Raw genomic sequence first — 230,686 nt, forward strand, 5'->3', positions numbered from 1 at the left:
GGCGACGGCATCCTCGAGTACGTGGGCCCGCTGGTCGAGCCGGGCCTGCAGGAGAAGCCGCTGTCGGTGGCGATGCGCGAGATCCACGCCGATCTGCTCGAGCACTCCGAAGGCGAGTGAGCCAGCGGCGCCGCCGCCCACCCATCTCCACCGGACGAAGAGGCTTAGTCAGATGCGGATCGTTGTCGGCGTGGGCGGCGGTATCGCCGCCTACAAGGCCTGCTCGCTCGTTCGCAAGTTCACCGAGACCGGGCACGACGTCCGGGTGATCCCCACCGAGTCGGCGCTGCAGTTCGTCGGCCGGGCCACCTTCGAGGCGCTGTCGGGCAATCCCGTGCACACCGGCGTCTTCGCCGACGTGCCCGAGGTGCCGCACGTCCGCCTCGGCCAAGAGGCCGATCTGGTCGTGATCGCCCCCGCGACGGCCGACCTGATGGCCCGCTCCGCGCTGGGCCGCGCCGACGATCTGCTCACCGCGACCCTGCTGACCGCACGATGTCCCGTGCTGTACGCCCCGGCCATGCACACCGAGATGTGGGAGCATCCGGCCACGGTGGCGAACGTCGCGACGCTGCGGGCGCACGGCGCGATCGTCATGGAACCGGCCGCGGGCAGGCTGACCGGCGCCGACACCGGCCCGGGGCGACTGCCCGAGCCGGAGGAGATCTTCGCGCTGGCGTCGCTGCTGCTGGAGCGCTCCGACGCCATCCCGCGCGATCTGACGGGCCGCCGCATCGTGGTCTCCGCGGGTGGAACCCGCGAGCCGCTGGATCCGGTGCGCTTCCTGGGCAATCGCAGCTCCGGTAAGCAGGGTTTCGCGCTGGCCCGGCTGGCCGCGCAGCGCGGCGCGCACGTCACGCTGGTCGCGGGCAACACCATCGGCCTCGAACCGCCCGCCGCGGTGGAACTGGTGCATGTCACGACGGCCGAACAGCTCGGCGTCGCGGTCGACAAGCACGCGGTCGGCGCCGACGCGGTGATCATGGCCGCCGCGGTGGCCGACTTCCGGCCCACCAACGTGGCCGCGGCCAAGATCAAGAAGGGTGTGGACGAGCCGGACCGGATCGACCTCACCAAGAATCGCGACATTCTGGCCGGGCTGGTGCAGGCCCGGCACGACGGGCAGCTGCCCGGACTGGCCATCGTCGGCTTCGCTGCGGAGACCGGCGACGAGCACGGCGACGTGCTCACCCACGCGCGCGCCAAACTCGAGCGGAAGGGCTGCGACCTGCTGGTTGTCAATGCCGTCGGTGAGGGTAAGGCGTTCGAGGTGGACAACAACGACGGCTGGCTGCTCGGCGCCGACGGCACCGAGCAGGCTCTCGACCACGGGTCGAAGCTGCTGCTGGCCAGTCGCGTGCTGGATGCGCTGGGACCGCTGTTGCGCTGAGGCGCAAACGGTTTCGGCCTAGCATGCGAATACGCGTTCGGTGCACAATGGCATCGAGCGCGATAGTGCACCGACTGCCGAAACGGAGCCCTGTGGAGGCGGTAGCGGGTGGCGACGGCGGTAGATGCTGGTCACGGCACTGCCGCGGTGCGCTGGGACCGTACCGCGTCGGTGGTTTGGAATAGTCTGAGGTAAAGGGTTGTGCTGTGGCGCGAGTTCGCTACTGTCGCAACTCGGTACCAGACCCGTTGAGGGAGAGGGAAAAACTGTGCGCACGTCCGGTAGCCGGCTATTCACCAGCGAGTCCGTGACCGAGGGTCATCCCGACAAGATCTGTGATGCCATCAGCGATTCCGTTCTCGACGCGCTGCTCGCGCAGGATCCCCGCAGCCGCGTCGCGGTGGAGACCTTGGTGACGACGGGCCAGGTGCATGTCGCGGGCGAGGTCACCACCGAGGCCTACGCCGACATCCCGACCATCGTGCGCGAGAAGGTGCTCGAGATCGGATACGACTCGTCCGCAAAGGGTTTCGACGGCGCGTCCTGCGGTGTCAATGTCGCGATCGGCGCGCAGTCGCCCGATATCGCCCAGGGTGTGGACACCTCGCACGAGGCCCGCGTCGGCGGCTCCGATGACGAGATCGAGCGCCAGGGCGCCGGCGACCAGGGCCTGATGTTCGGCTACGCCACCCGGGAGACCCCGGAGTTGATGCCGCTGCCGATCGCGCTGGCGCACCGGCTGTCGCGGCGGCTCACCGAGGTCCGCAAGTCCGGCGTGCTGCCGTACCTGCGGCCCGACGGCAAGACCCAGGTCACCATCGAGTACGACGGCACCAAGCCGGTCCGGCTGGACACGGTGGTGCTGTCCACCCAGCACGCCGCCGACATCGACCTGGACAACCTGCTCGCCCCCGACATCCGCGAGAAGGTCGTGGAGTCGGTGCTGGCCGATCTGGAACTGCCCGAGCCGCTGAACACCTCCGATTTCCGGCTGCTGGTGAACCCGACCGGCAAGTTCGTCCTCGGTGGCCCGATGGGCGACGCCGGTCTCACCGGTCGCAAGATCATCGTCGACACCTACGGCGGCATGGCCCGCCACGGCGGTGGCGCGTTCTCCGGCAAGGACCCGTCGAAGGTGGACCGCTCGGCCGCCTACGCCATGCGGTGGGTCGCCAAGAACGTCGTCGCGGCCGAACTCGCCGAGCGGGTCGAGGTGCAGGTCGCCTACGCCATAGGCAAGGCGGCGCCGGTGGGCCTGTTCGTGGAGACGTTCGGTACCGAGCAGGTGGACCCGGCCAAGATCTCCACCGCCATCGCCGAAGTGTTCGACCTGCGGCCCGGCGCGATCATCCGCGATCTGGACCTGCTGCGCCCGATCTACGCGCCGACTGCGGCGTACGGCCACTTCGGCCGTACCGATATCGACCTGCCGTGGGAGAGCACCGACCGCGCGGGCAAGCTGCGCGCGGCAGTGGGACTGTGATCGTGTCCGTCGACGGTGCCGGTCGGCCGCGCGCGGCCGCCGGGCGGTAATTGACCGAGGCCGCGCCCGAGGCGGCAGCCGCTGCGCCCCGCAAGGGCAAGCAGGCTGCCGCCGTCGCGTCGGTGCGCCCGATCGCGCGGGTGCTGCCGATGCTCGAACCCGCCCACCTGGACCGGGATTTCGACTACCTGGTCCCCGCCGAGATGGACGCGCTCGCCCAGCCGGGTGTGCGCGTCCGGGTGCGTTTCTCGGGCCGCCTCATCGACGGTTTCATCCTGGACCGCCTCGACCACACCGACCACACCGGAAAGCTGATGCGGCTCGAGCGGGTGGTCTCCGGCGAACAGGTCCTCACACCGGAAATTCTCCGTCTCGTCACCGCGGTCGCGGCCCGGTGCGCGGGCACCCGCGCCGACGTCCTCCGCCTGGCGATACCCCCGCGCCACGCCAGGGTGGAGTCGGAAAAGCCACGTGGGCAGGAGGATTCGGGTGCCGCCTCGGTATCGGAGGCGGTCGTGAACGAACGGGCCTCCGGCGAAAGCGGCGACGGGCGTTCGGATTCGGTGGGGACCGAACTGGATTCGGCCTCGATCGATGCGAGTGCCGAGGCAGTGGAGAAGACGTCGGATACCGGACGCCGGGCTTCGTTGGGGCCGGAGTCGGATTCGGTGTGGCCCGGTCCGAACAGCCGAGCCGGAGGTGCGCGGCGCGCGGGGGGTCCGGAAGTGGTTGTGTCCGAGCTGGATTCGGGATCGTCCGGTGTGATCGACGGTGCCGACGGTGTGCCGGTCGACGGAGAAGGGGCGAGCCGGGGCCGGGTGGGAGCCACGGCGGATCCGGCTTCGCCCGTTGATCTTTCGCGGTATGCGGGGTGGGAGAAGTATCGGCACGGGATGTCGTTCCTGAGTGCGCTGGCGGGCGGAAAGGGGCCGCGGGCGGCGTGGCAGGCGGTGCCGGGGGAGGAGTGGGCGCGGCGGCTGGCCGAGTTGGCGGCGGTGGTGGTGGGGAGCGGGCGCAGTGCCGTGCTGATCGTCCCCGATCAGCGGGATCTGGATCGGCTGTCCGCGGCGTGTGCGGAATCGGTGGGAGACGCGGCGGTCGGGCTGGCGGCCGGGCTCGGGCCCGCCGCGCGATACCGGCGGTGGTTGGCCATCCTGCGCGGTACTGCGCGGGTGGTGATCGGTACGCGCAGTGCGGTTTTCGCGCCGGCGCGGGATCTCGGCCTGATCGCGATCTGGGACGACGGGGACGACACCTACGCCGAGCCCCGGGCGCCGTACCCGCACGCGCGGGAGGTGGCGATGCTGCGCGCACACGAGACCGGCGCCGCGTTCGTGGCGGGCGGGTTCGCGCGGACCGCCGAGATCCAGGCCGTCGTGGCCTCCGGGTGGGCGCACGACCTGATCGCCGATCGCGCGGTCGTGCGGCGGTTCGCGCCGCGGATCAGCGCGCCCGGCGACAGTGACGTCGCTCTGGAACGGGACCCGGTCGCGCAGGCCGTGCGCATCCCGGCGGTGGCGTTCACCGCGGCCCGCAAGGCACTCGCCGCCGGGCAGCCGGTCCTGGTCCAGGTGCCGCGCCGCGGTTACGTGCCCGCCCTCGCCTGTGCCAAATGCCGCGTCCCCGCCCGGTGCCGACACTGCAACGGGCCGCTGGCGCTACCCGACACCGACGCCCCCCGATCCGCGAAGGTCGCTGCGCGACACAACGATCCGACCACGCGCCCTTCCGCGCGGCGCCGCGGCACGACCACTGATGCCGGGGCCGCTGCTCGCGCCATGCCCTTCGACGAGTCCGCTGCGGCGACCGGAGAACGGCGGGATCCGTCGGCCCGGCCGGAACCGAGGGCTCCCGCGGCGCGTCCACCCTCGGCCCGGGAGCTGGGGGTCGCGTTGTCGCGCAGCGCGTCCGAGCCGGTGGCGCACAGCCCGAGCTGCCGCTGGTGCGGGAAGACCGAACCCGTGTTCCGGTGTGGGTCCTGTGGGTCCCGGGCATTGCGCGCGGTGGTCATCGGGGCGGCGCGGACGGCGGAGGAGTTGGGCCGGGCGTTTCCCGAGGTGCCGATCCGGGCGTCGGGTGGTGCGGCCGTGCTGGATGCGGTGTCCGGCGAGGCGCAGGTGGTGGTCGCGACCATCGGCGCCGAACCGGCGACCCCGGACGGCTACGGGGTGGCGCTGCTGCTCGACGGCTGGGCGCTGTTGGGCCGCGCGGACCTGCGGGCGGCGGAGGACGCGCTGCGGCGGTGGATGTCGGCCGCGACGCTGGTGCGGTCGTCCGGGCAGGTGATCGTCATGGCGGAGCCGTCCGTGCCCACCGTGCAGGCGCTGGTGCGCTGGGATCCGGTGGGGCACGCGAGATTCGAGCTGGAGTCCCGCACCGAGGTGCGCTTCCCGCCCGCCGTCCGCTTCGCCGCGATCGACGGCACCACCGAGTCCATCGCCGAATTGCTCGGCGAGGCACAGCTTCCCGACGGAGTGGAGATGCTGGGACCCGTGCCGCTGCCGCCCGGGGCGCGAAAGCCGTTCTCCTCCGGCGATTCCCCGGCCGAGGTGGAGCGGATGATCCTGCGCGCGGACCGCGCTCGCGGCGCTGCCCTCGCCCGCGCTCTCGGCGCCGCCCAGGCCGTCCGCAGCACCCACCGCTCGGACGCGCCACTGCGGGTGCAGATAGACCCTATCGATATCGGCTGATCGAGCCCGAGCGCGGTGTCGTGGACGCCGTGTCGTGGACGCCGATCACCTCGAGTCCGGCTGCGGCGGCGAGGGACCGGTAGCCGTCGGCGGTGCGTCTTTTCGCGGCTTGCTCCGGGAAAGTACCCGCCCGAATTTCCGATCGTCTTGGACGAATGGGATCGCTCAGGTCATCGCCGCGAGTCGCGACCGCATGTCGAGTTGCCGCCGACCGCGCAGCGTGTACAGCACGAGCAGCCCGATGATCGCCCACTGCACCGGGTTCATCAGGGCGACGGTCACCGAGACCGGCAGCGCGTAGATCAGCGCCAGGCGCAGCACGGCGTCGGCGGCGAGCCCGGCACCCCACACCGCCGTCGAGCTCCGGAATGCCCGCCGCACCTCGTGATCGCTGTGCCACAAGGCGTCCCAGCGCGCGGCCGACTCCGCGCCGGGCGCGTGCAGGCGCTGCGCCAGGCCGTACATGGCCGGACGGCCGACCACGCAGCTGCCCAGCAGCAGCGCACTGACCACCGCCGAACTGATGGGGTCCTTCACCAGCATCATCCGCTCGTCGCCGCCGAGCAGTGCCAGTGCCAGCCCGAGCAGGTTCAGTGCGAACGCGAACGCCGCCAGACCGTCGACCTTGCGCTGCGCCGCCGCGACACCGGCCGCCCAGAGCCCCGACACGATCGTCGAGCACAGCAGCGCGGCGAAGTCGCTGTACCCGGCTCCGCTCAGCAGGTAGTAGACGGCGGGCGACAACCCGATACTCGCCGCGAGGAACAGCAAGTTGCGTGCTCGGCCCGACCGCGGCTCGGCGGTCGCGGTCATCGGATCTCCTGGGAGACGTTGTGATTCATGGCTCGAACGCTATCGGCGGGGCCGTGTCGACCGCTTGGGTGCGCGGGTGGAGATCGAGATCTCCACCCGGGGGCCGAGCCCGCCCGCCTCCGCGGCCGCGACAATGCTGGTGCGGGGACGACCGCGAAGGAGAGTGATGCGACGGCTACGGCGCGCCGCCCGGGTGTTGTTCGGCGGCGACCCGGAATCCAGCCCGCTCACGCAGGTGATCGGCACGATGCTGCTGGCGGTGAACCTGGTGTTCAACCATCGCCAGCCGGTGCCGGGGTGGCTGTGGTGGACGCTCGGCGCGACCTACGTGTGCTGGGTGCTGTTCACCGCGGGCATCTCGCGGTGGCCGCGGCCGGCCTTCGCGGCGCTGGTGTGCTGCGCCCTGATCAGTGCGGCGGCGGTCGGACCGGCGCCGGACTCGTCGGTGCTGGTCATGCTGTGCGTGGCGGCCAGCGTCCTCGCTCAGCATCTGGTGCCGAGCGTCGCCGCCATCCTGTTCGTGTTCGCGGGCTGCCTGGTCGCGCTCGTCGCCGGCGGGCTGATCGCGGGGCGGTCGGCGGGCACCGTGGCCGCGCATGCCGCGATCCTCGTCATCCTGGTGCTGCTGGGCCTGTATCGGCGGCAGTACCGGATGCGGGTCCGGGAGACCGAGATGCTGCTGGCGCAGACGCGGCGCGCGCAACACGAGCATGCCCGCGCCGCCGCCCTGGACGAGCGGGCGCGCATCGCCCGCGAGATGCACGACGTGCTGGCGCATTCGCTCGGCGCGCTCACGGTGCAGTTGGACGTCGCCGAGGGACTGCTCAGCGAAAAAGGTGATGTGGCAGGCGCGCTGGCCCGGCTGCGGCAGTCGCGCCGGCTCGCCGCAGACGGCCTGGCCGAGGCGCGCAGCGCGGTGGCCGCCCTGCGCAGCGACGTGCCGCCGCTGCCGGAAGCGGTGCGCGAGTTGGCGGAAAGCTTTCGGCGCGACCATCATCTGGAAGTGAGCTGCCGGGTCGATGGTCCGGCGCGGACGGTCGGACCGGCGTCCACGGTCTCGCTGCTGCGCGCGGCGCGCGAAGCCCTGACCAACGCGGGCAGGCACGCGCCGGGCGAATCGGTGACCGTCACCCTGCGGTTCGCGCCCGGCCGGGTTCGATTGTCGGTGCGAAACCCGTTGCCGGCCATAGTGTCCCAGTACCGGCCGAGCGGCAGCGGGTATGGTCTGATCGGGATGCGCGAGCGGATCGCGCTGGTCGGCGGCACGCTGTCCGCCGGTCCGGACGGCGACGGCTGGCTGGTGACGGCGGAGGTTCCGGAGTGAGCGGGCAACGATCCGGCGACCCGATCCGGGTCCTGGTGGTGGACGATCAGCAGATCATGCGGGAGGGACTGGTCGCGCTGCTCGGTCTCGTCGACGAGGTCGAGGTCGTCGGCGCGGTCGGCGACGGCGAGCAGGCGGTGCGCGCGGTCACCGACCTCACGCCGGACGTGGTGCTGATGGATCTGCGGATGCCGGTGCTCGACGGTGTCGAGGCCACCCGCCGGATCGCCGGGCGCCACCCGGACACCGCGGTGCTCGTGCTGACCACCTACGCCGACGACGAGTCCATCGTGAGCGCGTTGCGCGCCGGCGCCCGCGGTTATCTGACCAAGGACGCCGGCCGGGTGGAGATCGCGGCGGCCCTGCGCGCCGCGGCCGCCGGGCAGTCGACCTTCGACGCCACCGTGTCCCAGCGACTGGTGGCCGCACTGTCACGCCCCGAGCCGCCGGGCCGACCGGCCACCCGCCCCGACGGCCTGACCGGCCGCGAGGCGGAGGTGATCGGCCTGATCGGCCAGGGGCTGAACAACGCCGAGATCGCCGCCGCTCTCTTCGTCGGGGAGACCACGGTCAAGACCCACATCAACAACGCCTTCGCCAAGATCGGCGCCCGCAACCGCGCCGACGCCGTCCGCTACGCCTACCGCCACGGCCTGGCCGACTCGGACTGAATCGCCCCGCTGTCCTCCGCCGTCCCGGAGTGAATCTCACCGTCGCTTCCGCCGACCCGGACTGAATCTCCTGCTGCCTCCGCGTCCGGCCCGCTCCCGCTGTAGTGCCGGGACGACGGCGAATGCCCGGATTCTCAGCGGAAGGCGGCCAGGTTGGCGCGCACCCAGGTGGCGTAATCGGTTGCGGGACGGGCGAGTACGCGTTCGATATCGGGACTGACCGCGAGCTCCGCCGCGGTGGGCTCGCCGAGAATCGACAGGGTGTCCTCGGCCACGGGGCCCGGCATGAACTCGGTCATGGCGGTGAACGCCTGTGCCCGGGACAACTCGACGAACCGCACCGGCTCGCCGAGCCCGGCCGCCAGCGCGCGAGCCTGTTCGCGCGGTGTCACCGAGCGCGGACCCGTGAGGGTGTAGACCTTCCCGGCATGCTCGGGCGAGCGTAGCGCCGCCGCGGCCACCGCGGCGATGTCGGCTGGGTCGACGTGGGGCAGACCCGTATCGCCGAACGGCGCGAAGACCGCGCGCTCGGTACGGACGGAATCGGCCCAGGCGAACGAGTTGGAGAAGAACCCGCCGGGCCGGAGCACCGTCCACTCCAGCCCGGAGTTCCGCAGCGCGGCCTCGAAATCCACGAGGCGCGTGGCCGACAGCCGGCCCGGCCGCGTCACCACCGACAGCGACGACAGGAACACCACGCGCCGCACACCTGCGTCCGCGGCGATCCGGATGGTCTCGGCCGGATCCGGCCCGGTGAACCCCAATTCGCCGCTGAGGAGCAGGAACAGGGCATCGGCACCGGCGAAGGCGGAGGGCAGCTGGGCCGTATCGGCGAGATCGGCACGCCGATGGTCGACCCCGTCCGGCAGCGACACCGCGCTGCCGCGCGATACCGCCACCACCTTCTCGCCCGCGTCGGCGAGCATCGGCACGAGCGTGCGTCCGATATTTCCGGTCGCTCCGGTCACCACGATCATTGTGCAACTCCTGAGTTAGTTGGCTGACTAAATGGACAGTAGGCGAGCGACCGCGGTTTGTCTATAGTTAGTTGGGTGACCAACTCAGTGCAGAAGTCCGTCCCGCGCGGCGGCAAGCGCGAGCGGCTCGTCGCGGCGGCGGCGCAGGTCTTTCACGAGCGCGGCGTGGAGAAGACGACCATCGCCGACATCGCGAGCGTGGCCGACGTGCCGGTCGGCAACGTCTACTACTACTTCAAGACCAAAGACCAGCTGGTGCGGGCGGCGATAGGGGCGCACGACGGCTACCTGCGCGAGCTGATCGCCGAACTCGAGCGCCGGGAGGACCCGGCCGACCGGCTCAGGGCGCTGATCCGGGGCTGGGTCGACCAGCGCGATGTCGCGGCCCGATTCGGTTGCCCCTCCGGCACTCTCGCGGCCGAGCTGGACAAGCGCGCCGACGGCCTGGACGGTGAGCTGGCCGAGGTCATGCGTCGGCTGATCGACTGGGCTCGGGCGCAGTTCGAGGCCATGGGGCGTGGCGACGCCGATGAGCTGGCCGTTGCCCTGGTGGCCTCGTATCAGGGAATCTCCTTGCTCACCAATACTTTCCGCGATCCGGAGCTGATGGCCGCCGAGGGGCGGCGGCTGGAACGCTGGATCGACGACCTCGCCGCGCGGTAGCGCTCAGTCCCGGGCGACGAGCGTTCCGGCGCGCTCGAGGGACTGTTCGATCTCGGCGCGGGCGCCACCCATGCCCACCAGGAGATCCACCGTCGCGGGGCCGAGAACCGTTGTCAGGCTGCTGTTCTCGGCGCCGAGGTAGCCGCTCAGATCCAGCATGACGGTGCCGTGCATGAGCGCCCAGACCCGCGCCGCCGCCTGCCGGGCCGGCGCCGGCGCGAGATGTCCGCCGTCGATCATCCGCTCGACCGCGCCCACCAGTTGCTCGAAGGTCTCCGCGCCCACGGCCTCGGCGACCGGTCCGGCCGTGACGTCGCGGTGCGGCGGATGCTCGGTCTGGTCCGCGGTCAGCCCGAACATCAATCGGTACCGCTGCGGGCTGGCCAGCGCGTAGCGGCGGTAGGCGTAACCCATGGCGAAGAAGTCGGCGACCGGGTCGTCGGTGGGCGGCGTGCTCGCCAATGCCGCGCCGAATCGCGTGAACGCCTCGGCCGCAATGGCTTTCAGCAGACCGTTCATGCCGCCGAAATGGGTGTAGACCGTCATCGTCGAGGCGCCGGCCGCCGCCGCCACCCGCCGGGTCTGCAATGCCTCGGGGCCACCCTCCTCGAGCAGTCGCAGGCCCGACTCCACCAGCCGGTCGCGCATGGCCGCGCCCCGGCGCCGGGTCGCGGCGTCCGAGCGGGAATTCACCGTTGCCTCACCTCCATAACGAGGTTATTCTAAGCCGCATAACCCGGTTATGTTTCTGTGGGGAGTTCGACATGGACAATCGCTATCTCGAGGGTGTCTTCGCCCCCGTGCCACGGGAGTACACGCTGACCGATCTGCCGGTCACCGGCGCCATCCCCGACCATCTCGACGGCCGGTATCTGCGCAACGGCCCGAATCCGGTCGGTGAGCTGGATCCCGCTCTCTACCACTGGTTTTCCGGCGACGGCATGGTGCACGGGGTACGCCTGCGCGACGGGCGGGCGGAGTGGTATCGCAACCGCTGGGTCCGCGGTCCGGTCACCTCCGTCGCGCTGGGGGAGACGCCGGTGGTGCGCGGTGTATCGGGCATCGGGGCCAATACGAATGTCATCGGGCATGCCGGGCGCACACTGGCACTGGTCGAGGCGGGATTGGCCAATTACGAACTGACCGAGGAACTGGAGACGACCGGCGTCTGCGACTTCGACGGCACGCTCCGCGGCGGGTACACCGCGCATCCCAAGCGCGATCCCGACACCGGTGAACTGCACGCGGTGTCGTACTCCTTCCGGTCCGGCAACACCGTGCGGTACTCGGTGATCGGCGCCGACGGCCGGGCCCGGCGCACCGTCGATATCCAGGTCGGCGGTGCGCCGATGATGCACGACTTCTCGCTGACCGAGAAATACGTGGTGCTCTACGACCTCCCGGTGACGCTGGATCCGCGGCTCTCGGCCGAGATGGCGGTCCCGCGCGGCCTGCGGTTGCCGGCGCGGCTGCTGTTGTCCGCGCTGATCGGCCGGATCCGGCTGCCGAATCCGCCGGTGTCGCAGCGGCACGAACCGCCGCGGGATCGGCGCCTGCCGTATGCGTGGAATCCCCGCTACCAGGCCCGGATCGGGATCATGCCGCGGGAGGGCGGCAATGCCGACGTCCGCTGGTTCGAGATCGAGCCCTGCTACGTCTTCCATCCGCTGAACGCCTACGACGACGGCGATACCGTCGTGCTGGACGTGGTGCGCCATCCCAAGATGTTCGACACCGACCGCCTCGGTCCCAGCGACGGCGCGCCGACCCTGGACCGCTGGGAGGTCGACCTGAACGCCGGGAAGGTCCGGCAGCACCGCTTCGACGATCGGGCGCAGGAGTTTCCGCGTATCGATGAGCGCCGCGTCGGTAAGCGGCATCGCTACGGGTACGCGCCGGCGGTGCGCGGTGGCGGCGACGGTGATTCGGTGCTCTACAAGCACGACCTCGTCACCGGAACCACCGCCCGGCGGTCGTTCGGCGCGGGAAAGAGCTTGGGCGAGTTCGTGTTCCAGCCCTCGGGGCCGGATGCGGGCGAGGACGACGGCGTGCTGATGGGCTTCGTGTACGACGCCCCCACCGATCGCAGCGAATTGGCGATCCTCGACGCCGGGAGCCTCGAGACGATCGCGAGCATCCAGCTGCCGCATCGCGTGCCCGCCGGATTCCACGGCAACTGGCTCCCGGCCTGAGGAGCGTCCGGTTGGTTTGTGTCCTGCCTCACTCTTGTCGAAGATGCATTGTCGATATATCGTCGATGTTGTCAAAGAACGAACAAGCCTGAGGAGGCACAGCCATGGAAAACATGGAGAACATGGATATGCGCGGTCGCTGGCGTGGTCCGCGGCCCGGTGGCCGCGAGCAGTTCCGGCGTCATCCGCGCGGCGGGCACGGCCCGCACGGTTTCGGTCCGGGTTTCGGCCCGTTCGGTCCGGAGTTCGGACCCGGATTCGGGCCCGGGGGCCCGTTCGGTCGTGGTCGCGGCCGGGGTGGCCGCGGGCGGCGCGGTGATGTCCGCGCGGCGATCCTGCTGCTGCTGCAGGAGCGGCCGATGCACGGCTACGAACTCATCCAGCAGATCCGCGAGCGCAGCGAGGACGTCTGGCGCCCCAGCCCGGGGTCGATCTACCCGGCGTTGTCGCAGCTCGAGGACGAGGGCCTGGTACTCATCGACAAGGTCGCCGGGCGCAAGACCGCCAAGCTGACCGACGCGGGCGCCGAGTATGTGCAGTCGCATCGCGACGACCTGGGCGATCCCTGGCAGGAGGTCCGCGACGGCGTCGGTGACCAGGCGCTGGACCTGCGCGAACTGGTCGGCCAGCTGATGGGCGCGGTCGCGCAGGTGGCCCGGGCCGGCACGCCGGAACAGGCGGCCAAGGCGGCCGAGGTGCTCACCGAGGCGCGTCGCTCGCTGTACCGGATTCTCGCCGACGACGACACCGCCCCCGGAAACTGACGGCGGCGAAACACCGTACGCACGGACCATTTCCCGCCCGAGTGGGGAATGATCCGTGAGATGGGACAACGACGGTGCCGCGGATTTCGGGAGGTCTCACAGTGGTGGCGCATCGCGGTGACGGGCGCGACGGTGTGCGCGCTGGCGCTCGGCGCCGGCGCGCATGCCGCGGCCGACCCGGCCGTGCCGCCCGACTATCGCCCGCCGGTGGTTCCCACCGAGCCCGGTCCGCCGCAGTCGGAACACCTGACCGCCGCCTGGTACATGAGGACCCATCCGGCGGCGACTCCCGGCGGAACCAACGATTTCACCTGCCGCCCCAGCGCCGAACATCCGCGCCCGGTGGTGCTGGCGCACGGCACCGACGCCTCCGCCTACACCGACTGGGCCGCCGTCGGCCCGGCGCTCGCCCAGGCCGGATACTGCGTCTTCGCCCTGAACTACGGCGGTAGACCGGACGCGATCCGCGACTTCGGCACCGAGGACTCGTGGTTGTCGGCGCGGCAGGTCGGCGAATTCGTCGAGCGGGTGCGGACGGCGACCGGTGCGCCGCGGGTGGATCTCGTCGGATTCTCCCAGGGCGCCAATGTGACTCGCTACTACCTGAACAAACTCGGCGGGGCCGCCGCGGTCGGCCAGTGGGTGGGCCTCGCGTCGCCGAGTCATGGCGGCGATATGTACGGCCTGGTCCGCGTGGCCGACTCGGTTCCGGGTCTGTGGGGGTTGTTCGAACGGCTCACCTCGCGGGCGGCGGTGCAGCAGGCCGCGGGGTCGCCGTTCATTCGCGCGCTGAACGCCGGCGGTGACACGGTGCCCGGCGTGCGGTACACCACGATCAGCAGCCGGGTCGACGAGATGATCCAGCCGAACGACAGCATGGCGCTGGCCGGCCCGGACGTCACCAACATCTGGCTGCAGGACGTCTGCCCCGCCGACCTGACCGGGCACTTCCATCTGGTGTACGACCCGCTCGCGTGGCAGCTGCTGCTCAACGTCCTCGACCCGGCGCACGCGCGTGCCCCGGAGTGCCGATTCGTGCCGCTCGGGGCCGGTATTCCCGAGGTGGTGCTGGGCGCGCACATCTGATCGGGCGAACCCGGGCGGGACGACGCCGGCGACTTCGTAAACTGAGACGACCGTTTCCTTACTCGCCCGGGAGTTGTTGCACGTGACCATCCAGCCCGTTCGCCTGTTCGGCGATCCCGTACTGCGCGCCCGTGCGGACGAGGTCACCACCTTCGACAGGGAACTGCGCCAGCTGGTGACCGATCTGACCGACACCATGCACGGCAGCGGTGGCGTCGGGATGGCGGCGCCGCAGATCGGGGTCGGCCTGCGGGTGTTCGTCTACGACACCAGCAGCGCCGGGCAGGACCGTCCGGGCACCCGCGGAGCGGGGCATCTGGTGAACCCGACCTATGCGGTGATCGGCGCCGAGGAGCAGACCGGTCCGGAGGGCTGCCTGTCGATTCCGGGTCTGCGTTACGACGTCACCCGGGCGCTGCGGGTGATCGCCCGGGGCGTCGACTTCGACGGCGCCGCAGTGGAATTCGAGGCCGACGGACTGCTGGCGCGCTGTGTCCAGCACGAGACCGACCATCTCGACGGGGTGCTGTATCTCGACCGGCTGGATGCCGCGACCCGCAAGGAGGCCATGCGCGCCGTGCGGGAATCGGACTGGTTCGGCGCGGGCAAGACGGTGATGTCGGCGGCCGAGGTGTCGGCCACGCGCGCCGCGGCGGCGGGACGGGGACGCTGATGCGCCTGGTATTCGCCGGTACGCCCGAACCCGCGGTGCCGTCGCTGCGGCAGCTGATCGAGTCGTCGCGGCACGAGGTGGTGGCGGTGGTGACGCGCCCGGACGCCGTGGCCGGGCGCGGGCGCAAGGTGACCCGGTCGCCGGTCGGGCGGCTGGCCGACGAGCACGGGATCGCGGTGCTGACGCCGGACAAACCGTCGGAGCCCGAATTCGTCGAGCGGCTCACCGCGTTGGCCCCGGACTGCTGCCCGGTGGTGGCCTACGGTGCGCTGCTGCCGCAACGGGTGCTCGACATTCCCCGGCACGGCTGGGTGAACCTGCACTTCTCGCTGCTTCCGGCGTGGCGGGGCGCCGCTCCCGTGCAGGCCGCGATCCTCGCCGGTGACGAGATCACCGGCGCCTCCACCTTCCAGATCGAGGCGGGGCTGGACACCGGGCCGGTCTTCGGCGTGGTGACGGAGAAGATCGGCGTCACCGACACGGCGGGGACACTGCTGGGCCGACTCTCCGAAACCGGTGCGCGCCTGCTGGAATCGACCCTCGACGGCATCGAGGACGGCACGGTCCAGGCCGTCCCGCAGTCCACCGACGGCGTCTCCTACGCGCCGAAGATCGACTCGGATGCCGGGCACATCCGCTGGGACCAACCCGCCCTGGCGGTAGGCCGCCGCATTCGCGCCGTCACCCCCGCCCCCGGTGCCTGGACCGAAGTAGACGGCAAGCGCCTCAAACTGGGCCCGGTGGAACTGGTCGAGGAAACCCTCCCCACCCGCGCGATCGAGGTCCGCAAAACCGGCGTCTACATCGGCACCGCCACCACCGCTGTCCGCCTCGACCAGGTACAACCCCAAGGCAAACGCATGATGCCCGCCCTCGACTGGGCCCGCGGCGCCCGCCTCCAGCCCGGCACGGTGGTCGAGTGACCCGCCCGGAAGGCACTGGCGACCGGCGCGATTCGAACACACGAGGGTCGGGCCCGCGGCGAAACGCCACCCAGGCCTCGCGAGTTCGCCGGGCCGACGACGGGCGGGGTTCGCAGGGCCGGCGGTCCGGCGGTGACCAAGGCCGAGGGGCTCAGCAGTCTGACAATGGACGCGGTTCGCAGGATCGGCGGTCCGGCGGCGGAGAGGGTTCGCGGGCTCGGCGGGGGGACAGCGGCGGCGGGACGCAGGCTGGGCGCGCCGATCGGAGGCAGGGCTCGCGGGCTCGCCAGGCCGACGATGGGCGGGGGAAGGGACGCTCGGGGCGGCGGGGTGCGGGGGATGCGCCTCGGGAGGTGGCTCGGGATGTTGTGCGGGCGGTACGGGAGCGGGATGCCTACGCGAATCTCGTACTGCCCGGGTTGCTTCGGGAGCGGCGGGTCGAGGGGCGGGATGCGGCGTTCGCGACCGAGTTGGCGTATGGGGCCTGTCGATCTCTCGGCGTGCTGGACGCCGTGATCGGGGACTGTGCGGGGCGGGGGGTGGACGAGATCGATGGGCCGTTGCTGGATGTGTTGCGGCTCGGGGTGTACCAGCTGCTGCGTACGCGGGTCGGGGCGCATGCGGCCGTGGATACCTCGGTGGAGTTGGTGCGAGCCGAATTCGGCAGTGGCAAGGCGGGTTTCGTCAATGCCGTGCTGCGGCGAGCGGGGGAGCGCACACCGGAGGAGTGGGTCGAACGGCTGGCGCCGCGGGATCCGCTGGGGCACTTGGCATTCGAGTACGCCCATCCGAAGTGGATCGCGCAGGCCTTCGCGGACGCGCTCGGCGCCCGCGCCGACGAACTGCGCGATCTGCTGGCCGCCGACGACACGCGCCCGGAGGTGCATCTGGTGGCCCGGCCCGGCGACATCACCGCCGCGGAACTGGCCCTCGTGACGGGCGGTGAGGTAGGTCCGTGGTCGCCGTACGCCGTCCACCTCGAGGGCGGTGACCCCGGCAAGCTGGAGCCGGTGCGCGCGGGCATGGCCGCCGTGCAGGACGAGGGCAGTCAGCTGGTGGCCCTGTCGCTGACCCGTGCCCCGCTGCACGGCCCCGACACCGGCCGCTGGCTGGACCTGTGCGCGGGACCGGGCGGCAAGACGGCGCTACTCGGCGCCCTCGCCGATATCGACGGATACCGCGTCGACGCCGTCGAACCGGCCGAACACCGTGCCGAGCTGGTGCGCAAGGCGACCGACGGTCTGCCGGTGACCGTGCACGTGACCGACGGCCGCGCCAGTGGCCTCACTCCCGGCTACGACCGCATCCTCGTCGACGCCCCCTGCACCGGCCTGGGCGCGCTGCGCAGGCGACCCGAGGCCCGCTGGCGCCGCACCCCCGCCGACGTTCGCGACCTCACGCTGCTGCAGCGCGAACTACTCACCGCCGCATGGGATCTCCTGCGTCCCGGCGGCGTGGTGGTGTACTCGACCTGCTCGCCACACCTCCCCGAAACCGTCGCGGTGGTAGGCGACCTGGTCCGGCGCACCGACGCCGAGCAACTCGACACCCGCGCCCTGCTGCCGGGCGTCACCGACCTCGGCGGCGGCCCGGCGGCCCAGCTCTGGCCCCACCGGCACGGCACCGACGCGATGTTCGCGGCGGCCCTCCGCAAACCCGTGTGAGCGCCCCCGACCGAACCCGGAGCACACCGCGGCCGTCGAGTGTGCCGCCTCGCCGCGTACGCCGAACGCGCGTCGGATCGCCCGCCGATGGTGATGTCGGCGATACCGACTCGCGAGGCCGGTAACGCCCGATGGGGCGGCACGCGACCGCACCGCTCTCACCGGGTATACCGCGACCTGGAACAATGGTTCGGGCAAATCGGCCGCACCTGCGGTCGGTGGCGTTCTGCCCGGCGACGGGTGGGACACCGTAAGCGTGGCGTTCGCACATCGGTAACCCTGGCGTGAGACAACCACAGCGCACAGGTGGGGACCGATCGGAAAGGTGAACAGGGACGTGATACTCCAGCCGGAGGTCTCGGAGACCACGGCGGCCGCCGCGGCGTCGCCACTGCTGCGGTCCGCATGCGCCGCACCGCCCCGCACCCTGGTCGACATCCTGGCCGCGACGGCACTGGACCATCCCGACGCGCCCGCGATCGACGACGGCACCGACACCCTCAGCTACGCCGAACTGCTGGCGGAGGTCGACGACACGGTGGACCGGCTGCGCGAGGCGGGTGTGCGGGCCGGTGATCGGGTGGGCGTGCGCATCCCGTCCGGCACCGGCGAGCTGTACGTCACGATTCTCGCCGTGCTGCACGCCGGGGCGGCCTACGTCCCGGTCGACGCCGACGACCCGGACGAACGCGCGCGGCTGGTCTTCGGCGAGGCCGGGGTCAGCGCCGTCGTCACCGCCGACGGCGTGGTCCCGCACGGCGACACCGGCACCGCCCGCCCGGGCACCACGGCGTCCCCCGACCCGGACGACGACGCCTGGATCATCTTCACTTCCGGCTCCACCGGCACGCCGAAGGGGGTCGCGGTCACCCACCGCAACGCCGCCGCCTTCGTCGACGCCGAGGCCCGGCTGTTCCTGCCCGACGCCCCGCTCGGCCCGGGCGATCGGGTGCTGGCCGGCCTGTCGGTGGCATTCGACGCCTCCTGCGAGGAGATGTGGCTGGCCTGGCGGCACGGCGCCTGCCTGGTTCCGGCTCCCCGCGCGCTGGTACGCAGCGGAATGGACCTCGGTCCGTGGCTGGTGCGCCGCCGGATCACGGTGGTCTCGACCGTCCCGACGCTGGCCGCGATGTGGCCCGCCGAGGCCCTCGACGCCGTGCGGCTGCTGATCTTCGGCGGCGAGGCGGTGCCACCCGAACTGGCCGAACGCCTGGCCGGAACCGGCTCGCGCGAGGTGTGGAACACCTACGGCCCGACCGAGGCCACCGTCGTCGCCTGCGCGGCCCGGCTGACCGGGCAGCCGCCCGTGCGCATCGGCCTGCCACTCGACGGCTGGGACCTGGCCGTCGTCGACTCCCACGGAAACCCGGTGGGGGAGGGCGAATCCGGTGAACTGGTGATCGGCGGCGCGGGCCTGGCCCGCTACCTCGACCCCGCCAAGGACGCCGAAAAGTACGCTCCCATGCCCAGTCTGGGCTGGCAGCGCGCCTACCGCAGCGGCGACCTGGTCCGCAACGAGAGCGCGGGCCTGGTCTTTCTCGGCCGCGCCGACGACCAGGTGAAGATCGGCGGCCGCCGCATCGAACTGGGCGAACTCGACAACGCCCTCCAGCACCTGCCCGGCGTCACCGCGGGCGCGGCCGCTGTGCGAACCACCAAGGCGGGCAACCGGATTCTCGTCGGCTACCTGTCCGTCGCCGATCCCGCGTTCGATGTCGCGCACGCGCGCACCCTGCTCGCCGAGCAGCTCCCGGCGCCGCTCGTACCACGCCTGGCCGTCCTCGGCGAATTACCCACGCGCACATCGGGAAAGGTGGACCGCGACGCGCTGCCCTGGCCGCTGCCCGGCGGCACATCCGCTCAGGAACCCGCCACGGATCTGAGCGAGACGGCGCAATGGATAGCGGGACTGTGGAATTCGATCCTCGGCGCCGAAGTGAGCGGCCCGGACGCCGACTTCTTCGACCTCGGCGGCGGATCGCTCGCCGCGGCCCAGCTGGTCACCGCGCTGCGCGACCGCTTCCCTCAGATCACCGTCGCCGACCTGTACGACCATCCCCGGCTGGGCGCGCTCGCCGAACTGCTGGAGTCCGCCGCCCCGGCGGCCGAGGTCGCACCGCGCCTGGTCACCCCGACCCCGCGCCGCGCGCAATGGGCGCAACTGCTGGCCCTGGTGCCGCTGACCACGCTGACCGGCCTGCAATGGCTGACCTGGCTGGGCATCGTCACCAATGTGGCGAGCTGGTCCGGCGCCATTCCGTGGATGCCGGGACTGTCCTGGTGGTGGGCGCTGCTGGGCTTCGTGCTGTTCATCTCGCCACCGGGCCGCATGGCGATCTGCGTCGCGGGCGCACGGCTGCTGCTGCGGGGTGTCAGGCCGGGCAGCTATCCGCGCGGCGGTTCGGTGCACCTGCGGCTGTGGGCGGCGGTGCGGCTGTCGGAGGCCAGCGGCGCCGAGAACCTCTCGGGCGCACCGTGGATGGTGCCGTTCGCGAGGGCACTGGGCGCGCGGGTCGGCAAGGGCGTCGACCTGCACACCCTGCCGCCCGTGACGGGCCTGCTGGAACTCGGCGACGGCTGCAGCGTGGAGCCGGAGGTGGATCTGGCGGGCTACTGGATCGACGGGGACCGGGTGCACATCGGCGCGGTCCGCATCGGCGCGGGCGCGGTGGTGGGATCGCGGTCCACGTTGCTGCCCGGCGCGGTGATCGGCAAGAACGCCGTCGTGGCACCGGGTTCGGCGGTCTTCGGCAAGGTGAAGGCCGGGCAGGAGTGGGCGGGCTCGCCCGCGACCAAGGTCGGCAAGGCCGAACGCCGCTGGCCCGCCGGCGCCCCGCCGCGCGCCGTGCACTGGGTGGCGATCTTCGGCCTGACCTCGATGGCGCTGGCCGCCATGCCGATCGCGGGGCTGGCCGCCGGTGGCGCGTTCATCGCGTGGTGGATTCGCGACGACCGCACGCCGGCGGGCGCGGTCGCCGACGCGTTCCTCATCCTGCCCGTCGCCACGCTGCTGAGCCTGGCGGTCTTCGCCACCGCGACCGTCGTCGCGGTCCGGCTGCTGTCCATCGGGCTGACCGAGGGCTACCACCCGGTCCGCAGCCGGGTCGGTTGGCAGGCGTGGTCGACCGAGCGACTGATGGACTCCGCGCGCACCTTCCTGTTCCCGCTCTACGCCAGCCTGCTGACGCCGCTGTGGCTGCGCCTGCTCGGCGCGAACGTCGGGAAGAACGTCGAGGCGTCGACGGTGCTGCTGCTGCCCAAGTTCACCACCGTCGCCGACGGCGCGTTCCTGGCCGACGACACCATGGTCGCCGGTTACGAACTCGGCGGTGGCTGGCTGCACATCGGCGGCGCGAAGGTCGGCAAGCGAGCCTTCCTCGGCAATTCGGGGATGACCGCGCCCGGCCGCCGGGTGCCGAAGAACGGTCTGGTGGCGGTGCTGTCGGCCGCGCCGGAAAAGGCGAAGGCCGGGTCGTCGTGGCTGGGCAGCCCGCCGGTTCGGTTGCGCCGCACCGCGGGCGACTCCGACACCGCCCGCACGTTCGACCCGCCGCTGCGGCTGAAGGTCGCGCGCGGGGTCGTGGAGACCTGCCGCCTGTTCCCGGTGATGGTCACCTTCGGCATCGGACTCGGTGTGCTGTTCGCGCTGGCCGCGCTGGCGCAGGGGCCCGGGTACTGGTTCGCGGCGCTGCTGTCCGGCGTGGTGCTGCTCGTCGCGGGCGGCTTCGCCGGTGCCTGCGCGATCGCGGCGAAGTGGCTGGTGGTCGGCCGCATCGCGAAAATCGAACACCCGCTGTGGAGTTCGTTCGTGTGGCGTAACGAGGTGTCCGACGCGTTCGTGGAAACCGTTGCGGCGCCGTGGTTCGCGCGCGCGGCGACCGGCACCGCGGTGATGAACGTCTGGTTACGCGGCCTCGGCGCGAGGATCGGGCGCGGCGTGTGGTGCGAGTCGTACTGGCTGCCCGAGGCCGACCTGGTGACCCTCGGCGACGGCGCGACCGTGGAACGCGGCTGCGTGGTGCAGACCCACCTGTTCCATGATCGGATCATGGCCATGGACACCGTGACGCTGGAGGCTGGCGCCACCCTCGGCCCGCATTGCGTGGCACTGCCGGCGGCGCGGCTCGGCACCGGCGCCACCGTCGGCCCGGCGTCGCTGGTGATGCGCGGCGACACCGTGCCGCCCTCGACCCGCTGGCAGGGTAACCCGATCGCGCCCTGGCCGGAGGGCAAGCCGTGATGGGCGAGAAGTTCTACGAGGTGCCCATCGACGAGTACCTGCCGCAGAACGGCAACCGCGGCTACCGGGTGTCGCGCTACGAGCTGGAACTGGTGTACAAGGTGTCGAGCAACCGGCTCTCGGGCCGGGCCGCGATCACCGCGGTGACCACCGCGGCGCGAGCCCGCTTCGCGCTGGACCTGTCCCAATCGTTGAGTGTCACCAAGGTTTTCGTGAACGGTGCGCGGGCCAAGTACGCGCATCAGCGCGGGAAGCTGACGGTCACGCCGGCGCAGAAGATCCCGGCGGGCGGCGTGCTCGCGGTCGTCGTCCAGTACGGCGGCACCCCGCGGCCGGTCCGCGGCCCCTGGGGAGAGGTCGGCTGGGAGGAGCTGACCGACGGCGCGCTGGTGGCCAGCCAGCCCAACGGCGCCGCCTCCTGGTTCCCCTGCGACGACCACCCGAGTTCCAAGGCCAGCTACCGGATCTCGATCACCACCGACTCGCCCTACTACGCCGTCGCCAACGGCACGCTGCTCCGCAAGCAGACCAAGGCCAGCCAGACCACCTGGGTGTACGAACAGCCGGAGCCGATGTCCAGCTACCTGGCGACCATCCAGATCGGCCCGTACCGGCGCTACCGGATCGGGTCGGCGCACGAAACCGATGTGCCGATGCACGCGCTGGTCCCGCCGCGGCTGCGCACGGCCTTCGAACACGACTTCCAGCGGCAGCCGCGGATGCTGGCCGAGTTCCGGGAACGGTTCGGACCCTACCCTTTCGAGGGCTACACGGTGGTGGTGACCGACGACGACCTGGAGATCCCGATCGAGGCACAGGGCCTGTCGATCTTCGGCGCCAACCACTGTGACGGCCGGCGGGGCGCGGAACGGCTGATCGCCCATGAACTGGCGCATCAGTGGTTCGGCAACAGCCTCACCGTGCGGCAGTGGCGCGACATCTGGCTGCACGAGGGCTTCGCCTGCTACGCGGAGTGGGTCTGGTCGGAGGCCGCGGGCGGGCCGAGCGCCGACCAGCTGGCCCGCGCAGCCCGGCACAATCTGGCGCGCAGCCCCCAGGACATCGTGGTCGGCGACCCCGGACCCGCCCTGATGTTCGACGACCGCGTCTACAAGCGCGGCGCCCTCACCCTGCACACCCTCCGTCTCGAACTCGGCGACCCCAAATTCTTCGGCCTGCTCCGCGAATGGACGTCCCGATACCGTCATTCCTCGGTCGACACCGAGGAATTCGCCGATCTGGCCGGTCACTACAGCACGGCGTCCCTGCGCCCGCTCTGGGCCGCCTGGCTCTACGACCGCCCGCTGCCGCAACTGCCCCCGCAGACCGGTACGGCGGGCTGACCCTCAGCCGCCCGGAACGTTCCGTTCGAGTTCGTCCAGCCACGCCGTGGCGACCGCGTCGCTGGGCGCGCGCCAGTCGCCGCGCGGGGAGAGCGAACCGCCGGAGCCGACCTTCGGCGCGTTGGGCAGCGTGGAGCGCTTGAACTGGCTGGTCCGCACGAACCTGCGGAGGAATTCCGCCAGCCAGTGCTTGATGGTGGGCAGGTCGTATTCGTGGCGGTCGGTCTCGGGAATCAGGTCGGGCCAGCGGCCGCGGGTGCGGTCGGACCACGCGTGGTGGGCGAGATAGGCGATGCGGCTGGGCAGATAGCCGAAGCGCAGCAGGAAGTACAGGTGGAAGTCCTGCAGCTCGTAGGGGCCGACGGCGGCCTCCGAACTCTGCCCGGGCTGCGCCGAATCCCCTTCCGCCGCAGCGTTGTCCGACGGAACGAGTTCCGGTGAGATCTCGGTCGCCAGGATGGAGGTCAGCACCTCGTCGGCGGCCGGGCCCAGTTCGCCGGTGTCCACGGCCCAGGCGATCAGGTACTTGATCAGCGTCTTGGGCACCGACGCGTTCACGCTGTAGTGCGCCATGTGATCGCCGACGCCGAAGGTGCACCAGCCCAGCGCGAGTTCACTGAGATCCCCGGTGCCGACCACCAGCGCGTGCTGCTGATTGGCGAGCCGGAACAGGTGCGAGGTGCGCTCACCCGCCTGGACGTTCTCGTAGGTGACGTCGTACTGCGGAACCCTCTCGGCCGCAGGGTGTTCCAGGTCGCGCAGCATCTGCGTCGCGGACGGCCGGATATCGATCTCGCGCGCCGACACCCCGAGCGCGCGCATCAGCCGATGCGCATCGTTCAATGTCCTCGAGCCGGTGGCGAATCCGGGCATGGTGTAGGCCAGCACGTTCGACCGGGGCAGGCCCAGCCGGTCCATCGTCTTGACGGCCACGATCAGGACGAGCGTGGAATCCAGCCCGCCCGACACCCCGATCACCACCCGCTGCGATCCGGTCGCCGCCAGCCGGGTGCTGAGCCCCGCCACCTGGATGTTGTGCACCTCCGCGCACCGCTCGTTGCGCACCGCCGGATTCGCGGGAACGTAAGGGAAGCGGGGCAATTCGCGCTCCAGGGCGACCTCGCCGGAGGGGATCGGCAGCTCCACCTCGATCCGGCGCAGCCGCGCCAGCCGCTCCCGGTGGTCGTGCACGTTGTCGGCGAAGCTGGTCATGCGCAATCGGTCCGCGGCCAGCCGCGGCAGATCCAGGTCGGCGGTCACCAGCTGCGGATGGTCGGCGAAACGCTCGCCCTCGGCCAGCAGATCGCCGTTCTCGCAGATCACCGCCTGCCCGTCCCAGGCCATATCGGTGGTCGACTCCCCGTTGCCCGCGGCCGAATACAGGTAGGCGGCGATATTGCGGGCCGAATGCGAGGCGCACAGCTGCCGCCGATAGTCCGCCTTGCCCACGACGATATTGCTGGCCGACAGATTCACCAGCACGGTCGCCCCGGCGAGTGCGGCGAAACCGCTGGGCGGCAACGGCACCCAGCCGTCCTCGCAGATCTCCAGATGGAAGACGAACCCGTCCAGGTTCGACGCCGCGAACAACAGATCGGCCCCGAACGGCACCCGCTGCCCGGCGAGGGTGAGGTGGTCGTCGAGGTTCTCCCGCGCCGCCGCGAACTGCCGCTTCTCGTAGAATTCGCGATAGTTCGGCAGATAGCTCTTGGGCACCGCGCCCAGCACCCGGCCGCGGTCGATGACGATGCCGCAGTTGAACAACCGGCCCTGCGCCCGTACCGGCGCACCGACCACGAGCACCGAGTCGATGCCGGCGCTCTCGGCGACCACTCGTTCCAGCGCGGCGTCGACGGCGTACTGCAGCGCGTCCTGATGGAAGAGGTCGTCGGCGGTGTAGCAGGACAGGCCCAGTTCGGGGAAGACGGTCAGCACCGCGTGCCGGTCGGCCGCCCGCCGCGCCAGCGTCAGCGTGTGCTCGGCGTTGTAGGCCGGATCGGCCACCCGCACGGGCGGCACCGCCACCGCGACCCGGGCGAACCCGTGCCGATACAGCGAATCGAACGGCAGTCCTCGCATGCGGTTCACTCCCGGGCCGACTGTTCCCGCAGCCGGGCAAGGGTTTTGGCGAGAATGCGCGAGACGTGCATCTGGGAGATGCCCATGCGCTGCGCGATCTGGGTCTGGGTCATGGATTCGAAGAAACGCATGGTGAGGATTCGCCGTTCGCGTTCGGGCAGCCCCGCGAGCAGCGGCCGGATCGCGACGTACTCCTCGACCCGATCGAACTGCGACTCCTCCTCACCGAGGGTGTCCAGCAGCGACGCCTCGGTGTCGCGGCCCACCGACACCGCGTCGATGGAGCTGGGCTGGTAGGCGTTGCCCGCGATGACGGCCTGGGTCACCTCGTCCGGGTCGATATCCAGCTCGGCGGCGATCTCCTTGACCGTCGGGGAGCGGCCCAGCGATTGCGACAGGGTGTCGATGGCGGCCCCGATGCGCAGGTGAGTCTCCTTGACGCGGCGCGGAACCCGCATCGCCCAGGTGTTGTCGCGGAAGTAGCGCCGCACCTCGCCCATGATCGTGGGCACCGCGAAGGACAGGAAGTTCGAGCCGCGCGTGATGTCGAAACGGTCCACCGCGTGCACCAGGCCGACCCGCGCGACCTGAGTCAGATCGTCGAAAGGCTCACCGCGCCCGCTGAATTTGCGGGCGATGTGATCGGCGAGCGGAATGCAGCGGCCGATCAGCTGCGCCCGCAGCTCGGCGCGCCGCTCGGCGTCCTCGCCGGTTCGGGCGAGTTCCTCGAAAAGCGTTGTGACGTCGTCGTATCCGGATACCGACTGGGCGACTTCCGCGACGTCCTCGTCGTCGGTGGCCCCGTCGTCGGTGGCCCTGGAGTCGGGCGCGTCCGTGGCGTTCTCGTCGCCGACGCCGTCGGATTCGGCTGGGGCCGGTGACCGCGGCTGGGGCCGGTCGGCTGCCGCGGCGTCGCCGGGTTCGAACACGGTGTCCTCGTCAGCCACTACGCCTTCCCCCGGACGCGCCGGAATTCCACGATGGTCGGGAAGCCGGATGCCGTCTGGTCGAAGGAATCCTGGGTGATCGTCACCTCGTCGGTGAGCGTGCGCAGCACATGCCAGCCGAAGCTGCGCTGGTCGGGCAGGCCCTCGGCCGCCGCGATGCCGGTGACGCGCACCAGCAGGTCCTCGTCGCCCACCGTGAACCGGCAGCGCAGCGCGGTGCCCGGACCGGCGACGGAGATGAGTGTGGAGCAGGCCTCGTCGACCGCCAGCCGGATGTCGGCCACCTCATCCAGCGTGAAATCGCTGAGCAGGACGAGCGTTTCGGCGAGCCCGCGCACGATCGGCAACTGTGACACGGTAGCGGCGACGCCGATCTCTACGGGGGTGCTGCGCAGGCCCTGTTCCGCCGAAATATTGATCACCCTGAGAAGGCTACCCAAGACGGCCGCGGGTAATCCGCTCTGTGCCTGCATTGAGACGGCCGGTGGGCTCGACCGGCAGGTCAAGGGGTGGCGCGAGCACCGCTACACTTTCGCGCTGTGTCCACCCCGAACTCACCCTTCCACCGGCCGTCACCGATGATCGCCCCGTCCATCCTGTCCGCCGATTTCGCGCATCTCGCGCATGAGGCGCAGGCGGTCGCGAGCGCCGACTGGCTCCATGTCGACGTGATGGACAACCACTTCGTACCCAACCTGACCCTCGGCCTGCCGGTGGTGCAGAGCCTGCTGAAGACCACCGACATCCCGCTGGACTGCCACCTCATGATCGAGGACCCGGGCCGCTGGGCGCCGCCGTACGCCGAGGCGGGCGCTTACAACGTCACCTTCCACGCCGAGGCCACCGACGATCCGGTCGCCGTCGCCCGCGACATTCAGGCCGCGGGCGGCAAGGCCGGGCTGTCGGTGAAGCCGAACACGCCGATCGAGCCGTACCTGGAGCTGTTGCGCCACTTCGACACCCTGCTGGTGATGAGCGTGGAGCCGGGCTTCGGCGGCCAGTCGTTCATTCCGCACGTGCTGGACAAGGCGCGCACGGTCCGGCGGCTGGTCGACGCCGGTGAGCTGCGGCTGGTCGTGGAGATCGACGGCGGCATCAATATGGACACCATCGAGCAGGCCGCCGAGGCCGGGATCGACTGTTTCGTCGCCGGGTCGGCGGTGTACGGCACCGAGGATCCGGGTGCGACGGTGGAGAAGCTGCGGCAGCGGGTCGTGGCGGTCGAAGCCCGGCTGTAGCGGCGCGAAAGGGTCAGCGCGCCGGTACTTTTCGGCCGCACACCGCGCGGGTCGCCGCGATGACCGATTCCAGCGGCGGCACCGTCTCGGCGGTCTCGGGTGTCCGGATCCACGTGCGGTATCCGGTGCGTTCGTCCTCGGCCGAGGGCAGCACCACCTGACTGCCGGTGCAGGCCACGGTGACGTAGAGCCGGAACAGTTCGGCCGAGACATAGTTGGTGAGGCACTCCGGATGGGCCGGGCCGGTGATGAAGGTCCAGCGCCGCGCGCGGGGGTGGTGGACGACGGGCCCGGCCAGTCCCTCGCACGACAGTTGCCGTTGCACGCGTTCACCGAGATCCGTCGGCATGGTGACGGCGCCGTAGCGTTTGCCGATCTCGAGCAGGATGTGACGTGACGTGGGGTCGATCGATGCCGGCAGGTGAAATTCGTGACGGTATTGAACACAGCGAACCTCGAGTGTCGAATCGAGAATCGTGGTCACACCGCACCCCCATCTCTGTCGTGGTCGGTTCGAGCGGCCGAGCGGTGAACATGCTCGTGATGATGAAGTTGAACCGCGGATCAACTGCACAACAATGTTGCTTCCGATCGCAAGCGAACGCAAGCTCTGGGTGTAAGTGAGTCGGCGACCGGGTAAAAACACAGCTCCGGGCCCGGGCGGACAGCCCGCCGGGAATCAATCGGCGCGGCAATTCGTGGTGCGCGTCGGGATAATTCCGATATCTGCCGGAATGCATTTTCGATTCCGGACGGTGCGCAAGTATCTCCGCCGGTTTCGGCGCCGATTTGCCGGGCAGTGGTCGCGCGAACGCGGGGCGAAGGCGGCCGGGTGCCGCCTACGACCGCGCGTCGTTACGCTGGAGGCGCCGCAGCGGCTTCCGGGAATAGCACCGGCGGTGCGGGCTGTTGGCGCTAGCGGGCATCGGGCGACAGGAGTAGAGGACATGTTCACAGGCATCGTCGAGGAGCTGGGCGAGATCGTCGCCGCGGACCGGTCGGCCGGTTCGGCCCGCCTGACCATCCGCGGCAAACTGGTGACCTCCGATGCCGGGCACGGTGATTCGATCGCGGTGAACGGAGTCTGCCTGACGGTCGTGGACATCGTCGACGGCGACTCGTTCACCACCGACGTCATGGGGGAGACCCTGGATCGGTCCAGTTTGGGCGGGCTCGACGTCGGATCCCGGGTGAACCTGGAACGCGCGGCCGCCGTGAACAGCCGCCTCGGCGGCCACATCGTGCAGGGGCACGTCGACGGCACCGGCGCGGTCGTCTCCCGCGACCCGCAGGAGAACTGGGAGGTCGTGCGGATCTCGCTGCCGGAGAACCTGGCCCGCTACGTCGTGGCGAAGGGGTCGATCACCGTCGACGGCATCTCCCTCACGGTCTCGGGGCTCGGCGGCGACGCCGCGTCGGGCGACTGGTTCGAGGTGTCGCTGATCCCCACCACCCGCGAGCTCACCACCCTCGGCGCCGCACCGGTCGGCGCCATCGTCAATCTCGAGGTCGATGTCATCGCCAAATACGTCGAACGGTTGCAGCAGCGCGGATGAGCAGGCTGCGGTCACGGGCCGATCCGGGAACCAGGGCCCGACGCAGTACTGTTACTGGTACCTAATCGAGATGGAGCGCAGCAGACGTGACCAGGTTCGACACCATCGAGCGCGCAGTCGCCGACATCGCCGCCGGTAAGGCGGTCGTCGTCGTCGACGACGAGGGCCGTGAGAACGAGGGCGATCTCATCTTCGCCGCGGAGAAGGCCACCCCCGAGCTGGTGGCGTTCATGATCCGCTACACCTCCGGCTACATCTGTGTGCCGCTGACCGGTGCCGACTGCGACCGCCTGGGCCTGCCCCCGATGTACGCGATCAACCAGGACAAGCACGGCACCGCCTACACGGTGTCGGTGGACGCGCGCGAGGGCGTCAGTACCGGTATCTCCGCCGCCGACCGGGCCACCACCATGCGTCGGCTCGCCGACCGGTTCGCCAAGCCCGAGGACTTCACCCGGCCCGGGCATGTGGTACCGCTGCGCGCCAAGGACGGCGGCGTACTGCGCCGCCCCGGCCACACCGAGGCGGCCGTCGACCTCGCTCGCCTCGCCGGTCTCGGCCCGGCGGGGGTGATCTGCGAGATCGTCAGCCAGAAGAACGAGGGCGACATGGCCCGCACCGAGGAGTTGCGGGTCTTCGCCGACGAGCACGAACTCGCGCTCATCTCGATCGCCGACATGATCGCGTGGCGGCGCAAGCACGAGAAGCAGGTGGAGCGGGTCGCCGAGGCCCGCATCCCCACCCGATTCGGCGAGTTCCGGGCCGTCGGATACAAGAGCATCTACGACGAGGTGGAGCATGTGGCGCTGGTGCGCGGCGACTTCACCGTCGACGGCGGCGAGGACGTCCTGGTCCGGGTGCATTCCGAATGCCTGACCGGTGATGTGTTCGGCTCGCTGCGCTGCGACTGCGGCCCGCAACTGGACGCCGCCATGGAGATGGTGGCGGCCGAGGGCCGGGGCGTGGTGCTGTACATGCGGGGCCACGAGGGCCGCGGCATCGGCCTGATGCACAAGTTGCAGGCCTACCAGCTCCAGGACAACGGGCACGACACCGTCGACGCCAATATCGAACTCGGCCTGCCCGCCGACGCCCGCGACTACGGCACCGGCGCGCAGATCCTGGTCGATCTGGGCATCTCCTCCATGCGGCTGCTGACCAACAACCCGGCCAAGCGGGTGGGCCTGGACGGCTACGGGCTCAGCATCACCGAGCGGGTGCCGATGCCGGTGCGCGCCAACGCCGAGAATCTGCACTACCTGCGCACCAAGCGGGATCGCATGGGCCACGACCTGGTCGGGCTGGACGATCTCGACCTGGGCGAGACCGCGCAGTAACCCCGCGCTTCGAGCGGACACCACGACGGCCACACGGAAAGGCGGACCTTTCGAATGAGCGGTACGGGCGTACCGGAGTTCGCGCTCGAGGATGCGAAGAGCCTGCGGCTCGGCATCGTCGCGTCGCGGTGGCACACGAAGATCTGCGACACCCTGGTCGCGAACGCCGAGCGGGTGGCCCGCGCCAGCGGCGTGGCGGAGATCACCGTGGTGCGCTGCGCGGGCGCGATGGAATTGCCCGTGGTGGCGCAGGCGCTCGCCCGCGATCACGACGCGGTGGTCGCGCTCGGTGTCGTGATCCGCGGTGAGACACCGCATTTCGAGTACGTCTGCGATGCGGTGACCGCGGGCCTGACCCGGGTCTCGCTGGACGAGAGCACCCCGGTGACCAACGGCGTGCTCACCGTCGACACCGAACGTCAGGCCCTGGACCGGGCCGGGCTGCCGGATTCGGCCGAGGACAAGGGCGAGCAGGCCGCGGCGGCCGCGCTCGACGCGGCGCTGACGCTGCGGGCGCTGCGCACGCCGGGTGCCGCCGGATACCGCCAGACGGTCTGAGCCGATGTCGCCCGTCGTCCGGATCTGGAAGCGCGGCCCGCAACCCCCCGAGCCGGAAGCCGCTGTGCCGCAGTGGGATCTGGAGGTGCGGCCGCGGCGTGCGGTGCGGACCGCGCGAATCGTGGCCGGCGTGATCGCGGTGCTGTTCACCGTCGCCGGTATCGCCTCGGCGCACAGCGCGACGGGCGTGAATTTCCGCGGGGCGGATCAGGTGGCGGTCATCTGCTTCGGCTGGCTGCTCGCCGGTGCGGTGCTGTTGCTGACCCGGCCGCGGGTGCGGGTGGGCGCGCAGGGTGTCTCGGTGCGAAATATCTTGGGCGACAACATGTTCGAGTGGAAAGACATTCGCGGCGTCACGATCCCCGACAAGCGCGCCTGGGCCCGCCTGGAACTGATCGGCGACGAGTACGTCCCGATGCTGGCGATCCGTGTCAACGACAAGGAGCGCGCGGCGCGGGCCATGGAACGCTTCCGCGACCTCGGCGCGAAATACACTGCGGGACAGTAGGTCCCGAGCCCGCTACTCGACGTCGCCCATCACCGCGCCCTCGCGGCGGGGGTCCGCGCCGCCGATCCAGCCGTCACCCTCGCGCCGCAGGGCGCTGAGGCCGCTGGTCTGGGCATCGACGGAGACCTGGTGACCCATCTCGCGCAGCGTCCGCACGAGCGGGTCGTGGTCGCCGTTGTCGGTGGCGTCGATCGCCGGATGCTCGCCGCCGACGCCGGTGACGGGCGTATTGGCCGCGCCGAACGCGACACCCGATACCGCCTGCTGCGGGTCCAGGCGCCAATCCAGCATGCTCACCAGGGTTTTCACGACGAACTGGATGATCACCGAACCGCCGGGCGAGCCGGTCACATACGACAGCTGCCCGCGCGAGCCGTCGGCGGCGCGGTCGAACACCAGTGTCGGGCTCATCGAACTGCGGGGGCGCTTGCCCGGCTGCAGCCGGTTGGCCAGTGGTGTGCCGTCGGCCGCGGTCGGGGTGACGTTGAAATCGGTGAGCTGGTTGTTGAGCACGAAACCGTCGACGAGATGGAACGAGCCGAAGGCCGACTCCACCGTCGTGGTCATCGCGGCGGCGTTGCCGTACTTGTCCACCACCGAGACGTGGCTGGTGCCGTGCTCGGGGGGCTGCGGGCCGGTGCCGAGCGGCACGGGGCCGAAGTCGCCGGGTTGCGCGGTACCCATGGCGCGGTCCGGATCGATCTGTGCCGCACGCTGTTTCAGGTAGTCCTTGTTCAGCAGTGTGCCGGACGAGTTGCCGGGCAGCGGAACGAAGTCCGAGTCGGCCACGTACTTGTCGCGGTCGGCGTAGGCCAGCCGCTCCGCCTCCGAGATCAGGTGCACCGCTCGGGCTTGGGGCCTGCCGCCGTTGTTGTCGACATCGTCCGGCGGCAGCGCCGACAGATCGAAGTTCTCCAGGATGCCGAGGGTGGCGGCGACCGTGGTGCCGCCCGAGGACGGGTTGGGCATGCCGCAGATCTCGTGCTCGCGGTAGCCCGTGCACAGCGCCGTGCGCTTCTTGGCCTGGTAACCCGCCAGGTCCGCGAGAGTGATGTGGCCCGGGGTGCGCCCGCCGGAGGTGTTGGCGGTGGCGTCGACGATGTCCTGGGCGATGGCGCCGGTGTAGAACGCCGCCGGACCGTCGGAAGCGATGGCGCCCAGCGTTTTCGCCATCGCCGGATTGGTGAGGTCGGCGCCGGCGGGCTTCGGGCTGCCGTCCGGCTGGAGGAAGTAGGCCCTGGCGTTCTCGTCGCGCGCCAGATCGGGGGCCGACTCCGCGATCTGGCCCGCCAGCCGCGGACTGATCGCGAAACCCCGATCGGCCAGGTCGATCGCCGGCGTGAACAGGTCGCGCCAGGGTTGCTTGCCGTGGTCGGCATGGGCCAGTTCGAGCAGCCGCAGCGCGCCCGGCACGCCGATGGACCGGCCGCTGGCCCGCGCATTCGGTTGCGGCGCGGTGCGATCGGCGTCGCTGACCCAGCGCAGATAGTTCTCGGTGGCGGCGGCGGGCGCGACCTCCCGGCCGTCGTAGGCGTCGACCGTGCGCGCTGCCGCGTCGTAGTACATCAGGAACGCGCCGCCGCCGATGCCGGACGCCTGCGGCTCCACCAGACCGAGCACCAGCTGGGCCGCGACCAGGGCGTCGGCCGCGGTGCCGCCGTCGGCCAGCACACGACAGGCGGCCTGTGTCGCAAGGGGATTGGCGGCCGATACGGCATAGGTGCCGGTGCGCACGGGCGTCATATCACTGCGGTAACCCGACGCGATCTCCGGATTGGTCGCGATATCGGTGCCGGTGGCGGTGGGTCCGGCGGCGACACGGGTGCCGTTCGCGGTCTCGGCGCACGACGCCGCCGACGGCTCGGAACTCGACGAGCAGCCGGTGATCACCCCGGCGGCGAGCAGTGCGGCGGTGGCACCGGCCCAGATGTGTCGCGTGCGCCTCATGATCGGACTCTATCGCCCGCGTCCGACACGGGCAGTGCTTTCGCCGGGGCAGCGGCGCGGGACTCGGCTACCGACCAGGTAACGTCGGACGCTCACCGACCGAGCGCGGAGGGCCCACCGGCAGATGACGGAAGTGCGGAGCGAGACGTACCTCGACGTCGAGGACAGCGGCTACCACAAGAGTCTGAAACCACGCCAGCTGCAGATGATCGCCATCGGCGGCGCGATCGGCACCGGACTGTTCCTCGGCGCGGGCGGCCGCCTGGCGAGCGCCGGTCCCGGACTGTTCCTGGTCTACGGGGTGTGCGGCGTCTTCGTGTTCTTCATCCTGCGGGCGCTGGGTGAACTGGTCCTGCACCGGCCGTCGTCGGGGTCGTTCGTCTCCTACGCCCGGGAGTTCTACGGCGAGAAGGCCGCTTTCGCCGCCGGATGGATGTACTTCCTGAACTGGTCGATGACCGGCATCGTCGACACCACCGCGATCGCCACCTACCTGCACTACTGGGGTCCGTTCCAGCCGATCGCCCAGTGGCTGCTGGCGCTGGTCGCGCTGTGCCTGGTGCTCGGCGTGAACCTGGTCTCGGTGAAGTGGTTCGGCGAACTGGAGTTCTGGGCGGCGCTGGTGAAGGTCGTCGCGCTGGTGGCCTTTCTCGGGATCGGCACCTTCTTCCTGGCGGGCCGGTTCACCGTCGACGGCAACGAGACCGGCCTGGGTATGGTGTCGCACGCCGGGGGCTGGTTCCCGACCGGGCTGGTGCCGTTGGTCACCGTGACCTCCGGCGTCGTGTTCGCGTACGCGGCAGTGGAGATGGTCGGGACCGCGGCGGGGGAGACGGAGAACCCGCAGAAGATCATGCCGCGGGCGATCAACTCGGTGATCCTGCGCATCGTGGTGTTCTACATCGGCTCGCTGGTGCTGCTGGCACTGCTGCTGCCGTACACGGCCTACTCCGCGTCGGAGAGCCCGTTCGTCACCTTCTTCGGGAAACTCGGTGTGGGGAACGCGGGTTCGGTGATGAACTTCGTGGTGCTCACCGCCGCGTTCTCGAGCCTGAACGCGGGGCTGTACTCCACCGGCCGCATCCTGCGGTCGATGTCGATGAACGGCAGCGCGCCGAAGTTCACCGGCCGCATGAACAAGCGCGGCGTGCCCTACGGCGGCATCCTGCTGACCAGTGTGATCGCCCTGTTCGGGATCTGGCTCAACTACATCGTGCCCTCGCGTGCGTTCGAGATCGTGCTCAACGTGGCCTCGATGGGCATTCTCTCGTCCTGGGCCACGATCGTGCTGTGCCAGCTGGCGCTGTGGCGGCGGTGGCGGCACGGGGACGCCGAGCGTCCGGCGTTCCGGATGTTCGGCGCGCCCTACACCGGTCTGGCGACACTGGTGTTCCTGGCGGCCGTGCTGGTGCTGATGGGCTTCGACTACCCGGTGGGGACATGGACGGTCGCGAGCCTGGTGGTACTGGTGCCCGCGCTGATCCTGGGCTGGTTCGCCGCGCGTAAACGGGTGCTGGCCATCGCGACGGAGCGCCGCGGCTACACCGGTGAGTTCCCGGTGGTAGCCAATATCCCACTGGACGACGACCGGGAAACGTAGCGGCGCAAGGTCTTACGGTCGCGGATCAACCCGCGGAGACGCTGTGGTCGGTGCGGACCTGCCAGCGGCCCGCGCTGCGAGTCAGCCGGACCGGATGGTCGAAACAGGTACCGATGTTCTCGCCTGTGAGTACCTCGTCCACGGAACCCATTGCGACACAACGCCCCTCGCGCAGCAGCAGGACGTGCGTGGTGCCGGGCGGCAACTCCTCGAGATGGTGGGTCACCAGCACGGACGACAGCTCCGGATGGGTGGTCTGCAAGCGGTCGAGGCGGTCGATGAGCTGCTCTCGGCCCGCCATGTCCAGGCCGGTGGTGGGTTCGTCCAGCAGCAGCAGGCGCGGATTCGGCATGAGGGCGCGCGCGATCAGCGCCCGGCCGCGCTCACCCTGGGACATGGTCGGCCAGCGGGCGTCGCGGCGGTGCGCCAGGCCCAGCAGGTCGATCAGGCGGTCCGCCTCGGCGATCTCGGCGGCCGTGGGATTCCAGCGCTGCTTCAGGTCGGCGGTGTTGGTGAGGCCGGTGAGCACCACCTCGTGCGCGGTGAGCGGATACGGTGGCGCGTGGCGGGGGTCGACATGACCGATCGCGGTGCGCAACTCACGCATGTCCACCCGGCCGAGCCGGTGACCGAGCACCTCGACGGCGCCGTGCGTGGGATGTTCGAAGGCGCCCAGCATCTTCAGCAGCGTGGTCTTGCCCGCGCCGTTGGGGCCCAGCAGCGCCCAGTGCTCGCCCGGGCGCACCGTCAGCGAGACCTCGGCGAGGATCGGGTTGCCGTTGCGCACGAAATCCACCGCGGTGACCTGGATGATAGGGGTGTCGGCCATGCGCCCACGGTAACAAACTCCTCAGACAAGCTGATGGGTGGCCTGTGTCATGGGACGAATTGTGTAGGCTGGCCCGGTGACCATCGAGGCCGTGCTGTTCGATTTCTCCGGGACGCTGTTCCGGCTGGAGGGCAACGAGAGCTGGGTCGAGGACCTCATCACCGCCGACGGCCGCCCGCTCGACGCCGCCGAATCGGCCGAGGTGCTGCGGCGCATGACAGCGCCCGAACAGCTGGTGCGGTTCGACGAGCGCGGGCAGTACGCCTGGGAGCATCGCGACCTGTCCGCCGATCTGCATCGCGAGGCCTACATGGCCGTGCTGCGCCAGTCCGGGATCGAACAGGGCCGGGCGGACCGGCTGTACGCCCGCATGGTGGACCCGCTGGAGTGGACGCCGTACCCGGATACCGACGCGGTGCTGAAATCGCTGGACGCGCAAGGCATTCCGGTGGCGGTGGTCAGCAATATCGCCTTCGACGTGCGCCCGTCGTTCGCCGCGCACGGCTGGGACCGCGAGGTGGCGCTGTACGCGCTGTCGTACGAGGTCGGCGCGATGAAGCCCGATGCGCGAATCTTCGAATGGACGCTCGAGCGCCTGGGCGTCGCGCCGGAGGCGGCGCTCATGGTCGGTGACAGCCGCGAGAACGACGGCGGCGCAACGGCTCTGGGCTGCCGGTTCGCCTGGGTGGACCCGCTGCCGACCGCCGAGCGGCCCGACGGATTGCGCTCGGCGCTGCGCGAGCACGCAGTGACCGTCTAGCGCGCCGCGGCACGGTCGTCACGCCGTCGCACGGACCAGCGCGCGCCCGGCGGCCCGCCCCGAGAAGATGCAGCCGCCCAGGAACGTGCCCTCCAGCGCGTTGTAACCATGCACCCCGCCGCCGCCGAAACCCGCTACCTCGCCCGCGGCGTACAGGCCCGGGAACGGTGTGCCGTCGGCCCGGATCACCTGCGAGTCGAGGTTGGTCTGCAAGCCGCCCAAGGTCTTACGGGTCAGGACGTTGAGCCGGACGGCGATCAGCGGGCCGTGCGCCGGGTCCAGGATGCGGTGCGGTGTGGCCACCCGGCCGAGCCGGTCACCCCGGGACCGGCGGGCGTTGGCCACGGCCATCAGCTGCGCGTCCTTGCCGTACTTGTTGACCAGTTCCCGGTCGCGGGCGACGATCTGGCGCTCGAGGTGGGCGGGGTCCAGCTGGGGTCCGCGGGCGATCTTGTTCATCCCGGTGACGAGTTCGGGCAGCGTGTCGGCGACGACGAAGTCGACACCGTGCCGCTTGAACGCCTCCACCGGACCGGGCGCGCCCTTGGCGATCCGGCTGCGCAGCGTCAGCCGGAGATTCTTGCCGGTGATATCCGGATTCTGCTCGGAGCCCGACAGCGCGAACTCCTTCTCGATGATCGACTGGGTGAGCACGAACCAGGAGTAGTCGTAGCCGGTGCCGAGAATCGCGCGCATCGTGGCGTTGGTGTCGAATCCGGGGAAACACGGTGCGGGCAGACGGTTTCCGTTCGCGTCGAACCACAGCGAGGACGGGCCGGGAATGATGCGGATGGCGTGGTCGGGCCAGACCGGGTCCCAATTGTGGATGCCCTCGGTGTAATGCCACATGCGATCCCGGTTGACGATGCGCCCGCCGGCCGCCTCGGTGATGCCGAGCATGCGCCCGTCCACGTGCGCGGGCACGCCCGAGATCATGGTCTGCGGGCACGGGCCCAGCCGCTCGGTGGGCCAGTTCTTGCGGATCAGCTCGTGATTGTGGCCGATGCCGCCGGAGGCGACGACCACCGGAGCGCGAAACTCGAACTCGCTCACCGTATTCCGTGACGAGGCCCGGCCGCGCTCCAGCTCGGTCGGCTCCAGTACGCCGCCGCGCACGCCCACCACCGCGCCGTCCTCGACGATCAGTTCGTCGACCCGGTGGCGGAAGGCGAATTCGACCAGGCCGCCGCGCTCGGCCGCCAGCACCGGCTCCAGGAACACCCGCACCACCTCGGGGCCGGTGCCCCAGGTCAGGTGGAAGCGCGGTACCGAGTTGCCGTGCCCGTCGGCGGCCGCGCCACCGCGTTCGGCCCAGCCGACCAGCGGCGTCACCCGCAACCCGAGGTCGTGCAGATACTGCCGCTTCTCGGTGGCGGCGAACTCGACGTAGGCGCGGGCCCACTGCCGCGCCCAGTGGTCCTCGTCGTCGCGGTCGAAACCGGCGGAGCCCTGCCAGTCCTGCCAGGCCAGTTCGAAGGAGTCCCGCACGCCCATCCGCCGCTGCTCCGGGGTGTCGACCAGGAACAGCCCGCCCAGCGACCAGAACGCCTGGCCGCCGAGGTTGTTGCGATTCTCCTGATCCAGCACGAGGACCCGCCGTCCGGCCCGGGTCAGCTCGTAGGTGGCTACGAGACCGGCCAGCCCGGCTCCGACGACGATGACGTCCGGCTGGTGCGACGGTGCCACGGGTACTCCTCGCGCTCGACTGCAACGGATACACGAGTGTATCGGCTGGGGTGGCGCGGCGCACGCATTCGAATCTGTCGGTGGCTCGTGGGATGGTGCGGTGGTGCGAACCATGACCGCCGCCGCCGCTCGCCGCACCGCGCTGGCCGCCCAGGGCTTGGCCGGTGCGCGCCCGTCCGGCCCGCCCACCCGCCGGACGATCCAGCGCGTTCTGGAGAAAACCCAGCTGCTGCAATTGGATTCGGTGTCGGCGGTGGTGCGGGCGCACTACGCCCCGGTGTTCGCCCGGATCGGCGGTTACGACCGCGCCCTGCTGGACGAGCTGGCCTGGAGCCACAACGCGCGGCGGCCGCGGCGGCTGGTGGAGTACTGGGCGCACGAGGCGGCGCTGCTGCCCGTCGAGGATTGGCCGCTGCTGCGCTGGCGCATGGCCCGCTTCCGCAACGGGCGCTGGGGCGGGGCCGCGCGGGTACTGGAGCGCAATCCGCGGCTGCCGAAGGACGTGCTCGAGGCGGTGGGCGAGCTGGGCCCGGCGACGGCGGGCGAGGTGGAGAAGCATCTCGAGCTGGAACGGCCGCGCGCCAAGGATCATTGGGGCTGGAATTACAGCGACACCAAGGTGGTGTGCGAGCTGCTGTTCGCCACCGGCGAGCTGTCGGTGGACAAGCGCGTCGGATTCCAGCGCTACTACGACCTGACCGAGCGCGTGCTGCCGCCGGAGGTCCGGGCCCGCGAGGTGGAAGAGGCCGAGGCGGTACGCGAACTGGTCCGCCGCGCCTCGACCGCGCTGGGTATCGCCACCGAAGCGGACCTGCGCGACTACTACCGGCTGCAGCGCAGCCAGACCGAGCCCGCCATCGCCGATCTCGTCGAGTCCGGCGAGCTCGAACCGGTACAGGTCCGTGGCTGGGATCGGCTCGCCTACCTCCGGGCGGGTGCGCGCACCCCGCGCCGAGTAGCGGGCGGCGCGCTGCTGTGCCCGTTCGACCCGCTTATTTTCTTCCGGCCGCGCACCGAGCGGATCTTCGACTTCCATTACCGCATCGAGATCTACACCCCCGAGGCCAAGCGGGTGCACGGCTATTACGTCTTCCCGTACCTGCTCGACGGCGACCTGGTCGCCCGCGTGGACCTGCGCGCCGACCGCGCTACCGGCCGCCTGCTGGTCCCCGGCGCCTTCGCCGAGCCGGGCCGGGACTCGCCCTACGTCGTCGCGGGTCTGGCGCGGTCGCTGCGGGAGCTGGCCGACTGGCTGGAACTGGACACCATCGAGGTCGGCGAGCGGGGTGATCTCGCGGCCCGGCTGAGCGCGGTGGCTCGGTAGCCGGGGGAGTCGTACCCGGACAAGGGAATTCGAGGGGGGAACGCGATGTATCAGCGAGACGAGGCGAACCGGTCCGGCCGATCGCGGGCAGCCGCGCGGGCCCGGTGCTACCTTCGGACGATGTCGTCGAACCGCCTGCGGCGCAGTCGAATCGTCCGGATGTGTGCGCTGGCGGCCACGGCCGTGCTGATCGCCGGCGGCTGCGGGGGGCCGGAACCGGAGCACACCGCCGGGCCTCGGGTGGCCGCGCCCTGGCCACCGGCGGACGGTCGCGGCGCGTGCGAGGTCGACAAGCAGCCGGACGTGCCCGCCACCATGCGTGACGGCGTGGTGCTGAAGTCCGATGTGTACCGGCCCCGCACCACCGACCCGGCGCCGGTGATCCTGATGCGCACCCAGTACGGCAAGGACGCGGCGCAGATCCAGCCCTACCGGTACCGGCCGCCGGACTGGTTCGCCTCGCACTGCTATCTCGTTGTGGTGCAGGACATTCGCGGGCAGGGCAAGTCCGGCGGTACGTTCACCGAGTTCGGTAACGACCTGGACGACGGGTACGACGCGGTGGAATGGGCGGCCGCCCTGCCCGGGTCGAACGGCAAGGTGGGCATGTACGGGTCGTCGTATGTGGGTGCCACGCAATGGCTCGCGGCCGTGCGCACGCCCCCGCACCTGGCCACCATCGTGCCGGCCAACACCTCCTCGGACTACTACGACGGCTGGACCTACGACGGCGGCGCGTTCCGGCTGGCGTTCGTCGAACCGTGGGCGATGGAGACGATCGCCCGCACCGCGGCGGAGAACCGCGGCGACACCGCCACCGCGAAACAACTGCTCACCGAGGGCGCCGATTACACGCGCTGGCTGGGTTTCCGCCCCTATCAGCAGTTTCCGCCGCTGCGCCCGGACGATCCGGCGGTCGCGCCCTGGTTCTACGACTGGATCCGGCACTCGGCCCGCGACGACTACTGGAAGCAGTGGAGCATCCGAGATCGGTATCCGAATGTCCGGGTGCCGGTGCTCGATGTCGAGGGCTGGTACGACGCGTTCCTCACCGGCGGCATCGAGAACTTCACGGGCATGGTGGAGCGCGGCGGGACCGAGGACGCGCGGCGTAACCAGCGGCTGGTCATCGGGCCGTGGGACCACGTCGGGTGGGGCCGCCCGGGCAGCGGCGTCGGGGCCCCGAAGATGGCCGCGGGCCCGGCCGGGGACAGCCCGATCAACGAGCTGATGCTGGCATGGTTCGACCGGTTCCTGAAGGGCGCCGACACCAAGGTGTCCGGGCAACCGGCCGTCGACTATTTCGTGATGGGCGCCAACCGATGGAAGACAGCGTCCGCGTGGCCGCTGCCCGACACCCGGTGGACCACCTATTACCTGTCCGGTCCGGGCGGTCCGGGTCTCGGCGGCCGCCAGGGCGCCTTGGTCCGGTCCGCGCCCAAGGATCCGCAGCAGCCGGACCGGTACTACTACGACCCGCTGAATCCGGTGCCCAGCGCGGGCGGCCATTCCTGCTGCGGCGCCGCGACCGGCCCGCAGGGCCCCTTCGACCAGGGTGCCGTGGAACAGCGCTCCGACGTGCTGACCTTCACCACCGACCCGATGCCGTCGGACACCGAGATCACCGGGCCGACGGAGGTGAGCCTGTGGGCCGCCTCGACCGCGCCCGACACCGATTTCACCGCGAAGCTGGTGGCCGTCGCGCCGGACGGGTCCACCGTCAATCTCAACAACGGCATCATCCGCGCGGCGTTCCGCGACTCGCTCGAGCACCCGACGCCGATCGTGCCGGGGCAGCCGTACCGCTACACGATCAAGATCTGGCCTACCAGCTACCAGGTACCGGCCGGATCCCGCGTGCGCCTGGAGATCTCCAGCAGCGATTTCCCGCAGTACGCGCCGAACCCGAACACCGGCGAGCCGTTCGGGCAGAGCGCGGCCGTGCAGGGTGCGACGCAGACGATCTTCCACGACGCCGAACATCCGTCGTCGGTGGTACTTCCGATCATTCCGGTAGGGGACAGTGGCAGTACGAAATTTCCGCTGACGCGGTAACGGCCTGTGCGGCAGGGCAATCCGGCATCGGGGTGGCCCGGAATCGGCGACTGTGCCGCCTCGACGCGCCACGCCGAACGCGGCGCAGTGGCTTGCCGACCGATGACGGCGGGCATAGCGTGGCAGGCATGTCGCGCATCGAGATCGAGGATCTGCCCGCCGATACCGCCGAGGTGCTGCGCCGCCGCGCCCGCTACGCCGGGCTGCCGGTACTGGACTATGTGCGCCAGGAGTTGACGGCGCTGACCGCGCGCCGCGTGCCCATCGACTCCGTGGTCGAGTTCCTGGAGAACGAGCGGCCGGACCATCCCTCCGCCACCCTCGACGAGGGCGCGATGGCGCTGATCCACACCTACGACCTGCCCGCCGACGCGTGGAGCGTGCTGAGCCGCCGCGCCGCCGCCGCGGGCGCGCCGCTCGGCGACTACGTCCGTCAGGAACTGATCAAACTGGCCCGCCGGAGCACCCTCGAGGAGTCGATGCAGGAGTTCCGCGACATCCTGGACCGCGACCCGAATCTCGACGTCGACCTGGGCGCCGTCGAGGACACGCTCCGCTACGTGCGCGGCATGTAACCGGTCATCCGGCGGTGGCCGCCGGAACAGGCCGGGCGGCAGCATTTTCCGCGGCCCGGCCCCACCGGCCCGCGAGCGCGGCGCAGACGAACAGCTGAATCTGGTGAAAGATCATCAGCGGCAACACGATCAGCCCGACCGGGTGCCCGGCGAACAGCACCGTCGCCATCGGCAGCCCGGTGGCGAGGCTCTTCTTCGAGCCGCAGAAGATCACCACGATCCGATCCGCGCGGCCGAATCCGAGCAGCCCGCTACCCGCCGAGGTCACCGCCAGCAACACGGCCAGCAGGCCCGCGCACACCGCCACCACGGCCAGCAGCGCCCACGGCGACAGCCCGCGCCAGATGTGCTCCACCATGCCCGCGCTGAACGCGGCGTAGACCACCAGATACACCGAGCCCCGGTCCACCACACGGGTCACCGCCGCATGCCGCAGTAACCGCCGCAACCACGGCCGCGACAACTGACCGGCCAGGAACGGCAACAGCAGTTGGACCACGATCGACAGGATCGCGGTGGGCGACACCGTCGCGCCGCCGGCGGTGTGCATGAGCAGCATGACCAGCAGCGGCGTCGCGAACACACCCACGAGATTCGACAGCGACGCGCTCACCACCGCGCCCGCCACGTTGCCGCGCGCGATCGAGGTGAACGCGATCGACGACTGCACCGTCGAGGGGAGCAGGCACAGGAACAGCATGCCGGTGTAGAGATCCGCGGTCAGCACCGACGGCGCCAGCAGCCGCAGTGCCAGGCCGAGCAGCGGGAACACTACGTACGTCACCGCGAGCACGCTCGCGTGCAGCCGCCAGTGCCGCAGCCCGGCCAGTGCCTCGCGTGGTTCCAGCCGGGCGCCGTAGAGCAGGAACAGCACCCCGATGGCGAGCTTCGTGGCCCAGTCCAGGACCTCGGCGGCGCTGCCGCGCGCGGGCAACGCGACCGCGACCAGCACGCTGACCAGGATGCCGAGCATGAAGGCGTCGATGCGCAGCTTGGCGAGAATCTTCACGTATGTACGGTATGGCCGTCGCACTGATCACGGAAGGCGGCGTAATCGATAACTCTGAACGAGTATCGTGATGAATGTGTTCGACCCGGACCTGCTGCGTACCTTTCTCGCCGTGGAGGGGGCCGGTGGTTTCACCGCGGCGGGCCGCCTCCTCGGGCTGCGGCAGTCGACGGTCAGCGGGCATGTCGCCAGGCTCGAACAGGCGGCCGGGCGCGAACTGTTCCGCCGCGACACCCGCAATCTCGCCCTCACCGCCGACGGCGCCGCGATGGTGGGGTTCGCTCGCGCCATTCTCGACGCGCAGGCGACGGCCGAGCGCTACTTCTCCGGCTCGCGGTTGTCCGGCCTGATCCGGCTCGGCGCCTCCGACGATGTGATGGCCCGTGAGCTACCGGACGTGCTGCTCGAATTCCAGCGCAGCCACCCCGGTGTGGACCTGGAGCTGACCGTCGGACTCAGCGAGAACCTGAAGACCCGGATGGGCGCGGGAGAGCTGGACCTGGTCGTCGGCAAGCGCCTGCCCGGGGAACGGCACGGCGAACTGCTGTGGCGCGACCGGCTGGTCTGGGCGGGCCGTTCCGGCGCGACGGGTTTCGACGATCCGGTCCCACTCGTGACGTATCCGCCGCCGAGTCTCACCCGCCACATCGCCCTGCGCGCCCTGGAGCGCGAGGGCCGCACCTGCCGTATCGCCTGCACCAGTGACAGTCAGCTGGGGCTGCGGGCGGCGGTGCTGGCCGGGCTCGGTCTGGTGGTGCATGCCGAAAGCCTGCTTCCCGCAGGGCTTTTCGCCGTGGCCGAGCCGCGCCTGCCGGAGTTGGGCGAGCTCGAGTTCGTCCTGCTGCGCCGCCGCAGCCGCCTGCCGGAGCCGGAGCGCGCGCTGTGCGAGGCGATCACCTCCGCTGCGCGGCGGGCCCGGCGCGCGTGAGATCAGGTTCGATCGGGGCGGCTGCCGATCACCACGGTCGCGTACAACTCCTCGGACTCGACGACCCTCGGCGTCAGACCGGCGCGCGCGAAGACGTCGACCGCGACCGGCGCCTGTTCCTCGCTCGATTCCACCAGCAGGTGACCACCCGGCGCCAGCCACGAGGGCGCCGCGGCGGCCACGCGCCGGACGACGTCGAGCCCGTCGGCGCCGCCGTCGAGGGCCGAAATCGGCTCGTGCTCACGGGCTTCCGGCGGCATGCCGGTGATCCGGGCGGTCGGCACGTACGGGGTGTTGGCGAGCAGCAGGTCCACGCGCCCGGCCAGCTGCGCGGGCAGGGGCGCGAACAGATCACCCTCGTAGACGCGCGCGTCCAGCGGGGCGAGATTGCGGCGAGCGCAGGACACGGCGGCGGGCTCGATGTCGCTCGCCGTGAGCCGCGCCCGGACGCCCGCGCGGGCCAGCTCCGTGACCACCGCCAGCCCGAGCGCGCCGCAGCCGCAGCACAGGTCGAGCACGACGCGGGGATCGCCGGGCGGGCGGCTGCCGAGCGCCACCGCCTGCTCGACGAGGAATCCGGTGCGTTGCCGCGGCACGAAGACACCGGGTTCGACCGCGACGCGCAGCCCGCGAAATTCGGCCCAGCCCAGCAGGTGCTCCAGCGGTATGCCGGAAGTTCGCTGCGTCACGAGGGCGTGGAGTTCGGCGGGCGTGGAGGCCGCCTCACTCAGCAGGGCGGCCTCGTCCTCGGCGAAGACACAGCCGGCCGCGCGCAGGGCGGCGACGATGTCCGGGTCGGATCCGATCATCCGACCATTGTGCCGACCGCGGCGGTCAGCGCTCGGCCGGCAGGAGGAAGGTGCGGGTGGCGTCGAGGTAGATGCCGCGCTGGGCGGCCCGGTTCGGCGGCGGCAACTGCGATACCAGCTGATCGGTGGAGGTCATCGCGCCCACCACGTGCGTTCCGGCGACGATGAAATCCGCTACCGCGCGGCGGATGTGGTTCGGCGAGGTCACCACGACGGCGCTGGTCGCCCCCGCGTCCCGCAGCATGCGGCTGCTGAACAGCGCGTTCTGCACCGTGGAGCCGGCGCGGTCCTCGACCAGCACCCGGTTCGCCGGAATGCCGTGCCCGATCAGCCAGCCCGCCATGGCCACTGCCTCCGGCACCCCGTTCTGCGGGTTGCCGCCGGTGACCACGATCGGCGACCAGGGGGCGGCGACGGCCTGCAGCCAGGCCGCCTGCAGCCGATTCACCAGTTCGGGGCGCAGGGCGCCGTCGGGCAGCAGACCGTAGCCGAGGACCACGATGCCGGTCTGCGGGCCGATCAGCGCGGGCAGGGGATTGGGCAGGGTGCCCACCGCGGCGCCGATGGCGCCCAGCAGGTTTCGGGTGCCCTGCGCCATCGCGCCGTCGACGGCCCCGAGCCGGTTCAGCGCGGCCTCGCGGGTGATGAGGTCACCGCTGTAGTCCGACCAGATCGCCTGCAGCGCGAGCGCCTGCGAGTCGTCGGGGGTGCCGTCGAGCAGCGCGCGCAGATCGGCCAGTCCCGCCGGATCGTTGCCGCTGAGGAAGTTGGCTTGGGCGGAGTTGTAGAGCGGAGCCGGGCCCTCGGCAGCGATGGCCGCGCCCGCGAACGGACCGGCGAGTGCGAGGGTGACCGCCGAACCGGCGGCGAGATATCGGAGACGCCTGGCGATTTTCACTGCAGTCGACACCTTTCCGAAGGAGCGGGTCATGCGCGTGTTGCTGGCAATTGCCTCTGGACAATCGAGCCAACGATACGGCCGCCCCGCCCCGCGAGAGCGGATTTGGGGGTGTGACATATCTGGATGTAACGCGCAGGCAGGGGTGAACTCGCACAAACAGCATGTTCACAACGTCGTACGTGGGTGCCGTGTGGAACGAGGGGGAGGAAGATCCGGCCACGGACGTTCGTCCGTGCCCCGCTCTCGCGGACACATCCACTCCGGCGGGGGTTCACCGTTCGTCTGCCCCACAGACCCGGCACGCGGTCAGATGCTGCCCTTGCGTTCGATGACAAGGATCCGGGCTTCGGGCGCGGGGTGGGCGATGTGCTCGTCGCCGATTTCGGCGTAGCAGATCTTGCCGGGCGTCAGGCGTTCGACCCTTTCCTTGCCGTCCTCGCGATAATGCATATCGACTACGCCGTCCAGCACGACGAAGACCTCAGGGCCGTCGTTGACATGCCAGACATAGGGCTGATCGGTCCAGTGCAGCCGGATCGTCGCGGATCCGATTTCGGTGATATCAATCGCCCCCCACGGGCGGTCCGCGGTGAAGTCACCGGCCTCGAAGAAACGCATGCGTCGATTATGGGCCGCGTCGGCGATATATTCCTGTCCGGGACTACATCGCTACCGGGAGGTCTCAGGTGGTGTCGTCAGCGCCCCTGACGGGCCAGAACCGGATCGCACGCGGCCGTGCGATGATAATCCCATCCGGGATGGTCCCGGACGCAGTGATTACTGAACCTGTTTATGGGCGGACCTTTGGACGACTTGTTCTGCGATCCCCGCTGGGACCCTTACGGCCTCCTGCGGGAGGCATACCTCAGCGTGACTCGCCACATCGACGCACAGGTGAGCCCCGCCGGCGATATGGACGCGGCGATCTCGGACCTGCTGTTCCGGCTCGCGCGTACGCCCGATTACTCGCTGCGCGCCATCGATATCACCCGCGCTCTCGCCACCAGCACGACACGCACAACGCGTGTGGTCGACTTCGCGCAAGCACAAGGTTTCGTCGTCCGCGCCCCGCATCCCACCGACCGCCGCGCTACCGTGGTTTCCCTGACCGCGGGCGGTATGGCCGAGGCGCGCAGACGCGGAGTGGTCGCCCTCGATGCGGCACAGCGCTATATCCATGACATCCTCAGCCCGGCCGAGATCGACGCGATGACCGCGCTGCTGCGGAAACTTCGCGACGGTAATCAAGCGATCGACGGCCGATAACCCAGAGGGCAGACTATCTCAGCGAGCCGACGCTACAGTGTGACCGCCATGTCCATGCCTCCGTCGAGCGGCAGCGTCTGGGTCACCAATCCGTTGGCGGGGTCGCCGAGAAAGTCGAAGAGCCTGCGGTAGCCAGGCGGCTGGTCGGCGGCGTTGTCGATGACGACGACGGCACCCCGGCGCAGCGCGGTGCGATCAATTCGATGGCGGGCCGGGCCATGAGGGGCCAGATATCGATCAAGGCGAAATCGACCGGCCGACCGACCGACATGCCGCAAAGTATCGCGTAGTTCCCTCGCGTAAGTCGATGTATCGGTCGAGGCCGGCCACGTCGAAATGCTTCCGGGCCTCAGCGGCTTTGGCTGGTTCGTGTTCGGTGCCGATGACCACTCCGGCTCTCCGCCTGCGGCGGAAACGAGGTGGATGGCCTGAGCGAGGTAGCGGGTGGAGACGCCGTACGAACTACCTACATCCACAGCCACATCGGAGATCGGATCGGCCGGAGGCTACTGATTGCGGTCGCCGTCTCCGTACTCGATGACCCCGACGACAGGTTGGGCTTCCAGGGTCGGTATGTCCTGAGGTGTTCCGTAACCGACGACCTTGGACACCTTCACAGCGCTCTCGTCGCCGCGTCGCCGTGATCGCGCCTGCGGGGCGACAACTCCCCGTGGCGCAACCGGCTGAGGGACCGGTGCGTTTGCCGATTCGGTCGGCACCGCACCGAATGTCGGTGAGGGCCGCGATTGCCAGTTGGCCGGCATCCGAAAACCGGTCGTGGCTCCTGCCATCGAGGCCGGGCCACCGCGCGTCATCCCGATCACCCCCGAACTCGCTGCCGTCGCGCTGGACCCCGAGGTCGACGACGACGGCGGAACCTCGGTGAGCCCGCTGTTGGTCGGGTCGCCGGCAGCATCATTCACTCCCTCGCGAGCCGCATCTGCTCCCGAGCCGGCCATATCTTCTCCCCGGCCGGTCAGGTAGGTTGCCGGATCAACACCTGATATCGATTGCGCACCCTCCGCCGATGGCGTGGTTATCGCCCGATCCGCAAGACTTCGCTCTGCTCGCACTGCGTTCGGCCCGAGTTCGTTCCCGCCGTCTCCGGATGCCGAGGATCCGCTGTCCGAAGCCGAGTCTCGCTGCGTCCGATCCGATGTCGGCGAGTACAGCGAACTCGCCACGAGATCAGCCGAAACGGACGGAGTCTCTGATCCGCCGCTGCCGGAGACGACCGGTTGCGAAGGCACGGGGGGCGGAAAGCTGGCGAGAATAGGAACCAAGGTTGCGGAATATTGCTCCATGACCGCGACGGCAGCGGCGAAGATGGCCGCACTTTCGACTTCCATCAGCATCAACATCGGCAAAGCCGGGGCGGCAACAGTGCTGGCCGCCAACAATGCGGTCTGCCTGGCCGTAAATTCCATCAGCTCCGCTTCCACGGCCAGCATAGCGTGGTATGCGATCTTGTAAGCGCCTTCGGCCTCGAGCAAGAGCGTGGACGTCTGGACCGCTACGTCGGCTTGGGCGCGCAATGAATCGGTATACCTGCGAAACGCCGCCTGGGCGGCATCGGACGAGATGCCACGCCAGGTCTCGCCCATCTCGACCATCGAAGCATCAGTTCTGTTCGCGGCGGCATTCAACTGCGCGGCGATGGCCGAGTACGACTTTGCCGCCGCATCTATCGACGCCGTTCCGGGGCCGGTGAGCAATGGGCGGATAATCGCCTCAGCGGCGACCACGAACGGATCGACATAGGGCAACATGGGATTTGCTTTCTCTCGATGAATGCTCAATCGGCAATGTGCACGGATCCGACCGAATCCGCCCCGTACTGATCGGCCCGGGTGAACTCGGCGGCAATGATCGGCAACACTGCCGCCGCCTCCTCACCGCGACCGATCATCTCCAGAGTGCGGGGAAAGAATTCGGCAGCGTGCGCGAACGTCACGGGCAATATCTGCGCGCTGGCGCCATCGAATCCCGGAGGTGCGGCAACCGCAGCCTCGACAGCACCGAGAACGGTATCGGCGACGCCGACTAGCGCCGTGTCCAGCTTCGCGCTGGTCGACGGAAGATGTTCTGGCACAACCTCGAAGGACATGGAATGCTCCTGATGACTTTTCGCCCGCTGACCGGGCATGCAAATAATCCGCCGACAAAGGGTTGAACGAGGCCGCGGCATCACTCACACTCACCGAGCGGGCAGGCAGCGCAATACCACCGGGCCCATGTTCGGGTGAGTGTTGCACCGACGTGGTGGCCGAGGACCGCTCATCCGGACTGGGGCAGCGGCACATTCTGCAGGCGGAGTTCCCCCAGCGCGAGTATCTTGTCCGCGACCTCGTCGGTGACGACCACCTTCCACAATTGCTGAACCCGCCCCTGATGGAGCGGCTCGGCCAACACCGAGGCGCGGCAGCCGGAGGTGGACCGCAGGAAGTTCGTCGAGTTGTGGACGCCGACCGCGTATTGGCCGCGCTCCGCGACCGCGACACTGGCGCCGAAACTCCCCGCCGTCTCGACGATCGCGGCATAGACGCCGCCGTGCACGACACCCCACGGCGTGTGATGGTCGGCCCCCAAGTCGACATAGCCGGCGATGCGAGTGCCCGAGACCTCCTCGGCAACGAAACCGGTCGACGCGACGAACTTGCTTTCCCGATCCGATACGGCGCCCTCGAGAGGCGGCGAGGAGGAAAGTTCAGGCATGGCAGCTCCTAACAGCAATGAATCCGGCCCCGACCTCGTGCCGGACGTACTCGGCCAGCCGTCCGACAGTGGCAACGGCGGTCCATGACAGACGCAGCCGCGCGAGTACCTGTTCCGCCGCTACACCCGACGCCCTTACCGTCACGTTCAGGATAGTCCCGAACGGGACAATATCGCAACCTGGCCGACCGGCGGATCGAACCGCAACCACGGTGATCTGCGGCCGCCTCCTCCCCGATGTACCCCGCCCTGCCCAGGCTCGAGAGCTCGGCGCTGCGCGGAATTCGTACCAGTGTCGCGGTGTGGAACCGGTGAGATCGCGACTTCGTGCGCGGTCCGCGGCCGGGAAACGAGTAGCCGCGAGTGCGGCCGCCGGATAACCTGTGGGCCATGATGTTCTTCCACCTGCGCTGAGGTAGCCGTCGGCGCAGTGAGGCTTCCCCTCGCCGACGATGCGGGACGGCGTGGCGTCGTCCCGGGCCTCGGTGTGGGAGAACGAATTTCATGGGCATCCGCTTGGTGGCGCGGTGTGTTCGCGGCGTGGAGACCGCGGTGGCATCGGAGATTCTGCGCAGCGACCTGGGGGCGGTCGTCGCGATCGGGCATCGGGAGGTGCATTTCCGGCCTTGCCGACCGGACCCGGCGGTGGTGCGACTGCGGTCGGCCGACGATGTGCTGCTGTGTGCGGCGGCCGGTCCCGACATCGGAACGGCCCGCGATTCCGTTGCGGCACTTGCCGAATTGGCCGACGCCGTCGATATGTCCGCGCTGCTGGCACGGCGGCGTGACTGTGGCGGCCGGGCGGATCTCGGCGGGGGAGTGGACGTGTCGGCGTCGTTTCTGGGGCGTCGCAACTTCAGCCGATACGACGTCGAGGAGGTCGTCGGCCGGGCGCTGGCCCGCCGGTGGGGCGTCCGGTACCGGTCACGGCGCGACGGCGCACCACCCGTGGCCTACAGCGGCTGGCGGCTGACGCTCGACGGTATCGAGTCCCGCCTGCTGTTGCGGGTTGCCGACCGTCCGCTGCACCGCAGGCCGTACAAGCGGCAGGCGATACCGGGCACACTGCACCCGCCGCTGGCCGCGGTCATGGCGCAACTCGCCGAAATACCGCGCGGCGCAATGGTTCTCGATCCGTGCTGTGGTGCCGGAACGCTGCTGGCCGAGGCGGTGCACCTGCGCCCGGACGCGGTGTTTCGAGGCTACGACTGGAGTCCCGACGCGGTGCGAGCGGCTCGGGCCAATGTCCCGGCCGGGGTCGAGGTCCGCCGGGGTGACGCGGGCGACCTGGCGATGGCCGACGCCAGCGTCGACCGCGTCCTGTGCAACCCGGCGTGGGGCGGCCAAGTGGCACCCGCGGGACGGCTCGCCGCCGATCCGCTCCGGCTGTGGCCGCAACTGCGGCGCGTGCTTGCTCCCGGCGGCATCGCGGTCGTGCTGATCCCCGACACGTCGGCACTGGCCCCGGCCATTGCCGCGGATCTCGTGCCCACCCGGATCCAGGGCGTACGCGTGTCCGGCAAGCAGGTCCACATCGTCAAGCTCGCACCCGGGTGTCCTGGATGACGGAATCATGTTCCGGCGCAACGCTATCGAGTCCCGGCTGGTTTCGCCGAGAACGGGTGCACTGCCCGGGACACCCGAGATGTGCTGGCCGATGACCACACCTCAGCGAGGATCGGGTGTCGATGGACTCGAAGCTGCATCGAATTATTCGATTCCGGCATGAGTGTGTCGCGAGAACGTGCGCGTGCTGCTTTTCCGGAGCCGACCGGAAGTGGTAATAGCTGGATGTTATTTGAAGCCACAACTACGGCTCGGTTCCATGCTTTCTCGGATTATTAGCGACCGGTAAATAACCCACTTCATCGGTGGATATTTCGCCGCGCCTGGGGGTATCGTCTTGCCTCACAAGATCGGTGCGGCACCGCATCCGGAGACCCGAATCCGACCTACGTCGGTCGCGCGGTCTCCGAGTGGTCCAGGCGAAGAAGGTGGATGTGGTGGCTGGAGGAGTGCGCCGGGTTACGGTGCTGCCGTCGTCTCGCGGGAGCTCGCACGGACCTGCGTCGATGGCGGTACGCGGGATCCGGCGCGTCGCCGCGGGGCGGCCCGGCGGTAGTTGGGACGGCATCCCGGTAATCGGCCGGACCCGCGAGACCGCGGGAAGTTGAGAAATGGCCCACAACGGTGTGACTAGTTGTATCTTCACTTCTGTGTGAGTATTGACTACAACCGCACCCGCGCGCGAAACCGAGTGAACGGTCTGCACGAGCCGGTGCGTGTTCGGCAAGCTATAGCCGCGGGAACCCGCAGCTGTTAACAGTGAATTTGCCTTCCGGCTTCGACGGCGTAAAGCCGAACTACCAGGATGGAACAGGATACCGGCATCGGCCGGGGCTTTCGGCTGCCGGCCAGTGCCGGTCATGTGGGAGAGGTGTTGTAGATGAGGTCGACCGAAGGAGCGGGTCGCGGCGCGTACCTCGATACAGCGTGCACCCATCGCGCGAGTGAACCGCACACCGCAACGGTTTTCGGAGCGGATGCTGAACCGGTGGCGGGCGGTCGCTCGACGCGGGACTGAGGTAGTCGGCCCGATCGCGCTCCGCGCGAGCGAGTTTCGGGCATTCGTCGTGATCAGGCGGTAGCCGAGTCCGGGCCCGTGGACACGGTGTGCTCGTCACCCTTCGGTGTGGCGACCGGTCGCTCCGCGACTAGTTGAATTCTTGATTATATGGATGTGATACGTGGTAACAAACGCTGGTGATTCGCCGGATCGCATGCTGGAGTACCTGAAGAAGGTCACCAAGGAGCTGCTGACGACCCGCGAGGATCTCGCGCAACTGCGCGAGCGGATTGACGAGCCCATCGCGATCGTGGGCATGAGCTGCCGATATCCGGGCGGCGTCGAGTCACCAGGACAGCTGTGGAAGCTGGTTGCCTCCGGTTCGGATGCGGTGGGCCCCTTCCCGGACGATCGAGGCTGGGATGTTGCTGAATTGTTCGATCCCGACCCTGACCGATTCGGGAAGGTGTACACGCGGGAGGGCGGATTTCTCCGCGGCGTCGCCGATTTCGACGCGGAGTTCTTCGGAATCGGTCCGCGCGAGGCCGCGGCGATGGATCCGCAGCAGCGGCTGTTGCTGGAGACCTCGTGGGAAGCGCTGGAGGACGCCGGAATCGACCCGTTCTCGTTGCGGGGCAGCGACACCGGTGTCTTCGCCGGGGTGATGTACGAGGACTACGGGCACACCGCCAGGGCGGCGGGCGCGGCCGCCGAGGGGTACGCGGGCACGGGTTCGGCCGGCAGCGTGGTATCGGGGCGGGTGGCCTACACGCTCGGCCTGGAGGGCCCGGCCGTGAGTGTCGACACGGCATGTTCGTCCTCGCTGGTCGCGATTCACCTGGCCTGCCAGGCATTACGCCGCGGGGAGTCGTCGCTGGTACTGGCGGGCGGTGTGACGGTCATGTCCACGCCCTATCTGTTCGTGGAGTTCTCCCGTCAGCGGGGTTTGTCACGCGATGGCCGGTGCAAGGCGTTCTCGGCCGCCGCGGACGGCGTCGGGTGGGCCGAGGGCGTCGGTGTGCTGGTGCTGGAGCGGTTGTCGGATGCGCGGCGTCACGGGCACAACGTTCTTGCCGTGGTGCGGGGTTCGGCGGTGAATCAGGATGGTGCGTCGAATGGTTTGACGGCGCCGAATGGTCCGTCGCAGGAGCGGGTGATCGCGGCGGCGTTGGCGAGTGCGGGGTTGTCGCCGTCGGATGTGGATGTGGTGGAGGCGCACGGTACGGGGACGCCGCTGGGTGATCCGATCGAGGCGCAGGCATTGCTCGCCGCTTACGGACAGGACCGGACGAACGGCCCGTTGCGCATCGGCTCCCTCAAGTCGAACATCGGCCATTCGCAAGCGGCTTCCGGAGTGGGCGGCGTGATCAAGATGGTGCAGGCGCTGCGGCACGAAGTCCTGCCCCGGACACTGCACCTGAATGCGCCGTCGCCGCATGTGGACTGGACGGCGGGATCGGTGCGGCTGCTGGCGGAGGCCGAGCAGTGGCGCGCGGGTGCGCGGGTGCGCCGGGCCGGGGTGTCGTCCTTCGGGATCAGCGGCACCAACGCCCATCTCGTCCTCGAGGAGGCGCCCGCCGTACCGGCGCAGACCGCGGGCGATCCGGAACAGGTAACCGCCGTGACTTCCGCGTCGCCGGGCCTGGTTCCGCTCACGGTGTCGGCGAAGTCCGAGGCGGCGCTGCGGGCGCAGGCGGACCGGTTGCGGCAGTGGCTGGTCCAGCGGCCCGATATCGATGCCTGGGATGTCGCGTATTCGCTGATCGAGACGCGCGGGCGGTTCGATCGGCGCGGGATGGTGGTCGCGAGCGATCGGGAGCGGTTGCTGGCCGGTCTGGCCGATCTGGCCGCGGGTGCGCAATCCCCGGATGTGGTGGCGGGACGGGTTGTTTCGGGGAAGACGGCGTTTCTGTTCACCGGGCAGGGTGCGCAGCGGGCGGGGATGGGTGCGGAGCTGTATCGGGTGTTCCCGGTGTTCGCGGCGGCCTTGGACGAGGTGTGTGCCGTGGTCGATCCGTTGCTGGGTCGTTCCTTGCGGGAGTTGATGTTCGAGGGCCCGCAGAGCCTGCTGGATCGGACCGAGTTCACGCAGCCCGCGCTGTTCGCGTTCGAGGTCGCGCTGTTCCGGCTGGTCGAGTCCTTCGGTGTGACACCGGATGTGCTGATCGGCCATTCGATCGGTGAGCTCGTCGCGGCGTACGTGGCGGGGGTGTGGTCGCTGGCGGACGCGTGTGTGCTGGTGGTGGCGCGTGGCCGGTTGATGGGCGGGTTGCCGAGGGGCGGGGCGATGTCGGCGCTGGGCATGGGGGAGGCCGAGGCGGCCCGGCTCGTGGCCGGGTACGGGGGCAGGGTGTCGCTGGCGGCGGTGAACGGCCCGTCGTCGGTGGTGGTGTCGGGGGAGGCGGAGGCGATCGGTGAGGTGGAGACGCGGGCCGCCGCGGCGGGCCGCAAGACCAGCCGATTGCGGGTCAGTCATGCCTTCCACTCCGCGTCGATGGAGCCGATTCTGGACGAGTTCCGTTCGGTGGCCGCGGGTTTGGCTTACCGCATGCCGCGCATTCCGGTGCTGTCGAATGTCAGTGGTGTGGTGGCGGGTGCCGAGCTGACCGACCCCGGCTATTGGGTGTCGCAGCTGCGCGGCTGCGTTCGGTTCGCGCCGGGCGTGCGCACGCTGGTGGAGTCGGGTGTGCGGCGGTATGTGGAGATCGGTCCCGACGCGGTGCTGGCGGCGATGGCCCGGCAGTGCCTGGGCGAATTTCCCGAGGCCGAAGCGGGGTCGGTGGTGGTCGCCGCCGCCCGGCGCTCCGACACGGCGCGCGACTCCGAGCAGTTCGTCGGCGCCCTCGCTCGACTGCATGTGGCGGGCGCGGCCGTCGCGTGGCAACCGCTGTTCGCCGGTCGCGAGCCGCATCGGACAGCGTTGCCCACCTACGCTTTCCAGCATCGCCGCTACTGGCTGGACACCGCCGAATCGGTGGGTGACGTGCGGGCGTCGGGCCTCGACGGCGTGGAACATCCGTTGCTCGGTGCGGCGGTCTGGCTGCCGGACGCCGCGGGCGTCGTCCTCACCGGGCGGTTGTCGCTGTCGACCCACCCCTGGCTGGCGGATCACGCCATTGCCGGGACGGTACTGCTGCCGGGCGCCGCGTTCGTCGAATTGGCGTTGCGTGCCGGAGCATTGGTGAACCTGCCGCGAGTGGCGGAGTTGGTACTGGCGGCGCCGATGATCGTGCCACCGGCGGGAGCGGTCGACCTTCGGGTCATGGCCGCCGAGCCCGGTGACTCGGGCGCCCGGGAGATATCGGTGTACTCGCGCCCGGTGCGCGAGGACACCGGCGATCCGGCGCCGTGGGTCCGGCATGCGACGGGAACCGTTGTCCCGCAATCATCTACACCACGTCCCGAGCCGACGGCGACGACGCAGAGCTGGCCGCCCGCGGGAGCGGTGCCGATGGCGATCGACGACGCCTACGCGGAACTGGCGGCCCGCGGCTACGAGTACGGGCCGCAGTTCCGCGGGCTGACCGCGCTGTGGCGGCGTGGTGTGGAGATCTTCGCCGAGGTGGGACCGCCGGAATCGGCGCATCCGGCGGAGCGGTTCGTGGTGTACCCGGCCCTGCTGGACGCGGCCCTGCACGCGTTGGGTATCAGTGGTGTGGTCGAGCCTGCCGGGCCGGGCGAACTGCTGGTCCCGTATTCGTGGACGGGCGTCGACGTGTATACCGCCGGGGCCGGATCGGCCCGGGTCCGGCTGACAGTACTCGGGTCGGTGGCGGAGGAGTCGGCGGCGGGCGAGCATCGGGTGGCGCTGACGCTCTTGGACTTCGCGGGAGCCCCGATCGCCGAGGCGGCGGTGCTCACGTTGCGGCCGATCCCGCTCGCGGCTGTCGGCTCGGCGGCGGCGGGTGAGGAGCTGCACCGGCTGCACTGGATGCCGCTCCCGGCAGCGGATGAGCCCGCAGCGCACTGGTCGGCCGACGGCGACGAGACGGTGATTCTCGACGGTTCGCCCGTGGCGGTGTTGCGCGTGGCGAACGGGGCGGCCGACGCCGACCTGCCGGGTACCGTGCACCGCCGGGTCGTCGAAATCGCGGCGCAGGTGCGACAAGCGCTGGACCGGTATCCGCGGATCGCCGTAGTGACCAGCGGCGCGGTCGCGGTGGACACGGGCGAGGCGGTGGATCCCGTGGGCGCGGCGGTCTGGGGTCTGGTGCGCAGCGGGCAGAACGAGAATCCCGGCCGGATCGCACTCGTCGATGTCGACGATCGGCAGGACTACCGGGCCGGTGTGGTGGCGGCCCTGGGACACGCGGACGAACCCCAGCTGGCGCTGCGGCAGGGCGCGCACTACGCGGCGCGGCTCGCTCGCGGCGCGCATCCCGATGCCGTCGGGGCGAGTGAGCTGCTGTCCGCTCCGGCGTGGGCGCTGGTGCAGCACGGCAAGGGCACATTGACCGGCGAGAATCTGGGTTTGGTCGAGACGACGGCCGCGACGCGAGCGCTCGGGCCCGGACAGGTGCGCGTCGCGCTGCGCGCCGCGGGCGTCAATTTCCGCGACGTGCTGATCGCCCTCGGCATGTATCCCCAGCCGGACGCCGCCCTCGGTGGCGAAGGCGCGGGCGTGGTCGTCGAGGTGGCCCCCGACGTCACCGAATTCACGCCCGGCGACCGGGTTTTCGGGTTCGTGCCCGAGGTCGGTTCCGTCGTGGTCGCCGACGGCCGGGTGCTGTCGCGGATGCCGCGCGGCTTCTCCTTCGCGCAGGCGGCAGCGGTGCCGGTGGTGTTCGTCACCGCCTATTACGGACTGGTCGACCTGGCCGAGGCCAAACCCGACGAAACGCTGCTCCTGCACGCCGCGACCGGCGGCGTGGGGATGGCGGCCGCGCAGCTGGCGCGGCACCTCGGGCTGCGGCTGCTCGTGACCGCGAGCCGCCCGAAATGGGATGTGCTGCGCGGCATGGGATTCGACGACTCGGTGATCGGCGACTCCCGCACCCTGGATTTCGAACGCAAGTTCCTCGAGGTCACCGACGGCCGCGGCGCGGATATCGTGCTCGATTCGCTGGCGGGTGAATTCGTCGACGCCTCGTTGCGCCTGCTGCCGCGCGGTGGCCGCTTCCTCGAGATGGGATTGACCGACCGGCGCGACCCCGGCGAGGTCGCCGAACAGCATGCGGGAGTGCGCTACCGGGGTTTCCATCTCGACGAGGTCGGCGCCGAGCGGGCGCACGAGATCCTGACCGTGCTCGTCGAGCTGTTCGACACCGGCGCCCTGACCCCGCTCCCGCTGACCGGATGGGATCTGCGCCAGGCGCCGGACGCCTTCCGGTACCTGAGCCAGGCCCGGCACATCGGCAAGAACGTGCTCACCATACCGGCCACCCCGGACGCCGCGGGGACGGTGCTGATCACCGGCGGGACGGGCGAACTCGGCGCGGTGGCGGCGCGCCATCTCGTGCACGAGTACGGCGTGCGGCGCGTGGTGCTGGCCAGCAGGCGCGGTGCGGACGCCGACGGCGCGACCGAGCTCGTAGCCGAACTGGCCGCGCTCGGCGCTCATGCGGAGGTGGTCGCCTGCGACGTGGCGGACCGTGCCGCACTGGACCGGCTGCTGGCGGGCATCCCGGCCGAACACCCGCTGACCGGCGTCGTCCACACCGCCGGTGTCCTGGCCGACGGCCTGCTCACCGACCTGACACCGGAGCAGTTCGCCGCGGTGCTGCGCCCGAAGGTCGACGCCGCGTGGAATCTGCACGAGGCCACCGCGGATCTCGATCTGTCCGTGTTCGTGCTCTACTCCTCGATCGCGGGCACGCTCGGCAGCCCGGGACAGGCCAATTACGCTGCGGCGAACGCCTTTCTCGACGCGGTGGCGCAGCACCGGCACCGCCGCGGCCTTCCCGCGACCTCGATCGCCTGGGGGCCGTGGCACGGCGCGGGCGGCATGACCAGCACCCTGACCGACACCGATATCGCACGCATGCGGCGCGCGGGACTGGTGCCGCTCGACGCGAACGATGGTATGGCGCTGTTCGATTCGGCCCTCCAGGCCGGCCACCCGGCGCTCGCCGGAGTGCGCCTCGAGGCCGGGGCGCTCGCCGCGCAGGCCGCGGCGGGGACCCTGCCCCGGGCGCTCGAGTCCCTGGTCACCAGGACCACCCGCCGCGCCGCGGGTACCGGCACGCCGCGGCTGGCCGCCGTCCCCGCGGCCGATCGCCCGGCCGCCGTGCTCGCCGTGGTCCGCGAACAGGTCGCCGCAAGTCTCGGACACGATTCCGGCGACCGGATCGATCCGGCGGCGACCTTCACGGAATTGGGATTCGATTCCTTGACCGGCGTCGAGTTCCGCAACCGGCTCGCCAAGGCCACCGGGCTCGCGCTGTCGTCGACGGTTGTCTTCGACCACCCCACGTCCCGAGCGCTCGCCGATCATCTGTGCGCACGGCTCGGCGAGATGGCACCGGCGCCCGCGGACACCGGCGCCGCGGGTGTCCTCACCGACCTGGTGCGCGCCGCGCACCGGCGCGGGCGGCTGGCCGAGACGCTGCCGATGCTGCTGGCGGGCGCCGAACTCGCCGAAACCTTCGCCCACGGCGCGGACTCCGGTGCGGCGGCACTGGTACCACTGAGCCGCAGCACCGCCGATCCGCTACTGGTCTGCGTGCCGTCGTTCGTGGTCGGCACCGGCCCACACCAGTTCGGCCGCCTGGCGCGCGAACTCGGCGCCGACCGCGGTGTCACCGCGCTCCGATTGCCCGGCACCCGCCCCGGCGAACCGCTGCCCGGAACCTGGGACGCACTCCTGGATTCGCTGGCGAACGCCGTGGACGCCGCCGGACGTCAGCGACCGGTCGTGCTGGTCGGCTACTCGATCGGCGGCGCGATCGCACATGCGCTGGCACATCGGCTCGAGCACCGCGGGCGTGGGCCCGCCGGGATCGTCCTGCTCGACGCCTACGCCTCCGATGCGGTGGAGCGCGGCCGCCGCGTGCTGGTGAACGCGCTCGGCGCGGTCCTGGACCTGGACAACGACATGGCGCGGATCGGCGATCACGGCCTGATCGCGATGGCCGAGTACATGCGCATCTGCGAACAGCGCCGACCGGTGTCGATCGCGGCGCCGATCCTGGAACTGCGTGCCTCGACGCCGCTGCCCGGACTGGACGGCGCCGAACGAGTGCCCCCCTGGATGCGCGGCGGGGCGGCGGCCGAGATCGACGCCGACCACTTCTCGATCCTCACCTCGGCCGCGGCGGCCGCGGCCGCCGAGATACGCCGCTGGCTCGGCCGACACGGCGCGAAATAACAGCTCTCCCTTTCGAATTCGGTTGGACGAAGGAATACTCATGGTCGGATCAGCGAACGCGATCGCCATTGTCGGAATGTCGTGCCGGGTGCCCGGCGCCGCCGACCTCGAGCGGTTCTGGCGGCTGCTGCGTGCGGGCGCGGACGCGATCGGCTCCGCGCCGGCGGATCGCCCGGGCATCGATGAGATCGCCGGATTCCTGGACACGGCAACGGAATTCGACGCCGACTTCTTCGGTGTGTCCCCCAACGAGGCCCGGTCGGTCGATCCGCAGCAACTACTCGGACTCGAACTGAGCTGGGAAGCGCTGGAGGACGCGGGTTTGCACGACCGGTCCGGCGCGCGGGCGGGGGTCTTCCTGGGCAGCACCGGCACCGATTTCGCCGAAGCCGTGGCAGCGCAAGGCAAATCGGGCATCGGCCGGCACTCGCTGTGGGGAGCGGGGCGCGGAGTCGCCGCGAATCGAATCTCGAACTTCTACGGTTTCACCGGACCGAGCATCGTCGTCGACAGCGGACAGTCCTCGTCGCTGGTCGCACTGCATCTGGCGTGCGAATCGCTGCGCAGCGGTGAATGCGACGTGGCACTCGCGGGCGGGCTGAACCTCATCCTCTCGCCGTTGAGCGGCGAACGTTACGAGCGGTTCGGCGCGCATTCCCCCTCCGGGAAGTGCTACACCTTCGATATACGCGCGGACGGAACCGTGCGCGGTGAGGGCGGCGGCATCGTCGTGCTCAAGCCGCTCGCGCGCGCGACCGCCGACGGCGACCGGATCTATGCCGTCGTTCGGGGCAGCGCGGTCAACAACGGCAACGAGCGCCAGGTGCTGAGCGCACCCAGCGTGTCGGCGCAGACCGGGGTCATCCGGGCCGCGCTGGCGAACGCGGCCGTGGACCCGGCATCGGTGCAGTACGTGGAACTGCACGGCACCGGAACCCCCGCCGGTGATCCGGTGGAGGCGGCGGCGCTCGGTGCGGCCTACGGCCCGGCGCGGCCGGAGGGCGCGCGACTGGCCGTCGGTTCGGTGAAGACGAATCTCGGTCACCTGGAAGGCGCGGCGGGAATCGTCGGCCTGATCAAGACCGCGCTGTGCCTGCGGCACCGCGAACTCGCGCCCAGCCTGAACTTTCACACCCCGAACCCGCGGATACCGCTCGATGCGCTCGGGCTGCGGGTGCCGACCTCGGCCCAGCCCTGGCCGTCGGCGGCGGTGCGCCGCGCCGGGGTGTCCTCGTTCGGTATGGGCGGAACCAACGCGCACGTGATTCTCGAGCAGGCGCCGGAGGTAACGCCCGCTTCGGCGGCCGCCGAAACCGGTGTCCGGGCCTGGACGTTGTCGGCTCGGACACCGGAAGCCTTGCGGGAACAGGCCGTTCGGCTGCGTGAGTGGCTGGGCGACCACCCGGAGGCCGGAGCCGCGGCGGTGGCGCATTCGCTGTTGCGGGTCCGCACGCCACTCGAGTGGCGGGGCGCGGTGGTCGGCTCGGATCTCGATGCGCTGCGCGCGGGATTGGCCGAATGGGCCGACGCGCCGATGGAACCGGCCGCGGCCGCCGTGGTGCTGGGGCGGGCCGCGCCGCGCCGGACGGTCTTCGTCTTCCCGGGCCAGGGCAGCCAGTGGGTGGGCATGGGCGCGCGCCTGCTGGATTCGGATCCCGTGTTCGCGCAGTCGATTTCGGACTGTGCGGCGGCGCTCGAGCCCCTTGTGGATTGGTCGCTGACGGACGTGCTGCGGGGAGCCGGGGGCGCCGCCGCGCTGGACCGCGTGGATGTGGTGCAGCCGGCGTTGTTCGCGATGCTGGTCTCGCTGGCGCGGGCGTGGCGGGCCCGCGGAGTGGAACCCGCTGCGGTGGTGGGGCATTCGCAGGGTGAGATCGCGGCGGCGGTGGTCGCCGGCGGGCTGTCCCTGGCCGACGGTGCCCGCGTGGTGGCGGTGCGCTCGCGTGCCGTCGCGGACGTGCTCGCGGGCTCGGGCGGGATGGCGTCGGTCGGGCTGCCCGCCGACGAGGTGGCCGAGCGCCTGGCGGCGTTCGGCGACCGGCTGTCCGTCGCGGCGGTCAACGCGCCGGGACAGACGGTGGTCTCCGGTGCGTCCGGCGCGGTCGCGGAGTTCGTGGCCGGATGCGCCGCCGACGGAGTGTGGGCGCGGCGTATACCGGTAGACTACGCGTCGCATTCGGCGGCGGTGGAGCGGATCAGGGACCGGGTGCTCACGGAGTTGGCCCCGATTCGGCCGGGCACGGGTTCGATTCCGTTCTTCTCCACTGTCACAGCGGAATTCGTCGACACGGCGACGCTGGATGCCGATTACTGGTATCGGGGACTGCGCGAACAGGTGCGTTTCGCCGAGGCGATCGAGGCGCTACTGGGTGCGGACCGGAACGCGTTCGTCGAGGTGAGTCCGCACCCCGTGGTCGCTGGTGCGATCGAGGTGACCGCGGCGGCGCTCGGCATGGCCGACCGGGTGGGCGTCCTGGGCACGCTGCGACGCGACCAGGGCGGCCCGGAACACTTCATGGCGGCGCTGGCGCGGGCGCACTGCCTGGGCGTCGAGGTGGCGCCGGAGGCGCTGGCCCCGGCCGCCGCGCGCGTGGATCTGCCGGTCTACGCCTTCCAGCGGCGGCGGTGCTGGGCCCCGGGTGCCGCGGCGATCGTGGGTGGGGCGCACGCGCCCGCCGATATCGAAACGGCTGCGGCGACCGATCCGACCGCCGCGCCGTCCGACACCACGACCGCGCGCGGACGCCGTGCGGTGGTGACCGGTCCGCTCGCGCCGCGGTTGTTCGCCGCTGCCGAACGCGACCGGGACGCGCTGGTGCTCGCCGTCGTGGCCGAGCAGGCCGCGGTGGTGCTGGGCCACGATTCGCCCGCCGCCATCGGCCACGAACTGCCCTTCACGGCATTGGGTTTCGACTCGCTGAGCGGACAGCAGCTGCGCGACCGGCTGGTGACGGCCACCGGCGTGGCGCTGCCCACGTCGCTGATCTTCGACCATCCGACCCCGGCCGCGGTGGCACGACTGGTGCGCGCGCGGCTGGAAGGACTCCGGCCCGACGCGCCACGGGTGACCCGGCGCGTGCGTGCCGACGAGCCGATCGCCATCGTGGGCATCGGTTGCCGCTTTCCCGGCGGCGTCGCCTCCGCCGAGGATCTGTGGGATCTCCTCGCCGCGGGCCGCGACGTGATCAGCCACTTCCCGTCCGATCGCGGCTGGGACCTCGAGCGGCTGTTCGATCCGGACCCTGGCCGACCCGGCACCGTGTACACCCGCGAAGGCGGATTCCTCACCGGCGCGGACGCTTTCGACGCGGAGTTCTTCGGCATCGGACCGCGTGAGGCGGCCGCGATGGATCCGCAGCAGCGGTTGCTGCTGGAGGTGGCCTGGGAGGCACTCGAGGACGCCGGGATCGACCCGGCCGTGTTGCGCGGCACCGATACCGGCGTCTATATCGGCGCCGGCTCCTCCGGCTACTCCCGCGCGGTGACCGGTGAGTACGAAGGTTTCCGCCTGACCGGGAACTCGCCCAGCGTCATCTCCGGCCGCGTGGCCTATGTGCTGGGTCTGGAGGGTCCCGCGGTCACCGTGGACACCGCGTGCTCGTCGTCGCTGGTGGCACTGCATCTGGCCTGCCAGGCACTGCGTCAGGGCGAGGCGGATCTCGTGCTCGCGGGCGGCGTGAGTGTCGCGGCGAGCCCGAGCCTGTACGTCGACTTCGCACGCCAGCGCGGGCTGGCGCCCGACGGCCGCTGCAAGCCGTTCGCGGCCGCCGCCGACGGCGTGGCCTGGTCCGAGGGCGTCGGTGTGCTGGTGGTGGAGCGGCTGTCGGACGCGCGGCGGCTGGGCCACACCGTGCTGGCGGTCGTACGGGGCAGTGCGATCAACCAGGACGGCGCGTCCAACGGTTTGACGGCGCCGAACGGCCCGTCGCAGGAGCGGGTGATCGCGTCCGCCCTGGCCGACGCCGGGCTGCGGCCCTCGGACGTGGACGTGGTGGAGGCGCACGGGACCGGGACGGCACTGGGCGATCCCATCGAGGCGCAGGCGCTGATCGCCGCCTACGGCTCCGACCGGGCGCAGCCGCTGCGGATCGGCTCGCTGAAGTCGAACATCGGTCACGCCGTCGCCGCCGCGGGGATCGGTGGGGTGATCAAGATGGTGACGGCGCTGCGGCACGAAACACTGCCGCGGACCTTGCATATCGACGCCCCGACACCGCACGTGGATTGGTCGGCGGGTTCGGTGCGACTGCTGACGGCGGCCGAGCCGTGGACCGCCGGCGCCGCGGTGCGCCGGGCCGGAGTGTCCTCGTTCGGGATCAGCGGCACCAACGCCCACCTGATTCTCGAGGAGGCGCCACCGGCGGCGCCCGTCGAGCGTGCCGCCGGAGTTCCGGTCGGCGATACGGTGCCGCTGCTGCTGTCGGCGAAATCGGACGCGGCGCTGCGGGCGCAGGCGGACCGGTTGCGGCAGTGGCTGACCGAGCGGCCGGACCTCGATGTCTGGAGCGCCGCGCACTCGCTGATCGAGACCCGGGGCAGGTTCGCGCGGCGTGCCGCGGTCCTCGGCACGGACCGTGAGCGGCTGCTGGCCGGGCTGGCCGAGCTGGCCGCGGGCGGGCGATCGCCCGGCGTGTTCACGGGACAGATCGTTTCGGGCCGGACGGCATTCCTGTTCACCGGTCAGGGTGCGCAGCGGGCCGGGATGGGCGCGGACCTCTACGGCGCGTTTCCGGTGTTCGCCGCGGCGTTGGACGAGGTGTGCGCGGAGTTCGACACGAAGCTCGGATTGTCGTTGCGGCAGTTGATGTTCGACGACCGGGAGGGCTTGCTGGATCGGACGGAATTCACCCAGCCCGCGTTGTTCGCCTTCGAGGTGGCGCTCTACCGGTTGATCGAATCGTTCGGTGTGACACCGGACGTGGTGCTGGGTCACTCGATCGGGGAACTGGCGGCGGCGTACGCGGCCGGTGTCTGGTCGCTGGCGGACGCGTGCGTGCTGGTGGCGGCGCGGGGCCGGTTGATGGGTGCCTTGCCGGCGGGCGGGGCGATGCTGGCGGTCGCCGGGTCGGCGGAGTGGGTGGTCGATGCCGTCGGCGAGTTCGCCGGACGGGTGTCGCCGGCGGCCCTGAACGGTCCGTCGTCGGTCGTGCTGTCGGGGGACGCGGCCGCGATCGATGAGATCGAGCGGCGGCTGTCGGGTGCGGGGGTGAAGACGAACCGGCTGCGAGTGAGCCATGCGTTCCATTCGGTGGCGATGGAGCCCATGCTCGACGAGTTCCGCGCGGTGGCAGCGAGTGTCACCTATCGGCCGCCGAATGTCCCGGTGGTGTCGAACGAGACGGGCGAGGTCGCCGGGGACGCGGTGACCGATCCGGAGTACTGGGTGCGGCAGGTGCGGGCCTGTGTGCGATTCGCTCCGGGCGTCGACGCGCTCGTCGCGCTGGGCGTGCGGCGATTCGTCGAGGTGGGTCCGGACGCGGTGCTCACGGCGATGACGCGGCAGTGCCTGGCCGAGAATCCCGAGGTGGAGGCGGCCGCGTGGGTGGCGCCGGTGGCTCGGCGGTCGGCCGAGGAACCGGCGCAGTTCGCGGCGTTCTTGGCGCAGGCCCACATCGCGGGCGAGCGGGTGCGATGGCGACCGCTGTTCGCGGGCCGGGAGGTGCGTCGAGTTCCGTTGCCCCGCTACGCGTTCCAGCATCGCCGGTACTGGTTGCGGCCCGTCGAGACGACGTCCGCGGCGAGCGATCACCCGATCCTGACCGGGGTGATCCCGTTGGCGGGCAGCGACGAATGGCTGTTCACCGGGCGACTGTCCCTGCGTACCCAGCCGTGGCTCGCCGACCACATGACCTACGGCGTGGTGGTGGTGCCGAGCGCGGCGCTGGCCGAATTCCTCCTCGTCGCCGGTGACCGCATCGGCTGCGCGGCGCTCGAGGAGCTCACCTCGCAGGCGCCGATCGTGCCGGACGCCGACGAGGACGTGGAACTGCAGGTGCTCGTGCAGGCGGCCGATGCGGCCGGACGCCGCCAGTTCGAACTCCATTGCCGCACCACGCCGGACGGTGCCTGGGCGCACGCCGCCACCGGCAGCCTCGCCTCCGGCCCGTCGGGTGGTTCGGACCTGCTGGAGCGGCTGCGGGGCGAGCAATGGCCGCCCGCCGACGCCGAACCGGTGGACACCACGGGGATTCGGGCGCAACTCGCGAAGGACAGCGGACTCGAGTACGGTCCGGCCTTCGCCGGTGTGCGCGGCGCGTGGCAGCGCGCGGACACGATGTTCTCGGAGCTGGAGTTGGATACCGACGCGGCCCCGGAACCCGGTCGCCACGAACTGCATCCGGCCCTGCTCGATATGGCGATGCACGCGGCGCTCACCCGGCTGGTGTGGCGCGACCGGGACAACGATCCCGATACCGGCAGGCTGCTGTTCCGGTGGGGCGGTGTGCGTTTGCATCGGGTGGCCGGTGGGCGGTGGCCGTCCGGAGTGACGTCGTTGCGGGTGATGGCGATCGCGACCGGTCCCGAGACGATCTCGGTGGCGGCCGTGGATCCGGAGGGTGTGCCGATCGTGTCGGTCGACGCGGTGGTGATGCGACCTTATGACGTGCACGCGTTCCGGAGCACTCTGCCCGGCGCGGCGGCGGATACGTACCACGTGCGCTGGGAGCGCACCGGCGCGGGCAACGCCGATCGTTCGCGGTGGTCGATGGCGGTGCTCGCCGCCGCGCCGCCGCCGTCCGGGTTCGGCGCGCACTACGCGGCGGTCGCCGACATGCTTGCGGCCGAACATCTTCCGGAGGTCGTGGTGTGGCGCGCGGACAGCGTGCACGATGCTCCGGGAACGGCTTGCGGCGATCCGGCGGCGGCGCGGGTCGCGACACCGGGTGCGCCGGTGAGCGGTACCGCGGAACCCGAAGCCGCCCGGGTCGGCGTGCACGGCACGCTGGCGCTGCTGCGGTCGTGGCTGGCGGACGATCGGCTGTCCGCGGTCCGGCTGGTGGTGGTGACCTCCGCAGGTGCGGGGCTGCCGGGCGAGGCGCCGCACCCGGCAGCCGCGGCGGCGGCGGGCCTGGTGCGGGCGGCGCAATCGGAGCATCCGGGCCGGTTCGTGCTGCTCGACGAGGATCCGGAGCGTCCGGTGGATGCCGACCGGATCGCGGCGGCCCTGGACACCGGTGAACCGTACGTCGCGGTGCGTGGCGCGGAGGTGTCGGTGCCCCGGTTGGTGCGGGCGCCCGCGGCGCGAGACAGTGCCGCGCCGGTGTCGTTCGATGCCGGTACGGTGCTGATCACCGGCGGCACCGGGGGATTGGGTGCCGTGTTCGCCCGCCACCTCGTCACCGAACGCGGCGCGCGCCGGGTGGTGCTCACCTCGCGGCGCGGCCCGCGGTCGCCCGGCGCCGCCGAGCTGGTGGCCGAGCTCCAGCGGGCGGGCGCCGAGGTCCGGGTGGTCGCCTGTGACGTCGCCGATCGCGATGCGGTGCGAAACCTGTTGGGCACCATCGATTCCGGCGAGGAGCTGGCCATCGTGCACACCGCGGGTGTGCTCGACGACGGCACCGTCACCACACTCACCCCGCGGCAGGTGGACGGGGTGCTGGCGCCGAAGGTCGACGGAGCGTGGCATCTGCACGAACTGACCAGGGACCGCAGGGTGTCGGCGTTCGTGCTGTTCTCCTCGGTCGCCGGGGTGCTCGGGATGGCCGGGCAGGGCAATTACGCCGCGGCGAACGGCTACCTGGACGCGCTGGCCCGACAGCGGCGCGCGGCCGGGTTGCCCGGAGTGTCACTGGCGTGGGGGCCGTGGGATTCCGGAACCGGCATGACCGGTGGTCTGGACCGCCGCGCCGCGGCGCGCTGGGAGCGGCTGGGACTGCACCAGCTCGGCGAGCCGGACGGGCTGCGCCTGTTCGATGCCGCCCTCGCCGGCACCGAGGCGTGCGTGGCGCCGATCCGGTTCGATGCCGGCGCCGTGCGGCGGGTGTCCGAGGTCGACGCCGTACCGGCGGCGCTGCGTGGGTTCGTGCGGCGGACGAGGCGCCCGGCGCGGGCGGCGGATCGACCGGAAACCGGTTCGCTGGGTGCCCGATTGGCGCAGGTGCCACGGGCGCGGCGCGGTGAGGTGGTGCTGGAGCTGGTGCGCGGCCAGGTGGCCGCGGTGCTCGGGCACGCCTCGGGCGACCTGATCGACGCCGGGAAACCGTTCAGCGACATGGGATTCGATTCCCTGGGCGGTGTGGAGTTCCGCAACCGGCTGGCCGAGGCCACCGGCGTGCGGTTGCCCTCGACGCTGGTCTTCGATCATCCGACTCCGGCGGCGGTGGCGAAACTGGTGTTGTCGCTGGCGGTACCGGCGGCGGCGGACGTCGCGGCGAAGCCGCCGGCGCGCCGGAGCCGGCGCGACGAGCCGATCGCCATCGTGGGCATGGCCTGCCGGTACCCGGGCGGTGTCGATTCTCCCGACGCGCTGTGGGACCTCGTGGCCGCCGGAACCGATGCGATCGGCGGGTTTCCGTCGGATCGCGGCTGGGACCTGGAGCGGCTGATCGACCCGGAGACCGATCGCCCGGGCACGACCTACTCCGGCGAGGGTGGCTTCCTGACCGGCGCTGCCGATTTCGATGCTGGTTTCTTCGGGATCGGTCCGCGTGAGGCGGTGGCGATGGATCCGCAGCAGCGGTTGTTGCTGGAGGTGTCGTGGGAGGCGCTGGAGGACGCGGGTATCGATCCGAATTCGTTGCGGGGCAGCGATACCGGTGTCTACACCGGCGTCATGTATCAGGACTACGAGAACCTCACCCGCAAGGCCGGACCTGAGGTGGCGGGCTACATCACCACGGGCGCCGTCGGCAGCGTGGCGTCCGGCCGGGTGTCCTACGCGCTGGGTCTGGAGGGTCCGGCGATGACGGTGGACACGGCGTGTTCGTCCTCGCTGGTGGCGTTGCACGTGGCGTGCAGGGCGCTGCGGGAGGGGGAGAGTTCGCTGGCGCTGGTCGGCGGTGCGACGGTGATGTCGACGCCGATGGTCTTCGTGGAATTCTCCCGGCAGCGCGGATTGGCCAGAGACGGGCGCTGCAAATCGTTTTCGGCGTCCGCCGACGGTGTGTCGTGGGCGGAGGGCGCCGCGGTGCTGGTGGTGGAGCGGTTGTCGGACGCGCGGCGTCACGGGCACAACGTTCTTGCCGTGGTGCGAGGAAGTGCGATCAATCAGGATGGCGCGTCGAATGGTTTGACGGCGCCGAACGGTCCGTCGCAGGAGCGGGTGATCGCGGCGGCGCTGGCCGATGCCGGGCTGGAGCCGGCCGATATCGACGCGGTGGAGGCGCACGGGACCGGCACGGCGCTGGGTGATCCGATCGAGGCGCAGGCGCTGATCGCCGCTTACGGGCGGGACCGGACGGACGGCCCCCTGCGCATCGGCGCGCTGAAGTCGAATATCGGCCATTCCCAGGCGGCTTCGGGTGTCGGCGGCGTGATCAAGATGGTGCAGGCGCTGCGGCACGAGCTGTTGCCGAAGACGCTGCACGTGGACGCGCTGTCGCCGCACGTGGACTGGTCCGCGGGAGCGGTGCGCGTGGTGACCGAGGCCGAGCCGTGGGTCGCGGGCGCGCGGGTGCGACGGGCCGGTGTGTCCTCGTTCGGCATCAGCGGCACCAATGCGCACGTGATCGTCGAGGAAGCGCCGAAGCCACCGGTATCGACCGCGACGCCGCAGCTGCCGCAGGCCGACGTCGCCGCGGTGCCGCTGGTGTTGTCGGCGAAGTCGGAGGAGGCGTTGCGGGCGCAGGCGGATCGGTTGCGGGCGTGGCTGGTCCAGCGTCCGGAGGTGGATCTGTGGTCGGTGGCGCGGGCGTTGTCGGATACGCGGGCGTTGCTGGATCGGCGAGGGGTGGTGGTCGGTGCGGATCGGGAGCAGGTGCTGGCCGGGCTGGCGAATCTGGCCGAGGGCGCGCCGGGAGTCATTGCGGGAACGGCGGGTTCGGGCAGGACGGCGTTCTTGTGCACCGGTCAGGGGGCGCAGCGGGTGGGGATGGGTGCGGACCTGTATCGCGCCTTCCCGGTGTTCGCCGCGGCGTTGGATGAGGTGTGTGCTCTGATCGATCCGCTGCTGGGGCGGTCGTTGCGGGAGGTGATGTTCGAGGATCCGGAGCGGGTGCTGGATCGGACGGAATGGACCCAGCCCGCGTTGTTCGCGTACGAGGTGGCGATGTTCCGGCTGGTCGAATCCTTCGGTGCGACACCGGATGTGCTGATCGGACATTCCATCGGTGAGCTCGCGGCGGCCTGCGTGGCCGGTGTCTGGTCACTGGCGGACGCCTGTGCGCTGGTGGTGGCGCGCGGCCGGTTGATGGGCGCGTTGCCCGCGGGCGGGGCGATGCTGGCGGTCGCGGCGCCCGAGACGGCGGTGCCCGGTTTGATCGCCGACCGCGACGGCCAGGTATCGCTGGCCGCCGTCAACGGCCCGACGTCGGTCGTCCTGTCCGGAGCCGCGACTGCCCTCGGCGAGGTGGAGGCGCGTGCCGTCGCGGCGGGCTACAAGACGTCCGCGCTGCGGGTCAGCCATGCGTTCCATTCCGCGCTGATGGAGCCGATGCTCGACGAGTTCCGTTCGGTCGCAACGGCTGTCACCTATCGCCCGCCGAGCGTTCCGGTGGTGTCGAACCTCAGCGGTGTGACCGCCGGAGCGGAACTGACCGAACCGGAGTACTGGGTGGCTCAGCTGCGCGGATGCGTGCGGTTCGCGCCGGGTGTGTCCACGCTGGCCGAGTCGGGTGTGCGGCGGTTCCTGGAAATCGGACCGGACGCGGTGCTGTCGGCGCTGGTGCGGCAGTGCCTCGCCGACACCCCGGCGGGCGAGGCCGGTTCCACGGTGGCGGCCGCTGCCCGGCGAGCGGCCGACGAGCCGGCGCAGCTCGTGTCGGCGCTGGCGCACGTGCACGCCGCGGGCGCGGCAGTGGACTGGACGCCCCTGTTCGCGGGCCGTCCCCGAGAGCGAATCGCGTTGCCGACCTATCCCTTCCAGCACCACCGCTTCTGGCCGCGCCCGGTCGAGGCGCCGGACGTATGGCAGTCGGGTCTGGACGAAGCCGGACACCCCCTGCTGGGCGCGCTCGTGCGGCTACCGGATGCTCCGGACGTGGTGTTCACCGGCAGGCTGTCGCCCGCCGGACACCCCTGGCTCGCCGATCACGCTGTCGCCGGGGTCCCACTCCTGCCCGGCGCCGCGCTCGTGGATCTGGTCCTGCACGCCGGTGCGGCGGTGGACTGCCCGCATCTGGCGGAACTCGTGATCGAGGCGCCCCTGGTGCTTTCGTCCACCGCGCCCGCCGAAGTGCGGGTGGTGGCAAGCGGACCGGAGGAGACGGGCACGCGGTCGGTGGCGGTGTATTCGCGCGTGCGCGGCGACGCCGTCGACGATCCGTCGGCGCGGGAGTGGACCCGGCACGCGGTCGCGACCGTCGCCGGTCCGCGCGACCACTCCCCGGCCGACGCGGATATGACGAATTGGCCACCGGCGGGGGCGACGGCCGTCGCGCTCGACACCGCGTACGCGGATCTGGCCGAGCGAGGTTACGAATACGGTCCCGCGTTCCGAGGGCTGACCGCGCTGTGGCGACGCGGCGACGAGATGTTCGCCGAGGTGGCGTTGCCGGAATCGGCCCGCTCGGCGGCCGCCGAGTTCGGCATACATCCGGCGCTGCTGGATGCCGCCCTGCACACGGTCCTGCTCGGGCCCGCCGCGGACGGCGATGCGGAGACGATCACGGTTCCGTTCTCCTGGGCGAACGTCGCCCTGCACGCGACCGGCGCCACCGCCCTGCGGGTCCGCGCCACCGCCGCGCCCGGCGCGGACCGGATCGCGCTCACCCTGGCCGACCCGGCGGGCCGCCCGGTAGCCGAGGTCGAAGCGTTGACACTGCGGCCGCTGCCGGTCGAGACGCTGCGGGCCGAGCACGGCCCGGCCACCGGCGTGGGCTACGAGCTGGACTGGGTCGCGATCCCGCAGCCCGAGGGCGCGGCCACCGCGGCGGACTCCTGGACTCCGGCCGCGGATGGCGAGAATGTCACGATCGCGGGGCGCGACATGACGGTCGTGCGGCTCGACACCGGCACCGCCGCCGCCGATCTGCCCGCGGCGGTACGCGAGCTGGTGACCGGGTCGGCGGCGCGGATCCAGCGACTGCTGGCGGCCGACCGGCTCCTCGTCGTGGTGACCCGCCGGGCGGTGGCGGTGCATCCGGGGGAGCCGGTGGACCTGTCCGCCGCGGCGGCGCTGGGCCTGTTGCGCACCGCGCAGAGCGAATACCCGGACCGGATTCGGCTGGTCGACATCGACGACCGGGACGACTATCGCGCCTGGGTGGCAACGGCTTCGGCCGCGGAACCCCAGCTGGCCGTGCGGCGCGGGACGGCGTACGCGCCGAGGCTGCGGCGCGGTCGTGCGCAGACGCTCGCGATCGCCCCGGGCGGCACCGCGCCGTGGGCTCTGGACCTGCTCGGCAAGGGCACCCTGACCCCGGACAACTTCGGTCTGGAAGTGGATGCGCGGGTGTCGGAACCGCTGGCCGCCGGTCAGGTGCGGGTGAGTATGCGGGCGATCGGCCTCAATTTCCGCGACGTGCTCATCGCGCTCGGCACCTACCCCGACACCACCGGCCGGATCGGCGGGGAGGGTGCGGGCATCGTGCTCGAGGTAGCCCCCGATGTCACCGAATTCGCCCCGGGTGACCGGGTATTCGGCCTGATCCCCGGTGTCGGCTCGGTCTGCGTGACCGACCGGCGCCTGCTCGCGCCGATGCCGCGCGGCTGGTCCTTCGCCCAGGCGGCCGCCGTGCCGATCGTCTACGCCACCGCCTATTACGCCCTCGTCGACCTGGCCGCGGCGCAGCCCGGCGAAACACTGCTGCTGCACGCGGCCACCGGCGGCGTCGGCATGGCGGCGGTCCAGCTCGCGCGGCACCTGGGGCTGCGGCTGCTGGTCACCGCGAGCGAGCCCAAGTGGCCGGTGTTGCGGGACATGGGATTCGACGATGCGCAGATCGGCGACTCGCGCACCCTCGACTTCGAGCGAAAGTTCCTGGAGTTCACCGGCGGTCGCGGTGCGGATGTCGTATTGGATTCGCTGGCAGGCGAATTCGTGGACGCGTCACTGCGGTTGCTGCCGCGCGGCGGCCGGTTCGTCGAGATGGGCATGATCGACCGGCGCGACCCGGCCGAGGTGGCCGCGGCACACCCCGGTGTGCGCTACCACAGCTTCATGCTGATGGGGGTGGCGCCGGATCGGCTGCGCGACATCCTCACCGCCCTGGCCGAACTCTTCGAGGCCGGGTCCTTGACGCCCGGTCCGCCGACCTCGTGGGATCTGCGCCGGGCCCCCGACGCCTATCGGTACCTGAGCCAGGCGCAGCACATCGGCAAGAACGTGCTCACCGTGCCGACCCCGCTGCGTCCCGACGGCACCGTCCTGATCACCGGCGGCACCGGCGGGCTGGGTGCGGTGGCCGCCCGGCACCTGATCACCGAGCACGGCGTGCGCAGGCTGGTGCTGGCGAGCAGGCGTGGCCCCGATACCCCCGGCGCCGCCGCACTGACCGCCGAGCTCACCGCGCTGGGCGCCCACGTCGACGTGGTCGCCTGCGACGCCGCCGACCGGGACGCTCTCGAGGCGCTGCTGGCCGCGATTCCGGCGCGGCATCCGCTGACCGGTGTCGTCCACGCCGCGGGCGTGCTGGCCGACGGGCTGCTGGCCACCATGACACCCGAGCAGATCGCGACCGTACTGCGCCCCAAGGTGGACGCGGCCTGGAACCTGCACGAGGCGACCGCGAACCTGGACCTGTCGGTGTTCGTGCTCTACTCATCGATCGCCGGGGTGATCGGCAACCCGGGGCAGGCGAACTACGCCGCGGCCAACGTTTTCCTCGACGCGCTGGCACATCACCGGCAGCTGAGCGGGCTGCCCGCGACCTCGGTGGTGTGGGGGCCGTGGGCGCAGAGTTCCGGCATGACCGGGGACCTCGGCGCGACCGACCTCGCGCGGTTGCGGCGGCAAGGTCTGCTGCCGCTGGGCGACGAGGACGGCATGGAGCTGTTCGACGCGGCCCTCGCGAGCGGCGGATCCGCCGCCGTGGCGGTCCGGATCGATCGCACCGCCCTGGCCGCGGCAGGTCCGGACGAGCTGCGCCCGGTGCTGCGCGGCCTGGTGCGGCCGGGTCGCCGCCGAGCGGGCACCGCGCCGGGCGAGCCGTCGAATCCGGTGGTGCGGCTGAGCGGTTTGTCGACGGAGGAGCAGGATCTGGTGCTCCTCGACACGATCGCCGTCCAGGCCGCGGCCGTGCTGGGCCACGACAGCGCGGACGCGATCGCGCCCGGCACACCGTTCGCCGACATCGGTTTCGACTCGCTCGGCGTCATGGAATTCCGCAACCGGCTGAAATCCGCACTCGGTATGCCGGTGCCCGCGACCGCCATGTTCGACTACCCCACTCCGGCGGAGCTGGCCGGATTCCTGCGCCGCGAGATCGCCCCCGTCGATCGCCCGGCGGAGCGCATCGCGGCCGAGCTCGAGTCGTTCGCGGGCAGCCTCGCCGCGGCCGACCTCTCGCCCGCGGAGCGTTCCGACCTGGCCGGCCGCCTGTCCGCGCTGCTGCGCGAGCTCGACGGCGAGACCGACGCGGGCGGCGGCCTGAGCGCCCTCGACACCGAGGACGACCGCGAGCTTTTCGACTTCATCGACCAACTCTGAACCGAGCACGATCAGGAGCCCCCGATGGCCGACAACGACGAGCTTCGCCGGTATCTGAAGAAGACCGCGAAGGAGCTGTACGAAACCAAGCAACAACTGCGCGAGCTCACCGACCGGTCGCAGGAGCCCATCGCGATCGTCGGCATGGCCTGCCGATACCCCGGCGGCGTGCGAACACCCGAGGAGCTGTGGCAGCTGACCGCGGCGGGCGTCGACGCCGTCGCCGAGTACCCGACCGATCGCGGCTGGGATCTGGAACGGTTGTTCGACCCGGATCCGGATGTGCCCGGCACCGTGTACACGCGGGCGGGCGGATTCCTGGACGGTATCGGCGATTTCGATGCCCCGTTCTTCGGGATCGGCCCACGGGAGGCGGCCGCGATGGATCCGCAGCAGCGCCTGATGCTGGAGGCGTCGTGGGAGGCACTGGAGGACGCGGGAATCGATCCGCACTCGTTGCGCGGCAGCGATACCGGTGTCTTCGCCGGGGTCATCCATCAGCACTACGGTCCGCGCGTCGGCTCCCACGCCATCACCGCCGAGACGGAAGGCCATGCCTACCTGGGTGTTTCGAACAGCGTGCTCTCCGGCCGGATCGCGTACACCCTGGGCTTGCAGGGCCCGGCGCTGTCGGTGGATACGGCGTGTTCGTCGTCGTTGGTGGCGATGCATCTGGCGTGTCAGGCGTTGCGGCAGGGGGATGCGTCGTTGGCGTTGGCGGGTGGGGTGACGGTGATGTCGGATCCGTCGTTGTTGATCGCGTTCGCGCGGCAGCGGGCGTTGTCGGCGGATGCGCGGTGTAAGGCGTTCGCGGCGGCGGCGGACGGGACCGGGTTCTCCGAGGGGCTCGGCGTGCTGGTGCTGGAGCGGCTGTCGGATGCGCGGCGGCTGGGCCACAACGTTCTTGCCGTGGTGCGGGGTTCGGCGGTGAATCAGGATGGCGCGTCGAATGGTTTGACCGCGCCGAATGGTCCGTCGCAGGAGCGGGTGATCGCGGCGGCGCTGGCGAGTGCGGGGTTGTCGCCGTCGGATGTGGATGCGGTGGAGGCGCACGGGACGGGCACCATGCTCGGGGATCCGATCGAGGCGCGGGCGCTGATCGGCGTCTACGGCGCGCGCGGTGATGCGGGGCCGTTGCGTCTGGGGTCGCTCAAGTCGAATATCGGTCACACCTCGGCCGCGGCGGGCGTCGGTGGTGTCATCAAGATGGTCCAGGCCATGCGCCACGAGATGCTGCCGCGCACATTGCATGTGGACGAGCCGACACCCCACGTGGACTGGTCGGCCGGCACGGTGCGGCTGCTGACCGAGCCCGAGCCCTGGCGTGCCGGTGCGCGGATCCGCCGGGCCGGGGTGTCGTCGTTCGGAGTCAGCGGTACCAACGCGCACGTGATTCTCGAGGAGGCGCCCGCCGAGGCGGCGACCGGCACCCCCGGAAACGCCTCGGCGCAGCCGGTATCGGTGAACTCCGCAGCGCCGGAATGCGTTGCGCTGATGGTGTCGGCGAAGTCCGACGAGGCCGTGCGCGCCCAGGCGGAACGGCTGCGGCAGTGGCTGATCGAGCGGCCGGACGCGGATGTCTGGAGCGTAGCCGCCGCGCTGATCGGCAACCGGGCGCGGTGGGACCGGCGCGGCGCGGTCGTCGGCGGTGATCGAGAACAGCTGCTGGCCGGTCTGGCCGACCTCGCCGTGGGCGAGACGGGGTCCGCGGTGATCGCCGGGCCGGTCGTCCCGGGGAAGACGGCGTTTCTGTTCACCGGGCAGGGTGCGCAGCGAGTGGGGATGGGTGCGGAGCTGTATCGGGTGTTCCCGGTGTTCGCGGCGGCCCTGGACGAGGTGTGCGCCGAGTTCGATCCGGTGCTCGGGGTGTCGTTACGGGAGGTGATGTTCACCGATCCCGCCGGGGTGCTCGATCGGACCGAGTTCACCCAGCCCGCGCTGTTCGCCTTCGAGGTGGCGTTGTTCCGGTTGGTCGAATCCTTCGGTGTCACACCGGATCTGCTGATCGGCCATTCGATCGGTGAGCTCACCGCCGCCTACGTGGCCGGGGTGTGGTCGCTGGCGGACGCGTGTGTGCTCGTGGCGGCGCGGGGCCGTCTGATGGGTGCGCTGCCCGCCGGCGGGGCGATGCTGGCGATCGCCGCGGCGGAATCCCGAGTGCCGGAACTGATCGCCGGGTTGGGCGGGCGAGTGTCGCCGGCCGCGGTGAACGGCCCGGCCGCGGTGGTGCTCTCGGGTGACGCCGACGCGATCGAACAGGTGCGCTCGCGTGCCGTCGCCGCCGGGCACCGGACCAGCAGGTTACGGGTCAGCCATGCGTTCCATTCGGCGCTGATGGACCCGATGCTCGACGAATTCCGTTCGGCGGCAACCGGTGTGACCTATCGACCGCCGAAGATTCCGGTGATGTCGAACGAATCCGGCGCTCCGGCCGGGGACGCGGTGTGCGACCCGGAGTACTGGGTGCGGCAGGTGCGCGGTTGCGTTCGATTCGCCGCGGGCGTGGCCGCGCTGGCAGCGGCGGGCGCCCGGCGTTTCGTCGAGATAGGTCCGGACGCGGTGCTGGCGGCACTGGCTCGCGACTGCCTCGCCGAGGATCCGGAGCTCGAGCCACGCTCGGTGGTGGTCGCCGTCGGGCGGCGACCGGCCGCGGGACCGGAGAACACCGGCCCGGCGGCGAATATCGAAGTGACACAGTGTGTCACCGCGCTGGCGCAGCTGCACGTCGCGGGCGCGGAGGTGGCGTGGCCCGCGTTCTTCGCGGTGCGCGACGTGCACCGAGTCTCGCTGCCCACCTACGCTTTCCAGCATCGGCGGTACTGGTTGGAGCCCAGCGACCCCGGCTCGGCCGCACCGGCGGACCATCCGGTGCTCACGGGCGTGATGGGGCTGGCCGGCACCGACGAGTGGTTGTTCACCGGCCGGCTCTCGCTGCGCAGCCACCCGTGGATCGCCGATCACAGGACCTACGGCACCGTGGTCGTGCCCAGCGCCACGCTGGTCGAGCTGCTCCTGGTGGCAGGTGGCCGGATCGGTTGCGAGGCCATCGAGGAGCTGACCCTGCAGGCGCCGATGCTGCCGACCGGCGCCGACGAGATCGAACTGCAGGTGCTGGTGCAGGCGGCCCAGGAGACCGGTCACCGGCCGTTCGACATCTACTTCCGCACCGCGCGCGACGGCGACTGGGTGCACACCGCCACCGGCGCGCTCGCGGCGGCAGGGGTGGGCGAGCCGGCGCTGCTGCCGCGGCTGCGTGACGAGCAGTGGCCGCCGATGGACGCGGAACCCGTTGACGCGGCGTCGATTCCGGAGCAGATCGCCGAGGACTACGGGCTCGAGTACGGCCCCGCGTTCATCGGCGTCCGCGCCGTATGGCAGCGCGCGGACACGGTCTTCTCGGAGCTGGTGCTGGATACCGCCGCCGCGGCGGAGCCCGGTCGCCACGAACTGCATCCGGCTCTGCTCGACATGGTCATGCACGCGGGGTTCTCCCAGTTGCTGCGGCGCGACCCCGATCCCGATACCGGCAGGCTGCTGTTCCGCTGGGGCGGTGCCCGGTTACACGGTGTGGCGGGCGGGCGGTGGCCGGCCGAGGTGACGTCGTTGCGGGTGATGGCGATCGCGACCGGTCCCGAGACGATCTCGGTGGCGGCCGTGGATCCGGAGGGTGTGCCGATCGTGTCGGTCGACGCGGTGGTGATGCGGCCTTATGACGTGCGGGAATTCCGCAGCACACGGCCCGGCGGCGACGCGGATCTGTATCGGCTGCGCTGGGAACCCGCGGTGGGTGTCGCGGCGGGGTCGAGCCGGGCGACGCCGACGATGGCGGTGCTCGCGGACACAGCGGTGCCGGGGATCGAGGCGAAGTACGACGCGGCCACCGACAGCGTTGCGGCACAACCTGTTCCGGACGTGGTCGTGTGGCGGCCGGTCGCGCACAGCACGGCGTCCGGCGAATCGGCCGACCTCCCCGACGCGGTGCGGGCGGGCGTGCGGAGCGCGCTGGCGGGACTGCGAGCGTGGCTGGCCGACGAGCGCCTGTCCGGCACTCGATTGGTGGTCGTCACCTCGGGCGGTGCGGGTCTGCCGGGCGAGGTTCCGCGGCCGGTCGAGGCGGCGGTGCAGGGCTTGGCGGGCAGCGCGCAATCCGAGCATCCGGGGCGGATCGTGCTCGTCGACGAGGACCCGGCGCGACCGGTGGACGCGGACCGCATCGCCGCGATCCTGAGATCCGGCGAACCACGGGTCGCCGTGCGTGCGGGGGAGATCCGGGTGCCTCGGCTGGTGCGCGCCCCCGCGGCGACGAAGGCCGACCGGGCCGCACCGTCGTTCGGCGACGGCACCGTGCTGATCACCGGCGGCACCGGTGGATTGGGCGCGGTGTTCGCGCGCCACCTGGTCACCGCGCACGGCGCGCGCCGGTTGGTGCTGACCTCCCGTCGTGGGCCGGCGGCACCGGGCGCCGCGGCGCTGGTGGCCGACCTGGAACGAGCCGGAGCGGCGGTCCGGGTGGTGGCCTGTGATGTCACCGACCGCGATGCGGTGCGGAACCTGTTGGACGGCACGGAATCCGGCCGACCGCTGTCGATCCTGCATGCCGCGGGCGTACTCCAGGACGGCACCGTGGACTCGATGACCGGCGAGCGACTCGACCTGGTCATGGCGCCGAAGGTCGACGGGGCATGGCACCTGCACGAGCTCACCCGGGACCGCGACGTCTCGGCGTTCGTGACCTTCTCGTCGGTCGCGACGCTGCTGGGCTCGTCCGGACAGGGCAACTACGCCGCGGCGAACGCCTTCCTGGACGCGCTGGCACAGCGGCGGCGGGCGGCGGGGTCGCCCGCGGTGTCGCTGGCGTGGGGACCGTGGCATTCCGGTGGCGGCATGGCCGACGATATGGACCGTGCCGCCCTGGCACGCTGGAGCCGGATGGGTCTGAGCCGACTCGCCGAGGACGCCGGGCTGCGCCTGTTCGACGCCGCCGTCGCCGGTACCGAGGCGCACGTGGCGCCGATCCGGTTCGACCCGAGCGCGGTGCGCCGCGAGTCCGACGCCGACGCGGTACCCGCGGTGCTGCGTGGCTTCGTGCGACGGGCGGCGCGCGCGGTGCCGCCCGAACCGAACCGGGCCGCCGGTTCGCTGGGCGCCCGGCTGGCCGACGTGCCTGCGGCGCGGCGCGGCGCGATCGTGCTGGAACTCGTCCGCGACCAGGTCGCCTCGGTACTCGGATTCGACTCCGGCGACGACATCCGGCCCGACCAGCGCTTCGACGAGATCGGCGTCGATTCGCTGGGTGCGGTCGAGTTCCGCAACCGGATGGCCAAGGCCGCGGGTGTGTCGTTGCCGTCGACGCTGGTGTTCGACCATCCGACACCCGCGGCGGTCGCGACGCTGGTGTTGTCGCGAGTGGAGCCGAAGGCGGCGGGTCGGCCGGCCGGAAAGCCGGTGCGCCGGGCGGCGACCGAGGAGCCGATCGCGATAGTGGGAATGGCCTGCCGGTTCCCCGGTGGCGCCGACTCACCGGAGGCGCTGTGGGATCTCGTCGCCTCGGGAACCGATGCGACCGGTGAGTTCCCGTCGGATCGCGGCTGGGATTTGGAGCGGTTGTTCGACGCGGATCCCGACAAGCCCGGCACCGTCTATACGCGCCGTGGCGGATTCCTGTATGACGCCGCGGATTTCGACGCGGGCTTCTTCGGGATCGGCCCGCGGGAGGCGTCGGCGATGGACCCCCAGCAGCGGTTGCTGCTGGAGGTGTCGTGGGAAGCGCTGGAGGACGCGGGGATCGATCCGAAGTCCTTGCGCGGCAGCGACACCGGGGTCTTCGCGGGGGCGGGGTACTCGGGTTACATCGATCGGGTCGTCGGGGACCTGGAGGGCTATCGGCTCACCGGCACCACCAGCAGCGTGATCTCCGGGCGCGTGGCCTACGTCTTCGGTCTGGAAGGGCCGGCGGTTACGGTGGACACCGCGTGCTCGTCGTCGCTGGTGTCACTGCACCTGGCCTGCCAGGCGCTGCGCCAGGGCGAGAGCTCGCTGGCGCTGGCCAGTGGTGTGACGGTCGCCGCCAGTCCGTACCTCTACGTGGATTTCGCCCGCCAGCGCGGCCTTTCGCCCGATGGACGCTGCAAGGCATTCTCCGCCGCGGCCGACGGGGTCGCCTTCGCCGAGGGTGTCGGTGTGCTGGTGCTGGAGCGGTTGTCGGACGCGCGGCGTCATGGGCATGAGGTCCTTGCGCTGGTGCGGGGTTCGGCGGTCAATCAGGACGGTGCGTCGAATGGCTTGACGGCGCCGAACGGTCCGTCGCAGGAGCGGGTGATCGCGGCGGCGCTGGCGAGTGCGGGGTTGTCGCCGTCGGATGTGGACGCGGTGGAGGCGCACGGGACCGGGACGCCGCTGGGTGATCCGATCGAGGCGCAGGCGCTGATCGCCGCCTACGGACAGGATCGGGCGGGGTCACCGCTGCGCATCGGGTCGATCAAGTCGAATATCGGCCATACCGTGGCGGCGGCCGGCGTCGGCGGCGTGATCAAGATGGTGCAGGCGCTGCGCCACGAGATCCTGCCGAAAACACTGCACGCGGAGCAGCCGAGCCCGCACGTGGAATGGTCGGCGGGCGAGGTCGAGCTGCTGACCGAAGCCCAGCCCTGGCCGTCCGGCGGGCGCATCCGCCGGGCCGGGGTCTCCTCCTTCGGCGTCAGCGGCACCAATGCCCACGCCATCCTGGAAGAGGCCCCCGCACAACAACTTGCGGAGCTGCGACCGGCATCGGCGGAGCGGCCGTGGCCGCTGCTGGTGTCGGCGGTCTCCGAACCCGGGCTGCGGGCGCAGGCGCAACGGCTGCGGAACTGGCTGGAGAGCCGGCCGGGCAGCGATATCGCCGACCTGGCCCACTCCTCGGCGCAGTCGCGGTCCCACCTGGAATACCGGGCAGCGGTGGTCGGAGCGGACCGCGACCAGCTGATGTCCGGCCTGGCGGCGCTGGCCGCGGGAATGGATGCGCCGGGCGTGCTCGCGGGCGTCGCCGGTCCGGGCAAGACGGCCGTGTTGTTCACCGGGCAGGGCGCGCAGCGGGTGGGGATGGGCGCCGGACTGTACGCGGCATTCCCGGTGTTCGCCACGGCGCTGGATGAGGTGTGCGCGGTGATCGATCCGCTGCTGGGTCGCTCGCTGCGAGAGCTGATGTTCGACGGTCCGGAGGAACTGCTGGATCGGACGGAGTTCACCCAGCCCGCGTTGTTCGCGTTCGAGGTCGCGCTGTTGCGGTTGCTCGAGTCCTTCGATGTCACACCGGATCTGCTGATCGGACATTCGATCGGTGAACTCACCGCGGCCTATGCGGCCGGTGTGTGGTCGCTGCCGGATGCGTGTGCGCTGGTGGTGGCGCGCGGCCGGTTGATGGGAAGCCTGCCGCAGGGTGGGGCGATGCTGGCGGTCGCGATCGGCGTGGCCGACGTGGAAGAGATCGTGGCCGGATACGCCGACAGGTTGTCGCTGGCCGCGGTGAACGGTCCGTCGTCGGTGGTGGTGTCCGGCGACGCCGTGGCGATCGGCGAGGTGGAGGTGCGGGCCGCCGCGGCGGGCTACAAGACCAACCGGCTGCGAGTCGGCCACGCCTTCCACTCCGCGCTGATGGAGCCGATCCTGGCCGAGTTCGGTGCGGTGGCAAGGGGTTTGACCTACAGCATGCCGAGTGTTCCGGTGGTGTCCAATGTCAGCGGTGCGTTGGCCGGTGCCGAGTTGACCGATCCGGATTACTGGGTGGCACAGCTGCGCGGCTGCGTTCGCTTCGCGCCGGGGGTGGATGCGCTGGTCGCGGGCGGTGCCCGGCGTTTCGTCGAGGTGGGCCCCGACGCGGTCCTGGCGGCGATGACCCGCCGCTGCCTCGCCCGCGACCCCGATCTCGAGTCCCGTTCGACGGTGACCGCGACCGCCCGCCGCGGCAGCGATGAAGCGGCGCAGTTCGTGCGGTCGCTGGCCGAGGCCCACGTGTCCGGCGCCGAGGTGCGGTGGCGGTCGCTGTTCACGGGCCGGGAGGTGCGCCGAGTCCCGTTGCCCACCTACGCGTTCCAGCACCGGCGATACTGGCTGCGGCCCGCCGCCGAGGCCGCGCGGACGGGATCGGGTCATCCCGTGCTGACCGGCTTCGTGCACGTCGCCGGGAAGGACGAGTGGATACTCACCGGTCGCCTGTCGCACCGGGACCACCCGTGGCTGGCCGATCACGCCAGCCACGGCGTGCCGGTCGTGCCGAGCACCGCGCTGCTGGAGATGCTGCTGGTGGCCGGGCCGCGGTTCGGCTGCACCGGCGTCGAGGAACTCACGCTCGAGGGCCCGGTGCTGCCGCCCGAGGACGGTGACGTCGAACTGCAGGTGCTCGTCGACCCGGCGGACGGCACCGGTCGCCGCCAGTTCACCTGCCACCACCGCCTCGCCGACGCGGCGTGGGTGCGCAATGCCAGTGGCGTGCTGGCCTCCGAGCGCCCGGTCGGTGAGCCGCTGCTGGATCGGCTCCGGGCCGAGCCGTGGCCGCCGCTGGATGCCGAACCGGTCGACGCCGCGTGGATCCCCGCCCACATCGAGGCCGCGGCGGGACTCGAATACGGCCCCTCCTTCCGCGGCACCGACCACGCGTGGCGGCGCGGCGACACCGTATTCTCCGAGGTCACGCTGGATCCGGCCATCGACCCGGGCGGCTTCGACCTGCATCCGGGCCTGCTCGACGCGCTCGGGCACGCCGGTCTCGCCTGCCTGATGTGGCCGCAACTCGGCGGCAACCCCGATATCGGCAAGCTGCTGTTCCGCTGGGGTGGCGCCCGATTCCACGGCGTCAGGCGGCCGGGACGGCTGCGGGTGATCGCGGTGTCGAAGGGGGAGGACGCGATCGCCCTCGCGGCCACCGATCACGAGGGCAACCCGGTCGTCTCCATCGACGAAGCCGTCATGCGCTCCTACGATGTCGCTCGCCTGCGTGACTCGCTCGGCGGGGATATCGGAACCTACGAACCGCGCTGGACGCCGGTGGTCGCCGAGCCGGGCGCCGCCGAAACCGTGGCCGCGCTCGGCTCGGCCGCTGTCACCGATGTGCCGCAACGCTATCCGGACCTCGGCAGCCTGATCGCGTCCGGCGCGGAGCCCGACATCGTGGTGTGGTCCCCCGCGGCCGCGGACCACGGCGGTGTCGCGGCGGCGGATCACGGCGGTGTCGCGGCGGCCGCGGACCACGGCGGTATCGAGGCCGCGGACCACGGCGATGTCGCGGCCGCGGCGCACGGCTACACGCGCTCGGCACTGCGCATCGTGCAGGCGTGGCTGGGCGCCGCGGTCTCCGAGCGCGCCCGGCTGGTGGTGCTCACGCACAACGCCGCCGGTCTGGCCGGTGAGACCACGGATCCGGCCGCGGCCGCGGTGTGGGGCCTGCTCCGCAGCGCGCAGTCGGAATTCCCCGGCCGGATGGTGCTGCTCGACTGGCAGCTCGCCCCGGACACCGTGCCGCTGACGGCGGATGCCGTGCGCGCGGTGCTCGCCACCGGTGAACCCCAGATCGCCGTGCGCGGTGCGGCGATGCTGGCCCCGCGACTGGAGCGACTGCCCGAATCCGCCACGGCCGGACCGTCGTTCGGCTCGGGCACCGTGCTGATCACTGGCGGCACGGGCGCGCTCGGCGCGCTGCTGGCCCGGCATCTCGTCGTCGAGCACGGTGTGGAGCACCTGCTGCTGGTCTCCCGCAGCGGTGAGAACGCCCCGGGCGCAGCGGCATTGATCTCCGAGCTGACCGACTTGGGCGCACACGCACGCGTCGCGTCGTGCGATCTCACGGACCGGTCCGCGGTGCGGAGCCTGGTGGATTCGATCCCGGGCGACCACCCCGTGACGGCCGTGATCCACGCGGCCGGCACGCTCGAGGACGCGACGATCCCCACCCTCGCCGCCGATCAGGTGGACCGGGTGCTGGCGCCGAAGGTCGACGCCGCGTGGAATCTGCACGAGGTGACGCGTGACGCGGACCTGTCCGCGTTCGTGCTGTTCTCCTCGATCGCGGGAATTCTCGGCTCCGCGGGGCAGGCCAACTACGCGGCCGCCAACAGTTTCCTGGACGCCCTGGCCGTCCGGCGCCGGGCCGAAGGCCTGCCCGCCGTCGCGCTCGACTGGGGCCTGTGGGAGCACACCGGGACCGGAACCGGCGGCATGGCGGCCATCTTGGACGACGCGGGCGTCGCGCGTCTGGCCCGCTCCGGCATGCGGCCCCTGCCGCAAGCCGACGGCCTCCGCCTGTTCGACACCGTCGCGGGCGGCGCATCGGCCCCGGTGCTCGTCCCGTTGCGCTTCGACCCGAATGCGCTGCGACGGGAAGCCGACGCCGAGGCGGTTCCGGCGCCGCTGCGCGGGTTCCTCCGGCCGCGGGCGACCGCGTCCGGGCGGCAAGGGGATTCACGCGGCTTCACCCTGGATCGAGTCCCTGCCGCCCAGCGGGAACAAGCCGTGCTCGACCTGGTTCTGGAGCAGGCCGCCGCGGTACTCGGCCACACCTCGACCGCGGAGCTGCGCCCAGACAAGGGATTCGACGAGATCGGCTTCGATTCCCTGGGCGGCGTGGAGTTGCGGAACCGGCTCGCGAAAGCGACCGGCCTGCCGTTGCCCTCGACGCTGGTGTTCGACTACCCGAACCTGGCCGAACTGGCCGGATACCTGCACGACCAGCTGGTTCGGTCGGCCGCCGCGCCACCGGCCGCCCCCCGGCCCACCCGGGACGAGCTCGCCCAGCTGGCGGCGCTGGTGGACCGGGTCCTCGCCGACGCCGAAGACGACGAGGCGACCGTCACCGCGTTGCTCGGCATCGGTGACCGCCTGCGCTCCCACCTCGGTGACCGGTGGCGGCCCGGCGAATACGACGACTTGGCCGCGCATTCCGGCGATGAGCTTTTTGATTTGATCGACGAGGAGTTCGGCGGACTATGAACAACGAGGAAAAACTCACCCGATACCTGCGCAAGGTCACAGGCGATCTGCGCACCGCCAACAAGCACATCCACGAGCTGGAAGAGCGTGCGCGCGAGCCGATCGCGATCGTCGGCATGAGCTGCCGGTTTCCGGGCGGTGTCGCAACGCCCGCGCAGCTGTGGGATCTGGTCGCCTCCGGGACCGACGCGGTCGGCGCGCTGCCCACCGACCGTGGGTGGAATCTGGAGCGGCTCTACGATCCCGACCCGGACGTGCCCGGCACGATATACACCCGCGAAGGCGGATTCCTCTACGACGCGGGCGAATTCGACGCGGGGTTCTTCGGCATCGGCCCCCGCGAGGCAGCGGTGCTGGACCCACAGCAGCGCCTGATGCTGGAGGCTTCGTGGGAGGCGCTCGAGGACGCGGGCATCGACCCGAACAGTCTGCGCGGCAGCGACACCGGCGTCTACTCCGGTGTCTTCCACCAGTACTACGGTCCGCGCGTCGGCTCACCGGAGCTCACCGCCGAGGCCGAAGGTCATGCCTACCTCGGCGTGGCGAGCTGCGTCCTGTCCGGCCGCGTCTCCTACACCTTCGGCTTCAAGGGTCCGACGCTGTCGGTGGATACGGCGTGTTCGTCGTCGTTGGTGGCGATGCATCTGGCGTGTCAGGCGTTGCGGCAGGGGGATGCGTCGTTGGCGTTGGCGGGTGGGGTGACGGTGATGTCGGATCCGTCGTTGTTGATCGCGTTCGCGCGGCAGCGGGCGTTGTCGGCGGATGCGCGGTGTAAGGCGTTCGCGGCGGCGGCGGACGGGACCGGGTTCTCCGAGGGGCTCGGTGTCGTGGTGCTGGAACGGCTGTCCGACGCCCGGCGGCTCGGCCACAACGTCCTGGCGGTGGTGCGTGGCAGCGCGGTCAATCAGGACGGCGCGAGCAAGGGTCTCACCGCACCGAACGGGCCCGCGCAGGAACGCGTCATCACCCAGGCGCTCGCCAATGCCGGTCTGGACCCCCAAGACATCGATGTGGTCGAGGCGCACGGCACCGGCACCATGCTCGGGGATCCGATCGAGGCGCGGGCGCTGATCGGCGTCTACGGCGCGCGCGGTGATGCGGGGCCGTTGCGTCTGGGGTCGCTCAAGTCGAATATCGGTCACACCTCGGCCGCGGCGGGCGTCGGTGGTGTCATCAAGATGGTCCAGGCCATGCGCCACGAGATGCTGCCGAAGACGTTGCACGTGAATGCGCCCACACCGCATGTGGACTGGTCGGCGGGCACCGTGCGGCTGCTGACGGAGAACCGGCCGTGGCCGGCGGGGGAACGGGTCCGGCGGGCCGGCATCTCCTCCTTCGGCGCCAGCGGCACCAACGCGCACCTCATTCTCGAGGAAGCGCCCGCCGAGGCGGTCGTCGGCGACCCCGCGCCCGAGCCGGACGCGCCGCCGAGCGTCACCTCCGAGGTCGTCGCGCTGCTCGTCTCGGCGAAATCCGAGGCCGGCCTGCGGGCGCAGGCGGAACGTCTGCGGCAGTGGGTGATTCGTGATCCCGGAACGGATATGCGAGACCTGGCGCGGGCTCTGGTCACCTCGCGTGCCCACTTGGATTGGCGCGGCGCGGCCGTGGGCCGGGACCGGGAGGAGTTGCTGGCCGGTCTCGCGGCTCTCGCCGACGGCGTGCCCGGCGCCGGGACGGTCCACGGTGTCGTCGGCACGGGCCGTACCGCGTTCCTGTTCACCGGCCAAGGCGCGCAGCGGGTCGGCATGGGCGCGGGTCTGTACCGCGCGTTTCCGGCTTTCGCGGCGGCGCTGGACGAGATCTGCGCCCGGTTCGATCCGTTGCTGGGGCGCTCGTTGCGGGAGTTGATGTTCGAAGGCCCGGAGGAGATCCTGACCCGGACGGAGTTCACCCAGCCTGCGCTGTTCGCGTTCGAGGTGGCGTTGTTCCGGTTGGTCGAATCGTTCGGCGTCACACCGGATGTGCTGCTGGGTCATTCGATCGGCGAGCTGGCCGCCGCGTATGTCGCCGGGGTGTGGTCGCTACCCGACGCCTGCGCGCTGGTAGCGGCGCGCGGCCGGCTGATGGGCGCGCTGCCGCCGGGCGGGGCGATGCTGGCGGCGGCCCTCTCCGAGGACGAGGCGGCGCGAGTACTGACCGGCTACCAGGGGCGGGTGTCGCTGGCAGCGGTGAACGGACCCGCGTCGGTGGTATTGTCCGGCGACGCCGACCTGGTCGGTGAGATCGAGCGACGGTTCGCGGAGCAGGGACGCAAGACCAGCAGGCTGCGGGTGAGCCACGCCTTCCACTCCGCGCTGCTGGATTCGATGCTCGACGAATTCCAGGCGGTGGCAGCGACTCTGGCCTATCGGAGCCCGGCGATCCCGATCGTGTCCAACGTATCCGGGGAGATGGCCGAGCACGAGCTGACCGATCCGGCGTACTGGGTGCGCCAGGTGCGAGCGGCCGTGCGATTCGCGCCGGGCGTCCGAGCCCTGGCCGACGCCGGGGTACGGCGGTTCCTCGAGATCGGCCCGGACGCCGTCCTGGCCGCCATGACCCGCCAGTGCCTGGCCGAGGAACCCGACCTCGAAGCGCGAGCCACGGTGGCCGCCGCCGGCCGCCGGGACGCGGAGGAGACCGCACAGTTCACCACCTTCCTGGCGGCCGCACACGTCGCGGGTCTGCGGGTGGACTGGAGCCCGCTCTACGAGAACCGGCCCGCACGACGAATCACGTTGCCCACCTACGCATTTCAACGCCGGCGGTACTGGCTGCCCGCGAGCGCCGGCGCGGGCGATGTGGGCCGGGCCGGGCTCACGGCCGTCGACCACCCGATGCTGGGCGCGGCCGTTTCCCTGGCCGGCGCCGACGAATGGTTGTTCACCGGCCGGTTGTCGCTGACGACGCAGCCCTGGATCGCCGATCACACGGTGTTCGGCGCGGTGCTGCTGCCGGGCACCGGATTCGTGGAGCTGGCGCTGGCGGCGGGGGCGCGACTGGGTGCCGAGATCATCGACGAACTGGTCCTCGAGGCGCCGCTGCGCGTGGACGACGACCGGATCGAGATCGATGTGCAGATCAGTGTCGAGGCGCCCGACCACGACGGGCGCAGGCGGTTCACCATCGCCTCCCGGGCCGCGGGTGCGCCGTCGCCGGGAGCGGATGCGGCAGCCACCGCGGAGGCGATCACACACGCGCGCGGCATTCTCGCTCCCGGCGTGCCCGTCGACGTGGCGGGCTCCAGCCGCGACGACGAACCGACCGCGATCGAAGACGTGACCTCCGGCGACGTCCTGTACGACCGCCTGGCCGCGCGCGGGCTCGGGTACGGACCCGCTTTCCAGGGGGTCACCCGGCTGTGGCGCGACCACGACGACGATGCGGTGCTGGCCGAGGTTCGGCTGCCCGCCGAGGTCGGCGCGGACGCCACCCGCTTCGGTATCCACCCCGCCCTGCTGGACGCGGCTTTGCATGCCGCCGTGGAGGAATTGTCCACCGACCTGCCCGCGGACCAGGTACCTCTGCCGTTCTCGTTCACCGGGGTACGGCTGTACCGCCGCGGGACAGCCGCAGCGCGGGTGCGTATCCGGCGTGTGAATGTCGAATCCGCGGACGGCGCAGCCGGTTTCGGGGTACGGCTGGAGCTCACCGACGACGCGGACGCTGTCGTCGCGACCGTCGACGCCCTGCGGGCGCGCCCGGTGAACGGTCAGGCCCTCAACGGCGGACGAGCGAGTGGGCGGCACCTTTACGAGGTGAGGTGGGCCGCGCTCGACTCGCGGCCGGAGCCCGGCCTCGTCCTCCCGGGGATCGCCGTCGTAGGAGCCACCGCCACAACGGGTTTCGCACAGTGCTACCCCGACATGTCCGCACTGGGCACCGCCGCGGGCGACCCTGCGGCTACCGACGGCGGCATGCGGCGGGCGGCTGTCGCCGTGACGGTGTGGTCGGCCGGAGACGATGAGCCGGAACACGGTGCCGCCGGATCCGCGGTGTCGCCGGACACCGTGCGCAGACGCGTGCACACGGTGCTGGCGGGGGTCCGCTCGTGGTTGCGCCTGGCGGCCGGGGACGATTCCCGATTGGTCGTGGTGACGCGCAACGGCGCCGGTCTGCCGGGCGAGGACCCGGACCTGGCCGCCGCCGCCACCTGGGGCCTGCTGCGCAGCGCCCAGTCGGAGAATCCGGGCCGAATCGTCGTGCTGGACATCGACCAGGGCGACCCGACTCCCGAACTGATCTCCGCGGTCGTGCGGTCCGAAGAAGCGCAACTGGCGGTACGCGCCGGAGAACTGCTGGCGCCGCGGCTGATTCGCCGCCCCGCTCCGCGCTCGGCGATCGACCTCGGCTCGGGCTCGGTGCTGATCACAGGTGGCACCAGCGGGCTGGGCGCGCTGGTGGCTCGCCATCTGGCCGCCGAGCGGGGGGTGCGCGATCTGGTGCTGGTGTCCCGGCGCGGCATGCGTGCCGACGGCGCCGCCGAACTCGTCGCCGACTTGGCGCGGCTCGGTGCCCGAGCGCACGTGGCGGCGTGCGACGTGAGTGACCGCGCCGCCGTGGCGGCACTGCTCGACGAGATCGCCGACCGTCCGGCCGTGACGGCCGTTGTGCACGCCGCGGGCGTACTGGCCGACGGCACCGTCGACACACTCACGCCGGAACAGGTCGACCGGGTGCTCGCACCGAAGGTCGACGCGGCGTTGCACCTGCACGAACTCACGTCGAATCTCGACCTGTCGGCGTTCGTCATGTTCTCGTCGGTCGCGGCGATTCTGGGATCGCCGGGGCAGGGCAACTACGCGGCCGCGAACTCGGTGCTCGACGCGCTGGCGCGGCGGCGCCGCACCGCGGGGCTGCCCGCGGTGTCGGTCGCGTGGGGACCGTGGAGCCAGGACAGCGGCATGGCGGCCGAACTGGGCTCGGCCGGTGTGCGGAGGTTGGCGCGCATGGGATTCCGGCCGCTGGCCCATGCCGAGGGCCTCGCCCTGTTCGATCTGGCGGGCGGCGTCGACGACCCGTTCGTCGCCGCGGTCGACATCGATACGGCGGCCCTGTCGGTCAACGTGCGCGCCGGACTGCTGCCGGCCATCCTGCGGTCGCTGGCTCCCGCGCCGCGGCGCGCCGACAGCGGTGGCGGCGACCTGGCCCTGCGGCTGGCGTCGGCGGCGCCGGAACGCCACGACGCCGTCGTGCTCGACTTCGTGCGTGAGCAGGTCGCCGCCGTGCTGGGCCATGCCTCGGGCGATCTGATCGAGGCCGAGAAACCGTTCAGCGACCTGGGTTTCGACTCCCTGGGCGCGGTGGAGTTCCGCAACCGGCTCGCCACCACCACGGGCCTGCGGCTGCCCTCGACCCTTGCCTTCGACCATCCGACCGCGGCGGCCATGGCGCGGTACCTGCGCTCGCGACTCGACGGCGAGAAGACGAGCGCGGCTCCCGCGCGCCGCCGCGCCCGGGCGGACGAGCCCATCGCCATCGTCGGCATGGCGTGCCGGTATCCCGGTGACGTCGAGTCACCCGACGACCTGTGGGATCTGGTGCTGTCGGGCACGGACGCCATCGGCACGTTCCCGTCGGATCGCGGCTGGGACCTCGACCGGTTGATCGACCCGGACCCCGACCGCTCGGGCACCTCATATGTCGGCCACGGCGGATTCCTTTCCCGCGCTGCCGATTTCGATGCCGGTTTCTTCGGGATCGGTCCGCGTGAGGCGGTGGCGATGGATCCGCAGCAACGGTTGTTGCTGGAGGTGTCGTGGGAGGCGCTGGAGGACGCGGGTATCGATCCGAATTCGTTGCGGGGCAGCGATACCGGTGTCTACACCGGCGTCATGTACCAGGATTACGACGCCGTGACGCGCCGGGCGGGCTCCGAGATCGAGGGATATATCGCGACCGGTGCGGCGGGGAGCGTGGTGTCCGGGCGGGTGTCCTACGCGCTGGGTCTGGAGGGTCCGGCGATGACGGTGGACACGGCGTGTTCGTCCTCGCTGGTGGCGTTGCACGTGGCGTGCAGGGCGCTGCGGGAGGGGGAGAGTTCGCTGGCGCTGGTCGGCGGTGCGACGGTGATGTCGACGCCGATGGTCTTCGTGGAATTCTCCCGCCAGCGCGGTCTGGCGCCGGACGGGCGCTGCAAGTCCTTCTCCGCCGCCGCCGACGGTGTCGCGTGGGCGGAGGGCGCCGCGGTGTTGGTGGTGGAGCGGTTGTCGGATGCGCGGCGTCACGGGCACAACGTTCTTGCCGTGGTGCGGGGTTCGGCGGTGAATCAGGATGGTGCGTCGAATGGTTTGACGGCGCCGAATGGTCCGTCGCAGGAGCGGGTGATCGCGGCGGCGTTGGCGAGTGCGGGGTTGTCGCCGTCGGATGTGGATGTGGTGGAGGCGCACGGTACGGGGACGCCGCTGGGTGATCCGATCGAGGCGCAGGCATTGCTCGCCGCTTACGGACAGGACCGGACGAACGGCCCGTTGCGCATCGGCTCCCTCAAGTCGAACATCGGCCATTCGCAAGCGGCTTCCGGAGTGGGCGGCGTGATCAAGATGGTGCAGGCGCTGCGGCACGAGCTGTTGCCGAAGACGCTGCACGTGGACGCGCTGTCGCCGCACGTGGACTGGTCCGCGGGAGCGGTGCGCGTGGTGACCGAGGCCGAGCCGTGGGTCGCGGGCGCGCGGGTGCGACGGGCGGGTGTCTCCTCGTTCGGGATCAGCGGTACGAACGCACACGTCATCGTCGAGGAAGCGCCCGACGTGCCGGTTTCGCAGCCGGACAGCCCGGCGGCAGCGGGCGACCCGGACCTCGGCGCCGCGGTGGTGCCGCTGGTCTTGTCGGCGAAGTCGGAGGAGGCGTTGCGGGCGCAGGCGGATCGGTTGCGGGCGTGGCTGGTCGAGCGTCCGGGGGTGGATCTGTGGTCGGTGGCGGGGTCGTTGCTGGATACGCGGGCAAAGCTGGATCGGCGGGCTGTGGTGGTCGGTGCGGATCGCGAGCAGGCACTCGCCGGACTGGCGGCGCTGGCGTCCGGTTCGTCGTCGGGCAGTGTGGTCGAAGGTGTTGCGGGCGTGGGCAGGACGGCGTTCTTGTGCACCGGTCAGGGGGCGCAGCGGGTGGGGATGGGTGCGGACCTGTATCGCGCCTTCCCGGTGTTCGCCGCGGCGTTGGATGAGGTGTGTGCTCTGATCGATCCGCTGCTGGGGCGGTCGTTGCGGGAGGTGATGTTCGAGGATCCGGAGCGGGTGCTGGATCGGACGGAATGGACCCAGCCCGCGCTGTTCGCGTACGAGGTGGCGATGTTCCGGCTGCTGGAATGGTTCGGCATGGCACCGGATGTGGTGGCCGGACATTCGATCGGCGAGCTGGCCGCCGCGTATGTGGCGGGGGTCTGGTCGCTGGCCGACGCGTGTGCGCTGGTGGTGGCGCGCGGCCGGTTGATGGGCGCGTTGCCCCCGGGCGGGGCGATGCTCGCGGCGGCCGTCCCGGAGGCCGCGGCCGGACGGCTGCTGACCGGCTTCGGTGACCGGGTGTCGCTTGCGGCCGTGAACGGTCCGGAGTCGGTGGTGTTCTCGGGTCACGAGGATGCCGTCGCCGAGATCGAGCGGCGTCTCACCGAGGCGGGCACCAGGAACACCCGGCTGCGGGTCTCGCATGCCTTCCACTCCGTACTGATGGAACCCATGCTCGACGAATTCCGAACGGTGGCTGCCGGATTGACCTACCGGGAGCCGACGCTGCCGATCGTGTCCAATCTGTCGGGCGCACCCGCCGGGGCCGAGATCCGCGATCCCGAGTACTGGGTGGCGCAGGTACGCGGCTGCGTGCGATTCGCTCCCGGCGTCGGCGCGCTCGTCGACTCCGGGGTGCGCGGCTTCGTGGAGGTCGGACCGGACGCGGTGCTCGCGGCGATGACCCGCGAATGCCTGGCGGCCCGACCGGATACGAAGACCACGGTCGGTGCGGTGTCACGGCGCGCGGCCGACGAACAGACCCAGTTCGTCGCGCTCCTGGCTCAGGCCCACGCCGTGGGGCTGCGGGTGGATCTGCGGCGCCTGCTCGCCGGTCGGGTCACGGAGCGAGTCGCCTTGCCCACCTACGCTTTCCAGCACCGGCGCTACTGGCCGCGCTGGACACCGGACGCGACGACCGGCTCGCTCGGGCATCCGCTGCTGACGAGCGCCGTGCCGCTCGCCGGGACCGACCGCTGGCTGTTCACCGGCCGGTGCTCGGTGCGTACCCAGCCGTGGATCGCCGACCACGTGGTATTCGGTTCGGTGTTGCTGCCCGGGACGGCCTTCGCGGAGCTGGCTTTGGCGGCGGGTGCGCGACTGGACGTCGGCGTGGTGGCGGAACTGCTGCTGGAAGCCCCGCTGGTGCTCACGGGGGACGCCGCGGTCGACTTGCAGGTGAGTGTCGAGGAGCCCGACGGTGAAGGACGGCGCGCGTTCGCGATTCATGCCCGCCCCGCGGCCGCCGAGGAGGATTCCGCCGCCGCGGAGCCGTGGACGTTGCACGCCGGCGGTGTGCTGTCGGCAGCCGACCACAGCACCCCGTCCTGGCCGGAACAGAGCTGGCCGCCGATCGGTGCGGAGCCTTCGGCCGACGGATCCCTCTACGACCGGCTGGCGCAGCGCGGGTTCGAGTACGGACCCGCCTTCCAAGGGGTGACGGCGGTGTGGACTCGCGACGGGCACACCTTCGCCGAGATCTCACCCGACGAGTCCGTGCGCGAATCGGCCGCCGAGTTCGGTGTGCACCCCGCACTGCTGGATGCCTGCCTGCACGCGGCTGTCGCCGGGCTCATCGACGAGCTGCCCGCGGGCACGCTGCCACTGCCGTTCTCCTTCTCCGGAATCCGGTTGTGGCGCACCGGCGTCGGCGCCTTGCGCGCACGGGTGGTGACCGGCGGCAGCGGCGACGTCGGGATCGAGGTGGTCGACGAGACCGGGGCGGCCGTGCTGACCGTCGACGCGGTGAGCGCACGCCCGGTCGACGCCGAGGTGCTGGCCGCGGCACGGGTTTCGCGTCGTGCGGCGCCACTGGAATTCCGCTGGGTCGACACCGCGCCCGTTGCTTCGACCGCCGGCGCGCCGCCGGCGACGCTCGGCGCGGCCGTGGCCGGGTTCGCGCCGCACTATGCCGAGGTAGCGGAACTCGCTGCCGCTGAGACGATTCCGGAATTCGTCGTCTGGTCACCCGGCGACGGAGACGGATTCGAATACGAGGATGCGGCGCCGTCCGATCAGCGCGCCGCGGCGATCCGGCGGTCGGTGCGGAGGGCCTGGGAGGTGCTGCGGACCTGGCTGTCACACGAGCGGCTGACCGACACCCGGCTCGTCGTGGCGACCCGCGGCGCGGCCGGGCTGCCGGGGGAACGGGTCGATCCGGCCGCGGCCGCGGTGGCCGGCCTGGTACGCACCGCCCAGTCCGAGAACCCCGGCCGCATCCTGTGGCTGGACCACGACGGCGAGCTCCGGGCCGAAGCGGTGCACAGCGCGCTCGGGTCCGACGAATCCCAGGTGGCGGTGCGCGGGTCGCGGCTGCTGGTGCCGCGGCTGGCCGAGGGTGCCGCCGTCGCGGACACCCCGCCGGCCTCGTTCGGCGACGGCACGGTGCTGATCACCGGCGGCACCAGCGGCCTCGGTGCGCTACTGGCCCGGCATCTGGTCACCGCGCACGGCGTGGGACATCTGCTGCTGGTGTCGCGGCGCGGACCGGCCGCGGACGGTGTCTCCGAACTCGTTGCCGAGCTGACCGCGCTGGGTGCCGAAACCCGGGTCGCTGCATGCGATGTCGGAGAGCCGGAGAGCGTGGCCGCGGTGCTCGATTCGGTCGGCTCCGAACACCCGCTGTCGGCGGTGATCCACTCCGCCGGCGTGCTCGACGACGCCACGATCGACAAGCTCACCCCCGAACAGATCGATCGGGTGCTCGTGCCCAAGGTCGACGGTGCGCTGCACCTGGACGAACTCACCCGGGGCCGGGACCTGGCGGCGTTCGTCGTGTTCTCGTCGATCGCGGCGGCACTCGGGGCGCCGGGACAGGGCAACTACGCCGCGGGGAACTCCTTCCTCGACGGTCTCGCCCGTGCCCGCCGCGCCGCGGGCCTCCCGGGGTTGGCGGTGGCGTGGGGGCCGTGGAACTCCGAGGCGGGCATGACGGGCAGCCTGGACCCGGCCGCTACCGCCCGGTTGGCCCGCCTGGGCATCCGCGCGCTCGGCACCGACGACGGCCTCGCGCTGTTCGATGCCGCGGTGGCCGCGGGGGAGGCGGTGGCCGGCTGCGTCGAATTCGACAAGCCGGCGCTGGCGGCACAGGCCCGTGCCGGACTGCTGCCCGATGTGCTCGGCGGTCTGGTACCGGCGCGGCGAGCCGCGAGCCGCGACGGGACGCGGGCCGTGCTGGCCGGACGGCTCGCCGCCACGCCGGAGGACCGACGCGACGAGCTGGTGCTCGAGTTCGTGCGCGAGCACGCCGCGGCGGTGCTGGGCCACGCGTCGCCCGCCGCCATCGACCCCGAAACCCCGTTCAGCGAACTGGGATTCGATTCCCTCGGTGGCGTCGAGCTGCGAAACCGGCTCGCCGAGGCGGCCGGGACGAAGCTGCCCTCGACACTGGTGTTCGACCATCCGACCGCCGCCGCCGTGGCACAGCTGCTGCGGTCGCGCCTGGCCGCCGCGTCCACCACCACCACCGCGGCGACCGACGACCGGATCGCTTCGCTGCGAGCGCATTTCGCGGCCATCGCGTCGCCCGGCGAGAAGGCGCGCCTGGCCGAGCGTATCCGCGCGCTGCTCACCGAGGTGCTGGCCGAGCCGGAATCCGCGGTCGGGAACGATCGGGCCGCCGTGGAGTCGGCCAGCGCCGAGGAGCTCTTCGCGCTGATCGACCAGCAGATAACCACATAGGGCACAACCTCGTTCAGCCGTCCCCGGTGCGTGTGACCGCGCGCGCACCGGGGCCCGGCCGGAAGACCACGTCCCGCGGCGAGTCCACGTGATGTCCCGCGGCACAGGCGAGGTGCACGCCGACCTCGGCGCCGCAGTCGCGATGCTGCGAGACGACCGGTGGCCCGTCGGCGTCCGCCAGATAGCGGTCACCCCACTGGCGGACCGCCACCACGATCGGGAAGACGTCGAAACCCATTGCCGTGAGCCGATACTCGTGACGCGTGCGTTCCCCGGGCTGCTGGTAGGGACGGCGGGTCAGCAGGCCCACCTCGCAGAGCATCGCCAGGCGGTTGGTGAGCACCTGGCGGGGGACACCCGCGTGCTCCCGGATCTGATCGAAACGGCGGATGCCGTTGAAGATCTCGCGCAGCACCACCACCGTCCAGCGTTCGCCGAGGATCTCCATCGCGCGGCCGACGGTGTCGTTGTCGGTCGACCAATCCATGGCCGCGGGGCGGGCTTGTGACATGGTTTCCAGTCTAATTCGCTGAATCTTGTTGACAGACTCAGCGGGGCACTGCGAGGCTGCGTCTATGACTCAAACTCAGGTGGAATCCGCTGTGCAGACCAGGACTTACAGCTGGACCGATCCGGCCGCGAATCTCACTGTGCTCGCCGAATTGGCCCAGGGCAGCGGCCTCGATCAGATCCAGGCGATCGTCGACGGCCGACTCGCGCCGCCGCCCGCGATGAGCATGATCGACATGCAGGGGATGCAGGCCCGCGAAGGCTGGGTCGAGGTCACCCTCCGCGCGCAGAAGATCCACTACAACCCGCTCGGCACCGTGCACGGCGGCGTGCTGTCGACAGTGCTGGACACCGCGGCGGCCTGCGCGGTGCACACCACGCTCAAGCCCGGCGAGTTCTACACCTCGGTCGATCTCACCGTGAAGTACCTGCGCCCGGCGACCGAGGCGTCCGGCCTGCTGCGCTGCGAAGGCACCGTGGTCAACCGCGGCCGCCGCATGGCGCTGGCCCAGGCCCAGATCACCGACGAGGCGGGTCGCCTGCTCGCGCACGCCACCTCCAGCTGCATGATCCTCGCCGCCGGTTCCTGAGCGAACCCGGTCGCCGTTCCTAGATCCGGAGGACGAAAAACGTGAGCCCGCAACGCAATCCATGGCCCGCACTGATCGCGATGGTCATCGGGTTCTTTCTGACGACCGCCGACATGATGGTCGTCATGGTGATCAACCCGGTCATCCTCCGGGCGATGGACGCCAGTGTGCCGCAGGTGATCTGGGTGACCAGCGCCTACCTGCTCGCCTTCGCCGTGCCGCTGCTGATCTGCGGCCGTCTCGGTGACCGCTTCGGCCCCAAGTACATCTATCTCGCCGGTCTCGCCGTGTTCACGCTGGCGTCGCTGTGGTGCGGGCTGGCGCAGTCGATCGGCATGCTGATCGCCGCGCGCGTGGTCCAGGGGCTGGGCGCGTCGCTGATGACGCCGCAGACCATGGCCGTGATCACCCGGACCTTCCCGGCCGCCAAACGGTCCGCGGCGATGTCGCTGTGGGGCGCGACGGCCGGATTCGCGCTGCTGGTCGGGCCGATTCTCGGCGGCACGCTGTCGGACACGCTGGGCTGGCGGTGGATCTTCTTCATCAACATCCCGGTCGGCGTGGTCGGCCTGGCGCTCGGGCTCTGGCTGGTGCCGACGCTGCGGCCCAACCCGCACCGGTTCGACATCCTCGGCGTAGTACTCAGCGCGGTCGGCATGTTCCTGCTGGTGTACGGCTTGCAGGAGGGCGACATCCGCAACTGGGACGCTCTGATCCGGTCGATGATCGCGGGCGGTGTGGTGGTGCTGGCGGTCTTCGTGTTCACGCAGGCACGTGGCGGCGGTGAGCCATTGCTGCCGCTGCGGTTGTTCCGCGACCGCAACTTCGCGCTCGGCAACATCGCCATCGTCTCGACCGGCGCCACGGCGACGGCCGCCATGGTCCCGCTGTACTTCTTCCTCGAGGTGGTGCGCGGGATGTCGCCGACCCGGTCGGCGCTGGTCTTCGCGCCGATGGCCGCCATGATGCTGGTGTTCGCGCCGGTCGTCGGCAAGATCGGCGAACGGGCGCACCCCCGGCTGTTCCCGCTGCTGGGCTTCACGCTCTACGCGGTCACGATCATTGCCATGTCGGCCCTCATGTCCGCGGACGCGCCGACGGTGTGGTTCGTTCTCGTCGGTGCCGTGACCGGTTTCGCGAACGCGTGCACGTGGGCTCCGCTGGCGGCCACCGCGACCCGCAACCTCCCCGAGCAGCAGGCCGGCGCCGGGTCCGGCGTGTACAACGCGTTACGCCAGGTCGGCTCGGTGATCGGCAGTGCCGCTATCGCCGCGGCCATGACCGCCCGCATGTCGGCGCACGGCCTGGCGGAAGGCAAGATCGCGGCCTCCGGGACCGCCGCTCTCCCGGAAGCCGCCAAGGAGCCACTCGGTTCGGCACTCAGCCAGACCATGTACCTGCCCGTCGGATTCCTGGCGGCCGGCATAGTCGCGGCCCTGCTGTTCGAATCCACCACGCGCGGAGCCGATGACGGCGTCACGCCCACCGACCCGTCGCGTCCGGCCGAGTCCGCTACGGTGTGACCACACCCGCGCCGGTTCTCGCGCATCCCGCTCCGCCCGGACCGGCTGCCGGACTCGGGAGCCGGTCACGGGCTCATCCGCCGAAGCCACCCCCACGAGGTCCGCCTCGCCGCCGCCTTCGACTCGCCAACCACCGCGGCGTCCTGCACCGCGACATCAACCCGCCGACGTCCTCCGGATGGATGATCAGGCGGCGGCTGCGGGTTCGCGCCGCGGCCACATCCGCAGTGCCGCAACGGTTCCCGCCGTCGCCAGCATGGCCAGGAGCGTCCACGTCGTGGTGAAACCGGCTGCGGTGGTGAGCCATCCGGTGATCGGATAGGTGAGCAGCCAGGCCAGGTGAGACAGCGAGAACTGGGCGGCGAACAGGGCCGGGCGGTCGCCGGGCCGCGCCGAGCGGCGCAGCACGTGCCCGGTCGGGGTGAGGATCGCCGCGGTGCCCGCTCCGATGGCGGCCCACACCGCGATCGCGGTGGCCCAGTGCCGGTCGCCGACAGCCGACAACATGACGGCCGCGGCGAGCCCGGCCAGCAGCGTCGCCGCTCCGGCCAGCATGACGGGCCGGGGCCCGAGGCGATCGAGCCCGCGGGGCAGGGACAAGGCGACGAGCATGGTGCCGAAACCGTTGGCCGCCAGCAGTATTGCCACGCCGGACTGGGTACCGCCGAGGGTGTCGCGCACGTAGTTCACGGTATTGACCATGATCACCGATCCGGCCGCGGCGACCACCAGGTTCAGGCCGAGCAGCCCGCGCAGTCGCGGCGTGACGGCGAACAGGCGCAGGCCCACCGTGATCCGCTCCCGGACCGAGCCCGCGGTGGCGGCGGCGTCCGGTACGCGGGTGCCGGCCACCAGTGCGGCGGCGACGGCGAATCCGATCGCGGTTTCGGCGAACAGCCAGTGGAAGCTCAGCACCGTCAACGCGGCGGCGGCGAGCATGGGGCTCAGCAGGGTCTCCATGGTGGCGGCCAGTTGCGCGGCCGACAGGGCCCGGGTGTAATCACGCTCGTCGGGCAGAATATCGGGGATGATCGCCTGGTAGGTGGGAGTGTATGCGGCCGAGGCGGTTTGCAGTAGCGCGATCAGCAGGTAGATCTGCCACACCTGGTCGACGACCGGCAGGGCCGGTGCCACGGCGGCGCGAATCAGGTGCAGCGCCATCAGGAACTGCCGGCGCGGGAGGCGGTGGGCGTAGGCGGCCACGATCGGGGCGACCGAGACGTAGACGAGCATCTTGATGGTGAGAGCGGTGCCGAGGACCGCCGCGGCGGCGACGCCGGCGAGGTCGTAGGCGAGCAAACCCAGTGCGACCGTAGCCGATCCGGTACCGAACAGGCCGGTCACCTGCGCGGTGAACAGCAGGCGGTAGTCGCGGTGGCGGAACAGTGCGGAGACGGGGGCCGAGCGCATCGGAAACACTTCCTTCGGACAGCGGTGGGGGCGGATCGCGGGTGCGCGGACAGCGGCGATCGCACACTGTGGGCTCCTTCCGGTGCGGGACGAGCGGTCGGATTCGTGGCCGCTCAGCAGGTTTCGGTGATCAAGTGGTGGGCAGGGTGAAGGCCGCGGTGCGGACGACGTCGCCATGCTCGAAATCCAGGAACAAGCGGTAGGTGCCGGGACCCGGGACGACGGTGTGGAAGGTGATGTCCGGGCCGGGGGCGGTGACGCCGTCGCCGGGCACGCCGTCGGGATGCACGTGGACATAGGCGAGGTCGCCTGCCCGCAGGATCACCAGGTGCCCGAAGGCGGCCAGATAGGGCTGCAGGTCGGTGACGGGTGCCCCGTCCTTGCGGACGGTGAGGGTGAGCGGGCGGCCCGCGCCCGCGACGAGTTCGCCGTCGAGTGTGACCTCGTAGCCGTCCACGACGACGGTGCGCGTGGGCCGCGGCGCCGGGCGCGGGGCGTATTCGCCCGCGACGGCGAAGTCGGCTCCGAGCGTGATCGTCTTGCCGAGGGCGCGCGGGGCGATGTCGGTGAAGGCGCGGTAGGCCCCCGCCTCCGGCAGGTTCAGCTCGACATGCCAGGTGCCGTCCGCGGTGAGCTCCGGATGCACGTGCCAGAATCCGGTCAGCTCGCGTTGCACCACGATCAGGTGCAGTTGGCGGTCGTGGATGTCGGCGTAGTCGGTCACCGGTTCGCCGTCGGGGCCGAGGATCCGGAACCGGAAGTCGATCGCGCCCACGCCGGCGATCGGCTCCGCGAGCTCCAACGTATAACCGTCCTGCGTGATCTGAAGCCCGCCCGGCAATCCACCCCCGTGCCCCGCATGATCCTCGTGCCCGGCATGGACACCGGCGACGCCGTGCCCGACACGATCACCGTGCGCGGCATGGGCGTCGTGTCCCGCGTGGGCGTCACGTTCCGCATGCGTGACATCGGCATCGTGTTCCGCATGGGTGGCGTGCCGTGCGTCCGTGTCGAGTTCCGTGAGCGCGGTGCGGGTGTCGTGGTCGGCGTGTGTGGTGTGGATGTCGTGGTCGGCGTGTGTGGTGTGGGTGTCGTGTCCCGCGTGCGCCGCGTTGGCGTCGTGTCCCGCGTGGGTGGCGTGTGCCTGGTGGGTGGCGTGTGCCTGTTGGGTGGCGCGTGCCTGGTGGGTGGCGGAGTGAGTCTGTGTGGTCACTGGTTCGGCCTTCCGGGCTTGCTTGTTCGACATCGGTCAAAGTAATACCCCCTAGGGGTATGTGCAAGTGGTGTGGCCGTGATGCGCCTCACCGGCTTGGGGGTTCACCCAAGCCGGGTTCGGCCTCGGCGTCCGCCGGGAGGGCGTCGATCACCGCACCGGGACGCATTCCAGCTGGGAGGGGTCGTAGTAGCGGGCGCGGGCCCGCTCGCACTCCTCCATGTTCGGGTAGGGGCCGGGATCCGGTTTCTGGAAGCGTTCCGCGGAACCGGAGGCCACCGGGGCGGCCGCGTGGCCGCCCGGCGCGGCCACGCGCATCGAGACCGGATCGGTCGATACGAGTACCGGCGCGGCGGCGGCGCCCGCGGACATGGCGGACCAGACCGCGATCCCGGCCAGGGTCACGGTGGCGGCGGCACGGAAAGTGGACATGACGGGGTCCTTTCGCTGGAGTGGCGCACGCTCTGCTGAACGTCGCGGCCAGATGATCGGGCTCGGCACGCGGGACCGGTCCCGCACCGCTCACCCCTACGCGGACGACGCACGGGCCGTCGCCGTCGTCGGCGGGTCGTAAAATGTTGCCGCCATGGCGATGTCGGTGCCGTCGGCTTCCGCGCCGAGCCGAGGTCAGAAGGTCTTTTCGGCGGAATCGCGGACGGCCGGGCGCGTCCTGCCGGAGGCTGGGGCATGGCGAATTTCCGGAGGGTGATTTCACCATCGGCACCGGCCGCTGAGCGGGCGCCGCGCCGGTTGCCGGCGCGGCGATCGAAAAGTCTTCTGAGGCAGGCGAACACGGCGGCGCAATGCCAACCGGTCCGTCCCCGCAGCGGCCGTGCGCCGGATATCGCGCGGCCCGCGAGTGCATACCGCCCGTTCTCGATCACCGGGCGGCGTGCGGTCATCGTCCCCGTTCCGCCGACGCGCACCGACCGGTGGCCGACATAGACGACGATGTGCAGGACGTCCAGTTTGTCCTGGTCCCCGAATTCGGTTGGGTACCTTGACAAATCGGCACCCGAGGGGAACTCTGAGGTATAGACGGGGGTTCCAACGTCGGGGCCGAAGATACATCGCCGTGTTTTACGGGCCTATTTGCTGTGGCCCCGTTTCAGTGTCTCCATTGGCTGGTCCAGGTGATATCACACCGGGCGTATGCGCCCCTGTCGGTACGGATTCCGTTCGAAGCCGAAAGGAGTTTCCGAATGAGTGCAGAAGCCACGGGTGCCGTCCCGAGTCGCCGAGTGTGTCATCGCGGCGTCCGCGCCGACTTACGCTAGGCTACGGTGGTAGCCGCGCGCTACGAGGTATCCTGCTCGCCCCGAGATGTCCAGCAGAACGTGTTCACACCGCTCCTGACCACGACGTGACAGCCGATCGAAAATCTCTCTGGTACACAACAGAACACTCGATTGCGTTCGCTTTTTCTTAATGCTTGGATTCGTCCGATGTGCCTGCACTAAATCCATACGTTCACGGGCTTGTTCGATATGCAATCCGGGAGTTAGGTACCTATGCACGGTTCGACTTCGATTCAGAACGAACTTTGGATCGCTCACGAATTATCGGATATTCCGAACAATTGCGTAGTCTATATCGATATACGCGCCGCATTGGACCGGCATCGCATAGCTACCGCGCTCCGGCAGGTTTTCACCGAATCGGAGCCGCTCCGGGTGAACTTCGTGCGCGCCGCCGACGGGCTCGTGGCCCTGGAGCGGGATATCAGCGACTGGATGCCCGTCCACCTCGACCTCACCACCGAGCCGGATCCGGAGGCGGCGGCCTTCGACCATATGGCTCGCGACCGTGCGTCGGGTTTCGATCTGGAGCGCGATGCATTGCTGCGCGTCACGCTGCTGCGGGTGGGAGAGAACCGCTATTTCCTGTCGGCGTGTTTCCACCACATCATCATGGACGGCGTGGGCGTCGCGGCCTGGGCACAGCGAGTTCTCGACGTATACGACGCGCTGACGACCGGAATTCCGGCCGGACCTTCCGGGTTCGCGAGTATCGACGATATCGTCGAAGACGACCGTGCCTATCGTCGCGACCAATGGGCACGCGACCGCGAGTACTGGCGCCGGCGCCTGCCGCTAGCCGTCGACCCGCTGCGACTCCCCGGCCATGCCGACCCCGACGCGGAGCCCGGACGGCTGGGCCGCACGCACCGCTTCTCCGCCGCGGACCTCGGCCGATTGCTGGGTGCGGCGCGAACCGCCGAGGTCAAGCTGCCGTTCCTGCTCATGTCCGTCGCCGCGGCCGCCGTCCAGCGCTGCGCGCTGCGCGACGAGTTCTGCCTCCAGATGCCGGTATCGAACCGTGTCGGCCGCGCCGGCCGGACGCCGTGCCAACTCTCCGACACCGTTCCCCTGCCCATCGAGTCGAGCCGGGACCTGTCGCTGAGTGAGCTGGCCGCGCGCATCGCCGACACCTTCTCGGAGGCCGCACCGCACCTGCGGTACGGGATACCGGACATTCTGCGAGACAGGCGGTTACCGAACACCGGGGGCAACCCGTTCGGTCCGGTCGTCAATGTCATGTCGTTCTTCGGCGCCCTGCGAATGACCGGCGGCACCGCCGACCTGCAACTGTACTCGGCCGGCAACAGCGGCGATCTGTCGATCGTCTTCTATTACGAAAGACGGTCGGAGCGTGGGGGATACCTGCGGCTGGAGGGGGACGCCCGCACGTATACCGACGAGGATCTGCGCACCTACCTCGGCTTCCTCGTTCGCTATCTCCGGCAGGCGATGTCCGACCCCGATGTGCCGATCGGAGCCGTGGATATTCTCGGCGACGACCGCCGGCTGGTGACGGAACTCTGGAACGAGACGGCGGTGCCGATCGATACCGGCACGACGCTGGTGGGATTGTTCGATGAACGGGTGCGCCGGGCCCCGGATGCGGTGGCGGTGGACGCGGTGGACTCCGACGGAGTCGAACTCTCCTACCGGGATCTGGACGCGCGGGCGAATCGCGTTGCGCGGGAATTGAGCGTGCGCGGTGTCGGCCCGGACAGTGTGGTGGCCGTGGTCCTGCCGAGGTCGGCGGATCTGGTTGTCGCGCTGCTGGCGGTGCTGAAGGCGGGCGGCGCATATCTTCCGCTCGATCCGAGTTATCCGGCGGACCGGTCGGCATTCGTCCTCCGCGATGCCGCACCGGTCGCGGTTCTCACCGACACCGGCACCTCGAAGGCACTGCCGGACAGCGATATTCCGCTCGTTCTTCTCGACGGGATCGGCACGGATCTCCCGGACGAACAGGCAGCGTTACCCGGACCACGCCCGGGCAATCTCGCCTATGTGATCTACACGTCCGGCTCCACCGGAACACCGAAGGGCGTCGCCGTCACCCACCGCAATGTGGTCTCGCTGTTTCTCGGCACCGCGTCGTGGTGCGAATTCGGTTCCGAGGATGTCTGGGCATGGTGTCATTCTCAGGCGTTCGACTTCTCCGTCTGGGAAATCTGGGGCGCGTTGCTGCACGGTGGCCGGGTCGTGGTCGTGCCGTGGGACGTGGTGCGCACCCCCGCGCAGTTGTGGGACCTGGTGGTGGACAAGGGAATTACCGTCCTCAACCAGACCCCATCGGCCTTCCGTGCCTTGGCGGAAGCCCGATTATTACGCGACAGGTCCGATTCGGCGCTGCGCATGGTGATATTCGGCGGAGAAGCCTTGCGGGACACGCATTTACGGCCGTGGCGTGCGGCCGGTGGCTCCGATGCTCCGGTCCTGGTGAACATGTACGGAATCACCGAGACCACGGTGCACGTGACGAGGCTGGACCTGTCGACGGCGCCCGATATCGCGGCAGTCAGCCCTATCGGTACTCCGTTGGCGAATGTCCGTGTGTTCGTGTTGGATTCGTGGCTGGCGCCGGTTGCGGTGGGGGTGGCGGGTGAGTTGTATGTGGCCGGTGCGCAGGTGGCTCGTGGGTATCTCGGTCGTTCCGGGTTGACGGCTGGGCGGTTCGTGGCCGATCCGTTCGGTGTGGGTGGGCGGTTGTATCGCACGGGTGATGTGGTGCGGTGGAATGCCGACGGGCGGTTGGAGTTCGTGGGTCGTGCTGATGATCAGGTGAAGGTCCGGGGTTTCCGGGTCGAGCCGGGCGAGGTGGAAGCCGCGCTGGCACAGCATCCTTCGGTAGCACAGGTAGTCGTGACCGGTCGTGACATCGGTGGCGATACGCAGCTGGTCGGGTACGTCGTGGTCGACCGTGGCAGTGCGGTCGGTGGCGGCGAGGTGCGCCGGTGGGTGGCCGCTCGGCTGCCGGAATTCATGGTCCCGGCCGTGGTGACGGTGCTCGAGTCGATTCCGTTGACCGCCAACGGGAAAGTGGATCGGCGAGCGCTGCCGAACCCCGTGCTCACGTCCGCGGCGAAGTTTCGAGCGCCGGGCAGCGAGCGCGAGCGGGTACTGGCCGAGTTGTTCGCCGAAGTCCTGGAACTCGATCGGGTGGGCGTCGACGACAACTTCTTCGAGCTGGGCGGGCACTCGCTGCGGGCGACTCGTCTGGTGAGCCGTATCCGCGTGGTACTGGGTATCGAGGTGTCCATCCGCACCGTGTTCGACGCTTCGACGGTGGCGCGGTTGGCGGCCCGGCTGGACGCCGGCGCGCAGGTACGACCCGCGCTGTCGGTCAGGCCGCGGCCGGAAGTCGTCCCGTTGTCGTTCGCGCAGCGGCGGTTATGGTTCCTGCATCGGCTCGAGGGTCCTTCGGCCACCTACAACATCCCCATCGCCGCCCGGCTGCGAGGGCAGTTCGATCCGGCGGCGTTCGTTGCGGCGCTGGGTGATGTCGTCGCGCGGCACGAGAGTTTGCGGACCGTTTTCACCGAGGTCGACGGCGTGCCTTCGCAGCAAGTGCTCGAGGTCGCCGATCTAGACCTGCCCGTGACGGTCGCGGATACCGGTGATCTGGACGCGGCGATGGCCTCCGCGCTCGGCCATCACTTCGATCTGTCCACCGAGATCCCCCTCCGCGCGTCCGTATTCCGTTCCGGCAGCAGCGAATACGCAGTCGTCCTGCTGCTCCACCACATCGCCGCCGACGGACTGTCGGCGGCGGTGCTGCTCCGCGACCTGTCGACGGCGTACACCGCGCGGCGAGCGGGCCACCCGCCGGAGTGGTCGCCGTTGCCGGTGCAGTACGTCGATTACACCCTGTGGCAACAGGAATGGCTGGGCGCGAGCACGGATCCCGACAGCACCCTGTCGCGCCAGTTCGAGTATTGGCGCCGCGAGCTGGACGGCCTGCCGGAGCAGCTGTCGTTACCGACCGACCGGCCCCGGCCGCGCGTGGCATCCTATCGCGGCGACATGGTGCTGTTCGGCATCGATCCCGAGATCCGCGCCGCGGTGGAACACCTGGCCGTTCGTGAGGGCGCGACGGTGTCGATGGTGTTGCAGTCGGCACTGGCGGTGTTGTTGTTCAAACTCGGTGCGGGGGAGGATATCCCGATCGGGTCGCCGATCGCCGGGCGCACCGACGCGGCGGCGGCCGACCTGGTCGGATTCTTCGTCAACACGTGGGTGCTGCGCGCGGCGGTCGCTCCGGGCGCCGCGTTCACCGAGTTGCTGGCTCAGGTGCGGGCGAAAGCGCTGGCCGCCTACGAGAACCAGGACGCGCCGTTCGAGTTGCTGGTCGAACTGCTCAATCCCGCCCGCTCGGCGGCGCACCACCCGCTGTTCCAGGTGCTGCTGAGCTTCCAGGACAACACCCTGGCGACGCTGGAGCTGCCGGGAGCCGACCTCGAGCCCAGGCCGCTCACCACCACGACCGCACGTTTCGATCTGACCGTCAATATCGGCGATGCCGCCGGCGCCGCCGGGTGGGACGGGTTCATCGAATACGCCACGGATCTGTTCGACCGGTCCACGGTCGAGGCGATGGCGGCGCGTCTGGTGCGGATACTGCGGCAACTGATCGCCGACCCGGGCGCCGCCGTCGGGTCGATCGATGTGCTCGGTGCCGAGGAACGCGAACGGGTGGTGCGCCGGTGGAACGACACCACCGCCGAGGTTCCGGGCGGCACCGTGGTCGACTCGGTGCGAGCGCAGGTCACCCGTACCCCGGACGCGGTGGCCCTGTACTGCGGTGACGCGACCCTGTCGTACCGGGAACTCGATGCTCGGGCCGACCGGCTGGCGCGGTCGCTGACCTCGTGCGGAGTCGGCCCGGATACCGTGGTCGCGGTGGCGCTGCCGCGGTCGGCGGAGCTGATCGTGGCGGTGCTGGCCGTGCTGAAGGCGGGCGGCGCGTATCTGCCGATCGATCCGGCCTATCCGTCGGATCGGCTGGCATTCGTCCTCGCCGACGCCGCGCCGGTTCTCGTCGTGACCGACTCCGCCACCGCGAAAATCCTGCCGGACAACGGATTACCGCGACTTCGCGTGGAGACGCCCGAGCGGGCCGAAGCGCCCGAGCCACCCGTTCGGGCCGCGGCGGCGCGTCCGCAGAACCTGGCCTACGTCATCTACACCTCCGGTTCGACCGGCGTACCGAAGGGCGTCGGCATCACCCACCGGAACCTGCTGAATCTGGCAGCCCAGAGCTGGTCGGCCGGGCCGGGGGAACGCGTGCTGGTGCATTCGTCGATCGCCTTCGATGCGTCCACCTACGAGATCTGGCCGGCGCTGATCAGCGGCGGCGCACTGGTCGTGGCCACCGAGCAGCGCTCGGACCCCGCCGAGATCGCCCACCTGATCGGTACTCGATCGGTGACGAAGATGTTCGCGACTCCGGCGTTGCTGTCCGCGCTGCTCGATCGGGTGGAGTCCGTGCCTGGCACTGCCTTGCGCAGCCTGACCCAGGTGATCGCCGGTGGCGCCGAACTGACCGCCCCGGTCGCGCGCCGAATGAACGCCGTTGCCGCGACGGCCAATGGCTACGGCCCGACGGAGACCACGGTATTCGCCACCACGCACCCGGTGGGGAGGATCACCGGAGACACCTCGGTGCCTATCGGTACTCCGTTGGCGAATGTCCGTGTGTTCGTGTTGGATTCGTGGCTGGCGCCGGTTGCGGTGGGGGTGGCGGGTGAGTTGTATGTGGCCGGTGCGCAGGTGGCTCGTGGGTATCTCGGTCGTTCCGGGTTGACGGCTGGGCGGTTCGTGGCCGATCCGTTCGGTGTGGGTGGGCGGTTGTATCGCACGGGTGATGTGGTGCGGTGGAATGCCGACGGGCGGTTGGAGTTCGTGGGTCGTGCTGATGATCAGGTGAAGGTCCGGGGTTTCCGGGTCGAGCCGGGCGAGGTGGAAGCCGCGCTGATACAGCATCCTTCGGTGTCGCGCGCCGTCGTGACGGCCCGTGCCACCGATTCCGGCGGCAATCGGCTGTTCGCGTACATCGTCGCCGATCCCGGCAGCCCCGCCGACGGTGACCAGGTGCGTCGGTGGGTGGCCGCGCGGCTGCCGGAATTCATGGTCCCGGCCGTGGTGACGGTGCTCGAGTCGATTCCGTTGACCGCCAACGGAAAAGTGGACCGCGCGGCCCTGCCCGAACCGGAATTCACCGCGACGACCGACTATCGCGCGCCGGCCACCGAACGCGAGCGGGTCCTGGCCGGACTGTTCGCCGACGTCCTCGGCCGCGACCGGGTCGGCGCGGACGACAGCTTCTTCGCCCTCGGCGGCCACTCCCTGCTGGCGACCCGGCTGGTCAGCCGAATCCGGACGGCGCTGGGCATCGAGGTGCCCATCCGGACGGTCTTCGACGCGCCCACCGTCGCACAACTCGCCCAGCGAATGGACACCGGCGCCCAGGTGCGTCCGGCGCTGGCGCCACGGCCGCGGCCGGAGGTCGTGCCGCTGTCGTTCGCGCAGCGACGGCTGTGGTTCATCCACCGGCTGGAGGGCCGGTCCGCCACCTACAACATGGCCTTGGCGGTGCGCCTGCGTGGCGCCGACCTCGCGGTTCTACGGGCCGCGATCGGTGATGTGGTCGCCCGGCACGAGAGCCTCCGTACCATCTTCGCCGACGTCGACGGCGAACCCTCGCAGCGCGTGCTCGACTCGAACACCGTAGCTGTGCCGTTCACCGTAACCACCACGCCCGCAACGGAACTGGAGCCGCAAGTCACCGCGGCGGCCCGGTACGGATTCGACCTGTCCAGCGAGATTCCCCTGCGCGCCACCGTCTTCGCCGATGACTCCGGCGAGTGCGTGCTCGTTCTGCTGCTTCACCACATCGCCGGAGACGGCTGGTCGTTGACGCCCTTGCTGAGCGATCTGTCGACGGCCTACGCCGCACGCCTGGAGTACCGGGCGCCGGAGTGGTCGCCGTTACCCGTGCAGTACGTGGATTACACGCTGTGGCAACGAGAACTGCTCGGCTCGGCCGATGATCCGGACAGTGTGCTGTCCCGTCAGTTCGAGTACTGGCGGCGTGAACTCGACGGACTACCCGAGCAATTGCGCCTGCCGACCGACCGGCCCCGGCCGCGGGTCGCGAGCTACCGCGGCGACATGGCCCATTTCACCATCGACCTCCCGACCCGGGCGGCGGTGGAGCGGCTGGCGGCCCGCGAGGGCGCGACGGTGTCGATGGTGTTGCAGTCCGCTCTGGCCGTGCTGTTGGCCAAACTCGGTGCGGGACAGGACATCCCGATCGGGTCGCCCATCGCGGGCCGCACCGACGAGGCCCTGGCCGGCCTGGTGGGCTTCTTCGTCAACACCTGGGTGCTGCGGACCGAGGTCACACCGGAGGCTCTGTTCACCGAGATCGTGGCCCAGGTCCGCGACAAGGCGCTGGCCGCCTACGAGAATCAGGATCTGCCGTTCGAACTACTGGTAGAACTGCTCAACCCGGCCCGCTCGGCGGCGCATCATCCGCTCTTCCAGGTGTCGCTGGCATTCCAGAACAACACCCTGCCCGCCCTGGAGCTGACCGGTGTGCGGGCCGAACCCTGCCCCGCGCCTACCGGCACCTCCCGCTTCGACCTGTTCTTCAATATCGCGGATGCTCCGGCCGGTCGGGAGTGGAGCTGTTTCGTGGAGTACGCGACCGAACTGTTCGACCGGCCCACCGTGGAGGCCATGGCGCGGCGATTGGTGCGCGTGCTGCGGCTGGCCGTGGCCGATCCGGACACCCCGGTCGGGGCCATCGATGTGCTCGGCGCCGACGAGCGGGAATCGGTCCTGCGCCGGTGGAACGACACGACCGTGGCGGTCCCGCAGACGACGCTGGTCGGCCTGTTCGCTGCCCAGGTCGCGACCCGCCCGGACACCGTCGCCGTGGTCTGCGGCGACACCGAATTGTCCTACCGGGAGCTGGATATTCGCGCGGATCGGCTGGCGCGCGCCCTGATCGCTCGCGGGGTGGGCCCGGACACGGTTGTGGCGGTCGCGCTCCCCAGGTCCGCGGAGTTGCTCGTGGCGCTGGTCGCGGTGCTGAAGGCCGGTGGCGCGTATCTGCCGATCGATCCGGCCTATCCGTCGGATCGGCTGGCGTTCGTACTCACCGACGCCGAGCCGGTCGTCATCGTCACCGATCGGCCGACCGCGAAAGTCCTGCCACCCAACGACTTACCGCAGCTGCATCTCGGCACCACCGATCGCACGGACACGCACGACCACCGCGCGGACGTCGCGGTGCGGCCGCAGCACCTGGCCTACGTCATCTACACGTCCGGTTCGACCGGTGTGCCGAAGGGTGTCGGAATCACGCACGGGAACGTGGTGAATCTGCTCGCCCAGGCATGGACGGTGACGCCGGCGGATCGGGTGCTGGCGCATTCGTCGGTGGCGTTCGACGCCTCCGCCTACGAGATCTGGCCCGCGCTGACCGGTGGTGCGACGGTGGTCGTCGCGAGCGCGGAACGATCCGATCCCCGCGAGATCACCGAGCTGGTCCGGTCGCGATCGGTGACGAAGATGTTCGCGACCCCGCCCTTGCTGACGGCCCTGGTGGACCACCTGGATACCGTGCCCGGCACGCCCTTCGAGAGTTTGACCCGCATCGCTACCGGCGCCGACGTATTGACCGGCGAACTGGCCGACGCGCTGAAAGCCGCACGCCCGGGCCTGCGCATCGACAATCTCTACGGACCGACCGAGGCGACGGTCGATGTCACGGCACTGGCCGTCCCCGACGGCGTGACCGGTCCGGTGCCGATCGGCGCCCCGGTGGCCAATACCCAAGTGTTCGTGCTGGATTCGTGGCTGCGGCCGGTGCCCGTGGGAGTTCCGGGCGAGCTGTATGTGGCCGGGGCACAGGTGGCCCGCGGGTATCGCGGGCGGGCCGCGCTGACCGCGACGCGATTCGTGGCCGACCCGTTCGAGGCGGGCGGCCGGATGTACCGCACGGGCGACGTGGTGCGCTGGAACTCGGGCGGTCGGCTGGAGTTCGTCGGACGGGCCGACGATCAGGTGAAGATCCGCGGCTTCCGCGTCGAGCCCGGCGAGGTGGAAACCGTACTGGCACACCACCCTTCGGTCTCGCAGGCGGTGGTGGTGGCGCGCGACACCGAGACCGGCGGCAAGCAGTTGGTCGCGTATGTGGTCGCCGACGGCCGCGGATCGGCCGTCGGCGAGGACGAATTGGTCGGCCAGTGGCGCCGGGTCTACGACGGCCTGTATTCCGGCGCCGACGCTCCCGGTGTCGAGAACACCGGTCCGGCCGCCGAATTCGGCGCCGACTTCTCCGGCTGGAACAGCAGCTACACCGGTGCGCCCATCCCGATCGAGCAGATGCAGGAATGGCGGGCCGCGACCGTCGACCGAATCCGCGAACTGCGCCCCCGGCGGGTGCTCGAGATCGGTGTCGGCACGGGACTGCTGCTGTCGCAGCTGGCGCCCGACTGCGAACAGTATCGGGCGACGGACTTCTCCGCGGCCACCATCGCGACCCTCGAACGACAATTGCGCGAACTCGGCGCCGACTGGACCGAGCGGGTCCAGCTCGAGGTCCGGACCGCCGTGGACATGCTCGGGCTGCCGGAGAACCATTTCGACACGGTGGTGCTGAACTCCGTCATCCAGTACTTCCCCGGTGAGGCGTACCTGCGCCGGGTGCTCGAGCAGGCGCTGCGGCTGCTGGCTCCCGGCGGTGCGATATTCGTCGGTGACGTCCGCAACCTGGCGCTGCTCGAGGAATTCGCCACCGCGGTACAGCTCGCCCGGCACGGCGCGGGCGATGCCGCGACGATCGGCCGGCGGGTGCGCCGGGATATCGCCGCCGAACAGGAACTCCTGGTGGCCCCCGAGTACTTCGTGAGCCTGAGCCGCGCGGCCGTCGATGTCGATGGGGTCGATATCGGACTCGAGCGCGGCCACTGGCTCAACGAATTGAGCCGGTACCGGTACGACGTCGTGCTGCACAAGTCACCGTCACGGCCGCTGTCGGCCGCCGACCTGCCGGAGATCGAGTTCCGCGACCGGGACCGGCTGTGCGAGGTGCTGCGGGATCGTCACCGTGATGGCGTTCGCGTCACCGGGATTCCGCACGCCGGACTGATCGATGAGGTCGAAGCCGCCCGCCGCGTCCGCAGCGGCCGCCTCGGCGACGGCATCGAGCAGCTCGCGGTCGGTTTCGAAGGCGTGCTCGCCGCGACGGCCGAGCGGCCGGGCGGCGGTGTGCTGCCGGAGGATCTGCACGCGCTGGGACAGCGATTCGGCTACAGGACCGCGGTCACCTGGTCGAAGGATCCGGATCGGATGGACGCGGTGTTCATCGATGCCGAGGTCGCCCGTGGCCGCGCGCTGACCGATGTCTACCAGCCGTCCGGTCCGCTGGAGGACCGGGCGGCGCAGACCAACAACCCGCAGATCGGCCTGCTGGCCGCCGATGTGCGCCGATTCGCCGAGGCGCGCCTGCCGGAATTCATGGTGCCCGCGGCGGTGCTGGTGATCGACTCGGTGCCCTTGACGGCGAGCGGGAAACTCGATCGCCGGGCCCTGCCGGATCCGGAGTTCGCCTCGTCGGTGGCCTACCGGCCGCCCGGCAGCGTCGAGGAACAGCTGCTGGCGGACCTGTTCGCCGAGGTGCTGGGGCTCGACCGGGTCGGCGTGGACGACAACTTCTTCGCGCTGGGCGGCCACTCGCTGCTGGCGACCCGCCTGGTCAGCCGCATCCGCGCGGTGCTGGGCGTGGAAGTGCCGATCCGGACCGTCTTCGATGCCCCGACCGTCGCGGAGCTGGCGGCCGGGCTGGACACGGGCGCGCGGGTGCGCCCGCCCCTGGCGCCCCGGCCGCGCCCCGATGTGGTGCCCCTGTCGTTCGCCCAGCGGCGCCTGTGGTTCATCCACCGGCTCGAGGGACTCTCAGCGACCTACAACATCGCGTTGGCGCTGCGATTGACCGGCGACTTCGATGTGGCGGCCGCCCGGGCCGCGGTCGGCGATGTGCTGGCCCGGCACGAGAGCCTGCGGACGATCTTCTTCGAGGACGACGGCACGCCCGCGCAGCGCGTGCTCGATGCCGCCCAGCTGGTGGCGCCGGTGACCGTGAACGACGTCGACGCCGCCGAGCTGGACGCGGCGGTGACCGCCTCGGTGCGGTACGGATTCGAGCTGTCCTCGGAAATCCCGCTCCGCACCACCGTCTTTCGCGTCGGCGCGCGGGACTGCGTGCTGGTGGTGCTGATTCATCACATCGCCGCCGACGGCTGGTCGATGACGCCACTGCTGCGGGATCTGGCCACGGCCTACACGGCGCGACTGGCCGGGCACGCGCCGCAGTGGGAGCCGCTGCCGGTGCAGTACGCCGATTACACGCTGTGGCAACAGGAACTACTGGGCTCGCATCTCGATCGCGACAGCGTGCTGTTCCAGCAGTTCGAATACTGGCGTCGCGAATTGGACGGCGTACCCGAGCAATTGCGGTTGCCGACCGACCGGCCGCGCGGACGGGTGGCCGACTATCGGGGCGACATGGTCCTGTTCTCCATCGATGTCGATACCCGGGCGGCGGTGGAGCGGCTGGCGGCGCGCGAGGGCGCGACGGTGTCGATGGTGTTGCAGTCCGCCTTGGCGGTGCTGTTGTTCAAACTCGGTGCGGGAGACGATATTCCGATCGGGTCACCGATCGCCGGGCGCACCGATCAGGCTCTGGCCGAGCTGGTGGGCTTCTTCGTCAATTCCTGGGTGCTGCGGGCGCGAGTGGATCCGGCCGCCTCCTTCGCCGAGACGCTGGGGCAGGTCCGGGCGAAGGCGCTGGCGGCGTACGAGAATCAGGACATTCCGTTCGAGCTGCTGGTCGAATTGCTCAACCCGGTGCGGTCGGCGGCGCATCATCCGCTGTTCCAGGTGTCGCTGGCGTTTCAGAACAACGCACTGCCGGTGCTGGAATTGCCCAATGTGCGAATCGAGCCGTATCCGGCGTATACCGCGACGGCACGGTTCGACATGTTCTTCAACATCACCGACGCCCCGGCCGGGCGGGAATGGGCCGGTCTCGTCGAATACGCGACCGGGTTGTTCGATCGATCCACGGTCGAGGCCATGGCGGATCGGTTCGTCCGGATCCTGCGCCGGATCGGGTCCGATCCGGGTACGCCGGTGGGAGCGATCGATGTGCTCGGCGGCCCGGAGCGGGAACTGCTGTTGCGTCGGCGCAACGACACCGCCGCACCGCTCGCCGACACCACACTGGCCGCGTTGTTCGAGGCCCAGGCCGCCCGCACCCCGGACGCGGTCGCGGTCGTCGGTGCCGACACGACCCTGACGTATCGGGAACTCGACAGCCGCGCGGCGGACTTGGCGCGGTCGTTGCGCGCGGGCGGCGTGGTCCCGGACGCGGTCGCCGCGATCGCTCTACCGAGATCGGCGGCATTGATCGTGGCGATGCTGGCCGTGTCGAAAGCCGGTGGCGCGTATCTGCCGATCGATCCGGCCTATCCGCCGGAGCGGCTGGAATTCATTCTCACCGATGCCGCGCCGGTCCTCGTCGTGACCGACTCCGCCACCGCCGCCGGACTGCCGCCCACCGCGACGCCGCGCCTGTGTCTGGATGCCCCGCGTTCCGGCGGCACGAACGGCCGGCTGCGGTCCGCGGCGCGGCCGGGGAATCTGGCCTACGTCGTCTACACCTCGGGGTCCACCGGTGTCCCGAAGGGCGTGGGAATCACCCACGCCAACATGGTCAATCTCATTTCCGGGGCGTGGCGGACGGGGACGAGCGACCGGGTGCTGGCGCAGTCGTCGATCGCCTTCGACGCGTCGACCTACGAGATCTGGCCCACGCTGTGCGGCGGCGCGACGGTGGTGGTGACGAGCGCCGAGCGCTCGGATCCGGCGGAGATCACCCGGCTGATCCAAACCTGGTCGGTGACAAAGATGTTCGCGACCCCGCCGCTGCTGGCGGCCCTGCTCGACCATGCCGGATCGGTGCCCGGCACACCGCTGGCCACGCTGGAGCGGATCATGTGCGGCGGCGCCGAGCTGACCGGGGACGTGGTGCACGCCCTGCACGCGAAATACCCCGGCACCGGGGTCGTGAACGGTTACGGCCCCGCCGAGACGACGGCCTGCGTGACCGAGCACGATGCCGTGGCGGGTGACGACGGTACCGTCCCGATCGGGCGCCCCGCGCGCAACGTGCGTGTGTTCGTGCTGGATTCGTGGTTGATGCCGGTTGCGGTGGGGGTTGTGGGTGAGTTGTATGTGGCTGGTGCGCAGGTGGCGCGGGGGTATCTGGGGCGGGCGGGGTTGACGGCGTCGCGGTTTGTGGCGGATCCGTTCGATGCGGGCGGCCGGTTGTATCGGACGGGTGATGTGGTGCGGTGGAATGTGGTGGGGGAGTTGGAGTTCGTGGGGCGGGTTGATGATCAGGTGAAGATTCGTGGTTTCCGGGTGGAGCCGGGTGAGGTGGAAGCGGCGCTGGCGCAGCATCCCTCGGTGTCGCAGGCCGTCGTGACCGCCCGTGACACCGGTTCCGGCGACAAACAGCTGATCGCGTACGTCGTCGCCGACAGATCCGGTCCGCGCCTCGGCGAGGACGATCTGGTCGGCGAGTGGCGGCAGGTGTACGACGACCTGTACGTCGGCAACGGCAACGGGCACGACAAGCCCGCGTTCGGCGGGGACTTCGGTGGCTGGAACAGCAGCTACACCGGGAAACCGATCCCGCTGGCGCAGATGCGGGAATGGCGCGCGGCCACCGTCGAGCGCATCCGGGAACTGTCGCCGCGCCGGGTGCTGGAGATAGGCGTGGGTTCGGGCCTGCTGTTGTCGCAACTCGCCCCGGAATGCGAACAGTACTGGGCCACCGACCTTTCCGCCGCCACCATCGGCACGCTGCGGGAGCAGCTGCGCGGCCTGGGCGCGGGCTGGGCCGACCGGGTGGTCACGAGCGTCCAGGCGGCCGACGATACGAGCGGATTGCCGGACCACCACTTCGACACCGTCGTGCTGAACTCCGTGGTCCAGTATTTCCCCGGCGAGTCCTACCTGCGCCGGGTCCTCGAGGGTGTGCGGCGAGTGCTGGCCCCCGGCGGCGCCGTATTCGTCGGCGACGTGCGCAATCTCGCGCTGCTGGAACCGTTCACCACCGCGGTCGAGATCACCCGCCACGGCGGCGACGACCCCGACGCCGTCCGGGACCGGGTCCGCCGCGGCATGTCGGCCGAGAAGGAACTGCTGATCGCGCCGGAATACTTCGTGGGCCTGTGCGGTGAGGCGGGCGGTTTCGGCGCCGTCGACATCGAACTCGAGCGCGGCCGCGCGGTCAACGAGCTGACCCGGTACCGCTACGACGTCGTACTGCGCCCGGCTACGGCCGACGCGCTGTCGGTCGCCGCCGTGCCGAAAGTCGCGTTCCGGGACCGTGATTCGTTACGCGAGCTGCTCGAAACCCCGCACCCGGACGGTATTCGCGTCACCGGCATTCCGCGCGCCGGGCTGCTGGGCGAAGTCGAGGCCACCCGGCGCATCCGGGCGGGCCGTCCGGTCTCGCTCGATCAGCTCGACGACCCCGACGGGTCCGGTCTGCTGCCCGAGGATCTGCACGGGCTCGGCCGGCGATACGGGTACCGCACCGCGGTGACCTGGTCCGCGGAGCCCGATCGGATGGACGCCGTCTTCCTCGACGCCGCGACCGCGCGGCACCGCCCGCTGACCGACGTCTACCTGCCCACGGCCGCCGTGGGCAACCCGGCCGCATACGTGAACAACCCGCAGGACCTGCTCCTGCCGGCCGATCTGCGCAGGCTGGCCGCCGAGCGGCTGCCGCAGTTCATGGTGCCCGCGGTGGTGATGGTGCTCGACTCGATGCCGTTGACCGCCAACGGAAAACTCGATCGCGCCGCGCTGCCCGAACCGGAATTCATCTCCTCGACGCGCTACCGCCCTCCGAGCGGTGAGCGGGAACGGGTCCTCGCCGAGTTGTTCGCCGAGATCCTCGGTCGCGACCGGGTCGGCGTGGACGACGACTTCTTCGTGCTGGGCGGCCATTCGCTGCTGGCGACCCGGCTGGTCAGCCGGATCCGGGCGGTGCTGGGGGTGGAGGTTCCGGTGCGGGTGATCTTCGACGCTCCGACCGTCGCGCAACTCGCACAGCGGTGGGACGAGCTGGCCCCCTCTCGGCGACCGGCGCTGCGCAGGATGAACAGAGAGGTGGTCTGAGATGATCCCGTTGTCGTTCGCGCAGCGTCGGCTGTGGTTCATCGACCGGCTGGACGGTCCCTCCGCCACGTACAACATGCCGGTGGCGGTCCGATTGCGCGGCGTACTCGACGAATCGGCCTTCGCCGCCGCGGTCGGCGACGTCGTCACCCGGCACGAGAGCCTGCGCACCATCTTCGTCGAGGTCGACGGCGTACCCGCCCAGCAGGTGCTCGACGCCGGCGACGTCGAGGTGCCCGTCACGATCGCCGACGTGACCACCGACGAGGTGGACGCGGCGGTCGCCGAGGCGGCGCGGCACGCGTTCGACCTGGCGACCGAGATCCCGCTGCGCGTCACCGTCCTGCGTTGCGGCGCAACCGAGTACGTGGCGCTGCTGCTGATTCACCACATCGCGGGCGACGGCTGGTCGATGGCGCCGCTGCTGCGGGATCTGTCGGTCGCGTACGCGGCGCGCAGCCGGGGTGCTGCGCCGGAGTGGGAGCCGCTGCCGGTGCAGTATGTGGATTACACGTTGTGGCAGCGGGAATTGCTGGGATCGGCGGACGATCCGGACAGTGTGCTGTCGCGGCAATTCGAGTACTGGCGCCGGGAATTGGCGGGTGCGCCGGAGCAGTTGCGGTTGCCCGCCGATCGGCCGCGGCCCCGCACGGCGGGCTCGCGCGGGGACGTAACGGTCATCGGCATCGACGCGGACCTGCGCGCCGCGGTGGAGCGGCTGGCCGCCCGCGAGGGCGCGACGGCGTCGATGGTGCTGCAATCGGCCTTGGCGGTGCTGCTGTTCAAACTCGGTGCGGGCGAGGACATTCCGATCGGTTCGCCGATCGCCGGTCGCACCGACGAGGCGCTGACCGAGCTGGTGGGCTTCTTCGTCAACACGTGGGTGCTGCGCGCTCGCGTCGTCGCGGGGGCGCGATTCACCGACATTCTCGGCCAGGTCAAGGCGAAGGCCCTGGCCGCCTACGAGAATCAGGACATTCCGTTCGAGCTGCTGGTCGAACTGCTCAACCCGGTCCGCTCCACGGCACATCATCCGCTCGTCCAGGTACTGCTGAGCTTTCAGAACAATGCCGCGCCCGCACTGGAACTGCCGGGGCTGGTCTTCGAACCGTATCCGGTGGCGGCGACGACCTCGCAATTCGATCTGGTGTTCAACATCGGCGACGCGGCCGCGACCGGCGGCTGGAACGTCCATCTCGAATACTCGACGGACCTGTTCGACCGGTCCACCGTCGAGGCGATCGCGGCACGGCTGGTGCGGGTGCTGCGGCTGGCGTCGGCGCATCCGGATGTCGCGGTGGGCGCGGTCGATGTCCTGGATACCGTGGAACGCGAACTCGTCGTGCGCCGATGGAACGAGACCGCCCTCGAGGTCCCGGACACCACCCTGATCGGCCTGGTGCGACAACAGGTCTCGCGTACCCCCGACGCGATCGCCGTGCGCTGTGGTGCCACCGCGCTCTCCTATCGGGAGCTGGATACGCGGGCCGCCCGGCTGGCCCGCGACCTGATCGCCCGCGGCGTGCGGCCCGACGACGTCGTCGCGGTGGCGCTGCCGCGGTCCGCGGACCTGGTCGTGGCCTTGCTCGCGGTCCTGCGAGCCGGTGCCGCGTATCTGCCGATCGATCCGGCCTATCCTGCCGAGCGGCTGGCATTCATCCTCGCCGACGCCGGACCCGTTCTCGTCGTGACCGATGCCGCGACGGCACCCGCGCTGCCCGACACCGCGGCGCCCCGCCATCTCGTGCCCGCCGATGCGGCCGCGGAGGATGCACCCGAACCGGACGCCGCGATACGGCCGCAGAATCTGGCCTATGTGATCTACACTTCCGGCTCCACGGGTACGCCGAAAGGCGTTGGTATCACGCATCGTAACGTGGTGAATCTGGTTGCGCAGGCGTGGTCGGCGGGGCCGGGGGAGCGGGTGCTGGCGCACTCGTCGGTGGCCTTCGACGCGTCCACCTATGAGTTCTGGCCCGCGCTGTGCGGCGGCGCGACCGTGGTGATGGCGACCGAGCGGCGCTCGGACCCGGCCGAGATCACCCGGCTGGCCGAGACCTGTGCGGTGACCAAGCTGTTCGCGACACCGCCGCTGTTGACGGCGCTGGTCGAGCACGCGCAGTCGCTGCCGGGCAACGCCTTCCGAAGCCTGGCGCAGGTGAGCACGGGCGCCGACACCCTCGGCGCGGGGCTGGTGCAGGCGCTGCGGGACATGTGCCCCGGCGTGCGGATCGACAATCTGTACGGTCCGACCGAGGCGACCGTCGACGTGACATCGTCGGTCGTACCGGACAGTGTCGAGGTGACGGTGCCGATCGGCGCTCCGTTGGCGAATACCCGTGTGTTCGTGCTGGATTCGTGGTTGTTGCCGGTTCCGGTCGGGGTGGCGGGTGAGTTGTATGTGGCGGGTGCGCAGCTGGGGCGTGGGTATCTGGGTCGGGCGGGGTTGACGGCGTCGCGGTTTGTGGCGGACCCGTTCGGTGCGGGCGGCCGGTTGTATCGCACCGGTGATGTGGTGCGGTGGAACGCCTCCGGGCAGTTGGAGTTCGTCGGCCGTGCCGACGATCAGGTGAAGATCCGTGGCTTCCGGGTCGAGCCGGGTGAGGTGGGAGCCGCCCTCGCGCAGCATCCCTCGGTGTCGCAGGCGGTCGTGCTGGCCCGCGAGATCGACTCCGGAGACAAGCGGCTGATCGCCTATGTGGTCGCGGAGCGAGCCGAAACCCCCGAACTCGACGGCGCCCGAGTACGCGAGTACCTCGCGGGGCAGCTACCGGATTTCATGGTCCCGGCCGTGGTGATGACGGTCGAGTCGATTCCACTGACCCTCAACGGGAAAGTCGATCGCGACGCACTGCCCCTCCCGGAAATCACCTCCACGGTGGCGTACCGGGCGCCGGGTACCGAGCACGAGCGGGTCCTGGCCGAGCTGTTCGCCGAGATACTCGGGCTCGACCGGGTCGGCGCCGACGACAGCTTTTTCGCCCTCGGCGGGCACTCGCTGCTGGCCACCCGCCTCGTCAGCCGGATCCGCGCGACGCTGGGCATCGAGGTACCCATCCGGACGATCTTCGACGCCCCGACGGTCGCACGGCTCGCGCGCCGATTGGACACCGACGTCCGGGTGCGCCCCGCATTGACGGTCCGGCCACGGCCCGAACCGATTCCGCTGTCGTTCGCGCAGCGACGACTGTGGTTCATCCACTGGCTGGACGGACCGTCGGCCACCTACAACATCCCGGTGACGGCGCGGCTCACGGGCGAACTGGACATCCCGGCGCTCGAGGCGGCGATCGGCGATGTCGTGGCGCGGCACGAGAGCCTGCGCACGGTGTTCACCGAAGTCGACGGCGTGCCCGCCCAGCGGGTCCAGGCCGCCGACCGCGTCCGCGCGTCGTTCACGGTGACCGAGACCAGCGCTGCCGAACTGGCAGCGTCCGTGACCGCCGCGGTGCGTCACGAGTTCGATCTCTCGGCCGAACTTCCCTTGCGTACCACCGTATTTCGCGGCGGTGACCACTGTGTCCTGGTGCTGCTGCTGCACCACATCGCCGGTGACGGCTGGTCGGCGGCGACCTTGCTGCGGGATCTGTCGGTCGCGTACGCGGCGCGCAGCCGGGGTGCTGCGCCGGAGTGGGAGCCGCTGCCGGTGCAGTATGTGGATTACACGTTGTGGCAGCGGGAGTTGCTGGGATCGGCGGACGACCCGGACAGTGTGCTGTCCGAGCAGTTCGAGTACTGGCGTCACGAGTTGGACGGTGTGCCCGAGCAGTTGCGGTTGCCCACCGATCGGTCCCGGCCCCGCACCGCCGGTCACGGTGGAGATGTCGTGGGTTTCGGCATCGACGCCGACACGCGCGCCGCGGTGGAGCGCCTGGCCGCCCGCGAGGGCGCGACGGCGTCGATGGTGCTGCAAACGGCCTTGGCGGTGCTGTTGTCCGAACTCGGTGCGGGCGAGGACATTCCGATCGGTTCGCCGATCGCCGGTCGCACCGACGAGGCGCTGACCGAGCTGGTGGGCTTCTTCGTCAACACCTGGGTGCTGCGGGCACACGTGGATCCGGCGGAGTCGTTCGCGCAGATCCTGGGACAGGTCAAGGCGAAGGCGCTGGCCGCCTACGAGAATCAGGACATTCCGTTCGAGCTGCTGGTCGAACTGCTCAACCCGGCGCGCTCGGCGTCGCATCATCCGCTGTTCCAGGTGATGCTGGCGTTCCAGAACAACACGCTGCCCCGGCTGGACCTGCCGGGAGTGGATATCGAACCCTATGCCGCGTCCACCGGTACCGCGCGATTCGACCTGCTGTTCACCATCGCCGATGCCCCGGCCGGCCACGACTGGCGCGGACTCGTCGAATTCGCCACCGACCTGTTCGATCGGCCGACGGTCGAGGCCATCGCGGGACGTCTGGTGCGGCTGCTGCGGCAGGTGAGCCGGGAGCCGGGCATACCGGTCGGATCCGTGGAGGTGCTCGCCGACGACGAACGCGAACTGATCCTGCGGCGATGGAACGACACCGCCGCGCCCGTCGCCGACACCACCGTGGTCGGGTTGTTCCGCGCGCAGGCCGCGCGGACGCCGGACGCGGTCGCGGTCGTCGGCGCGGACGCCGAGCTGACCTACCGCGAGCTGCAGGTGCGGGCCGAGACGCTCGCGCACGCGCTGATATCGCGCGGAGTGGGTCCCGAGGACATCGTCGCGGTGGCGCTGCCTCGCACCGCGGACCTCATCGTGGCCTTGCTGGCCGTGCTGACGGCCGGTGGCGAATACCTGCCCATCGACCCCGCGTATCCGTCGGACCGGCTGGGATTCGTGCTGGCCGACGCCGCGCCCGTGGTCGTCGTGACCGACAGCGCCACCGCGGAAGTCGTGCCGGACAACGGCATACCGCGCCTGCGCCTCGACACGTTCGACAGCACCGGCGCGGCCGGACGCGATCGGCTCCCGGCGGTGCGGCCGCAGCAGGCCGCGTACCTGATCTACACCTCCGGTTCCACGGGCCGCCCGAAGGGCGTCGAGGTCACCCACCGCAACGTCGTGAACCTGATCGCCCAGGCCTGGCACACCGATACCGGGGACCGGGTGCTGGCGCATTCCTCGGTGGCGTTCGACGCCTCGGCCTACGAGATCTGGCCCGCCCTGTGCGGCGGCGCCGCCGTGGTGGTCGCGGCGGCGCGGCGCTCGGATCCGGCCGAGATCACCCGGCTGGCCGAAACCGCGCCGGTGACGAAGATGTTCGCCACCCCGCCGCTGCTGTCGGCGTTGCTCGACTACACGAAGACCCTGCCGCGCAACCCTTTCCAGAGCCTGCGGCAGGTGAGCACCGGTGCCGACGTCCTCTCCGCGGCACTCGTGCGCGACCTGCGGTCGCGGTGGGGACGGATCCGGATCGACAACCTGTACGGACCGACCGAGACGACGGTGAACGTGACGTCGACGGTGGTACCCGACGAGGTGGCGGGCACCGTCCCGATCGGCGCCCCCGTCGCCAATACCCGTGTCTACGTGCTGGATTCCCGTATGCGGCCGCTTCCGCCGCGCGTACCCGGCGAGCTGTATGTCGCGGGTGCGCAGGTGTCACGGGGCTACCGCGGCCGTGCGGGGCTGACCGCGGCTCGATTCGTGGCGGACCCGTTCGACGCGGCGGGCGGGCGGCTGTATCGCACCGGCGACGTGGTGCGCTGGAGCGGCGACGGACGGCTGGAGTTCGTGGGCCGAGCCGACGACCAGGTCAAGATCCGCGGCTTCCGAGTCGAACCCGGTGAGGTGGAAGCCGCACTGGCACAGCATCCTTCGGTCTCGCAGGCGGCGGTGACCGCGCGCGACACCGGGACCGGCGCCAAGCGGCTGATCGCCTACGTGAGCGGCGACGCGGTCGACGGCGCGGACGTGCGCGAGTTCGTGGCCGGACGCCTGCCGGAATTCATGGTGCCCGCGGTGGTCATGGTGGTCGAGTCGATGCCGCTGACGACCGGCGGGAAACTCGATCGCGCCGCGCTGCCGGATCCGGAGTTCAGCTCCTCGACGCCGCATCGGGCGCCCGGCACCCGGCAGGAGCGAATCCTCGCCACCGTGTTCGCCGAGGTGCTCGGGCTGGAACGGGTCGGAGCGGACGACGACTTCTTCGAACTGGGCGGCGACAGTATCCGCTCGATCCAGGTGGTGTCCCGGGCACGCGCGCTGGGCGTGGAGGTCGGTCCGCGGCAGGTGTTCGAGTGCCGGACCGTCGCGGCGTTGGCGGCGGTGGCGAACGACTGCGCGGGCACGGTGGCGGACGAATCTGCCCCTGCCGCGGTGGGGTGGCTGCCGTTGCTGCCGGTGGCACGATTCGTGCGCGAGCTGGGCGGCCGCTTCGACGGCTTCCACCAGTCCATGACGCTGGATCTGCCCGTGGGCATCGACCGGGCCGGTCTGGAGGCGACGCTCACGGCCGTCATCGACCACCATGACGTGCTGCGGTCGCGGTTGGTCGACGACGAGCGCGGCCCGGGTCTGGAGATCGCGCCGCCCGGTGCCGTCGCTGCCGGAACGTGGCTGCACCGCGTCGAGGTGGCCGAGCCCGAGCCGCCCGAGGCGGCCGCCGGACATCTGGCGGCCGCGGTCGGCCGGTTGGCCCCGGCAGCCGGAGTCATGATGCAGTTCGTGTGGTTCGACGCCGGTCCGGCGCGAGCGGGCCGACTGGCGATCATCGCGCACCATCTGGTGGTCGACGGCGTCTCCTGGCGAATCTTGTTGCCCGACCTGGTATCCGCGTGGCAGGCCGTGTCGGCCGGATCGCGGCCGGTCCTGACACCCACGGGCACCTCGCTGCGACACTGGGCACACGGACTGGCCGAACGGGCGTCGGCGCCGGAGCTGACCGAGCAACTGCCGTGCTGGCGTTCGATTCTCGACGGACCCGACCCCATGCTGGGTACGCGGCCGCTGGACCCGCGGATCGACGTCATGGCCACCATGCACCGGACGGTGGTCGAGATACCCGTGATGGAGACCGAGGCGCTGTCGACCACGCTGCCCTCGGTGTTCCACGGCGGCGTCGCGGACGGACTGCTGGCAGCGCTGGCGGCGGCGGTGACGCGCTGGCGGCACGCGCGCGGAGTGCCCGAGGAATCGGTGCTGATCCGGCTCGAAGGGCACGGCCGCGAGGAGGACGCCGTACCCGGCGCCGATCTGTCGAACACCGTCGGCTGGTTCACGAGCGTGTTCCCGGTGCGGTTGCGTGCGAACGCGGCGGCGTGGGCGGAGGTCTGTGCGGGCGGTCCGGCGGCGGGCGCCTCGATCAAGGCGGTCAAGGAGCAACTGCGTGCGATCCCGGGCCGGGGCATCGGCTACGGACTGCTGCGCTACCTCGATCCCGAGACCGCCGCACAACTGCGGCCGTACTCGGCCGGGCAGATCGGGTTCAACCACCTCGGCCGGTTGACAGCGACCGACCTGCTCCCGAAACGACTGCGCGGCGCCGGATGGACTCCGGTGCGAGGCGATGCCGTGGCGGCCCCGGACCCGGCCATGGCCGCACTGGCGGTCGTCGATATCACCACGATGGTCGTCGATACCGCCGAGGGCCCGGTGCTGCGGGCGGTATTCGCCGTTCCGGCACAAGTTCTCGACCCGGCGGCGGCCGCGGAACTGGCCGAGCTGTGGCGGTCCGCGGCGCTCGGCTTGGCCAGGCACGCCGTCGGCACCGGCGCGGGCGGCCTGACACCGTCGGACCTGCCGCTGGTGGAGCTGGCACAGGACGCGATCGAGCAGTTGGAGCGGCGGTATCCGGGACTCGCGGAGGTCTGGCCGCTGACCTCGATGCAATCGGGGTTGCTGTTCCATCGCGCGCTGGCGGGCAAGGGCCCGGACTTCTACCACATGCAGGTGGTGTTCGGCCTGACCGGAATGGTGGACCCGGCGCGGATGCGCGCGGCCGGGCAAGCGCTGCTCGACCGCTATCCGAATCTGCGGGTCGGCTTCGCCGAGGACTCCGGCGGGGTTCCGGTGCAGGTCGTCGTCCGGTCGGTCGAATTACCGTGGCGCGTCGTGGATTTGCGGGATGGTGACGAGGCGGAGAACGCCGCGGCGCTGGCATCGCTGCTGGCCGAGGACCGGCACACCCAATTCGACGTGGCGACGCCGCCCCTGCTGCGACTCACCTTGGTCCTGACCGCCGACCAGCGCTCGGAACTGGTGTTCACCGCGCACCACATACTGCTGGACGGATGGTCGCTGCCACTGCTGATCCGGGACCTGTTGCGGCTCTACGGTTCTGGTGGCGATGCCGCGGCCCTGCCGCCGGTGCCCGCCTATCGCGAATTCCTGACCTGGTTGCGCCGCTGGGATGCCCGCGCGGGCCTGCGGGCCTGGGCGGCGGAACTCGACGGCTTCGACGAACCCACGATGCTCGCCGGCGCCGCCGACGAGGCCGCGCCCGCGGAGGTCGAGCAGGTCGAGGTGCCGTTGCCCGCGGCGACCGCGCGGGCCGTGGGCAGGCGCGCCGTCGAACTCGGGGTCACGGTGAACACGGTCGTCCAGGCCGCGTGGGGGATCGTGCTGGCGGCGGCGACCGGCCGCCGCGATGTGGTGGCCGGGACGACGGTCTCGGGCCGGCCACCCGCGATCGCGGGAGTCGACTCGATGGTCGGCCTGTTCATCAACACCGTGCCCGTGCGCGTGCGGTTCGACCACGGCGACACCCTCGCCGACGTGCTGACCGAGCTGCAGGCCCGCCAGGTCGCCCTGCTGGACCACCATCACGTCGGATTGAGTGATATCCACCGGGCCATCGGCCTGAACGCGCTGTTCGACACGCTCATCGGCTTCGAGTCCTATCCCGTCGACTGGTCCGGGATCGACGCGGCCGTCACCGTCAGCGGTCTCGGCCTCACCGACCTGCGTCCCACCGCGCCGACGCACTACCCGCTGACGGTGGTCGCCGGCGCGGCACCGGAGCTGACGCTTCGACTGGAATACCGCACCGATATGTTCGATCGGCCGGCGGTCGAGGCCGTCTCGCGGCGTTTGGTGCGGATATTCGAACAGGTGGCCTCGGACGCGAATGTCGCGGTGGGCTCGATCGACCTGCTCGGCGACGAGCGCGACCTGGTGCTGTGGCGGTGGAACGAGACCGCCGCGCAGGTGCGGGACACCACGCTCACGGAGTTGTTCGAGGCGCGGGTGGCCCGCACCCCCGACGCCGTGGCCGTCGTCTGCGGCGAGACGGAGCTGACCTATCGCGAGCTCGACACCCGGGCGGCGCGGCTGGCGCGCGCGCTGGTCTCGCGCGGCGTGGGGCCCGACACGCTCGTGGCCGTGGCGCTGGGACGATCCGCGGAACTGCTGGTGGCCCTGGTGGCGGTGGTGCGGGCCGGTGGCGGGTACCTGCCGATCGACCCCGCCTACGCCGCGGATCGGCTGGCGTTCGTTCTCGCCGACGCCGCCCCGGTCGTGCTGGTGACCGATCGAGCAACGGCGAACCGCTTGCCGCGCACTGCGATCGCGCACCTGTACCTCGACGACCTCGGCGTGGTGGACGGCCGCGATCGAACCGCCGCGGTGCGGCCGCAGAATCTGGCCTATGTGATCTACACTTCCGGGTCCACGGGTACGCCGAAAGGCGTTGGTATCACGCATCGTAACGTGGTGAATCTGGTCGCGCAGGCGTGGTCGGCGGGGCCGGGGGAGCGGGTGCTGGCGCACTCGTCGGTGGCCTTCGACGCGTCCACCTATGAGTTCTGGCCCGCGCTGTGCGGTGGCGCGACCGTGGTGATGGCGACCGCGGAGCAGTCCGACCCCGCGGAGATCACCCGATTGGCCGAAACCTGTGCGGTGACCAAGCTGTTCGCGACACCGCCGCTGCTGGCGGCGCTGGCCGAGTACGCGGAGACGGTGCCGGGCAAGCCGTTGCGGAGTCTGGAGCAGGTGAACACCGGCGCCGACACGCTCACCGGCGGGCTGGTCGACGCGGTGCGGGCGGTGTGCGGCGGCGTCCGGGTCGACAACCTCTACGGTCCGACCGAGGCGACGGTCGACGTGACGGCGTGCACCGTGCCCGAGGGGACGAACGGGCCGGTCCCGATCGGTGCTCCGCTGGCCAATACCCGGGTGTTCGTGCTGGATTCGTGGCTGGCGCCGGTTCCCGTCGGCGTCGCGGGCGAGTTGTACGTGGCCGGTGCGCAACTGGCGCGCGGATATCTGGGCCGCTCGGGACTGACCGCGGCGCGGTTCGTGGCCGACCCGTTCGATGCGGGCGGCCGGTTGTACCGCACCGGTGATGTGGTGCGGTGGAACGCTTCCGGGCAGTTGGAGTTCGTCGGCCGTGCCGACGATCAGGTGAAGATCCGTGGCTTCCGGGTCGAGCCGGGTGAGGTGGAAGCCGCCCTCGCGCAGCATCCGTCGGTCTCCCGGGCGGCGGTGGCCGCGCTGGCGACCGGCACCGGCGGCAAACAGCTGGTGGGATACGTCGTTCCCGGCCCCGCCGGCGCGGCCGGACTCGACGGCGCACGGCTGCGCGAGTTCGTCGCCCAGCGGCTGCCGGACTTCATGGTGCCGACGGCGGTGCTGGTGCTCGACTCGATTCCGCTCACTCCCAGCGGGAAGGTGGATCGCAAGGCGCTGCCCGCCCCGGCAGCGGCGCCGTCGGCGCGCTATCGGGCGCCGGGCACCCCCGAGGAGCGGGTGCTGGCCACGGTGTTCGCCGAAGTGCTGGGCGTGGACCGGGTCGGAGTGGACGACAGCTTCTTCGAATTGGGCGGAGACAGTATTCGATCCATCCAGGTGGTGTCGCGGGCGCGGGCGCTGGGCGTGGTGGTGAGTACCCGCGAGGTGTTCGAACGCCGGACGGTGGCGGCGCTGGCCGCGGTGGCCGGTGGGCGCGCGGTGGATTCGGTGCTGCGGGAACCGGCGGGCGCGGGCGTGGGCTGGATGCCGTTGCTGCCGGTGGCACGGTTCGTGCGGGAGCTGGGCGCCGGTTTCGACGGTTTCAATCAATCCATGGTGCTCGAGCTGCCGGTGGGTATCGACCGCGCGGGCCTGGTGGCGACGCTGTCAGCGGTCCTCGATCGCCATGACGCGCTGCGATCGCGCCTGGTCGACGACGAGCGTGGCCCCGGCCTCGAGATCGCGCCGCCCGGCTCGGTGGATGCCGGGATGTGGCTGCATCGCGTCGAGGTGACCGATCCGCCGCCCGCCGACGTGATCGCCGCGCAGCTCGAGGCGGCGGTCGGCCGGTTGGCTCCGGCGGCCGGGGTGATGATGCAGTTCGTGTGGTTCGACGCCGGTCCGGCGGCCGCGGGACGGCTGGCGATCGTGGCGCACCATCTGGTGGTCGACGGTGTGTCGTGGCGAATCCTGCTGCCGGACTTGGCTTCCGCGTGGCATGCGGTGGCGGCCGGAGCGCCGCCGGTGTTCGCACCGGCGGGGACATCTATGCGGCGCTGGGCGCACGGCCTGGCCGACGAGTCGACCCAGCCGCGGCGGGTGGCCGAACTTCCTCGGTGGCGTGCGGTTCTCGACGGGCCCGACCCGATGCTGGGCTCGCGGCCGCTGGATCCGGAGGTCGACGTCCTGTCCACCGTGCAGCACGTCGAGGTACCGATTCCGGTGGCCGAGACCGAGGCCCTGGTGACGACCCTGCCCGCGGTCTTCCACGGCGGTGTCGAGGACGGACTGCTGGCGGCTCTGACGGTGGCCCTCACGCGCTGGCGCCGGAATCGCGGGGTGTCCGAGGAGTCGGTGCTGCTTCGTCTGGAAGGGCATGGGCGCGAGGAGGATACCGTGGCGGGCGCCGATCTGTCGGGCACCGTCGGCTGGTTCACCACCATGTACCCGGTGCGGCTACGGGCCGCCGCGATCGACTGGGATCGACTCCGCGCGGGCGGCGACGCCGCGGGCGCCCTGATCAAATCGATCAAGGAGCAGTTGCGGGCGCTGCCGGACAAGGGCATCGGCTTCGGGCTGCTGCGCTACCTGAACCCCGAGACGGCCGCTGTCCTGCGACAGTTCCCCGCCGTCCAGATCGGGTTCAACTACCTCGGCCGGTTCACCTCGGCGGATCTGCTGCCGCACCGCTCGCAGGACGGCGGCTGGACGCCCGCGGGCGCCGCCGGACCGGTGATCACGCCGCTGGACCCCGCCCTGTCGGCGATGCCGGTGATGTCCGCGCTGGATGTGAGCGCCACGGTGATCGACACCGACACGGGTCCGGAGCTGCGGGCGGTGTTCGGCGCGCCCGCGGGGATCCTGTCGCGGTCGGAGGTGCGGGAGCTGGCCGAGCTGTGGCGTGATGCCGCGCTGGGATTGGCGCACCACGCCGCGACACCCGGTGCGGGCGGTTCGACACCGGCGGACCTGCCGCTGGTGACGTTGGCGCAGAGCGAGATCGAAGCCCTGGAGCGGCGATACCCGGGCCTGGTGGACGTGTGGCCGCCGACCTCGATGCAGTCGGGGTTACTGTTCCATCACGGGCTGGCGGACACCGGTTTCGACGCCTATCACATGCAGGTGGTGTTCGGCCTGGCCGGGCCGGTCGACCCGGACCGGATGCGCGCGGCAGGCCAGGGTGTGCTCGACCGATATCCCACGCTGCGTGCGGGATTCGCGGCCGACTCGCACGGCGCACCCGTGCAGGTGATCGTCGATGCTGTCGAATTGCCTTGGAGCGCGGCGGATCTGCGCGACCTGGACGAGGCCGGACGAGAGGCGGCACTGCGGCGGCTGCTGGACGAGGATCGCCGGGCGCATTTCGACGTGACGACCCCGCCGCTGCTGCGGCTGACCTTGGTGCGCACGGCCGAGCAGCGGTCGGAACTGATCGTCACCGCCCATCACGTCCTGCTGGACGGCTGGTCGCTGCCACTGCTGATCCGGGACCTGCTGCGGCTCTACGGTTCCGGCGGCGACCACCACCGCCTGCCCGCCGCGCCGGACTACCGGGAATTCCTGCGGTGGCTGCACCGGCAGGACCGCGACGCGGGCCTGCGGGCGTGGACGCGAGAACTCCAGGGGGTGCGCGAGCCCACCCTCCTCGCCGACAGTGCCGGAAAGCCCGATGGCGCCGCGACTGCGGAGGCGGCCGACGTCGAGCGGGTCGAGGTGGGGCTGGCCGACGAGACGGTCGCGGCACTGGGCCGACGGGCCAAGGCGCTCGGAGTCACGGTGAACACCATGGTCCAAGCGGCGTGGGGACTCCTGCTGGCGGTGTCGACCGGTCGCCGCGACGTGATCGCCGGGGCGACCGTATCGGGTCGCCCGCCCGCGATACCGGGCGTGGATTCGATGGTCGGATTGTTCATCAACACCGTGCCCGTGCGGATGCGATTCGATCCGCGCGACACCGTCGCCACGATGCTGCGCGATCTGCAAGCCCGGCAGGCCGCTCTGCTGGATCACCACCATGTCGGACTGAGTGAGATACATCAGGCCGTGGGGTTGCCCGTATTGTTCGATACCCTCATCGGATTCGAGTCCTATCCCGTCGACCAGGACGGGATCGGCAGCGGCGCCGCCGACAGTGGCATCACCCTCACCGGCGTGCGCTCGGACACCCCCTCGCACTACGCGGTCACGTTGGTCGCCCACGCCGTCCCGGCCGTGCGCCTGCATCTGGAATACCGCACCACGGTGTTCGATCGGCCCTCGGTCGAGGCGATGGCGCGCAGGCTGGCGCGGATCTTCGAACAACTGGCGGCGGATCCGGAGACCGCGCTGCGGTCGATCGATGTGCTCGGTGCCGACGAACGCGAATCGGTGCTGCGCCGATGGAACCGGACCAGCGCCGCGCTTCCCGACGGCACCGTCGTAGCCCGGTTCCGGGAGCAGGTCGCGGCGACACCGGACGCGGTCGCCGTCGGGTGCGGCGAACTCGAGTTGACCTACCGCGAACTCGACAGTCGCGCCGACGAACTCGCCCGCACCCTGATCGCGCGCGGCGTGCGCGCCGATGCCGTGGTCGCGGTGGCATTGCCGCGCTCGGTGGAATTGATCGTGGCGCTGCTCGCGGTGCTGAAAGCCGGTGGCGGATATCTGCCCATCGATCCGGCCTACCCGTCCGATCGGCTGGCGTTCGTCCTCGCCGACGCCGACCCGGTGATCGTCGTCACCGACCGAGCCGCCGCGAACATCCTGCCCGACAATGCGATTCCCCGGCTGCTGCTCGACGCCATGGATGCCGAACACGGGTCCGTCCCCGATCAGGTCGTCGCGGTGCGCCCGCAGAACCTGGCGTATCTGATCTACACGTCAGGTTCCACGGGCGTGCCGAAAGGGGTCGCGGTCACCCACCGGAACGTGTCGGCATTCGCGGCCGCGCCCGGGTGGCGCGACGACGCGCACGGCAGCGTGCTGATGCATTCCTCGGTGGCCTTCGACGCCTCCACCTACGAGATCTGGGTGCCACTGCTGCGCGGCGGCCGGGTGGTCGTCGCTCCGGCCGACCACGCCGATATCGCGGCCCTGAGCCGGTTGCTGACCACGCACGCGGTCACCGCGGCGTTCTTCACCACCCGGCTGTTCGAAATACTCGCCGACGATCATCCCGAGGCGCTCGCCGCGCTTCGCGAGGTGTGGACCGGTGGCGAGGACATGCCGGCGGAGGTGTTCCGGCGGGCGGTCCGGAGCTCGGCCGATACCCGCGTCGTGCACGTGTACGGGCCGACGGAGACGACGACCTTCGCCGTCCGCAGGTCGTTCGAGGCCGCGGAATCCGTCCCGGGCACGTCCGTGCCGATCGGGCGACCGCTGGCGAACGTGCGTGTGTTCGTGCTGGATTCGTGGTTGTCGCCGGTTCCGGTCGGGGTGGCGGGTGAGTTGTATGTGGCGGGTGCGCAGCTGGCGCGGGGGTATCTGGGTCGGGCGGGGTTGACGGCGTCGCGGTTTGTGGCGGATCCGTTCGGTGTGGGTGGGCGGTTGTATCGGACGGGTGATGTGGTGCGGTGGAATGTGGTGGGGGAGTTGGAGTTCGTGGGGCGGGTTGATGATCAGGTGAAGATTCGTGGTTTCCGGGTGGAGCCGGGTGAGGTGGAAGCGGCGCTGGCGCAGCATCCCTCGGTGTCGCAGGCGGTGGTGCTGGCCCGTGCGACCGGCTCCGGCGGCAAGCAGCTGATCGCGTATGTGGTTGCCGATGGCGAGCCGCTCGAAGGCGGCGATGTGCGTCGATGGGTCTCCGATCGGCTGCCGGAATTCATGGTGCCGAGCGTGGTGACGGTGATCGACTCGGTGCCGTTGACCGTGAACGGGAAACTGGATCGCGCGGCCCTGCCGCAGCCCGAACTCACCTCCTCGGCGCGCTATCGAGCTCCGGGCACCGAGCGCGAACGGGTCCTGGCCGAGTTGTTCGCCGAGGTGCTCGGGCTCGAGCGGGTCGGCGTGGACGACAGCTTCTTCGAGCTGGGCGGGCACTCGCTGCTGGCGACTCGGTTGGTGAGCCGAATCCGCGCGGTTCTAGGGGTCGAGGTAACGATCCGGACGGTGTTCGATGCCCCGGCGGTCACGCAGCTGGCGACCCGGCTGGACGGCGGCGCGGAGGTGCGACCGGCGCTCACGGTGCGGGCGCGGCCGGACATCGTGCCGCTGTCGTTCGCGCAGCGGCGGTTGTGGTTCGTCCATCGGCTCGAAGGTCCTTCGCCGACATACAACATCCCGCTGGCCGCGTGGATGCGGGGCACATTCGATCCGGCGGCGTTCGTGCGGGCGGTGGGTGATGTCGTCGCGCGGCACGAGAGTTTGCGGACGGTTTTCGCCGAGGTCGACGGTGTGCCCGCGCAGCGGGTGCTCGAGGTCGCGGAACTCGAACCGCCGGTGACCGTCTCGGATGTGGATCCCGGCGCCCTCGACGCGGCCGTGACCTCGGCGATGGCGTACCGGTTCGATCTGTCGGCCGAAATCCCGATCCGCGCCACAGTCCTTCGCACCGGCTCCGGCGACAGCGTGCTGGTGTTGGTGCTCCACCACATCGCCGGTGACGGCTGGTCGATGACGCCCCTGCTGCGCGATCTGGCCGTCGCTTACACGGCACGGCTGCACCAGCACGCGCCGGACTGGGCGCCGCTGCCGGTGCAGTACGTGGATTACACGTTATGGCAACAGGATTGGCTGGGATCGACCACCGACCCCGACAGCGTCGTCGCCCGGCAGTTCGACTATTGGCGCCGGGAGCTCGACGGCCTGCCGGAGGAGTTGCGGCTGCCGACCGACCGGCCGCGGCCACGCGTGGCCTCCTACCGCGGTGATCTGGTGCCGTTCGACATCGACGCCCGGACCAGGGCGGACGTGGAACGGCTGGCCGCTCGCGAAGGTGCGACGGTGTCGATGGCGCTGCAGTCGGCGCTGGTCGTCCTGCTGGCCAAACTCGGTGCGGGAGAGGATATTCCGATCGGGTCGCCGATCGCGGGACGTACCGACGAGGCGGTCGCCGACCTGGTGGGCTTCTTCGTCAACACCTGGGTGCTGCGCGCGCAGGTCTCCGCCGCGGCGGCGTTCACCGAGATCCTGGGACAGGTCCGGGCCAAAGCGTTGGCGGCCTACGAGAACCAGGACGCGCCGTTCGAACTGCTGGTGGAACTGCTCAACCCGGCCCGCTCGGCGGCGCGGCACCCGCTGTTCCAGGTGACACTCGCATTCCAGAACAACGCCCTGCCGACGGTCGAGTTGCCGGATGTCGAACTCCGGCCCTACCCCACGACCGTGTCGACCGCGCGATTCGACCTGTTCTTCAATATCTCCGACGCTCCGGCCGGTCACCCGTGGCACGGTTTCGTCGAGTACGCGACCGAACTGTTCGACCGGTCGACGGTCGAGACGATGGTGGCGCGACTGCTGCGGCTGCTGCGGGAGCTGGTGTCGAATCCGGACACCCCGGTCGGGGCCATCGATGTGCTCCGGGACGACGAGCGCGAGACGGTGCTGCGGCGGTGGAACGACACCACCGCCCCGGTGGCCGCGGATGCCACCCTCATCGGCTTGTTCGAGGCACAGGCCGCCCGGACCCCCACCGCGCCCGCGGTGATCCATGGCGACGACGAGGTGGTCTACGGTGAGCTCGACCGCCGCGCCGATCGGCTCGCGCGGCTGCTGACCGCGCGCGGAGTGGGCCCGGATACCGTGGTGGCGGTCGCGTTGCCGCGGTCGGCGGAGTTGCTCACGGCAATGCTGGCCGTGCTGAAGGCCGGTGGCGGATATCTGCCGATCGATCCGGCGTATCCGTCGGATCGGCTGGCGTTCATCCTCGCCGACGCCGGACCCGTGCTGGTCGTAACCGATGCCGAGACCGGAAAGATGCTGCCGGACAACGGGTTGGCGCGCCTGCACGTCGACGCGCTCGGCACTCCCGAGGCCCAGGGCGGTGGCCGGGCCGCTTCGGTGCGGCCGGAGAATCTGGCGTATCTGATCTACACGTCCGGTTCGACCGGCGTGCCGAAAGGGGTCGAGGTGAGCCACCGCAATGTGGCGAACTTCGTGTCGCAGGTGCGGCCGATATCCGCCGAGGACCGAATGCTGGTGCATTCGTCGGTGGCATTCGACGCCTCGACCTATGAGATCTGGCCCGCCCTGTGCCGCGGAGCGACGCTGGTGCTGGCGGGTGAGCAGCGCTCCGATCCGGCCGAGATCGCGCGATTGGCCGAGACCCGGTCGGTGACATCGATGTTCGCGACCCCGCCCCTGCTCTCGGCGCTGATGGAGCACGTCGGAACGCGATCCGGCGGTCCGCTGCGGACGCTGAGGCGAATTCTTTCCGGCGGCGCCGAACTGACGTCGAGTATGGTCCGCGAACTCACCGCCGAATACCCGGACATCGCTGTCGCCAACGGTTACGGACCCACCGAGACGACCGTCTACGTCACCAGGTACGACTTCGGCAAGACCGTCGACGGAGTCGTCCCGATCGGCAGCCCCATCGGGAATGTGCGGGTGTACGTCCTGGATTCGGGATTGGCGCCGGTTCCGGTCGGGGTGGCCGGGGAGTTGTACGTGGCGGGCACGCAAGTGGCGCGCGGTTACCACGCGCGGTTCGGGACGACGGCCGCGCGATTCGTGGCCGATCCGTTCGGCTCGGGCGGCCGGTTGTATCGCACGGGCGATGTGGTCCGGTGGAATGCCGAGGGGAAGCTGGAGTTCGTCGGCCGTGTCGACGATCAGGTGAAGATCCGCGGTTTCCGGGTCGAGATCGGCGAGGTGGAAAACGCGCTGGCGCAACATCCTTCGGTCGCACAGGCCGTGGTGGTGGCCCGGGACACCGGCACCGGTGACAAGCAGCTGGTCGGATACGTGGTCGCCGACAAAGCGGGGCCGGTGGTCGGTCAGGACGAACTGGTGGGGCAGTGGCAGCAGATATACGACGAGTTGTACGCGGCCGCCGGTGACGCCGCCGACGGCCCGGGGTTCGGCGCGGACTTCGGCGGCTGGAACAGCAGTTTCACCGGGGCGCCGATTCCGGCGGAGCAGATGCGGGAATGGCGGCTGGCCACCGTCGAGCGCATCAGGGAACTGGCGCCGCGCCGGGTGCTCGAGATAGGCGTGGGTTCGGGACTGTTGCTGTCGCAGCTCGCCCCGGAATGCGAAGAGTACTGGGCCACAGACTTTTCCGCGCCCACCATAGCCACGCTCCGCAAGCAGCTGGACGCGCTGGGCGCCGGGTGGTGCGAACGTGTCCGGGTGAGCGTTCGGGCCGCCGACGATACCGATGACCTGCCCGAAGGGCATTTCGACACCGTGGTGCTGAACTCGGTGATCCAATATTTCCCCGGCGAGAGCTATCTCCGTACGGTCCTCGAACGCCTGGGCAGACTGCTGGCTCCCGGCGGCGCGGTCTTCATCGGTGACGTGCGCAATGCCGCGCTGCTCGAGGAGTTCGCCACCGCGGTGCAGATCGCGCGCGACGGCGGCGCCGACCCGGCGGCCGTGCGGGCCCGCGTGCGCCGGGACATCGCCGCCGAACAGGAACTGCTGCTGGCGCCGGAGTATTTCGTCGGATTATGCGACACCGCAACCGGTTTCGACGCGGTCGATATCCAGTTGCAGCGCGGTTACGCGGTGAACGAGCTGACCCGGTATCGCTACGACGTGGTGCTGCGCAAGTCGGCGCAGGCTCGGCTGTCGGTGGCCGCACTGCCGGCAACCGAATTCCGGGATCGCGGCTCGCTGCACACACTCCTGGGTGCGCTCGGGTCCGGCGGAATTCGGGTCACGGGTATCCCGCATATCGGCTTGATCGGTCAGGTCGACGCGGCGCGCGGAATCCGGGATGGTTCGCCGGTGACCTCCGCCGAACCCCTCGCGGTCGATTTCGAAGGTGTCCTCGGCGTCGACGAGCGCTCGGACACGGCATTGCTGCCCGAGGAACTGCACGCACTGGGACAACGCTTCGGCTACCGCACGGCGGTCACCTGGTCGGCCGAGAGCGGCCGGATGGACGCGGTGTTCCTCGATACTTCGACTGCTGCGGGTCGCTCGCTGACCGACATATATCTGCCGCCGAATGCGGTGGGTGAGGACCTCACCGCCTACGCCAACAATCCACGGGCCGGACTGCTGGCCGCCGACGTGCGCAGGTGGGTCGGCGAGCGCATACCCGAATTCATGGTGCCGGCGGTGGTCATGGTGATCGAGTCGATGCCACTGACCTCGAGCGGAAAACCCGACCGCAAGGCCTTGCCGGACCCCGAGTTCGCCGCCGCGAACGAATACCGGGCGCCGGGCACCGAGCGAGAGCGCGTGCTGGCCGAGTTATTCGCCGAGATCCTGGGCCTCGATCGGGTCGGCATCGATGACGACTTCTTCGCGCTGGGCGGGCACTCGCTGCTGGCGACCCGCCTCACCAGCCGGATCCGGGTGGCGCTCGGAGTGGAGGTTCCGGTCAGGCTGATCTTCGACGCCCCGACGGTCGCCCGATTGGCCGCTCGGCTCGAGGACGGCACGGAATTCGGCACGGATTTCGATCCGGTGCTGGTGCTGAAGAACTCCGGAACGCGCGAACCGCTGTGGTGCCTGCCGCCCGGCGGCGGTCTCGGCTGGTTCTACCAGCAACTGGGGCCGCAGCTGCCGGACCGGCCGATCCACGCCGTCCAATCCCGCGGTCTGGACGGCGGGCCAATGGCGACCTCGTTCGAGGACATGATCGAGGACTACACCGAGCGGATTCTCGCGATGCAGGGCGAGGGCCCGTACTTCCTGCTGGGCTGGTCCTACGGCGGAATCGTCGCGCACGCGCTGGCGCAGCGGCTCACCGAACGCGGAAAGCCGGTCGGATTCCTCGGCGTCGTCGACAGCAAGCCGCCGACACCGGCGGCCGACCAGCCGGACGTCTCCGAACAAGACGCCCTGGCCAGCCTGCGAGAGTGGATGGCCGACCGCTTCGGCGAGCACCTCGAGGCCCCGGTCGTGCAGGAACTGGCGCAGCGCGCGGCGCGGGTCCTCATCAACAGCAGCACATTGCTGCAGGGCTACGTCGCACCCCGCTACGAAGGTGATCTCACGATATTCGGCGCAGCCCTGGACGCCGACGGCGATCCACTCCCCGATTTCGCCGACGACCTCGAACAAGCCTGGCGTCCACATATCGGCGGACGTGTGCGCGTGCTCGAAGTGGACTGCGCCCACGGAGATTTCGACCGCCCCGAGCACATGAGCACCGTGGGCCGCCTGCTGAACGACCTCCTGTAACCGCGGGCCGCCGGTCGCGCCTCGGTGGCCGATACCTATCCGCGTGCCGGAGTGGGGTCGGCGGGAGTCTCAGGCTGATGTGGACGGGTTGCGGCACCGGTACTCGGTGATACTATCTACCGGTAGTCGGTAGCACCGAGTACCGGCGAGGCCGGGCGGCTCGGAAAGCCGCACCTCGAAATTCCGGGAAGAAGGACGAACATCAGCATGCCCATCGAAGAAGCGATCCGGGTGCGGGGCCTGGAGAAGTCGTACAAGGAGGTGAAAGTGCTGCGCGGCGTGGACTTCGACGTCGAGCGCGGCAGCATTTTCGCCCTGCTCGGGTCGAACGGCGCGGGCAAGACCACGATCGTGCGAATCCTGTGCACTCTGCTCGGAGCGGATGCGGGGACGGCGAGCGTCAACGGATTCGATATCGCCACGCAAGCGGCGGAGGTCCGCGAATCCTTCAGTCTCACCGGTCAATTCGCCGCCGTCGATGAAATTCTCAGCGGGCGGGAGAATCTCGTGCTGGTCGCCCGGCTGCGGCATGTGCGCAATCCCGGCGCGATCGCGGACGATCTGCTGGAACGATTCGCGCTGACGGGCGCGGCCTCGCGAAAGGTCGCGACATATTCCGGTGGTATGCGCCGCCGGCTCGATATCGCGATGAGTCTCATCGGGAGCCCGCCGGTCATTTTCCTCGACGAACCGACCACGGGACTCGACCCGCAGGCTCGCATCGACGTGTGGGAGGCCGTGCGGGAACTGGCCGGGCAGGGCACGACCGTGCTGCTCACGACGCAGTATCTGGACGAGGCCGAGCAGCTCGCCGACCGGATCGCCATCCTGCACCAGGGCCGGATCATCGTGAACGGCACGCTCGCCGAACTGAAGCAGATGCTCCCGCCCGCCGAGATCGAGTACATCGAGAAACAGCCGACCCTCGAGGACATCTTCCTCACCCTCGTCGGCGACGAAGCACCGATGCGTAAGGACGCTCAATGAGAACGCATTTCCTCGCCGACACCGCCGTGCTGCTGGGACGGTCGCTGCGCCACATCACGCGCAGCGTGGACACCATCATCACCACCACGATCACCCCGATCGCGTTGATGCTGCTCTTCGTCTACGTTTTCGGCGGAGCGATCGAGTCCGGGTCGGATTCGTACGTGACCTACCTGCTGCCCGGCATTCTGCTCATCACGATCGCCTCGGGCATCTCCTACACCGCGTTCCGCCTCTTCCTGGATATGCAGGGCGGCATTTTCGAGCGCTTCCAGTCCATGCCGATCGCGCGGTCGTCGGTGCTGTGGGCGCACGTACTGACCTCGCTCGTCGCCAATGTCATCTCACTGGTGGTCGTGGTGCTGGTCGCGCTGCTCATGGGATTCCGTTCCGGCGCGGGGATTCTGGCGTGGCTCGCGGTCGCGGGTGTGCTGCTGCTGTTCACGCTCGCGCTGACGTGGATCGCGGTGATACCCGGCCTCACCGCGAAGTCGGCCGACGGCGCGAGCGCGTTCTCCTACCCGCTGATCTTCCTGCCGATGATCAGCTCGGCCTTCGTGCCCACCGATTCGATGCCCGGGCCGGTGCGCGCGTTCGCCGAGCACCAGCCCGTGACCTCGATCGTCGATACCGTCCGCGCCCTGCTCACCCGGCAGCCGGTTGGCGCCGACATCTGGATCGCCCTGGGGTGGTGTCTCGGCATCGTGGTGATCGCGTACTTCTTCGCGATCGCGGCGTACCGCCGCAAGATATCCTGACCGGCTCCGGTTCGCGGGCGCCGGTGCCGCCCGCGCGAATTCGATGAGTGGACGTGTCATCTGGTCGGGAACCCTACCACTGGGTGGTCGATTGACTTAATCTACTGACGACCTGGAGAACGGATCTCAGAAGATGGCACTTCCCAGCGCATCTGGTGACTCGAGGATGAACGACCACTCCCGTGCGTGGATCGCGCTCGGTTCGGACGTGGTCACACGACTATGCCCTGGAGTTTCGCGGTAGCGAGAATATTCCCGTAGCGCCGGAAAGCGCTGTCTCGCAAGGTCTCCGGACCATTGCGCCGTTCCCGCGTCCCATTTCGAATTCTCGGATCGTCGTCCTGCGCGCGATCCCTTTCCTGGAGTTTTCCATGACCGACGAAAGCACCGTTCAGCAGTTGCGCACCGAGGACGCCCGACCGGCGGATCTGGGTGGGCATCGGCCGCGCCGGATCCACGACACCTATTTCCCGGCGAGCACCGAGGAGGTGCGGCAGCACATCGTGTCGGCGGCTCGCACGGGAATTCCGGTGTACCCGTTGAGTACCGGTCGCAATTGGGGGATGGGTTCGCGCAACCCCGTGCGGGACGGCTGCGCGATACTGGATCTACGTCGCATGTCGGCGGTGCGGACACTGGATGTGGAACGCGGTTACGCGGTCATCGAACCGGGCGTCACCCAGCGCCGATTGGCCGATATGCTCGACGGCACGCCGTGGATGCTCAACGTCACAGCGGGCTGCGCGGACGCGAGCATCGTCGGAAACACCCTGGAACGCGGTGACGGCACGATCCGGCCCCGATCGGAGGACCTGCTCGGCCTCGAGGTCGTGCTCGGCACCGGTGACGTCATCACCACGGGCGGGCTCGATCGCAACGGTCGGCGGCCGGGCGCCACCTCCGGGCCGGACCTGACACGCGCATTCCTGCAGAGCAATCTCGGAGTCGTGACCGCGATGGCGGTCGCGCTGCTGCCGCGACCCGAGGCCGCGACCGTCGTGCACGCCACCGTTGCCGCCGACGCGCTCGGCGCCGCCGTCGACACGACGATCGAGCTCGGCCGGGCGCTGCGCCCGACCGACGGCATGCTGCGGTTGAAGGAGATCTTCGTCGTGCCCGCCGGAGCGGCCGTCCCGGACGGGGCCGATCCGGACCACGTGACCATCCAACTGCCGTTGCTCGGCTCCCGTTCCTCGGTGCAACTGGCCGAAAAGACCTTCCGCGCAACACTTTCCCGGACACCCGGACTCGCCGCACTGCGTACCGTCGCGGCCGAATCCGTCGCTTCCGCGGATCCGCTGTACCCCCAGGCGCAGTTCGCGCGCGGGATTCCCTGCTGCGCGAATCTCCAACGGCGGCTGGGGATCACCGCGTGCACCGACGTCGACGCGGCCGACACCGGCTGGCTGATGTTCCTGCCTGCCGTGCCCCTCGAACGCATCGCCATGACCAAGGCGGTCGAACTGTTCACCGAGGAGGCGCGACGGCACGGCACGACCGTCATGCTCGAATTCAACGTGATCTCCCATCACAGCACCAACCTGGTGGCGCAGATCCCGTTCCGCCGTGAACCAGCGGCGGTCGCGCGGGCCCACGCACTGCGTGACGCCGCCCGCGACCGGTTCCTCGACGCGGGTTTTCCGCCGTACCGCTCCGATATCGACCATGCCCCGAGAGAATTGGCCGATCGCGCCGCCACCTACAGCGACGGGCCCCTCGCCGCGCTGAAACAGATCTACGACCCGGCCGGAATCATCGCCCCGGGCCGATTCCTGGTAGCCGGCCGATGAGCACCACCGCGACATCGCCGGACAATGTCGATTGCGTCATTCTCGGGTCGGGCGTCGGCGGGGCGCTGCTGGCGTTGCTGCTGGGCCGCCGAGGGCAGCGAGTGTTGCTGCTGGAGGCCAAATCTCACCCGCCCGCCCGGGGCGCGGAGATTCTCAAGCCGCGCGGGATCCGGGTGCTCGCCGAACACGGTCTGCTCGACGAACTGCTGAACCGGGGCGCCCTGGAGCGCGTGATCATCGACTTCTATCACGACGGGTCGCTATTGCTGTCCTACGATTTCGCCGAGCACACCCGGCTCGGGCACTTTCTCATCGTGCCCTACGCCCGGATCGTGTCGGTGATTCTCGACGCGTGCGCGGAACTGCCGAACGTCGATATCCGATTCGGCCGCCGCCTGGTCGATCTGTGCAGCGAGCAGTTCCCGGTGTCCAGCGGACTGCTCGACGACGGAACCCGGGTTCGGGCACGGACATTCGTCGATGCGGGCGGATCGATGTCGGCGCTCAGCACGTTCGTCGAATCCATGCGGGACAGCAGCCGATACGGGCAGGTGCTGCGCATGGCGACGATTCCCGTCACCGCCAGTGTGCTGTCGCGCAATCGGCTCTATTTCAGCTCGACCGGCAGGCTCGCGTACTTCTATCCGGTCGACAGCGGCAAAGCCAGAGTATTCCTCGGGTTTCCCGGTGCGCAGGATGCGCTGATATTCGAACGGCCCTGTGACGACCTGGCCGCCCAGCTCGCCGATTTCGTCACGAAAAGCGGTGACGCCCTGGCCTTGCTGCGTGCCGATCAGTTCGTGCGGGTGCCGATATCGGCCTATACGAGCAAGCCGTATCATCGCGAAAACGTCGTCCTGCTGGGCAGTTCGGCGTTCTCGCCGCATCCCATGACCGGGCAGGGCATGAGCTACACGCTGGAGGACGCCACCGTGCTCGCCGAGATCCTGGCGGCGGCGACCGGCCCAGAGCACTTGGAACTGCTGCTGCAGGAACGGTACGAGGTCCGTCGCGCGCTGCACGGCAGGCTGGTCGCCTACGGTGACGCGCTGGCCGAGTCGTACCACGATCGCGACGCCTACCTGCGCGTACATGACCCGGTCCTGCACGGTGGGGACCGCTGAGCGCGGCCCCCGCCGTGTCGGGCGGGGGCCACGGGCGGTGTGGGATTCGCTAGTGCGGCTGCCCGGGCCTGGTGGCTCCGGCGTTGGTCACGGGGTAGCCGGTCTCCTTACGCCGCCGCATTCCCAGGAGGCCGCCCAGACCCAATAGGCCGAGCAGGCCCCAGAGGCCGGTTTTGTCGCTGTCGCCGCCGTTGTCGTGGTCGTCGTCGACGGTCGTCTGGGCGACCGGTGGTGGCGCGGGCGCCGGGTCCGCTTCCGCCGCCACCGCCGGACCCAGCGCGAGAACGAGGGCCGATAGTGGTACCGCGATTGTTCTACGCATGGTGAATCACTCCTTCCTCGTCGGTCTTGCCGACTTACCCACCGATTCGCCGCGAAAACGCTCGGCCCGCCGCATCATTTCTCGGGTTTTCCGGCTTTTCCATTGTTCTTCCCGCCATTACCGTGGTCCGGCTTGCCCTTACCGTTGCCGTGGGGTGTCGAAAAGGACGGCGCCGGAATACTCTCGGCCGGTTCGGGAAATACGGGCGAACAACCGCCGCCCCCGGGACAGAAGGGACCGTCGGCCGGGAGCGGCCGGCCGATTTCGGTCTGGGGGCGCGCGGGTTCGAACAGCGGCGGCGGCTCGGGGACGGTCGTCGGCGCGGTCCCGCTCTGGGGGACCGGCACCCGCTCCGGAGCGGTGTCGGTGCCGAGCGTGCCCGGCCGTCCGAACCACAGCGCCGCACCGATCGCCGCGGCGAGTAATGCCAGCGCGGTGACCGCGACGAGCGGTTCGGCCAGCGGTGCCAACAGCGCGGCCGGGCCGTATACCGAGACGCGGCGCATCCGGGCGGGCATGGCGGGCGTCGTGGCGACGGCGCTGTCGGCGGTCGGGGCGTCGCGGCCGGTGAGTGCGGTGTGCGCGGCGCCGGCGAACGTGCCGATCGCGGGCCAGCGTCGCCGCGGGTCCTTGGCCAGGGCGCGGGCGAGGATCGCGTCGATCGCGGCGGGCAGCGCGGGATTGATCGCGGTGGCCGGCGGCGGCTCCTCGGTCAGGTGCGCCCGCACCTGTCCCGCGGCGTCGGTGTCGACGAAAGGCTTTCTGCCGGTGAGGCATTCGTAGAGAACGCAGGCCAGCGAGTACTGGTCCGATCGGGCGTCGGCGTGGCCGTCGAACCGTTCGGGCGCCAGGTAGCCGAGCGTGCCGACGACATTGCCGTCGAGGGTGAGGGCCGGTTGATCGGCGCGGTAGGCGGTTCCGAAGTCGATCAGATGGGCCGTGCCGCCGGAGTCGACGATGATGTTGGAGGGCTTGACGTCGCGGTGTGTCACGCCCGCGCGATGGGCGGTGTCGAGCGCGGCGGCGATCTGGGCGACGACGGCCGCCGCGGTGCCCGGCGGCAGTGGTCCGTCCCGCAACAGCGCTGCCAGTGTGCTGCCGGGGATGTAATCCATGGCGAGGTAGAGGCGGTCGTCGATCTCGCCGAACGCGTGAACCCGCGGCAGGTGCGGGCTGCGCAGCTGCGAGACGAGGCGAGCCTCCCGGGTGAAACGCTGCCGGTGCGGAACCTCCACCGGGGCGGCCGCGAGTACCTTCAACGCGACCTCGCGGCGCTCGACCGTGTCGTACGCCAGCCACACCAGCCCGGTGCCCCCGCTGCCGAGCAGCCGATCCAGCCGGTAGCGCCCGAACCGGCGCTCCCCGGCATCGTCCGTCACGACCCGTTCGCCCCCGGTACGGCGAGCGCCACGAACGCTGTGGCACCGGGACGGCGGCGGGAAAGAGGTTCGCGCATCCGGTCATGGTACGACCGCGCCAGACGGGTGTCCGGCAGTGAAACGACATCACTCCGGTTCCCGGGTGCGGACACGTCGTCGCCCGGATGGCGCATGTTCTCGCCGGGAGCGGGTGGGGAGTGGCACATGCTGAGGTACTTCGCGGTCGGTTTGCTCGCGGTGGCCACGGTGGCGGTCGGGGTCGCCGCCGGGATGCCGGTCAGACCGGCACCGGCGCGTGCTGCTCGGCTCGTTGGGCCGGCTCGGCGCCGGGGTATTCCTCCTGCGGCGCAGGGGTTTCGGGGCGGCGGCCGCGCCGATACCACCACTGCAGGATGCCGAGTCCGACCAGTCCGGCGATCGCGGTGGTGATGCCGATCTTCCAGCCCGGCGGCCGCCAGGTGAGGACGAGGTCGGCGTCGCGGGTACCGGGTGGGATGTCGACGGTGGCGAAAGTCTTCGCCACCGCCCGTAACCCGATGTCGTGGCCGTCGAGGGTGGCGCGGTAGCCCGGCCACGCCAGCCGGGCGAACACGACCCGGCCGCCGGTGTCGGAGCTGACGCGGATGTGGCTGGTGAAGCTGTCGCGCGCGACGGAGGTGGCGGTGACGTCCGGAGTGTCGGCGACCAGGCCGTTGCGGGTGGAGATCGGTCCGTCGGTGCGTTCGAGCACCCAGATGTACTGGTCGTGGCCGGGGTAGTCGACCCACCGCCAGCCCGGTGGCGCGGGCCGGGTGGGAGCGTCGGGGTACTGAGCGCGTTGCAGCACCACGCGATCCACCTTCATCAGATCCACGATCGTGCGTCCGGTCTCCGGCTCGGTGGCGAAGGCGCGGCGGTAGGCGTCGGCGCAGGTACTGCCGTTCCAGCCCATGCACAGCAGCGAGCTGAAGGCGGCGTGGCCGATCGGGCTGTAGGCGTTGACGTAGTCCAGGCCGATCGCCTTGGCGTAGTTGCCGAAAGCGAGCGACCCCCACGCGCGATCGATACTCTCGTCCCGCGGTGCCACCAGCGCCCGGTCACCGAGTTGCAGTGTGACACCCGTGAAGTCGGGGAAGGCGGCGGCCATCTCCGAGCGCCGCTGCGGGAAATGGTAGGACATCGGAGTGGCGCCCTGCGCACGAACCTGATCGTAGGCGATGGGGAACATCGCCAGGATCGCCAGCGCGCACGCCACCGCGACGCCGCGGGTGCGGGCCAGCCACACCAATCCCGCGGTCAGCGCGGTGACGATCGCCGCGGCGACCAGATGCCGGACCACCAGATCCGGTGCGGCACTGCAACTCCGGACGAACAACAAGCCGATCAGCACGGCCGCCGCGAGTCCGCGGCGGCGCCGGTCGGCGAACGCGCCATAGCGACTGAGCAGCACGCACACCAGTACCAGCAGCCCGACCGCGAGCATCGGCAGCACCCGCCCCGGCCAGCGCAGCGGCCCGATGTGCCCCGGCCCGGCGGTCCACATCAGGAAAGTGAGCGCGAACAACGCGGGGCCGGTGAATTCCCGCGCGTCGCGCCGGACCGCGGACCAGTCGATGAAGGCCAGCAGCGGGATCACGAACCACGCGATGTACACCATCGGCAGCGGCTGGACGTACCCCCACCAGCCTTCGAACGCGGGCACGGTGCTGGGCAGGCTGGCGTTCAACGATTCCGACCACGGCACGTTCAGAAACGGGTCGTTGAGAATGCGCTGGTCGCCCCGCCAGGTCACCGACGACGACAGCATGCTCGGCAGGAAGGTCGACAGCCCGGCCAGCCCGGCGCACCCGGCCGCCAGCAGCAACCGCAGCGACGGCCGCCAAGCCCGCTGGTACACGACCTCCCCGACCGCGACCGCGGCGATCATGATCGCGGATTCGACTGCGGGAAAGATGTATTGGACCGAAATGGCCAGATACAGGTATGCGAAAACCGGTATCGGACCGCCGCGCCCGCGGGTGTACCGTACGGCCGCGGCCCAGGCGTGCAGCATCCACGCGGTCCCGGTGAGCGAGGTCGCCCAGCTGGCCTCGTCGAAGAACAGGAACCAGCCCGACAGCGTGAACCCCACGCCCGCGACGGCCGCCCAGTACGGCTCGGCGCGGTAGGCGAGACAGACGCGAAACACCCCCAGCGCGGCGATGATCGAGAAGACCAGCTTGACGACCGTCGCGTACACCGCGAGGTTGTCCATCGAGGGCGCGAGGACGTCGACCAGCAGCTGCGGCGGGTTGTACAGGCCCGCCTCCTCCATCGAGTAATTGCCCGACATCCATTCCCACGGCACCAGCGCCGGGAACCTGCCCTCCCGCAGGTGCCGGCCGAGCATCACCCACAGCGGCGCGTACTGGGCCTCGGTGTCGTCGGTGTAGAAGTGGCGCGGATCGGCCAGCAGTACCGACGCGTACCCCGCGACCACGCCGGCCACTGTGACCGAACCCCACCGGAAAACATCCGATCGAGGAGCGAATGCTGCGCGAATGCCCACGAGTCGCAGACACTACCCGATCACGAGCACTGAGCAACTGTTTCCATGAGCAGGTATCCGCCGGTCCGATCGAGCGACCGCTTGCCGCGGCGGGCGCGGGCGGGGGCAGGATGGAGCGTGGAGACACGGTGCGGTACGGAGGTTGTGATGGTGCGACGGCAAGCGGTGGCGGAGGAGTCGGTGGACGAGATCACCGACGCGCTGCTGACCGCGTCGCGTCTGCTGATGGCGTTGTCGGCGCGCTCGATCGCACACGTCGACGACTCGATCACGATCCCGCAGTTCCGCACGCTAGTGCTGCTGTCCACCCGCGGGCCCTCGAAGATCGCCGATCTCGCGGCCACGCTGAACGTGCAGCCGTCCACCGCGACCCGGATGGTGGACCGGCTGGTCGGCGCCGGGCTGATCGACCGCAAACCCAATCCGCGCTCGCGCCGCGAGCTGATCATCGAACTCAGCGCGCGCGGGCGCACCGTCGTCGACGCGGTCACCGAACGTCGCCGCCGGGAACTGGCCGCAGTGGTCGAACGCATGCCCGCCGCCGACCGCTCGGGTCTCGTGCGCGCGCTGACCGCCTTCACCGCCGCGGGCGGCGACCTGTCCGTCACGGCCGATACGATCTGAAATACGCTGTGGGCCGAGGAGTTCGACCGTCGGCGCGGCTATCGCTCCGGTGATCCGGGGTCGTGCGCGGCGTCGTCCCCGCGGGGGAGCAGGCCGCGGGCGACGAGGTCGGTGGCGGTGCGCAGGAGGGACCGTAGTTCGGATTCGTCACGGCCGAGGCTGTCCGGGCGCCAGCCGAGGCTGATCACGCCGTTCCAGCAGGCCCACAGGACGGTCGCCACCGCGTCGGGATCCACCGGACGGATGACCGCGGCGGCGATGCCCGCTCGCAGGGCCTCGACCATGCGCCGATTCTGTTGGGCCACAGCGCTTGCCAGTCGGTCGGCGAGGTCCTGACCCGCGGCGTACTGACCGGGCGCGCCCGGGAAGGCGAGCATCCGGAAGTACTCGGGGTAGGCGAGATAGAACTCCAGGTATTCCTCTGCGGCGGCGTAGAGCTGCTCGATGGGGGTGCGGTCGGTGGTGTAGGCGCGGTCCATGTAGTTGCGGTCGACGCCGAGGGCGCGCTCGACGACCGCGGCGTGCAGGCCCGCCTTGGATCCGAAGTGGTTGTAGATCGAGCCCACCGCGACCCCCGCGCGCCCGGCGATCTCCTCGACGGTCGTCTCCTCGACGCCCTGCTCGGCGAAGATCTCCTCGCCCGCGCGCACCAGGGACTCGATCGTGCGCTGTTTCCGAGGATCCATGCCACCTTCTTGTCATCGTTGCAAAAGACGGATCGCACCTGCTAGCGTAGTCGCCACCTTCTTGTAATGCTTGTAAAAAATCCTCGTATCGTTCCCGGGAGGTCGTCATGACTGCGCCACGCCAGCGTCCCGAAGTACTCGTCGCTCCCCTGGCCGTGCGGTGACCGGCGACTGGCGCCGCGTGCACGAGCACGTCGTGACGGCCTTCGCCGCGGGCTGGGATCGGTTGAGCCCTCGCGCTTTCGACGCCCTGCTCGCCGACGACGTGCGGCTCGTGCAGCCGCTGTTGCCGACCTGCACGGACAAACAGTCCTGGTGGGGGGAGGTCGAACGGTTGTCGGACCTGCTGCCCGACCTGCGCAGCGACGTCCTCAGATGGTCGGGGGAAGGGCCGGTGGTGTTCATCGAGCATCGCTTCACCGCCACGGTGGGCCGCCGCACCGTCAGCGTCCCCGCCGTCGACAGGCTGACGATCACCGAATCCGGTGTGATCACCCACCGCACAGCGTATTTCGACCCGGCGCCGCTCACGCTGGCGGTACTGCGCCACCCGCCCGCGTGGTGGCGCTGGTGGCGATCCGGTCTCGGCCCGCTGCTGGGCAGAAGGAGGTTACTCGACCGATGAACGACTGGCGCGACCCGGGCCTCGGCACGCCCGCCGAGGCCCGGTTGCCTTCGGGGACAGTGCGATACCACGAGCGCGGCAGTGGGCCGGTGATCGTCTTCGCACACGGTTATCTGGTCAACGCGAATCTGTGGCGCAAGGTGGTGCCGCTGCTGGCCGACGAATTCCGCTGCATCACACCGGATCTGCCGCTCGGTTCGCATCTGGTGCCGATGCGCCGCGACGCCGACCTGACGCCGCCCGGTATCGCGTGGCTGCTCGCCGACCTGCTGCGCGAACTCGATCTGCACGACGTGACCCTGTTCGGCAACGACTCCGGCGGCGCCTACAGTCAGCTCGTGGCCGCCGACCATCCGGAACGGCTGCGCCGCCTGGTGCTGAGCTCGTGCGAGACCCCGTACGACACCTGGCCGCCGTCGCCCGGCGGATTCGGGCTGCTCAAGGCCACGGCGGCCAATCGCGTGACCTACCGCGCGCTGTATCAGGCGCTGCGGCTGCGCCGAACCTGGCGCTGGCGCAACACCTACGGCTGGCTGGCGAAGTACCCGATCGAGCGGCAGGTGATGGAGAGCTACATCGGTCCGGTGCTGCGTAGTCCGCAGATCCGGTTCGACGGCCGCAAGGCCATCGGCTCGGTCTCCGACCGGTACACCAGGGCGGCCGCCGGACGGCTCACGAACAACTCGGAGCTGCCGATCGACATGATATGGGCGAGCGCGGACCACGTGTTCCCGCTGCGCCACGCCGAGCTCTACGCTCGCGCACTGCGCACCGAGGTGCGCGCGGTCCCGGACGCTTTCACCTATGTCACGGAGGATCAGCCCGAGCGCACCGCGGCATCGCTCGCCGCCTGCGTCCGGTCGGGCGCGACCGAGCGGCGACGAACGAACCGCTGAGGAAAGGGAGTCGACGCCCAACAAGCGCCTCTCGGCGAGTGGTCGCTCGTAGCGACTGAAAGGGGTGCGGCCCGGGGCTGTCCGGGCGCCGACAAGGGGTTCAACCGAGCGGGCGGGGGAGCTATTCCGGCGGTGCGGTGTGACGCGGCTTACGCCCGGTGACGAGGAATTCCGGAAGCGGCTTTTCGAGATGTGCTCGGATCATCGAGCGAGCGTCACCGCCATCCTCAAATAATTGTAAAGTCGCCGCTTCCGGTCTGCGGCCGTGATCGCCCGATGCTAGCTTCTGTGCGCGGATCCCGGGCACGAGTTCGGATCGCACGGACGATATTCGGTAGTTCAGCGGCTCGGCCCGCGGAGAGGGTCGGGCAATGACGCGACAGCCTGTGGTGCGAATTCTCGCCGGGGTGGCCGGCCGCAGCCTGAGCATGATGGTGGGAATGGCGAGCGGGGCCGTGGATGCGCTCGCTGACCGGCGCGCCGGGTGCGGGTCGACCGGTGCGCCGCCGTTGCGGCCGATCGTCGCCGGGGTCAGCGGCGGCGCGATCGCGGCCGCGGCGATAGCGCTCGGAATGACGCGGGATCGGGCGCGGCAGATCGCGATCGCCTATCCGGAATCCGAGGTGCTGGGAGCGAGAAGTTTTCGCGCTTTCCTGGCGCGCCGCGTGTTGTATCCCGATGCTCGAATTCGCGGGCTCGCCCATGCGGTCGTCGGCGATCGCACCTTCGCCGATTTCCTGCTGCCGCCGATATCGCCGGAGCGCGAGGCGGTGTCGGCTCTGCTCGTTCCGGTCTATTCCGCGGAATTCGGCACCCTGGTGTTGCCCCGAGACCTGCCGAAACTCGGCCTGCCGGACCTGCCGGTCGCCGACGCGCTCGTGGCCGCGACTCGGATACCGGGCGCGCTGCCCGCCGCCCCGGGCCTCGAGAACGTCTTCGACGGCGGCTGCCACCACCGCGTTCCCCACGACATCTTCGCGCCGCGGCGCGCGCTCGTGCTGGACCTCTACGGACCGCAGCCGTACAACAGCCGGGGCGGGCTGCTCTTCCCCGTCCTGCACCCGTCGCTGCGGGCAATTCCCAACCGGCCCCGGCCTTTTCACGACACCACCCTGCGCGAGGCGACCGTCTTCGCCCATCAGCGCTACGGTGCGGCACTGCGGACACCCGGGCGATCGCCGGCGGAGCTGTTCGACTCCGGCTACGACATCGCGGCGACCTGGGTCCGTTCCCGGACCGACGCACAACTGCGGAACGTGGTCGACCCGGATGTACTCGGACTGCCGGAACCGGCCGCCTGATCCGCGCTACAGCCCCGGACCGTTGAGGCCCTTCAGCAAACCGCAGACCTTCCACTCGCCGCTCTCCTTGACCAGGTCGTAGGTCAGGGCGTGGGTGGTGGGTTTGGCGCCGATCTTCAGCTGCGACTCGACGGTGAAGGTGCCCTTGTCGGCGCCGTCGGGCACATCGACGCTCTTCAGCGTCGTCTTGACCTCGACCTTCGGGCTCTTGGACGGCGTCACCGTCGTCCTGCCCGCGCTGTCGATCTTCGCCTTGTCCGCCTTACAGAGCAGGTCGCTGTTGTCCTTGCCCTCGCTCGCGCCGTCCACGAACCGCTGGGCGACGTCTCGCGGGCTGCTGGATGTCCCGGGCAGCCCGCCGCCGGAGAACAGGAAGAATCCGCCGACCACCGCGACGAGCGCCACAACGCCCGCGCCGCCGAGGATCCAGGGCAGCGGGCTCTTGCCGCCGCCCTGCGGAGGGTAGGGATACCCGCCGTACGGCGGCGGCTGGGCGTGGCCGGGCGGCGGGCCGTAGGGCTGCTGCGGCGCACCGTAGGGCGGCGGCGTCCCGTAGGACTGTTGCGGTGGCCATCCGCCGGGCGGCATGCCGGGGTGGGGCTGGTTCGGGTCCGTCACGGCGCCATTGAAGCACGCGAAAGACGTTGGGCGAACTCGGCGTTGGTGTTTTTACAGTCCGTTGAGGTGGCCGTCGGCGGGCACGGCGGGCCGGATGCGATGTCGGGTTCGGTGCCGAAAGCGTCGCGCCCGCTGCTCGAATCCGGGGCGAGCGGTCTCTACGCTGGGTGGGTCGCGCCGGGCTGTCGCTGGCGGCAGGTCGGCGCCGGGTGGGATCGAGCGAGGAGTACGACCGGTGTTTCAGATAGTGGCTCGGGCGGTCATTGCCGTGGAGGTCCTGACAATGAACGGGGCGCGGCACGAGGGCAGACGAGCGGCAACCGCCGCGGCGGGCCGTGTGAATGCCGAGTGAGAGCCCGTCGGATCGGCGGGTGCGGCTGCTGATCGTCGAGGACGACGAGGATGTCGGCGACGCCCTGGTGGAGGTGCTCACCGAGCACGGCTACCACGCCGAGCGCAAGACCCGCGGCCTCGATCTGCTTGTCGGACACCGGCATTACGATGTGGTCGTCCTCGATCTCGGGCTGCCCGACTGCGACGGCCTGCGGGTGCTGCGGCAGCTGCGTGAGGTGTCGGCGATTCCGGTGCTGATCCTCACCGCGCGGGACGACGAGCGCACGATCGTGCGCGGCCTGCGCGGCGGCGCCGACGATTATCTGGTCAAGCCGCCGCGGGTGGGCGAGTTGATCGCCCGTATCGAACTGGTCTCCCGGCGCGTGGGTGTGGCGTCGGGCCCGGAGTCGTCGGTGGTCGTCTCGGGCGACGTGCGGGTGGACCTGGCGGCGCGCGAGGTGGTGGCGGGCGGCGTGCCGGTGACGTTGACCCAGAAGGAATTCGACCTGGTCGCGGCGCTGGTGGAGCGCCCGGGTTCGGCGGTGAGCCGCGAGGTGCTGATGGACCGGGTGTGGGGCGACGCCTTCGCCGCGGTGTCGCGGTCGCTGGACGTGCACATCTCCACCCTGCGCGGCAAACTCGCCCGGCCGGGCCTGATCACCACGGTCCGCGGTTTCGGCTACCGCTGGGGCCGGTGACGCGAGAGTGGGAACGTGCGCAGACAGTTACTGGTGATCCTGCTGTGCTTCGCCGCGTTCGCGGTGACCGGCTTCGCGGCCCCGCTGGCGGCGACGAGTTCCACGGCCAGAACCCAGCGGCTGTGGTTCGACCGGTACGTGGACGCCGAGTGGTTCGCCGATCTGGCCGTGCACGCCATGGCGACCGGCGACCGGTCCGCCCTGGACACCGAGATGCGGCGCTACCACGACCTCTATTCCGATCGCGTCCTCGTCGTCGACGCCCGTGGCGGCGAGTTCGCCAATACCGGCGTGGACACCGCGGACGCGCGCACTGTCGCATCGCTGGCGGCGGTCCGTAGCAATCGGCACGCGGTCCAGCCGCCACATCGGTTGCGGCCGTGGGATTCCGACAGCATGCGGATCACCCATCCGATCGGGGCCGGTATGCAGGTCGGTGGCGCCGTGCTCATCGAGGCCTCCACGGTGCGGGCCAAGCACGACATCCTCGACCGCTGGGTGCTGATCTCACTCGGGACCTGGACGGCGTTGCTGCTGTGCACCGGTGTGGCACTGGTGGTCACCCGGTGGGTGCTGCGGCCGCTGGCGCGGCTGTCGGGAGCGGTGACCGCGCTGGCCCGGACCCTGCCGCGCCCGGCCGCGGCGGCGGCGCCCACGGTGATCACCCGGAATTACGGCGGTCCGCCGGAGGTGCGGGAGCTGGCCGGTTCCTTCGAGGCGATGGCGCAGGCGGTGGGCGAGGCGGTGGACGCGCAGCGCCAGCTGGTGGCCGATACCGCCCATGCCATCCGGAACCCGTTGACGGCGCTGGCTATTCGGCTGGATCAGCTCGGCCGTTCGATTCCCGAGCAGGCCGTGCTGTCGTTGCGGCGGGCCGTCGCGCAGGTGGAGCGGCTGCAGGCGGTGCTGGACGGAATGCTGCGGCTGGCCGCCGCCGAGACGCCCGCGGGATTCGGTGCTGGACAGGCGGATTCGGATTTCCCGAGCCGCTGCGAGGCGGTGCGGATCATCGACGACCGAGTCGAGTCCTGGCAGCCGGCCTGCGCGGCGGCGGGGGTGACGGTGACGTCGGTCCTGCCGCCCCGGGAGGTGGAGGTCGCGGTTCCCGAGGACGCACTGGTGCAGATTCTCGATGTGCTGCTGAGCAATTCGTGCCGATACGCGGGCGCGGGAGCTCGGGCGGAGGTGGCGTTGCGTGTGGCGGGCGACGCGGCGGTCGTCTCGGTGACCGACGACGGCGCCGGTGTCGCGCCGGACGAGCTCGACAAGCTGACCACCCGCTTCTACCGCGGCACGGCCGCCGCGGCGGGCGGGACCGGGCTCGGACTGCCGATCGCGGCCGCCTCGGCGCAGCGTCACGGCGGCGCGCTGACGGTATCGGCGGTGCACCCGCACGGCTTGCGTGCGTCGGTGCGATTGCCGCTGGGGCGCGTCGCCGACTGACCGAATCGGTCAGCCGTGCTCGTCGCGATACTGCGCCGCGGCGGCAGGGTGTAGTGGAACGGTTCCGGTGCCGACCAGCCAGCGGCGGTTCAAGAAGTGAAATCCCAATGCCTGCGCGGGCATCAGTCCGTCGGCGCTGCGCACGAGGAGCCTGGTGATCCTCGCGACCGTCGCGTCGGGGAGTCCGGATCCGGCCAGGAGCAGGTTCGGCACGCCGATCGTGGCGAGGCCGGGGCTGCCGGGGTAGGCGTCGGCGGGTATCGCGACCCGGTCGTAGTCGTATCCGAACCGCTGCCGCAGCGCGGGGACCGCATCGCCGAGATCGATGAGCCGGGCCCGCCCGGGGATGTCCGGTCCGGGCGTCGGGATGCCGCCGCCCCACACGATCGCGTCCACGGTTCCGGTGTGCAGCATGGCCACCGCGTCGGACAGTTCATGGTTGCCGGTCACCACATCGCGGCCGGGATCCAGGCCCGCGGTGCGCAACACGCGCTCGGCGGTCACGGCCGCGCCGGATCCCTCGACCCCCAGATCGATTCGCGCGCCGCGCAGTTCACCCACCCGCCGGATCGGGCTGTCGGCGGGCACCGCCAAGTGGATGTAGGTCTCGTAGAGCCGCCCGATCGCCCGGGTGCCGATACCGGTCGAGGTCACCGTATCGGCGAGCGACAGCGCGGCGTCGATCTCGCCGCGGGCGAGCATGTCCAGATTCGCCCGCGATCCGTCGGTGACGATCGGCTCGATACGCACGGTGCCCTCGCGCGCCGCGGCGTGCGCGAGCAGGTGCGCGAATTCGTGGAACAGCCCGCCCGGCCGGCCGGAGCCGAGCCGGACGGACGCGATCGGGTCTCGGGCGCAGCCGGGGATCGCCAGCGCGGCGGCCAGACCGAGGAATGCCCGGCGTCGAAGCGGGGGAGCGCCGTGCCACATCGATGGTGCTCCTGATCGTCCGCCTCACCCGGCCCGCTCGGCGGCCGTCGTATTCGGGTCATTGCAGCCGGATCCCGGACGCCCTGTCAACGAGGTGCCGCCGCCGCTGGGAGCAGGCCGGGCGACCTAAGCTGTGGAACGGAGTGCGAAGTTCGAGCCGAATGGTCGGTTCACACGCGAAAGGAACGCGCATGATCGCTGTCATCGCCGAGTTGATCGTCCAGGACGGGAAGGGCGCCGAGCTGGAGGCCGTCGTGGCCGATCTGGTCGGGCAGATCGAGCGCAACGAGCCGGGCAACCGGGCGTACCGGCTGGTGCGATCCCAGAGCGACCCGAACTCGTACCGGATCTTCGAGCTGTACGACGACCAGTCCGCGCTCGAGGCGCACGGCAAGTCCGAGCATTTCCGTGCCGCGGGTCAGCGGCTCGCACCGCTGCTGGCCGGCGCGCCGAAGATCGAGTACTTCGACGCAGTGTGACCGATTTTCACGCGCGCAGGCTGGGCCGGTAGACGAGTTCCTGGATATTGCCGTCGAGGGCGCGGGTCTCGATCAGCTCGAGGTCCCCGTCTTCCCGGTGATCACCGGGAACAGCGTCACCTGGACGCGGTCGGCCAGTAGAGGTCGCCGGTCAGCGTGGTCGACACCACGGTGGCCGAAAGATTCGGCTCTCCTCGCGGACGGTCCGGCCTGCGTACTCATGCAGACCGGAAGCCGCCGCGATATCTTCGCCGAGCGTTGCCGGGTGTCAGTTGGGCAGGTAGCAGCGGTCGGCCGGGAGTGATTCGGTGGTTCCGGCCGGGACGGAGATCTTGGCACAGGCCAGCGTGGGGTAGGAGCTGGGTGTGTCGGAGTCGGCGGGAAAGTCGGCGCAATAGGTGAGGGCGAGGTGGTCGCCTTCGGTCACCTCGCGGTCGAGGGTGAAGTCGGCGGGGGCGGGCTCGCGCGCCGAGAGCGAATTCTGTTGTTGGTCACCGTCGATCAACAGGGTGCATTGCACGGTGCCGCCGGGCAGGTCGGTGCTGATCCGGCTCAGGGTCGCGGTGACAGTGGCTCCGGACACGGTCAGGGATGCGCTGCTGGGTGGAACGATGGTCGCCCCGGCCAGGCCCGGGACGGCGATGACGGCCGCGGATGATGATGCGACGACAAACCCTCGAAGTATGCTGCGTGCGATCATGGGCGGAATCTAGCCTGCTGCGGGCCTGAAATTTCCCACTGCTGAATACATTCCGCGTGTCGTGTGCGTGTCGTGATCATTCTGGTGCGGGTGCCGGATCGTCGGCGCGCCGTGGGGGCCCGATGCGGTATACCTCGGGGTACGGATGTTCGGATGTCAACGCACAAGGAGGCTTTGCCGTGCCAGACGGTCAGTTCGACCTGCGCACCGGCGTGCCGCACTCGGCCCGGATGTACGACTACTTCCTCGGCGGCAAGGACAACTACGAGGCCGATCGGGACGCGGCGGAGCAGGCCTTACAGCAGTTTCCGGCGGTGCGCGTGACCGCGCGCACCAATCGGGAGTTCATGCGGCACGTCACGCGTTATCTGACCGGCCAGGGCATCCGCCAGTTCCTCGACATCGGCACCGGCATCCCGACCGCGCCGAACCTGCACCAGGTCGCGCAGGAACTGGCGCCGCAATCCCGCGTCGTCTATGTCGACAACGACCCGATCGTGCTCGCGCACGCCCGGGCGCTGCTGGTGAGCGCGCCCGAGGGCCGCACGGCCTACGTGCAGGCCGACGCCGGGGACCCGGCGGCCATCCTGGCCGCGCCGGAACTGACCGGGACACTGGACCTTTCGCGGCCGGTGGCGGTGTCGCTGATGGCGCTGCTGCACTTCCTGCCCGGCGATGTGTACGAGATCGTGCGGACGCTGATGGAGCCGCTGGCGCCCGGCTCGTATCTGGCGATGTCGCACGTGACAACGGAATTCGACGACGGCCCCGACGATCCGGACGGCATGGCGCGTCTGCTGCGGGTCTACGTGGACCGCGGGATTCCGGTGCAGCCGCGTACGCGGGCCGAGGTGGCGAGGTTCTTCGACGGCCTGGAACTGGTCGAACCCGGTGTCGAGGTGATCCACCGCTGGCGCAACGAGGGCATCGAGCACCCGCCGAGCCACGACAAGCGGGTGTCGCTCTACGGCGCGGTCGGGCTGAAGCGCTGAATATGGATCGCCGCCCCGACCCGTCGCGGCCGCCGAGCGGCGGTGGCCGGACGGCACCGATCGTCGCCGTGCTCGCCGGGATGGTGGTGATGCTGGGTGTCGGTGTGGCAGTGGGCATTCTGGTCGGCCGCGACAGCGGCGGGTCCGGCGGCGTGGCGGCGACCGCGGTCGCCGCGCCGCGCACCTATTCGATGAACAAGGTCACCAACGCGTGCGAACTCGTCGACGCCTCGCCGCTGACCAAGTGGTCGTCCGTGCCGAAAGGTGAACCGGAGCACCGCGAGACCCGGCCGTCGGTCTACGGTGCGGGCGGTCTGCGCTGCGATATCGCCTATACGAGTCCGGGTGAGCTCTCCCTGAACGACGCCGGGATGCGCGTCGAGGCCGAGTTCACCAGCGGTGACGCGCCACCGTTCTACGACCACTGGCAGCACAGCGATGTGGTCACCACCGGGGCGAGATCGGCGTCGGGCGTTGTCACCGGACTCGGCGCGCAGGGCTATTGGCATTCCGAGGTCGAGGGCACCCTCGTCACCAGAACGACCTACGTCGTCTGTGTGCGAGACGCCAACGTCTCGGTGCGGGTGGCGCTGAATCTCGATCGCGAACAGGACGCCCTGCCGATGGTCAGCGACGCGGAACTGGACGGGATCGCGCGCGCCCAGGTGCGCCGGACGCTGGACGCCCTGGCGGAATAGCGATCGGATCGGCCTGACCACAATCCTGTCGCCGCGCGCCCGCTCCTGCGACCCTGGCAGGACCGGTGGCGCCCGCGATGAGGGAGGGCGCCACCGCGGCGGCCCTATTCGCGCGGATCCCGCGCGGCCGCGACGATATCGGCCAGTTCGCGGTCGGTCTCGCCGAGTTCGCCCTCCGGTTCGTCCGCGCGGCGGCCGCGCACGTACAGCCACTGCAACAGCCCCGTGCCCAGCACTCCGGCGGCCAGGGCGGCGGCACCGATCTTCCAGCCGGGCGGGCGCCAGGTCAGATTCAGCTCGGCGTCCCGGGTTCCGGCGGGGATATCCACGGCGACAAAGGATTTCGCGACCGTGGTGAAGGGCAGCGGCTTACCGTCGAGAGTGACCCGGTAGCCGGGCCAGCCCAGCCGCGCGAACACCACCCGGCCGCCGGTGTCGGAGGTGACGCGCACGCGACTGGTGGTATCGGACTCGGAAAGCGAAGCGGCGGTGACGTTCCGGGTGTCGGCGACGCGGCCGTTCACGGTGGACACCGGCCCGCCGGACCGTTCCAGCACGTCGATATAGCGTTCGTGCCCCGGATAGTCGACCCACCGCCAGCCCTCGGGCGCGGGCTGGTCGCGGGCGCCGGGAAACAGCGCCCGCTGCAGCACGACCCGGTCGACGAGCATCAGATCGACCAGGGGGCGGCCGGTACTCGGCTCGGGCGCGAACATGCGGCGGTAGGCGTCGGGGCACACGCTGGAATCCCAGCGCATGCACAGCATCTCGCCGAAGTAGTAGTGCCCGGTCGGGGTGTACCCGTTGACGTAGTTCAGCTCCATATCCTCGGCGTAGTTGCCGAAAACCAGTGAGCCGTAGGCGCCTTCGAGATTCTTCTCGCCAGGTTGCAGCAGCCCGCGCTCGCCCAGCTGTACCGTGGTGCCGGTGAAGTCGGGGAACGCCGCCCGCGCCTGGGCGCGGTTCGCGGGCAGATTCCACGGCATCGGGGTCGGCTGCGCGGCCTGGACCTGATAGTAGGCGATCGGGAACATGGCGACGATGGTCAGTGCCGCCGCCGCGGCGGCCCCCTTGCGTGAACCCAGCCAGACCACGGCCGCGCCCACCGCGGCGATCGCCACCGCGGCCGTGACGTGCCGGACCACATTGTGCGGATCGGCGGAGAACGACCGCACCCACAGCGCGAGGACCAGCACGGCGGCGGCGACACCGCGCGAACGCAGGTCCCGGACGGTGCCGAAGCGGCCGAGCAGCACCCCGACCAGCACCAGCAGGCCGATAGCCAGCATCGGCAGCACCCGCACGGGCCAGCGCAGCGGTCCGATGGTGCCCGGCCCCGCCGTCCACATCAGCATGATCACCGCGAACAGCGCGACCGCCGACAGTTCCCGCCACGCCGACCGCGCCCGCCGCCAATCGATGAAGGCGAGGGCCGGGATCAGGAACCACGCGATGTAGGTGACCGGCATCGGCTGGATATAGCCCCACCAGGAGGTGAAGGCGGGCAGCGTGCTGGGCAGGCTGGCGTTGAGCGATTCCGACCAGGGGACGGTGAGGAACTGGTCGTTGCGGATCTCGGCGGTGCCGCGCCAGGTCACCTTCGCCGCCAGCATGCTCGGCAGGAAGGTGAGCAGACCGGCCAGTCCGGCACAGGCCGACACGAGCGTCAGCCGCAGCACCGGTTTCCACGCGCGGCGGTACACGAGCTCCCCGGCGGCCACCGCGACCAGCATCAGCGCCGCTTCGACGGCCGGGAAGATGTACTGCGTGGAAATGGTCAGGTAGAGATACACGAACACCGGGATCGGGCCCGCCCGGCCGCGGGTGTAGCGCACCGCCGCCGCCCAGGCGTGCACCAGCCACGCCGTGCCGGTGAGCGCGGTCATCCAGCTGGCCTCGTCGAAGAACAGGAAGAAGCCCGAGAGCGGGAAGGCGATGCCCGCCGCCGCCGACCACGCCGGACGGCCGCCGTAGACCAGGCAGATCCGGTAGACGCCGAGGGCGGCGATGATGGCGAAGGCCAGTTTGACGATCGTCGCGTACAGCGCCAGATTGTCCATCGAGGGCGCGAGCAGATCGATGAGCAACTGCGGCGGATTGAACAGGCCCGCATCGTCGATGGTGTTGTTGCCCGACATCCACCGGTCCGGCCACAGCACCGGGAACTGCCCGTTGCGCAGGGCTCCGCCCAGCGCGACCCACAGTCCGGTGTACTGGGATTCGGTGTCGTCGGTGTAGAAGTGGCGCACATTGGCCAGCAGCACCGCGGCGTAGCCCGCGACGACGCCGACGACCGTGACAGCCGCCCACCGATAGACCGCCCGCCGCGCGGAACCCCGTGTGGCCGCCGCGGGTTCGGCCGGCGTCACCTCCGACACCGTACTGTCCGTCACGAGTCCCTCACCCTACCGATGTCATGCCGCGAGGACGAACAGCTTCTCGCGGCCGCCGGCGATCAGCGACCGGCGCAGGATCCGGGACTCGTAGCGGCTGAACAGTTCCTCCAGTGTCTGCTCGGTGAAGCGGTGGTCGCGCGCGCCCGCACCGGCGTCGGTGTAGCGCCGCGCGGCCGCCGCCACGACGCGATTGTTGCTGGAGGCCAGGTTCCGGATCGGCTCGGACACGATCACCCGCTCGCGCGCGGCCGCCAGCATCCGCTCGAGCACGGGCACCGGCTCGGGCAGGAACTGATAGAGGCTCGCCTGCATCACGACATGGTCCGCGGCCGGGAGCGGGACATCGGCATCGACATCCCACACCGTGCCGTGCCCGCCCGCGTCCTCGAGCCGGGCGATGAACCGGTCGTTGAGGTCCAGGCCGGTGTAGCTGCCCGTCCGCCCGCGCAGGTAGCGGGTGTAGAGCGTGGCCGGGCCGCAGCACACGTCCATCACCTCGGCACCGTCCGGGATCAGGTCGGCTATCGCGCGATAGCGGGACCGGTAGTGCCGCCCGTACAAGCCGCGCATGAGCAGCTCGTAGACGGTGGCGTTGCGGTAGACCGGGCTCGTTCCCACACATGTCCCCTGCGGCTGTCGGTAATCAGCTACCGCGCCGGATACTACGGCCCGCGCGGTGCGCTGTCGACGCAAATGTCCGTTTTCGGCGGGGCGGGGCCCGTGGTCGTCGGGCCGAATGCGCTGCTCGCGGTCCGGTGCGGCAATTTTTTCGCAATTGGTAATCCGACGCCGATGAATCGGTCGTGCCGAACGGTTGCTTCGATATGGAACGACCCCCAGTTTTCAGGGGCCTAGGTTTTCGGGTTATTGCCAGTGTCCGGATCGATGCCTACTGTCGGAGCGGTCGGAATTCGCACGCGGGTGGGGAGGCCCAGCATGACCAATCCTTTCGACGACGACGAGGCCGTCTTCTCGGTTCTGGTGAATGACCAAGGGCAGCACTCGCTCTGGCCGGAATTCGCCGAAGTTCCCGCGGGCTGGACCGTGGTGTTCGGTGTCGCGGCACGTCAGGACTGTATCGACTATATCGAGCAGCACTGGACCGACATGCGTCCGGCTTCGATTCGCGGCTGATCAATTTGTTGGTCGAATGACCGGCATTCTTGTGAGTTCGACAATTCCGCGTCGAACTCTGCGTGCATATCGGCGATAACGCCGACCTGGCAAGGAGTTCGAGCATGACTATGGAGTCGATTCGATTCGATCTTTCCCCGGATCTGATCCCGTTGTCGACAGCGCAATACGGGGTCTGGTTCGCGGACAAGGTGTCCGACGGAATGCCGATAAACATCGCGCAGTACGTCGATATTCGGGGCGAGGTGGACGCCGCCGCGTTCGCCGAGGCGGTGCAGGCGGCGGGCCTGGAGCTGGGCTCGGGCTACCTGCGCATCGTGGAGGTCGACGGCACGCCCTACCAGCGCATCGATCCCGATCAGGCGTACGACGGAAGTGTCGTCGACTTCGGCGAGCACGCCGATCCCGAGGCCGCGGCGCTGGCGTGGATGCAGGCGGACTGCGCCGCGCCGGTGGACCTGCAGCGCGACACCCTCGCCGAGACCAGGCTGCTGCGTCTGGGCGATCGCCATTACTACTGGTACTCGCGCATCCATCACGTCGCGATCGACGGATACGGCGGTCTCACGCTCAGCTCGCGCATCGCCGAGCGGTACAACGCCCTGCTCGCGGGCCGGGAGCCGGCGCCGCTGCGGGCCGCGACGCTGCGGCAGATCCACGCCGACGAACAGGCGTACCGCGCCTCCGAGCGATTCGGCAAGGACCGTGAATACTGGGCCGAACGCACGGCGGGACTGCCGGACGCGGTGAGCCTGGCGGGCCGCACCGCCGACCCCGCGCCCCACGATCTGGTGTCGACGACCCAGCTGTCGGGCGCGATCGCCGACCTGCTGCGGGTGGCGGCCGCGGAATACGGCGCGAGCGCGGCGCAGCTGGTGGTCGCGGCGCTGGGAAGTTACCTGGCGCGCATGACCGATTCCGGCGATATCGCGCTGAGCCTGCCGGTCGCGGCGCGCACCACCGCCAAGCTGAAGAACTCCGCCGGGATGCTGGCCAACCTGCTGCCGATCCGGCTGCGCATCGATGCGCGCACCTCGGTGGGCGAGGTGGTCGCGGCCGCCAACCGCGAGCTGACGGGGGCGCTGCGGCATCAGCGCTACCGCTACGAGGACATCCGCCGCGACGAGGCGCTGAGCGGCAGCGCCGCGCTCGGCCGCGGGTCCACCTTCGGCCCGATCGTCAACATCGTGTTCTTCGACGCCGACATCGAATTGGGTGACGCCACCGGCACCTATCACATCCTGCGTTCGGGTCTGCTGGAGGATCTGCAGGTCAATCTGGTGCAGAGCGGGGCCGACGCGCCGCTGTCGATCGAGTTCCACGGCAACCCGCATCTCTACACGCAGGACGAACTCGACGCCCACCATCGCCGATTCGTCTCCTATCTCGAACGGTTCGTCGGCGCGGACCCGGCGCTGCGGCTGCGCGACCTCGATCTGCTGTCGGACGACGAGCGCCGGATCGCGTTCGACGCGCGGCCGGGCCTGGACACCGTCTCGACGCTCGCGGAGGTGTTCGACCGGTGCGTAGCGGAGTCGCCGGAGGCGACCGCGGTCGTGCTGGGCGAGACGGAGCTGACCTATCGCGAACTCGACGCGCGCGCGAACCGGCTCGCCCGGCTGCTGATCTCGCGTGGGGTGGGGCCGGAGTCGCTGGTGGCGACGGCATTGCCGCGGTCGGTGGCGGCGGTGGTCGCGGTGTGGGCGGTGGCGCGGACCGGTGCGGCGTTCGTGCCGATGGATCCGGCGCACCCGCGCGAGCGGATCGCCTACATGGCCGCGGCGTCGGGCGCGCGGTACGGCCTGACCATCGCCGAACACGCTGCGCGACTGCCGGATTCGGTCGACTGGCTGGTGCTGGACGCGGAGGTGACCGGCGCCGATCGCCCGAGCGCCGAGCCGATCACCGACGCGGAGCCGATCACCGACGCCGAGCGGATCGCGCCCGTGCGGGCCGAGCACCCGGCCTATGTCATCTTCACCTCCGGGTCGACCGGCCGTCCGAAGGCCGTCGTGGTCGGACATGCCGGGCTGGCGAATGCGATCGATGAGCAACGCCGCCGCTTCGGCGTCACCGCGGCATCACGCGTACTGCACACGGCGTCACCGAGTTTCGACGCGTCGGTGTTCGAGATGCTGATGGCCTTCGGGTCCGGCGCGACACTCGTCGTCGCGCCGCGCGACACCTACGGCGGCGACGCGCTCGCCGAACTGCTGCGCGCGCAACGGGTTACCCACCTCGTCGTCACGCCGACGGTGCTGGCGACCATGGAACCCGGTGGTCTCGCGGATCTGCGGGTCGTCGCGGTCGCGGGGGAGGCGTGCCCCGAACGGGTCGTGCGAATCTGGAGCACGGGCCGGGAGATGTTCAACCTCTACGGCCCCACGGAGGCGACGATCTGGACCACGGCCTCCGCGCCGATGCGGCCGTCCGATCCGGTCACCCTGGGCCGCGCGATCCGGGGCGCGGGCGTCGTCGTGCTCGACAGCTGGCTGCGTCCCGTCCCGGTGGGTGTCTCGGGTGAGTTGTACGTGTCCGGCCCGCAGCTGGCGCGCGGATACCTGGGTCGCCCGGATCTCACCGCGCAACGCTTCGTCGCCGACCCGTACGGCGCGCCCGGCGCCCGCCTGTACCGGACCGGTGACCTGGTCCGGTGGACGCCTGCGGGCGATCTGGAATACCTGGGGCGCACGGACTTTCAGGTGAAGGTGCGCGGCCTGCGCATCGAACTCGGTGAGATCGACGCGACGCTGGAGGAGCAGGACGGCGTGGCCGCCGCGGTCACGGTGAACCGGCGCACCGCGGCGGGCGCGGAGGCGCTGGTGTCCTATGTCGTCGCCGAACCGGATCGCGAACTCGACACCGTGGTGCTGACCGCCGCTCTGGCGCAGCGGCTGCCCGAGTACATGGTGCCCGCCGCCATCGTCCCCGTGGACCGGATGCCGCTGTCGCCCACCGGCAAGCTGGATCGTTCGGCACTGCCCGACCACACCTTCGACGGCGACAGCGAGTGGCGCGCACCGGTTTCCACCGTCGAGGCGACGCTGGCCGAGGTGTTCGCCGAGGTGCTCGGGGTCGACAAGGTCGGTGTGGACGACAGCTTCTTCGCGCTCGGCGGCGACAGCATCATGTCGATCCAGCTGGTGGCGCGCGCGAAGGCGCGCGGCGTGGTGTTCACCCCGCGCGAGGTGTTCCAGCGGCGCACGGTCGCCGCGCTGGCGGCGATCGCGCGCCGGTCCGGCGACGCGCAGCCCCCCGCCCTCGCCGAGCTGACCGGCGGCGGCGTCGGGACGATGCCGCCCACGCCGATCGTGCGCTGGATGCTCGCGCGCGGCGGCGGCTTCGACCGGTTCCACCAGTCCCTGGCGCTGCGGCTGCCGGTCGGAGCCGACCGGGACGGTCTTGTGAAAACCGTTGCGGCCGTGGTGGACCACCACGACATGCTGCGTTCGCGCCTGATCGACAGCGAGGACGGTCCGAGGATCGTGGTCGGCGAGCCGGGCTCGGTCGACGTCGCCGCGCTGCTGCGCCGGGTGGCCGTGAACGGACCGGCCGAGGCGCGCGCGGCGGCGGAACGGGAACGTGTCGCGGCGGCCGGCCAACTGGACCCGGCGGCGGGCGCGGTGCTGCGACTGGTCTGGCTCGACGCCGGTCCCGGCGCGGCCGGATGGCTGATCGTGGTCGCGCACCACCTCGCCGTGGACGGCGTCTCCTGGCGAATCCTGGTGCCGGACCTGATGTCCGCGTGGGCGCAGGTGTCGGCCGGGCAGCGGCCCGCGCTACCGCCCGTGGGCACCTCGATGCGGCGGTGGGCGCACGCGCTGGCCGAGCTGACGCCGCAGCCGGAGGAGGCCGACTACTGGGCCGACGTGCTGAGCGGGCCGGATCCACTGCTCGGTGCGCGCGCCCTCGACCCGGCGGTCGACGTCGCCGCGACGGTCGAGCGCCTCGACCTCACCGTCGGGCCGGAGGTGACCGCGGCACTGACCACCACCGTGCCCGCGGCATTCCACGGCGGCGTGCACGACGGCCTGCTGGCGGCGCTGGCGGTGGCGGTCACGGTGTGGCGGGCGCGGCGCGGCGTGACCGCGCCGGACACCCTCGTCCAGCTGGAGGGCCACGGCCGCGAGGAGTCCGCGGTGCCGGGCGCCGACCTGTCCCGCACCGTCGGCTGGTTCACCACCGCCTACCCGGTCCGGTTGCGGCTCGGTGCGATCGATGCCGAGGCGGCGTTGGCGGGGCGAGCGGCCGCGGGCGAGGCGATCAAGGAGATCAAGGAGCAGTTGCTCGCCGTACCCGGCAACGGGCTCGGCTACGGACCGCTCCGGTGGGCGTCCGGGGCGCTCGGCTCGACCGGCACGCCGCAGTTGTCGTTCAACTATCTCGGACGCACCGCGCTCGGCGAGATGTCCGGTGCGGCAGCCGAACTCGGCTGGCTGCCGACCACCGACCTCGGCACCGGCTCGGCCGGGGACAACGACGACGCGCCGGCGACCGCCGTCCTCGACATCACCGCGATCGTCGCCGACGGCGACGCGGGAGAGACGCTGCGGGCCTCGTTCGGCTACCCGACCGGCGTCCTGTCCGCCGACGACGTACGGGAGCTCGCGCTGCTGTGGGAGCGAGCCTTGTCGGCGCTGGCCGCCCACGCGGGCACGCCGGGTGCGGGCGGACACACACCGTCGGACTTCGACCTGGTCACCGTGCGGCAGCACGAGATCGAGGAGTGGGAGTCGCGGTATCGGCCCGCCGACGTGTGGCCGCTGTCGCCGCTGCAGACCGGTCTGCTGTTCCACGCCATGCTCTCCGGCCGGACCGCCGACGCCTACACCGCGCAGCTGACCCTGACATTGGCGGGCACGGTCGATCCCGATCGGTTGCGGGCGGCCGCGCAGGCACTGCTTGACCGGCATCCGAATCTGCGGGTCGCGTTCGCGACCTCGGGGTCGGCGGCGGTGCAGCTCGTCGCCGACGCCGTCACCGTGCCGTTCACCGTGATCGATGTGCGCGGCGAGACCGCGGCGGCCGAGTTCGACCGTGTCGCCGCGGCGCAGCGCGCGACGCCGTTCGACACCGCGGTGCCGCCGCTGCTGCGGTTCACCCTCGTGCGGGTCGCCGACGACCGGTGGCGGCTGCTGCTGACCAACCACCACATCCTGCTGGACGGCTGGTCGATGCCGATACTGGTACGCGACCTGGTGCTGCTGTACGCGGGACGGGTGGACAGCCCGGCCCCGTCGTACCGCGGCTTCCTGGAATGGCTCGCCCGCCGAGATCCTTCGGATTCGCTGCGGGCCTGGGGGCAGGCGCTGGCGGGAGTCACCGAACCGACACTGCTGGCACCGCGCGACACCGGTGCACCGGGGTCGGCCCGGCCGCGGAACCATGTCGTCGAGCGCGACGAGCGGCGCACGGCCCGCCTGGTGGAGCTGGCGGCCCGGCACGGCGTCACCCTGAACACGATCTTGCAGGCGGCGTGGGGCATCGTGCTGTCGCGCTCGACCGCGCGCCGCGATGTGGTGTTCGGCGCGACCGTGTCCGGCCGCCCGCCGCAACTGGCCGGCGTCGAGGAGATGGTCGGCCTGCTCATCAACACCGTGCCGGTGCGGGTGCGCAACACGCCGGGGGAGTCGGTGGCCGCGCTGCTGCGGCGGGTGCAGGACGAGCAGGCCGCGCTGCTCGAGCACCATCATGCCGGGCTGGCCGAGATCCAGGCGGCGACCGGGCTGCCCGCGCTGTTCGACACCCTGCTGGTATTCGAGTCCTACCCGATGGACACCGCGGCGATCGCTCGCCTCGCCACCGACATCGACGGCATGTCGGTGACCGCGGCCGCGGTGGACGACGCCGCACACTACCCGCTGACCGTTGTGGCGCAACTGGATTCGCGCCTGCGATTCCGTTTCGGCTATCAGCCGGAGGCGTTCGACGCCGAGACCGTCGCCGCCGTCGCCGACCGGTTCGACCGGGTGCTGGACGGTCTCGTCACCCGGGCGAGCGTGGCCGAGATCGATGTCCTCACCGCCTCGGAGCGCGCCGATCTGCTCTCCCGGCACGGCGGGCCCGCCGTCGCGGCGCGGCCGCTGGCGGAACTGCTGGACGCCGCGGTCGCGGCGAACCCGGACGGTGTGGCGGTGGTGGGCGAGGGGCGGGAGCTCACCTACCGGCAGCTGTCGGAACGGTCGAATCGCCTGGCGCGCTTGCTGATCGGGCGTGGCGTCGGCCCGGAGGACCTGGTGGCGGTCGGCCTGCGCCGGTCGATCGACTCGCTCGTCGCGGTGTGGGCGATCGCGCGGGCGGGCGCGGCGTTCGTCCCGGTCGACCCGGCCTACCCGGCCGACCGGATCACGTACCTGCTGGACGACTGCGGCGCGCGCCTCGGACTGACCGTCGCCGGCACCGGCCTGCCCGCCACCGTGGCATGGCTGTCGCTGGACGATCCGGCGATCGAGTCGGCCGCGAGCGTCCTGCCGTCCGGCCCGATCGACCCGGCCGAACGGGTGCGTCCGGTGCACCCGTCGCATCCGGCGTACGTGATCTATACCTCCGGCTCCACCGGCCGCCCGAAAGGTGTGGTGGTGGGGCACGGCGGCCTCGCCAACTTCCTGGCCGAACAGCGCGAACGCTATGCGGTGCGGCCGAGTTCGCGGGTGCTGCACGCGGCGTCGCCCAGCTTCGACGCCTCGATCCTCGAACTGCTGCTGGCGATCGGCGCGTCCGCGACCCTGGTCGTCTCGCCGCCGGACGTGTACGGCGGCGACGAGTTGCGGCGGCTGCTGCTCGACCAGCGGGTGACCCATGCCTTCCTCACCCCGTCCGTGCTGGCGTCGGTCGACCCGGCCGGACTGGCCGATCTCGGCACGGTCGTCGTCGGCGGCGAGGCGTGCCCGGCCGCGCTGGTCGAGCGGTGGGCGCCCGGTCGCGCGCTGTACAACGCCTACGGCCCCACCGAGGCCACGATCGCGGCGAATATCAGTGCGCCACTGGCGTCTTCGGGACCGATCACCGTCGGCGGGCCGATCCGCGGCACGACCTCGCTGGTGCTCGACGACGCGCTGCGCCCGGTACCCGAGGGCGTCGCGGGCGAGCTGTACCTGGCGGGCGTGTCGCTGGCCCGCGGCTACCACCGGCGGGCCGGGCTGAGTGCCGCCCGCTTCGTGGCGAATCCGTACGGACCGCCCGGCAGCCGGATGTACCGGACCGGCGATGTCGTCCGCTGGACCGCGGACCGGGCGCTGGAATACCTGGGCCGCGGCGATTCCCAGGTGAAGGTGCGCGGACTGCGCATCGAACCGGGTGAGATCGACGCGGTCCTGACCGGCTTCCCGGGCGTCGAGACGGCGGTGACACTGGGGCGCACCGCGCCGACGGGCAACACCCTGCTGGTGTCGTATGTCGTTGCCGACACGGGTGTTTCGATCGATACCGGCGCGCTGCGCCGGGAGGCGGCGCGGCTGCTGCCCGACTACATGGTGCCCGCGGCGATCGTGGTCGTTGCCGAACTGCCGGTGACCGCGGCGGGCAAGCTGGATCGGGACGCACTGCCCGAGCCCGTCCTCGAGCGCGGTGCGGCGCGCGCCGCGGCGACCGCCGCCGAGCGCACGCTGGCCGAGGTCTTCGCCCAGGTGCTCGGGCTCGACCGGGTGGGGGCCGACGACAGCTTCTTCGCGCTCGGCGGCGACAGCATCATGTCCCTGCAGCTGGTCGCGCGCGCCAAGGAACGCGGGCTGGCCTTCTCGACCCGGGACGTGTTCGAGCAGAAGACGGTGGCGGGATTGGCCGCGGTGGCCCGCGACGCCACCGCCGGGGACGCCGTCGCGCTGCCCGAATTGCCCGGCGGCGGCGCAGGTTTCGCGCCGCTGCTGCCGATCCATCGGTGGCTGGTCGAGCGCGGCGGCGGGTTCGGCCGGTTCGAGCAGTCGCTGGTCCTCGAACTGCCCGCCGGAATCGACCGCGCCGGGCTGGTGGCCACCGTGGGTGCGGTGATGGACCGGCACGACGCGCTGCGCAGCCGGCTGGTGCGCACCGCCGACGGGTGGTCACTCGACATCGCCGCCCCGGGCACGGTCGACGTGGACGCGCTGGTGCGCCGGGTCGCGACCACCGACGACACCGAAACCGAGGTCGCCGCAGCGGAATTCGACGCCGCCGTGGGCCGTTTGGACCCGGCCGGGGGCATCGTCGTGCAACTGGTCTGGCTCGACCTCGGCCCGTCGCGGCCGGGACGGTTGATCGTGGTCGCGCACCACCTGGTGATCGACGGCGTGTCCTGGCGCATCGTGATCCCGGACCTCATGGCGGCCTGGGAGCAGGTGCGCGGTGGGCAGCAGCCGTCGCTGGCGCCGGTCGGCACGTCGCTGCGGCGGTGGGCGCACGCCTTGGCCGACGAGGCCGTCGCGCCGGAACGCGTCGCCGAACTGCCCTACTGGGCAACGGTTGTCGAGGGACCGGACCCGTTTCTCGGTGACCGGGACCTCGACCCCGCCGTCGACCTCGCCACCGGCGTCCGCCGTCACGAGGTGGAACTGCCGTCCGGCCTCACCGAGGCCGTCCTCGGCACGGCGGCCGCCGCGTACCACGCGGGCGCGGCCGACGCGCTGATCGCCACCCTCGCCGTCGCGGTGACGGCCTGGCGTGCGCGCCGCGGCGAGGTCGAGTCCGGGCTGCTGCTGCGGCTGGAGGGCCACGGCCGCGAGGAGTCCGTCGTGCCGGGCGCGGACCTGTCACGGACGGTCGGCTGGCTCACCTCTGCCTATCCGGTGCGCCTGGCCTTGGACGGCCTGGACGCCACCGCCGCGCTGTCGGGCGGCGCCGACCTGGACGCCGCCGTGCGGGCGGTCAAGGAGCAGCTGCGAGCCGTGCCGGACAACGGCATCGGCTACGGACTGCTGCGATACCTCAACCCCGACACCGCCGCCGAGCTGCCCGCGCGGCTGCCCGGCCAGATCAGCTTCAACTACCTCGGGCGGATGTCGGAGGCCGATATCCCGGCCGCGCTGCGCGGTGCCGGCTGGGCCCCGGTCGGCGATCTCGCCGCCCTGCCCCGCCGCGCCGACCCGGACATGCCCGCCGCGGCCGTCCTCGACATCAACGCCGTCGTGGTCGACGGCCGCCTCACCGCCAGCCTCGGTTACCCGGACACGCTGCTGGACGCCGGCACTGTCACCGAGATCGCCGATCTGTGGGTGCGGGCGCTGACCGCGCTGGCCGACCACGTGAGCGCGGGCGGCGGCGGGCACACGCCGTCGGACTTCCCCCTGGTCACCCTCGCGCAGGCCGATATCGACAAGTGGCAGCGGCGGTATCCGCGCCTCGCCGACATCTGGCCCGCGGCCCCGCTGCAGACCGGCCTGCTCTTTCACGCGTTCCTGGCCCAGGCGTCGGTGGACGTCTATACGGTGCAGCTGGTGCTGGCGCTGTCCGGCCGCGTCGACGCCGAGCGGATGCGTCTGGCCGCGCAGGCGGTCCTGGACCGGCATCCCAACCTGCGGGTCGGCTTCGCCACCGGACACGACGGCGCCGCGGTCCAGGTGGTGGCCGACGGCATCGAAGTACCGTGGCGCACCGTCGATCTCGGCGGCAGCGCCGATCCCGCGACCGAGCTGGCGGCGACGCTGGCCGCCGACCGCGCCGCGGGCCTCGACCCGGCGCAGGCCCCGCTGCTGCGCTTCACCCTGATCGCATTGGGCGGCAACGACTTCCGGCTGGTGCTGGCATATCACCATGTCCTGCTGGACGGCTGGTCGCTGCCGCTGCTGCTGCGGGAGCTGCTGACCATCTACGCCACGGGGGATCCGGCAGCACTCGGCCCGGTGCCGCCCTACCGCCGCTATCTGGAGTGGCTCGGCGGCCGCGACACCGCGCGGTCGCTGGCCGTGTGGACCGACGCCCTGGCCGGAGCCGAGCCGACCCTGCTCGCGCCGCCGGTCGCCGCCGCGGACGCCGCGCCGCGCATCGAGGAGGTCGAGGTCACCCTCGCCGCCGGACTGACGCGGCGGCTGGCCGACCTGGCCGCCGAGCTGGGCGTCACGGTCAATACCGTGGTGCAGGCCGCGTGGGGAATCCTGGTGTCCCGCATCGCCGGTCGCGACGACGTGCTGTTCGGTGCGACCGTGTCCGGCCGCCCGCCGCAGGTGCCCGGCGTGGAGTCGATGATCGGACTGTTCATCAACACCGTCCCGGTCCGGGTGCGTTACCGGCCGGAAGAGCCGGTGCGGGCCGTGCTCACGCGACTGCAGGACGAGCAGGCGCGGCTGCTGGACCACCACCACGTCGCGCTGAGCGATATCGCTCGCGGTCTCGGGGCGCAGACGCTGTTCGACACGATGACGGTGTTCGAGTCCTACCCGATCGATCGCGCCGGGCTGGCGGAGCAGGCCCGCGCGCTCGACGGGCTGACCATCGACGACGTCACCTCGAACGACGCGCCGCACTATCCGCTGTCGGTGGTGGTGCTCACCGGTGAGCGACTGCGCGCGCACTTCCAGTACCAGCCCGCGGTGTTCGACGAGACCTGGGTGCGTGGATTCGCCGATCGGCTGGTGCGGCTGCTCACCGCGATGGCCGACGACCCCGCGACACCGATCGGCCGGATCGATGCGCTCGATCCCGCCGAGAAGGCAGCGCTGCTGCGACGGGCACACGGCGTCGAGCGCGTGCGTCCGGCCGGGCAGACCCTGGTCTCGCTGGTGCACGAACGGCTGGCGGCCGCACCGGACGCCGTCGCGGTGTGCGGCCGCGGCGGCACGCTGACCGCGGCCGAACTGTCCGAGCGGTCGAACCGGTTGGCGCGCACGCTGATCGCCGCGGGTATCGGCCCGGAGCAGCGGGTCGCGGTGGCGCTGCCGCGCTCGCCGGAACTGGTCGTCGCGGTCCTCGCGGTTCTCACCGCGGGCGCGGCATACGTGCCGGTCGACCCGGGCTATCCGGCTGACCGGATCGCGCACCTGCTGAGCGACGCGCGGCCCGCCTGTGTGCTCGTGGACCCCGCGGCACCGGTGCCCGTGCCCGCCGAGCTGCCCGCGCTGCACCTGGACGAGACGGAAACCGGTGCGGGAGAACCGATCACCGACGCCGAACGGGTCCGTCCGCTGCGTCCGGCCAACCCGGCGTACGTGATCTACACCTCCGGCTCCACCGGACGGCCGAAGGGCGTGACGGTCAGCCACGCCGCGGTGGTCGGCCAGGTGCGCTGGGTGACCGGGTGGCTCGGGCTCGGCGATACCGACGTGGTGCTGCTGAAGACGCCGCTGTCGTTCGACGTCTCGATCTGGGAGCTGTTCGGCGCCTTGGCCACCGGCGCCCGCCTCGTCGTGGCCGAACCGGACGGCCACCGGGATCCGGCGTACCTGCGGGCCGTCATCGAACAGCAGCGGGTGACGCTGGTGTCGTTCGTGCCGTCGATGCTGGAGGCCTTCGCCGACAGCCTGCCGGCCGGGGCCTGCGGCTCGTTGCGGGCGGTGCTGGCCGCGGGCGAGGCATTGCCGCCGCGCACCCTCGCCCGCACCCGGGCCCAGCTGCCGGGCGCGGAGGTCCACAATCTCTACGGGCCGACGGAATTCACCGTGCACGCGACCGCGGCCACGGTCACCGGGGCCGACGGCGCGGTCGTGCCGATCGGGTCGCCGGTGGACAACAGCGCGGCCCACGTGCTCGACCGGCACCTGCACCCGGTGCCCGACGGCACCGTGGGTGAGCTGTATCTGGCGGGCGCGCAGGTCGCGCGCGGCTACCACGACCGTCCCGGGCAGACCGCGGAGCGGTTCGTCGCGCATCCGTTCGCGCCGGGCGAACGGCTGTACCGCACCGGCGATCTGGTACGCCGCCGCGACGATGGCGCGCTGGAGTACGTGGGCCGCACGGACTTCCAGGTCAAGGTGCGGGGTATCCGCATCGAGCTGGGCGAGATCGACGCGGCGCTCACGGCGTTCGACGGTGTGGAGTTCGCGGTCACGGTCGGGCGCACCGGCCCGGCCGGCGGTGCGTCGCTGGTCTCCTACGTGCTGCCCGCGCCCGGCCACGCGCTCGACCCCGCCGCCCTGCGGGAGGCCGTGGCGGGCGTGCTGCCGCCGGTCATGGTGCCCGCCGCGGTCACGGTGCTGGACACCCTGCCGCTCACCCCGGTGGGCAAGCTGGACCGCGCGGCGCTGCCGGAACCGGTGTTCGCCACGCGGGAATTCCGTGCCGCGCGGACGGATCGGGAGCGGCTGCTCGCCGAGGTCTTCGCCGCCGTGCTCGGTGTCGACCGGGTGGGCGTGGACGACAATTTCTTCGCGCTCGGCGGCGACAGCATCATGTCCATCCAGTTGTCGGCGCGCGCCGGGGAACGCGGGATCGCGATCACGCCCCGGGATGTGTTCGAGCACAAGACGATTGCCGCGCTCGCCCGCGTGGCGTCGGACGCGGCCGAGGCACCCGCGGTGCTGCCCGAGCTGCCGGGCGGCGGCGTCGGCGAACTGCCGCTGCTGCCGATCCATCGCTGGCTGATCGAGCGCGGCGGCGGGTACGACCGCTTCGCGCAATGGCTGGTACTGCGCCTGCCGGTCGGCATCGACCGCGACGCCCTGGTGAGAACCGTGGCGGCAGTGGTCGACCGGCACGACGCGCTGCGCACCCGGCTGCACGCCTCCGGGCGTCCCGCGGCGTTCGCTGTGGCTTCGCCGGGTGCGGTCGGTCCTGATTCGGGGCGCTCCGAGGCGCTGTCTGTGGCTTCGCCGGGTGCGGCCGATCCGGTTTCCGGGCGCTCCGCGGCGCTCGTGGTGGCCCCGCCCGGCGCGATCGACGTCGACGGCCTGGTGCGTCATGTCGAATCGTCTGCCGAGTCCGAGGAGGGCATCGACGAGATTCTCGCGGGGGAACTGGATTCGGCGCTCGGGCAGCTCGCGCCCCGCAGCGGCGGCATGCTGCGACTGGTGTGGCTGGACCTCGGCCCGGATCGTGCCGGACGGCTGCTCTTCGTCGCGCACCATCTGGCGGTGGACGGGGTGTCCTGGCGCATTCTGGTGCCGGATCTGATCACGGCATGGGCGGCGGTGGCCGATGGCGGGCAGCCGGTGCTGCCCGCGCCGGGCACCTCGCTGCGCCGCTGGGCGCATGCCCTCGCCGACGACGCGACGCGGCCCGAACGCGTGCGCGAATTGCCGTACTGGCGTGCGGTTCTCGAGGGCCCGGACCCGGAGATCGGTGCGCGGCCGCTGGATCCGGCCGTCGATGTGGCGGCCACCCTGGAGCGGGTCGAGGTGGATGTGCCGCCGGAGGTCACCGAGGCCGTGCTCACGACCGTGCCACGGGCCTTCCACGGCGGGGTGAACGACGCGCTGCTGGCGGCCCTGGCCGTCGCGGTCCGAGCGTGGCGTGCCCGGCGCGGCGCCGCCGACGCCGCGGTGCTGGTGCGGCTCGAGGGCCACGGTCGGGAGGAGACCGCCGTGCCCGGCGCCACCCTGTCGCGCACGGTGGGCTGGCTGACCAGTGCCTACCCGGTCCGGCTGGAACTGGGGGACCTCGATGCCGAGGCCGCGCTCGCCGGGCGGGCCGCGATCGGACAGGCCGTCAAGGCGGTGAAGGAACATCTGCGCGCGGTGCCGGACAACGGCCTCGGGTACGGCGTACTGCGCTACCTCAACGACGAGACCGGCCGCGCCCTGGCCGCCTACGACCGCGCGGGCGGGATCGGGTTCAACTATCTGGGCCGCACGAACACCGGTGAGCTGCCGCAGGATTCGGTGTGGCTGCCGATCGGCGCGCCCGGCGGCCTGCGTGCCGCTCCAGACGCCGACATGGCCGTGGACCGCGCCCTCGACATCAATGTCATGGCCGTCGACGTCGACGGCGGGACACGCCTGCGCGGCACCCTCGCCTATCCGGCGGGCGTGCTGTCCGCACCGGAGGTCACCGATCTGGCGCAGCTGTGGGTGCGGGCGTTGTCCGCCTTGGCCGCCCACGTCGCCGAGCCGTCGGCGGGCGGTCACACGCCGTCCGACTTCGCCGTGGCGGTGACACAGTCCGACCTCGACACCTGGGCGGCGGACTATCCCGGCGGCCTGGACGTGTGGGCGCTGACCCCGTTGCAGACCGGCCTGCTGTTCCATGCCCTGCTGGCCGGTTCGGCGATGGACGCCTACACGGCGCAGGCGCGGGTCGAGCTGTCCGGCGACGTGGACCCGCGACGGCTGCGCGCCGCCACCGCCGCGCTGCTGGACCGGCATCCGAATCTGCGGGCGGCGTTCGTCACCGGCACCGCGGGCACCCCGGTGCAGGTGATACCGGACGCGGTGGAGCTGCCGTGGACCGAGATCGACGCCACCGGTCCCGGCGGCGCGGAACGCGCGGCCGCGGCGCGGGCCCACGATCGGCGGCAGCCGTTCGACATGGCCGCCCCGCCGCTGTTGCGGGCCACGCTGATCCGGCTCGACGGGCAGCGCTGGCAACTGCTGCTGACCAACCACCACATCCTGCTGGACGGCTGGTCGATGCCGCTGCTGGTGCGTGATCTGCTGGTGCTCTACGCCACCGGCGGTGACACCGCGGCGCTCCCGCCGGTGCGGCCGTACCGCACCTTCGTGGACTGGATCGGCCGCCAGGACCGTGCGGCCGCCACCGATGCCTGGCGCGCGGCGCTGGCCGGTGTCGAGGAGCCGACCATCCTGGTCCCCGCCGCCGCCGACACCCGCCCCGCCGCCGTGCCCCGCAAATACCGCCGCGCTCTGGACGAGTCGCGTACGACCCGGCTCGGCGAACTCGCCGCGCGGCACGCAGTCACCGTCAATACCGTGCTGCAGGCGGCGTGGGCGATCGTACTGTCGCGCCTGACCGACCGCGCGGAGGTGGTCTTCGGCGCCACGGTGTCCGGCCGTCCGGCCGCGCTGCCCGGCGTGGAAACCATGGTGGGACTGTTCGTCAACACGATCCCGGTTCGCGTCCGGCTGGACGAGGAGGAGACCGTCGCGGCCCTGCTGCGGCGCGTCCAGGCCGACCAGGCGGCGCTGCTCGAGCACCAGCATCTCGGGCTGGCCGACATCCACAGCGCGGCCGGTGTCGGCGAGCTGTTCGACACGATGCTGGTCTTCGAGTCCTATCCCGTGGACTCCGCCGCGCTGGCCGGGCTCGCCGACGGGCTGGACGGAGCGAAGGTGACAGCGACCGACGCCGACGACTCCACGCACTATCCGCTCACCCTTGTCGCGCAGCAGGATTCGCGCCTGCACCTGGTCGCCGGATATCGGCCCGAGCTCCTGGCCGAGAGCGCGGTGGCCGCGATCGTGTCCCGCCTGGAGCGGGTGCTGGACGCGGTCCTGGCCGACACCGCACGCGCGGTCCGTGACATCGATGTGCTCGATGCGGCCGAACGCGGAGCGGTACTGCACGGCTGGCAGGAACCCGCCCGCCCGGTCGACGCGGGCGCCACGCTGACCGCACTGTTCGAGGCGCAGGCCGCCGCCCGCCCGGACGCGATCGCCGTGCGGTGCGGCGACACCTCGCTCACCTACGGCGACCTCGCCGCCCGGGTGGACGGGCTGGCGCGCACGCTGGTGGAGGCGGGCGTGGGTCCGGAATCGCTGGTGGCCGTGCTGCTGCCGCGGTCGCAGGACCTGGTGATCGCGATCCTGGCCGTGCTCGCCGCCGGTGGCGCGTATGTGCCGGTGGATCCGGCGTACCCGGCCGAGCGGATCGCCTACACCCTGGCCGACGCCGCTCCCGTCTGCGTCCTCACCACCTCCGACATCGGGTACGAGGCGACACCGGCCATTCGCCGTTTCGACCTCGACCGGATCGAAATTCCTACGGACGCAACACCTCTCACCGACGCCGAGCGGCGGTCCCCGCTGCGCGCGACGCATCCCGCCTACGTCATCTACACCTCCGGGTCGACCGGGCGGCCCAAGGGTGTGGTCGTCACCCACCGCAATGTCGTGGAACTGCTCGGTAACGCGCAGGCGCACTTCGGGTTCGACCACACCGACGTCTGGACGTTGTTCCACAGCGCCGCCTTCGACTTCTCGGTGTGGGAGCTGTGGGGGCCGCTGGCCCACGGCGGCACCCTCGTGGTGGTCGACTACTTCACTTCCCGCACCCCGGACCGGTTCCGCGAACTCGTGCGCCGTGAACGGGTCACCGTGCTCAACCAGACGCCGTCGGCGTTCTACCAGTTCATCGAGGCCGACCGGGCGGCGGCCGCGTCCGGCGCGGGCGAGCTGGTGCTGCGCCACGTCGTCTTCGGCGGCGAGGCACTGCAATTCCCGCAACTGGCGCGCTGGTACGACCACCACGGCGACACCGCGCCGCGGCTGGTGAACATGTACGGCATCACCGAAACCACGGTGCACGTGTCGTTCCAGGCGCTGGACGCCGCGCTGGTCCGCGGTGACGCGACCGGCGTGATCGGCCGCGGGCTGCCCGGTCTGGCGGTGCGGGTGCTCGACCGGCGGCTGCGCCCGGCGCCGATCGGCGCGGCCGGTGACCTGTACGTCGCCGGGGCCCAGCTCGCCCGCGGCTATCTGGGCCGTCCCGGACTGACCGCGCAGCGGTTCGTCGCCGACCCCTACGGCGCGCCGGGCGCCCGGCTGTACCGGACCGGCGACGTGGCCCGCTGGACGGCCGCGGGAGGGCTGGAATACCTGGGGCGCAGCGACTTCCAGGTCAAGGTGCGCGGTTTCCGCATCGAACTGGGCGAGGTCGAGGCCGCGCTGCTCACGGTGCCCGGCGTCGCCCGGGCGGCGGTGGCGGTCCGGCACGGCGAATCGTCCGGGGAGCAGCTGGTGGGCTACGCCGTCGCGGCCGACGGTACCGCGTTGGACGGCGCGGACGTCCGTGCCGCGCTGACCGAGCGGCTGCCCGCCCACATGGTGCCCGCGACGATCATGGTGCTCGCTGCGCTGCCGTTGACCCCCTCCGGCAAGCTGGATCGCAAGGCCTTGCCGGAACCGGTGTTCGACGCCGGAGACACCACCCGCGCCCCGCGCACTGCGGCCGAGCACACCCTGGCCGCGGTGTTCGCGGAGGTGCTCGGGCGTGACCGAGTGGGCATCGACGACGGCTTCTTCGCCCTCGGCGGCGACAGCATCATGTCGATCCAATTGGTGGCCCGGGCCAAGGCACGCGGTCTGGTCATCTCACCGCGAGAGGTGTTCGAGCACAAGACGGTGGCCGCGCTGGCGGCCGTCGCCACCGACGCCGCGGCGGCTCCCGGACAGCTGGCCGAACTGGCCGGCGGCGGCATCGGTGAACTGCCTCTGCTGCCCATCCACCACTGGATGGTGCAGCGCGGCGGCGGTTTCCGCCGCTTCCACCAGTCCCTGGCCCTCGACCTCCCCACCGGCATCGGCCACACCGACCTGACAACCACCCTCGCGGCGATAATCGACCACCACGACATCCTGCGCGCCCGCCTCATCGATCCCGCGCAAGCTCAGCACGCCACCGCCCCGCAGTCGCCCGATGCCGACGCGCCGACAGAGCGAGTCGCAGAAGACCGGCGCGTGGGCGTTGCGGTGCCGGGCACTGTCGATGCCGATGCGCTGATCGAGCAGCCCGCGGGGGACCGGCACGCTGGTGTGGCGGCGTCGGGCTCTGCCGATGCCGACGGGTGGACGACGCGGACCGCGGAGGGCGGGGAAATCGCCTCGGCGGCACCGGGAATGGTGTGGGGAGAGCGGGGCGCAGGTGGTTGGCGGCTCGAGGTGGGAGCGCCGGGATCGGTCGATGTCGAGGGTTCGATCGAGCGGGTCGTGGTCGACGAGTTCGACGATGCGGCGGTGATGGTCGCGGCGGATGCGGCGGTGGGCCGGCTGGATCCGGCTGCGGGCCGGGTGTTGCGGTTCGTGTGGGTGGATCGAGGTGCGCGCCGGCCCGGGCGGCTGCTCGTGGTGGCGCACCATCTCGTGGTGGACGGGGTATCGTGGCGAATTCTGGTGCCCGACTTGATGTCCGCGTGGGCGCAGGTGTCGCAGGGACGGCCGCCGGCGCTCACACCGGTGGGGACCTCGATGCGGCGCTGGGCGCATGCGCTGCGGGACGAGGCGCACCGGCCGGGACGGATCGCCGAGGCGGCGTGGTGGGAGCGGGTGCTGGACGGCCCGGATCCGCTGCTGGGTGAGCGGCCCCTCGATCCGGCCGTCGATGTGGCGGCGACCGTCGAACAGGTCCGGGTCGCCGTGCCCGCCGAAGTGACCGATGCCCTGCTGACCGAGATCCCCCGCGCCTTCCACGGCGGCGTCAACGACGGACTGCTCACGGCGCTGGCGCTCGCGGTCACCGTCTGGCGCGCCCGCCGCGGCGTAGCCGAACCGGACACCCTCGTCCAACTGGAAGGACACGGCCGCGAGGAGTCGATCGCCGCCGGCGCCGACCTGTCCCGCACCGTCGGCTGGTTCACCAGCACGTACCCGGTCCGGTTGCGGCTCACGGGCATCGATGCCGACGCGGCGCTCGCCGGGGGCGGGGAACTCACCGCGGCGGTCAAGGCGGTGAAGGAGCAACTGCTGGCCGTGCCGGACAAGGGGATCGGTTTCGGTCTGCTGCGCTACCTCAACGAGGAGACCGCACCGGCGCTGGCCGGCCTCGACCGCGCCCAGATCAGTTTCAACTACCTCGGCCGCACCGGCGGCGAGCGCACGCCGGGCGGCGCGGACGGCTGGCTGCCGTCGGCCGACACCGACCTCGCCACCGTCGCCGTCGACGCCGACATGCCCGCCAACCGGGTGCTCGACATCAACGCCCTCGTCACCGACGGCCCCGACGGCGCGGTCCTGCGCGGCGGTTTCGCCTTCCCCGCAGGTCTTCTGAGCCACGACGACGTGACCGAACTCGCCGGCCTGTGGACGACGGCGCTATCCACGCTGGCCGCGCACGTGCGGACGGGCGCGGGCGGCCACACACCGTCGGACTTCGCGCTGGTGCGCGCCGAACAGCGCGATGTGGACCGGTGGGAGCGGCGCTATCCCGCGATCGCCGACGCCTGGCCGCTCGCACCGCTGCAGCAGGGACTGCTGTATCACGCTCTGCTGGCGCGGGATTCGGTGGACGTGTACGCGGTGCAGCTGGTGCTGACCATGTCCGGCCGGGTGGACGCCGACCGGCTGCGGCGGTGCGCGCAAGCGGTGCTCGACCGCTACCCGAACCTGCGGGTGGCGTTCGTCTCCACCGCGGGCGGCGACGCCGTACAGGTCGTGGTCGACGACGTGACGGTGCCGTGGCGGGAGGCCGATCTGCGCGGCGTCGACCGCGACGAGGCGCTGACCGCCTGGCTCGCACACGATCAGGCGGAGACCTTCGATCTCGCCGCGCCACCACTGCTGCGGTTCACCCTCGTCACCGTCGCCGACGGCGAATTCGCGCTCGTGATCTCGTATCACCATGTGCTGCTGGACGGTTGGTCGATGCCGCTGGTCCTGCGCGACCTGCTGGTCGCCTACGCCGGAGGCGGCGACACCGCGCTGCTCGGCCCCGTCGCCTCGTATCGCACCTACCTGGCCTGGCTGGGACGCCAGGACCAGGAGGCGTCGCGACGGGCCTGGGCCGCGGCGCTCGACGGGGTGGAGCCGACCCTGCTGGCGCCCCGGGAAGCCCACCGCGAACTGGCGGCCCGCGTCGCCGAGGTCGAGGTGGATCTCACCGCGACGGCGACCACGGGACTGTCGGAACTCGCGGCGCGGCTGGGTGTCACGGTCAACACCGTCATCCAGGTGGCGTGGGCGCTGCTGCTGTCGCGCCTGACCGGCCGCCACGACGTGGTGTTCGGCGCGACGGTATCCGGCCGGCCACCGCAGGTGCGCGATATCGAGACGATGGTGGGGTTGTTCATCAACACCGTCCCGGTCCGGGTCCGGCTGGAGCCGGGCGAGTCCGCCGCCGCCCTGCTCGGTCGCGTGCAGGCCGAACAGGCGGCGCTGCTGGACCATCATCACCTGGGGCTCACCGACATCGCGCGCGCCGCGGGCACGGCGGCACTGTTCGACACCCTCACCGTGTTCGAGTCCTATCCCGTCGACCAGGACGGCCTGGCCGCGCACGCGGCGGCGATCGACGGCCTGCGCCTGGACGGCGTGCGGTCCAACGACTCGCCGCACTACCCGCTGTCGCTGATCGTGCACACCGGAGCGCGGCTGCGAGCCCGATTCCAATACCTGCCGGCGGCTTTCACCGCGGACCGGGTGCGCGAGCTGGCCCGGCGACTGCAGCTGGTGCTGGCGGAACTGGTCGCCGACCCCGGCGTCCGGACCGGCGACATCACCGCGATCGACGCCGACGAACGGGTCGTCGTACTGGAGCGGTTCAACGACACCGCGGCGCCGGTGGACCCGGAGGCGACCCTGGTGTCGCTGTTCGGGGACCAGGTGGCGCGCACACCGGCGGCCGTCGCGCTCACCGACGGTACCGAGACGCTGACCTACGCCGAGCTGGGACGGCGCGTGAATCGCCTGGCGCGCACGCTGATTCGCCGCGGCGCCGGGCCGGAAACCCTGGTGGCCGTCGCCGTGCCGCGCTCGGTGGACCTGGTGGTGTCGGTGCTGGCGGTGCTGACCTCGGGCGCCGGGTACGTCCCGGTCGACCCGGACCATCCCGCCGAGCGCGTCGCCCGCATCCTGGCGGCGGCCGGCCCCGTGTGTGTGCTGGGCCGCCACGGGCTGCGCGTCCCCGGCGATCACACCGTGCTCGACCCGGCCGACGCCACCGGACCCGACACCGAGGTGACCGACGCCGACCGGAAGGCCCCGCTGCGCCCCGCCGACACCGCCGACGTCGTCTACACCTCCGGCTCGACCGGAGAACCCAAGGGCGTCACCGTCACCCACGCGTCGATGGTCAACCAGGTGCTGTGGCTGGCCGACCGGTTCGGGCTCTCGGCCGCCGACACCGTCCTGCTGAAGACGCCGCTGACCTTCGACGTGTCGGTGTGGGAACTGATGTGCCCGTTGATCACCGGCGCCCGCCTGGTCGTGGCCGCGCCGGACGGCCACCGCGACCCCGGTTACCTGATCCGGACGATCGACGAGCACGCGGTGACCATGGTGTCGTTCGTGCCGTCGATGCTGGCGGTGTTCGCCGAGCACCTCGAGCCGGGCCGGTGCGGTTCGCTGCGGGCCATCCTCGCCGCCGGTGAGCAGTTGCCGTCGCGCACCCTGGACCGGGTGCGGGCCGCACTGCCGGGGGCACACGTGCACAATCTGTACGGGCCCACCGAGTTCACCGTGCACGCCACCGCCTCGGCGCTGGACGGCGCGACCGGGCACGTCGTGCCGATCGGATCGCCGGTGTGGAACACCGCGGCCTATGTGCTGGACGCCCGCCTGCGCCCGGTGCCGATCGGAGTCGCCGGAGACCTGTACCTGGCCGGGGCCCAGACCGCGCGCGGCTACCACGGGCGCCCCGATCTCACCGCGCAGCGGTTCGTCGCCGACCCGTTCACCCCGGGTCGGCGCATGTACCGCACCGGCGATATCGTCCGCTGGCACACGAACGGCGAGCTGGAATACCTGGGCCGCGGCGACTTCCAGGTCAAGGTGCGCGGATTCCGGGTGGAGACCGGCGAGATCGACGCCGCCCTGACCGCCCACGACGAGGTCGAATTCGCCGTCACCACAAAGCATGTCACGCCCGGCGGCGACGAATCCGTGGTGTCGTATGTGCTGCCCGCGCCGGGCCGCACCATCGACGCGCCCGCGCTGCGGCGCGCGCTGTCCGAGCAACTGCCCGCGTTCATGGTGCCCGCCGCGGTGACCGTCCTGCACGAGGTGCCGGTGACGCCGGTCGGCAAACTCGACCGGGCCGCGCTGCCCGCACCGGTTTTCGACACCGGCCGCTGGCGCGCGCCGGAGACCCCGCTGGAACAGACGCTCGCCCGGATCTTCGCCGACGTCCTCGACGTGCCGCGGGTCGGCGCCGACACCAGCTTCTTCGACCTGGGCGGCCACTCGCTGCTGGCGACCAAGCTGCTCAGCCGGATCCGCACCGAACTGGGTGCCGAGGTCGAGATCCGGCAGGTCTTCGCCCATCCGACCGTGGCCGGGCTCGCGCCGATCGTGGCGCGGGCCGACGCGGTGCGTACGCCACTGACGGCGCAGCCGCGGCCGGAACGAATCCCGTTGTCCTACGCGCAATCCCGGCTGTGGTTCATCCACCGCTTCGAAGGTCCGTCGGCGACCTACAACATGCCGGTCGCGGTCCGCATCACCGGCGCGCTCGACACCGCCGCGATCGCGGCCGCCTGCGCCGATGTGGTGGACCGGCACGAGAGCCTGCGGACGATCTTCGGCGCCGACGGCGGCGTGGCGTACCAGCGGATCCTGCCGATGGCCGACCTCGCGCTGGACGTGCCGGTCGTGGACGTCGCCCCGGCCGAGGTGGCGGGCGCGGTGGCCGCGGCCGCCGGGTACCGGTTCGACCTGGCCCGCGAGATTCCCGTGCGGGCCGGGCTGTTCCGCTGCGCGCCCGACGAGCACGTGCTGGTGCTGGTGGTCCACCACATCGCCGGGGACGGCTGGTCGTCGGCGCCGCTGGTGCGCGACATCACGACCGCCTACGCCGCGCGCAGTGCGGGCCGGGCCCCGGAATGGACGCCGCTGCCGGTGCAGTACGCCGACTACACCCTGTGGCAGCATCGGGTGCTCGGCGCGGAGACCGACCCCGGCAGCCTGCTGTCCACCCAGTTCGCCTACTGGCGGCAGCGGCTGGCCGGACTACCGGAATGCATTGCGCTGCCGACCGATCGGCCGCGGCCCGCGGTGGCGAGTCACCGCGGTGACCGGGTGCCGCTGACGATCGGCCCCGACACCTACGCCGCGGTGTCCGCGCTCGCGCGCGAACAGCACGCGACGGTGTCGATGGTGTTGCAGGCCGCGCTCGCGGTACTGCTGCGCGGCCTCGGCGCCGGGGACGATCTCGCGATCGGCAACCCGATCGCCGGCCGCACCGACGAGGCGCTCACCGATCTGGTCGGCTTCTTCGTCAACACCTGGGTGCTGCGCGTGGACCTCTCGGCCGCCCCGGCATTCGACGAGGTGCTCGACCGGACCCGCGACCACGCGCTGGCCGCCTACGAGAACCAGGACGCGCCGTTCGAGCGGCTGGTCGAACTGCTGAATCCGAACCGCTCCACCGCCTACCATCCGATCTTCCAGGTGTGCTTCGCCTGGCAGAACAACACCGTCCCCGCGGTCGAGTTCCCGGACCTGCGCCTGACCCCGCTGCCCGCGCCGACCGGGACCGCCAAGTTCGACCTGTTCTTCGAACTCGGCGAGCGGTCCGGCGGCGACGCCCCCGCGATCGCCGGGGCCATCGAGTACGCGACCGACCTGTACGACCGCGCCACCGTCGAGGCCATCGCGCGGCGGTTCGCGCGCCTGCTCGACCTGATCACCGCCGACCCCGCCCGGCCGATCGACCGCTACGAGCTGCTCGAGCCCGGCGAACGGGAACGGGTGCTGCACGCGTGGAACGACACCGCGCTGCCGCTGCCGCAAGCCTCGGTGCCGCAACAGTTCTCGCGGCAGGCCGCGGCGACGCCGGCCGCCGTCGCGGTGACCGCCGCGGACGCCCGGCTCACCTACCGGCAGCTCGACACGCGCGCGAACCGGCTGGCCCGGGTGCTGCGGCGGGCGGGTGTGGGGCCGGAGTCGCGGGTCGTGGTCGCGCTGCCGCGCTCGGCACAGCTGATCGTCGCCGAACTCGCGGTGCTGAAAGCCGGTGGGGCGTACGTGCCCATCGACCCGAGCTACCCGAGCGAACGCACGGCCTACCTGCTCACCGACGCCCGGCCGCAGGTGATCGTGACCGACACCGCGACCGCGGCGGTGGTGGGCGAGGGCGACATCGATCGAATCCTGCTCGACACCCTCGACCTCGACAGCGGCCCCGACGCGGGCCCGGGTGGTGCGATCCACCCCGACGGGCTGGCGTATCTGATGTACACCTCGGGCTCGACGGGCCGGCCGAAAGGCATCATGACCACCCATCGCGACATCACCGCGCTGGCCGCCGACCGGCGCTGGCGGGGCGGGGCGCACCGGCGGGTGCTGATGCACTCGGCGACCGCGTTCGACGCCACCACCTACGAGACCTGGGTGCCGCTGCTGTCCGGCGGCGAGATCGTGGTCGCGCCACCGGGACAGCTCGACCTCGACACCCTCGCCGAGACCGTCACCTCGACCGGTGTGACCGCGCTGTTCGTGACCACCGCGCTGTTCAACCTGCTGGCCGACACGGCGCCGGAGGCGCTCGCCGGTACCCGCGAGGTGTGGACCGGCGGCGAGGAGATGCGTGTCGGCGCGTTCGCCGCGGTGCGCGCGGCGTGCCCGGACACCACGCTCGTGCACGTCTATGGACCCACGGAGACAACGACTTTCGCGACCGGGCACCCGTACCGCGACGGCGACGATCCGGTCCCGATCGGCACGCCGCTGAACAATGTCGGGCTGCGGGTCCTCGACGCGCGGCTGCGGCCGGTGCCGATCGGCGTGGTGGGGGAGCTGTATATCGCGGGAGATCACCTGGCGCGCGGCTACTTCCGCCGCCCGGCGCTCACCGCGGAACGCTTCACCGCCGACCCGTACGGCGAGCCAGGCGAACGGATGTACCGCTCGGGCGATCTGGTGCGCTGGACCCGCACCGGCGCACTGGAATACGTCGGTCGCGCCGACCAGCAGGTCAAGGTACGCGGATTCCGGATCGAGCCGGGCGAGGTGGAGGCGGCGCTCACCGCGCACCCCAGCGTCGCGCATGCCGCCGTCGTCGCCCGCGACACCGCGAGCGGGACAAAGCAACTCGTCGGTTACGTCGTGGTGGATCCCGAGGTATCGATGCGGCGCGACCATGCCCGCGAGGACGAACTGGTCGGCCAGTGGCGGCGGATCTACGACGATCTGACCTCCGGCGAACAGCTCTACACCCGCGAACAGGAAGCCGCCGAACTCGGCGCCGACTTCTCCGGCTGGAACTCGAGCTACACCGGTGAGCCGATCGACCTCGACGATATGCGCGCGTGGCAGGCCGCCACCGTGGCACGGCTGCGCGCCCTGCGCCCGGCCCGCGTGCTCGAGATCGGCGCGGGATCCGGCCTGCTGCTCGCACAGCTGGCGCCGGAGTGCGAAGAGTATTGGGCCACCGACTTCTCCGCGACCTCCATCGACGTGCTCGCCGCGCGGCTGCGCGCCCACGGACAGGACTGGGTGCGGCGGGTGCACCTGCGGGTGCAGCCCGCCGACGTGGTGGACGGGCTGCCGCGCCACAGCTTCGACACGATCGTGCTGAACTCGGTGGTGCAGTACTTCCCGAACGCCGGTTACCTGCTCGACGTGATCGAGAAGGCCATCGGCCTGCTCGCGCCGGGCGGGGCGCTGTTCATCGGCGACGTGCGCAACCACGCGCTGCTCGACGCCTTCGCCACCGGTGTGGAACTGGCCAAGGTTCCCGGCACGTCGAGCGTCGCCGTCGTGCGCGACCGGATTCGCCGCGAGATCGCGGCCGATCAGGAGCTGCTGCTGGCGCCGGAGTTCTTCGCCGGTGTCGGCGCCCGCGTCGACGGCATCGGCGGTGTCGACATCCAGCTCAAACGGGGCCGGTTCGACAACGAGCTGAGCCGGTACCGCTACGAGGTCGTCCTGCACAAGACGCCCGTCGCGCCGCGCTCGGTGGCCGAGGTGCCGACCGTGCCGTGGCGGGATCTGCTCACGATCCGGGAATCGCTGCTCACGCCCGGCCGCGACGGGCTGCGCGTCGCGGATATCCCGCACGCGGGCATGGCCGCGGATATCGCCGCCGCGCAAGCACTCCGGTCCGCCGACGACCGGAAGCCACTGACCGCGGTACTCGACGCGCTGCCGCGCGGCGGCGGGGTGTGGCCGGAGGATCTGCACCTGCTCGGGCAGCGGCTGGGCTACCGCGTCGCGGTCACCCCGGCGCCGACGCCCGGACTGATGGATGCCGTGTTCACCACCGCGGAGCCGGGCGCTCTCACCGGCGTGTACCGGCCCGCCGGGCCGGTGGGCACGCTGTCCGGTTACGCCAACGACCCCGGCGCCAGCGGCCGCGCCGCGGAGGTGCGCGCCTTTGCGGCACAGCGGCTTCCGGAATACATGGTCCCGGCGGCGATCGTGATCCTCGACCGGCTGCCGCTGAGCGCGAACGGCAAACTCGACCGGCGGGCGCTGCCCGCACCGGAATTCGTCGGCGGCACCTACCGGGCACCGCGCACCGAGACCGAAGCGGCGCTCGCCGCCCTGTACGCCGAGGTCCTCGGCACCGGATCGGTCGGTGTCGACGACAATTTCTTCGACCTGGGCGGGCATTCGCTGCTGGCGACGCGGCTGGTGAGCAGGATCCGCACCGAGCTGGGCGCGGAGGTGCCGATCCGCACCGTCTTCGAGTCGCCGACCATCGCCGAACTGGCCCCGCGACTGTCGGAGGAGAACTCGCAGACGGACCCGTTCGCGCCGATGCTGGTGCTGCGCAACGGATCCGGCACGCCGCTGTGGTGCGTGCATCCCGGTGGCGGACTCGGCTGGCCCTACCAGGCGCTGGCGGCGCGGGTCGGCGACCGCCCGGTGTACGCACTGCAGGCGCGCGGTCTCGACGGCGTGACGCCGGTGGCCGAATCCATGGGCGCACTGGTCCGCGACTACGCCGACCGGATCGTGCGGGCGCAGCCGGACGGGCCCTACCAGCTGGCGGGGTGGTCGTTCGGCGGCACCGCGGCCCACGCCATCGCCGCCGAACTGCGCGGGCGCGGCCACGAAGTGGCATTGCTCGCCCTGATCGACAGCCTGCCCGCTACCGGAGACGGCGGCGGCCCGGCCGACCCCTCGGAGGAGGAGCTCGGTGCCGCGATGCGCGCCTGGGCGGGCGCCCGTTACGGCGACATGGTGGATTCGGAGGAGTATCGGCGGATCGCCACGGCGGTGCTCGCGGTGATGCGCAACAACCGGAAGATGCTGCGGGAGTACCGTTCACCGGTCTTCGACGGCGACGTGATCGTTTTCCGCGCCGGGCGCACCCCCGAGGGCGCGCCGGTGACCGAGTCGTTGGCGCGACGCTGGGCCGAAGTCGTGCGTGGTGAGATCACCGAGCACGTCGTCGACGCCACCCACGACGACCTCGACCTGCCCGCGCCGAGCGCGGCGATCGGGGCGGTGCTCGCGGAACGACCGGCGGGCCGGTGACGGAGCCGGGTTATTGGCCCTTGCGGCCCAACGCGTTTCGTCCGGTGTCGTAACTGTGGAGTGCAGCGCCCACGGCGGCGGCGATGGTGACCTCGAAGATCTCGTCCTCGCTGTGGCCCGCGGCGGTGAGCCCGGCGATATCGTCGTCGGTGACGCGGTAGGAGGCGTCGCGGACGGTGGTCGCGTAGGACTGCCACGGTTCGGGCAGCGGGGTTGCGGCCGCGGCGGCGCGGCGCAGGGCGACGTCGGTCCGCGCCGGCGCGTCGAGCACGGCGTGGCGCAGAGTGTCGACGGCATCGCCGTGGTCGGGGAACGGGCCGTCGGCGAGCAGGAAGGGCGGGAAGCGGTAGCCGAACCGGTGCAGCGCGCGGGTTCCGCTGTGCAACTGGCCCTCTCGGAGCACGAAGCCGAACGCGTTGGCGAGGCGGTTGACGATATTCCACACGAGGTTGACCCGCAGCGCTTCCGCTATCGCGGGCTCGGGCAGATCGGGGCGCGCGGCGGGGGCACCGGGCGCCGCGCTGATCCGATCGAGGAACTCCCGGAGCGCACGCACCTCCGGCCGCGCCGAGGCAGGATGGTCGGGGTCGATCTCGCCGTGGGCGGCGATGCGGGTCAGTTCGGTGTGCGAGTCGACGCAGAACGGGCAACGGTGCAGCCGCGCGGTGCACGCCGCGAGATACTCGCGCTCTGCGGCGGTCCAATACGACGGCCCGCGCATGGCGTCGGCGGCGAGGTCGAGCAGCGGCCGGGTGAGGAAGCCGGGCCGGTACAGCAGCATCTTCACCATGTCGGGGCTGTCCACCCGCGAGACCGCGGCGGTGAACCCCAGGAACAGCTTGGCGCGGCGGCGGTGGCCGTGGTCGAGCAGGGACAATCTCATCGCGTCTCCGTGCTGTCGAGTTCGTGGATCCGGCCGGACAGGAAGCGCCGGTCGGCGGGCGTGGTGGCGAGGTCGAGCGCACGCCGGTACGCCGCGACCGCATCGGTGTGGCGGCCGAGGCGCCGCAGCAGATCGGCGCGGGTGGCGTGGAACAGGTGGTAGCGATCGAGCCCGTCGATCCGATCGATCAGCGTCAAACCCGCCGCGGGGGTGGCGGACATCGCCACGGCGACGGCGTGATTGAGCGCCACCACCGGCGAGGGTGCCACCGCGAGCAACTGCTCGTAGAGCGCGGCGATGCCGGGCCAGTCCGTCCGGTCGGCGGTGGCCGCCCGGGCGTGCAGGGCGGCGATCGCCGCCTGCAATTGATACGGTCCCGGCCTGCCCAGGCGCAGCGCTCGGTCCAGCAGGCCGACGGCCTGGGCGATCTCGGCGCGATCCCAGCGGGACCGGTCCTGGTCGGCGAGCAGCACCACGTCACCGGCGGCGTCGAAGCGGGCGGTGCTGCGCGAATCGTGCAGCAGCAGGAGCGCGGTCAGGCCGAGGGCCTCGGGTTCGTCGGGCATGAGGGCGGCGACGAGTTCGGCGAGTCTGATGGCCTCCTTCGGCAGCGTCCGGTGCTCGGGCCGGTCGCGGTCTGCGGTGTAGCCCTGGGTGAAGATCAGGTAGATCACCGCGAGCACCCCGGACAGCCGCTCGGGCAGCGCGGCATCGGCGGGGACCGCGAGACCGATTCCGGCGTCGCGGATCTTCCGTTTCGCCCGCACCAGGCGTTGCGCCAGCGCCGATTCGCTGACGAGGAACATCCGGGCGATCTGCCGCGCGGTCAACCCGGCGACGGCCTGCAGGGTGAGCGCGACCCGCGCGTCCTCGGCCAGCGCCGGGTGACAGCACGTGAAGATCAGGCTCAACCGCTCGTCACCCACGCGGAGCAGGCCGTCCTCGCCGACATTCGTCATGGTCACCGCCTCGGGCGCACCGAGCTGCGCCAGTTTCTCCCGGCCGGCCCGGGCCCGCCGCAACCGGTCGGTCGCGCTGTTGCGGGCCGTGGTCAGCAGCCACGCGACCGGATCGTCGGGGCCCGCCTCGTCCCAGGTGCGCAGGGCGTGCGCGCACGCGTCCTGCAGCGCGTCCTCGGCGAGTTCGAAATCGCCGAGGACACGGATCAGCGCGGCGAGCAACAAGGCCCGGTGCTCGCGGTAGACCCGTTGCAGGACCGGTGCGCTCATCCGGCCGCGACCGCCGGACCGGACGGCCGGTGGTCGAGCCCCGGGACGGTGACGATCGGCCGGACCTCGATGCCGCCCGGCTCGGCGAGCGGGCACAGTGCGGCCAGCTCGAGGGCCTCGTCGAGATCGCGGCAGTCGAGCACGTAGACGCCGCCGAGATGCTCGTGGGTCTCGGCGTACGGGCCGTCGGTGATCAGTGTCCGCCCGTCCCGCACGCTGACGGTGGTGGCGGTGCGCTCGTCGCGCAGCGGATGCCCGGAGACGAACACGCCGCGGCGGCGGCATTCGTCGGCGAATGCGTTCACCCTGGCCAGGGCCTCGGCGAAGCCCGGATCGTCCGGCTCCGGCCGCACGCAATCGTAGATCAGCAGCAGGTATTGCATGGCTCCTCCACTCACCCGGCACGGGTCGTCGGCACAGTCGGTCACAGAGAATGACGAACAGACCGACGGTATCTCGACACGGCCCGCCCGACTTCTTTCTCCGCTCCGATCGGAGGGGTCCGCGCGGCGGGTCAGGCCACCGGCCCGGTATCCGCACAGGAGACGGTGGCGAAGGCCGCCCACAGGATCGGCGAGTGCTCGACGGCCCCGGTTTCGCGCCAGGCGGTCAGGCGTTCGCGCTGCCAGGTCGACAGGGCGGTGATCGGGTCCGGTCGTTCGTGGGCGGCGTCGACCGCGCAGACGACATCCTGCAGCGGGGTCGCGGCGGCGGCGCCGGCGAGCCGCTGGAAGGCCAGGTCCGTGGGGAGCGCCCAGCGCGTCGCGGTGACGAGTTCGGCGCCGCCGCTGATCATGGCGGCGACCAGACCCAGGGCCTCGGTGAAGCGCAGGTCGCCGCCGCTCTCGCAGGCGATCAGGGCGACGCGGCTTGGTATGGGCCACAAGTGTTGTCCCGCAACGGGTTCGGCGGCAAGCGTGTGCGTGCCGAGCAGGAGATCCTTCGCCGACAGCGGCCGGTGGCCGCGCAGCGGTCGGGCGAAGCCGGTGGTGTCGGCGGTGCAGGCGAGGTGCAGTGCGGCGTTCTCGCTGCGGCCGGATTCCGGTGCTTCGGCGGTGACGTGACCGACGTAGAGCAGCCGGGCGGCCCCGTCGCGCAGCAGTGCGCCGAGCCGTTCGCGATCGAGATCGGTGCGGCGGAAGGCTTCCGGCGCCGCGTCGACCGCCGGCCGGAAGCGCTGCTGCGCAAGGTATTCGGTGACCCGCTCGGCCAGCGGCATGGCCGGGTCGGGCCGCCCGAGTACCGAGCCCAGTTCCGAATCGGCCCGGAAGCCGGGGACGCGCGGGTCGAGCACGGCCACCACCGGCAGGTCCCGGTGGTCGGTCCAGGAACGGGCGAGGCGGTCCGGGGCGTGCACGATGCCGGCGGGGGCGAGCATGCTGACGTCGGCGATATCGACCAGCCGCAGACTGGGGTCGGGGGCGATCAGCTCCCACGGCACCTGCGCCACTCGCGGCGACGGCTGCAACCGGATGTGCGGGCGGACGCCGCGCACGAGCAGGTCGTGCAGTTGAATCGCCAGCCCGTGCGGCAGCAGCGCACGGCTCAGTGCCTGCGCCAGTGCGTATTCGGTGTCCCGGACGGCGAAATCGCCTGCGGTGAGGGCGTGTTCGAGGCCGCCCGGACGGGCCGGGTCGGGCAGCGCCGCCGCGAGCCGTCGCATCGCCGCGTCGACGACGCCACCGGGCAGCATGCTCGCGCCCGGGCTCGCCGTGCCGTCGCGCCAGCGCCAGGACATGTACAGATCGTCGGCGTCGGCCATGCGCACGATCACCGTCGGCTGGGCGCCCGTCATGCCGGTATCACCCGGTCGTCCCGCACGGCCCGGCCGTAGCGCTGCTCGGCCGCGGAGATGTAGGCGTCCAGTGCGATGCGGCCGTCCGGGCCCGCCGCGAGCCGCGGCGGCGGGCCCACCGGCAGGCCGGCGGCCGCCGCGACCTGCGCCAGTGCCGAACCCAGCCGCAGCGAGCCCGCGCCGCCGGCCGGTTCGGCGGGCGAGGGCAGCGGATCGAACGGCAGCCGCGCCGGTGCGGTCGCGGTGATCGCTGCCTTATCGAGAGTGGTTCCGGCACACTGCGTTTCGATGAGGTCGGCGATCAACCGGCCGTCGCCGCACCGGTAGGCGAAGCGGAACGCCAGCCGCAGCGCGGGGGCGGCCATCTCGCGATTCCACTGCTCGCGCTGGCCGCCGTCGCGGAAGCTGTAGCGCACGGCGTCGATAGCGATGGCGGAGGTGACGGCCAGGTCGCGGGCCAGCGCGAGCGTCTCGGGCGGCGGCGGGGTGACCAGGTCCGGGAGGATCATGTCCCACAGCGACGCATGCCAGAAATCGACGCGCGCGCACTGCAACCCGAGCCCGCGCGCGGCGTAGGCCGCGTACGCCTCGCCGAGCAGCGCCTGCCCGTCCCCGACCCGCCCGTGCGCGAAAGCGAGTGTTGCCAGGCGGATTCGGACGCCGGACGCCTCGAGCACCGCGCCCGATGCCTCGAAGTAGGCGAGGGCGCGCCGATAGACCTGCTCGACCTGGTCGAGATCGCCGTGCCGTTCGGCCAGGAACGCCGACAGCTGCAGCCCGAGCCCCGCGCGATAGCCGAGACCGCCCGCTTCGAAATACCGCTGGGCGGCCCGCAGGTGCGGTTCGGCGTCGTCGTAGCGGCCCAGCCGGGCATACATCGTCGCGAGGGTCTGCCGCATCTCGGCGGCGCCGTTCAGGTCTGCGGCCGTGTCGAAGGCGGCCAGCGCCTGCCGCGCGAAGTCGAGGCCGAGTTCGCCGCGCCCGGACTCGAAATGGGCGGCGGCGAGGTTCCCCAGCGGGTGGCCGCGCAGCTGCGGCGCGGAGCGGGTAGTGACCTCCAGCGAATCGGTGGCCAGTGTGACCGCCCGCGCCCACTGACCGCGATGCAGGGCGACGGCGGTGAGCGAGATCAGGCAGGAGACACGGAGTGTGGCGAGATCACCGTGTCCCTCGAGCAGGTCGCGCGCCTGCTCCAGCGCGGCCTGCGCGGCATCCAGCTCACCGACGTGCTGTAAGGCCTGCGAGTAGTTGATCAGGGTGGAGGCGCGCTTTTCGATGTGGTCGCCGGGGATCTCGGCGAGGGCGGCGCGGAAGCCGGTGATCGCGCCGCGGTGATCGCCGAGTTCGTCCCGCATGCTCGCCGCGTTGATCAGGGCGCTGACCCGCACGCCGCCGGTGGTGGTGCGGGCGGCGTCCTCGAAGACGCGCAGCGCCTCGGTCACCTCGCCGCGAGCGTGGGCCGCCGCGCCCTCGTGGAGTAGCTCGACGCCGGGTGGCGCGGTGTTGTCGGCAGCCATCAGAAGTCCGGATCTGCTGTGGCAGCGTCGATTTCGGCCAGCAGCGGCGCGGCCTGCGGCTCCCGCGGGCGCCGGGCGGCACGCAGCCGAGCCACCGCGAAGTCCCGGACGCGGCGGCGGGCAGCCGGTCCGTGCCGCTCGTCGGGCGTGGGGATCCCGGTATGCGCCGGGCCTACGCCCGGCACGTAGATATTCACGCCCGCAACGTCTTCCGCGTCGGTCACGGCTGTTCCGCGCCAGGTGTCACCCGCCGGGCGCAGCGTGAGGTCGATCGCCGCGGCGGTGGTCGCGACGCGGGCGCGCGGCCACAGGTGAGCGGGTACGCCGGGGCCCGGGTGCGGGGCGGCGACCGCTGTCACGCCGAGCGTCGTCACGCCGGAAGCCCTGGCGAGGCGCCAGGTTACGGCGGATTCCGAGGCATCCAGGACACCGGGCGGGCAGAGCCGCCAATCCCATCCGGTGGTGCCCGTGGCGAGGATCAGGCCGGCGGGCTCGGCGGCGGCGGGCCCGGCGGCCAGGGCGTAGTCCCGCCGAGTAGCCGCCACCGGCCGCGAAACGCTGTGGGGGAGCAGCGCATCCGCGCCGTCCACGATCATCTCGCACGCCTCGGTGAGTGCCGCGAAGTCCTGATCGAGGACGCGCGGATCGAGGGCCGGGATGCCGTCGATGGTCGACGCGGGCCACCAGTGAGCCGCCCAATGCGCGTAACCGAGGCGCCGTGCGCTGTCCGTCAGCTCGAGAACGACCGGCGCCGAGGGTATTTCGCCCACCTGCCCGTCGCCGACGGCGACCGCGACGGATTCGCCGTAGACGGCCCACAGCCAGTCCTGGGCGACCACGGGATCGTGCAGCACCGCGGCCGGGGTGCGCTGCCCGGTGAGCAGGCGCCACGACAGCTGCCCGCCCACGACCTCGAGTACGAGGGTGTCCAGGCCCGGGTCGTCGGCGGTGGGCGCATCGGCGGGGGAGATGGTCACGACGCCGTCCCGATCACGGCGGAGGAGCACGGATCCGGGCATCAGCTCGCCCTCGATTCCGGCGATTCGGCGATCGGGTCAGCGTGATTCGCACTCAGTGCCTTCTTGACCCGTGCCCGGTGATCGAGGATGACCGACCGCGCGACCCCGTCGAGCAGATCCCACAGCTCGCCGGCATCGAGTACGGGTGTCTCCCGGACGTCACGCCCGTGCAAGCGAACCCACAGCCGCCGCAGATACGACCGCCACGGCCGCCGGAGCTCGGCCGCGATCACGGCCAGCGGGTCCGCTGACGCATCGGTGTCGTGTACGGCGAGGCGACGCGCCCGCAACACATACGCCTCCCGCCGCCATCTCCCGTTGATCGCGCGATGCGCCGCGGTGCCACCGGCACTCGGATCCGGCGGCGTTCCAGCGGCTTCCGGCGCCGGCCCGGGCACGAGCGCGGCCCGCGTCGCGAGCGGCGCGAGGCCCAGCGCCAGTTCCGCACCCGCGGCCGCGGCGACCCGCAGCGACTCGTCCAGCAGCGCCCACGGCGCACAGCTACGGGCGATCTCCGTGGTGACCAACTCGGGAATGGTGGGCAGATCGACGCGCTCGGTGGACGCCTGCAACACCGTGAAGACCCGTTCGCAGATCGTGCGATCGAACGGGCGGCCCATCGCAGCGGTCGAGGCCGTCGTGCCCAGCGCCGGCGCGACGGGCAGGGGGTGCTCGGTCAGGCCGAGCTCGCGGGCCGAACGGCCGGAGTCGTTGTACCACAGGTCGATTCCGGTTCGGGTGCCCGCATGCGCGGCGATCAGGCCGCGCCATCCGGGCGACCCGGACTCGCCCGGCGATTCCGCGCACGAGTCGAGCAGCGCGGCCAGCGCGGCGCTGTGATCGGCGCTCGCACCGCCGGGCCGCGGCCGCCGCCGCCACGCCGTCTCGATCAGGGCCGAAAGTTCGGCGCCGCGAGACGGATCGGCGAGGTGATCGCGCAGCGCCCGCGTGGTCCGGCCCGCCGCGACATGGTGGATCTCGCGCAGCGCCGCAGTGGCGGCGGGCTCGTCACGCGCCGGGTCCGGATGTCCCGAGACCGTCGCCAGTTCGAAACACCGCTGGAAATACAGATCCTGCGGATGTCCCTCGGTGATGCGCGCGGCCCGGCGCACCTGCTTGAGCAGTACGAACCAGGCCGCGGTCGCGCGCAACACATCCGCCGCGGCGTGCACGCGGGCCGCGAGCAGCGTCGCGCCGTCGGCGGTCAGCATCGGCCCGGCGCAGGCGGGGTGCTGGACGGGCCGGATCACCAGCGGGTCGAGGATCAATTTGACGGTGCGGCGCAGTGGCCCGCCCTGGGGGCCGCTCAGCGCCTCGACGCCGGGTATCCCGCGCCACACCTCGTCGAGCACCATGGCGCGCGGTCGTCGCATTCGGCCAGGTTAACCCACCACCGCCGGTGGGGTGCGGGCCGAAATCTGGGATCGGTAGGCGGCCGATCCTTCCTACCTTTCCGGTACGGCCCGAACGCAGGGTCCGGACCGACAACGAAGGAACGACACACCATGAACGCCAAGCACATCCGCGTCACCGCCGCCGCCCTCGCCGCCGCCGGGCTCACCCTGTTCGTCAGCGCCTGCGGCGACGACTCCGGCAGTTCCGCTCCCTCGACTCCGGCGCGGACCTCCGTCGCCCCCGCCGGCCCCGCCCCGGGCGGCAAGTCCGGCGCCCTCGTCGGCGGCAAGGCCCTCGACGGCAGGTTCGAGACCACCTGCGTCGCGCAGGGCGGCGTGCTCGCCCTCGCGCTGACCGACACCGACAACCCCACTTACGGTCAGCTGAGCGTCAGCGCCACCGTGACCGGCGACGGCACGGTGCAGGCCGTCGGCATCGCGGGCAGCAAGGGCGGTTCGGCGGGCATGCCCTACGCCGTCGGCTACGGCAACGGGCAGCCCGGCGGCTCGGCCAAGGCCGTCAGGGACGGCAACACCTACAAGGTCACCGGCGAGGGCGTCTCGGCCCCCGACATGACCAACCCGATGGCGGGCCCGGCCACCGCCAGCTTCGACATCACTTTCGCCTGCGCGTCCATCGTCAACGGCTGACCGGTAAGGAGAGACCCATCATGCGTACGACAGTGCGGGCCGGCGCCCTCGGATTCGCGGCCCTGGCGATCGGCATCTACCTGTGGCACGGACTGACCTACGACACCGGCGCGCGGTGGGAACCCGGCTACGTCGCTTGGCTGAACGGCTCGCTGGCGCTGCCGATCATCGCCGGCACCGGCCTCGTACTGGCCTTCGCGTTCACCGGCGACGGCGTGCTGTCGGCGCTCACCGGCCGCAACAGCAGCGAGTTCCGCGACGGGCCGGTCGGCATCGGCACCGTCAAGTCGTTCCGCCCGACCGGGCTCACCGTCAACGACCAGCCCCAGATCCGCATCGAGTTCGGTGTCGAGGGCGCCGACGGTGAGGTGTTCGACTCCGTCGCGACGGCGATCGTGCCGCTCACCGAGCTGGCGCTGCTGCGGCCCGGGGTCGTGCTGCCGGTGCGCTGTCGACCGGGCCGCACCGACAAGGTGGAGCTGGACCTGTCCGGAGACACCGTGCTGGCGCAGCGGGCGATGAACGAGGCGATGCTGCGCAAGGGCTTCACCACCAGGGCCAAACTCGACATCGCCGCCCGCGGTGTCGCGGCCCGGGCCGTGGTGCAGTCGCTGTCGGTGCCCGGCGAGATCCGCGACGGCCACTCCAGGGTCGAACTCGCACTCGCCGTCACCCGGCCCGACGGCAGCACCTTCACCACTCGGGCGGAGAAGTTCCTGCCGCCGACCGCTGTCGGCAATGTCCAGGTCGGCCGGATCGTGCAGGTGCACTATCTGCCCGAGCGCGAGCAGGAGGTGGTACTCGCGATCCCGCTCAACGCCTGACCGTCGACGACTGTCCCGGAGCCCTTGCGGCACCGGGATATTCGCGTGCACTCAGGGATGCCGGATGGCGGCGGCGGTGCTCGGGTTGACCGCGACCGGGGCGGGGCTGGTCGGACTTCCCTTGTCCGCCACGGCGTTCGCGCACCGTCAGAACCGGACGCGCTCGCGCCAGGTGCTGAGTACCGACAGATCGCCGGTGGTCTCCACACGGGCAGCGTCGGCGGGGATTCGGCGCAGGAGTAGCAGGAACAGCTCCGCGGCGGTGCCCCGCAGGGTGAGGGTGGCCGGGGCGGGGCTGTCGGTGGCGGTGACGGTGTCGCCGGACCGGTGGATCGTCCAGGTGTCGTCGGTGTCGCTGGCGTGCAGGCGCAGGCTGGTGCCCTCGTCGAGGGGCGTCCGGAAATGCGTGGCCAGCGCGACGAGGCCGAGGAATTCCGACAGACCGTCGGCCGCCAGCCCGGGGCCGAGGACGAATTCGCGGCCGAGGGCCAGCGTGGCGTCGGCGCGGTGGACGGTCGCCTCGTGCAGGAGTCGCCGCACCCACCACGCGGCGGGGCGTGGCGTGCCGATCGTCGTCCAGACCGGGGTGTCGTCCCCGGCGCTCGCGAGGCTGTCGAGCACCGCCGCGGCGCCGCCGCGCAGCCAGCGGGCGGCCTCCTCCGGGTCGTGCGGGCGGCGGATGTCGGGGACCTGCCGGATGTCGATCGGCGCGGTGGTCCGGGCGGCGATGATCGCCGCGGCCCAGCGGGTCGCGCGGCCGACGTGGGCGACGAGATTCGCCAGCGTCCAGTCCGGGCAGGTCGGAATCGGCGTCGCGGGGTCGGCGGACAGGTACAGGCCGGCGAGCAGGTCGGTCTCGCCGAGCAGGGCGTCGCGTCGCGCCGCCGCGTCCAGAGCAGTCACGGATTCGACGCTAGCTCAACATGTTTCGTGCGCAGTGGTGTTTCACCGGTCCGGTGCGGCGCGCAGGAATTCCAACAGTTCGTCGGTGGCGTGGCGGGCTTCGGGAATGTCCTTCATGATCCAGTTGTGGAACATGCCGGGGTACTCGCGCAGGTCGACCGGGACGCCCGCCGCCGCGCCGAGTTCGGCGATCCGCCGCGCGTCGGGGAGCAGGATGTCGCGATGGCCGATGAAGACCATGATCGGGGCCAGGCCGGTGAGGTCGGCGAAGGCGGGACTGATGTGCGGATCGTCCAGCGCCAGCCCGGCGGCATACCAGCGGCCCGCCTGCTGCAGCCCGGCCACCCCGAGTTCCGGATCGCGGTCGTCCAGTGCCAGCGACAGCGGATCGTCGGTGGCGAGATCGATCCACGGCGAGAACAGGGCCAGGCCGCGCGGCTGCGGCTGTCCCCGTTCACGGAGATGACGTGCCAGCGTGAGCGCGAGAGTCCCACCGGCCGAGTCGCCGAAGACGATCCGATCCCGAGGCGCGACATCGGCGACGGCGTGGGCGTAGGCGCGCTCGACCATCGGCACGATCGCCCGATGGTCGTGCTCGGGTGTCAGCGGATACATCGGCATGGTGTAGGTGCAGCCGAGCCGATCGACGATCCGGGCCGCGAAGCGCCAGTGGTGTGACTCGGGCGCCTCGACGAAACCGCCGCCGTGCAGGTGGAAGATGTGCCACGGCGACCGCGGCCCGCCCCTCGGCGTCATGGTGACCACGGCACGGCCGTCGATCTCCGTGGTGCACACCTCGTGCGTGCCGGTCAGCCACCGCGGCGGGCGCGACCGTTCCGGCGCCTGATGATTCGCCAGGTTCGCGCGCATGACGGCGGGGTCGGCGTAGAACCGCTTGTTCCGCTGCCACCGCATCCGCGCGATGATCGCCCGCGCCCGCCATGACGTCATGACCCCGAGATTAATCGAATACGCGGTGATCACCGGCGCGCCGACACCGCCGCGACGAGTTTCGGCCGCCGCTCCGGTCGTCACTGTCGAAGGCGTTCCCTGCGAGCGCACCGGTCCGATTCGAGGAGTCACCGCGGATGAACCCGACAACCGTTCTTGCCCCGCCGGCGCTGGAGCGCGACCTGGCCGCACTGCGGCAACCGCTGTTCGGCTACTGCTACCGGATGCTCGGCTCCGCGCTCGAGGCCGAGGACGCCGTGCAGGAGACCATGATGCGGGCCTGGCGATCCGCGGGCGGTCTGGCCGATCCGGCCGGATTGCGGCCCTGGGTGTATCGCATCGCGACCAATGTGTGCATCGACGCGGCCGGGGAGCGGCGGCGGCGCGCCATGCCGATGGACCTGGCGGCCGCCGCCGACCCGCACGGCGAACTGGGCCCCGCGCTGCCCGAATCGACCTGGCTGCAACCGTTTCCGACCCCCCTCGCCGACGATCCCTCGGAACGGGCGATCTCCCGGGAGTCGGTGCGGCTGGCCTTCGTCGCCGCCCTCCAGCATCTGCTGCCGCGCCAGCGAGCCGTGCTCATCCTGCGCGACGTGCTGTGCTGGCGAGCGGCCGAGGTCGCCGAACTACTCGACACCAGCGTGGACGCGGTCAACAGCATGCTGCGCCGCGCCCGGTCGGTCCTCGCGGCGGCGCCGGCGGACCCCGGCGCGGCCGAACCGATCGACACCGGGCTGCTCGAACGCTACGTCACGGCCTTCGAGGACTTCGATATCGACACCATCGTCGCGCTGCTGCGGCACGACGCCGTGATCGATATGCCGCCGGTGGCGTTCTGGCTGTCGGGGCGGGAAGCGTTCCGCCGCTGGCTGATCGAATCCGACCTCGGCTGCCGGGGCAAGCGGCTGGTGCCGATCGAGGCCAACGGCTGCCCGGCGGTGGGCGTGTACCGCTACCACGACGGGCGTTTCGAAGCGGTCGGTATCCAGGTGCTGGAATGCGCGGGCGGCGAGATCGTGGCACTGCACGCGTTCCTGCAACCCGAGCTGTTCGCGCTGTTCGGGCTGCCCGCTACGCTCGGATGACGACCGCCGCGACGAGTTCGCGGCCCGCCGCCGGTTGTGGAAGGTATGGTCGACGAAACTCTCCTGCCGCCACCGATATCCGAGCGGCGGACGCCGCACCCCGGCGCGATCCTCGCGCTGATGTGCGGCGCCCAGTTCATCATCACCCTCGACATCGCCATCGTGAACGTGGCGCTGCCCGCCATCCAGGCCGATCTCGGGCTCGCGCCCGGCGATCTGCAATGGGTGGTGATCACCTATGTCCTGCTGCTGGGCGGACTGCTGCTGCTCGGCGGGCGCGCCGGTGACCTGCTCGGCCGCCGCCGGATGCTGCTGCTGGGCTTGACATTGTTCGCGGTCGCCTCCCTCACCGCCGGGATCTCGGCGTCGTTCGCGCAGCTGGTGGCGTCGCGGGCGGTGCAGGGCATCGGCGCGGCGCTGGCCGCTCCGGCCGCGCTCGCGGTCCTGGTGGCCACGTTTCCCGAGGGCGCGTCGCGCACCAAGGCGCTCGGCGTGTTCGGGGCGGCCGGTGGCAGCGCGGCTTCGGTCGGTGTGGTGGTCAGCGGCGCGCTGACCGCCGGGCCGGGCTGGCAGTGGGTGTTCTTCATCAATGTGCCCATCGTGGCCGCGATGGTGGCGCTGATCGCGAAATTCGTTCCCGCCGACCGTGGTATCCACCGCGGGCCGTTCGACGCGGCCGGCGCGGTGACGGTGACCGCCGGGCTCGCGGCCCTGGTGTACGCCATCAACAAGAGCGTCGAGCACGGGTGGACCTCGGCGGTGACGCTCGGGTTCCTCACGGCCGGAGTCGTGCTGCTCGCGGCGTTCGTCGTCGTGGAGCATCGGACGGCGGAACCGCTGGTGCCGCTGTCGATGTTCCGGCGGCCGACCCTGAACGCCGCGAATCTCGTTGCCGCACTGGTGTACGCGGCGTTCTTCGCGACGATCTTCCAGGCGTCGCTGCTGATGCAGCAGGTGCTCGGCTACTCGGCGCTGCGCACGGGCGTGGCGTACCTCGCGATCGCCGCGACCGCGGTCGTGGTGGCCGCCGGGATCGCGCCGATCGTCCTGGCGCGACTCGGCGCCGGGTGGTCGCTCGTACTCGGGCAGGCGAGTTCGGCGGCCGGACTGCTGTGGCTGGCCCGCGTGCCGGTGCACGCCGCCTACTGGCCGGACCTGTTCCCCGGCTTCCTCGCCGTCGGCGCGGGTGTCGGCCTGTCTCTGGTGTCGATTCAGGTCGCCGCCTTCGTCGGCATACCCGAAGCGGTCAGCGGACTGGCCGGGGGCATGGTGGAGACCGCGCGGGAGATCGGCGGCGCGCTGGGGACCGCCGTCGTCGCGGCGGTGGCGATCGCCGTGGCACGTGGCGTATCCGAGGGCGGGGCGCAGGCCCTGACCGAGGGGTTCCGGCGCGGCTCCCTGGTCGCGGCGTGCTTCAGCCTGGTGGCGGTCCTCGCCGCGGTCACCGTGGTCCGGCGTGCCGAACGGTCGACGCGCCGCACGGCCGCCCACGTCGCGGCCGCCGAGGCATGAACGCGCCGAACGACGCGGCGAATCGGCCACGGTCCCCGCATGTTCTCCGCGGCCGGGTGGCCGGTCGGCCGACTCGGATGCGCGGTGGCCGATCGCGAAGCGTGGCCGAGGCGCGCTCGCGCCGGGCGGGACGCGAGGCTATCGCTCGGAGGTGTGCAGGCGTATGAGGGCGTCGGTGACCGTCACCCGGAAGGGGCGCAGGAGGTCCGGGGCGGCGGCGTGGAAGGCGTTGGGGCGGGAGCCGTAGAGGGTGATGACGCCGACCACTTCCGACGCGGCGGTCACCGGCTGGCAGAACAGGGAGCGGGCGCCCAGCATCTGCACCTCGCGGCGGAAATCGTTGTCCCACTGCGTTTCCAGGGCCATGTCGGCGACGAGGATCGGCCGTCCGCCCGCGGCCGCGTCCCGGACCGGGCCCCCGAGGTGGATCAGCTGGGTGTCCTCGAGCAGGTGCGCGCGGGAGTTGGAGGCCGCGCCACCGGATTCCAGCCTGCCGGCCCCGACCGCCGCGATGCCCACCGCCGGACGGCCCGGCAGGGCCGCGGAGATGGCGGCGGCGATCCGGCGGCAGTCGGGCTCGCCGGCCGTCTCGATCGGCCGGACGGCCCGGGGTGCGGGCAGGCACATGGCGGTAGCGCTCCGTTCGTCCGGTGTGTTTCGTACTGGCATTGCCGTCCGCCTGTGTGGCGAAACAACCGACCGGCCGACCTGTTGTGAGCCGACCCGAAGGGACCTTACGGCTGGCTGGACGATGCGGCGGCGTCGCGGGGCCGCGCCGGGAGGCGGTCGAAGACCGTCGGGAGTGCGCTCTCGGTTGCCGCGGTGCGCTCGAGGTGGTCGGCGAGAAGCGGGCCGATCACCGCGACCACCTCGGAGTTGGTCAGCTGGGCGTGCGTGGCGGCCACGGGATGCTCGACCAGTTCCCCGGTGACGTAGGGCCGCCAGACGTACGCGCCCAGCAGCTCCGTGATGCCCCGGGTCGCCGAGAAGTACAGCAGGTCACCGTCGTACACGCCGGGCCGGTAGCCGTGCGAGAGCGCGACCCCGGCCGCGTAGCCGCGATGGAGCCGCTCGAGCTGGTCCGCGGACAACCCGGTGCCGAAGGAGGCGCCCGCGCGCGCGAGTTCGGCGGCCGCCTCCGCCGCGGTGACGTCCGGGGCGGCGTCGGCGTCCTCGGGCTCGTCACCGAGCAGGTGGGTCAGCAGATCACGCATGCGCGGCACCGGGGGCGGGTCCGCGCTCGCGGGCACGACCACGCTGTCGAGCATCGCGAGCACGGCGACCGCGGCGCCGCGGGCCCGCAGCCGCACCGCGACCGCATGGGCGATCTGCCCGCCGAGCGACCAGCCCAGCAGATGGTAGGGCCCCTCCGGCTGCACGCTCAGCATGGCGTCGATATAGCTGTCGGCGAGGTCGTCGATCGTGGCCGGGATCTCCGCCGCGGCCGTCAGCACGGGAGCCTGCAGGCCGTAGACCGGCCGGTCGGTCACATAGCGGGCCAGCCCGGCGTAACACCAGGCCAGCGGCACGGCCGAATGGACGCAGAACAGCGGCGGCCGGGTGCCGTTGCGGCGCAACGGGAGCAGCACGCCGAGCGCGTCGTCGGCGGCGGTGTCGTGACCGGCCAGCCGGGCGGCGAGCAGTTCGACGGTGGGCGCGGTATAGAGCCAGTGCAATGCCATCGGCAGGCCGGTCGCCGCGGCCAGCTCGGCCGAAATCGTTACGCCCAGTACGGAATTCCCGCCGAGTTCGAAGAAGTCGTCGTCCCGGCCGATCTCGGATCGGTCCAGGACGGCGGCGAAGCGGTCGGCGACCAGCTGTTCGAGCCCGGTCCGCGGCGGCCGATAGGCGCGAGTGCCCGGGACCGGAGCCGGGAGCGCCGCGCGGTCCACCTTCCCGTTGCCCGCCATGGGCAGCGCGTCGAGCGCGACCAGCGCCGAAGGAACCAGGGCGAAGGGCAGTTCCGCCCGCAGCCTCCGCAACAGCGCGGCGGTATCGATCCGCGCGCCGTCGGCGGGGACGACGTATCCGGCCAGGCGCGCGCCCGGCCGTCCCGCGTCGGTGAGCGTCACCACCGCGTACGCGACCTCGGGCGCGGCGAGCAGCGCGGCCTCGATCTCCGCCGGTTCGACACGGCGGCCGTGCAATTGGATCTGGCAGTCCAGACGGCCGAAGATCTCGAAGTCGCCACCGGGCCCGGCGCACACCAAGTCTCCGGTGCGGTACAGCCGCCGACCGGCAGCGAAGGGATCGGCGACGAACCGGGCGGCGGTACCGGCCGGATTGCCGAGGTAGCCCGCGGCGACGGCGGGACCGCCCAGGTACAGTTCGCCGCGGGCGCCCTCGGGGACCGGGCGCAGCCGGGCGTCCAGCACCGCGGCGAACACCCCGGGCAGCGGCCGCCCGACGGACACCGGCGCGTCGGCGGCCATGGCGGCGGTCTCGGTCGCCATGATCGTCGCCTCGGTCGGCCCGTAGCCGTTGTGCAGCCGCACGTGCGGCGCCCACTGTCGCACCAGTTTCGCCGGACACGCCTCCCCGCCGACGGCGACGACCGCGAGCCCGGGAACCTGTTCGGGCGACAGCGTGGCGAGCACGGCCGGAGCGGTCTGCAGGACGGTGCAGCCGCTGTCGCGGATCAGCCGGGCCAGCGCAGGTCCCGCGACCACCTCCGGCGCAGCCACGACGAGGCGGGCACCGGCCGCGAATGCCGCCAGCAATTCGAGCAGATGCGCGTCGAACGTCGCCGTATGCGAGTGCAGCAGCACCGAATCCGGCCCGAGACCGTAGTGTTCGACGAGGTAGTCCGTGAGCGGCCCGAGCCCGCGATGGGCGACCACCACCCCCTTCGGAGTCCCGGTGGTGCCGGAGGTGTAGATCACGTACGCCGGATGCTCCATCCGCACCGGCGCGGGCAGTTCGGCATCGCCCACGGGGTCCGCGGCATGCCGTTCGACGGCCGCCACGGTTCCGGGGTCGTCGAAGACGAGCCACTCGACGGCATCCCGCTCGCCGTGCGCACCGAGTCCGGACGGCAGCTCGGCGAGTACCGAGCTGACCGTAATGCCCAGGCGCGCACGGCAATCGGTGAGTATCGCGGCGATGCGGGACGGCGGGTCGGCCGGATCGACGGGGACGTAGCAGGCCCCGGTCCTGGCGACCACCCACAGGGCCAGCACCGATTCCAGCGAGCGCGCGACGGCGACGGCGACGAACCGCCCCGGGCCCGCGCCGCGGGCGAGCAATTCGCGAGCCCATCGACAGGCCGCCTCGTCCATCTCCCGGTAGGTCATCGTGCGGTCGCCGTCGCGCACGGCCACGGCGTCCGGTGCCGGGTCCGCGCTCAGCAGCTCGCGCAGGAGCCGCGCCGGGCCGGGCGGCGCCACCTGCGGCAGCTTGGCCGGGAGGTCGATTTCCGTTGCGGGGCAATCGGTTCCGGCGGCGAGATAACGGCGGAAGAAGTCCAGGAACCGGCGGTGGTGCCGGGCGAGCGCATCGCGGCCATAGCGTGCCGGGTTGGCCTGGAAGTCGATGCTCACCGACCGTTCGTCCGGCCCGGCCTGATACCCGTTGATCTGCAGGTCGGGCACCGGGCCCAGCGCGAGCAGCCGGGCCTGCCCGACAACCGGCCCCAGCCGCAGCGGCTCCACGAATCCGAGGACGTTGAGGACGGGCCCGAATCCGCCGAGCACCGCCTCGTGACCGTCCCACATGTCCTCGTGCCGGTAGCGCTGATGTCGCAGCGCTCCGATCACCTTCGCCCGCACCTGCGCGATCACCTCGCCGACGGTGGCCACGTCCAAGCCGGTCAATCGCAGCGGGACCACATTCGACATGGTCCCCGCCGACCGCCGCGCCGCCACGGTCGCCCGCGCGGGCACGGGCATCGTGAACGTCACCTCCGACCGTCCGGTCATGCGGGCGAGGTGGCAGGCGAAGGCCGCGATGACCAACTCGGGAAAGGTCGCCCCGTGCCGCGCCTGCGCGTCGGCGAGCAGTCCGGCCGCCGCCTCGTCGAGTGCGCCCGCCACATGGTGCGGCGTCCCGGCGGGCGGCGCCGGACGCCCCGCCAGCCCGGTGGGCCCGTCGAATCCGGCCAGCTGCGCGCGCCAGTAGTCGCCGTCGGCCCGCGCCCGCGTCGAATCATGGTATGCCCGTTCGTCTTCCAGGATCTGCGCGATCGACAGCGCTCCGGCGTCCGGCGGCTCGGCGTCGCGCCCGGCAGCGACCTGCGCGCGGTAGAGCTGTGCGGTCCGGCGCAGCACGGCGGCGGCGCCGACACCGTCGAGCACGATGTGATGGCTCCGCAGATACAGCAGATGCCGGGTCGGCGTCACCGCGAAGACGATCGCCACCGTCAGCACATCGGTGAGCGGATCGAGGGGCGTGCCGTGGTCGCGCTCCATGCGGTCCAGCGCCGCGGCGAGCGGATCCGCCTCGCCCGTGAGATCGACCGTTTCCAACGGCAACGGCGTGGCGGCATCGAGATATTGGCGTGGATAGCCGTCGACCAGGCAGAACCGCAGATGCGGCGATTCGAGTTCGCGTGCCGCCCGCCGCGCGCATCCGGCGAGCGACCCGAGGTCGAGCGGACCTTCGAGATCCAGATACAGCGCCACGGTGACCGGCACGTCCGGATACAGCTGCTGGGCCAGCCACCACGACCACTGTGCCCTCGACAGCGGGTACGCCGATTCGGTGCCGGGCCGTACCGTCAACACGCCTCCCTCGCCGATCGGACCACCGTTGACGAACGTTGCGAAGCAAACTTACGGCATACGCTGCGAACCTCCGGTGATCTGCGACCCGCGGGAGTATCGGGTCGGGCCGGGCGACCGGCATGGTCACCCGGCCCGCCGGTGTCAGACCGCCAGCCGCTCCTCGATGGCCGCGATGATCCGGGGCCGGAGTTCGGCCGCTGGGATCACCGCGTCCACCGAGCCGACCTCGACGGCGCGCTGGATGTTGTGCACGCGGTCGAACTCGGCCGCGACGTCACCCAGCTTCTCCGCCCGCACCGAGGAGCGGACCTCGTCGAGTTCCGCGGTGAGGGCCGCCCGCTCGGTACCGGTCGCGTTGGCCGCCCGTGTCTGCAGCTCCTGCACCCGCGCGTCGGCCGCCGTGCGCGTGTTGACCTCACCGGAGAACACGGCCGCCGCCGCCGGAGCGCCGCCGAGCACCGACGCGAACGAGCCCTCCAGCGCGAGCACGGTCATATTCGGGTTCAGCGCCTTGGAGAACACCACGAACGCGCCGCCGTGGTACCGCGAGATCACGCAGAACACGATGGGGCCCTCGAAGTTCACGATGGCGCGGCCGATCTCGGCGCCGTACTCCAGCTGCAACTTGCGCATCGACTCCGGCGACCCGTCGAAGCCCGACAGGTTCGCCAGCACCACCAGCGGCCGGTTGCCGCTGGCCGCGTTGATCGCCCGCGCCGCCTTCTTCGACGACCGCGGGAACAGGGTGCCCGCGGTGTAGGTGTCGGGGCCGTCGGTGGACGGGAAGCCGCGCCGCGGAATGCTCTGCGACTCGATACCCAGCAGGCACACCGGGATACCGCCCAGATGCGCGTCCTGCACCACCGCGGTCTCCGCGTCGGCCATGCCCGCCCAGCGCTCCAGCACCGGGTGGTCCTGGTCGGACAGCGCGCGCATCACCGTGCGAATGTCGAAGGGCTTCTTGCGATCCGGATTGGCCGCGGAGAAGATCTGGCCGACGGTGGTGAAGTCGCTACCGGCCAGCACGTGCGGGAAGTCGGAGACGTCCCGGTCGACCGGGTCGGCCGTCCGCGCACGCCGCGGCCCCTGCTCGCCGGGTGCGATGTAGGTGTGGTCGTAGTGCGACATCAGGATGTCGCGCGCCGCGGTCAGGTTCGGCGCCCAGTACTGCGCCTGCCCGTTCGGGCCCATCACGCGGTCGTAGCCGCCGATCCCGAAGTTGTCCTCCGCCGACACGCCGCCGGAGAAGTCCAGCGCCTGCTTGCCGGTGAGCACCATCGCCGAGTCCGGCGTCATGACCAGGATGCCCTTGGTGTGCATGAGCATGGTGGCCTCGGCGTTCCAGTACGGCTGCGCCCCGACGTTGATGCCCGCGACGACGATGTTGATCTCGCCGCCGGCCTGGGTGAACTCGACGATCCGCTTGAGCGCGGCCGCCACCCAGTCCATGTTCTCGGTACCGGACTTCATCGAGATCCGGGCGCCGGAGGACAGCGCGTACCACTCCAGCGGAACCTGTTCGCGCTCGGCCAGATCCAGCGCGGCGATCACCCGGCGGCACTCCGGCTCGGACAGCGCGCCCAGCGACTTGGTCGGGTCGCCGAGCAGCACCACCCGGGTGACGCCCTCCGGATACTGCTCGGTCGGCGTGGTGACCATGCCCGCGACCATCGCCGCGGAGTTGTGGCCCTTGGGCCGGTCCACCGGCACCAGGGCGTGGTCGGCGTCGAGGTCGTACTCGGTGAACTCGCCGAGCAGCCCGGTCAGCTCGTAGGGGTACACGGTGTTGCGGCTGCCGGCGCGCAGCACCTTCTGCCGGTACTCGTCGATCGGCTCGACCGCCTCGTCGGTGCGCTTGCCGATGGTCACCGAGGTGCCGCCGGTGGCGTCGAAGGCGATGCGCACGGCGACCTTCACCAGCTCACCCGTCTTCGGGTCGCGCTGGCGGGCGATGAGCAGGATCTCCTCCAGCCCGGCGCCCGCGGTCGTCGGCACCACGCGGTCGACGATCGTCTCGAACTCGGCGGGGATGAGGTCGATCGGCGGCCAGATGTACATCACGATGCGGTTGGTCTGGAACCGCTTGGCCGACGGCCGCAGCGACTGTGCCCGGCGGATCGAGTCGATGCAGGCGGCGACGGTGCTCTCCGCGGTCGGCAGCGCGAGCAGCCGGCCGTCGTGCTCGCGCAGCGCGGTGAGGTCGCGCACCTGCGCGAACGCCACGAGCCGCTCGTCGGCCGGATTCTCCTTGGCGATGCACCGGAACAGGTACACCTCCTCGTCCGAGGACGGCAGCCGGGTCACGTCGAACTTGCGCAGCCGTTCCATCTGCATCCGCTGCGCGATGTAGGGGTGCAGGCCGCGGATCAGCCGCTCCTCGGCCATGCCGGTGGCGGTCGGGCGGAAGGTGAAGTGGTGGTGCATCACCGCGCCGCCGCTGCCCGCGACCGTGGCGGTGATCCGGTGCACCTGGTTCGGCAGCGTCTGCGTGCCGAGCACCTCGTGCAGCGCCGCCGCCATGGCGTCGAAGTCCTCGGGCTGCTTCTCCCAGGCGAGGTAGATGTCGGCCTCGATGGAGGCGGCGCCGCCGGCCAGTTCGGCCAGCCCGCGCAGCGCGGTGCCGAGCGCGTCGAAACGCACCGCGGCCGAGACCAGGCTCACGCCACGGCGTTCGGCGATGACGAAGTTGCAGCCGCCCGCCTCCCGGGCGCGCACGTCGGTGAGCCCCTTGTTGCCGTAGTACCGCCGGGTCAGCACCTCCAGCATCACCGTGTTGTCGGCGCGGCCGCGCACCAGTCGCTGGCCGAGCAGCCGCACCAGCGGCTCGGTGCTGCGCACCATCTCGGCGACGCGATCGCCGCGGTCGGCGGCGTCGGGGTGAGTGTCCAAGTGCCGCAGGTGCTTTCGCACGGTGGTGTAGACCCGGGCGCGGTTGCGCCGCAGCAGCGGCTGGCCGAACCAGGCGTACACCACGCCGCGGGTGAGGTCGGCGATCACCGGGAAGCGCACCTGGGTCGCCGCCACCAGCCGCTCCAGCGCCAGGCCGACCGGCTCGCGCAGCGCGCGGTCCGGCACCGGCTCGCGCAGCCACTCCCGCAGCAGCGTGGTGACCACCGTGACGGTGTCGGACGGCCGCTGCTGGGCGAGGAAGATGCGGAACACCGCGGCCTCGAGGTCCGGGGTGCGGTCCAGTTCGGTGATGCCGTAGTGCTCGAGCGCCTTGGCCAGCTTGCCCTGGTAGGACTCCGACAGCCCGGCCCGCTCCACATCGAGGCTCTGCAGGTAGGTGTGGAAGTACTCGCGGGCGCTGTGCACGTGGCCGGGGCCGCCGTCGTCGTCCCACGAGCGGTTGTGGCTCAGCTCGGCGAGATCGGCGAAGACCTGCAGCAGTTCGAGTTCCTCGGCCAGCGGCCGCCGGTTGTCGGCGATGGCCGCCCGGCGCGCGGTGAGGTAGTCGTCGAGCACGCGGCGCTCGTCGTGCGGGTCGACGTCGAAGCCGAGGAACAGGCTGCGCAGATCCTGCAGTCCGCGGGTCAGCCGCACGTGCGGCACGTGCGCCGGTTCGCCGGGCAGGTCGAGTTCGACCGTCTCGGCCGGGCCCGCGTCGGCGGCCTCGGCGTCGTCGGTGAGCGGCTCCAGGCGCAGCAGCGGCGCGCCGGTCTCCACCTGGGTGCCGACCGAGACCCCGCATTCCTTGAGCCGGGCCCGGAACGGCGCGCGCAGCACCGTTTCCATCTTCATGCTCTCCAGCACCAGGACCGGGGCGCCGGCCTCCACCTCGGCGCCGACCTCCAGCGGCGTGGCGACGACCAGCGCGGGGGCGGGGGAGCGGACCACGCCGCCCTCGTCGCGGCTGATCCGGTGCGTCACACCGTCGACGTCGACGACGTGGATCGGGCCGTGCGTGCCCGTGGTCAGGCGGTATCGCACGCCGTTGACCACGATCTGACCGGTGTGCCGGTCGAACCGCTCCAGGTCGACATCGGCGGTGCGCAGATCGGCGCCCGCCTCGATGCCGATGCGGAATCGGTGCGCGCCGATGCGGGCGACCCGCACCCGGTAGCCGACGCCGCGCAGCTTCAGATCCAGCGGCCGCCCGCTCTCGTGCTGCACCTGCGGCCGCCCGCCGGACGCCGTGGACAGCAGCCGCTGCCGCTCGACGCCCTCTTCCTCCTCGTAGGCGTCGATGGCCGCCGCGGCCAGCGCGATCGCCGAATTGCGGTGCGAGACAAGGCGACCCTCGGCGCGCACGCGGTCGATCCAGCCGGTGTCGGCGCTGGCGTCGATGACCTCGGGCTGGTTGAGCAGGTCGAGCACGAAGCTCTTGTTCGTCGCGCCGCCCTCGATGACGACCCGGGTCTGGGCCACCGCCCGGCGCAGGCGGCCCAGCGCCTGGTCCCGGTCGCGGCCGTAGGCGATGATCTTGGCGATCATCGAGTCGAAGTCGGCGGGGATGGTGTCGCCCTCGCTGACGCCGGTGTCGATGCGGATGCCCGGACCGGCGGGCAGGTCCAGCCGCGCGATGCGGCCGGGCGCGGGAGCGAAATCGCGATCGGGGTCCTCGGCGTTGAGGCGGGCCTCGATGGCGTGCCCGCGCTCGGCCGGGGGCTCACCCTCCAGGCGGCCGCCCGAGGCCACGTGCAGCTGCGCCCGGACCAGGTCGAAACCGGTGGTGCACTCCGTGATCGGGTGCTCGACCTGCAGGCGCGTGTTGACCTCGAGGAAGGCGAACAACTCGTCGCCGGGGTGATACAGGAATTCGACCGTCGCCGCGCCGCGATAGCCCACCGCGACGGCCAGCCGCTCGGCCGACGCCTTGAGCTCGGCCGCCTGCTCGGGCCGCAGCACCGGCGAGGCCGACTCCTCGATGATCTTCTGATTGCGCCGCTGCACCGAGCAGTCCCGGACGCCGAGCGCCCACGCGGTGCCCTGGCCGTCGGCGATCACCTGGACCTCGACGTGCCGGGCGCCGGTCACCAGCCGCTCCAGGAACACCACGCCGCTGCCGAACGCGCGGGCGGCCTCCTGGCGGGTGCGCTCGTAGGCGTCGACCAGGTCGTCGGCGTTGGTGACCACGCGGATGCCGCGCCCGCCGCCGCCCGCGGTGGCCTTGAGCATCAGCGGGTAGCCGATCTCGGCCGCGGCCGTCAGCGCCGCCTCGACGGTCTCGACGGGGCCGCGGCTCCACGGCGCGACCGGCACGCCGACCTCCTCGGCGAGCAGCTTCGCGCCGATCTTGTCGCCGAGCTTGCGCATGGCCTCGGGGTCGGGACCGATGAAGGTGATGCCGATCTGCTCGCACAGTTCGGCGAACGCCGGATCCTCCGCGACGAAACCCCAGCCGACCCAGGCGGCGTCGGCCTCCGTGGTCACCAGGGCCTGTTCCAGCGCCTTCAGGTCCAGGTACGGGCGGGCGGACGCCGGACCGAGGTCGTAGGCGATGTCGGCCTCCCGCACGAACGTCGCGTTCCGATCGACATCGGTGTGCAGGGCGACGGTTTCGATCCGTTGCCCGGTCTCCGCGGCCAGATCTCGGACGGCGTGGATGAGGCGCATGGCAGCCTCTCCCCGGTTCACGACGGCGATGCGGCTGAACACTCGCCAGCTCCTTTCACTTCTTTGCTAGGGCCCGGTCGGGCGCGGGGTTACGACTGCCGGTCCCGCGTAGTCTGCACCTATATCACGCCCAGGTACACCGCGTGTGCGGGTTACTCACGCGTAGTGCGGATAACAATGTCCGCGGGGTCGGTCTTGCGCGCGGTGATCCGGATCCCGGGCTCGCCCGCGATGCGTTCGACCAAATGTCGGTCAGCGCGTCCACGTCGGTGGCGCGCGTGGCGGTCAGGACTCTGAACACCGCGGCCCCGCCGATCGCCGCCGGCTCGAGGCCCGCGTCCGAGGCCGCCGACCGGACGGTCCGGATGCAGGTCGCCGTGGTCTCCGAGATCCGCCTCGCCGAGATCGGTGACCGCCGCCCCGCCGCGAGCTGCGTGCCGTTGTCGTCCGGTTGCTCTCCCGCCTACGCGGGCCGCGCGCTGCACGGCGCGACCGGCTGACCGGCCGCTGGCTCGCGTGCAGGGCCGAAGGTCATTTCGTGGCGGTGGCCGGGGGCGGGAAACGCTGTGCAACACAGTCGATCAGTGCGGCCGCCCAGGTGCCGAGCTGCCGATCACCGTCGGCGGCGGTGGCCCGGGTCGGGTCACCCAGCACGCCGTTCGCGCTGACGGCCGCCAAGCCGCCGCGGCGCAGGCGGTCGATGAGATCCGGCAGCGGATCGGTATTGCCGCGCACGGCATGTCGCAGGGCGACGGTATCGGGCCGGAGCCGCAGCATGACGGAGGTCTCCGCATGCCCCGCGTGGCTGTCGTCCGGACGTCCCGACGGTGACCAGGCCAGCACCGGCCGCCCCTCCGCACGCAACCTCCGCACGGCGGCGCGCAACGGGACCAGGTTCCCGCCGTGCCCGTTGACCAGGACCACCCCCGCGAAATCGGCAGCGCCCCGGACGAGTTCGACCAGCAGCAGTTCGAGCGCCTCCTGCCCGATCGACACAGTCCCGGCGAATCCGGCATGCTCCCCGCTGGATCCGTACGCGACAGCGGGCCCCACCACCACCTCCTCCGGCATCGCCGCCGCCAGCCGACGGCACAACTCACTCGCGATCACGGTATCGGTCCCCACCGGAAGATGCGGCCCGTGCTGCTCGGTCGCCCCGAGCGGCACGGCCAGCAACGTGTGGCGCGCCCGCTCGGCCACCATCGGAGAACGAAGCTCATCCAGCCGCGTCACCACTGCTCCGTCCTCGCGACGACTCCGGCGGCGGTGCGGCGACCGCGCGAGCGATACGCGGCGAAGCTGGTCGAGGGTTGTTCACGGCCGCTGTCCCGTCCGTTCCCGGCGCACGCGCGGCAGCAGCGGCGCCATGGTGCGATGCCGCAGGCAGCCCGCCCAGACGCCCAGGCCGTAGGCGAGTTCGTCGCCCAAACGCACTGTGACGTCGGTGTTTTCGAGCAGTGATTCCATCGCGGCGACGAGGGCGGCGGCCCGCAGTACCCGTCTGCCGCGGGGCCCGCAGAGCGCGAGCGGCCACCATGTGCGGCGCACGGTGTCGGCGAGTTGCCGCGCGAGGCGCAGCTGAGCGGCCGCGGCGAGCGGGACGGCGGTCGTCACGGGAACGCCGCGGCGTCGCAGCCGCTCCGCCGACCGCGCGACGGTCAGCGCGGCCGGAAGTATCGCCGCCGCGAAATGCCCGGACAGCAGCAGCGCCGCCGTTGCCACGGCACCGGCCGGAAGCTGTGCGGCCGGAAGGAGTCCGGGATGCCGGAGGGCGAGCGGGGCGGCCGAGGTGCCGTAGCCGAAACGCTGCCGCAGAAACGCACCGACACTGCCCCGTGGTTCGTGGTGCACGATCGACAACGGCTGATAGCGCACCGTACAGCCCGCGTCGACCAATCGCCAGACCAGGTCGACATCCTCACCGAACCGCAGCGCCTCATCGAAACCGCCCACCGCGCACAGTGTCTCGGCGCGCACGACGAGCGCCGCGCCGGGCACGTACCGAACTCGCCCGTCCGGCCGGACGGTGGCCGGTTCGGGCCCCATATCGAGCGCCGAACGCTGCGCCTCGTACTCGCCGACCGGGCCGCCGCGCAGCGACACCACCCGCGGTGCGACGGCGGCCACGGCCGGATCGTCGAACAGCGGAACGGCATGGTCCAACCACCCCGGCGCGGGAACCACATCGGAATCGAGGAATGCGATCAGCGGCGTGGTGGCGCGCCGCCATCCCGCGTTGCGCGCGGCGGCCGGACCACGTGCGCGGTCATGGCGGACCAGAGTCACCCGCGAGCTGTCGTCGATGCCGGCCCGAGTCTCCTCTCCCGGGGTCGCGGCTGTCGACGTGAAGGGCTCGCGGGGAACGGGATCGCGCATCGTGCTGCCGGTGGAATCCGTGACCGGAGTGTGATCGCCGACGGAGACAGCGATCCGGGCCGCGCTGCTCGTGGTGGCGGCCGGTGTGGGGGAGGCGTCGCGGGTGGTGCCGGTCGCGGCGGTGGTGATCGGCGATGCGGAGCCGTCGTCGACGACGATCCGGGTCGTGACAGCTCTGGTCGCGGCGAGCAGGCGGGTCAGGCCGTGCGGGTTGTCGCGAACCGGAACCACAAGTGTCACAAGGGATGCGGGGGAGTCGGCGGGTTCCGCGATCGGGTGCAGGATCCCGGCGTCGAGGAGTTTGCGAGCCAGGGCGCGCGCGGTGGCGGTGGCGGCGACGGGCTCGCCGGTCAGCCACGTGTCGAGCAGGCGCGTGCCCGCGGCCCCCAGGCGTAGCAGGCGGGCCGGTGCGCCGCCGAGGAGCAGGCGGCCGTTCTCGAAGCGCCGGACACCGGGATCCAGCCGCACCCTCATGGCCGGAATCGCCGGTCGGCGTGCACGGCACCGCCTGTGCGGCAGGCGAATTCGGGCGCGCTGCGGGCGATTCGCGCGTCGGACATCAGAGCCCCCGGGTGAACCCGTCGGGAATCACCACGTCGTCCGGACCGAGGTCGTGCACCGACGAGTGCCCGAGGCCGTAGAGCGCGGCGTCGATGCCCTGGCGCAGCACCTCCAGCACGTTGTGCACCCCGTGCGAGCCGGCCGCGGCCATGCCCCACAGGTAGGGGCGGCCGATCATGACGGCGCGGGCGCCCAGGGCGAGCGCCTTGACGACATCGCCGCCGCGGCGCACGCCGCCGTCGAGCAGCACCTCCACCTGATCGCCGACGGCCGCGGCGATACCGGGCAGCAGCCGGATGGTCGCGGGCGTGGAATCGAGATTGTTGCCCCCGTGGTTGGAGACCGAAATCGCCGTCGCCCCGATGTCGACGGCGCGCTTCGCGTCGTCGGGCCGGCCGACGCCCTTGACCAGGAACGGCCCGTCCCACTGCTGTCGCAGCCAGGCCAGGTCGTTCCAGGTGGGCGGCGGCGTGCCCATCCACTCGCCGTACGCGCCGAAGAAGGTCGGCCCCCGTTCACCGCGCGGCACCAGGTTCGGCGTGGTCAGGTCGGGCAGGTGCCCGGAGCGGGCGAACCGCCACAGCCAGCCGGGCCGCGCCAGCACCTGCGGCGCGAAACTCAGCGCGGTCCTGATGTCGATGCGTTCCGGCAGCGCCGGGCTGCCCCAGTCGCGGGCGGAGGCGAAAACCCAGTCCAGCGTGACGATGACGCCCTTGGCGCCGGCCGCGCGGGCACGGTCCAGCCGTGCGGTCATCGCGTCCTTGTCGCCGAGCCAGTACACCTGGAAGAACGTCTTGTCGTTGGCGGCGACCACCTCCTCGACGGGTTTGGAGCCGAAGGAGGACAGCCCGATCGCCGTGCCCGATTGCGCCGCCCCGCGCGCGACACCCACCTCACCCTCCGGGTCCACGGCCTGGACACCGGTCGGCGAGCAGATCACCGGCAGCGAAATCTCCTGCCCCAGTACGGTTGTGGACAGGTACCGGGTGGCGGGCAGGTCGGCGATGTGCGGCCGGAATCCGAGCTCGGCGAAGGCCGCGGCGTTGTCGTCGAGGGTCACGCCCGCCTCCGAGCCCGCCAGCAGCGCCAGATACACCGACCGGGGGACGCGCTTGTTCGCGCGCCGCTGTGCCTCGGCGACCGACTCGAACCAGTTGCGTGTGCTTGCCATGTGAAAGTCCTTGGGGGAGGCGGGGTTACCGGAGACCGGCCAGCGGGCTGGTGTCGCAGGCCCGGTCGGGAGCGCCGCCGGGGCGGGTGGCGGGCATGCCGAGGGCGACCGCCCGGCGGCCGGTGCGGGAGTGGTCCTTGTCCGGCGCGGGCCGCGCGCCCGCCACCGCCAGCGCGGATTCGGCGTTGCCGCGCACGCATTCGGGGTCCGGGCCGTCCAGCGGCAGGCCGGTGAAGAACTTCGCGGCCATGCAGCCGCCGCGGCAGGAGTCGAAGGCCGAGCACGAGGTGCAGCTGCCGCCGGTCTGCGGCTGCCGCAGCCGGGTGAACAGTTCCGATGTGCGCCAGACGGTTTCGAAGCCGCCCGGATCGCGGACGTTACCGGCGAGGAATTCGTCGTGGATGGCGAACGGGCAGGCGTAGACGTCGCCCACCGGGTCGATCAGGCACACCACCCGGCCCGCGCCGCACAGATTCAGCCCGGGCAGCGGATCCGAGCCGAGGGCGTTGAGGTGGAAGAAGGAGTCTCCGGTCAGCACACCCTCACCGTGCGCGACGAGCCAGTCGTAGAGCCGCAACTGCTGTTCGGCGGTGGGATGCAGCTCGTTCCAGACCTCGGCGCCGCGTCCGGACGGGCGCAGCCGGGTGATCCGCAGTTGCGCGCCGAAACGGTCGGCGATGGCCTTGAACTCGTCCAGCTGCCCGACATTGTGGCGGGTCATGACGACCGAGATCTTGAAATTCTCGAATCCGGCGGCGGCGAGGTTCTCCATCGCGCGATAGGCGGTGGCGAACGAGCCGGGCCCGCGCACCGCGTCGTTGACCTCCGGCGTCGCGCCGTCGATGGAGATCTGCACGTCGATGTAATCGGAACCCGCGAGCCGCCGCGCCCGCTCGGGCGTGAGCCGAATACCGTTGGTGGAGAACTTGACTCCCACACCGTGGCCGACCGCGTAGTCCACCAGCTCCCAGAAGTCGGGCCGGACGGTGGGTTCGCCGCCGCCGATGTTGACGTAGAACACCTGCATCCGCTCGAACTCGTCGATGACGGCCTCGGCCTCGGCCGTGGTCAATTCGCGCGGATCGCGCCGGCCCGACGACGACAGGCAGTGCTCGCACGCCAGATTGCAGGCGTAGGTCAGCTCCCACGTCAGGCAGATCGGTGAGGAGAGGCCGTGTTCGAAGTGTTTCACCAGTTTCATGGGTCGTCCTGTTCGCGGTCAGCGGGCGGTACGGGAGGCGATGGTGCCGGATTCGCACAGTCCGGCCAGGGCGCGCAGATAACGGTCGCGGTCGCGGGCCGGAACCGCGGCCGCGTCCAGGGCGCTGAGCACATCGGGTTGCCGGTCGAGTTCGCGGACCACCGTGACCAGCAGTGGTGTCTTCAGGAAGGACAGCCGCCGGGTCTCGTAGTCGTAGACCAGGGCGCCGAAGGGTTCGGGTCGCAGCGACACCGACCCCGCCAGACGGTAGGGCAGGGCCGGGTCGAACGCCGCCGGATCAGTAGACACCGCACATGCCGTCGATCGAGACATCCTCGACGAGCAGGTCTTCCTCGACGAGCGCGTCGCTGTCGGCGACTACTGTGCGGTGGGCGGTCTGGTCGCTCATGGCTCCTCCTGTGGGGGTCGGGGTCGAACGAGTGTGACCGTCAGCATAATGACACCGGGTGACAAATTGGAAGGGTGATGGCGGAAAAAAGATCGGCCGACAGCGGCGTGCCCGCCAGCCGACCGGGCCGGCGGCGCTCGACCAATGCCGTCGAACTGGAGCGGGCGGCCTTCGAGCTGTTCGAACGCCACGGATTCGACGCGACCACCGTGGAGGACATCGCGGCGGCGGTGGGCATCAGCAAGCGCACCTTCTTCCGCTACTTCGAGTCCAAGAACGACGTCGTCTGGGGCGATTTCGGTGGGCAACTGGAGGTGATGCGCGCCCATTTCGCGCGCTGCCCGGACGATCAGCCGCTCATGGAGGCGGTGCGGACGGTGGTCGTGGAGTTCAACCGGTTCGATCCCGCGCACGTGCCCTGGCATCGCAAGCGGATGGAGCTGATCCTGAAAGTCCCTACCCTGCAAGCGCATTCGACGCTGCGGTTCCGGGAGTGGAGTGCCGTGGTGGCGGAGTTCGCCGCGGCGCGGCTCGGGGTGTCCGCGCGCGAGCTGATCCCGCAGTCGATCGCGAACGTCGCGCTCGGGGTGGCGGTCGCGGCCTACGAGTACTGGCTGACGCGGCCGGGCGCGGAACTCGCCGACATCATGGACCGGGCGTTCCGCGACCTGGCCGCGGGTTTCGACGTGGGGTGAGCGACCCCTGCGGCGCCGGTCAGGCGCGGGCGCCCTCGATCAGCGTGGTGAGCACCTCGAAGCTGTCGTGCGCGGCGACCCCGGCGACGGCCCGCTCCACACCCACCCGCGACACCTCGAACGGCTGCATCCGATCACCGGCCTCGGCGGTGCAGACGGCCGCCAGGTAGAACTCGGTGATCGCGGCCCGGTACAGCGTCCAGAGCCGTTCGCCGTCGACGTCGACACCGGCGTCGGCGAGCCGGGACGCGTACCGGCGCACCAGGTCTCGCTCGATCGTGCGGAGCAGCGCGGGCTCCACCGAGGCGTTCGCGAAGTAGGCGACATCGCGGATGCCGGCGCCCGCCGTGGCGATCTGCCAGTCCAGGAAGCCGGGTGCGCCGTCGGCGAAGAACAGGTTGCCCAGGTGCGGGTCGGCGTGGATCAGCGTCCGCGGTTGCGCGGCCCAGAAGGCGTCGATGTCGGCGCTGCGCTCGTAGAAGATCCGGCACCGGCGGCGCATCCCCGCCGGGATGAGATCCGCGCTGTGCCCGGTGATCTCGGCGAGGAAGCGGCGGCGGATGATGTCGCCCAGCCGGATGTCGGCGGCCGTGCGGGTGGCGAGCGGCCGCAGATCGCCCGCGAAGCGGTCGGTCTCCCAGAACGCGGCGTGCAGATCGCCCAGCGCGTCGACGACGGCCTCCGCCTCGGCCCGGGTGACGGTGTCGACCACCGTGCGGAATCGGGCCGTGGCCGACAGGTCCTCGAGTACCAGGACACTGCGCCGCCGGAGTCGATCGGATTGCGCGACATAGCATTTCGGCACCCGGACCGGCGGCTGCCCGCCCAGCGCGCGATAGGCCAGGATCTCGTGGAGCCCGAGACCGAACACGTTCATCAGGACGTGCTGCAGATAGTCGCTGGGCGGCAGCTTCACGAACAGGTGCGCCGGGACGTCGTCGGACTCGCTCTCGACCGCGATGCGGGCGCGCGCGGCCGTGCCGGAGTGCGTGTCGAGTACCCGCACCGAAGTGAGGGCGCCCGGCGGCAGGCCGAGCGCGTCGCCGAGCCAGCGCGCGGTCACCTGGTCGACGCGCAAGGGGATCGTCGTCCGGCCCGGCAGCGTGCGGTCGAGCCCGGCCCGGACCGCCTCCCGGGTAGCCATGCCCAGAGCGGACATCGTCGCGAACACCTGCGAGATCACAAGCCGGCCTTTCCGTGGTGCGGCACAACCGCTTCCGGTGCCGCCGTGTGGATGTGATCCTCAGTTCTACCGCGCGGCGAGGAGTGTCAGGCGACCAGGTCGTCCCGGTCGAAGGGGGCGAAGAAGGCGTTCACGCCGGGCGCGGTGAGCACATCCGCGAGCGCGACGAAATCGTAGCGCGTGCCGGAATCGGCGGTGACGCTTCCGATCTGGGCGAGTTCCTCGTGCGCACGGTCGGGCAGCAGCGCGCGGTGCAGCCGGATCAGATCGGGGTCGGGCTCGCCGCCGCCCTGCTCGGCGTGCGTGATCATCAGGTGCAGGCACAGTTGCTGCGCCGGGGTGGCCGGGCGGGGATCGAGGCCGAGGGAGAATTTCCGCACCAGGGTGTCGAAGGTTTGCTCGACGTAGTGCAGGAACACCGGCCGCGGGCTGTGCAGCATCTTCGCCCGCACCTCACCCGCCAACTCGCTACCCGCGTCGACCAGTACGTCCACCGTTCGAGGGGTGAGACCGGCGATGTCGAAACCACTCATGACGTCTCCTAGCGCGACGGACTCCGAACGGTGACACGAATCCGGGCCCACGGAGACCGTGCGCCCGGAACGGCATTCTTGTCCTTGTAACTGTAAATTATTCAGTATTCGGCCACAAGGGTCCGCGATGATCTCGGGCCCGTCACATGAACCGGCCGCCGGTGACCTCGAGGGTGGCGCCGGTCATATACGACGACAGGTCCGAGGCCAGGAACAGCGCGACATTCGCGACCTCTTCCGGCTCCCCGGGGCGCGCCATCGGAATCTCCGACAGCTTCTGGTCCCAGACGGCGGCGGGCACGGCCGTGGTCCTCGGCGTGCGGATCAGGCCGGGCTGGATCGCGTTGACCCGCACGCCGTGCCGGGCCGTCTCCTTCGCCGCGGCCTTGGTCAGCCCGACGATCCCGGCCTTGGCGGCCGAGTAGTTGGTCTGGCCCGCCATCCCCACCTTGCCCGACAGGCAGGAGAGGTTGACGATGCTGCCGCGCCCGCGTTCGCGCATGATCGCCGCGGCCAGCCGGGTGCCGTGCCAGGCGCCCTTCAGGTGTACGGCGATGACCTGATCGAACTCGTCCTCGGTCATGGTGCGCAGGCCGGCGTCGCGGGTGATCCCGGCGTTGTTCACCATGACGTCGAGCGCGCCGAACTCGGTGACGGCCGTGGCGAGCAGCGCTTCGACGTCCGCGGCGCGGGTGACGTCGCAGCGCATCGCCCGCGTCACCTCGGGCCCCAGCTTGTCCTGCGCGCCACCGGGATTCAGGTCGCCGACGACCACCCGGGCGCCCGCGCGCACGAACGTCTCGGCGATGGCGAAGCCGATGTCCTGGGCCCCGCCGGTGACCACGGCGACCCGACCGGTGAGAAGCGACACGGTGAAACCTCTTCAGTACTGGGTTGATCCGAGGCCGACCGCGATCGCGCGGCCGTGCTGGACCGCACGTCGGCACCGGCCGCGCACGTGCCCTCCTCGGATCGCCGTGCGCCGGGGCCCGCGGCCGGGACCGTGGTCGCGGCGATCGGCAAGGCACTGTCGTACGGTATATCGTAAGGACAACGGTAGTTGCCCGGGAAGTCACTCTATGACCGCATGCGCCGCGCGCGCAAGGGCGCCGTCGCGCATACGCCATCCGCCCGGTCCCGCAGGCGGACAACGCCATCCGGCCTCGGCGGGCCATGGTTCGCGGCCGACACCCTCGACCGTGGCGCCCGCACCGGATGGGCGGGTCGTGATCACCGGCGTCGCCTCGGAGGTCACCGATCGGCGTCCGCGGCCGATATCTCGGGGGTGCTGCCGTCGCCGCTGGCCGGCAGGCTCGCCGATCTCGACGGCGCCGTGACGGGCCGCGCGCGACTGCCGCTGTAGGGCGCGGTCGGGCGACCGTTAAGGTGGGCATTCGTGGACACGACTTCGCTGACCGGCAAGGAACTCGCCGCCGCACTCAACGCCGACACCGAGCAGCGCGCCGCCGCGCTCACCGAGCGGGGGAGCGCGCCGCGACTGGTGCTGGTGGTGGCCAACGACGATCCGGCCAGCGGCTGGTACGTGAAGTCGCTGCAACGTGCCGCGGACCGCCTCGGAATCGCTTGTGACACCGTCGATCTGGGCGCCGACGCGACCGCGGAAGCGATTCGCGCCGAGCTGACGAAGCTGAGCGGCGATCCGGCCGTCGACGCGGTCATGCTGCAGACGCCGCTGCCGGCCGGTGTGGCGCTGGACGACGTCAGCTCCGCCATCGCCGCGGGCAAGGACGTCGACGGCGTGAGCCCGCTGTCGCTGGGCCTGCTCGCGGCCGGGCTGCCCACCTTCCCCCCGGCCACGGCCGAGGCGGTCGTGGAACTGGCCGCGCACCACGGGATTCCGCTCGCCGGTCGCCACGTGGCGGTCGTGGGCCGCTCGAACGTGGTCGGTAAACCGCTGGCCCAACTGCTGCTGGCGGAGAACGCGACCGTGACCGTGTGCCACTCCCGCACCGTGGACCTCCCCGCGGTCACCGCCGCGGCGGATATCGTGGTCGCGGCCGTGGGCCGCGCGGGCCTGATCACCGGCGAGCACGTGCGCGAGGGAGCCGTGGTGATCGACGTCGGCACCAACGAGGGCCCCGACGGCGGCATCGTGGGCGATGTGGACGCGGCATCGGTGCGGGGCCGCGCCGGTGCGCTGAGCCCGGTGCCGGGCGGTGTCGGTCCGGTGACCACGGCCCTGCTCATGCGCCACGTGGTGCGCGCGGCGGAGTCCGGGCGCGCGGACTAGCTGACATCACAACTAGCCCGCGGCGCGGCCGCGAGGGCGGTATCCTCCGGGGGCATGAACGCGTCGCCGGGAGCCGGGCGATCGCGTTCGCGATTTCGCCTCGCGGTCCGGTGAGCCGCGGTTCGTGTCGGGAGTGCGGGCGAAAGCATGTGTGCGCCGGTGTAATTCGAGGGGGAGCGAATGGCCTTGCAGCAGTTCCGTCGCGGGCGTTTCCGCCGGGTGGCGATCGTCGTCGTGGTGATCCTGCTGGCGGCCGCCTGCGGTGCGGCGGGGGCGTCGTTCGGTGGTACGACGGCGGGGCATGCGCGACCGGCCGGCGCGGGCCACGAGGTCGACGGCGACAACTTCGCCTGGGACCCGTGCGGCTACCTCAGCGCCGAGATGTACGCGGACCTGGCCGAGCGCGACAAGACCGGTCGCCCGCGCATCCAGATCAAACCGCACAACTTCGACACCTGCGAGGCATCGGTCGACCTGCCCGACAGCCCGCGGCTGCTGACCGTGGCGGTGACCAAGCGCCAGCGCGGCATGGGCAACGATGTCGAGCGCGACGACGAATACACCGTGCGCGCCGAGGGCGACTGGAAGGTGGCCGAGCAGCGGGCGCCGCAGCGCGGTGAGTGCGCTCGCGTCGTCTATTCGGCCGACACCTCGTTCTCGATCCAATCCCACGCCGACCGGCCCGCCAACGATCGGGTCGATCCGTGCGCCGCCGCCGATCGCGCCACCCGGTCGCTGCTGACCGTGCTGCACACCGGGGTCATCGGCACATTGGATTTCCCGCCGCAGTCGCAGGGGCATGTCGACCTGTGCTCGGCACTGACCGAAACCGATGTCACCGCCGTCGTGGAATTCCCCGGCGGGCGGTCGCAGCGGCCGGGCCGCCGGGCGGCCCACGAATGCATGTGGCGGTCCACCGCCGAGGACGGCCGGACCGCCGAGGTCCTGTTCCTCACCCATCTGGACGTGTCGCCGCCGCGCACGCTGGGCGCCGGCTACACGCGCACCACGATCGCGGGGCGCGACACCATCATGCACCGGGTCACGACAGCGGGAACGTCCTGCATCGCCGTACTGGAGGGCCGGACCTGGCCCTCCTGGCCCGGTAACCAGCTGTTCCAGCTGGATTATCCGGCGCCGAAGGCATTGGTGGAGAACGCGACCCTGCTGGTGCGCCCGGCCGACGGGAACATCGACACCGCCTGCCGCGCCGCCGAGGCGCTGGCCGCCAGGGCCTGGCCTCGGATGCCGTGACCCGGGGTCCGGCATCCGGGGGCCGGTCGATTACCAGTGCACCGTCACCGGGTCACCCACGGCGACAGTGTTGTAGTACCACTGGGCGTCGTCGGGCGGCAGGTTGATGCAGCCGTGGCTGACATTGGCGTTACCCTGCGAGTCCACCGACCACGGTGCCGAGTGGACGAAGACTCCGCCCCAGGTCAGCCGCTCGGCGAACTCACCGGTGAGCAGATAGCCGTCCGGATCGCTGAGCGGGATGCCGATCGTGCGGGAGTCGAAGGTGATACTCCGGAACTTCTCCATCACCGGGAACGTGCCGACCGGCGTCTCGTGGCCGGGCTTGCCCATCGAGGCGGGCATCACCCGCGGCGGTTGACCGGGGACGTACACGGTGAAGGTGTGCGCGGACATGTCGGCGTCGGCGGTGGTGCCGCCGCCGGTTCGGAAGTCCGTGCGGGCGTTGCCGACGGTGACCGTCAGCGGGGTGTTCGCGGGCAGGAATCCGGCGGGATGCCAGACCAGCTCGCTGTCACCGTTCCACGTGAACGTGCCGTCCAGGGTGCCGACGCGGACCGCGTGCTCGGCGCGGGCCCGATCGGCGACCGGGGCGGCGAAACGGACGGTGACCGGATGCGCGATGCCGACGACCGCGCCGTCGGCCGGTGAAATCGATTGCACGGGTGAGAGCTGCGGTGCCACCCTCACCGCCGCCGCCGTGCCGGATGTGATCGCCGCGAGCGCCGCGATCAGGATCGCCAGGAACAGATGCCTGATCATGTTCCGCATGGCTCCACCCCCTCAGGTGTGGTTATGAGACGTTCATCTTAGATCTCCATGATCATGTACGCCTCCGGAATGTTTTCGGTTCGTGATCAAAAGGTGGCCTGTCGCAACATATCTCGCAGCAGTCCATCTGTTATGGGCGTACCCGTTGTCTCGTCCCGTAACCGGACATATCGGACGGTTGCGCGGCGCTCGGCCGCGCGGCTCCGTAGCATCGGGGATCGTGCTGCGAGGCGAGGTGGAGGCCGGGGCCGGGGAAACGGCGGCGGACGCCGCCGCGCGACCGCGGCGGCGATGGTGGACGCCGGTGCGCGGCCTGCTGCTGTCCGTCGCGGTGCTGCTGGGGCTCTACACATTGCTCGCACAGCTGCTCGCCCTCCTGCCCGTGCCGTGGACGCGGCCGCTGCTGCGAGTAAGTTTCGCGCAACTCGTCGTGCTGGGCCTGGGCTGGTTCCGCGACTGGCTCGGCTCATGGAACCTCGTGCTCGCCTGCGCCGCGGTGCTCGCGGCGCTGCTGGCGGTCCGGCTGCGCGGCACGTGGCCGACCGGGGCGATCACCGCGGTGACCGCGGCGGGACTGGTGATGTGCCTGGTCACCGCCACCGGGCTGGCGCTGTCCGCGCACACGGCGACCGGCCGATGGGTGCTGTTCGCGCCGATCCCCCTAGTCACCGCGGGGAAATCGCCGGACGAGACGATCACCTACGCGACCCTCGACGGTCAGCCGCTGCGGGCGGATCTGTACCTGCCCGCCGCCCGGCCGGACCCGGCGCCGCTGGTGGTGCACATCCACGGCGGCGGATTCGTCGGCGGCAGCAAGGGGCCCGGCCCGTACAACCACTGGCTCGCCGAGCAGGGCTACGCCGTCCTCGACGTGGACTACCGGCTGGCCGACGCCGACCACCCGCGCTGGAACACCGAGGACGCCGATGTCGGCTGCGCGCTGACGTGGGCGGCGGCGCACGCCCGGAAATACCGCTGGGACCTCGAGCGCGTCGCCACCTTCGGCGGCTCGGCGGGCGGCAACCTCGCGATCAACGTGGCGTACAAGGCCAACGCGGGACGTCTGCGGCCCAGTTGCGGCACCGCCACGGAATTGCCGAAGGTGCGCGCGGTGGTCGCCGTCTACCCGGCCGTGGACCTCAGCGGTTCCGCGGCCGACACCGCACAGGGCGAGTCGCTGTCCCGGCAATACCTCGGCGGCCCGGCCGCCACTTTCCCGGAGCGCTACGCCGCCACCGACTCCGCGCCCCAGATCACCCCGGCCGCCCCGCCGACCCTGCTCTTCCACGGCCGCGGTGACCATCTCGTCTTCGCCTCGCGCACAGCCGAATTCGCGGACGAGCTGACCGCGGCCGGGGTTGCCAACCGCCTCGTCGAACTACCGTATCTCGACCACGGCTTCGACACCGAAGCCCTCAACACCGGCGCCCAGGTCGGCCGCGCCATCGCCCTCGACTGGCTGGACCGCCACACGTGAGGGATGCATTTCTTGGCCTCCGCTTCGCTGCGGCGGGTTTTCGGCGCCCTGTGGCTCGGTTTTCGGGTGCCGCTGCTGGCTCCTTCGTCGCGAACGCAGCGGCACCCGAAAACCGAGCCGCGCCGAAAACCGTTGTGGCTGCTGGGGGCGCGAAGGGTCGGTCGTCGCTGCGCAGCGGCACCCGAATCCGAGCCGCGCCGGACAGCGTTGTGGTTGCGGGGGCGGGAAGAGTCGCTGGGGCGGTCAGCTCGTGATGGCGGCTACTACGTCGGCGTGCAGGGCATCGGCGCGAGCGACGATCTCCTCTATGGTGCGCAGGGCGGGGGCGAATTCGGCGCCGTGGTCCTCGTGCAGGGAGGCGACGTTGATGGCGATGTTCAGCTGTGAGCTGGTGGCGGCGGCGCGGGCGGCGTCGGCGGCCGCGCCGATGTCGGTCACCACGTTCGGGTTGCCGATCGGCAGCAGATCTGTTGCCAGGGAAAGGATTTCGTCCGCCTCGGCGACGACGGCGGCGGGCACCCGAGCGGCCTGCAGTAGCGCGGCCGTGATCGCCTCGGTGCGGGCGGCGGTCTCGGTGTCGGTCGACTTGGGCAGCTTGTAGGCCGCGCCGACCGCGGTGAAGGCGGCCGCGTCGGCCTCGGCGAGCGCCAGCGCGCGCTCGCGGGCCGCGTCGGCGGCGGCGATGATGCGGTCGATCACGGGACGGTTGTCGGCGTCCTTGGCGCGGGTGGTGTAGCGGGCCACCATGGCCACCAGCGCGGCCCCCTGCGCGGCGTGCAGGGCGGCCACCGCGCCGCCGCCGGGCGCCGGGATCTTCGCCGCCAGATCCTCGAGGTACCGCCCGATCGCCGCCTCCCCGAACGTCGTGGTCTGCGGCGACGACGTGGTGTCCTGAGACATGCTGCGGGGCCTCCCGTTTCGAAGATCGGCATGCGGTTCGCCGACAACCGTACCGGGCGCGGCGGGGCCGTCCGACGCGAGGCCGGTACCGGGGCGCGTCCGCCCTCACGACCGGGGCGCCCCGGCAGGCGGTGACGGCCACGCCGAAGTCCTGTCCGGCGCGCCGCCCTGGGCGCGGACGGCACGGGAAGACTGGGTAGGTTCGGGTCCATGCGTATCGGACTGGGCATCAACTATGCGGGCGGCTTCAAAGAGGTGGCGGCGGAGGTCGCCGATCTGGAGCGGGCGGGCCTCGACATCGCCTTCGTGCCCGAGGCGTACTCCTACGACGCCGTCAGCGGGCTGGGCTACCTCGCCGCCAAGACCGAACGCGTGCAATTGGCCTCCGGCATCCTGCAGCTCTACACCCGCACCCCCACGCTGACCGCCATGACCGCCGCCGGTCTGGACTACGTCTCCGACGGCCGCTACATCCTCGGCCTGGGCGCGTCCGGCCCGCAGGTGATCGAGGGCTTCCACGGCGTGCCCTACGACGCGCCGATCGGCCGCACGCGCGAGGTGGTCGAGATCTGCCGCCGGGTGTGGCGGCGCGAGCGGCTGGAATTCGAGGGCAAGTACTACACGATCCCACTGCCCGCCGATCGGGGCACCGGCCTCGGCAAGCCGCTGAAGCTGATCAATCACCCGGTGCGGGACCGGATTCCGGTGCTGCTGGCCGCGCTCGGCCCGAAGAACGTCGAACTCGCGGCCGAGATCGCCGAGGGCTGGCAGCCGATCTTCTTCCTGCCCGAGAAGGCGAACGACGTCTGGGGCGACGCGCTGGCCGCCGGGAAGGCCAAGCGCGACGCGGCCCTGGGCGAGCTGGACGTGTACGCCGGACCTGCCCTGGCCATCGGCGACAATGTCGAGGGCCTGCGCGAGTTCGTCAAGCCGCACCTGGCGTTGTACATCGGCGGCATGGGCGCCAAGGGCAAGAACTTCTACCACACACTGGCCACCAAGTACGGCTACGGCGCCGAGGCCGACCGCATCCAGGAGCTGTATCTGGCCGGTGAGAAGGACGCGGCGGCCGCGACCGTGCCCGACGAACTGGTCCGCGACATCTCCCTGATCGGTCCGGCCGGCTTCGTCAAGGAACGTGTCGCGGCCTTCCGCGAGGCGGGCGTCACGGTACTGAACGTGGTCCCGCTGGCCGGCACCCCGGCCGAGCGGGTCGAGCTGATCGAGCAGCTGCGCGACCTGGTCTGAGCCGCCGCGGCCGGGCGCGCGTCAGCCTTCGCGCAGCCCGGCCAGGGCTTCGTCCAAGGTCGGATGCAGGGCGAAGACCTGGTCGAGATTGGTCATCTTGAGCTGGCGTCCCGTGGCCGGACCGTCGGCGACCACCGCGATGCGGGTCGATTGCCCGGCCCGCTGGTGCGCGCCGACGAGTGCGGCCATCCCGGCGGAGGCCAGGAACGTCACCTGCAGCAGGTCGATGATCAAGGCCGCCGGGCTGCCGCTCAGCGCCGCATCGATCGCGTTCTCCAGTGCGGGTGCGGTCGCCAGGTCGACCTCACCGGCCACCGTGAGGACGGTCGCTTCGTCGTGCACCGAGACCGAGGTGGTCATCGCGTCGGCGAGGGGATACGCGTCTCCGGAAGTATTGGTCACATCAAGACAATCTGCCATGAACCCGCTCTCCCCGCTGCATCGTCGTCGTATTGACCGGTGTTTCGTAGTTCTGCCCGCCGCGAAAACCGCAGGTGCACGGGTGTTCCGGACGGCAGCGAGCGGTCGCTGGCGGGATTGCGCCGCCGTGTCGCCTCTGCGCATCAGATCCGGCTGGCGGCCGAGAAGGTGACCGCGGGCAGCTTCACGACCATCCGCACCAGGGTACCCACGCCGGTGTTGTCGATGACGAGTTCGTCGGTCAGCGCGCGCATCATGGCGATACCGCGCCCGCGCGGGCCCGGGTCCTCCGGCAGCGGCCGCCAGACGCCGGTGTCGGCGACCTCGATGGTGACCTGATTGATCGCGCAGTCGGCGGTGAGCACCATATCGCCCGGCGCACCGCCCAGATAGGCGTGCTCGATGCTGTTGCTGCACGCCTCGTTGGCGGCGGCGACGATATCGGCGGCCAGTTCCTGCGGGACCGCGGCCGCGCTCAGCCACGCCGCCAGCTCGCGGCGCACGGCGGCGAGGCGGCCCGCCTCGGCCGGCACGTCCACCCGCAGCGGCCGCGGCGGCTGCCGGTAGACCACCATGGCCACGTCGTCGTCGTAACCGCCGGCCGGGCGCAGCCGGGACAGCACCGCGTCGGCGACCTCGCGAGGCGGGTCGTCGGCGGCGCCGGACAATTCGTCGGCCAGTTCGTCGAAGCGCATATTGATGTCGATGCCGCGCTGTTCGACGAGCCCGTCGGTGAACAGCACCAGGGTCGACCCCGGGGCGAGCGGCGTGGTGGCCTCCGGACGCTGGGGCGGATCGAACGTCGCCAGCGGCACCGCGCGCCCGCCCTCGAGAAGTCGGCCCTTGCCGCCCGGATCGGCCAGCACCGGCGGCATGTGCCCGGCGCTGGAATAGCGGATCAGGCCGCGCTCGGGATCGAGGATGGCCGCGCACACCGTCGTGCACATCGCGCCCGGGATGCTGGCGGCGACGGTGTCGAGTTCCCCGAGCAGCTGGGCCGGGCCCGCGCCGCGCAGCAGCAGAGCCCGTGCGGCCGTGCGCAATTGGCCCATCACCACCGCGGCCGACAACCCACGCCCGACGCAGTCGCCGACCACCAGGCCGATGGTGCCGTTGCGCAGCGGCACCACGTCGTACCAGTCGCCGCCGATCTCCAGCGGCGGCAGCGCCGGTTCGTAGTGCAC

At 71.1% G+C, this 230,686-nt stretch carries 117 protein-coding genes (2 of these 117 running past the window's edge); 61 read left to right on the plus strand and 56 right to left on the minus strand.

Features of this window, described 5'->3' with window-relative positions; translation table 11 throughout:
- From rpoZ to NWFMUON74_RS15015, 4 genes are all read left to right on the plus strand, one after another.
- A protein-coding gene (gene rpoZ, locus NWFMUON74_RS15000) for a DNA-directed RNA polymerase subunit omega (RefSeq protein WP_187688401.1) crosses the window boundary here: on the plus strand, positions 1 to 120 show its end. The gene continues 156 nt to the left of window position 1, outside the view; only the last 120 of its 276 coding nucleotides appear in the window; its start codon lies off the left edge, out of view; it ends in the stop codon at positions 118 to 120.
- 52 nt (positions 121 to 172) lie between these two features.
- Positions 173 to 1,390 carry a bifunctional phosphopantothenoylcysteine decarboxylase/phosphopantothenate--cysteine ligase CoaBC gene (gene coaBC / locus NWFMUON74_RS15005; RefSeq protein ID WP_187688402.1) on the plus strand — a complete coding sequence of 406 codons (1,218 nt, stop codon included), beginning with the start codon at positions 173 to 175 and terminating at the stop codon, positions 1,388 to 1,390.
- A gap of 268 nt (positions 1,391 to 1,658) precedes the next feature.
- The gene (metK, locus tag NWFMUON74_RS15010) at positions 1,659 to 2,873 is read left to right on the plus strand and encodes a methionine adenosyltransferase (protein WP_187688403.1); all 1,215 of its coding nucleotides are present in this window, start codon (positions 1,659 to 1,661) and stop codon (positions 2,871 to 2,873) included.
- A 149-nt stretch (positions 2,874 to 3,022) separates the two neighbouring features.
- Positions 3,023 to 5,563: a primosomal protein N' gene (locus NWFMUON74_RS15015; protein WP_187689168.1), complete on the plus strand. Its 2,541-nt coding sequence runs from the start codon at positions 3,023 to 3,025 to the stop codon at positions 5,561 to 5,563.
- A gap of 165 nt (positions 5,564 to 5,728) precedes the next feature.
- Here NWFMUON74_RS15015 and NWFMUON74_RS15020 read toward each other — a convergent pair whose 3' ends face one another.
- Entirely contained in the window at positions 5,729 to 6,376 is a 648-nt protein-coding gene (locus tag NWFMUON74_RS15020) for a VC0807 family protein (RefSeq protein ID WP_187688404.1), read from the minus strand.
- 166 nt (positions 6,377 to 6,542) lie between these two features.
- Here NWFMUON74_RS15020 and NWFMUON74_RS15025 point away from each other — a divergent pair, with 166 nt between their 5' ends.
- Together NWFMUON74_RS15025 and NWFMUON74_RS15030 are read left to right on the plus strand one after the other, a co-directional pair.
- Positions 6,543 to 7,700: a sensor histidine kinase gene (locus NWFMUON74_RS15025; protein WP_187688405.1), complete on the plus strand. Its 1,158-nt coding sequence runs from the start codon at positions 6,543 to 6,545 to the stop codon at positions 7,698 to 7,700.
- Positions 7,697 to 8,371, plus strand: coding sequence for a response regulator (locus NWFMUON74_RS15030; protein WP_232111029.1), 675 nt, complete (start codon positions 7,697 to 7,699; stop codon positions 8,369 to 8,371). The genes NWFMUON74_RS15025 and NWFMUON74_RS15030 overlap by 4 nt, the downstream gene beginning before the upstream one ends.
- A 134-nt stretch (positions 8,372 to 8,505) precedes the next feature.
- Here the strand turns inward: NWFMUON74_RS15030 and NWFMUON74_RS15035 are convergent, their stop codons facing one another.
- Positions 8,506 to 9,348: an SDR family oxidoreductase gene (locus NWFMUON74_RS15035; protein ID WP_187688406.1), complete on the minus strand. Its 843-nt coding sequence runs from the start codon at positions 9,346 to 9,348 to the stop codon at positions 8,506 to 8,508.
- Positions 9,349 to 9,423: 75 nt separating this feature from the next.
- Between NWFMUON74_RS15035 and NWFMUON74_RS15040 the strand changes: the two genes are divergently transcribed.
- Entirely contained in the window at positions 9,424 to 10,011 is a 588-nt protein-coding gene (locus tag NWFMUON74_RS15040; protein WP_232111030.1) for a TetR/AcrR family transcriptional regulator, read from the plus strand.
- Between the two features lie 3 nt (positions 10,012 to 10,014).
- Here the strand turns inward: NWFMUON74_RS15040 and NWFMUON74_RS15045 are convergent, their stop codons facing one another.
- Positions 10,015 to 10,704: a TetR/AcrR family transcriptional regulator gene (locus NWFMUON74_RS15045; protein ID WP_232111031.1), complete on the minus strand. Its 690-nt coding sequence runs from the start codon at positions 10,702 to 10,704 to the stop codon at positions 10,015 to 10,017.
- Between the two features lie 71 nt (positions 10,705 to 10,775).
- Between NWFMUON74_RS15045 and NWFMUON74_RS15050 the strand changes: the two genes are divergently transcribed.
- From NWFMUON74_RS15050 to NWFMUON74_RS15085, 8 genes are all read left to right on the plus strand, one after another.
- Positions 10,776 to 12,203, plus strand: coding sequence for a carotenoid oxygenase family protein (locus NWFMUON74_RS15050; protein ID WP_187688407.1), 1,428 nt, complete (start codon positions 10,776 to 10,778; stop codon positions 12,201 to 12,203).
- A 104-nt stretch (positions 12,204 to 12,307) separates the two neighbouring features.
- A complete protein-coding gene (locus NWFMUON74_RS15055; protein ID WP_425300421.1) occupies positions 12,308 to 12,967 on the plus strand; it encodes a PadR family transcriptional regulator in 660 nt (219 codons plus the stop codon).
- A gap of 60 nt (positions 12,968 to 13,027) precedes the next feature.
- Positions 13,028 to 14,053: an esterase/lipase family protein gene (locus tag NWFMUON74_RS15060; RefSeq protein WP_187688408.1), complete on the plus strand. Its 1,026-nt coding sequence runs from the start codon at positions 13,028 to 13,030 to the stop codon at positions 14,051 to 14,053.
- A gap of 82 nt (positions 14,054 to 14,135) precedes the next feature.
- On the plus strand, positions 14,136 to 14,726 hold the full coding sequence (gene def, locus NWFMUON74_RS15065) for a peptide deformylase (protein ID WP_187688409.1): 591 nt from the start codon (positions 14,136 to 14,138) through the stop codon (positions 14,724 to 14,726).
- Complete coding sequence (gene fmt / locus NWFMUON74_RS15070; RefSeq protein ID WP_187688410.1) at positions 14,726 to 15,649, plus strand: methionyl-tRNA formyltransferase; 924 nt, start codon at positions 14,726 to 14,728, stop codon at positions 15,647 to 15,649. The genes def and fmt overlap by 1 nt, the downstream gene beginning before the upstream one ends.
- A gap of 353 nt (positions 15,650 to 16,002) precedes the next feature.
- On the plus strand, positions 16,003 to 17,313 hold the full coding sequence (locus tag NWFMUON74_RS15075; RefSeq protein ID WP_187688411.1) for an RsmB/NOP family class I SAM-dependent RNA methyltransferase: 1,311 nt from the start codon (positions 16,003 to 16,005) through the stop codon (positions 17,311 to 17,313).
- Between the two features lie 391 nt (positions 17,314 to 17,704).
- Positions 17,705 to 21,553 (plus strand): Pls/PosA family non-ribosomal peptide synthetase, encoded by a 3,849-nt coding sequence (locus NWFMUON74_RS15080; RefSeq protein ID WP_232111173.1) that lies wholly within the window; start codon positions 17,705 to 17,707, stop codon positions 21,551 to 21,553.
- Entirely contained in the window at positions 21,553 to 22,896 is a 1,344-nt protein-coding gene (locus NWFMUON74_RS15085) for a M1 family metallopeptidase (RefSeq protein ID WP_187688413.1), read from the plus strand. Before NWFMUON74_RS15080 ends, NWFMUON74_RS15085 begins: the two co-directional genes overlap by 1 nt.
- A 3-nt stretch (positions 22,897 to 22,899) precedes the next feature.
- Here the strand turns inward: NWFMUON74_RS15085 and NWFMUON74_RS15090 are convergent, their stop codons facing one another.
- The 3 genes from NWFMUON74_RS15090 to NWFMUON74_RS15100 are packed head-to-tail and all read right to left on the minus strand — an operon-like array spanning position 22,900 to position 26,344.
- Positions 22,900 to 24,975 carry an NAD(+) synthase gene (locus NWFMUON74_RS15090; RefSeq protein ID WP_187688414.1) on the minus strand — a complete coding sequence of 692 codons (2,076 nt, stop codon included), beginning with the start codon at positions 24,973 to 24,975 and terminating at the stop codon, positions 22,900 to 22,902.
- Between the two features lie 5 nt (positions 24,976 to 24,980).
- Positions 24,981 to 25,922 (minus strand): RNA polymerase sigma factor SigF, encoded by a 942-nt coding sequence (locus tag NWFMUON74_RS15095; RefSeq protein WP_232111032.1) that lies wholly within the window; start codon positions 25,920 to 25,922, stop codon positions 24,981 to 24,983.
- Positions 25,922 to 26,344 carry an ATP-binding protein gene (locus NWFMUON74_RS15100; RefSeq protein WP_187688415.1) on the minus strand — a complete coding sequence of 141 codons (423 nt, stop codon included), beginning with the start codon at positions 26,342 to 26,344 and terminating at the stop codon, positions 25,922 to 25,924. The genes NWFMUON74_RS15095 and NWFMUON74_RS15100 overlap by 1 nt, the downstream gene beginning before the upstream one ends.
- A gap of 156 nt (positions 26,345 to 26,500) precedes the next feature.
- On the opposite strand from NWFMUON74_RS15100, the gene rpe reads away from it, so the two are divergent.
- Positions 26,501 to 27,160 carry a ribulose-phosphate 3-epimerase gene (gene rpe / locus NWFMUON74_RS15105; RefSeq protein ID WP_187689174.1) on the plus strand — a complete coding sequence of 220 codons (660 nt, stop codon included), beginning with the start codon at positions 26,501 to 26,503 and terminating at the stop codon, positions 27,158 to 27,160.
- A gap of 13 nt (positions 27,161 to 27,173) precedes the next feature.
- On the opposite strand, the gene NWFMUON74_RS15110 is transcribed toward rpe, so the two are convergent.
- Positions 27,174 to 27,644 (minus strand): hypothetical protein, encoded by a 471-nt coding sequence (locus NWFMUON74_RS15110; RefSeq protein WP_187688416.1) that lies wholly within the window; start codon positions 27,642 to 27,644, stop codon positions 27,174 to 27,176.
- Between the two features lie 463 nt (positions 27,645 to 28,107).
- Here NWFMUON74_RS15110 and NWFMUON74_RS15115 point away from each other — a divergent pair, with 463 nt between their 5' ends.
- The 4 genes from NWFMUON74_RS15115 to NWFMUON74_RS15130 all read left to right on the plus strand — a co-directional run bounded on the left by NWFMUON74_RS15115 (position 28,108) and on the right by NWFMUON74_RS15130 (position 31,119).
- Positions 28,108 to 28,716 carry a riboflavin synthase gene (locus tag NWFMUON74_RS15115; protein ID WP_187688417.1) on the plus strand — a complete coding sequence of 203 codons (609 nt, stop codon included), beginning with the start codon at positions 28,108 to 28,110 and terminating at the stop codon, positions 28,714 to 28,716.
- An 86-nt stretch (positions 28,717 to 28,802) separates the two neighbouring features.
- Entirely contained in the window at positions 28,803 to 30,053 is a 1,251-nt protein-coding gene (locus NWFMUON74_RS15120; RefSeq protein ID WP_187688418.1) for a bifunctional 3,4-dihydroxy-2-butanone-4-phosphate synthase/GTP cyclohydrolase II, read from the plus strand.
- Positions 30,054 to 30,107: 54 nt separating this feature from the next.
- Positions 30,108 to 30,611 (plus strand): 6,7-dimethyl-8-ribityllumazine synthase, encoded by a 504-nt coding sequence (ribH, locus tag NWFMUON74_RS15125; protein WP_187688419.1) that lies wholly within the window; start codon positions 30,108 to 30,110, stop codon positions 30,609 to 30,611.
- Positions 30,612 to 30,615: 4 nt separating this feature from the next.
- Positions 30,616 to 31,119, plus strand: a complete 504-nt coding sequence (locus NWFMUON74_RS15130) for a PH domain-containing protein (RefSeq protein ID WP_187688420.1) — start codon at positions 30,616 to 30,618, stop codon at positions 31,117 to 31,119.
- Between the two features lie 12 nt (positions 31,120 to 31,131).
- Here the strand turns inward: NWFMUON74_RS15130 and ggt are convergent, their stop codons facing one another.
- Positions 31,132 to 33,066 (minus strand): gamma-glutamyltransferase, encoded by a 1,935-nt coding sequence (gene ggt / locus NWFMUON74_RS15135; protein WP_187688421.1) that lies wholly within the window; start codon positions 33,064 to 33,066, stop codon positions 31,132 to 31,134.
- A 124-nt stretch (positions 33,067 to 33,190) separates the two neighbouring features.
- Between ggt and NWFMUON74_RS15140 the strand changes: the two genes are divergently transcribed.
- Positions 33,191 to 34,666: an amino acid permease gene (locus tag NWFMUON74_RS15140; RefSeq protein WP_187688422.1), complete on the plus strand. Its 1,476-nt coding sequence runs from the start codon at positions 33,191 to 33,193 to the stop codon at positions 34,664 to 34,666.
- A 25-nt stretch (positions 34,667 to 34,691) separates the two neighbouring features.
- Here NWFMUON74_RS15140 and NWFMUON74_RS15145 read toward each other — a convergent pair whose 3' ends face one another.
- On the minus strand, positions 34,692 to 35,495 hold the full coding sequence (locus NWFMUON74_RS15145) for an ABC transporter ATP-binding protein (RefSeq protein WP_187688423.1): 804 nt from the start codon (positions 35,493 to 35,495) through the stop codon (positions 34,692 to 34,694).
- A gap of 76 nt (positions 35,496 to 35,571) precedes the next feature.
- Between NWFMUON74_RS15145 and NWFMUON74_RS15150 the strand changes: the two genes are divergently transcribed.
- Complete coding sequence (locus NWFMUON74_RS15150) at positions 35,572 to 36,255, plus strand: HAD family hydrolase (protein ID WP_187688424.1); 684 nt, start codon at positions 35,572 to 35,574, stop codon at positions 36,253 to 36,255.
- Between the two features lie 18 nt (positions 36,256 to 36,273).
- Here the strand turns inward: NWFMUON74_RS15150 and NWFMUON74_RS15155 are convergent, their stop codons facing one another.
- Complete coding sequence (locus NWFMUON74_RS15155; protein ID WP_232111033.1) at positions 36,274 to 37,941, minus strand: FAD-binding dehydrogenase; 1,668 nt, start codon at positions 37,939 to 37,941, stop codon at positions 36,274 to 36,276.
- Positions 37,942 to 38,044: 103 nt separating this feature from the next.
- Between NWFMUON74_RS15155 and NWFMUON74_RS15160 the strand changes: the two genes are divergently transcribed.
- The 3 genes from NWFMUON74_RS15160 to NWFMUON74_RS15170 all read left to right on the plus strand — a co-directional run bounded on the left by NWFMUON74_RS15160 (position 38,045) and on the right by NWFMUON74_RS15170 (position 41,895).
- The gene (locus NWFMUON74_RS15160; protein WP_187688426.1) at positions 38,045 to 39,265 is read left to right on the plus strand and encodes a winged helix-turn-helix domain-containing protein; all 1,221 of its coding nucleotides are present in this window, start codon (positions 38,045 to 38,047) and stop codon (positions 39,263 to 39,265) included.
- 120 nt (positions 39,266 to 39,385) lie between these two features.
- Positions 39,386 to 41,320, plus strand: a complete 1,935-nt coding sequence (locus tag NWFMUON74_RS15165; RefSeq protein WP_232111034.1) for a CocE/NonD family hydrolase — start codon at positions 39,386 to 39,388, stop codon at positions 41,318 to 41,320.
- A 128-nt stretch (positions 41,321 to 41,448) separates the two neighbouring features.
- A complete protein-coding gene (locus NWFMUON74_RS15170) occupies positions 41,449 to 41,895 on the plus strand; it encodes a hypothetical protein (RefSeq protein ID WP_187688427.1) in 447 nt (148 codons plus the stop codon).
- Between the two features lie 4 nt (positions 41,896 to 41,899).
- Here NWFMUON74_RS15170 and NWFMUON74_RS15175 read toward each other — a convergent pair whose 3' ends face one another.
- Positions 41,900 to 42,904, minus strand: coding sequence for a bile acid:sodium symporter family protein (locus NWFMUON74_RS15175; protein WP_187688428.1), 1,005 nt, complete (start codon positions 42,902 to 42,904; stop codon positions 41,900 to 41,902).
- A gap of 70 nt (positions 42,905 to 42,974) precedes the next feature.
- Here NWFMUON74_RS15175 and NWFMUON74_RS15180 point away from each other — a divergent pair, with 70 nt between their 5' ends.
- Positions 42,975 to 43,832 (plus strand): LysR substrate-binding domain-containing protein, encoded by an 858-nt coding sequence (locus NWFMUON74_RS15180; protein WP_187688429.1) that lies wholly within the window; start codon positions 42,975 to 42,977, stop codon positions 43,830 to 43,832.
- Between the two features lie 2 nt (positions 43,833 to 43,834).
- Here the strand turns inward: NWFMUON74_RS15180 and NWFMUON74_RS15185 are convergent, their stop codons facing one another.
- The 3 genes from NWFMUON74_RS15185 to NWFMUON74_RS15195 form a co-directional block, all read right to left on the minus strand.
- On the minus strand, positions 43,835 to 44,641 hold the full coding sequence (locus tag NWFMUON74_RS15185) for a putative protein N(5)-glutamine methyltransferase (RefSeq protein WP_187688430.1): 807 nt from the start codon (positions 44,639 to 44,641) through the stop codon (positions 43,835 to 43,837).
- Positions 44,642 to 44,666: 25 nt separating this feature from the next.
- The gene (locus tag NWFMUON74_RS15190; protein ID WP_232111035.1) at positions 44,667 to 45,539 is read right to left on the minus strand and encodes an ElyC/SanA/YdcF family protein; all 873 of its coding nucleotides are present in this window, start codon (positions 45,537 to 45,539) and stop codon (positions 44,667 to 44,669) included.
- Between the two features lie 309 nt (positions 45,540 to 45,848).
- On the minus strand, positions 45,849 to 46,160 hold the full coding sequence (locus NWFMUON74_RS15195) for a cupin domain-containing protein (RefSeq protein WP_187688432.1): 312 nt from the start codon (positions 46,158 to 46,160) through the stop codon (positions 45,849 to 45,851).
- A 174-nt stretch (positions 46,161 to 46,334) separates the two neighbouring features.
- Here NWFMUON74_RS15195 and NWFMUON74_RS15200 point away from each other — a divergent pair, with 174 nt between their 5' ends.
- Entirely contained in the window at positions 46,335 to 46,808 is a 474-nt protein-coding gene (locus NWFMUON74_RS15200) for a MarR family winged helix-turn-helix transcriptional regulator (RefSeq protein WP_187688433.1), read from the plus strand.
- 32 nt (positions 46,809 to 46,840) lie between these two features.
- Here the strand turns inward: NWFMUON74_RS15200 and NWFMUON74_RS15205 are convergent, their stop codons facing one another.
- The 4 genes from NWFMUON74_RS15205 to NWFMUON74_RS15220 form a co-directional block, all read right to left on the minus strand.
- Positions 46,841 to 47,290 carry a hypothetical protein gene (locus NWFMUON74_RS15205; RefSeq protein WP_187688434.1) on the minus strand — a complete coding sequence of 150 codons (450 nt, stop codon included), beginning with the start codon at positions 47,288 to 47,290 and terminating at the stop codon, positions 46,841 to 46,843.
- A gap of 24 nt (positions 47,291 to 47,314) precedes the next feature.
- Entirely contained in the window at positions 47,315 to 48,577 is a 1,263-nt protein-coding gene (locus tag NWFMUON74_RS15210; RefSeq protein ID WP_187688435.1) for a PPE domain-containing protein, read from the minus strand.
- Positions 48,578 to 48,603: 26 nt separating this feature from the next.
- A complete protein-coding gene (locus tag NWFMUON74_RS15215) occupies positions 48,604 to 48,915 on the minus strand; it encodes a hypothetical protein (protein WP_187688436.1) in 312 nt (103 codons plus the stop codon).
- A gap of 170 nt (positions 48,916 to 49,085) precedes the next feature.
- On the minus strand, positions 49,086 to 49,523 hold the full coding sequence (locus NWFMUON74_RS15220) for a PaaI family thioesterase (RefSeq protein ID WP_187688437.1): 438 nt from the start codon (positions 49,521 to 49,523) through the stop codon (positions 49,086 to 49,088).
- Between the two features lie 552 nt (positions 49,524 to 50,075).
- Between NWFMUON74_RS15220 and NWFMUON74_RS15225 the strand changes: the two genes are divergently transcribed.
- From NWFMUON74_RS15225 to NWFMUON74_RS15245, 5 genes are all read left to right on the plus strand, one after another.
- Entirely contained in the window at positions 50,076 to 51,089 is a 1,014-nt protein-coding gene (locus NWFMUON74_RS15225) for a TRM11 family SAM-dependent methyltransferase (protein WP_197987018.1), read from the plus strand.
- A 1,181-nt stretch (positions 51,090 to 52,270) separates the two neighbouring features.
- Positions 52,271 to 59,395, plus strand: a complete 7,125-nt coding sequence (locus NWFMUON74_RS15230; protein WP_187688439.1) for a type I polyketide synthase — start codon at positions 52,271 to 52,273, stop codon at positions 59,393 to 59,395.
- 40 nt (positions 59,396 to 59,435) lie between these two features.
- On the plus strand, positions 59,436 to 74,141 hold the full coding sequence (locus tag NWFMUON74_RS15235; protein WP_197987019.1) for a type I polyketide synthase: 14,706 nt from the start codon (positions 59,436 to 59,438) through the stop codon (positions 74,139 to 74,141).
- A 24-nt stretch (positions 74,142 to 74,165) separates the two neighbouring features.
- Positions 74,166 to 85,100 carry a type I polyketide synthase gene (locus NWFMUON74_RS15240; protein WP_187688440.1) on the plus strand — a complete coding sequence of 3,645 codons (10,935 nt, stop codon included), beginning with the start codon at positions 74,166 to 74,168 and terminating at the stop codon, positions 85,098 to 85,100.
- Positions 85,097 to 95,977 (plus strand): type I polyketide synthase, encoded by a 10,881-nt coding sequence (locus NWFMUON74_RS15245; RefSeq protein ID WP_187688441.1) that lies wholly within the window; start codon positions 85,097 to 85,099, stop codon positions 95,975 to 95,977. The genes NWFMUON74_RS15240 and NWFMUON74_RS15245 overlap by 4 nt, the downstream gene beginning before the upstream one ends.
- Before the next feature lie 13 nt (positions 95,978 to 95,990).
- Here NWFMUON74_RS15245 and NWFMUON74_RS15250 read toward each other — a convergent pair whose 3' ends face one another.
- Positions 95,991 to 96,488 carry a winged helix-turn-helix transcriptional regulator gene (locus NWFMUON74_RS15250; RefSeq protein WP_232111036.1) on the minus strand — a complete coding sequence of 166 codons (498 nt, stop codon included), beginning with the start codon at positions 96,486 to 96,488 and terminating at the stop codon, positions 95,991 to 95,993.
- A 64-nt stretch (positions 96,489 to 96,552) separates the two neighbouring features.
- Between NWFMUON74_RS15250 and NWFMUON74_RS15255 the strand changes: the two genes are divergently transcribed.
- Together NWFMUON74_RS15255 and NWFMUON74_RS15260 are read left to right on the plus strand one after the other, a co-directional pair.
- Positions 96,553 to 97,077, plus strand: coding sequence for a PaaI family thioesterase (locus NWFMUON74_RS15255; RefSeq protein ID WP_187688442.1), 525 nt, complete (start codon positions 96,553 to 96,555; stop codon positions 97,075 to 97,077).
- 41 nt (positions 97,078 to 97,118) lie between these two features.
- Positions 97,119 to 98,600: a DHA2 family efflux MFS transporter permease subunit gene (locus NWFMUON74_RS15260; RefSeq protein WP_187688443.1), complete on the plus strand. Its 1,482-nt coding sequence runs from the start codon at positions 97,119 to 97,121 to the stop codon at positions 98,598 to 98,600.
- A 186-nt stretch (positions 98,601 to 98,786) separates the two neighbouring features.
- Here the strand turns inward: NWFMUON74_RS15260 and NWFMUON74_RS15265 are convergent, their stop codons facing one another.
- The 3 genes from NWFMUON74_RS15265 to NWFMUON74_RS15275 all read right to left on the minus strand — a co-directional run bounded on the left by NWFMUON74_RS15265 (position 98,787) and on the right by NWFMUON74_RS15275 (position 101,655).
- Positions 98,787 to 100,010: an MFS transporter gene (locus NWFMUON74_RS15265; protein ID WP_187688444.1), complete on the minus strand. Its 1,224-nt coding sequence runs from the start codon at positions 100,008 to 100,010 to the stop codon at positions 98,787 to 98,789.
- Positions 100,011 to 100,140: 130 nt separating this feature from the next.
- On the minus strand, positions 100,141 to 101,223 hold the full coding sequence (locus tag NWFMUON74_RS15270; protein WP_232111037.1) for a hypothetical protein: 1,083 nt from the start codon (positions 101,221 to 101,223) through the stop codon (positions 100,141 to 100,143).
- A 150-nt stretch (positions 101,224 to 101,373) separates the two neighbouring features.
- Positions 101,374 to 101,655, minus strand: a complete 282-nt coding sequence (locus NWFMUON74_RS15275) for a hypothetical protein (RefSeq protein ID WP_187688445.1) — start codon at positions 101,653 to 101,655, stop codon at positions 101,374 to 101,376.
- Positions 101,656 to 102,734: 1,079 nt separating this feature from the next.
- Here NWFMUON74_RS15275 and NWFMUON74_RS15280 point away from each other — a divergent pair.
- From NWFMUON74_RS15280 to NWFMUON74_RS15305, 6 genes are all read left to right on the plus strand, one after another.
- The gene (locus NWFMUON74_RS15280; protein WP_187688446.1) at positions 102,735 to 117,782 is read left to right on the plus strand and encodes a non-ribosomal peptide synthetase; all 15,048 of its coding nucleotides are present in this window, start codon (positions 102,735 to 102,737) and stop codon (positions 117,780 to 117,782) included.
- A 1-nt stretch (position 117,783) separates the two neighbouring features.
- Positions 117,784 to 138,420 carry a non-ribosomal peptide synthase/polyketide synthase gene (locus NWFMUON74_RS15285; protein ID WP_187688447.1) on the plus strand — a complete coding sequence of 6,879 codons (20,637 nt, stop codon included), beginning with the start codon at positions 117,784 to 117,786 and terminating at the stop codon, positions 138,418 to 138,420.
- 207 nt (positions 138,421 to 138,627) lie between these two features.
- Positions 138,628 to 139,407 (plus strand): ABC transporter ATP-binding protein, encoded by a 780-nt coding sequence (locus tag NWFMUON74_RS15290; protein ID WP_187688448.1) that lies wholly within the window; start codon positions 138,628 to 138,630, stop codon positions 139,405 to 139,407.
- Positions 139,404 to 140,165: an ABC transporter permease gene (locus tag NWFMUON74_RS15295; RefSeq protein WP_187688449.1), complete on the plus strand. Its 762-nt coding sequence runs from the start codon at positions 139,404 to 139,406 to the stop codon at positions 140,163 to 140,165. The genes NWFMUON74_RS15290 and NWFMUON74_RS15295 overlap by 4 nt, the downstream gene beginning before the upstream one ends.
- Positions 140,166 to 140,536: 371 nt before the next feature.
- Positions 140,537 to 141,955 carry an FAD-binding oxidoreductase gene (locus NWFMUON74_RS15300; RefSeq protein ID WP_187688450.1) on the plus strand — a complete coding sequence of 473 codons (1,419 nt, stop codon included), beginning with the start codon at positions 140,537 to 140,539 and terminating at the stop codon, positions 141,953 to 141,955.
- Complete coding sequence (locus NWFMUON74_RS15305) at positions 141,952 to 143,079, plus strand: FAD-dependent monooxygenase (protein ID WP_187688451.1); 1,128 nt, start codon at positions 141,952 to 141,954, stop codon at positions 143,077 to 143,079. Before NWFMUON74_RS15300 ends, NWFMUON74_RS15305 begins: the two co-directional genes overlap by 4 nt.
- A gap of 49 nt (positions 143,080 to 143,128) precedes the next feature.
- Here NWFMUON74_RS15305 and NWFMUON74_RS15310 read toward each other — a convergent pair whose 3' ends face one another.
- The 3 genes from NWFMUON74_RS15310 to NWFMUON74_RS15320 all read right to left on the minus strand — a co-directional run bounded on the left by NWFMUON74_RS15310 (position 143,129) and on the right by NWFMUON74_RS15320 (position 147,238).
- On the minus strand, positions 143,129 to 143,401 hold the full coding sequence (locus tag NWFMUON74_RS15310) for a WGxxGxxG family protein (RefSeq protein WP_187688452.1): 273 nt from the start codon (positions 143,399 to 143,401) through the stop codon (positions 143,129 to 143,131).
- Between the two features lie 74 nt (positions 143,402 to 143,475).
- Positions 143,476 to 144,780, minus strand: a complete 1,305-nt coding sequence (locus tag NWFMUON74_RS15315) for a serine/threonine-protein kinase (protein ID WP_187688453.1) — start codon at positions 144,778 to 144,780, stop codon at positions 143,476 to 143,478.
- A gap of 277 nt (positions 144,781 to 145,057) precedes the next feature.
- Positions 145,058 to 147,238, minus strand: a complete 2,181-nt coding sequence (locus NWFMUON74_RS15320; protein ID WP_232111038.1) for a YfhO family protein — start codon at positions 147,236 to 147,238, stop codon at positions 145,058 to 145,060.
- A gap of 216 nt (positions 147,239 to 147,454) precedes the next feature.
- Here NWFMUON74_RS15320 and NWFMUON74_RS15325 point away from each other — a divergent pair, with 216 nt between their 5' ends.
- Complete coding sequence (locus NWFMUON74_RS15325) at positions 147,455 to 147,931, plus strand: MarR family winged helix-turn-helix transcriptional regulator (RefSeq protein WP_187688454.1); 477 nt, start codon at positions 147,455 to 147,457, stop codon at positions 147,929 to 147,931.
- Between the two features lie 38 nt (positions 147,932 to 147,969).
- Here the strand turns inward: NWFMUON74_RS15325 and NWFMUON74_RS15330 are convergent, their stop codons facing one another.
- A complete protein-coding gene (locus tag NWFMUON74_RS15330; protein WP_187688455.1) occupies positions 147,970 to 148,617 on the minus strand; it encodes a TetR/AcrR family transcriptional regulator in 648 nt (215 codons plus the stop codon).
- Between the two features lie 160 nt (positions 148,618 to 148,777).
- On the opposite strand from NWFMUON74_RS15330, the gene NWFMUON74_RS15335 reads away from it, so the two are divergent.
- The 3 genes from NWFMUON74_RS15335 to NWFMUON74_RS15345 all read left to right on the plus strand — a co-directional run bounded on the left by NWFMUON74_RS15335 (position 148,778) and on the right by NWFMUON74_RS15345 (position 151,439).
- Complete coding sequence (locus tag NWFMUON74_RS15335) at positions 148,778 to 149,242, plus strand: nuclear transport factor 2 family protein (RefSeq protein ID WP_187688456.1); 465 nt, start codon at positions 148,778 to 148,780, stop codon at positions 149,240 to 149,242.
- Positions 149,239 to 150,138, plus strand: coding sequence for an alpha/beta fold hydrolase (locus tag NWFMUON74_RS15340; protein WP_187688457.1), 900 nt, complete (start codon positions 149,239 to 149,241; stop codon positions 150,136 to 150,138). Before NWFMUON74_RS15335 ends, NWFMUON74_RS15340 begins: the two co-directional genes overlap by 4 nt.
- Before the next feature lie 371 nt (positions 150,139 to 150,509).
- Positions 150,510 to 151,439 (plus strand): patatin-like phospholipase family protein, encoded by a 930-nt coding sequence (locus tag NWFMUON74_RS15345; protein WP_187688458.1) that lies wholly within the window; start codon positions 150,510 to 150,512, stop codon positions 151,437 to 151,439.
- 6 nt (positions 151,440 to 151,445) lie between these two features.
- Here the strand turns inward: NWFMUON74_RS15345 and NWFMUON74_RS15350 are convergent, their stop codons facing one another.
- On the minus strand, positions 151,446 to 152,057 hold the full coding sequence (locus tag NWFMUON74_RS15350; protein ID WP_187688459.1) for an Rv0361 family membrane protein: 612 nt from the start codon (positions 152,055 to 152,057) through the stop codon (positions 151,446 to 151,448).
- A 371-nt stretch (positions 152,058 to 152,428) separates the two neighbouring features.
- On the opposite strand from NWFMUON74_RS15350, the gene NWFMUON74_RS15355 reads away from it, so the two are divergent.
- Together NWFMUON74_RS15355 and NWFMUON74_RS15360 are read left to right on the plus strand one after the other, a co-directional pair.
- The gene (locus NWFMUON74_RS15355) at positions 152,429 to 153,088 is read left to right on the plus strand and encodes a response regulator transcription factor (RefSeq protein ID WP_187689178.1); all 660 of its coding nucleotides are present in this window, start codon (positions 152,429 to 152,431) and stop codon (positions 153,086 to 153,088) included.
- Between the two features lie 15 nt (positions 153,089 to 153,103).
- Positions 153,104 to 154,531: a sensor histidine kinase gene (locus NWFMUON74_RS15360; protein WP_187688460.1), complete on the plus strand. Its 1,428-nt coding sequence runs from the start codon at positions 153,104 to 153,106 to the stop codon at positions 154,529 to 154,531.
- Positions 154,532 to 154,540: 9 nt separating this feature from the next.
- On the opposite strand, the gene NWFMUON74_RS15365 is transcribed toward NWFMUON74_RS15360, so the two are convergent.
- Positions 154,541 to 155,461, minus strand: a complete 921-nt coding sequence (locus NWFMUON74_RS15365; RefSeq protein ID WP_187688461.1) for a TAXI family TRAP transporter solute-binding subunit — start codon at positions 155,459 to 155,461, stop codon at positions 154,541 to 154,543.
- A 191-nt stretch (positions 155,462 to 155,652) separates the two neighbouring features.
- On the opposite strand from NWFMUON74_RS15365, the gene NWFMUON74_RS15370 reads away from it, so the two are divergent.
- Positions 155,653 to 155,940 (plus strand): putative quinol monooxygenase, encoded by a 288-nt coding sequence (locus NWFMUON74_RS15370; RefSeq protein ID WP_187688462.1) that lies wholly within the window; start codon positions 155,653 to 155,655, stop codon positions 155,938 to 155,940.
- A 268-nt stretch (positions 155,941 to 156,208) separates the two neighbouring features.
- Here the strand turns inward: NWFMUON74_RS15370 and NWFMUON74_RS15375 are convergent, their stop codons facing one another.
- Complete coding sequence (locus NWFMUON74_RS15375) at positions 156,209 to 156,640, minus strand: hypothetical protein (protein WP_187688463.1); 432 nt, start codon at positions 156,638 to 156,640, stop codon at positions 156,209 to 156,211.
- A 179-nt stretch (positions 156,641 to 156,819) separates the two neighbouring features.
- On the opposite strand from NWFMUON74_RS15375, the gene NWFMUON74_RS15380 reads away from it, so the two are divergent.
- Together NWFMUON74_RS15380 and NWFMUON74_RS15385 are read left to right on the plus strand one after the other, a co-directional pair.
- Positions 156,820 to 157,632, plus strand: coding sequence for an SAM-dependent methyltransferase (locus NWFMUON74_RS15380; protein ID WP_232111039.1), 813 nt, complete (start codon positions 156,820 to 156,822; stop codon positions 157,630 to 157,632).
- Between the two features lie 2 nt (positions 157,633 to 157,634).
- The gene (locus tag NWFMUON74_RS15385) at positions 157,635 to 158,330 is read left to right on the plus strand and encodes a hypothetical protein (protein WP_187688465.1); all 696 of its coding nucleotides are present in this window, start codon (positions 157,635 to 157,637) and stop codon (positions 158,328 to 158,330) included.
- 104 nt (positions 158,331 to 158,434) lie between these two features.
- Here NWFMUON74_RS15385 and NWFMUON74_RS15390 read toward each other — a convergent pair whose 3' ends face one another.
- Together NWFMUON74_RS15390 and NWFMUON74_RS15395 are read right to left on the minus strand one after the other, a co-directional pair.
- A complete protein-coding gene (locus tag NWFMUON74_RS15390; RefSeq protein WP_232111040.1) occupies positions 158,435 to 160,723 on the minus strand; it encodes a hypothetical protein in 2,289 nt (762 codons plus the stop codon).
- Positions 160,724 to 160,744: 21 nt separating this feature from the next.
- On the minus strand, positions 160,745 to 161,344 hold the full coding sequence (locus NWFMUON74_RS15395) for a class I SAM-dependent methyltransferase (RefSeq protein WP_187688466.1): 600 nt from the start codon (positions 161,342 to 161,344) through the stop codon (positions 160,745 to 160,747).
- A 318-nt stretch (positions 161,345 to 161,662) separates the two neighbouring features.
- On the opposite strand from NWFMUON74_RS15395, the gene NWFMUON74_RS15400 reads away from it, so the two are divergent.
- Positions 161,663 to 161,860 (plus strand): MbtH family protein, encoded by a 198-nt coding sequence (locus NWFMUON74_RS15400; RefSeq protein WP_187688467.1) that lies wholly within the window; start codon positions 161,663 to 161,665, stop codon positions 161,858 to 161,860.
- A 104-nt stretch (positions 161,861 to 161,964) separates the two neighbouring features.
- Positions 161,965 to 189,009 (plus strand): non-ribosomal peptide synthase/polyketide synthase, encoded by a 27,045-nt coding sequence (locus NWFMUON74_RS15405; RefSeq protein ID WP_187688468.1) that lies wholly within the window; start codon positions 161,965 to 161,967, stop codon positions 189,007 to 189,009.
- Between the two features lie 10 nt (positions 189,010 to 189,019).
- Here the strand turns inward: NWFMUON74_RS15405 and NWFMUON74_RS15410 are convergent, their stop codons facing one another.
- The 7 genes from NWFMUON74_RS15410 to NWFMUON74_RS15440 form a co-directional block, all read right to left on the minus strand.
- Positions 189,020 to 189,892, minus strand: coding sequence for a carboxymuconolactone decarboxylase family protein (locus NWFMUON74_RS15410; protein WP_187688469.1), 873 nt, complete (start codon positions 189,890 to 189,892; stop codon positions 189,020 to 189,022).
- Positions 189,889 to 191,121: an RNA polymerase sigma factor gene (locus NWFMUON74_RS15415; RefSeq protein WP_187688470.1), complete on the minus strand. Its 1,233-nt coding sequence runs from the start codon at positions 191,119 to 191,121 to the stop codon at positions 189,889 to 189,891. The genes NWFMUON74_RS15410 and NWFMUON74_RS15415 overlap by 4 nt, the downstream gene beginning before the upstream one ends.
- Positions 191,118 to 191,504 (minus strand): YciI family protein, encoded by a 387-nt coding sequence (locus NWFMUON74_RS15420; protein ID WP_187688471.1) that lies wholly within the window; start codon positions 191,502 to 191,504, stop codon positions 191,118 to 191,120. Before NWFMUON74_RS15420 ends, NWFMUON74_RS15415 begins: the two co-directional genes overlap by 4 nt.
- 131 nt (positions 191,505 to 191,635) lie before the next feature.
- Positions 191,636 to 192,916 carry a CHAT domain-containing protein gene (locus NWFMUON74_RS15425; RefSeq protein ID WP_187688472.1) on the minus strand — a complete coding sequence of 427 codons (1,281 nt, stop codon included), beginning with the start codon at positions 192,914 to 192,916 and terminating at the stop codon, positions 191,636 to 191,638.
- Positions 192,913 to 194,433: a tetratricopeptide repeat protein gene (locus tag NWFMUON74_RS15430; RefSeq protein ID WP_187688473.1), complete on the minus strand. Its 1,521-nt coding sequence runs from the start codon at positions 194,431 to 194,433 to the stop codon at positions 192,913 to 192,915. Before NWFMUON74_RS15430 ends, NWFMUON74_RS15425 begins: the two co-directional genes overlap by 4 nt.
- Positions 194,433 to 195,452 carry a hypothetical protein gene (locus tag NWFMUON74_RS15435; RefSeq protein WP_187688474.1) on the minus strand — a complete coding sequence of 340 codons (1,020 nt, stop codon included), beginning with the start codon at positions 195,450 to 195,452 and terminating at the stop codon, positions 194,433 to 194,435. The genes NWFMUON74_RS15430 and NWFMUON74_RS15435 overlap by 1 nt, the downstream gene beginning before the upstream one ends.
- Positions 195,452 to 196,807 (minus strand): hypothetical protein, encoded by a 1,356-nt coding sequence (locus NWFMUON74_RS15440; protein WP_187689180.1) that lies wholly within the window; start codon positions 196,805 to 196,807, stop codon positions 195,452 to 195,454. Before NWFMUON74_RS15440 ends, NWFMUON74_RS15435 begins: the two co-directional genes overlap by 1 nt.
- 150 nt (positions 196,808 to 196,957) lie before the next feature.
- Here NWFMUON74_RS15440 and NWFMUON74_RS15445 point away from each other — a divergent pair, with 150 nt between their 5' ends.
- Positions 196,958 to 197,497, plus strand: coding sequence for a lipoprotein LpqH (locus NWFMUON74_RS15445; protein ID WP_187688475.1), 540 nt, complete (start codon positions 196,958 to 196,960; stop codon positions 197,495 to 197,497).
- 20 nt (positions 197,498 to 197,517) lie between these two features.
- On the plus strand, positions 197,518 to 198,321 hold the full coding sequence (locus NWFMUON74_RS15450; protein WP_187688476.1) for a hypothetical protein: 804 nt from the start codon (positions 197,518 to 197,520) through the stop codon (positions 198,319 to 198,321).
- A gap of 147 nt (positions 198,322 to 198,468) precedes the next feature.
- On the opposite strand, the gene NWFMUON74_RS15455 is transcribed toward NWFMUON74_RS15450, so the two are convergent.
- Both NWFMUON74_RS15455 and NWFMUON74_RS15460 read right to left on the minus strand, forming a co-directional pair.
- The gene (locus NWFMUON74_RS15455) at positions 198,469 to 199,224 is read right to left on the minus strand and encodes a maleylpyruvate isomerase family mycothiol-dependent enzyme (RefSeq protein WP_187688477.1); all 756 of its coding nucleotides are present in this window, start codon (positions 199,222 to 199,224) and stop codon (positions 198,469 to 198,471) included.
- A gap of 42 nt (positions 199,225 to 199,266) precedes the next feature.
- Positions 199,267 to 200,175: an alpha/beta hydrolase gene (locus NWFMUON74_RS15460; RefSeq protein ID WP_187688478.1), complete on the minus strand. Its 909-nt coding sequence runs from the start codon at positions 200,173 to 200,175 to the stop codon at positions 199,267 to 199,269.
- 137 nt (positions 200,176 to 200,312) lie between these two features.
- Here NWFMUON74_RS15460 and NWFMUON74_RS15465 point away from each other — a divergent pair, with 137 nt between their 5' ends.
- Positions 200,313 to 201,263, plus strand: coding sequence for an RNA polymerase subunit sigma-70 (locus NWFMUON74_RS15465; protein ID WP_187688479.1), 951 nt, complete (start codon positions 200,313 to 200,315; stop codon positions 201,261 to 201,263).
- 45 nt (positions 201,264 to 201,308) lie between these two features.
- Positions 201,309 to 202,775, plus strand: a complete 1,467-nt coding sequence (locus NWFMUON74_RS15470) for an MFS transporter (RefSeq protein ID WP_187688480.1) — start codon at positions 201,309 to 201,311, stop codon at positions 202,773 to 202,775.
- A gap of 138 nt (positions 202,776 to 202,913) precedes the next feature.
- On the opposite strand, the gene NWFMUON74_RS15475 is transcribed toward NWFMUON74_RS15470, so the two are convergent.
- From NWFMUON74_RS15475 to NWFMUON74_RS15485, 3 genes are all read right to left on the minus strand, one after another.
- Positions 202,914 to 203,444 (minus strand): GAF domain-containing protein, encoded by a 531-nt coding sequence (locus NWFMUON74_RS15475; RefSeq protein WP_187688481.1) that lies wholly within the window; start codon positions 203,442 to 203,444, stop codon positions 202,914 to 202,916.
- Positions 203,445 to 203,509: 65 nt separating this feature from the next.
- Positions 203,510 to 207,496 carry a non-ribosomal peptide synthetase gene (locus tag NWFMUON74_RS15480; RefSeq protein ID WP_232111041.1) on the minus strand — a complete coding sequence of 1,329 codons (3,987 nt, stop codon included), beginning with the start codon at positions 207,494 to 207,496 and terminating at the stop codon, positions 203,510 to 203,512.
- Between the two features lie 141 nt (positions 207,497 to 207,637).
- Complete coding sequence (locus tag NWFMUON74_RS15485; RefSeq protein ID WP_187688482.1) at positions 207,638 to 213,094, minus strand: ATP-binding protein; 5,457 nt, start codon at positions 213,092 to 213,094, stop codon at positions 207,638 to 207,640.
- Between the two features lie 236 nt (positions 213,095 to 213,330).
- Between NWFMUON74_RS15485 and NWFMUON74_RS15490 the strand changes: the two genes are divergently transcribed.
- Positions 213,331 to 213,552: a hypothetical protein gene (locus tag NWFMUON74_RS15490; RefSeq protein WP_187688483.1), complete on the plus strand. Its 222-nt coding sequence runs from the start codon at positions 213,331 to 213,333 to the stop codon at positions 213,550 to 213,552.
- Between the two features lie 31 nt (positions 213,553 to 213,583).
- Here the strand turns inward: NWFMUON74_RS15490 and mftE are convergent, their stop codons facing one another.
- The 6 genes from mftE to mftA all read right to left on the minus strand — a co-directional run bounded on the left by mftE (position 213,584) and on the right by mftA (position 218,770).
- Entirely contained in the window at positions 213,584 to 214,285 is a 702-nt protein-coding gene (mftE, locus tag NWFMUON74_RS15495; RefSeq protein ID WP_232111042.1) for a mycofactocin biosynthesis peptidyl-dipeptidase MftE, read from the minus strand.
- An 81-nt stretch (positions 214,286 to 214,366) separates the two neighbouring features.
- The gene (mftF, locus tag NWFMUON74_RS15500; RefSeq protein WP_187688484.1) at positions 214,367 to 215,902 is read right to left on the minus strand and encodes a mycofactocin biosynthesis glycosyltransferase MftF; all 1,536 of its coding nucleotides are present in this window, start codon (positions 215,900 to 215,902) and stop codon (positions 214,367 to 214,369) included.
- Positions 215,903 to 215,987: 85 nt separating this feature from the next.
- Positions 215,988 to 217,160 (minus strand): pre-mycofactocin synthase MftD, encoded by a 1,173-nt coding sequence (gene mftD / locus NWFMUON74_RS15505; RefSeq protein WP_187688485.1) that lies wholly within the window; start codon positions 217,158 to 217,160, stop codon positions 215,988 to 215,990.
- A gap of 25 nt (positions 217,161 to 217,185) precedes the next feature.
- Positions 217,186 to 218,361: a mycofactocin radical SAM maturase gene (gene mftC / locus NWFMUON74_RS15510; RefSeq protein ID WP_187688486.1), complete on the minus strand. Its 1,176-nt coding sequence runs from the start codon at positions 218,359 to 218,361 to the stop codon at positions 217,186 to 217,188.
- A gap of 18 nt (positions 218,362 to 218,379) precedes the next feature.
- Positions 218,380 to 218,670, minus strand: coding sequence for a mycofactocin biosynthesis chaperone MftB (mftB, locus tag NWFMUON74_RS15515; protein ID WP_232111043.1), 291 nt, complete (start codon positions 218,668 to 218,670; stop codon positions 218,380 to 218,382).
- Positions 218,660 to 218,770 (minus strand): mycofactocin precursor MftA, encoded by a 111-nt coding sequence (mftA, locus tag NWFMUON74_RS15520; RefSeq protein ID WP_187688488.1) that lies wholly within the window; start codon positions 218,768 to 218,770, stop codon positions 218,660 to 218,662. The genes mftB and mftA overlap by 11 nt, the downstream gene beginning before the upstream one ends.
- Positions 218,771 to 218,847: 77 nt before the next feature.
- Here mftA and mftR point away from each other — a divergent pair, with 77 nt between their 5' ends.
- Positions 218,848 to 219,465 (plus strand): mycofactocin system transcriptional regulator, encoded by a 618-nt coding sequence (mftR, locus tag NWFMUON74_RS15525; RefSeq protein ID WP_187688489.1) that lies wholly within the window; start codon positions 218,848 to 218,850, stop codon positions 219,463 to 219,465.
- A 19-nt stretch (positions 219,466 to 219,484) separates the two neighbouring features.
- On the opposite strand, the gene NWFMUON74_RS15530 is transcribed toward mftR, so the two are convergent.
- The 3 genes from NWFMUON74_RS15530 to fabG form a co-directional block, all read right to left on the minus strand.
- Entirely contained in the window at positions 219,485 to 220,609 is a 1,125-nt protein-coding gene (locus NWFMUON74_RS15530) for a phosphotransferase (protein WP_232111044.1), read from the minus strand.
- A gap of 125 nt (positions 220,610 to 220,734) precedes the next feature.
- Positions 220,735 to 221,181 carry a hypothetical protein gene (locus tag NWFMUON74_RS15535; protein ID WP_187688491.1) on the minus strand — a complete coding sequence of 149 codons (447 nt, stop codon included), beginning with the start codon at positions 221,179 to 221,181 and terminating at the stop codon, positions 220,735 to 220,737.
- A 142-nt stretch (positions 221,182 to 221,323) separates the two neighbouring features.
- Positions 221,324 to 222,052 carry a 3-oxoacyl-ACP reductase FabG gene (gene fabG, locus NWFMUON74_RS15540; protein WP_187688492.1) on the minus strand — a complete coding sequence of 243 codons (729 nt, stop codon included), beginning with the start codon at positions 222,050 to 222,052 and terminating at the stop codon, positions 221,324 to 221,326.
- Positions 222,053 to 222,577: 525 nt separating this feature from the next.
- Between fabG and NWFMUON74_RS15545 the strand changes: the two genes are divergently transcribed.
- Together NWFMUON74_RS15545 and NWFMUON74_RS15550 are read left to right on the plus strand one after the other, a co-directional pair.
- Complete coding sequence (locus NWFMUON74_RS15545; protein ID WP_187688493.1) at positions 222,578 to 223,432, plus strand: bifunctional 5,10-methylenetetrahydrofolate dehydrogenase/5,10-methenyltetrahydrofolate cyclohydrolase; 855 nt, start codon at positions 222,578 to 222,580, stop codon at positions 223,430 to 223,432.
- 180 nt (positions 223,433 to 223,612) lie between these two features.
- Positions 223,613 to 224,686: a hypothetical protein gene (locus tag NWFMUON74_RS15550; RefSeq protein ID WP_187688494.1), complete on the plus strand. Its 1,074-nt coding sequence runs from the start codon at positions 223,613 to 223,615 to the stop codon at positions 224,684 to 224,686.
- Between the two features lie 30 nt (positions 224,687 to 224,716).
- Here NWFMUON74_RS15550 and NWFMUON74_RS15555 read toward each other — a convergent pair whose 3' ends face one another.
- Complete coding sequence (locus NWFMUON74_RS15555; RefSeq protein ID WP_187688495.1) at positions 224,717 to 225,457, minus strand: L,D-transpeptidase; 741 nt, start codon at positions 225,455 to 225,457, stop codon at positions 224,717 to 224,719.
- 220 nt (positions 225,458 to 225,677) lie between these two features.
- Between NWFMUON74_RS15555 and NWFMUON74_RS15560 the strand changes: the two genes are divergently transcribed.
- Positions 225,678 to 226,934 carry an alpha/beta hydrolase gene (locus tag NWFMUON74_RS15560; RefSeq protein ID WP_187688496.1) on the plus strand — a complete coding sequence of 419 codons (1,257 nt, stop codon included), beginning with the start codon at positions 225,678 to 225,680 and terminating at the stop codon, positions 226,932 to 226,934.
- Between the two features lie 243 nt (positions 226,935 to 227,177).
- Here the strand turns inward: NWFMUON74_RS15560 and NWFMUON74_RS15565 are convergent, their stop codons facing one another.
- A complete protein-coding gene (locus NWFMUON74_RS15565) occupies positions 227,178 to 227,834 on the minus strand; it encodes a cyclodeaminase/cyclohydrolase family protein (RefSeq protein WP_187688497.1) in 657 nt (218 codons plus the stop codon).
- A 210-nt stretch (positions 227,835 to 228,044) separates the two neighbouring features.
- Between NWFMUON74_RS15565 and NWFMUON74_RS15570 the strand changes: the two genes are divergently transcribed.
- Positions 228,045 to 229,082 carry an LLM class F420-dependent oxidoreductase gene (locus tag NWFMUON74_RS15570; protein ID WP_187688498.1) on the plus strand — a complete coding sequence of 346 codons (1,038 nt, stop codon included), beginning with the start codon at positions 228,045 to 228,047 and terminating at the stop codon, positions 229,080 to 229,082.
- A 21-nt stretch (positions 229,083 to 229,103) separates the two neighbouring features.
- Here NWFMUON74_RS15570 and NWFMUON74_RS15575 read toward each other — a convergent pair whose 3' ends face one another.
- Positions 229,104 to 229,442, minus strand: coding sequence for an STAS domain-containing protein (locus NWFMUON74_RS15575; RefSeq protein WP_187689183.1), 339 nt, complete (start codon positions 229,440 to 229,442; stop codon positions 229,104 to 229,106).
- A gap of 203 nt (positions 229,443 to 229,645) precedes the next feature.
- Positions 229,646 to 230,686, minus strand: the 3' portion of a protein-coding gene (locus tag NWFMUON74_RS15580) for a SpoIIE family protein phosphatase (protein WP_187688499.1). Its footprint extends 1,272 nt past the window's final position; 1,041 of the gene's 2,313 nt are visible here — the last part of the coding sequence; the start codon falls outside the window, past its right edge; it ends in the stop codon at positions 229,646 to 229,648.

Origin of the sequence: Nocardia wallacei (assembly GCF_014466955.1) — a bacterium.
GTDB lineage: Bacteria > Actinomycetota > Actinomycetes > Mycobacteriales > Mycobacteriaceae > Nocardia > Nocardia wallacei.

Excerpts from the sequence above, each read along its gene's own strand:
- coaBC (WP_187688402.1), top strand. The coding sequence starts at position 173 with ATGCGGATCGTTGTCGGCGTGGGCGGCGGTATCGCCGCCTACAAGGCC.
- NWFMUON74_RS15015 (WP_187689168.1), top strand. The coding sequence starts at position 3,023 with ATGCTCGAACCCGCCCACCTGGACCGGGATTTCGACTACCTGGTCCCC.
- NWFMUON74_RS15020 (WP_187688404.1), bottom strand. The coding sequence starts at position 6,376 with ATGACCGCGACCGCCGAGCCGCGGTCGGGCCGAGCACGCAACTTGCTG.
- NWFMUON74_RS15025 (WP_187688405.1), top strand. The coding sequence starts at position 6,543 with ATGCGACGGCTACGGCGCGCCGCCCGGGTGTTGTTCGGCGGCGACCCG.
- NWFMUON74_RS15035 (WP_187688406.1), bottom strand. The coding sequence starts at position 9,348 with ATGATCGTGGTGACCGGAGCGACCGGAAATATCGGACGCACGCTCGTG.
- NWFMUON74_RS15050 (WP_187688407.1), top strand. The coding sequence starts at position 10,776 with ATGGACAATCGCTATCTCGAGGGTGTCTTCGCCCCCGTGCCACGGGAG.
- NWFMUON74_RS15055 (WP_425300421.1), top strand. The coding sequence starts at position 12,308 with ATGGAAAACATGGAGAACATGGATATGCGCGGTCGCTGGCGTGGTCCG.
- NWFMUON74_RS15060 (WP_187688408.1), top strand. The coding sequence starts at position 13,028 with ATGGGACAACGACGGTGCCGCGGATTTCGGGAGGTCTCACAGTGGTGG.
- fmt (WP_187688410.1), top strand. The coding sequence starts at position 14,726 with ATGCGCCTGGTATTCGCCGGTACGCCCGAACCCGCGGTGCCGTCGCTG.
- NWFMUON74_RS15085 (WP_187688413.1), top strand. The coding sequence starts at position 21,553 with ATGGGCGAGAAGTTCTACGAGGTGCCCATCGACGAGTACCTGCCGCAG.
- NWFMUON74_RS15090 (WP_187688414.1), bottom strand. The coding sequence starts at position 24,975 with ATGCGAGGACTGCCGTTCGATTCGCTGTATCGGCACGGGTTCGCCCGG.
- rpe (WP_187689174.1), top strand. The coding sequence starts at position 26,501 with ATGATCGCCCCGTCCATCCTGTCCGCCGATTTCGCGCATCTCGCGCAT.
- NWFMUON74_RS15115 (WP_187688417.1), top strand. The coding sequence starts at position 28,108 with ATGTTCACAGGCATCGTCGAGGAGCTGGGCGAGATCGTCGCCGCGGAC.
- ribH (WP_187688419.1), top strand. The coding sequence starts at position 30,108 with ATGAGCGGTACGGGCGTACCGGAGTTCGCGCTCGAGGATGCGAAGAGC.
- NWFMUON74_RS15130 (WP_187688420.1), top strand. The coding sequence starts at position 30,616 with ATGTCGCCCGTCGTCCGGATCTGGAAGCGCGGCCCGCAACCCCCCGAG.
- ggt (WP_187688421.1), bottom strand. The coding sequence starts at position 33,066 with ATGAGGCGCACGCGACACATCTGGGCCGGTGCCACCGCCGCACTGCTC.
- NWFMUON74_RS15140 (WP_187688422.1), top strand. The coding sequence starts at position 33,191 with ATGACGGAAGTGCGGAGCGAGACGTACCTCGACGTCGAGGACAGCGGC.
- NWFMUON74_RS15145 (WP_187688423.1), bottom strand. The coding sequence starts at position 35,495 with ATGGCCGACACCCCTATCATCCAGGTCACCGCGGTGGATTTCGTGCGC.
- NWFMUON74_RS15165 (WP_232111034.1), top strand. The coding sequence starts at position 39,386 with ATGTCGTCGAACCGCCTGCGGCGCAGTCGAATCGTCCGGATGTGTGCG.
- NWFMUON74_RS15170 (WP_187688427.1), top strand. The coding sequence starts at position 41,449 with ATGTCGCGCATCGAGATCGAGGATCTGCCCGCCGATACCGCCGAGGTG.
- NWFMUON74_RS15180 (WP_187688429.1), top strand. The coding sequence starts at position 42,975 with ATGAATGTGTTCGACCCGGACCTGCTGCGTACCTTTCTCGCCGTGGAG.
- NWFMUON74_RS15185 (WP_187688430.1), bottom strand. The coding sequence starts at position 44,641 with ATGATCGGATCCGACCCGGACATCGTCGCCGCCCTGCGCGCGGCCGGC.
- NWFMUON74_RS15195 (WP_187688432.1), bottom strand. The coding sequence starts at position 46,160 with ATGCGTTTCTTCGAGGCCGGTGACTTCACCGCGGACCGCCCGTGGGGG.
- NWFMUON74_RS15200 (WP_187688433.1), top strand. The coding sequence starts at position 46,335 with ATGGGCGGACCTTTGGACGACTTGTTCTGCGATCCCCGCTGGGACCCT.
- NWFMUON74_RS15210 (WP_187688435.1), bottom strand. The coding sequence starts at position 48,577 with ATGTTGCCCTATGTCGATCCGTTCGTGGTCGCCGCTGAGGCGATTATC.
- NWFMUON74_RS15215 (WP_187688436.1), bottom strand. The coding sequence starts at position 48,915 with ATGTCCTTCGAGGTTGTGCCAGAACATCTTCCGTCGACCAGCGCGAAG.
- NWFMUON74_RS15220 (WP_187688437.1), bottom strand. The coding sequence starts at position 49,523 with ATGCCTGAACTTTCCTCCTCGCCGCCTCTCGAGGGCGCCGTATCGGAT.
- NWFMUON74_RS15235 (WP_197987019.1), top strand. The coding sequence starts at position 59,436 with ATGGTCGGATCAGCGAACGCGATCGCCATTGTCGGAATGTCGTGCCGG.
- NWFMUON74_RS15240 (WP_187688440.1), top strand. The coding sequence starts at position 74,166 with ATGGCCGACAACGACGAGCTTCGCCGGTATCTGAAGAAGACCGCGAAG.
- NWFMUON74_RS15245 (WP_187688441.1), top strand. The coding sequence starts at position 85,097 with ATGAACAACGAGGAAAAACTCACCCGATACCTGCGCAAGGTCACAGGC.
- NWFMUON74_RS15250 (WP_232111036.1), bottom strand. The coding sequence starts at position 96,488 with ATGTCACAAGCCCGCCCCGCGGCCATGGATTGGTCGACCGACAACGAC.
- NWFMUON74_RS15255 (WP_187688442.1), top strand. The coding sequence starts at position 96,553 with ATGACTCAAACTCAGGTGGAATCCGCTGTGCAGACCAGGACTTACAGC.
- NWFMUON74_RS15265 (WP_187688444.1), bottom strand. The coding sequence starts at position 100,010 with ATGCGCTCGGCCCCCGTCTCCGCACTGTTCCGCCACCGCGACTACCGC.
- NWFMUON74_RS15275 (WP_187688445.1), bottom strand. The coding sequence starts at position 101,655 with ATGTCCACTTTCCGTGCCGCCGCCACCGTGACCCTGGCCGGGATCGCG.
- NWFMUON74_RS15280 (WP_187688446.1), top strand. The coding sequence starts at position 102,735 with ATGCACGGTTCGACTTCGATTCAGAACGAACTTTGGATCGCTCACGAA.
- NWFMUON74_RS15285 (WP_187688447.1), top strand. The coding sequence starts at position 117,784 with ATGATCCCGTTGTCGTTCGCGCAGCGTCGGCTGTGGTTCATCGACCGG.
- NWFMUON74_RS15290 (WP_187688448.1), top strand. The coding sequence starts at position 138,628 with ATGCCCATCGAAGAAGCGATCCGGGTGCGGGGCCTGGAGAAGTCGTAC.
- NWFMUON74_RS15295 (WP_187688449.1), top strand. The coding sequence starts at position 139,404 with ATGAGAACGCATTTCCTCGCCGACACCGCCGTGCTGCTGGGACGGTCG.
- NWFMUON74_RS15300 (WP_187688450.1), top strand. The coding sequence starts at position 140,537 with ATGACCGACGAAAGCACCGTTCAGCAGTTGCGCACCGAGGACGCCCGA.
- NWFMUON74_RS15305 (WP_187688451.1), top strand. The coding sequence starts at position 141,952 with ATGAGCACCACCGCGACATCGCCGGACAATGTCGATTGCGTCATTCTC.
- NWFMUON74_RS15310 (WP_187688452.1), bottom strand. The coding sequence starts at position 143,401 with ATGCGTAGAACAATCGCGGTACCACTATCGGCCCTCGTTCTCGCGCTG.
- NWFMUON74_RS15325 (WP_187688454.1), top strand. The coding sequence starts at position 147,455 with ATGGTGCGACGGCAAGCGGTGGCGGAGGAGTCGGTGGACGAGATCACC.
- NWFMUON74_RS15330 (WP_187688455.1), bottom strand. The coding sequence starts at position 148,617 with ATGGATCCTCGGAAACAGCGCACGATCGAGTCCCTGGTGCGCGCGGGC.
- NWFMUON74_RS15340 (WP_187688457.1), top strand. The coding sequence starts at position 149,239 with ATGAACGACTGGCGCGACCCGGGCCTCGGCACGCCCGCCGAGGCCCGG.
- NWFMUON74_RS15345 (WP_187688458.1), top strand. The coding sequence starts at position 150,510 with ATGACGCGACAGCCTGTGGTGCGAATTCTCGCCGGGGTGGCCGGCCGC.
- NWFMUON74_RS15365 (WP_187688461.1), bottom strand. The coding sequence starts at position 155,461 with ATGTGGCACGGCGCTCCCCCGCTTCGACGCCGGGCATTCCTCGGTCTG.
- NWFMUON74_RS15370 (WP_187688462.1), top strand. The coding sequence starts at position 155,653 with ATGATCGCTGTCATCGCCGAGTTGATCGTCCAGGACGGGAAGGGCGCC.
- NWFMUON74_RS15375 (WP_187688463.1), bottom strand. The coding sequence starts at position 156,640 with ATGATCGCACGCAGCATACTTCGAGGGTTTGTCGTCGCATCATCATCC.
- NWFMUON74_RS15385 (WP_187688465.1), top strand. The coding sequence starts at position 157,635 with ATGGATCGCCGCCCCGACCCGTCGCGGCCGCCGAGCGGCGGTGGCCGG.
- NWFMUON74_RS15400 (WP_187688467.1), top strand. The coding sequence starts at position 161,663 with ATGACCAATCCTTTCGACGACGACGAGGCCGTCTTCTCGGTTCTGGTG.
- NWFMUON74_RS15405 (WP_187688468.1), top strand. The coding sequence starts at position 161,965 with ATGACTATGGAGTCGATTCGATTCGATCTTTCCCCGGATCTGATCCCG.
- NWFMUON74_RS15410 (WP_187688469.1), bottom strand. The coding sequence starts at position 189,892 with ATGAGATTGTCCCTGCTCGACCACGGCCACCGCCGCCGCGCCAAGCTG.
- NWFMUON74_RS15415 (WP_187688470.1), bottom strand. The coding sequence starts at position 191,121 with ATGAGCGCACCGGTCCTGCAACGGGTCTACCGCGAGCACCGGGCCTTG.
- NWFMUON74_RS15420 (WP_187688471.1), bottom strand. The coding sequence starts at position 191,504 with ATGCAATACCTGCTGCTGATCTACGATTGCGTGCGGCCGGAGCCGGAC.
- NWFMUON74_RS15425 (WP_187688472.1), bottom strand. The coding sequence starts at position 192,916 with ATGACGGGCGCCCAGCCGACGGTGATCGTGCGCATGGCCGACGCCGAC.
- NWFMUON74_RS15430 (WP_187688473.1), bottom strand. The coding sequence starts at position 194,433 with ATGGCTGCCGACAACACCGCGCCACCCGGCGTCGAGCTACTCCACGAG.
- NWFMUON74_RS15435 (WP_187688474.1), bottom strand. The coding sequence starts at position 195,452 with ATGCCCGGATCCGTGCTCCTCCGCCGTGATCGGGACGGCGTCGTGACC.
- NWFMUON74_RS15440 (WP_187689180.1), bottom strand. The coding sequence starts at position 196,807 with ATGGTGCTCGACGAGGTGTGGCGCGGGATACCCGGCGTCGAGGCGCTG.
- NWFMUON74_RS15445 (WP_187688475.1), top strand. The coding sequence starts at position 196,958 with ATGAACGCCAAGCACATCCGCGTCACCGCCGCCGCCCTCGCCGCCGCC.
- NWFMUON74_RS15450 (WP_187688476.1), top strand. The coding sequence starts at position 197,518 with ATGCGTACGACAGTGCGGGCCGGCGCCCTCGGATTCGCGGCCCTGGCG.
- NWFMUON74_RS15460 (WP_187688478.1), bottom strand. The coding sequence starts at position 200,175 with ATGACGTCATGGCGGGCGCGGGCGATCATCGCGCGGATGCGGTGGCAG.
- NWFMUON74_RS15465 (WP_187688479.1), top strand. The coding sequence starts at position 200,313 with ATGAACCCGACAACCGTTCTTGCCCCGCCGGCGCTGGAGCGCGACCTG.
- NWFMUON74_RS15470 (WP_187688480.1), top strand. The coding sequence starts at position 201,309 with ATGGTCGACGAAACTCTCCTGCCGCCACCGATATCCGAGCGGCGGACG.
- NWFMUON74_RS15475 (WP_187688481.1), bottom strand. The coding sequence starts at position 203,444 with ATGCCAGTACGAAACACACCGGACGAACGGAGCGCTACCGCCATGTGC.
- mftF (WP_187688484.1), bottom strand. The coding sequence starts at position 215,902 with ATGAGGGTGCGGCTGGATCCCGGTGTCCGGCGCTTCGAGAACGGCCGC.
- mftD (WP_187688485.1), bottom strand. The coding sequence starts at position 217,160 with ATGGCAAGCACACGCAACTGGTTCGAGTCGGTCGCCGAGGCACAGCGG.
- mftC (WP_187688486.1), bottom strand. The coding sequence starts at position 218,361 with ATGAAACTGGTGAAACACTTCGAACACGGCCTCTCCTCACCGATCTGC.
- mftA (WP_187688488.1), bottom strand. The coding sequence starts at position 218,770 with ATGAGCGACCAGACCGCCCACCGCACAGTAGTCGCCGACAGCGACGCG.
- mftR (WP_187688489.1), top strand. The coding sequence starts at position 218,848 with ATGGCGGAAAAAAGATCGGCCGACAGCGGCGTGCCCGCCAGCCGACCG.
- NWFMUON74_RS15530 (WP_232111044.1), bottom strand. The coding sequence starts at position 220,609 with ATGGCTACCCGGGAGGCGGTCCGGGCCGGGCTCGACCGCACGCTGCCG.
- NWFMUON74_RS15535 (WP_187688491.1), bottom strand. The coding sequence starts at position 221,181 with ATGAGTGGTTTCGACATCGCCGGTCTCACCCCTCGAACGGTGGACGTA.
- NWFMUON74_RS15550 (WP_187688494.1), top strand. The coding sequence starts at position 223,613 with ATGGCCTTGCAGCAGTTCCGTCGCGGGCGTTTCCGCCGGGTGGCGATC.
- NWFMUON74_RS15555 (WP_187688495.1), bottom strand. The coding sequence starts at position 225,457 with ATGCGGAACATGATCAGGCATCTGTTCCTGGCGATCCTGATCGCGGCG.
- NWFMUON74_RS15565 (WP_187688497.1), bottom strand. The coding sequence starts at position 227,834 with ATGTCTCAGGACACCACGTCGTCGCCGCAGACCACGACGTTCGGGGAG.
- NWFMUON74_RS15570 (WP_187688498.1), top strand. The coding sequence starts at position 228,045 with ATGCGTATCGGACTGGGCATCAACTATGCGGGCGGCTTCAAAGAGGTG.
- NWFMUON74_RS15575 (WP_187689183.1), bottom strand. The coding sequence starts at position 229,442 with ATGACCACCTCGGTCTCGGTGCACGACGAAGCGACCGTCCTCACGGTG.